A 228,250-nucleotide genomic window follows, 5' to 3' on the forward strand; every position below is an offset into this window, starting at 1 on the left:
TGTGCGTGCTGGCGACGACACCTCGACTCCGGTACATGGCGGCGTGGGCAGCCAGATCAACGGCACCCATGGCTACCTGACCCTGGATGCAGCAGGCAACGCGCTGTACCACAGCTACCCGAACTCGGTGGGCGGGGCGGGTGCGAGTGATGTGTTCACCTACACCCTGCGCGACGGTGACGGTGATGAAAGCACCACCACGATCACCATCGACGTGAACAACAGCTGCATGGTGACGGCCCACGACAGCGGTGCGAGCGTCCACGAAAAAGCCTCGGAGCCCGCAAAAGGGGCAGACTTTACCGGGACCAAACCGAACTACAGTGTCTCCGGCGACAATGCCGATATCGCCCGCAGCGCCTTCGTCGCGAATACGGCGGCCATGACCGCGGTCCTGGTGGTCAGCGGAGCGCTGGGTGCGGTCAACGGTCACAACAGCGATGACCTGATCACCGTCAATCTCAAGCAGGGGGAAACCCTCAACCTGGATCACAACCTCACTGCCGGTCAGGTCAGCCTGGAGTACTCGATCAACGATGGCGCCTACACGCCCATCGCTGATGGCCAGACCCTTACGGCGAAGGAGGATGCGACCTATCACATCCACATCACCAACATCCCCGACGGTCCGGGCCCAGGCGCAAACAGCGCTGAAAACTACGAGTTGAAGATGACCGTCGATTACTCCGCGGCCAAGGACACTGCGCCGGACCACAGCTACTCCGCCAGCGACCCCCATGGCGGCAGCGACAGCATCAGCTACCAGGCTGACCACATCCTCACCGGGACAGCGGGGGATGACGCGCTGGTCGCCGACACCGGCAACAACGAGCTGCACGGTGGAGCAGGCAACGACTTGCTCTACAGCGGACCGGGCAACGACCTGCTCGATGGCGGTACGGGCATCGACACCGCGAGCTATGCCCACGCCACCGCCGGGGTCACGGTCAATCTCGGCGAGAGCGGCGCACAGAACACCATCGGTGCCGGCACCGACACCCTGACCGCCATCGAAAACCTGACCGGCTCCAACTTCAATGACTCGCTCACCGGCGATCACAACAGCAACATCATCACCGGTGGCCTGGGTAACGACGTGCTCAACGGCGCGGGTGGCGACGACTTCCTGATCGGTGGATTGGGCAATAACACCCTCACCGGCGGAAGTGGCGCCGACACCTTCCAGTGGCTCAACGGCAACAGCGGTCACGACGTCATCACCGACTTCACACCGGGTGCCGACAAGCTCGACCTGTCGCAACTGCTGCAAGGAGAGACCAACACCGCGGCTTCACTGGATGACTACCTGCATTTCACCGTCAGCGGCAGCGGCGCGTCACTGGTGACCAGCATCGACGTCAGCGCCATGGCCGGCGCCGCGCCGAACCAGACCATCGACCTGGCCGGCGTCAACCTGGCCAGCCACTATGGGGTCATGCCGGGGGCGGGCGGGGTCGTTGGCTCAGCGGATGCGGCCACCATCATCAACGGCATGCTCAATGACCATTCATTGAAGGTGGATACCGTGTGACCTGAAAACCGCAATAAAAAAACCGCTCTTCCTGTGACAGGGGAGAGCGGTTTTTTTTGCCTGCGACCGTCCGCAGATCACATCGGCTGCGGCTCACCGATCAAGCGCCCCATCACGCCAAACACCCCCAATGCCCGGATCGCTTCCAGCTCCCCCTGGGTTTCCACTTTTTCTGCGATCAAGGGTAAGTCGATGCTGTGGGTCGTGCGGCAAACCGCCTCGATGAACAGCCGTTTATCATGCTCGGCATCGATGCCACGGATGTAGGCGCCGTCGATTTTAAGGTACGCCAGCCCCAGTTGCGTGAGGTTGCCGATCTGGCTGAAATGGCCGCCAAAATGCTGCAGCCCGATACGGTAACCGGTGGCGAGCAGGCTGTGGCTCAAGCGTTGCAACGGGTCTGGCGGAGGCAGTTGGCGCTCATCGATTTCCAGGGTCAGGAAGGGCGCCAGTTCCGGCAGGGATTCAAGCATGTCGAGGATCAGTTGCACCTGCGCCTGATCGCGCAAGGTGCTGCCGGACAGGCTCAATGCCAGGGGCATCCGGTTGATGACGAGGTATTCGAGGGTGGCTTCGAGCATCGCCAGGTCAAAGCGCGCCGACCAGCCAAACCGCTCGATCCACGGCAAGAACTGGCCGGCGGCGATCGCTTCGCCCTGTGGATCGAGCAGGCGTGCGAGGACCTTGTGATGCAGCACCTGACGAGTCTCGGCGCATAACACCACCGGTTGAAAATACAACTGCAGCTGGCCTTCGTTCAGGGCAGCGTCAAGCCAGGTGTGCCAGTGGTGTTGGGCCTGCTTTGGTGCGCTGTCGCTGTGGCCCAACACGGCCCAGGGGCGCTCGGGATGTTGCCGGGCTTCGTTCAGTGCCTGGTCAAGTTGATGCAGCACGTGGCTCGCCGGGTCGCCGGGATGGAAGGCGACGACGCCCAGATGGGCGACGGGCATGCAGTCACTGGCACCGGTGAGGCGCAGGTTTTCCAGGGTGGCGCTGAGCTCGGCAGCCAGGCGCGTTGCCTCCTCGGTATCGAGATCCGGTGCCAGCAGGCTGAATTCGCCACCGCGATTGCGCGCTGCCAGCCAGGTGCGCCGTTGCGGTACCTGAGTCAGGCGCTTGAGCAAGTCGCCGACCGCGCCAATCAACGCATCGGTGCGTTGCCCGCCAAGGCGTTGATTGAGCCCGGCCAAATCGTTGAGCTGCAGCATCAGCAGATGACCGTCGCCATTTTGCTCGGAGATCCGCAATTGATCGGCCAGTTGTTCATCGAGCAATCGCCGGTTGGCCAGCCCTGTCAGGCTGTCCCGGTAGGACTCGCCGAGCAGTTTTTCACTGCGCGCCGCCTCTTCGGCGAACAGCGTCTTGAGCTTCTCGACCATCTGGTTCATCGCCAGCACCACGCGTTTCAACTCCGGTGTGCGCGGCAGCGTCGGCAAGCTGAGAAACTCGCGTTTGCTGATGGCGTCGGCCTGGCGAACCATGATGTCCAGCGGACGTAATTGCCGACGCAGCAGCCAGCCACCGAACACTGCACTGAGCAGCCCGCAGAGCAGCAACCAGACGAGGCTTCCCAGTGTGCTGTCCCAGAGTTTGGCCAGGGCGAACTGGGGATTGCTCAACACTTCAACGCGCGCCACCTGTTGCCAGCCACGGGTGATCAATGCATCGCCGCCCTCGGGGCGCAAATTCACCAGGTTGACGAACCAGCCGGGTACGCCGTCGATTTGCTCGGGGACGCTGCGCTGCACCAGCACCTGCCGATTCTCCAGGTGGGTGACGCGGATGTCGCTGTAATAGCCGCTGTCGAAAATCGAGCTGACCATCAACTCCATCATCGCCGGGTCGTCGACCTGGGTGGTCAAGGTCAGGCCCAGGGCGGTCGCGGCGTCCTGGGCATGGGCGCGCAACTGGCCCAGCGTTTGCTCGCGAGAGCTTTCCAGGCTGGCATAAAAACTGCCGCTGAACGCCACCAGCAAGAACAGGCAGATGGCAAGAAACAACTGGTTGCGCAGTTTCATCGAGCGCTCCTTGGCGTGGCGACTAACCGTCGCCGACGGCGAATCCTTCGGTTTGCATTTTTTTCAGGACGTCTTGCCAGCGCGACAGTTTTTTCGAGTCGCCGCTGCGCGGGTGGCCAGGTTTGCCGGGCAGGTACAGGCCTTCGGCGTTGAAGGCATACACCGGCAACAGGTCCTTGCGCTGCGAGGCGGGGCGGATTTCGCCGATCAGGTTGTCGAGCACCAGCGGTTCGGCGCCAGGGCTGCTGTAATAGGTCAGCACCATGTGCGCCTGGTTCTGTTTCAGGGCCTTGACGTAGGTAATGCGCAGCTTGTCGCTGGGAATGCCCAGCTGGCGCAGGCTGAAATATTTCGCCAGGGCATAGTCTTCGCAATCGCCCGCGGCCTTGATCAGCGCCTCGACGGGCGTGGCCCAGTAATCGGCCTGGCGCCAGAGGCGGGCGTCGTCCTGGAAATCCAGCTGCTGGTTGAAGAAGCGATTGACCGCAGTTAATTGCTCCAGCTCGGGCAGGTTGCGTTCACCTTGCAGCATTTCACTCCAGGGTTGGAGACGTCCCTGGGTCGGCCCCAGGCTGGCATAGCGCTTTTGTGCGGTATGCGAAATCTGCGCGAAATCCCAGGCGGGCCAGGCGCTGGCAAGCCCGGCCAGGGGAAAACTGGCCAGCAGCAGCCATCCGCCAAACCGAAGTCGGAGTGTTGGCCATCCTGGACTACCCGGACTGCGCGGCATGACTGGCTGCTCGAGTGCAGAGACCTGAAGTCTAGGTGGTGGTCGGGTCAGCGTCGACCTGCAGGCGGGGGAATCTCAGGACTTGTGCAGGGTTTTCTGCTTGAGGATGTACAGGGTCACCAGCACCGCACTGGTCAGCATGAACGCCCGCGCCCAGGGCATCGGCACCAGGTAGCAGGAGAACAGGATGCTGGCCCACATCAGGCCAATGGCATAGACCTTGCCCTTGAGCGGAATGCCATTACCTTCGAGGTAGTCACGAATCCACGGCCCGAGCCGCGGGTGATTGACCAGCCACTGATAGAAACGCGGCGAACTGCGGGCGAAACAGGCAGCCGCCAGCAACAGGAAGGGTGTGGTGGGCAGCACCGGCAGGAAAATCCCGATCACCCCCAGCGCCACGCTCAGCCAGCCGATGGCCAGCAGCACGTAGCGCAACATCAGGGAGCGGTTGCCTATGGGGTTGTCCATAGGCGGGACCTTAGTGATGGCGTGGCTTGAGGATCGCCGGTTTTTCGTCTGGTGCGTTGCACAGCAGGTACAGCGCAGTCAGGGCTTCCGGGATCTGCACGATCATGTCGTCCATCAGGTTGGCGTCGGCGGCGATGTCGGAGAACTCCGGTTGCTCGTCGAACAGGCCCGAACCGACCATGATCGGCAGGAGCATTTCGCTGACTTCGTCTTCGGCGGTTTCGAACCAGGCTTCTTCGCGCAGGAACACGCCTTCCATGAAACCGATGCACCAGCCGCGCAGTTCGGAATCATCCGGATCGTCGCCCAGGTCGAGGTCGCACGGCAGTTCGAACTCTTCATCGGAGGCCAGCTGGCGGGCGATGTGAGCCTTGAGGCCGATCAGCGTGGCTTCGATTTCTTCGCGTTGGGCTTCGCCGCTGTAGTGCGGCTCTTCGGCGAAGAGGGCGTCGATCCATTCACGGTCGGGAACGTCTTCGGAACAGATCGACAGCGCGGTGAGGTAGCCGTGGGCGGCCACGTAGTCCAGCGCCTCGTCATGCAGTTCATCGGCGTCGAGGAAGACTTGCAGGCGGGTTAGTTGCTCAGCGAAGGACATTAAAGGGCTACCTTGGGGAATATTCGATGCGGGAATTCTAGGCCTTCTTGAGCGCTTGGGCCAGCCGCGCGGCATATTTGCCCCTCTTGGATGCAGCATTCCCTGTCGGGGGGCATCTTCATCCGCTCTTATCAGCGGTGCCCTGCGCGAGGGAGGGCTCGGGTATACTCGCGCGTTTTGTGATGCCCTGCTGGCGTCATGGCTGAAATGTGAAGCGACATGTAATGCGCACTTACGATTTGTCGGTGCAAAGTTGCGGGTTCTGCACCAGCCTTGCAGGGATGTTTCGGTGATTTTTGGAGTTTTTATGCTCGAACAGGCTCAGCGCGTCCTCAAGGACATCTTCGGCTACGACAGTTTCCGTGGCCGCCAGGGTGCAATCATTGAGCGCGTGGCTAGTGGCGGCGATGCCCTGGTCCTGATGCCTACCGGTGGGGGTAAATCCCTGTGCTTCCAGGTGCCGGCGCTGCTGCGCGACGGCCTGGCGGTCGTGGTTTCGCCGCTGATCGCGCTGATGGACGATCAGGTCGCGACCCTGGAAGAACTGGGTGTGGCCGCCGCGGCATTGAACTCCACGCTCAGTGCCGAGCAACAGCGTGACCTGGCGGCAAGGATCCGCCGCGGTGAAGTGAAAATGCTCTACCTCGCGCCCGAGCGTCTGGTGCAGCCGCGCATGCTGAGCTTCCTGCAAGGGCTGAACATCTCGCTGTTCGCCATTGACGAAGCCCACTGCGTGTCCCAATGGGGCCATGACTTCCGCCCGGAATACCTGCAACTGGGCCAGTTGGCGGAACTGTTCCCCGACGTACCGCGCATCGCCCTGACCGCCACCGCCGACAAGCGAACCCGGGAAGAGATCGTCACCCGCCTGCACCTGCAGAATGCCGAGCGCTTCCTGTCGAGTTTCGACCGGCCGAACATTTTTTATCGCATCGTGCCCAAGGAGCAGCCGCGCAAGCAGTTGCTGGCGTTCCTCACCGAGCGTCGCAGCGATGCCGGTATCGTCTATTGCCTGTCGCGCAAGAAAGTCGAGGAAGTGGCGACCTTCCTCAGCGAGCAAGGCTTCCCGGCGCTGCCGTATCACGCCGGCCTGCCCAACGACCTGCGGGCCCACAACCAGAAACGCTTCCTCAACGAGGAAGGCCTGATCATGGTCGCTACCGTGGCCTTTGGCATGGGCATCGACAAGCCCAACGTGCGCTTTGTCGCACACCTCGACTTGCCGAAGTCGCTTGAGGCCTATTACCAGGAAACCGGGCGCGGCGGACGAGACGGTTTGCCCGCCGATGCCTGGATGGCCTATGGCTTGCAGGACGTGGTGATGCTCAAGCAGATGCTGCAGAACTCCGAAGGGGACGAGCGCCACAAGCGTCTTGAGCAACACAAGCTCGATGCCATGCTCTCGCTGTGCGAGGAAACCCGCTGCCGTCGCCAGACGCTGCTGGCCTACTTTGACGAAGACATGCCAGAGCCCTGCGGCCATTGCGACAACTGTGTCGATGGCGTGCAGACCTGGGACGCCACCGAACCCGCCCGTCAGGCCCTTTCGGCGATCTACCGCACCGGCCAGCGCTACGGCGTCGGGCACCTGGTGGATGTCCTGCTGGGCAAGGACAACGAAAAGGTGCGCAGCTTCGGGCACCAGCACCTTTCGGTGTACGGGGTCGGCAAGGCGATGTCCGAAGGCGAGTGGCGTTCGCTGTTCCGCCAGTTGGTGGCTCGCGGCCTGGCCGACATCGACCTGGAAGGCTACGGCGGCCTGCGCCTGAGCGACACCTGCCGTCCGCTGCTCAAAGGCGAAGTGACCCTGGAACTGCGTCGCGACCTGAAGGCGCAAACCACTGCCAAGAGCAGCAAGAGCCAGGCGAGCCAGCTGGTGCGTGGCGAAGAGCGCGAACAGTGGGAAGCCCTGCGTGCCCTGCGGCGCAAGCTGGCCGAAGAACACGGCGTACCGCCGTACGTCATTTTCCCCGACTCGACCTTGCTGGAAATGCTGCGCAGCCAACCGACCTCGCTGGCGCAAATGGCCCGGGTCAGTGGCGTCGGCGCCCGCAAGCTGGAGCGTTATGGCGAGGCGTTCCTCGAAGTGCTCGGTGGCCAGGTCGAGGCACCGAAAGTTGTCGCAGACCTGCGCCACGAGCTGATCACCCTGGCCCGTGCCGGCATGACGCCGTTGCAGATCGCCGGTCAGTTGCAATGCTCGGAAAAGAACGTCTACACCCTGCTCGCCGAGGCGATCGGCAAGCAGCAGTTGTCGCTGGAGCAGGCGCTGGACTTGCCGGAGGACTTGATGGGCGAAGTCCAGGACGCGTTCCTCGACGGAGAGGGCGAACTGCCGCCGGTAGCGGAAATTTCCGCGCTGTTTGCAGGGAGGGTGCCCGAAGGGGTCCTGTACTGTATTCGGGCGGCTTTGCAGTCCGAATTCGAACTTTGAATGACCAGCCTCATTGATGTAACGATTCAGTACAGAACAAGCCTTGCCTCCAGCCAAGGCTCATGCTTAGCTGACTAATTATTAGTATTTCTCTTATTTCAGTCTGATCATGAGTGTTTTATGTCGTTGACCGATCAACACCGTTTTGGCATGCAGTTGGCACAAATGTCCCGTGGCTGGCGCGCCGAGCTCGACCGCCGCCTTGCCGGACTTGGCCTGTCCCAGGCCCGCTGGCTGGTGCTGCTGCACCTGGCGCGCTTCGAGCAAGCCCCGACCCAGCGTGAGCTGGCGCAAAGCGTCGGCGTCGAGGGACCAACCCTGGCGCGGCTGCTCGACAGTCTGGAAAGCCAGGGCCTGGTGCAACGCCAGGCGGTGGTGGAAGACCGTCGGGCGAAAAAAATTGTGCTTTGCGCGCCGGCGCTGCCCCTGATCGAACAAATTGAAACCATTGCCACCCAGCTGCGTCATGAACTCTTCGAAGGTGTCGATGAGGCGGACGTAAAGGTCTGCATGCGTGTTCACGGGCACATCCTGGCCAACCTCGAAAAATCCTGAGACACAACCTCCCGCCCAGGCTTTTGAGCCAGGGCATTGGGCGGACTATAAGAACTAGTCGGCAATATCGTGTTCGTACCGCAGGTGCGAACACGTGCAGATTGGTTTTTGGTTTACCTAAGGGATGTTCATGCTCCAGAGTCGGCTATTGGTTGTACGGTATGGCGCCAGGCTGTTGCTGGCCTGTGCCGCTGTTACTTATTCGGCCTGGGTGCCGGCGTTGGGCCTCGGTGAAATCACCCTGCACTCGGCACTGAATCAGCCGCTGCGCGCGGAGATCGCCCTGGTGGATGCCGCCGCAGTGGCTGAGGGCGAGCTGTCGGTCAGCCTGGCGACGGCGGACGAGTTCAGCCGCGCCGGCGTCGAGCGCGTGGCCTTCCTCAACGACCTGACATTCACGCCCATCCTGCGGGGCAATCGCAGCCTGGTCCGGGTCAGCTCCAACAAACCGGTCAAGGAACCCTACCTGGATTTTCTGGTGCAACTCGACCAGCCCAATGGCCGCGTGTTGCGCGAGTACACCGTGCTGATCGATCCTCCAGGTGCGGAAAACCTGGCACCGATCAGTGATGAACCAGCGGTGAACCGTCCCTCTTCAGCATTCCCGAGTGTCGAGCCGGCAGTCGCACCATTACCTGCACGCACGGAATCGGCGGCAAGGCCTGTCGCCGATCCCCTGGCTGAACAACTGGCCGCCAGCGTCCTGCACAACCAACAGTTGCAGGCGAGCGTCGATGAACTCAACGTGAAACTTCAGGCCCGGGACGAGCAGATCGCCGTTGAGAAAAAGCAGGTCGCCGAGTTGCAAGCCCGATTGGCCGAGGTCAAGCAGGCACCCACGGAACCTGTTGCGTCGGTTGACGTGGCGCCAGCGCCAGTGGCGGAGCCTGGGTCGAACTGGCTAGCGATCGGAGGGTTGCTGGCGCTGGTGGCGTTGGCGTTACTGCTGGTGCGGGTTCGTCGGCAAAGACAGCAGGACCAGGTATCGCTGGAACCATCGCAACCAGACCCGCAGCCCGATGGGCAGAGCCTTCAGGAAGTGCCCGTCCGCCAATCGCCATTGCAACCTCTTGCGCCGGTTGTGCTTGCAGCACCGGTACTTTTGCCCCTGGTGACGCCATCGCCGCCATTACCCTTCGATGAGTTCCAGCTGAATCTGGACGACTTGTCGATGGAAACGAACTGGGATCTGGGCCCGATGGACCCTTCTCCTACCGCCGAGCAGCCGCCGAAAGCGCCAGCGCTGCCCGAGCCTGAGATTGAATGGGTAATCGAACCCGCCGAACCGGGTAACAGGCAGTAAACACCGTTATCATGGTGGCGCCCTCTGCCTCAGGAGTTTCGCCGATCATGACCGCCAGCAAACCGGAAATCGTCATCACCTATTGCACCCAATGCCAGTGGCTGCTGCGTGCGGCCTGGCTCGCCCAGGAGCTGCTCAGCACCTTTGGCGATGACCTGGGCAAGGTGTCCCTGGTGCCCGGCACGGGTGGGGTCTTTCACATTTTCTGTGACCAGGTGCAGCTCTGGGAGCGCAAGGCTGACGGCGGTTTCCCCGAGGCCAAGGTGCTCAAGCAGCGGGTCCGCGACCAGATCGATCCGGACCGCGACCTGGGGCACAACGATCGCACTCAGTGAGACACCGCCTCGGCGGCAACGGTTTTCTTGCTCGCACCACTCGATAGCCTGCTGGACACCACGATCGCGACGATGATCAATGCGCCACCCAGCAGCATGCGCAGGGTCGGGTTTTCATCGAACAGCAGCCAGGCGATGGTGATCCCGTAGACCGGCTCCAGGGCGAAGACCACGGCGGCGGTCCGTGCCTTGATCACCGCCAGGCTGGCGACAAACAGGCTGTGGGCGACGCCGGTGCAGAACACCCCGAGCAGGCCGATCCACAGCCAGTCGATGGCGCGCACTTCACTCAGGTGCGGGGCTGCGGCTGGCAGCAGGCACAATCCGACCACCACGTTCTGGCACAACGCCGCCTGCACCGGCGGGATGCGCGCGGAGCTGGCGCGGTTGGTCAGCGACAACAAGGAAAACAGCAAGCCCGAGGCGATCGACCAGAGCAGGCCGGTGGTGGCGCCACTGCCCAGATCGAACGCAGGCGTGACCAGCACCAGCCCGACACTCACCAGCGCCACCAGCAGAATTTCATTGGCGCGGATGCGCTCACGGAAAATCAGCCCTTCAAGGATCACGGTAAAGGCCGGGAAACTGGCAAAACCCAGGGTCGCGATGGCAACGCCGGCGACCTTCACCGAGATGAAGAAACTCACCCAGTGCCCGGCCAGCAGCAAGCCGCTGAGCAGCAGTCGGCGCACATCCACCGCTTCGAGTCTTCGCCAACGGCTTTGGCTGGCAAAGCGCGCAAAGAACGCCAGCGCCAGCACCGCGAACGCCGCCCGGCCGAAGACGATGATCGCCGGCGAAGCGGCGGCGAGTTTGCCGAATACGCCGGTCAGGCCGAACATCAATGCGCCGATATGCAGGGCGCCCAGGGCGGTACGGGGAGTCATGGCAATCCTTGATAAACGTGGCCGACAACACCGCCGACCCTTGTAGGAGCTGCCGCAGGCTGCGATCTTTTGATCTTTATCCTGAAAGCAAGATCAAAAGATCGCAGCCTGCGGCAGCTCCTACATTGAACGTGTAAACGAACCCTGTGTCTGTCGCCAGACTCGCGTCATTTGTCGCCAGCCTCGCGCCGCAATCTACCCGGCGATGCGCCGAACTCGCGCAGCACCGCTGCGGCAAAGGCACTCTGGGAGCTGTAGCCGACCCGACAGGCAATCTCGCCAATGGGCAGCGCCGAATTGCGCAGCAGTCCCACGGCCTTGTGCAGGCGTCGGCTGCGGATGTAGTCCATCGGCGTCTGCCCGCATTCGGCCACGAACCGGGCATGCAAACGGGCACTGGAAAGACCGGCCACGCGCGCCAGGTCGGCGACTTGCAGCGGGTAGGCGGCGTATTGGTCGATGTGTGCATTCAGGGCGGCGTAGGGCAGGCGCCGGCCGCCGACCGAGTCGGGCCTGGCGTTGTTGAGGCTCGCCAGCAACAGCACCGCGCCCTGTTGCGCAATGACCGGATCATCGACCGGGCTGTTGGCCAGCCACTCGACCAACTGGCTCTGTCCCGCATCCAGCGACAAGCGGCCGGCGTTGTCGAGCAGGCGTCGACTGGCATCGGCATGATCGCCCAGGGACTGGCCAAGCCATTGATCGCCGGGCACGTCGAGGACCAGGCAGCGGCTGCCGTTGGGGCTGCCGCAGGCATGATGAAAGCCGCCCGGAATCACCACGAAGCTTTGCTGGACCACCTGGCTGCCATGCCCGTCGACTTCGAAATCCAGCGCACCCGACAGCCCGAACACCAGTTGCGCATGCTCATGGCTGTGGACGATCAGGTCGTGGGTGTACTGGCGCAGGGTGAGGATCGGTCTCATCTCGGCTCTCGTTGCAGGGTTGATGCGTCAGGTCGCAGTCTACACCGACACCACCTGCGCGCGCTGTCACAGGACTGACTCGGCGCTGTCATGGGCCATTAACCCGGACGCGGCAAGCTTGCCAAAACTTGTCCTGAGGGTTGCCCATGACCAGCGCCGAGCTCGCCAAACCCAGTCGTAAGCAACGTGTGCGGACCCTGTGGATTTCCGATGTGCACCTGGGCACCCGCGATTGCCAGGCCGAGCATCTGTCGCAGTTCCTCAAGGGTTATCACGCGGACAAGGTCTACCTGGTCGGCGACATCATCGACGGCTGGAAACTGCGCGGCGGCATGTATTGGCCCCAGGCGCACACCAATGTGATCCGCCGGCTGTTGACCATGAGCAAGCGCGGCACCGAGGTGATCTACGTCACCGGCAACCACGACGAATTCCTGCGCCGCTATTCGAAGCTGATCCTGGGCAACATCCAGCTGGTGGACGAAGCGGTGCACGTGACCGCCGATGGCCGGCACTTGCTGGTGATCCACGGCGATCAGTTCGATGTGATTACCCGCTACCACCGCTGGCTGGCGTTTCTCGGCGACTCGGCCTACGAATTCACCCTGACCCTCAACCGCTGGCTCAACCACTGGCGCGCCCGATACGGCTACGGCTACTGGTCGCTGTCGGCGTACCTCAAGCACAAGGTGAAAACCGCGGTGAGCTTCATCAGCGATTTTGAAGAAGCCATCGCCCACGAGTGCGTCAAGCGCGAACTCCACGGCGTGGTGTGCGGCCATATTCACCATGCCGAGATTCGCAAGGTGGGCGGGGTCGACTACCTCAATTGCGGCGACTGGGTGGAGTCGTGCACGGCGCTGATCGAGCATTGGGATGGCACGATCGAGTTGTATCGGCTGGCCGATGCGCAGGAGGCCCAATTGAAGGCAGTTAAAATGGCAGAGCCTGCGTAGACAGGTCCGGCGCCTTCGCTGTAGGAGCAAGCTTGCTCGCGATGGAATTCAACGATGACGCGGGAAACCAGACACCCCGCGGCGACCTCAGGTTTTTCGTCGGAACGCCGCCCGGAGCAAGCTCGCTCCTACATCGCCGCCTTGTAGATCGAGTTCTTCGGCTGCGCAAACAACCGTTCCATCATCGGTTCGAAGAAACTCAACGGCAGCGTGTCATACGCCGGGTCAAACGCCGCCGCATCGTATTTGGCGCAGAATTCGATGGTGGCCTGATACTGCGGGTGATCGCAGAATTGCTCGCGCAGATGCCGGTCCATGCCCAGGTGATGGAAGAAGTAGTAGCCCTGGAAAATCCCGTGTTTTTCCACCATCCACAGATTCTCGGCGCTGACAAACGGCTTGAGGATGGCCGCGGCGATGTCCGGGTGGTTGTAGGAACCCAGGGTGTCGCCGATGTCGTGGAGCAGGGCGCAGACCACGTACTCTTCATCGCGGCCATCGCGCCAGGCGCGGGTGGCGGTTTGCAGCGAGTGAGTCAGGCGGTCCACGGGGAACCCGCCGAAATCACCTTCGAGCAGCTTCAGGTGCGCCGCGATCCGAATCGGCAATTGGCGAGCGTAGGCGCTGAAGTCCGCGGCGATGATCGCCCAGTCTTCCTGCGTACCATCCTTCATGTGGGTAAAACGGGCATTGGCATTCATCGGCAATCCTCTGCTGATCTAGAACGGCACGCGTCCCAGGATCATGTCGCGATACATGACGAAATCGCCGAGAAGGCTGTAGAAAGGGTGCTGAAAGGTTGCAGGACGATTCTTCTCGAAGAAGAAATGGCCAACCCAGGCGAAGCTGTAACCCGCCAGCGGCAATACCCACAACAAGGTCCAGGCGCCACGACCGACGGTCAGCGCCAGAATGAAAATAACCAGCGTGGTGCCGATGAAGTGCAATCGTCGGCAGGTACTGTTGCTGTGTTCGCTGAGGTAATACGGATAAAACTCAGCGAAGCTATTGAAACGCTTGATGTTTTCCACGACCGCGATCTCTGTGGTTATTGTTCTGGCTGCAACTTGTTCTGCGGGTAGCTTATTTGAGTCTAGAGTGATCATTGGCGCGAGCCAGTGACAATAGGCGCCACTTTAGTATCCTTCGGAAAATTTGCCGCGACAGACGGCTCACCAAGACAGTAGACGCCATGAGCGAACGAACGACTTCTGCAAGCTGGGCGATGGGGATTGTCAAAGCACTGGAAATGGACGGCCTGGATTGCCGGGTTCTGTTCAATCAACTGGGGCTCGACTACGCGGCACTGGATGATCCGGATGCGCGCTTCCCGCAAGATTCCATGACACGACTGTGGCAACGGGCGGTTGAACTGTCCGGCAACCCGGCGATTGGCCTGAACATGGGCAAGGTGGTGCGACCGGCACAGTTCCATGTGACCGGATACGCCCTGATGTCCAGCCAGACCCTGGCCGAAGGCTTCAGGCGACTGGTGCGTTACCAGCGGATCATCGCCGAAAGCGCCGACCTGAGTTTTCGCCTGCTGGATGAGGGCTATGCGCTGATCCTGACGGTGCACGGCGACCATTTGCCGCCGACCCGGCAAAGCGCCGAAGCCTCGTTGGCCTGCGCCCTGGCACTGTGCGGCTGGTTGACCGGACGCACGCTGCACCCGCGCAAGGTGCTGGTGCAGGGTGATCAACCGGCCGATCTCGAACCCTATAAACAAGCCTTCCATGCGCCGCTGGTGTTCAACGCGCCCTACGATGCGTTGATATTTGAACGCGCGGACATGGAAGCACCGCTGCCGACGGCCAACGAGGCCATGGCGCTGTTGCATGACCGGTTTGCCGGCGAATACCTGGCGCGGTTTTCCGAGAGTCGGGTCACGCACAAGGCGCGCCAGGTGCTGTGCCGTCTGCTGCCCCAGGGCGAACCCAAGCGCGATGCCGTGGCGCAGACGCTGCATTTGTCGCAACGCACCTTGCAACGGCGTCTACAGGAGGAGGGTACGAGTTTTCAGACGTTGCTCGACGACACCCGTCGTGAACTGGCCGAGCAGTACCTGGCGCAACCGAGCATGACCCTGCTGGAAATCGCCTACCTGCTGGGGTTCGCTGATCCGAGCAATTTCTTCCGCGCTTTCCGCCGCTGGTTCGACACCACGCCCGGCGAGTACCGGGCGCGGCTGATGGAAACGCCGGCGCCGGTCAGTGACGCCAGAACGCCGGTATACACAGCACAAACACGGTAATGATCTCCAGTCGGCCCAGCAGCATACCGAACGAGAGAATCCACTTGGCCGCGTCCGGCAAGGAAGCGAAGTTGCCTGCCGGGCCGATGGTCTCGCCCAGCCCCGGGCCGACGCCGGACACGGTGCTGGCGGCGCCGGTCAGGGCGGTCATCCAGTCCACCCCGAGCAGTGACAGCAACAACGCGATCACGCAGATGGTGATGGCGAAGAAGAACGAAAAGGTCAGGATCGAACGCACGATCTCTTCATCGAGGCGGTGGCCGTTGTACTTCTGCTTGATCACCGCACGGGGGTGGATCAGCTGGTTAAGGTTGGCCTTGAGCAGGATGTAGGCGACCTGGAAGCGGAAAATCTTGATCCCGCCGGCAGTCGAACCAGAGCAACCGCCGACGAAACCCAGATAGAAGAACAGCATCAGCGAGAAATTGCCCCACAGGCTGTAGTCCCCCAGCGCGAATCCGGTGGTGGTGACCACCGACGTCACGTTCAGCGCCACATGCCGCAGCGCCTCCAGCCAATGCAGCTGGGTGGTCCACCAGTACCAGGTGCCGAGTACCAGCCAGGTCACCAGCAGCATGCCGAGCAAGCCCTGGACCTGCTGGTCCTTGATCAGCGCCCGGCGGTTACCGCGCAGGGTCGCCACGTACAGGGTGAACGGCAGGCTGCCGAGAATCATGATGACGATGGCCACCCAATGCACCGCCGGTTGCGTCCACTTGGCCAGGGACTGGTCCGAGGTCGAGAACCCCCCGGTGGAAATCGCCGACATCGCATGGTTGATCGCATCGAACGGGCTCATCCCGGCCCACCAGAAGGCCAGGCTGCCGAAAATGGTGATGCCGACGTAGGCCGCCACGATCAGGCGCGCCACCATGTGCGAACGGGGCATGACTTTTTCAGAACGGTCCGAAGACTCGGTCTGGAACAGCCGCATGCCACCGATGCGCAGCAGCGGCAGGATCGCCACCGCCATGCCGATAAACCCGATGCCGCCGATCCAGTGCAGCAGCGAGCGCCACATCAGGATGCCGGGGGACATGTCGTCCAGGTGGTTGAGCACCGTCGAACCGGTGGCGGTGATCCCGGACATGCTTTCAAAGAACGAGTCGGTGTAGCTGATGTGCTGGGTCAGCAGGAACGGCAGCGCGGCGAAGATACACACCACCAGCCAGCTGCTGACGGTCAGCAGGTACATGTCCCGTGGTCGCAGATGGACATGCTCGGGGCGCCCGGGAATGACCAGGGCGAGGCCGGCGACAAAGGTGATCATGCTGGCCCAGAGGAACGACGGCAGGTCGCCGGTGCGATCGAAGATCACCAGCGTGGCCATGGGCACGACCATGGCGATGGCCAGGGTTATCAGGAAAATGCCGATGATGAAACCAATGAGACGTAAGGTCGGCAACGCCATGAAATCCGCTCGGCTGAAGTAAGGAGGGCGCCATTCTACCTGCGGGGCGGGGCATGTAAACCGCACTGCCTCAGTAGTTACAGCTAGAATAGCCGCACATTTTTTTCTGGAGGTGGCCGATGCAGGCTCTCGACGTTTTGCTCAACCGTGTTTCCGTGCCGCGCCTGATCGAGCCGGCACCTACCCAGGCGCAACGCGAAGTGCTGTTTGCCGCAGCCATGCGCGCCCCGGATCACGGCCACTTGCAGCCTTGGCGCTTCCTGACGGTCGAAGGCGCGGCGCGTGAGCAAATGGGCGAGTTGCTGGCCGAAGCGGCAAAGCTGCAGGACGCTGAAGTCGCTGAAGCGGCCATCGACAAGGCGCGTAATGGACCGCTGCGGGCACCGCTGGTGGTCGTGGTGATTGCGCGGGTGCAGGAGCACGTCAAATATCCGAAGTCCGAACAGTTGCTGGCCGCGGGTTGTGCGGCCCACGGGATTTTGCTCGCGGCCTATGCGCAGGGTATCGGCGCGGTATGGCGCACCGGTGACCTGGCCTATTCGTCCCATGTGGCCAAGGGGTTGGGACTGGCGGAAGGGGAGGAGGTGATTGCCTTCCTGTACCTCGGCACGCCGCAAAAAGAACCGCGGGTGGCGGAGAAGGTTGATCTGGCCGAATTTGTCAGTGCCTGGCCCGGTAAAGCCTGAAGATCAAAAGATCGCAGCCTGCGGCAGCTCCTACAGTGTTACATCCGTAGGAGCTGTCGAGTGAAACGAGGCTGCGATCTTTTCAGGTCACCGCCCCCGGCACCAAAGGAAATTCCAGACTGGCAATAAATCCACCCTCAGGGTGATTGGCCAGCATCAGGCTTCCGCCATGGCGTTCCGCCGCACGGCGCGCAATCGCCAGTCCCAGGCCGTGCCCGGCTGCCGTCTGCCCGGGCGCGCGATAGAAGGGCTCGCCCAGCTGGCGCAAATGTTCAGCTTCCGCCCCCGGCCCATGGTCACGCACGGTCACCACGATCCGCTCCCCCTGGCGCAAGGCCTGCATTTCAATCGGCAGGCCGCCCGCCGGGTTGAAGCGCTGGGCGTTGCGCAGCAGGTTGTCCACGGCGCGCTCGATCATGGTCGGCCAACCCTTGAGGGTCAGCTGCGACTCGGCTTCCAGGTGCACGAGCTGATCGGGTGAACCCAGCTGTGCATCTTTTTGCAAGGTCGTGAGCAGGGCGTTGAGATCCACTTCTTCAGCACTGGCGTTATCGGCATCGACCCGCGCCAGCACGAGGATTTCGCTGATCAAGGCTTCGAGGCGGTCGCATTCGCGGGTGAGCCGCGGCCAGAGTTTTTCCCGCTCTTCAGGGCTGGCCCGTTCGGCCAATGCCAGGGCAATGCGCAGCCGGGCAAGCGGGGACCGCAGTTCGTGAGACACATCGCGCAGCAGTTGCCGTTGACTGCCGATCAGGCTTTGCAGGCGCGCGCCCATGCGGTTGAAGTCGTTGGCCAGCACGCCGAATTCGTCGCGGCGGTTGGCCAGCTTGACCAGGCTGTTCTGTTGGTAGGTGGTTTGTCCCAGGTCATGCACCGCGCTGCGTAAACGGCTGAGCGGGCGGGTGATGGAGAAGGTCACCAGCAGGCTGAACAGGGTCAGTACCACCAGGGCGATCCCCAGCGCACTCAACGGCCAGAGCAGGCTTTCGCGGTGCCAGGCGTCGAGTTCCGGGTGAGGGATGCGGTAGATGAACAGGTAGGTGTCACCACTTTTGTCGCTGGTGAACTCATCGGTCAGGCGCCGCCATGGCAGGCGGCGGTCGTCGTTGTTCTGCCGCGCCTCAAAGGCAGCCGCACGCCGTGGGAAGGTGCCGCGCACCACCGGGTCACCGCTCTCGTTGAGTACCTGGACGTCGATGTGATATTGGCGCTTGCGCTGTTGCAGAATGTCCTGGGCTGCGTCTTCGCCCTGGGTTTCGTAGGTTTGCGTCCATTGTTCGGCCAGGGTATTGAGGCCCGGATGGCGACTGAGAATCCACGCGTCCTGATTGAGCATGTGCCCGAGCAGAATGGAGAGCCCTGCAACCAGGGCGATGGCCAGCCAGAAGCTGGCCAGGACCCGCCAGAACAATGAGCGCACAGAAAATCCTCGAACAGACCTGTAGGAGCGAGCTTGTTCGCGATGGACGACTAGACAACACGGGCTACCTGATGCCGCGCGTTATCGTTGACGTCCATCGCGAGCAAGCTCGCTCCTACAGTAGATCAAAAGCAATGAGGCCCAACGGTGGTTAACCGTTGGGCCGGGGGTTAGCGCATTATTGCGCTTTTTGCGCCTGCTGCGCTTTCCAGGCCTTGAACTCTGCCCATTCCGCGCGACGTTCAGCCTGTTTTTTCTGGATCTCGTCGAATTTCTTCTGTTGATCCGGCTTCAACAAGGCACGCACATCGGCTTCGGCTTTCTTGTGGTTGGCGGCCATTTCATCTTTCATGGCTTTCTGGTCGGCTGGCGAGAGTTTTTCCAGGTACTTGTCGACCACTTGCTTACGCTCGTGCATCTGCTCGCCCATGATCTTGCGGATCTGCTCGCGCTGCTCGCGGCTCAGGTCCAGTTGGCTGTACGGGCCTTTACCGTGCATGCCGTGCATCTGACCGCCGTGGCGCGAACCGTCCATCGGGCCATCCATCGGGCCTGCGCCTTCAGGCATGGCCATGGCAACGGTCGGCAGGGCGGTGGCGAACATCAGAGCGATAAGAGTCTTGCGCATGGTGAATCTCCTTGTCTCATTCCCGGTACGTTCCGGATGAGTTCAGATTACGCAGATCAAGGTCAGCGGCGGTCAGCGGTACGTAAAGCTTGGGTAAAGATGGTTTTGCGCCGACCTGACAAAAACAACCCTTGTAGGAGCCGGCTTGCCAGCGAAGGCGTCCGAAAGAACGACGCATTATTCAAGGACGCCTTCGCCGGCAAGCCGGCTCCTGCAAGGGAGCGTAGGTTTAGAGGCTGTAGTAGTAGCCGCGGCTGCGCAGGGCCACGATGCGCGGGCGGCCATCGGGATGCGGGCCGATTTTTTTGCGCAGGTTGCTCACGTGCATGTCGAGGCTGCGGTCGTACAGGGTCAGCTTGCGGCCGAGGGCGATTTGCGCCAGTTCCTGTTTATCCAGCGGCTCGCCGGGCTGCTTGAGCAGGGCTTCGAGCAGGCGGCTTTCGGAAACTGTAAGCGTGAACTCCTGTTCATCGATGCTGACCACGCCGCGCACCGGGCTGAAACACAGGTCGCCCAGCTCCATCTGGCTGGACGCCGGCGCCGGATGGCTGCGGCGCAACACGGCGCGCAGGCGGGCTGTCAGTTCCCGTGGGTCGCAAGGTTTGGCCAGGTAGTCGTCGGCACCGAGCTCCAGGCCGAGGATACGGTCCAGGGGTTCGCCGCGGGCGGACAGCATCAGCACCGGCAAGTCCGGGTGATCGCTGCGCAGTTGCTTGAGCAGTTCCAGGCCACTGCCGTCCGGCAACATCACGTCCAGCACCACGGCCGCCGGGGAGGTTTCGGCCAGTGCGCGACGGGCGCTCTGGCCATCGTGACAGGCGCGCACCTGAAACCCTTCCTGGCTCAGCCAGCTGCTCAGGAGCTCGCACAGCTCCTGGTCATCATCAATTAGTAACAGCTCGCTCATGAATCACTCAATTTAGCCATTGTCGACGTTTTCGACTCGCTCCACTGGCGAAGATACCGCAGAGCAGGGCCAATAGCGCCACCCCGGCGCCAACGACGAACCACTGTTGCTGATCGGTCAGCAAGCGCGGGATCGTACTGCCGGCCTGGACTTCCCGAAGTTGCAGCTTGAGTCGCTGATTCTCCTGGCGCAACCGGACCAGCTGGACGCTTTCGCGTTCGCCATCGGCATTGTTCAATTGTTTGCCCAGTTCTTCTCGTTGCCGCTCGCTTTCCTTCAAGCGTTGCTGCAGTTCGTTGATCTGGCTGCCGGCGCTCAAGGACAGCGGCGTGGAGTTCGCGCCCTCGGCGGCTTCTTCACCGTGGGCGGGCGCCACGATCGACAACGTGACCAACATCAGACACAACGGACCTTTGCGCATCGCGACTCCTGATTCCAATACGGATATTGGGGAGTTTGTCGGCAGGCAAACGAGAATAATGAGCGATTGAGAACGCGATGAACCGATAAGGTTCACCGCGCCAAGAGACGTTACGGCAGGACTTGCTTGAAAGGCTTGACCAGGACGTTGGCGTAGACGCCGGCGGCGATGTACGGATCGGCGTCGGCCCAGGCCTGCGCGGCGCTCAGGGAGTCGAATTCGGCGACGATCAGGCTGCCGGTGAAACCCGCTGCCCCTGGATCATTGCTGTCGACCGCCGGATGTGGGCCGGCCAATACGATGCGACCTTCGCCTTTGAGCACCTGCAGGCGCTCAAGGTGTGCAGGCCGGGCGGCCAGGCGGGCTTCCAGGGAGTTGGCGACGTCTGTGGCAATGATTGCGTAAAGCATGTCAGTCCTCGGTTTTCGGCGTTGTGGTATCGGCGTCGTGCAGGTGGCGGGACAGGTAGATGCCCTGGCCGACCAGGAACAGCAAAGTCATGCCCAGGCTGCCGAAGACCTTGAAGTCGACCCAGTAGCTCTGGAACGTGAACGCGACGAACAGGTTGGCGGCACCGCAAAACAGGAAAAACGCGATCCAGGCGATGTTCAGGCGCGTCCAGACCGGCTCCGGCAGGCTCAGCGCGTGGCCCATGATGCGCTTGATCAGCAGTTGGTCACCGATGAAGTGGCTGCCGATGAACGCCAGGGCGAACAACCAGTTGACCACCGGAGCTTTCCATTTCAGGAAGGTCTCGCTGTGGAAGGCCAGGGTCAGGCTGCCGAAGACCAGGCAGGCGATCAGGGTCAGCCACTGGCTCTTCTCCAGCTTGCGCTGCTTGATGAACAGCGTGCCGTAGACCACCAGGGAGCTGATGATCAGCATCGCGGTGGCGCTGTAGATGCCGCCTACAGTGACCTCGTGGCCGGCTATGTCGACGACCCGTGGATCGATCTTGAAGACGATGAAAAACAGCAGGAGCGGGATGAAATCGATGAATTGTTTCACAGTGGCAGCCAGAAGCAGGATGTGGCGGCATAATAACAAACATATGGGCGCGCGATAGCGCCAGCTGATTTGAGGTTACAAAGCCCTGTGAATGTTGATTTGCACTGCCATAGCACGGCCTCCGATGGCGCCCTGGCGCCTGCGATCCTGGTTGCGCGAGCGTTCGAGAAAGGCGTGCGAGTCCTGGCCTTGACCGATCACGACACCCTCGAAGGCCTCGACGAGGCCCGCTGTGCAGCGAATGCGCTGGGGATGCAACTGGTCAATGGCGTCGAATTGTCCTGCACCTGGGGCGGCGCGACCATTCACGTGCTGGGCTACGGTTTCGATGTCAATGCCGCGCCGTTGGTCGAGGCGATTGCCAAGTTGCGCGACGGCCGCTGGCTACGTTCCGAGGAAATCAGCCGCAAACTGGCGTTGAAAGGCATGCCGGGAGCGCTCGAAGGCGCCCGTGAAGTCCAGCAGGCCCTGGGCGACAGCGGTAACGCGCCGGCCCGCCCGCACTTCGCCGACTGGATGGTGCGCGAAGGTTTCGTCAAGGATCGCGCCGAAGCGTTCCGCAAATGGCTGGGTGCCGGCAAGCTGGGTGACGTCAAGCAACACTGGCCAACCCTGGAAGAAACCGTCGAAACCCTGCGCGCGGCCAAGGCGTGGGTCAGTCTGGCCCACCCCTGGCACTACGAATTCACTCGCAGCAAGCGTCGCCGCCTGATTGCCGACTATATTCAAGCAGGGGGCCACGCGATCGAAGTGGTCAATGGCCATCAGCCTGCCGAGCAAGTAGGCAGCCTGGCTATTCTGGCCCGCGAGTTCGGTCTGCTGGTCAGCGCCGGCAGTGATTTTCATGGCCCTGGAGGCTGGTCCGAGATCGGTGAATATCGCCCGCTTCCGGAGGATCTGCCACCACTGTGGTGTCGATTCAAACATGACCCAAATATTGCCGTCGTCTGAACAGGTAGAGAATGTGAGTCAATTTTTCCAGATTCATCCGGAAAACCCGCAAGCGCGCCTGATCAAGCAGGCTGTCGAGATCATTCGCAAGGGCGGGGTGGTGATCTATCCCACGGACTCCTCCTACGCCATTGGTTGCCAGATCGGCGACAAGGTCGCCGTGGAGCGCGTACGCCGACTGCGCCAGCTCGACGAAAAGCACAACTTTGCGCTGATCTGCAGCGATCTGTCACAACTGGGGCTGTTCGCCAAGATCGACACGGGCACCTTCCGCATTCTCAAGGCTCACCTTCCAGGGCCCTACACTTTTATCCTCAACGCCACCCGTGAAGTCCCGCGCCTGCTGTTGCATCCGAAAAAACGCACCATCGGCCTGCGGGTGCCGAGCCATCCGATTGCCCTGGCGTTGCTCGAAGAGCTGGGCGAACCGTTGATGAGCGTGACGCTGATCATGCCGGGCGACGAGGATCCTTTGACCGATCCTTACGAAATGCGCCAATTGCTCGAGCATCAGGTCGACCTGATCATCGATGGCGGTTTCGGCGGGATCAAGGCTTCCACGGTGATCAACCTCGCCGATGGCGAGCCGGAAGTGATCCGCGTCGGTTGTGGCGACCCTGCGCCGTTCATGGTCGAGGCCTAGATGTCCGCAGTTGAACCCGTCGACAGTCAGGCTGGGGCCCAACAAGAGCTGCCTTTCGCCATGGTCTATGGCCAGGCGGTCATGGAAATGCCGCTGGACCTGTACATCCCGCCGGATGCGCTGGAGGTCTTTCTCGAAGCCTTCGAAGGCCCCCTCGACCTGCTCCTGTACCTGATCCGCAAACAGAACATCAACATCCTCGACATCCCGGTGGCGGAAATCACCCGTCAGTACATGGGGTATGTCGAGTTGATGCAGTCGGTGCGCCTGGAACTGGCCGCCGAATACCTGGTGATGGCCGCGATGCTGGCCGAGATCAAGTCGCGGATGCTGCTGCCGCGGGCTGAAACCGTCGAGGACGAGGAAGAAGACCCGCGAGCCGAACTGATCCGTCGCTTGCAGGAGTACGAGCGTTTCAAGGCCGCCGCCGAAGGCATCGATGGCCTGAGCCGGGTCGGTCGCGACGTGGTGGTGCCCAAGCTCGATGCCCCGGAAGCCAGGGCGCGCAAACTGTTGCCGGATGTGCGCTTGTCCGAGATTTTGCTGTCCATGGCCGAGGTGCTTCGCCGTGGCGACATGTTCGAAAGCCACCAGGTCAGCCGCGAAGCGCTGTCCACCCGCGAACGCATGAGCGATGTGCTGGAACGGCTCAAGGGCGGCGGTTTCGTACCGTTCGTCGAGCTGTTCACCGCCGAGGAAGGGCGCCTGGGGGTTGTCGTGACCTTCATGGCAATTCTCGAGCTGGTCAAGGAATCCTTGGTCGAGCTGGTGCAGAATGAGCCGTTCGCCGCGATCCACGTCCGAGCACGAGCCGAATAACGAGTCCAATCATGAACCTGAGTGAACCCCGCGAGCTGGCGCCACTGCTCGAAGCCTTTCTGTTGGCCTCTGGAAAACCGCAATCGCTGGAGCGCCTGTTCGAGCTCTTCGAAGAGGGCGAGCGCCCGGAACCCGCGGTCTTCAAGAAAGCCCTGACCATTCTGGGCAAGTCCTGTGATGGCCGCGCCTACGAGTTGAAGGAGGTTGCTTCCGGCTATCGCCTGCAAATCCGTGAAAAGTTTTCGCCGTGGGTCGGGCGCTTATGGGAAGAGCGGCCGCAGCGCTACTCGCGGGCCATGCTCGAAACCATTGCCTTGATCGCCTATCGCCAGCCGATCACCCGGGGCGAGATCGAGGATGTGCGGGGCGTGGCGGTCAACAGCCAGATCGTCAAGACGCTGATGGAGCGCGAGTGGATCCGCATCGTCGGCTACCGCGATGTGCCGGGCAAGCCGGCGATGTTCGCCACCACCAAGGCGTTTCTCGATCATTTCAACCTGAAGAACCTCGATGACCTGCCGCCGCTGGCCGAGGTGCGCGAACTGGAGCCGGACCCGGTGCTCGATTTCGACGACGCGCCAGTACCTGCAGGGCTGCAAGAACTGGCCGACGCCAGCGCCGAGCCGGAAGAGCCTAAGGAAGAGACCAGTTTCCATACGCTGTTGCTGGAGCTGGACAGCATGGAGGAGGGGATCAAGACCGACTTCGACGATTTGTTGCGTGATGGTGAGTTGCCGGGGATTGATCCGGAGCAGCCTGACATCGAACCGGAACAGGTTGAACCCGAAGCTGAGCCCGAGCAGGAAGACGACATCCTCGGCGTTGCCGAGGCTCGCGAAAAGCTCCTGGCCGCCGTCGCTGCCCTGGAGCAGCCAAAGCCCGAGCCGGAGCTATCCGACGAAGAAGCCGAAGCCTTGGCCCTCGCCGAAGCCATCGAAGCCGAACGCCGCGAGTTCGAAGACTGACACAGTTCCAATGAGGGGGAATGTGTTCAAAGTGGATCACCGGCCGGCGGAAAAGCCAATAACCTTGCATTCATCAGCTAGTCTCTGATGCGCAAACGCCCGCATGCGCGTATGATTCGCGACCCTTCGGCGATCCCTTCGCCCAAGTACCCAGTTTTCAGAACACACCGGGAGGTGCCCAGATGAGTATCAAAGACCAGAAAGACGACCAGGAAATCGGCCCAGCAGGCGAAAAGCTGCAGAAGGTCCTCGCCCGTATCGGCGTCGGCTCGCGCCGTGACGTGGAAGCCTGGATCAGCCACGGCCGGATCAAGGTCAACGGCAAAGACGCCACCCTTGGCCAGCGCGTCGACATGCACGACGCCATCACCATCGACGGCAAGGTCATCAAGCGTGAAGAGGCCGCCGAGTCGGTCCGCCGCGTGATCATGTACAACAAGCCCGATGGCGAAATCTGCACCCGTGTCGACCCGGAAGGCCGTCCGACCGTGTTCGACAAGATGCCAAAGCCGAAAGAAGGCCGCTGGATCAACATCGGTCGCCTCGACATCAACACCACCGGCCTGCTGATGTTCACCACCGACGGTGAGCTGGCCAACCGCCTGATGCACCCTTCCTACGAAATGGACCGTGAATACGCGGTGCGTGTGCGTGGCGAAGTCGATGACGAGATGATCGAGCGCCTGAAAGCTGGCGTGGTCCTCGAAGACGGCCCGGCCAAATTCACCGACATCAAGCAGGCGCCGGGCGGCGAAGGTTTCAACCACTGGTACCACTGCGTGGTGATGGAAGGTCGTAACCGCGAAGTACGTCGCCTGTGGGAATCCCAGGGCCTGGTGGTCAGCCGTCTGAAGCGCGTGCGTTTCGGTCCGGTGTTCCTCAACTCGGACCTGCCGATGGGTCGCTGGCGCGAAATGAGCCAGTACGAAGTCGACATCCTCAGTGCCGAGGTCGGCCTGACGCCGGTCGCGATGCCGCAGATGAACGCCAAGAGCAAAGACAAGCTTGACCGGATGCAGCGTAAATCGTCGCGTCCAATGGCCAAGACCGAGCGCGTACGGACCCTGCGTCCAGCCACCGCCGCACCTGCAGCGCCACGTGCCAGCCGCGAGCCGCAGATCGAAGGCGAGCGCCCGGCGCGCAAGCCGGCTGCTCGTCAGGACGGTGAACGCGGTCCACGCACGCCGCGTCCGGCCAATGGCCGCACCGAGCGTGGCGAAGGCCGTGGTACGCCGGTAGCTGATCGTCCGGCCGACACCAAGCGCCCGGCCAAGCCGGCGCCGAAGCGTCCGGGGATCAAGCTGGTCGACGGTGATGCGCCGTCGGGCAAGCGCCGTGGCGCACCGGCCGGTTCCGGTCAGCGTCCGGGGTTTGGTCGTCGCAAGCCTGAGTAATCGGAAAGCGCTTCATGAAAAACGCCAGCCTTCGGGTTGGCGTTTTTTTTGTGCCTGGTTTTAGCCCTGTAGCGTTTTTGAGGACGCTTTCGCGAGCAAGCCCGCTCCCACAGGTGACCGAGCCGGCACAGATAAATGCGATCCACTGTGGGAGCGGGCTTGCTCGCGAAAGCGCCAGTCGCTGCACCAGTGATTCCGAAGTGGAAAGTCAAAATGACAGGCTGTAAAGATTTCATGACGAAATCCCTGTATTAACCCCATGAAATCGCCTCTCACGTAATGCCGTAAAAAAATTCTTACGCTCAATTCGCTCAAGTCCTTCCCCCAGCCCTCTAGCCCGCTTGTTTCCCGCCCCCATGCAAGGTGTTATGCGCGCCATGCCTGTCGTGCAGGTGCATAACAAAAAGGAGGCGCAATGAACGCCGCAATCCATTTCCAGCTCCCATCGCGGGTCGGTTTTTCCACCGTCCCGGTCCATGACCCGCAAAGGTCTGACCTCCTTTTTGCAGTCGCCCGATCCCTTCGAGGCGGACACATGCAATCCCGGCTACCGACACGCTGATCCAGCGGGGTCTGGCAACAGGGGGTTACCGGTGTACAATGCGCCGCGTTTTACCTGTGACCTCCTGCGCAAATGCGCAAACCTCAAGGCTATCCGCCTTGTTCACTCCGCCGCGCCACAAGCGCGTCGGGTTCGATTTCGTCACAGATAAAAACAAACAGGTGACGCATGACCGTTGTAAATACGCTGAACTCCTGGTGCCTGCGCTGGGGTTTGATCGGCGCTGCTTAACGTCTGTCTTGAGCAGCAACGCCTTCTGAACATCATCAAACCTTGCGTGAGACCCTTTTCATGAGTGGACAAAACTCGCATTCAGGCGAGCTGAAGCGCGGCCTGAAAAATCGCCACATTCAATTGATTGCCCTCGGTGGCGCGATTGGTACCGGTCTGTTCCTCGGCTCGGCCGGGGTACTGAAATCCGCCGGCCCGTCGATGATCCTCGGCTACGCCATCTGCGGTTTCATCGCCTTCATGATCATGCGCCAGCTGGGTGAAATGATCGTCGAAGACCCGGTGGCCGGCTCCTTCAGCCACTTCGCGCACAAGTACTGGGGCGGCTTTGCCGGTTTCCTGTCGGGCTGGAACTGCTGGATCCTGTACATTCTGGTCGGCATGTCGGAGCTGACGGCGGTCGGCAAATACATCCACTACTGGGCGCCGGACATCCCGACCTGGGCCTCCGCAGCGGCGTTCTTCGTGCTGATCAACGCGGTCAACCTGGCCAACGTCAAAGTCTTTGGCGAGGCCGAGTTCTGGTTCGCGATCATCAAGGTCGTGGCGATCGTCGGCATGATTGCTCTGGGCAGCTACCTGCTGGTCAGCGGCAACGGCGGCCCGCAAGCGGCGGTCAGCAACCTGTGGTCCCACGGCGGCTTCTTCCCGAATGGGATCAGCGGCCTGGTGATGGCCATGGCGTTCATCATGTTTTCCTTCGGTGGCCTGGAAATGCTCGGTTTCACCGCAGCTGAAGCCGACAAGCCGAAGACCGTGATCCCGAAAGCGATCAACCAGGTGATCTACCGGATCCTGATTTTCTACATCGGTGCGCTGGTGATCCTGCTGTCGCTGACCCCGTGGGACAGCTTGCTGGCCACCCTGAACGCCTCCGGTGATTCCTACAGCGGCAGCCCGTTCGTGCAAGTGTTCTCGATGCTGGGCAGCAACACCGCTGCGCACATCCTCAACTTCGTGGTCCTGACCGCGGCTTTGTCGGTGTACAACAGCGGCACCTACTGCAACAGCCGCATGCTGCTGGGCATGGCCGAGCAGGGCGATGCGCCGAAAGCATTGGCGAAGATCGACAAGCGCGGCGTGCCAGTGCGTTCGATCCTGGCCTCGGCCGCCGTGACCCTGATCGCGGTGCTGCTGAACTACCTGATCCCGCACAGCGCGCTGGAACTGCTGATGTCGCTGGTGGTGGCCACCCTGGTGATCAACTGGGCGATGATCAGCTACTCGCACTTCAAGTTCCGCCAGCACATGAACAAGACCAAACAGACGCCGCTGTTCAAGGCCTTCTGGTACCCATACGGCAACTACATCTGCCTGGCGTTCGTGTTGTTCATTCTCGGCGTGATGCTGTTGATTCCGGGGATCCAGACATCGGTGTACGCGATTCCGGTGTGGCTGGTGTTCATGTGGGTCTGCTACGGCATCAAGAACAAGCGCAGCGCACAGCGCGCCTTGCAGCCAGCGGTGGAATAACTGCACACAGTAAAAACAAACCCGGCCAAGTGCCGGGTTTTTTATAGCGCTGCAAAAACCTGTGGGAGCGTGGCTTGCCCGCGATGAACGATAACGCGGTGCCCCTGATAAACCGTGGCGCCTGAATCGCGGGCAAGCCACGCTCCCACAAGGTCCGCATTCCTTCAATCTATTCGCGGTATCCTGAACACTCTCGAATACGGACGCTTTTCCATGCTGGTGATTTCCAACAACGTGCATCTGCCGGATGCCGAGATCGAATTGACGGCGATTCGCGCCCAGGGTGCGGGAGGGCAGAACGTCAACAAGGTCTCCAGCGCGGTGCACCTGCGCTTTGACATTCCGGCTTCGTCCTTGCCCGAGTTCTACAAGGAGCGGCTGTTGGCGCTGCGCGACAGTCGCATCACCAGCGAAGGCGTGTTGATCATCAAGGCCCAGCAATACCGGACCCAGGAGCAGAACCGCGCCGATGCGCTGGAGCGTCTGGTCGAGTTGATCCAGAGCGCCACCAAGGTCGAAAAGAAACGCCGGCCGACCAAGCCGACCCTCGGTTCCAAGACCCGTCGGCTCGAGTCCAAGAGCAAGCGCGGCAACATCAAGGCCGGGCGCGGCAAGGTCGACTTCTAGCGTGAATCCCGCGCCTGGCGTTGCTTCGGTGCCTGCCGGTACAGGTAAACGCTCAACGCCAGGCCGCTCAAGGCGGCGAGGGCGGCGAACAGGAAGATCGAGGCAAAGCCGAAGCCCGCCGCAACCGCACCAGCCAACGGCCCGGTGATCCCCAGCGACAAGTCGATGAACAGCGAATAGGCGCCGACCGCCGCCCCGCGGCTGGAGGCCGGCACCAGGTTGACCGCTTCGACACCCAGCGCCGGAAACACCAGCGAGAAACCGAAACCGCTCAAGGCCGCGCCCGCCAACGCCCAATGCGCATCGGGTGCCAGCCACAGCAGCAACAGGCCCAGGGTTTCCACCGACAGGCAGGCAATCGCCACGCGAAAACCGCCGAGGCGATTGATCAGGTTGCCGAACAGCAGGCGTGCACCGATGAAACTCGCGCCGAACAGGCTCAGGCACAGCACGGCGTTGTCCCAGTGTTGGGTGGCGTAGTACAGGGTGATGAAGGTGGCAATGGTGCCAAAGCCGATCGAGCCCAGTGCGAGGCCGCAACCGTGGGGCAGGACCCGACCGAGCACATGCATGAACGGCAGTCGTTCACCGACCACAATGGGCGCGGCGGTTTTCGGCCAGGCCAGCAGCAGGCCAAGCAGCGCCAGCAGGACAATGCTCACGCCCATGCTCCACAAGCCCAGCTGCTTGACCAGCAACACGCCCAAGGGCGCACCCACGGCCAATGCGCCGTAACTGGCGATGCCGTTCCAGGAGATGACCTTGGCGGTGTTCGCCGCGCCGACCCGGCCGATGCCCCAACCAATGGAGCCTGAGCCCACCAGGCTTTCGGCGCTGCCGAGCACCAGGCGGCCGATCAGCAGGCTGATCAGGCTGAGCATCGGCAGGCTTTGGGTCCAGGCCGAGATCAGCATGAACACGCCGCTCAGGCCACAGCCGGCCAGGCCATACATGACCGCCAGCTTGCTGCCCTTGTTGTCGATGATCTTCCCGGCGTAGGGACGGCTGAGCAGGGTGGCCAGATATTGCACGCTGATCACCAGCCCGGCGATCACCGCACCAAAACCCAGGTCGCTATGGACATAGCCCGGCAGTACCGCCAAGGGAATGCCGATATTGAGGTAGCCGATGAAGGTAAACAGGACGATGGAAACGACTTGCAGCGTGACCGCCAGGGGGCGCTGGTTTTCAGACATGGGTAAAGGTCCACGGGAAAGCAGGATAGATAGGCTGCTTATGATAGCGGCGCGAGCGGCCGCGGGTCGTGGAAAAAGTAAAACTATTTGCCGGGCGGGATCAGTCGGGCTTTGCAGGTGCGACCAGTTGCGTGGTGACCAGGGCGGCCAGTGCGTTTTCTTCGCTGCCGAAGCGGGCGAGCAAAGCGGCCTGTTTCTCGGGGGAGAGGCGATTCCAGATTTCGATCATTTTCTCGGCGGTGCCGATCAGGAGGCTGGCCTGGGTTTCGTCGAATTCGTCGGTCATGGGCGGGGTCACTGTTCAGGCGGTGTGGAAAGCGCATGTTAGCGCTTTCCACACAGTCTGTACGGCGGGTGTTTCAGTCTTCGCTGTCTGCCTGGCGGCGGTCAGTGGCTTCTTTCGGCTCGGGCTGTTGGGCACCGGCTTGTTGCGTGGTCGTCTGCTCAGGTACGTGCAGGCTTGGGAAGGGGAGATTAGGAATCTCGTGCATGGTCGCGCTCCTCGCTAAGTCTGTTGATAGATCTGGTAGATCCGCGCTTTCAAAAAAGCCTGGGCAGGATACAGGAGTAGAAATGACAAACAGACTTTTATATCCATTTGTTTCGACGAATGGGGTTGTATATACAGGGAAATAAGAGGAGCGATGCAAAACTAATGTGGGAGCGGGCTTGCTCGCGAAAGCGGTAGATCAGTCAATATGGATGTCGACTGACATTCCGCATTCGCGAGCAAGCCCGCTCCCACAGGGGATTTGCAGTGTTTGGAAGTTATTTGCAGACTTTGGCGATTGCTTCGGCCAGCAAATCCAGGCGCGTAGCATCAATGCCGGCAACGTTCGCCCGACCCGAACTGACCATGTACACGCTATGGTTATCCCGCAGCGCTTTCACTTGCTCAGGTGTCATCCCGGTGTAGGAAAACATTCCGCGCTGCACACCAATGTGCGCAAAGCGCTCACGCAAACCGTAAGCCTCCAGCGCTTCGAGCAAACCGCTGCGCAGTTGCGCAATACGCAAGCGCATGGTTTCCACTTCGTCGGCCCAGAGGTTTTTCAGTTCCGGGTCGCCGAGGATGGTCGCCACCACGGCAGCGCCGTGATCCGGCGGCGTCGACCACAGGTTACGGGCGATGTGGGCCAGTTGGCTGCGGATGTCGGTCAGCTTGTCGGCGGATTTCGCACAGACAATCAGCGCGCCGGTGCGGTCGCGGTACAGGCCGAAGTTCTTCGAGCAGGAGCTGGTGATCAAGACTTCCGGCAACTCGGCGGCGAACAGTCGGGTGGACCAGGCGTCCTGCTCCAGGCCGTCACCGAAGCCCTGGTAGGCGAAATCGATCAGCGGCAGCAACTCGCGCCGGCGCACCACGTCCAGCACCCGGCGCCAGTCGTCATGGGACAGATCGAAGCCGGTCGGGTTGTGGCAGCAGGCGTGCAGCAGCACCACGTCGCCCTTGGGGGCTTGCTCGAGCGCGGCGAGCATGGCCTCGACGTCGAGACGGTTGTCACTGCCCACGTAAGGGTAATGGCTGACCTTGACCTTGGCCGCGGCGAAAATGGTTTCGTGGATCGGCCAGGTCGGATTGCTCAGCCAGACGCCACGGCCCGGCAGGCACTGGGCGATGAAGTCAGCGCTCAAGCGCAACGCACCAGTGCCGCCCGGGGTCTGGGTGGCGCCGGCGCGTTGTTCGCTGAGCAGCGTCGAGTCGGCGCCGAGCACCAACTCACTGATGACCTTGCCGAAAGCCGCGTCGCCGTGACCGCCGATGTAGGTCTTGGTGGTCTGGCGATCCACCAGGCGCGCTTCGGCCAGCTTCACCGCCTGGGGAATGGTGGTCAGGCCCTGGGCGTCTTTGTAGACACCCACGCCGAGGTCGAATTTGCGCGGGTTGGGGTCCTGCGCATACGCCTCCATCAGACCGAGGATCGGGTCGCCGGGCACCCGGCCGATGGCGTCGAAATGCATTATTTGCGGCCCTCGGCGTCCTTGGCAACGATGTCCGTGCGCGCGGCCATGATGAAGTCGTTGCGGTGCAGGCCCTTGATCGAGTGGCTCCACCAGGTCACGGTGACTTTGCCCCACTCGGTCAGCAGGCCAGGGTGATGACCTTCGGCCTCGGAGATTTCACCGACGGCGTTGGTGAACGCCAGGGCGTGCTTGAAGTTCTTGAACAGGAAAACCTTTTCCAGCTGCATGATGCTGTCGCGAACTTCGATGTTCCAGTCCGGGATCTGCTTGATCAGGACTGGCAGTTCTTCATCGCTGACCTGTGGGGCGTCGGCGCGGCAGGCTTCGCAGTGGGCTTGGTTCAATGTGGACATGATGGATTCCTGAAATCGGGATAAAGGGAAATCGACCGTCAATAACACCACGCTAAAGCAAAGCGTCGGTTCCTGACAGACTCACTTGATCGAAAAAGCGGCGGTTCAGGCCGCTTTGGGTTTCGGTGGAAATTTCGGAGCATGCAGACCCATCTGCATCGCTTGCTGGACCATGCCCATGATGTCTTCGTGGGCCAGGTCGAACAGGCGCTTGAGGTTCGGCAGAACGAAATACAGCGGTTGCAGGATGTCGATGCGGTAAGGCGTGCGCATGCATTCCAGCGGATCGAATGCCTGATGCTCAGGCTCGTCCGACAGGCAATACACGGTTTCTTTCGGTGAAGACAGGATGCCGCCGCCGTAAATGCGCTGGCCTTGCGGGGTGTCGACCAGGCCGAACTCGATGGTCATCCAGTACAGGCGCGCCAGGTACACGCGCTCTTCCTTGGATGCCTTGAGGCCGAGTTTGCCGTAGGTGTGGGTGAATTCAGCGAACCAGGGGTTGGTCAGCAGCGGGCAGTGGCCGAAAATCTCGTGGAAAATGTCCGGCTCTTGCAGGTAATCCAGCTCTTCGCGAGTACGAATGAAGGTGGCCACCGGAAACTGCTTGCTGGCGAGCAATTCAAAAAAGGTCTGGAAGGGGATCAGCGCCGGCACGCGGGCAACTTGCCAGCCGGTGGTTTCACCGAGGACCTTGTTGATCTCGCCCAGTTGCGGAATGCGGTCGTGGGGCAGACCGAGTTTTTCGATGCCGTCCAGGTATTCCTGGCACGCACGCCCTTCGATCACTTTCAGTTGGCGAGTGATCAGCGTGTTCCACACCGCGTGTTCTTCGGCGGTGTAGTCGATAAAACCATGCGCATCGGGCTCGCGAGCCACGTATTGCGTCTGCTTCATGCTGCTCTCCTGCTAGGGGATTCGTTCTTGTTATGTGCTGCTATGGACCTAGGAATACCCCATCGATTGCAGCGCTGCAGCAGGTGAGCGGCGTCCTGCGCGGGAAAATCCCTGGATTATCGTAAAGTTTTCGTTACGTATTGGCCGTCATCGCGTAAATGTTGAGATTGGCGGGTGGGAAAAGCCCTACATCTGTCACATAATCTTGACGACTATCTGAGCGCCTGATCAGAAAAGTCGGGCGCTAACCCTGTGGGAGCCAGCCTGCTGGCGATAGCGGCGTGTCATTCGACAACAATATCGCCTGATGCGACGCCATCGCCAGCAGGCTGGCTCCCACAGGTCAATCATCGTTTATCAGGTCTTTTACATGCGTATCAAAGTCCACTGCCAGAACCGCATCGGCATCCTGCGCGACATCCTCAACCTGTTGGTCGAGTACGGTATCAACGTCGCCCGCGGTGAAGTGGGTGGCGAGCATGGCAATGCCATCTACCTGCACTGTCCGAACCTGATCAACATTCAGTTCCAGGCACTGCGTCCGAAATTCGAGGCGATTGCCGGGGTTTTTGGCGTCAAGCGTGTAGGGCTCATGCCCAGTGAGCGTCGGCACATGGAGCTCAATGCGTTGCTCGGCGCCCTGGAGTTTCCGGTGCTGTCGATCGACATGGGCGGTTCCATCGTCGCGGCCAATCGCGCGGCGGCGCAGTTGCTGGGTGTGCGGGTAGATGAGGTGCCGGGGATTCCCCTGTCGCGTTATGCCGAGGATTTCGATTTGCCGGAGCTGGTGCGCGCCAACAAATCGCGGATCAACGGACTGCGGGTCAAGGTCAAGGGCGATGTGTTCCTGGCCGACATCGCGCCCCTGCAATCGGAGCATGACGACAGCGAAGCCATGGCCGGGGCGGTGCTGACCCTGCATCGCGCCGACCGGGTGGGCGAGCGCATCTATAACGTACGCAAGCAGGAGTTGCGCGGCTTCGACAGCATCTTTCAAAGCTCGAAGGTGATGGCGGCGGTGGTGCGCGAAGCCCGGCGCATGGCCCCGCTCGATGCGCCACTATTGATAGAAGGCGAGACCGGCACCGGTAAAGAATTGTTGGCGCGGGCCTGCCATCTGGCCAGCCCGCGCGGGCAATCGCCGCTGATGGCGCTCAATTGCGCCGGTCTGCCGGAATCCATGGCCGAGACCGAGTTGTTCGGTTATGGCCCTGGCGCCTTCGAGGGCGCCCGGGCCGAGGGTAAGCTCGGGCTGTTGGAGCTGACGGCGGGCGGTACGCTGTTTCTCGATGGAGTCGGGGAAATGAGCCCGCGCCTGCAGGTGAAATTGCTGCGCTTCCTGCAGGATGGCTGCTTCCGTCGTGTAGGCAGCGATGAAGAGGTGTACCTCGACGTGCGGGTGATCTGCGCGACCCAGGTCGACCTGTCCGAACTCTGTGCCCGTGGGGAGTTTCGCCAGGACCTGTATCACCGATTGAACGTGCTGTCGTTGCACATCCCGCCGCTGCGCGAATGCCTGGACGGCTTGACGCCGCTGGTGGAGCACTTCCTCGATCAGGCCAGCCGGCAGATCGGTTGCCCGCTGCCCAAGCTCGCGCCAGCGGCCATGGACCGGCTCAGTCATTACCATTGGCCGGGCAACGTTCGGCAGTTGGAAAACGTGCTGTTCCAGGCGGTTTCCCTGTGTGAGGGCGGGACGGTCAAGGCCGAGCATATTCGTCTGCCGGACTACGGTGTGCGTCAGCCACTTGGCGATTTTTCGTTGGAAGGCGGGCTGGACGAGATTGTCGGGCGCTTTGAGAAGGCGGTGTTGGAGCGATTGTATTCCGAGCACCCGAGCAGTCGGCAGCTGGGCAAGCGGTTGGGGGTTTCGCATACCACCATTGCCAACAAGTTGCGTGATTATGAGGTGGGCAAGACTGAGTCTTAGCTGACTTTTGTTGTGATTGTGCCGGCCTCTTCGCGAGCAAGCCCGCTCCCACAGGTTTTGTGAGCGCCACAGATCACTGTGGGAGCGGGCTTGCTCGCGAAGGGGCCAGCATTGCTGGTAACCAGGTCATGCGTTGCCACTTACCGGCATATCACCGCCGGTTTTTCGTCTCTGATACAAACCCTCCAGACCTGCGAAATCTCTCAAGTCCTTTGTTTGCCGGGCCTCGCGCCGCCAAAACCAACTTGGTCTGCAAATTGCTTATGCCACCTCAGAACAGCATCGGGCGGCAAACGTCCGGCAGGCAGAGGAAAGCGTGTGGACAAGTACCTTTATGTGGCAATGACCGGCGCCAGCCAGAATGCGCTGGCGCAAAAGGCCCATGCCAACAACCTGGCGAACATCTCTACCAGCGGCTTCCAGAAAGACCTGGAGCAGGCCCGCTCGATGCCGGTGTTCGGTGACAGCTTTCCGGCGCGAGCGTTTGCCCTGTCCGAACGCCCGGCCACCGACTTTTCCCCAGGCTCGCTGGTACAGACCGGCCGCGACCTCGATGTTGCCGTGCAAGGCAACGGCTGGCTGGCGGTGCAGAACCCTGATGGCGGCGAAAGCTACGTGCGTACCGGCAGCCTGGTGGTGGATGCGCTGGGTGTGCTGCGCGCGGGCAACGGCATGCCGGTGATCGGCAATGGCGGCCCGATTGCCGTGCCGCCCGAGCAGCAGATCGAAGTGGGCGAGGACGGCACCATCAGCATTCGCGCAATGGGCGAAGGCCCGCGGGTCATGGCCGAAGTCGACCGCATCAAGCTGGTCAACCCGGACATCAAGAACATGACCAAGGGCTTGGACGGTTCGATCCACACCAAGGACGGCCAGCCTGCGCAAGCTGATGCCAACGTCAAGCTGGTCTCCGGTTTCCTCGAGTCGAGCAACGTCAATGCTGTGGACGAGATGACTCAGGTACTGGCCCTGTCGAAGCAGTTCGAGCTGCACATCAAGATGATGAACACCGCCAAAGAAGACGACCAGGCCATGGCTCGGGTCTTGCAGATCAGCTAATTACCAGAACGTCGCGCCGTAAAACAGGCGCACGAGGAGAATCGAATGCTTCCGGCTCTATGGGTTGCCAAAACCGGTCTGTCCGCCCAGGACACCAACCTGACCACCATTTCCAACAACTTGGCGAACGTCTCGACCACGGGTTTCAAGCGTGACCGCGCCGAGTTCCAGGACCTGCTGTACCAGATCAAGCGTCAGCCAGGCGCTCAGTCGACCCAGGACAGCGAACTGCCGTCGGGCCTGCAACTGGGTACCGGTGTGCGCATCGTCGGCACCCAGAAAAATTTCAACGCCGGCAGCCTGCAAACCACCGAGCAACCTTTGGACATGGCCATCGACGGTCGCGGCTTCTTCCAGATCCTGCAGCCGGACGGCACCACGTCCTACACCCGTGACGGTACTTTCCACCTGGACTCCAACGGCCAGATCGTCAACGCCAGCGGCTTTGCCCTGGAGCCGGCGATCGTCATTCCGAACGACGCCCAGACCTTCACCGTGGGCAAGGACGGCACCGTGTCCATCACCGTCGCCGGCAACCCGGCCTCCCAGGTGATCGGCAACCTGCAGACCGCCGACTTCATCAACCCGGCCGGCCTGCAGGCCGTGGGCAACAACCTGTTCCTGGAAACTGCCGCCAGTGGCGCGCCGCAAGTCGGCACCCCGGGCCTTGCCGGTTTCGGTACCACGCTGCAGAACACCCTGGAAACCTCCAACGTCAGCACCGTTGAAGAGATGGTCAACATGATCACCACTCAGCGCGCCTACGAGATGAACTCCAAGGTGATCTCCACCGCCGACCAGATGCTCTCGTTCGTAACGCAGAATCTGTAATCAAGTCTTTGGGGCGGCCAAGAGGTCGCCGGCAACACCGTGAGGTAGGGTCATGAAACGCTTTGTATCTGTTCTGGCACTGAGTGGGGTCACTGTGCTCGCGGGCTGTGTGCCCATGTCGCCCAAGCCCAATGATCCCTACTATGCACCGGTGTTGCCGCGCACGCCGTTGCCGGCTGCCGCCAACAACGGCTCGATCTATCAGGCCGGCTTCGAGCAGAACCTGTACAGCGACCGCAAGGCGTTCCGGGTCGGTGACATCATCACCATCACCCTGAACGAGAAGACCCAGGCCAGCAAAAACGCCAACTCGCAGATTGGCAAGAACAGCAAGGCCAGCATCGGCCTGAGCTCTCTGTTCGGTTCCACGCCCAGCACCAACAATCCGTTTGGCAGTGGTGACCTGAGCCTGGACGCCAGCTACGAAGGCGACCGCGCAACCAAGGGTGACAGCAAGGCCGCCCAGGGCAACACCCTGACCGGTTCGATCACCGTGACCGTCGCCGACGTATTGCCCAACGGCATCATCGCCGTGCGCGGCGAGAAGTGGATGACCCTCAACACCGGCGACGAGCTGGTACGGATTGCCGGCCTGGTCCGGGCTGACGATATCTCCACCGATAACACCGTGTCATCGACCCGCGTCGCGGATGCGCGCATCACCTACTCGGGCACCGGTTCATTTGCCGATGCGAGTCAGCCAGGCTGGTTCGACCGTTTCTTCCTCAGCCCGCTGTTCCCTTTCTAGGTGGCGACATTGAATTTCAAACACCTGATGGTGGCTGCGTTCCTGATGTCCGCAGCGTTCGGTGCTCAAGCCGAGCGCCTGAAGGACATCGCCAGCATTTCCGGCGTGCGCTCCAACCAATTGATCGGCTACGGCCTGGTGGTCGGGCTCAATGGCACCGGCGACCAGACGACGCAGACCCCGTTCACCCTGCAGACCTTCAACAACATGCTCTCGCAGTTCGGCATCAAGGTGCCGCCGGGCTCGGGCAACGTGCAGTTGAAGAACGTCGCGGCGGTGTCGATCAGTGCCGACTTGCCGGCGTTCGCCAAGCCGGGGCAGCAGGTCGACATCACCGTGTCGTCCATCGGTAACTCCAAAAGCTTGCGCGGCGGCACCTTGCTGCTGACGCCGCTCAAGGGTATCGACGGCAACGTTTATGCGGTGGCCCAGGGCAACCTGGTGGTCGGCGGTTTTGATGCCGAGGGTCGCGACGGCTCGAAGATCACGGTCAACGTGCCGTCGGCCGGCCGCATCCCGGGTGGCGCCTCGGTCGAGCGAGCGGTGCCGAGCGGATTCAACCAGGGCAACAGCCTGACCCTGAACCTCAACCGCTCCGACTTCACCACGGCCAAGCGCGTCGTCGACAAGATCAACGACATGCTCGGCCCAGGCGTGGCCCAGGCCATCGACGGCGGCTCGGTGCGCGTCACGGCGCCGCTCGATCCGAGCCAGCGTGTCGACTATCTGTCGATCCTGGAAAACCTTGAAATCGATCCAGGCCAGGCGGTGGCCAAAGTCATCATCAACTCGCGCACCGGCACCATCGTGATCGGCCAGAACGTCAAGGTTTCCCCGGCCGCCGTCACCCACGGCAGCCTGACCGTGACCATTACCGAAGACCCGATCGTCAGCCAGCCCGGCCCTCTGTCCAATGGCCAGACCGCGGTCGTGCCGCGCTCGCGGGTCAATGCCGAGCAGGAAGCCAAGCCGATGTTCAAGTTCGGCCCAGGCACCACCCTCGACGAAATCGTCCGTGCGGTGAACCAGGTCGGCGCGGCACCGGGTGACCTGATGGCGATCCTTGAAGCACTGAAACAGGCTGGCGCCTTGCAAGCCGACCTGATCGTGATCTGAGGACGGCGACCATGGACATGAACAAGAGCGGTCGGGTCAGCAGCAGCGATTCCGGCGCGTTTTCCGACCTGAACCGGCTGAACCAGCTCAAGGTCGGCGACAAGAACAGCGACGCCAACATGCGCAAGGTGGCGCAGGAATTCGAGTCGCTGTTCCTCGGCGAGATGCTCAAGTCCATGCGCTCGGCCACCGAGTCGCTGGGCAAGGACAACCCGATGAACACCGCCGAGGCCAAGCAGTACCAGGAAATGTACGACCAGCAACTGGCGGTTTCGATGTCCCGCGAAGGCGGCGGTATCGGCCTGGCGGACGTGCTGATGCGGCAGATGTCGAAGAACAAGCCGCTGGCGCCGGGTGAAGCGGCGACACTGTCGGCGGCCAAGCAGGAAGCGGCGAAAGCGGCCGCGCAGACACCAGTGGCCGCTGGCACTGTGGCGATCAACGGGCCACTGTCCCGGGTCAATGGCGAGCGCCCATTGTGGGCCTCGCGTTCGCTCAGTGCGCCGACAGGCGAGGGCGCCCATCGCAATGACATGGCGCTGATCAATCAGCGGCGCCTGGCCCTGCCGCCAAAACTGGCCGACCGCTTGCTCGCCGGCCTGGTGCCTTCCGCCACGCCGACCGCGACCGCGGGCAACAAGACGCCGTTGCCCGAGCGCGTCGCGACCACAGGTTCCGGTCCCTTGTACAACGGCGACTGGCTGGCGAACGCGCAAATGGCGTCGAGCGGGTCCCTGCAGATCCACGGGCGCGCCATCGCGCAAATCCCCCTGGCACCGGCGAAAAAAGCCTTCAGCTCCGCCGACGAATTCGTCAACACCATGCTGCCGATGGCCAAGGAAGCGGCCGATCGCATTGGTGTCGACCCACGTTACCTGGTGGCCCAGGCCGCCCTGGAAACCGGTTGGGGCAAATCGGTCATGCGGGCCCAGGACGGCAGCAGCAGCCACAACCTGTTCGGCATCAAGGCCGGCAGCAGTTGGCAGGGTGATTCGGCGCGGGCGATCACCAGCGAATTCAGGAATGGCGAGATGGTCAAGGAGACGGCCGAGTTCCGTTCCTACGACTCCTACAAGGACAGCTTCCATGACCTTGTAACGCTGCTGCAAACCAACAACCGCTATCAAGATGTCGTGAAGTCGGCCGATAACCCGGAACAGTTTGTGCGCGAGCTACAAAAGGCCGGTTACGCAACCGACCCGGCTTACGCCAGCAAGATTTCGCAGATAGCCAGGCAGATGACGAGTTATCAGAACTACGCTGCGGCGGGCGTTTCAACCACGCCTTTATAGACATAAGGGTCTGAACCATGAGTTTGCTCAACATCGGAATGTCGGGTCTATCCGCTAGCCACGCCTCATTGGTGACTACCGGTAACAACATTTCCAACGTCGATACCGTCGGGTACTCGCGCCAACAAACTGTGCAGGGCACCAAAGGCTCGATTCAGTACGGCAATGTGTTCATCGGCACCGGTACCACGCTGGCCGACGTGCGTCGGGTGTACAACAGCTACCTCGACGCGCAGTTGCAGACCTCGACGTCGCTCAACAGTGATGCGCAGGCTTACCTGGGGCAGGCCACCCAGGTCGACAAGCTGCTGTCCGACAGCGGCACCGGTGTGACCAAATCCTTGCAGGCTTTTTTCTCGTCCTTGCAAACGCTGGCGGGCAACTCCAACGACAATGCCGCGCGCCAAGCGTTGCTGACCAACGCCCAAGGCTTGAGCAGCCGCTTCAATGCCATCTCCGGGCAATTGAAGCAGCAAGGCAGCTACATCAACGATCAGCTGGGTTCGATGGCCGACCAGGTCAACAAGCTGGCGTCGACCGTTGCCGCGTACAACAAGAAAATCAGTGAAGTCAGTGGTTCGGGTGGCACGCCCAACGAATTGCTGGACCAGCGTAACGAAACCATCCGCCAGCTCAATGAGCTGGTGGGCACCCAGGTCACTGAGACCGAAGGGCGCATGGATATTTACCTGGGCAGCGGCCAGCCTTTGGTGGTGGGCGACACCGTCAACAAACTGCGCGTGGCCGCCGACCCGGCCGACCCGACCCGTTCCTCGATCATCATGGATCGCAACGGTTCGTCGATCGACATCACCAACGTGATGAGCGGCGGCGAGATGGGCGGGCTGTTGCGTTATCGCAATGAGGTATTGACCCCGGCGGTCAATGGCCTGGGGCGTATCGCCATGGTCGTCGCCGATCAGGTCAACAAGCAGTTGGGGCAGGGGCTGGACCAGAGCGGTAACTTCGGCGCAGCGTTGTTCAATGACATCAACAGTGCCGCGGCCATCAGTCAGCGCAGCATTGCCAATGCCAAGAACAATCCGGCGTCGGGTAACCTGAACGTCACCATCAAGGACACCGGCAAGCTGGCGGCCAGCGATTACCAGGTGACCTTCACCAGCGCCACCGGCTACAGCGTGCGGCGCCTGTCGGACAATACCGACATGGGCAGTTTCGACCTGGGCACGACACCGCCACCGGTCATCGATGGCTTCAGCCTGAGCCTCAACGCCGGTGCGGTAAACAGCGGCGACAGCTTCAAGATTACCCCGACCCGCAGTTCCGCCGCGGACATGGCCACCGTCATGACCGACGCCAAGCGCCTGGCCACGTCTGCACCGCTGACGTCCACCAAGGCCCAGGGCAATAACGGTACGGGGGATGCCAGCCAGCCGACCCTGAAGACCAACCTGGACATCTACGATTCGGCCCAGCGCCTGGAAGTGCAGAGCGCGGTCAAGGCGTCGATGCCGGTCCGGATGCTGATGACCAGCGCCAGTGCCTATGAGGTGTTCGATGCCAAGGGGGTCAGTATCGGCACCGGCAACATCGTGCCCGGCCAGAACAACGACCTGAACATTTCGGTGCCGTACACCGATGCCAGCGGCGCGGCCAAGACCTTCAGTGTCGGCATGACCGTCAGCGGCAGTCCCAAGGCGGGCGACAGCTTCAATATTGCGATGACCGCCGCAGACAGCACCGACAACCGCAACGCACAGGCGTTGCTGGCCCTGCAGACCAAGGCCACGGTCGGCGCGACTGCGACCAGTCCCGGTGTGAGTTTTACCGAGGCCTATGGTGGCCTGGTGTCCACCGTTGGCTCCTTGACCAAGCAGGGTCAACTCGATGCCACGGCGACCGACACCATCGTCACCGGGGCGCGCAATGCGCGTGACTCGCTGTCGGGCGTCGACCTCGATGAAGAGGCCGGCAACCTGACCAAGTACCAGCAGTACTACACGGCCTCTTCGCAGATCATCAAGACTGCGCAGGAAATTTTCAGCACCCTGATCAATGCTCTTTAAGGAACCGTAGAACATGCGAATTTCTACTGCACAGTACTACGCGACCACTGCTGCCAACTATCAGCGCAACCTCAACAACGTGATGAAGACGGCCGAGCAGGCCAGTAGTGGCGTGAAACTCGAGACCGCGGCAGATGATCCGGTCGGCGCGGCGCGCTTGCTGCAACTCGAGCAGCAGAAAGCCATGTTGGGTCAGTACACCACCAACATCAACGCGTTGAACACGGCCCAGGCGCAGGAAGAGGGCGTGCTGGACAGCATCAACAACGTGCTGCAGAAAGTCAGCGAGTTGGCGATTCGGGCGGGTGGCGGATCGTTGAACGACGATGACCGCAAATCCATTGCCGCCGAGCTCAAGCAGTCCGAAGAGCAATTGCTGAGCCTGATGAACAGCAAGGACGCCAACGGCAAGTACATCTTCTCCGGCGCCAGCAACAACACCCCGCCTTTTTTACGCAATAGTGACGGCACCTACAGCTACCAGGGCGACCAGACCCAGCTGGAACTGAAAATCGGCGACTCGATGTCCCTGGGGCTGAACGATACCGGCTGGGACGTTTTCCAGCAGGCGATCAACGCTGCGCGTAGTTCGACCACCATGACAGCACCCGCCGTCGATGACGGTCGTGTGGCCCTGTCGCCTGGTCTGGTGAGCTCCGGTCCGACCTTCGATGCGAACTTCCGCAGCGGCCAGCCTTATACCCTGTCGTTCGTCAGCAGCACCCAGTACAAGATCACCGATGCATCGGGTAATGACGTGACCGCCGAAGCCGGTGGCGGTGGCAAGTTCGATCCGAATGCCAAGGGCGGTTCCGACGTCGATTTCCGCGGCGTGACCTTCAAGCTGGACATTACGTTCCAGGCCGGCGACACCCCCGCCGACTCCGCCAGCGCCGATGCGGTCATTGCCGGTCACAGCTTCCAGCTGACGGCCAAACCGGACAGTTTCGTCGCTAACCGCGCCCCGAGCAACACGTCGACTGCGATCATTTCCCAGGCCGCAGTGACCAACGCTGCGGATTACAAGAGCTTCTTCCCGGAAGGCGGAGCGGTGCTGAAGTTCACCGGTCCCGGGACGTTCGAGATGTACACCCGTCCGTTGACGGCTGGCAGCACTCCAGTGACCACCGGGACCGTGACCGCTGGCGTAGCGACGGCAGCCGGTGTCAGCTTCACCCTCGGCGGCACGCCGGCGGTTCCAGCGGCAGGTGATCAGTTCGATATTGCGGTCAACACCCACCAGACCCAGAACGTGCTCGACACCATCAGCCAGCTGCGTTCGGCGCTTGACTCACCGACCCAGGGTAATCCGGTCGCACAACGTTTCCTCGAAGACACGCTGGCTTCGTCCATTGCCAACCTGAACAACGCCAAGAACCAGGTGGACCTGGCACGTGGCGCTATCGGTGCACGGGGCAATGTGATGGATATGCAGAATGAGCAGAACACCAGCACCAGCCTGATCAACGAATCGACCGGAAATTCGATCAAGAACACCGATCCGGCGGAGGTGCTGACGCGTCTGACCTTGCAGCAGACCATGCTGCAGGCCGCGCAACTGGCATTCGCCAAGGTCTCCCAGCTGAGCCTGTTCAACAAGCTTTGAACCGGTCCTGACTCCTCGCGGCCAGCCCTCTGCATGGGGGGCTGGCCTTTTTTTTTGATTTTTTTTTAATTCTACGTAGCGGGGTGGGGCGGGGCTGCGGACCACAAAATCAAATAAAGCGTGGATCTCTGAGTGACCCGCCGGTCAAAACGCGCATCTTCACTGTATCCTGTCTGCGGGCGGTTAGGTGGCGGGCTGTTCAAGGTAACTGCTTGAATCCCGACGTCGCTTCTTCTGGGGGCCTGGCCCCGACTGTAGACGCCCTCGATTCAGCGAGCGGCGATGTTCAGCTGTTTATTATTGGGAAGCCATAATGATTGGCATAAAAAATATAGCGAGTTACGTGCCGGTAGCCGGGATTGATAATTACGTCCAGGGTGCCAAGTTCGACAAGGACGAAACCTTTATCCTTGGCAAGATCGGCTCGGCATTTTTGCCACGCATGGCTGCCGATCAGGAAACTTCCGATCTGTGTGTCGAAGCCGCCAATGCGCTGTTTGCCGCCAGTCCCGAACTCAAGCGTGAGTCCATCGACTGTCTGATCGTCGTCACCCAGAACGGGGATGAGGAGGGGTTGCCGCACACCGCCGCGATCGTTCAGGACAAGCTGGGCCTGCCGACCCACGTCGCCGCTTTCGATATTTCCCTGGGCTGTTCCGGCTACGTGTACGGCCTGTATGCGATCAAAGGCTTCATGGAAGCCGCGGGGCTGAAAAACGGCCTGCTGATCACCGCCGATCCGTATTCGAAGATCGTCGACCCGGAAGACCGCAACACCACCATGCTGTTCGGCGATGCCGCAACCGCCACCTGGATGGGTGAAAATGCGGTCTGGCAATTGGGCAAGTCGAAGTTCGGCACCGACGGTTCCGGTGCTCCGCACCTGAAAGTCAGCGACGGTGTGTTCTTCATGAATGGCCGCCAGGTCTTCAACTTTGCCTTGCTCAAAGTCCCGGCGCATTTGCATGAGTTGCTGAGCGAGTCGAATTTGCAGGCCAGCGATATCAACGCTTTCTGCATTCACCAAGGCAGTGCGGCAATTGTCGATGCCGTGGCACGCCGCTTTGAAGAAGGCGAGCCGGAGAAGTTCGTCAAGGACATGCTCGAAACCGGTAACACGGTGTCGTCGAGCATTCCGCTGTTGTTGCAGAACCACGTGTTCGATTCCAAGTGGACTCGCGTGGCCATCAGCGGCTTTGGCGTGGGCCTCTCGTGGGGTTCGGCGATTCTCTATCGCGGTTGACTCATTCGATTGCAATGGCAATAAAAAGCGCCCGGAAATTTAGATTTCCGGGCGTTTTGCGTTTTTATGGCGCCGAATTTATGGCGTTAAAGCCTTGAAAATAAAGGGCTGGCACCCTGCCACTAAAAATTTGCAAAAAACCGCTCAAGCAAAGCCTCTTCACGACGATAACTATTACGTAGGTTCTCTAGGCCAAACCCGACGGATGTCAGGGCCGGAAGCCGAAGTATCCATCCAACGAGGATTTCGTCATGGCTTTAACCGTAAACACCAACCTTGCTTCCTTGACCGTTCAGAACAACCTGAACAAAGCTTCCGGCAACCTGCAGACTTCGATGCAGCGCCTGTCCTCCGGCCTGCGTATCAACAGCGCTAAAGACGACGCTGCTGGCCTGCAAATTTCCAACCGTCTGACCAGCCAGATCAACGGCCTGGGCACCGCCATCAAGAACGCCGGCGACGGTATCTCCATCGCGCAAACGGCTGAAGGCGCGATGCAGGAATCCACCAACATTCTGCAGAAAATGCGTACCCTGGCCCTGGCTTCCGCGAACGGCTCGCCAAGCGCTGAAGACCGTAAGTCGAACAACGCTGAATACTCGGCTCTGACTGCTGAACTGACCCGTATCGCTACCACCACTACCTTCGGTGGTCGTAACCTGCTGGACGGTTCATTCGGTACTACTGCTTTCCAGGTGGGCGCAAACGCCAACCAGACGATCAACATGACTCTGGGCGACGTTTCTGCTAACAAAGTTGGCTCTCAGCAACTGAAAAGCGTAACAAACGCACCTAGCACTGCTGGTGGTCTGACTGGCGGTCCTATCGTTGTTACAGGCGGTGGCCAGACCAGTGGCACTATCACCGTTGCTGCCGGTGATTCGGCCAAAGCTATTGCCGCTCAGTTGAACGGTGCGGTAGGTGGCTTGAGCGCAACTGCCAGCACTGAAGTTTCTTTCAAAGTAACTGCTACACCTGCGGTACCTGCTAACTTTTCCTTGACGGTAGCTGGTGCCAAGGTCAGCTTCGTTGGTGTAACCAGCACTTCCGATCTGGCTGATCAGTTGAAGTCCAACGCTGCAAAACTGGGCGTCAGCGTAAACTACGATGCCACCACTCAAGCCCTTTCCGTGAAGTCCGATACCGGCGAGAACCTTGTATTCGACGGCGGTGATGCCGGTGCAGTAGGCGTACAGGTCGCAACAAAAAACGGTTCTGGTGCTCTTAGTGGTTACACTGCCTTGGCCGCAGCTGGCGCTACAATCATCGCTACCGGCGCAATCTCGCTGAACTCCACCAACAGCTATTCGATGTCGGGTGCTGGCGTTGGCGGCTTGTTCGGTGGTGCGGCAGCTACTTCCGCAAATTCGGCCAAGACAGTTGTCAGCAATACTGACGTGACTACTGCTGCCAATGCACAAAACGCTGTTGATGTGATTACACAAGCGATCACCGCGATCGACTCCCAGCGTGCTGACCTCGGTGCTGTGCAAAACCGTTTCGATAGCACCGTGGCCAACCTGCGCAGCATCTCGGACAACTCCACTGCTGCTCGTGGCGTGATCCAGGACGTTGACTTCGCGGCCGAAACTGCTCAGCTGACCAAGCAGCAAACCCTGCAACAGGCTTCCACCGCGATCCTGTCCCAGGCTAACCAGCTGCCGTCGGCTGTGCTGAAGCTGCTGGGTTGATTCCGGCGCTTGGTAACTGACGGAAGGGCGCGTTTACGCGCCCTTTTGTTATTTTCATGATCAGGAGATCAGGCATGGACATGAGCGTCAAGTTGACCCAGTCCTATCCCGCCGTTGCCCCGCAAGGCGTAACGCCGAATGTCACTGGAAAGTTGGAACAGCCCAAGGCTGAAGCTGTGAAGGCTTCGAACTCCGAGCCCAAGCGTGACGAGCTGGAAAAAGCTGTCACCGACATTCAGGAGTTTGTCCAGGCTGCCCGGCGCAATCTGGATTTTTCCATAGATGATTCCACTGGCCGCGTCGTGGTCAAGGTCATCGCCACCGAAACGGGTCTGGTTATTCGTCAGATACCCTCGGAAGCTGCACTAAAGCTGGCTCAGAGCCTGTCGGACGCCAGTAGTTTGCTGTTTGACGACAAAGTCTGAACTGGCATGAATTTTGTTGCTGTCGCTGTTTAAGACGTTCCTGGTCAAGGAAACGGCGGCAGCTACTGGATAAGGAGAGAGAGGATGGCGGGTACATCGGTTAGCGGTATTGGTTCGAACATCGATACTCAGGCGATTGTGAAGTCTTTGGTGGATTCCGAAAGGGCGCCAAAACAGACGCAGATCAACAATCAGACGCTGAAAGCAACCACCTCGCTGTCGTCGATCGGCAAAATCCAGGCGGCGCTGGATGCCTTCCGTGGTGCGTTGGACAACATGAAAACCGCTTCCAGCTTCAGCGGCCTGAGCGGCACGTCTTCCGACGAAAAAGTCGCCACCGTGACAATAGGTAACGGTGCCGCTGCTGGCAATTTCTCGCTGCTGGTCACTCAGTTGGCAACTGCATCGAAAATTTCCACCAAGGTTTTCACAGACGGCGCGTCTTCGGTCGTCAATTCGGGTTCGGCGCCGTCTACTCTGAGCATCAAGCAAGGCAGCGATACGTTCGACGTCAGCATTCCTGCCGGCGCGACGCTGCAGCAAGTCCGCGATTCGATCAATTCCCAGTACGCGAACCAGGGCTTGAGCGCCAACATCCTTACTGACGCCAATGGTTCTCGGATGGTGCTGACTTCCAATAAAACGGGTGTCGGTTCGGACCTGAGTCTAACGGGCAATTCCGGTCTGGAAACCGGCACCTCGGTTCTCGCGACACCACAGAACGCCAAGTACAAGCTTGATGGCGTGGTGATGGAATCCAAGTCCAATACCATTGCCGACGCAGTGAGTGGCATTACCGTCAAGTTGACGGGCGTTTCTCCGATTCCGTCCGGTGGCGGTGCGGCGACACCAGCCACCATCACGGTGTCTGCCGATACCACGGCGTTGAAGTCGGCAGTCAAGGGTTTTGTTGATACCTACAACGCGCTGATTTCGGCTGCTAATACCGAGACCAAAGTCACGACCAATGCCGACGGTTCGTTGACCACTGGCGCTCTGACAGGCGACGCCTCTCTGCGTTCACTGTTGTCGTCGGTGCGTACCGAGTTGAATGTCATGGGCGGCACCGGCCAAATGAAATCTCTCGCTCAGTTCGGCGTCGAGACCGATCAAAAGACCGGCCTGCTCTCCATTGATGACAAAGTGTTTAATGCGGCGGCGCTCACTAATGCCGCTGATATCAATGGGATCTTTTCGGGCGATACCGGTTTGCTAGCGCGCATGAAGTCTGCGACGGACAGCTTCGCGATGAAAAATACCGGGGTTTTTGCTGCGCGTTCGACAAGCTTGAGCGATAGCTTAAATGACCTGAAAAAGCAGCAAGACACTCTTGATGCGCGAATGGCCAGCCTGCAAACGAGCCTGACTGCCAAGTACACCGCCATGGATTCCCTGGTAGCCCGACTGCGCGCCCAGAGCGACAGCATCATGACCACCCTCAATGCGCTGAACAATCCGAAAGACAGCTGATCCGGATTAGGCATAAAAAACCCAGGCAAGCTGTAATGACAGCGCCTGGGTTTTTTCTTGGGTGAAGTGTCTGCGCTAAAGTTCTGTGCCGATCAGTCGACATAAAGATCAGAGCCTTCCCAATTCCAAGCTGCTGTCTGTCACGAGGTAGAAATATGAACCCCATGAGAGCCCTTCGCCAATACCAGAAGGTCAATTCCCATGCCCAGATCTCTGAAGCCAATCCACATCGCCTGGTACAACTTCTGATGGAAGGCGGGCTGGACCGCATGGCCCAGGCCAAGGGTGCGTTGGAGCGTGGCGACATCGCACTCAAGGGTTTGATGATGGGCAAGGCTGTGGACATCATCATCGGTCTGCGCGATGGCCTGAATCCGGAAAAAACCGATGATCCGGCTTCGCTGCAGCAGCTCGACAATCTGTACGCCTACATGATGACGCGTCTGATGGAAGCCAATCGAGAAAACGACGCGGCCATCATCGACGAAGTAGCAGGTCTGCTTGAAACCCTGAAAAGCGGTTGGGATGCGATTGGAAGCCCACAGGCCTGAGGGCCGAGGATGACGTCATGAGTCAAGCACTGCAACGGATCGAAGAAACACGCGAAGCGCTCATCGATGCGCTGGCCGAACGTAACTGGGATGCGATCGGCGAGCTGGATTCGGCCTGCCGTGAATGCGTGGATGAGGTGCTCGCTGAAGCACCGATCGACGAGGACGCGCTGCGCGCCCACCTGGAGAGCCTGCTGGCGGTGTACAAAGATTTATTGACGGTGACGATGGGCGAGCGTCAGGCAATTGTTGATCAGATGTCGCAGATCAACCAAGCGAAGAGTGCCGCAAAGGTTTACCATCTGTTTGGTTAATTAATATCTGCTTGATCCAGTCAGATTGCGCCATAAATTTGACTGTGAACGGTTTTTTGACTTTACTAGTGGCTGTTTCCAGATTTCAGGCGTCTACAGGCATTAACAGTCTGCAAGCGTCTAGCTTGCCCACTCATTTCGGGCACCGGGTTGACTAGGGAAGTTACGATTGCATGTGGCGTGAAACCAAAATTCTGCTGATCGATGACGATAGCGTCCGCCGCCGCGACCTGGCGGTGATTTTAAATTTTCTCGGCGAAGAAAATTTACCCTGCGGTAGCCATGACTGGCAGCAGGCTGTCGTCTCTTTGTCGTCCAGTCGTGAAGTAATCTGTGTCCTCATCGGGACGGTCAATGCTCCGGGGTCGCTTCAGGGCTTGTTAAAGACACTCGCGACATGGGATGAGTTCCTTCCGATTTTGCTGATGGGCGATAATTCTTCCATCGACCTGCCGGAAGACCAGCGTCGTCGCGTGCTGTCGACCCTCGAAATGCCTCCCAGCTACAGCAAGTTGCTCGATTCGCTGCACCGTGCCCAGGTCTATCGCGAGATGTACGACCAGGCCCGTGAGCGCGGTCGGCATCGCGAACCCAATCTGTTCCGCAGCCTCGTCGGCACCAGCCGGGCGATCCAGCACGTGCGCCAGATGATGCAGCAAGTGGCCGACACCGACGCCAGCGTGCTGATCCTCGGCGAGTCCGGGACCGGCAAGGAAGTGGTCGCGCGCAACCTGCATTACCATTCCAAGCGCCGCGAAGCGCCGTTCGTGCCGGTCAATTGCGGGGCGATTCCGGCCGAGCTGCTGGAAAGCGAATTGTTCGGCCATGAGAAGGGCGCGTTCACCGGGGCGATCACCAGCCGCGCCGGGCGTTTCGAACTGGCCAATGGCGGTACGCTGTTCCTCGACGAAATCGGCGACATGCCGCTGCCGATGCAGGTCAAGCTGCTGCGCGTGTTGCAGGAGCGTACCTTCGAGCGCGTGGGCAGCAACAAGACCCAGAGCGTCGATGTGCGCATCATCGCCGCGACCCACAAGAATCTCGAAAGCATGATCGAGATCGGCACCTTCCGCGAAGATTTGTACTACCGCCTGAACGTGTTCCCGATCGAGATGGCGCCGCTGCGCGAGCGCGTCGAGGACATTCCGCTGCTGATGAACGAGTTGATCTCGCGCATGGAGCACGAGAAGCGCGGTTCGATCCGCTTCAACTCTGCGGCGATCATGTCGCTGTGCCGTCACGGCTGGCCGGGCAACGTCCGCGAGCTGGCCAACCTGGTGGAGCGCATGGCGATCATGCATCCGTACGGGGTGATCGGCGTGGTCGAACTGCCGAAGAAATTTCGCTACGTCGACGATGAAGACGAGCAACTGGTCGACACCCTGCGCAGCGATCTCGAAGAGCGGGTGGCAATCAACGGCCATACCCCGGACTTCACCACCCATGCCATGTTGCCCCCTGAAGGCCTGGACCTGAAGGACTACCTCGGTGGCCTGGAGCAGGGTCTGATTCAGCAAGCACTGGACGATGCCAACGGCATTGTCGCGCGCGCCGCCGAACGCCTGCGCATCCGCCGCACCACGCTGGTGGAAAAAATGCGCAAGTACGGCATGAGCCGTCGTGATGGAGATGAACAGGCGGATGATTGACGCCTGTTTTTCAACTCGTTCATTTTCAAGCAGTTTTTTTTAGGCACGGGTATTGCTATAGCCCTCGCAACGTTCCGTTTAACTGACGGTCAGCCAAGCGAGAGAGCACGATGCCCCAAGCCGCCCCCCTGTCTCCTGTCCCTAGTGCCCTGGGACAATCGTCGTCCGTAGAGCAGGCGAGCCGGCTTGGCCTCGAGCAGGCGTTTGCCCTGTTCAACCAGATGTCCAGCCAGTTGACCAACTCCTACAGCATGCTCGAAGCCCGGGTCACCGAGCTCAAGGGCGAGTTGGCGGTGGTCAGCGCCCAACGCATGCAGGAGCTGGCAGAGAAAGAACGTCTGGCCAATCGCCTGCAACACCTGCTCGACCTCCTGCCCGGCGGCGTCATCGTTATCGACGCCCAGGGCATCGTGCGCGAAGCCAACCCGGCGGCTTGCGAACTGCTCGGTCTGCCCCTCGAAGGCGAGCTGTGGCGGCAGGTGATTGCCCGTTGCTTTGCGCCCCGCGAAGACGACGGTCATGAAGTCTCTCTCAAGGATGGTCGGCGCCTGTCGATTGCCACGCGTTCGCTGGGTGCGGAGCCTGGGCAACTGGTGCTGCTCAACGACCTGACCGAAACCCGCCATCTGCAAGATCAATTGGCGCGCCACGAACGCTTGTCTTCCCTGGGGCGCATGGTCGCGTCGCTGGCGCATCAGATTCGCACGCCGTTATCCGCGGCCTTGCTCTACGCCAGTCACTTGACCGAGCAAACGCTGCCGGTCGACACCCAGCAACGTTTCGCCGGACGACTCAAGGAGCGCCTGCACGAGCTGGAGCATCAGGTGCGCGACATGCTGGTCTTTGCCCGTGGCGAGTTGCCCTTGACCGACCGGGTGACCCCGGCGCAGCTGATGCAATCATTGCAGGCGGCGGCGCTGACCCATGTGCAGGACCTGCCGATTCGCTGGCAATGCGACAGTCATGCCGGTGAATTGCTGTGCAACCGCGACACCCTGGTCGGTGCGATCCTCAACCTGATCGAGAACGCGATTCAGGCCAGTGCCGGTGAGGTGCGCTTGAAGGTGCATCTCTACACCCGTGGCAACAACTTGCGTTTGTGTGTCAGCGATAGCGGCAGCGGTATCGACGGCGCGGTGCTGGCGCGCCTGGGGGAACCCTTTTTTACCACCAAGACCACCGGCACCGGCCTCGGCCTGACCGTGGTCAAGGCAGTCGCCAGGGCTCATCAGGGCGAGTTGCGCTTGCGCTCGCGGATCGGTCGCGGCACCTGTGCGCAGGTGCTCCTGCCGCTTTTTATCAATGAGAAAAGTAACGCCCAGGGAGTGGAGTGAAGGCCATGGCAATCAAGGTTCTGCTGGTCGAGGATGACCGCGCTTTGCGCGAAGCGCTGGCGGACACGCTGTTGCTGGCCGGGCACGATTACAAGGCCGTGGCTTCGGCGCAGGAAGCCCTGGAAGCGGCGGGGGCCGAGGCGTTCAACCTGGTGGTCAGCGACGTCAACATGCCGGGCATGGACGGTCATCAATTGCTCGCGTTGCTGCGGGCGCGACAGCCGCAACTGCCGGTGTTGCTGATGACGGCGCACGGTGCCGTCGAGCGGGCGGTCGATGCGATGCGCCAGGGTGCCGCGGATTACCTGGTCAAACCGTTCGAGCCCAAGGCGCTGCTCGACCTGGTCGCACGCCATGCGCTGGGCAATGTCGGCAGCACCGATCACGAAGGGCCTGTGGCGTTCGAACCGGCCAGTGCGCAGTTGCTGGAACTGGCCGCGCGGGTGGCGCGCAGTGATTCCACGGTGCTGATCTCCGGGGAGTCCGGCACCGGCAAGGAGGTGCTGGCGCGCTACATTCACCAGCACTCCCGGCGCGCCAACCAGCCATTTATTGCGATCAACTGCGCGGCGATTCCCGACAACATGCTGGAGGCCACGCTCTTCGGTCACGAGAAGGGCTCGTTCACCGGCGCCATCGCGGCGCAGGCCGGCAAGTTCGAGCAGGCCGATGGCGGGACTATCCTGCTCGATGAAATTTCCGAAATGCCCCTGGGGTTGCAGGCCAAGTTGCTGCGGGTGCTGCAGGAGCGCGAAGTCGAGCGAGTCGGTGCGCGCAAGCCGATCACCCTGGATATCCGCGTGGTCGCGACCACCAACCGGGATCTGGCCGCTGAGGTGGCGGCGGGGCGGTTCCGTGAAGACCTGTACTATCGCCTGTCCGTATTCCCGCTGGCCTGGCGGCCCTTGCGCGAGCGCACGGCCGATATCCTGCCGCTGGCCGAGCGCCTGCTGGCCAAACACGTCAATAAAATGAAGCATGCGGCGGCGCGATTGTCGCCCGAGGCGCAGGCGTGCCTGATTGGTTATCCGTGGCCGGGCAATGTGCGCGAACTGGATAACGCGATTCAGCGCGCCTTGATCCTGCAGCAGGGTGGAATGATTGAGCCTGAGGATTTCTGTCTCGCCGGGCCGGTCGCTTGCGCGCCGTTACCGGCACTGGCGCCAGCGCGGGCAGTGGAAGTAGAGGCCGAATCTGCCGGGGCGCTGGGCGACGATCTGCGGCGCCGTGAATTCCAGATGATCATCGACACCCTGCGCACCGAGCGCGGCCGCCGCAAAGAGGCCGCCGAGCGCCTGGGCATCAGCCCGCGCACGTTGCGCTACAAGCTGGCGCAGATGCGCGATGCCGGCATGGACGTGGAAGCGTATTTGTTTGCCACCTGAGCGCTGGCCTGCACGGGGCCCTGTAGGAGCAAGCTTGCTCGCGATGGTCGTTAACGATAACGCGGGGTTTCAGGATAAACACGTCGCTCTTGGGTCAATCGCGAGCAATCGAGCTTCTACCGGCTGCTCCTACAGATGCGACACCGGGAAAGCTGGCACCCTTGTTGCTAACACCTCGTTACCCGCTGAGTGAGCGTCAAAAAATTGCGGGCCGCCAGAGAGAGTAGAGCATGAGCCAAGGTATTGAATTCAATCGATTGATGCTGGATATGCGCGCCATGCAAATGGACGCCATGTCTGCGCCGAAATCGACTGCCGCCGTCCCTGAACTGAATGGCAGCAGCTTTTCCGACATGCTCGGTCAGGCCGTCAACAAGGTCAACGACACCCAGCAGGCGTCCACAGCCCTGGCCAATGCCTTCGAGATCGGCAAGAGCGGTGTCGATCTCACGGACGTGATGATTTCCTCGCAGAAGGCCAGCGTGTCTTTCCAAGCTTTGACCCAAGTGCGCAACAAGCTGGTTCAGGCTTACCAAGACATCATGCAGATGCCGGTTTAAGGACGAGATTGAGTCATGGCTGATGCAATCGCTGACAATGTTCCGGCCAAGGCCAATTCCGTAGGCGGCAAGCCGCCGCTGTTCGGGTTGTCCTTCCTGGAAAACCTCTCCGAGATGACCATGCTGCGTCAGGTGGGCCTGATGGTCGGCCTGGCCGCGAGCGTGGCGATTGGCTTTGCCGTGGTGTTGTGGTCCCAGCAGCCGGACTACCGTCCGCTGTACGGCAGCCTTGCCGGCATGGACGCCAAGCAGGTCATGGATACCCTGGCGGCCGCCGATATCGCCTATAACGTCGAACCCAATTCCGGTGCCTTGCTGGTCAAGGCCGAAGACCTGTCCCGCGCGCGTCTCAAGCTCGCGGGCGCGGGTGTCACTCCCAGCGATGGCAACATCGGTTTTGAAATCCTCGACAAGGAACAGGGCCTGGGTACCAGCCAGTTCATGGAAGCGACCCGTTATCGTCGCGGCCTGGAAGGCGAACTGGCGCGCACCATTTCCAGCCTGAACAACGTCAAGGGTGCCCGGGTGCACCTGGCCATCCCGAAAAGCTCGGTGTTCGTGCGTGACGAGCGCAAGCCGAGCGCCTCGGTGCTGGTCGAGCTGTATTCCGGGCGTTCGCTGGAGCCGGGCCAGGTCGTGGCCATCGTCAATCTGGTGGCGACCAGCGTCCCCGAACTCAGCAAGTCGCAGATCACCGTCGTCGACCAGAAAGGCAACCTGCTCTCCGATCAGGCGGAAAACTCCGAGCTGACCATGGCCGGCAAGCAATTCGATTACAGCCGCCGCATGGAGAGCATGCTCACCCAGCGCGTGCACAACATTCTGCAACCGGTGCTGGGCAACGACCGCTACAAGGCCGAAGTCTCGGCCGATGTCGACTTCAGCGCCGTCGAGTCCACCTCCGAGCAGTTCAACCCGGACCAGCCGGCGTTGCGCAGCGAGCAGTCGGTCAACGAACAACGTACCGCCAGCAACGGCCCGCAAGGTGTACCGGGTGCCCTGAGCAACCAGCCACCGTCGCCAGCCTCGGCACCGCAAACCACCGGTGGCGCCACCGCGTCGGCCGGCATGGTGCAGCCCGGCCAGCCATTGCTCGATGCCAACGGCCAGCAGGTCATGGACCCGGCCACCGGCCAGCCCATGCTCGCACCGTATCCGGCGGACAAGCGCCAGCAGTCGACCAAGAACTTCGAACTGGACCGCTCCATCAGCCACACCAGGCAACAGCAGGGCCGATTGAATCGCCTGTCGGTCTCGGTGGTGGTCGATGACCAGGTCAAGATCAACCCGGCCAACGGTGAAATGACCCGTGCGCCGTGGAGTGCCGATGAGTTGGCCCGTTTCACCCGCCTGGTCCAGGATGCGGTCGGTTTCGACGCCAGCCGTGGCGACAGTGTCAGCGTGATCAACATGCCGTTCTCCGCCGAGCGCGGCGAAGTGATTGCCGATATTCCGTTCTACTCCCAGCCGTGGTTCTGGGATGTGGTCAAGCAGCTGTTGGGCGTCCTGTTCATCCTGGTGCTGGTGTTCGGTGTGTTGCGCCCGGTGCTCAACAACATCACCGGTGGTGGCAAGGACAAGCAACTGGCGGGCATCGGCAGCGACGTCGAGCTCGGTGGCATGGGCGGCCTGGACGGCGAACTGGCCAACGATCGTATCAGCCTCGGTGGCCCGACCAGCATCCTGCTGCCAAGCCCGAGCGAAGGCTATGACGCACAGTTGAACGCAATCAAGAGCCTGGTGGCAGAAGACCCGGGTCGTGTCGCCCAGGTCGTGAAAGAGTGGATTAACGCAGATGAGTGATAACCGAGCCATTGCCGCCAAACTGAGCAAGGTCGACAAAGCCGCGATCCTGCTGCTGTCACTGGGCTCGACCGATGCTGCCCAGGTATTGCGCCACATGGGGCCCAAAGAGGTCCAGCGTGTTGGCGTGGCCATGGCGCAGATGGGTAACGTGCACCGCGAGCAGGTCGAGCAGGTGATGAGCGAGTTCGTCGACATCGTCGGCGACCAGACCAGCCTGGGCGTCGGTTCCGATGACTACGTGCGCAAGATGCTCACCCAGGCCCTGGGCGAAGACAAGGCCAACGGCCTGATCGATCGCATCCTGCTGGGCGGCAACACCAGCGGCCTGGACAGCCTGAAGTGGATGGAGCCGCGGGCGGTCGCCGACGTGATCCGTTACGAGCACCCGCAGATCCAGGCGATCGTGGTGGCGTATCTCGACCCGGACCAGGCCGGTGAAGTGCTGGGCAACTTCGACCACAAGGTGCGCCTGGACATCATCCTGCGGGTGTCCTCGCTGAACACCGTGCAGCCGGCCGCCCTCAAGGAACTCAACCAGATTCTCGAGAAGCAGTTCTCCGGCAACTCCAATGCTTCGCGCACCAGCCTGGGCGGGATCAAGCGCGCGGCCGACATCATGAACTTCCTCGACAGCTCGATCGAAGGCCAGCTCATGGACTCGATCCGCGAAGTCGACGAAGACCTGTCCGGTCAGATCGAAGACCTCATGTTCGTGTTCAACAACCTGGCCGATGTCGACGACCGCGGCATCCAGGCGTTGCTGCGTGAAGTGTCCTCCGACGTGCTGGTACTGGCCCTCAAGGGCTCGGACGAAAACGTCAAGGAGAAGATCTTCAAGAACATGTCCAAGCGTGCGGCCGAACTGTTGCGCGACGATCTCGAGGCCAAGGGCCCGGTGCGCGTCAGCGATGTGGAAACCGCGCAGAAAGAAATCCTCACCATCGCCCGTCGCATGGCCGAAGCGGGCGAGATCGTGCTCGGCGGCAAAGGCGCCGAGGAAATGATCTGACCCCATGGCCAAGAACGATGAACAGCCCTCTGACCTGATCAGGGCCCGTGATGTCGGTGGTTTCGAGTCCTGGGCACTGCCCAGCTTCGATCCGCCGGCACCTGAGCCTGAGCCCGAGCCCGAACCCGAGCCGCCGGAAATGGAGGAAGTGCCGCTGGAGGAAGTCCAGCCACTGACCCTTGAGGAGCTCGAGAGCATTCGCCAGGAAGCCTACAACGAAGGTTTTGCGGTGGGCGAAAAAGAAGGGTTCCACAGCACCACGCTCAGGGTTCGCCAGGAAGCCGAAGTGGCGTTGGCGGCCAAGATCGCCAGCCTTGAAAAAATAATGGCGCACCTGTTCGAGCCCATCGCCGAACAGGACACCCAGATTGAAAAGTCCCTGGTCGAGCTGGTGCGGCACATGACCAGACAGGTGATCCAGCGCGAACTGGCCATGGACTCGACGCAGATCGAACACGTCATGCGCGAAGCCCTCAAGCTGTTGCCATTGGGCGTTGAAAACGTGCGGCTGTATATCAATCCGCAGGATTTCGTCCAGGTCAAAGCCTTGCGCGAGCGCCATGAGGAAACCTGGCGCATCGTCGAGGACGAGGCGCTGTTGCCTGGCGGTTGCCGGGTCGAAACCGAGCACAGTCGTATCGATGCTACGGTCGAAACCCGCGTTGCGCAGGTGATGGACAAGCTGTTCGACCAGATGCACGAACAAGCCTTGCACCCGGCCGCTCCAGACCTGAGTCTTGAGTTGCCCGTCGAAAGCAAACCCGTGGCTGCCCCTGATGCGCCTTGAACGCACCAGTTTCGCCAAGCGCCTGGGCAGTTACGCCGAGGCCACGACACTGGCTGGCGCACCGATCCTCGAAGGCCGCCTGCTGCGCATGGTCGGCCTGACCCTCGAAGCCGAGGGCTTGCGCGCCGCCATGGGCAGTCGCTGCATGGTCATCAACGATGACAGCTACCATCCGGTGCAGGTCGAAGCCGAAGTCATGGGTTTTTCCGGCAGCAAGGTCTTCCTGATGCCGGTCGGCAGCGTGGCCGGCATCGCCCCCGGTGCCCGGGTGGTGCCCCTGTCCGACAGCGGTCGCTTGCCGATGGGCATGAGCATGCTCGGGCGCGTGCTCGATGGTGCCGGCCGCGCCCTGGACGGCAAGGGCGGGATGAAGGCCGAGGACTGGGTGCCGATGGACGGCCCGACCATCAACCCGCTCAAGCGCGAGCCGATCAGCGAGCCGCTGGACGTGGGCATTCGTTGCATCAACGGCATGTTGACGGTTGGACGCGGTCAGCGGCTTGGCTTGTTCGCCGGTACCGGCGTCGGTAAATCCGTGCTGCTGGGCATGATGACGCGCTTTACCGAGGCCGACATTATCGTCGTCGGTCTGATCGGTGAGCGGGGTCGAGAAGTTAAAGAATTCATCGAACATATCCTCGGTGAAGAAGGGCTCAAGCGCTCGGTGGTGGTGGCGTCGCCCGCGGACGATGCGCCGCTGATGCGTCTGCGCGCCGCCATGTACTGCACGCGAATCGCCGAGTATTTCCGCGACAAGGGCAAGAATGTTCTGCTGCTGATGGATTCGCTGACGCGTTTCGCCCAGGCCCAGCGGGAAATCGCCCTGGCCATCGGCGAGCCGCCGGCGACCAAGGGTTATCCGCCCTCGGTGTTCGCCAAGTTGCCGAAACTGGTGGAGCGCGCCGGCAATGCCGAGAAGGGCGGTGGCTCGATCACGGCGTTCTATACCGTGCTGTCCGAAGGTGACGACCAGCAGGACCCGATTGCCGACTCGGCGCGGGGCGTACTCGACGGGCACATCGTGCTGTCGCGGCGACTGGCCGAGGAGGGCCATTACCCGGCCATCGATATCGAGGCCTCCATTAGCCGGGTCATGCCGGCCGTGGTGTCGCCGGAACACATGGCCCGGGCGCAGTACTTCAAGCAGTTGTGGTCGCGCTATCAACAGAGCCGCGACCTGATCAGCGTCGGCGCCTACGTCGCCGGCGGTGACCGCGAGACCGACCTGGCGATTTCCCTGCAGCCGCAGCTGGTCAAATACCTGCGCCAGGGCCTCAACGACAGCATCAGCCTGGGCGAAAGCGAAGCGTATCTCGCCTCGATCTTCGCGCCTGCGGCGGGCGGTTAACCGGCCATGGCCCAGAGTCGGGCGGGCCGCCTGGCCCCCGTGGTGGAAATGGCCGAGAAGGCCGAGAAAACCGCGGTCCAGCGTCTGGGGCACTTCCAGGGGCAGGTGCGGCTGGCCGAGAGCAAGCTGGCCGACCTCGAAGCCTTTCGGCTCGACTATCAGGAACAGTGGATCGTGCGCGGCAGTGCCGGCGTGTCCGGGCAATGGCTACTGGGCTACCAGGGCTTTCTCGCGCAATTGGGCACGGCCATCGATCAACAGCGGCAGAGCCTGGCCTGGCACCAGAACAACCTGAACAAGGCGCGGGACACCTGGCAACAGGCGTTCGCCCGGGTCGAAGGCTTGCGCAAGCTGGTTCAGCGCTACCAGGACGAAGCGCGGGCGCTGGAAGACAAGCGCGAGCAGAAGTTGCTGGATGAATTGTCCCAGCGCCTGCCGCGACAGGATGCGTATTGATAGATTGCCCGGGAATGATCGCAGCCCGCGGCAGCTCAGCGCGAACGCGAAACCCCTGTAGGAACTGGCTTGCCAGTGAAGAGGCCCGAGAGACCAGCGCAATACTCAAGACCCCCTTCGCCGGCAAGCCGGGCTCCTACAATGTTGCGTGTAGGCCATGAATCCATGGTTTTCCACGGACCTGTAGGAGCTGGCTTGCCAGCGAAGAGGCCCGAAAGACCAGCGCAAAACTCAAGGCCGCCTTCGCCGGCAAGCCGGGCTCCTACAATGTTGTGTGTTGGCCATGAATCCATGGTTTTCCACGGACCTGTAGGAGCTGGCTTGCCAGCGAAGAGGCCCGAAAAACCAGCGCAATACTCAAGACCGCCTTCGCCGGCAAGCCGGGCTCACAATGTTTTGTGTTAGACATGAGTCCGTGGTTTTCCACGGACCTGTAGGAGCTGGCTTGCCAGCGAAGAGGCCCGAAAAACCAGCGCAATACCCAAGACCGCCTTCGCCGGCAAGCCGGGCTCCTACAATGTTTTGTGTTAGACATGAATCCGTGGATGTCTTCGGACCTGTAGGAGCTGGCTTGCCAGCGAAGAAGCCCGAAAGACCAGCGCAAAACTCAAGGCCGCCTTCGCCGGCAAGCCGGGCTCCTACAATGTTTTGTGTTGGGCATGAATCCGTGGTTGTCTTCGGACCTGTAGGAGCTGGCTTGCCAGCGAAGAGGCCCAAAAGACCAGCGCAATACTCAAGACCGCCTTCGCCGGCAAGCCGGGCTCCTACAATGTTTTGTGTTAGACATGAATCCATGGTTTTCCACGGACCTGTAGGAGCTGGCTTGCCAGCGAAGAGGCCCGAAAGACCAGCGCAAAACTCAAGACCGCCTTCGCCGGCAAGCCGGGCTCCTACAATGTTTTGTGTTAGACATGAATCCGTGGTTTCCCACGGACCTGTAGGAGCTGGCTTGCCAGCGAAGAGGCCCGAAAGACCAGCGCAATACTCAAGACCGCCTTCGCCGGCAAGTCGGGCTCCTACAATGTTTTGTGTTAGACATGAATCCATGGTTTTCCACGGACCTGTAGGAGCTGGCTTGCCAGCGAAGAGGCCCGAAAAACCAGCGCAATACCCAAGACCGCCTTCGCCGGCAAGCCGGGCTCCTACAATGTTTTGTGTTGGGCATGAATCCGTGGTTGTCTTCGGACCTGTAGGAGCTGGCTTGCCAGCGAAGAGGCCCGAAAGACCAGCGCAATACTCAAGACCGCCTTCGCCGGCAAGCCGGGCTCCTACAATGTTTTGTGTTGGGCATGAATCCGTGGTTGTCTTCGGACCTGTAGGAGCTGGCTTGCCAGCGAAGAGGCCCGAAAGACCAGCGCAATACTCAAGACCGCCTTCGCCGGCAAGCCGGGCTCCTACAATGTTTTGTGTTGGGCATGAATCCGTGGTTGTCTTCGGACCTGTAGGAGCTGGCTTGCCAGCGAAGAGGCCCGAAAGACCAGCGCAAAACTCAACACCGCCTTCGCCGGCAAGCCGGGCTCCTACAATGTTGTGTGTTGGCCATGAATCCATGGTTTTCCACGGACCTGTAGGAGCTGGCTTGCCAGCGAAGAGGCCCGAGAGACCAGCGCAATACCCAAGACCGCCTTCGCCGGCAAGCCGGGCTCCTACAATGTTTTGTGTTGGGCATGAATCCGTGGTTGTCTTCGGACCTGACCTGCCGAAGGCTGCGATCTTTTGATCTTGATCCCCAACCTTGCCCCAACCTCTACCCAATGCTAAACCTTGTACAAGAAGGTTTACCAATGACAAGGAAGCCATGATATGTCAGTCGTTACAGAAATCTCCCCGGACGGGAAAAAGCTGACGATATCGATCAAGGGACGATTCGATTTCGCCAAGCATCAGGAATTTCGAAAATCCTACGAACAGCAGATCCTCTCAAAGGTCGTGGTCGATCTGAAAGAAGCCACCTACCTCGACAGCTCCGCCCTGGGCATGCTGCTGCTGTTGCGTGACCATGCCGGTGGCGACGATTCCGACATTCGCGTGGTCAACAGCAGTTCCGACGTGAGGAAAATCCTCGCCATTTCCAACTTCGACAAGCTGTTCGACATCAGTTGACCACCGTGCAGGTGGTACTCGAACCGCTGACGATCCTGATCGCCGAGGACAGCGCGGCCGACCGCATGCTGTTGTCGAGCATCGTCCGCCGCCAGGGGCATCAAGTGCTGACGGCCGCCAACGGCGCCGAAGCGGTTGACGTGTTTCGCCAGCAACGCCCGCAACTGGTGTTGATGGACGCGATGATGCCGGTGATGGATGGCTTCGAGGCGGCTGCGCACATCAAGGAACTGGCCGGGGAAACCCTGGTGCCCATCATCTTCCTCACCTCGCTGTCGGAAAGCCAGGCGTTGGCCCGCTGCCTGGAGGTGGGCGGTGACGATTTTCTGGCAAAACCCTACAACCAGGTGATCCTCGCCGCCAAGATCAAGGCGATGGACCGCTTGCGGCGTCTGCAGGCCACTGTCTTGCAGCAGCGCGACCAGATCGCCAGGCACCACGAATATCTGCTTAACGAGCAGCGGGTGGCCAAGGCGGTATTCGACAAGGTGGCCCATTCCGGCTGCCTGAATGCCGCCAATATCCGCTACCTGCAATCGCCCTATGCATTGTTCAACGGCGACCTGCTGTTGGCCGCGTTCACCCCGGCAGGGGACATGCATGTCTTGCTCGGCGATTTCACCGGCCATGGCCTGCCTGCTGCCGTTGGCGCCATGCCCCTGGCCGAAGTCTTCTACGGCATGACCACCAAGGGTTACGGCCTCGCCGAAACCCTGCGCGAGATGAAGGCCAAGCTCAAGCGCATCCTGCCGGTGGACATGTTCTGTTGCGCGACGATGCTGTGCCTGGGTTTCCAGAGCCGCTCGCTGGAGGTCTGGAACGGCGGCATGCCGGACGGCTACCTGCACAGCATTGCCAGCGGGGCGCGTACGCCACTGACGGCGCGGCATTTGCCGCTGGGTGTACTGAGCCCGCAAACCTTCGATGATCGGACCGAAGTGTTCCCGATGGCCATGGGTGACCGGGTGTTCCTGATGTCCGACGGGGTGATCGACACCTGCGATGCCGATGATCAGCTGTTTGGTGAGCAGCGTTTGCTGCAGGTATTTGCCGCCAATCGTCAGCCCGACACCTTGTTCGAGGACATCGAGCAGGCGCTTCGGGACTTTCAAGGGATAACGCGCGACGATGTCAGCATGGTCGAGGTCATCCTGGCGCCACCCGTGCATGCGAGTCCGCCGGTGCCGGTCTATTCCGACAGCGGCCAGTCCTGTCCCCTGGACTGGTCGGCCAGTTTCGAATTTCGCGCCGCGACCCTCAAACGCTTCAACCCGTTGCCCTATCTGTTGCAATTGCTCCAGGAAGTGCACGGCCTGCGGGCGCAGAGCGGGGCGCTGTACAGTGTGCTGGCGGAGCTGTACTCCAATGCCCTGGAACATGGGGTGCTGGGCCTGGACTCCAGCCTCAAGCGCGATGTGTCGGGTTTTACCCGCTATTATCAACAACGCAATGCACGCCTGGACGAGCTGCAGGATGGTTATGTGCGGGTGCATTTGCAAGTTACGCCAAAGGGCGAGGGTGGTTGCCTGGCGATTCGCGTCGAGGACAGCGGCAAGGGCTTCGATGTCGGGCGGGTGCTGGAGCGCCCGGTCGATCCTGTCCGTCTGTCCGGGCGCGGCATCAGCCTGATCCGTCAGTTGGGTCAAAATGCATGCTGGTCCGACGACGGTCGCAGTGCCCGCGTGGAGTTTTACTGGAAGGCTCTGGCATAATCCGAAGATTCTTGATCAAGGAGCGAACAAGTGACTGACGAACATCTGGACCTGGACGCGCTGAGCGCGTTGCGCGAGGTCATGGAGGACGAGTATCCGAAATTGCTGGATACCTTTCTCACCGATTCCGAAGAGCGCCTTGGATTGTTGCGCAAGGCGCAGCAGGGCGCGCAACTGATAGAAGAGGCTCACAGCTTCAAAGGCAGCAGCCTCAATATGGGGGCCGTCAGGCTCGCCGAGCTGTGTGGCCAGCTTGAAAAGAGCGCCAACAGCCTGTCTTCCCTGGATATCAGTGAACTGATCGCCAAAATCGATGGTGAGTTCGCCTTTGTGCGACCTCTTTACCAGGCTGAGCGGCAGCGGTCCCTGGCGGAAAACTGAGGCCCAGGACGCTTTTCGTCGGCATCGAGCGAAACTGGCTCGCCCCTTGCAATCAATTCTTCAACTGTACCTACGATCCCAGTGCAGCGGAGACCGTTAAATGCCCCTTACGCCCCAATCACTGCTGCTGGCCGCTACTCAGGCCAAGAGCAAGACCGTCTCCGCCCCTGCCGCCACAGTGGCCGCCGAGCCCATGGACAAGGCCTCCAGCTTCTCTCAGGTGTATGCCAGGCAGGCTCGGAACACGTCCGTAGCCGCTGAAGCACCTGCGAAACCAGCGCGTGACAAGGTCGAAGATAGCGTCGGTCAAAAGGATGATAACGCTGCCGCCGAGAAGCCCGCCGTTGCCGATAGCGGCAAAGGCTTGCCCGCCGATAAACCGACGCAAGACGACAAGCAGGCCGACGCCGATTCGACGGATGCCGGTCAGGCAGCGATCGCCGATGCGGTGCCTGTCGACCCTGCCTCGGTGCCTGTGGTCGCGGCGCCTGTTGTGGCTGAGCAGCCACCCGTTGAAGCGATTGTTGCAGCGGTCGTCCCGCCAGCAGTCCCCGCCACCGACACCGGTTTCGATCCCGAAGCCGACCCGCTCGACGCCTTGCCAGCCCTGCGCATGGCCATGGAGCAGAGCGGGCATGTCTCGGCCTCGAGCCAGGCAGCCAAGTCGGCACCGACCCAGGCCGACGGCGAGCCGACTTCGGCGCAGACCTTTGCCGCCGGCATGGCGAACATGCTCGATGTGCAGGCCGACCAGGACAGCACCAGCCAGGGTGGCGAAAAAGCCTTCAGTGGCCTGATCGATGCGGGCCTCAAGGATCTCACATCGGCCAGCAGCGATACCCGGGTCGACGATTTCGCCAACCGACTGGCGGCACTGACCCAGGCGGCCACGCCGAAAACCGCCAACGCCGTGCCGGTCAACCAGCCCATCGCGATGCATCAGAGCGGCTGGACCGAAGAAGTGGTGAACCGGGTCATGTACCTGTCCAGCGCCAACCTCAAGGCGGCCGACATCCAGTTGCAGCCGGCCGAACTCGGCCGCCTCGACATTCGGGTGAACATGGTGCCCGACCAGCAGACCCAGGTGACCTTCATGAGCGCCCATCCGGGTGTGCGGGAAGCGCTGGACGGCCAGATGCATCGCCTGCGCGACATGTTCGCCCAGCAGGGCATGGGCCAGGTGGACGTCAATGTGTCCGACCAGTCCCGCGGTTCGCAGGATCAGGGTCAGCAACAGCAGGCGCAGAGCGGGCGTGCCAGTGCTGGCGGTGGACGTCTGGATGCCATGGATGACGAGATCGCGCCGAGCGTGACCGAAGTGGCCGCAACGGCTACCCGGGTGATCGGCTCCAGTGCCGTCGACTACTACGCCTGATTCGCGATGCTCCTAAAAGATCGCAGCCTGCGGCAGCTCCTACAGGGGAATGTGTACACCCTGTAGGAGCTGCCGCAGGCTGCGATCTTTTTTGTTTCTGGCATAACACTTGCTCTTGCCTTGCCGTGCGACTGTGAAAACCCGAATAGTGACGGATTATTGGCATGGCGAAGAGCGACGCAGCAGTAAAAGACCCCGCAACCAAAGGCAAACTCAAGCTGATCATCTTGATCGTGGTGGCGCTGCTGCTGGCGATCGGCTTGTCCGTTGGCGCGACCTGGTACTTCATGCACAGCGCCCAGAACAAGCCTGCCGTCGAAGCTGAAACCGCCGCTTTGGGCAAGCAGCCAGCGGTGTTCGAGCCGATGGCCCCGGCGTTCGTCGCCAACTACACCCAGAACGGTCGCCAACGCTACATGCAAGTGAGCATCACCATGCTCGCGCGCAACCAGGCGGATCTGGACGCGCTCAAGGTGCACATGCCCGTGATCCGCAACAACCTGGTGATGCTGTTCTCCGGTCAGGATTTCGCGACCCTCGCCTCGCCGGTCGGCCAGGAAATGTTGCGCCAGAAGGCCACGGCCAGCGTCCAGGAAGTGGCGCAGAAAGAGCTCGGCAAAGTGGTGATCGAACAGTTGCTTTTCACTAATTTCGTACTGCAGTAGGAACACGACATGGCCGTGCAGGACCTGCTGTCCCAGGATGAGATCGACGCGCTGCTGCATGGCGTCGACGATGGTCTGGTACAGACCGATATCGCTGCCGAACCCGGCACCGTCAAGAGCTACGACCTGACCAGCCAGGATCGCATCGTCCGTGGACGCATGCCGACCCTGGAAATGATCAACGAGCGTTTTGCCCGCTACACGCGCATCAGCATGTTCAACATGCTGCGCCGCTCGGCAGACGTGGCGGTCGGTGGCGTGCAGGTGATGAAGTTCGGCGAATACGTGCACTCGCTGTACGTGCCGACCAGCCTCAACCTGGTCAAGATCAAGCCATTGCGCGGCACTGCGCTGTTCATCCTCGATGCCAAGCTGGTGTTCAAGCTGGTGGACAACTTCTTCGGCGGCGATGGCCGCCACGCCAAGATCGAAGGGCGTGAATTCACCCCGACCGAGCTGCGCGTGGTGCGCATGGTCCTGGAGCAGGCCTTCGTCGACTTGAAAGAAGCCTGGCAGGCGATCATGGAAGTGAACTTCGAGTACATCAACTCGGAAGTGAACCCGGCCATGGCCAACATCGTCGGCCCGAGCGAGGCCATCGTGGTGTCGACCTTCCACATCGAACTCGATGGCGGTGGCGGTGACCTGCACGTGACCATGCCTTACTCGATGATCGAGCCGGTGCGCGAAATGCTCGATGCCGGCTTCCAGTCCGATCTCGACGACCAGGACGAGCGTTGGGTCAACGCCTTGCGCCAGGACGTGATGGACGTCGACGTACCGATCAACGCCACGGTTGCCCGTCGCCAGTTGAAGCTGCGCGACATCCTGCACATGCAGCCGGGGGATGTGATCCCGGTGGACATGCAGGAAGAACTGGTCATGCGCGCCAACGGCGTGCCGGCCTTCAAGGTCAAGATGGGCTCGCACAAGGGCAACCTTGCGCTGCAGGTTATCGAGCCGATCGAGCGTCGTTGAGGCGGCGCCACTCCCCCTATTTAATTGACTCTTCTGACTGAAGAGTTGTTCGCCGAGGACAAATGATGGCTGACCACATGAATACCCAGGACGACCAGGCGCTGGCCGATGAGTGGGCTGCGGCCCTGGAAGAAGCCGGTGACGCCGGCCAGGCCGATATCGACGCCTTGCTGGCCGCCGATGCGGGTCGTTCCTCGTCCAATCGCCTGCCTATGGAAGAATTCGGCAGCGTGCCGAGGAGCAACGAGCCGGTGAGCCTGGAAGGCCCGAACCTGGACGTGATCCTCGACATTCCGGTGTCGATCTCCATGGAAGTCGGCAGCACCGACATCAACATCCGTAACCTGTTGCAGCTCAACCAGGGCTCGGTCATCGAGCTCGATCGCCTGGCCGGTGAACCGCTGGACGTGCTGGTCAACGGCACCCTCATCGCCCATGGCGAAGTGGTGGTGGTCAACGAGAAGTTCGGCATCCGCCTGACCGACGTGATCAGCCCAAGCGAACGCATCAAGAAGCTGCGCTGAGTGAAAAGGCTTTTGGGATTGTTCTTGGGGCTGGCGCTGGTCTTGCCCTGCAGTGTGCTGGCCGCCGAGCCTGTCGCCAATGCCGCCGCCGCGCCTGTGGCCAGCAGCGGCGTGGCCGGGCAGTTGACACAACTGGTGTTTGGTTTGTTGCTGGTGCTGGGGCTGATTTTCTTCCTCGCCTGGCTCTTGCGCCGGGTGCAACAGGCCGGGCCGGCGGGCAAGGGGCAGGTGATCGAGCTGATCGGTTCCCGCGCACTGGGGCCCCGTGATCGCCTGATGCTGGTGCAGGTCGGCAACGAGCAGATCCTGCTTGGCCTGAGCCCGGGCACCATCACGGCGCTGCATGTGCTCAAGGAGCCGGTGCAGGTGCCGAGCGCGACCGAGAAAGCCACCCCGGAGTTCGCCCAGCGCCTGATGGAGCTGATGGGCAAGGATCAGAAGGATAAGAAGTAATGGCTGCGCTGCGCATCATCCTGACGCTGGCCCTGATGCTGGCCGCGCCGCTGGCGATCGCCGCCGATCCATTGTCGATCCCGGCCATCACGCTCGGCACCAATGCCGAGGGCGCCCAGGAATATTCGGTCAGCCTGCAGATCCTGCTGATCATGACCGCGCTGAGTTTCATCCCGGCGTTCGTCATGCTGATGACCAGTTTCACTCGCATCATCATTGTCTTCTCGATCCTGCGCCAGGCCCTGGGCTTGCAGCAGACGCCGTCGAACCAGATCCTCACCGGCATGGCGCTGTTCCTCACCCTGTTCATCATGGCGCCGGTGTTCGACCGGGTGAACCAGGATGCCTTGCAACCTTACCTCGCGGAAAAAATGACCGCCCAGGATGCCGTGGCCAAGGCCCAGGTGCCGATCAAGGACTTCATGCTGGCCCAGACGCGCACCAGTGACCTGGAGCTGTTCATGCGCCTGTCCAAGCGCACCGACATCGCCACGCCGGATCAGGCGCCGCTGACCATCCTGGTGCCGGCGTTCGTCACCTCGGAACTCAAGACCGCGTTCCAGATCGGCTTCATGATCTTCATCCCGTTCCTGATCATCGACCTGGTCGTGGCCAGCGTGCTGATGGCGATGGGCATGATGATGCTCTCGCCGCTGATCATTTCCCTGCCGTTCAAGATCATGCTGTTCGTGCTGGTCGATGGCTGGGCCCTGATCATCGGCACCCTCGCCAGCAGCTTCGGCGGTGTGTCGCCATGACGCCTGAAGTCGCCGTCGACATCTTTCGCGAAGCATTGTGGCTGACCACCCTGATGGTCGCGGTGCTGGTGATTCCGAGCCTGCTCGTGGGGCTGCTGGTGGCGATGTTCCAGGCCGCCACCCAGATCAACGAACAGACCTTGAGTTTCCTGCCGCGCCTGCTGGTGATGCTGGTGACGCTGATCGTCGCCGGCCCCTGGCTGGTGCAGACCTTCATGGAATACATCCTGCAGTTGTACGGCAGCATTCCGCAGGTCATCGGCTAGACCATGTCGTCGCTGCTGCAGCTGACCGATACCCAGATCAGCACCTGGGTGGCGACCTTCATGTTGCCGCTGTTTCGCGTCGGCGCCTTGCTGATGGTCATGCCGGTGTTTGGCACCGCCCTGGTGCCCAAGCGCATCCGCCTGTACTTCGCCCTGGCCATCACCGTGGTCATCGCCCCGGGCCTGCCACCGATGCCGCCGGTGAATGCGCTGGACTTGAGCGGGCTGCTGCTGATTGCCGAGCAGATCCTCGTCGGCGCGATCCTGGGGTTCTCCCTGCAACTGTTCTTCCAGGCCTTCGTGGTGGCGGGGCAGATAGTCGCGATCCAGATGGGCATGGGCTTCGCCTCGATGGTCGACCCCACCAACGGCGTGTCGGTGGCAGTGATCGGACAGTTCTTCACCATGCTGGTGACGCTGCTGTTCCTTTCCATGAACGGCCACCTGGTGGTGTTCGAGGTGCTGACCGAGAGCTTCACCACGTTGCCGGTCGGTAGCGGCCTGATGGTCAACCACTACTGGGAGCTGGCCGGCAAGCTCGGCTGGGTGCTCGGCGCGGCGCTGCTGCTGGTGCTGCCGGCGATCACCGCGCTGTTGGTGGTCAACATCGCATTTGGCGTGATGACCCGGGCGGCGCCGCAACTGAACATTTTCTCCATTGGCTTCCCGCTGACCCTGGTGCTCGGCATGTTCATCCTCTGGGTCGGGCTGGCGGACATTCTCAATCAGTATCAACCGCTGGCTTCCGAGGCCCTGCAGTTTTTACGCGAACTGGCACAGGCGCGCTAAGGCATGGCTGAGAGCGAAAGCGGTCAGGACAAGACAGAAGACCCCACGGAGAAAAAGAAAAAGGACGCCCGTGAGAAAGGCGAGATCGCCCGTTCCAAGGAGCTCAATACCCTGGCGATCATGCTCGCCGGCGCCGGTGCGCTGCTGATCTTCGGGGGTGCCCTGGCCCAGGACATGATGGACCTGATGCGCCTGAATTTTTCCCTGTCCCGCGAGGTGGTGCTGGACCAGCGGGCGATGGGCACTTACCTGCTGCACTCGGGGCAGATCGCCTTGCTGGCGGTTCAACCGGTGATGATCACCTTGCTGCTGGCGGCGATCATCGGCCCGATTTCCCTTGGTGGCTGGCTGTTCTCCGCCGGCACCATGGCGCCCAAGTTCAGTCGCATGAACCCCGGTGCAGGGCTCAAGCGCATGTTCTCGGCCAAGGCCCTGACCGAACTGCTCAAGGCCTTGGCCAAGTTCTTCATCGTCCTGTTCGTGGCCCTGGCGGTGTTGACGGCGGACATCGACGACCTGCTGCGCATCGCCCACGAACCCCTGGACCGCGCCATCACCCACAGTCTGCAAGTGGTCGGCTGGAGCACCCTGTGGATGGCCTGCGGGCTGATCATCATCGCCGCCGTCGACGTGCCGATCCAGATCTGGGAAAGCATCAAGAAGCTGAAGATGACCAAGCAGGAAATCCGCGACGAGCACAAGGACCAGGAAGGGCGGCCGGAGGTCAAGCAACGGATCCGCCAGCTGCAGCGCGAAATGTCCCAGCGCCGGATGATGGCGGCGGTGCCCGATGCCGACGTGGTCATCACCAACCCGACCCACTACGCCGTGGCCCTCAAGTACGACCCGGACAAGAGCGGGGCGCCCATGCTGATCGCCAAGGGCAGCGACTTCCTGGCCCTGAAAATCCGAGAGATCGCGGCGGCCAACGAGATCCTGCTACTGGAATCACCGGCGCTGGCGCGGTCGATCTATTACTCCACCGAACTTGAGCAGGAAATCCCTGGCGGCCTGTACCTCGCCGTCGCCCAGGTACTGGCCTACGTCTACCAGATCCGCCAGTACCGCGCGGGCAAGGGCAAGCGCCCGGATCCGCTAAAAGATGACCTGCCGATCCCGCCGGATTTGCGTCGCGATTCCTGATAACCCCATTCAGCCAACACACAAAACCCTGTGGGAGCGGGCTTGCCCGCGAATGCGGAGTGTCAGGCACCATCAATGCCTCTGACACACCCTCTTCGCGAGCAAGCCCGCTCCCACAGGTCTTGCGCCATGACTGAATCCGTCACTGCCCCAGCGGATCGGTATTATCCAGCGCACGACTCACTGCCAGTTCCGCCAGCATGATGATCTGCTGAAACCCCAGCATCGTATTGCGTTGCGACGTATGTTTAAAGTCGAAAAGATCGCGAAACCTCTGTCTCAATTCTCCACCAAACATCTGTCCCTTTCGTTTACCTTTGTCCCCTTCTTACCCAATCGGGTAAAGAAAACTCTCCGCGTTCTTGCGCTTGCCTTACTGAGGCCATCACATTTGCATGTTGTGTTCTTGTTATTCTTGAGAACTCTTCTTCTGTCTGTAGTCGATTCGGTCTAGCTGGATGTGTTGTTGTCTCCAAAGAATTCTGACGATTATGTATATCGTCAAAAGACCAATTGGACGTTCGTCTATTGGAGGTTTGTGTGTTGAGAGGGGTTGAAGTTCTTGCTTCGGTAACAATTTGTGCATCGCCAACAAATGGTGCGTTGGTTGGATGTTGTATTGGGACGATTTTTGCTTCTGGTATAATTTTTTTTGTGGAAGTGTTTTCAGTTAGCGAAAGAAGTCCGTTCGTTTTTGAGTGTGGTATTGGTAAGTTAGCAGTGAGAGGGGGCATGAGTGCGTTGGTTTTTCTGGTTGCCTTTAACCAGCGTAAAGCCAATGACCTGACCCGTAACACTATCGCAAAGTGACCTGTAGGATCTGACTCGTTAATCGGCTCTCCTGCACAATACGCATACGAATTCAATCCACCCTTGTCAAACGGACTCAAACTGTCCGGACGATTAAACCGCATCAAAAACGGATTAAACGCTCGATACCCATTCCCTAACAAATACCAACCGGTCACTCGATCCGGCCGCTCTCCGTTGAATCCAAGGAGGGTAAATAACCCGTTCCCGGCAGGGCGGTGGCCATAGGGTGAATAGGCGATGGGTCGTTGGGGTTGATTGGACTTGAGCGTCTGCAACACCGAGCGCTGCTGATCAGTGGTCAGGAGCGTGGTATCGAGTGAACCGCCGTCCTTCTGCTGTTGCGCCAGCAGTTGGTCGCCGTGCTGAAATACCGAATACCGGTTCGCACCCTGAATCTCGGTGGCCAGTCGGCTTTTGCAATAAAAGCGCTGGTGCTCGGGCTCGTTTGGCAGTTCGTTGCTCGTCAACCGGTCAAGCGCATCGTAGCTATATCGACAGAGCAGGGTTTCGCGTGGGGTTGCCATGTATGGACGCCTCGAAAGGTCGAAGGACTTGCGCCGAGTATCAGCGATTATGCAACGGGCGGGTACTAGCAGAACTGATAGGTTCGCCGTTGTAAGGTCGTGCGATACACGGACGGAAGATCGAAAGATCGCAGCCTTCGGCAGCTCCTACAGGGGTACTCCGAGCCTCTGTAGGAGCTGCCGCAGGCTGCGATCTTTTTGCTTGCGCAAACCTCTATTTCAAACCTGCGCAAAAGTTGGAAAGCTTCTTGCAGTGCCCACCCCGCGCCCGCTTCTGGCGTCAAAAGTTTTGCTTCAAAGGAACGGGGAATACCGGTGGATCGCTCTCAGTTAATCAACAGTGCCCGCACGAACATGGCAGACCTCAGTCGAGGCAATCTGGGCGTGCCGCTGTTGCTGCTGGTCATGTTGGCGATGATGATGTTGCCGATGCCGCCGTTCCTGCTCGACGTGTTCTTCACCTTCAACATTGCCCTGTCGATCGTCGTGCTGCTGGTCTGCGTCTACGCCTTGCGGCCGCTGGATTTTGCGGTGTTCCCGACCATCCTGCTGGTGGCGACGTTGTTGCGCCTGGCTTTGAACGTTGCGTCAACCCGGGTGGTGATGCTCCACGGCCAGGACGGCCATGCTGCCGCGGGCAAGGTGATCCAGGCCTTTGGCGAGGTGGTGATCGGCGGTAACTACGTGGTCGGTATCGTGGTGTTCGCAATTTTGATGATCATCAACTTCGTCGTGGTGACCAAGGGTGCCGGGCGGATTTCCGAGGTGAGCGCGCGGTTCACCCTCGATGCGATGCCCGGCAAGCAGATGGCCATCGACGCCGACCTCAACGCCGGCCTGATCGACCAGAACCAGGCCAAGGCGCGGCGTTCGGAAGTGGCTCAGGAGGCCGAGTTCTACGGCTCCATGGACGGTGCCAGCAAGTTCGTGCGCGGTGACGCCATCGCCGGCCTGCTGATTCTGTTCATCAACCTGATCGGCGGCATGGCGGTCGGTATCTTCCAGCACAACATGTCCTTCGCCGATGCCGGCAAGGTGTACGCGCTGCTGACCATCGGTGACGGTTTGGTGGCGCAATTGCCATCACTGTTGTTATCCACAGCGGCGGCGATCATGGTGACCCGTGCTTCGGGCTCCGAAGACATGGGCAAGCAGATCAACCGGCAGATGTTCGCATCGCCCAAGGCGCTGGCGGTGTCGGCCGGCCTGATGGCGGTGATGGGGCTGGTGCCGGGCATGCCGCACTTCTCCTTCCTTTCCATGGCCGCCCTGGCCGCCGGTGGCGCATACCTGTTCTGGAAAAAACAGAACACCGCCAAGGTGCAGGCCCTGCAAGAGGTCAAGCGTCAGCAGGAACTTCTGCCATCGCCGGCCCGCGCCCAGGAAACCAAGGAGCTGGGCTGGGATGACGTGACGCCGATCGACATGATCGGCCTGGAAGTGGGCTACCGCCTGATTCCGCTGGTGGACCGCAACCAGGGCGGGCAACTGCTGGCGCGGATCAAGGGTGTGCGCAAGAAGTTGTCCCAGGACCTGGGTTTCCTGATGCCCACGGTGCACATCCGCGACAACCTCGACCTGGCGCCGAGTGCCTATCGCCTGACCCTGATGGGGGTGATCCTCGCCGAGGCGGAGATTTACCCGGATCGCGAGCTGGCGATCAACCCGGGGCAGGTCTACGGCACGCTCAACGGCATAACCGCCAAAGATCCGGCTTTCGGCCTGGAGGCGGTGTGGATCGAAATCAGCCAGCGCGCCCAGGCGCAATCGCTTGGTTATACCGTGGTCGATGCCAGTACCGTGGTGGCCACGCACTTGAACCAGATCCTGTACAAGCACTCCAGCGAGCTGATCGGCCACGAAGAAGTCCAGCAACTCATGCAATTGCTGGCGAAAAACTCGCCGAAACTGGCCGAAGAGCTGGTGCCGGGCGTGCTGTCGCTGTCGCAATTGCTCAAGGTCCTGCAAGCGCTGTTGGCCGAACAGGTGCCGGTACGCGACATTCGCAGCATTGCCGAAGCCATCGCAAACAACGCCAACAAGAGTCAAGATACCGCCGCGCTGGTGGCTGCGGTGCGCGTCGGCGTATCCCGCGCCATCGTGCAAAGCATTGTAGGCACTGACTCCGAGCTACCAGTGGTCACGCTGGAGCCAAGGTTGGAACAGATATTGCTCAATAGTCTGCAGAAGGCAGGGCAAGGCTCGGAAGAGGGCGTCCTGCTGGAGCCAAGCATGGCTGAGAAGCTGCAACGCTCGTTGATCGATGCGGCGCAGCGGCAGGAGATGCAAGGTCAACCGGTGATTCTGCTGGTGGCCGGTCCGGTTCGCGCGATGCTCTCGCGATTTGGCCGGCTCGCAGTCCCGGGTTTGCACGTGTTGGCGTATCAGGAAATCCCTGACAACAAGCAAGTGACCATCGTTGCGACAGTAGGGCCCAACGGCTGAGGTAGTGGTTTATGCAAGTTAAGCGTTTTTTCGCCGCCGATATGCGTCAGGCCATGAAGCTGGTTCGTGATGAGCTGGGCGCCGATGCCGCCATCATTGGCAACCGGCGCATCGCCGGTGGTGTCGAGCTGATGGCTGCCCTGGATTACAAGCTGTCGGCGCTGGCACCGCGTGTGCCGAACGTGGAGCTCGAGGACGAGCTGCGCAAGACCCAGTCGCGGATCGTCACCGCCCAGGCCGAATTGAGCCTGCGGGGCGAGGGCGAGAGCGACAAGGGCACCAATCGCCAGTTGTTTGCCGGCCTGCCGTTGACCGCTGCCGAACCGCTGATCGAACCGACCCTGGCCGAGCCACCGCGACCTGCCCCGGCCCCTGCGCCGGCGGCCGGTCTCGATACGCGGGCCTTCGATTCGATGCGATCGGAACTCAACAGCCTGCGTGAACTGATGGAAGTGCAGCTCGGTTCCCTCGCCTGGAACCAGCTGCAGGGCAGCCGCCCGGCCCAGGCGAACCTGTGGCGTCGCCTGCAGCGCATCGGCCTGTCCGGTCCGTTGTCGCGGGACCTGCTGGCACTGGTCAGCGAAATTGAAGAACCCCGTCAGGCCTGGCGCATGTTGCTGGCGCACCTGGCGCGGATGATCGCCACCCCGGAAGTGGAACCGCTGGAAGAGGGCGGCGTGATTGCCATGGTCGGCCCGGCCGGCATGGGCAAGACCACCACCCTGGCCAAGCTGGCTGCGCGTTACGTGCTCAAGTACGGCGCTCAGAACATTGCCCTGGTAAGCATGGACAGCTTCCGCATCGGAGCCCAGGAACAGCTCAAGACCCTCGGGCGGATCCTCAATGTGCCGGTGACCCACGTCGATCCGGGCCAGTCGCTGGTCCAGGCGCTGGACCCGTTGCTGCGCAAGCGCGTGGTGCTGATCGATACCGCCGGCCTGCAAGCCAGCGACCCGGCCCTGCGCATGCAGCTCGAAAGCCTGGCCAGTCGCGGCATCCGCTCAAAAAATTATCTGGTCCTGGCAACCACCAGCCAGAAACAGGTTCTAACCGCCGCTTATCACAGTTACAAGCGTTGTGGGCTCGCTGGCTGCATCCTGACTAAACTGGATGAAACGGCAAGTCTGGGCGAGGTGTTGAGCCTGGCCATCAGCCATGAATTGCCGGTGGCCTACCTGACCGACGGTCCGCGGATTCCAGATGATCTGCATCTGCCGCGCCGTCATCAACTGGTCAGTCGGGCCGTCAGCGTGCAAATGCAGGAAGAACCCAGCGAAGAAGCCATGGCTGACATGTTCGCTGATATCTATCACAGCCCGACCAAGCAGGTTGGCTGAGGTAACAATGAATAGTTTTTGTACCTACATCGATGGCCTGCCATGCATTGTTCCGGTTGTGAACGCGCAGCCAGTTATGTGGCCCCGTCTATGCAGAACAAGGTAAAGAAATAACATGGGCAGCATGCATCCTGTACAGGTGATCGCGGTGACCGGCGGCAAAGGTGGCGTCGGCAAAACTAACGTGTCAGTGAACTTGTCCCTGGCTTTGGCTGAGCTCGGCCGGCGCGTCATGCTGCTGGACGCTGACCTGGGCCTGGCGAACGTCGACGTTCTGTTGGGGCTGACACCCAAACGTACCCTGGCCGACGTGATCGAAGGCCGCTGTGAGCTGCGCGACGTGCTGTTGCAGGGCCCCGGCGGCATCCGCATCGTGCCGGCCGCGTCCGGCACCCAGAGCATGGTTCATTTGAGCCCGGCCCAGCACGCCGGCCTGATCCAGGCCTTCAGTGACATTGGCGACAACCTCGACGTGCTGGTGATCGACACCGCCGCGGGCATTGGCGAGTCGGTGGTCAGTTTCGTGCGCGCGGCCCAGGAGGTGTTGCTGGTGGTCTGCGACGAGCCGACCTCGATCACTGACGCCTACGCCTTGATCAAGTTGCTCAACCGCGATTACGGCATGAACCGCTTCCGCGTGCTGGCGAACATGGCGCAGAGCCCGCAGGAAGGGCGCAACCTGTTCGCCAAGTTGACCAAGGTCACCGACCGCTTCCTCGATGTCGCCCTGCAATATGTCGGCGCCGTGCCTTACGACGAAAGCGTGCGCAAGGCTGTGCAGAAGCAGCGCGCCGTCTACGAAGCCTTCCCGCGCTCCAAGTGCTCGCTGGCGTTCAAGGCGATCGCGCAGAAGGTCGACACCTGGCCGCTGCCCGCCAACCCGCGTGGGCACCTGGAATTTTTCGTCGAGCGCCTCGTGCAACAAACGGCAGGACCCGTGCTATGACCGCAAGCGGTTACAACCTCTACAAGGCATCGGCGCGTAACGCGCAGTACGAGCTGATCGAGCGTTACGCGCCGCTGGTTAAACGCATTGCCTATCACTTGCTGGCGCGTCTGCCGGCCAGTGTCCAGGTGGAAGACCTGATCCAGGCCGGGATGATTGGCCTGTTGGAAGTATCGACCAAATACGACGCCAGCAAAGGCGCGAGTTTCGAGACCTACGCGGGCATCCGTATCCGCGGCGCCATGCTCGATGAAGTGCGCAAGGGCGATTGGGCGCCGCGTTCGGTGCATCGCAATACGCGGATGGTCAGCGACGCGATCCGCACAATTGAAGCTAAAACCGGGCGTGACGCTAAAGATCACGAGGTTGCGGCCGAACTCCAATTGAGCCTTGACGATTATTACGGGATTTTGAACGACACCCTGGGCAGCCGCCTGTTCAGTTTCGACGACCTGTTGCAGGACGGCGAACACGAAGGGCTGCACGAGGACGGCGCGAGTGCGCATCTGGAACCGTCGCGCGATCTGGAAGATGAACGCTTCCAGGCGGCGCTGGCCGATGCGATCGCCAATTTGCCGGAGCGCGAGCGCCTGGTGTTGGCGCTGTACTACGACGAAGAGTTGAATCTCAAGGAAATCGGCGAGGTCCTGGGGGTCAGCGAATCCCGGGTCAGCCAGTTACACAGCCAGTGCGCGGCCCGCTTGCGGGGGCGTCTGGGAGAGTGGCGAGCGCGCTGAAGGCAGTGTGGGGGCACTGCGACTTGGCTGGTGGGGTGATGAACCGCGCCGGTCTCGATCCGTTGTACTCCAGACAGTCATCGAGTGTTTCGCCAGTTTGATTGAAATGGCGCGTCCAGGTGCTGGGCGCGTTTTAGTCTGCTTGGAGGTCGAATTGGACAAGAACATGAAAATCCTCATCGTTGATGACTTCTCAACGATGCGGCGGATCATAAAAAACCTGTTGCGTGACCTTGGGTTCACCAACACGGTCGAGGCCGACGATGGCACTAGCGCCATTCCGGTACTCAACAGCGGGAGCATCGACTTTCTGGTGACGGACTGGAACATGCCTGGCATGACCGGTATCGATCTGCTGCGCCACGTGCGCGCCGATGAAAGGCTCAAGCACCTGCCAGTGCTGATGGTGACCGCCGAAGCCAAGCGCGAGCAGATCATCGAAGCAGCCCAGGCCGGTGTAAACGGCTATGTGGTCAAACCCTTCACGGCCCAGGCGTTGAAAGAAAAAATCGAAAAGATTTTCGAACGCATCGGTTGAACTGCGCCACGGGGGAGCTATGGGGCATAACGAATCATCCCAGGGCGATTTTGAATCGACCCTGAAAAAACACGCCGTCGAATTGGTCGAGAGCCTTGAAAAGGGCAGGTTCGGCGATGCTGTGCAATTGATCCATGAGCTCAACCAGACCCGTGACCGTGGCCTGTATCAGGAAGTGGGCAAGCTCACCCGCGAGCTGCACAGCGCGATCGTCAATTTCCAGATTGACCCGCACATGCCTCAAGCCGAGGAAGTCTCACAGATCACCGACGCCACCGAGCGCCTGGGGTATGTGGTCAAGCTGACCGAAGCCGCCGCCAACCGCACCATGGACCTGGTGGAAAACGCCACGCCGCTGGTCAACAGCCTGGCTGAAGAAGCCCAGGGCCTGAGCACCGACTGGGGACGGTTCATGCGGCGCGAAGTCGGCGCTGAAGAGTTTCGTGAACTGGCCCGGCGCGTCGACGGCTTCCTGACGCGCAGCAGCACGGACAACCGCGCGGTGTCGAGCAACCTCAACGACATTCTGCTCGCCCAGGATTACCAGGACCTTACCGGCCAGGTGATCAAGCGCGTGACCCAGCTGGTCACCGAAGTGGAAAGCAACCTGCTCAAGCTCGTGCTGATGGCCAGTCAGGTGGACCGCTTTGCGGGCATCGAACATGACCGTGCGGCAATGCTTGCAGAAAAAGATCCACAAAAACATCTCTCGAAGGGTGAAGGTCCGCAGATTCATGCCGATAAAAGAGAAGACGTTATGTCCGGTCAGGACGATGTGGACGATTTGTTATCCAGTCTTGGATTTTAGGTTTTTAGGTTTTTAGACCTTAGGAGCACCCCCTTAATGAGCTTCGGCGCCGATGAAGAGATCCTTCAGGATTTCCTGGTTGAGGCCGGCGAGATTCTAGAGCAACTGTCCGAGCAACTGGTCGAGCTGGAAAGCCGTCCGGATGATGCGGACTTGCTCAATGCAATTTTTCGCGGTTTTCACACTGTAAAAGGGGGCGCCGGCTTCCTCCAGCTCAACGAGCTGGTGGAGTGCTGCCACATCGCCGAGAACGTGTTCGACATCCTGCGCAAGGGCGAACGCCGCGTCGACTCGGAATTGATGGACGTGGTCCTCGAAGCGCTGGACGCCGTGAACAGCATGTTCGGCGAAGTGCGCGAGCGGTGTCCGGTCACGGCTGCAACACCTGAACTGCTGGCGGCCCTGGCGCGCCTGGCCGAGCCGCAATCGGCTGACGAGGTGGCTGCTGTACCTGCAGCGGCAGTGGTCGAAGCACCTGAAGCCGATTCCGGCGATATCACCGATAACGAATTCGAGCAGTTGCTGGACTCGCTGAACGCCGTCAAGGCCCAGGCCGAGGCGCCAGCGGTTGCGCCAGCACCGGCCAGCGAAGTGCCTGCCAGCGACGAAATCACCGACGCCGAGTTCGAGTCGTTGCTCGATCAACTGCACGGCAAGGGCAAGTTCGCCGTCGATGCAGTGGCCCCGGCGCCCGTCGCGCCGCCAGAGCCGAAAGCCGCTGGCGATAGCTCGGACATCACCGACGAAGAATTCGAAGCCTTGCTCGACCAACTGCACGGCAAGGGCAACTTTGCGGTAGAGGCCCTGGAGTCGGCCATCGCATCGGTGCCTGCACCGGCAGCGCCCACCGCAGCGGCGGCCGGCAGCGACCTGATCAGCGATCATGAATTCGAAGCCCTGCTCGATGAACTGCACGGCAAAGGCAAGTTCAGCGAAGTGGGCACCGCGACAGCGGCGAACAGCTCGAGCGCCTCGGTAGCTGCTCCGGCCGCCAAGGTGGTTGCACCCAAGCCCGTGGCCAAGGCGCCCGAAGCGAAAGCCGAAGCGCCGGCACCCGTTGCCGTCGCTGCACCGGCTGCGGCCCGCGCCCCCGCCGCGCCGCCCGCGGAAAAACCGGCCAGCGAAGCCGAGACCACCGTACGGGTCGATACCGCGCGGCTGGACGAGATCATGAACATGGTCGGCGAGCTGGTGCTGGTGCGTAACCGCCTGGTGCGCCTGGGTGCCAACAGCGCCGACGAAGCCATGTCCAAGGCCGTGTCGAACCTCGACGTGGTCACGGCCGACCTGCAGACCGCGGTCATGAAGACGCGGATGCAACCGATCAAGAAAGTCTTCGGGCGCTTCCCGCGCCTGGTTCGCGACCTGGCGCGCCAGCTCAAGAAAGAGATCAACCTGGAGCTGGTCGGCGAAGACACCGACCTCGACAAGAACCTGGTCGAAGCCCTGGCCGACCCGCTGGTCCACCTGGTGCGCAACGCGGTCGATCACGGCATCGAATCGCCGGAAGAACGCGAAGCCTCGGGCAAGGCCCGTGGCGGCAAGGTGATCCTGGCGGCCGAGCAGGAAGGCGATCACATCCTGTTGTCGATCTCCGACGACGGCAAGGGCATGGACCCGAACGTCCTGCGTGCCATCGCCGTTAAACGCGGTGTGATGGACAAGGACGCGGCCGACCGCCTGAGCGATACCGAGTGCTACAACCTGATTTTCGCCCCGGGCTTCTCGACCAAGACCGAGATCTCCGACGTGTCGGGTCGCGGGGTGGGCATGGACGTGGTGAAAACCAAGATCTCCCAGCTCAACGGCTCGATCAACATCTACTCGGCCAAGGGCCAGGGCTCGAAGATCGTCATCAAGGTGCCGCTGACCCTGGCGATCATGCCGACCCTGATGGTCATGCTCGGCAACCAGGCGTTCGCCTTCCCGCTGGTGAACGTCAACGAGATCTTCCACCTCGACCTGTCGCGCACCAACGTGGTGGACGGCCAGGAAGTGGTGATCGTGCGCGACAAGGCACTGCCGTTGTTCTACCTCAAGCGCTGGCTGGTCAGCTCCGCCGCTCACGAAGAGCAGCGCGAAGGCCACGTGGTGATCCTTTCGGTGGGCACCCAGCGGATCGGCTTTGTCGTCGACCAGCTGGTGGGCCAGGAAGAAGTGGTCATCAAGCCATTGGGCAAAATGCTCCAGGGAACCCCGGGGATGTCGGGCGCCACCATTACCGGTGACGGCCGCATCGCGCTGATTCTCGATGTTCCGAGCATGCTCAAGCGTTACGCCACACGGCATATTTGATTCTGGCGCGGCGGTGCGACTGATGCCCCGCTGCGTCTAATGGAGTGTTTATGGCAGTCAAGGTCCTGGTGGTGGACGATTCGGGGTTTTTCCGCCGCCGCGTCTCGGAAATTCTTTCAGCGGATGTGAATATCCAGGTCGTCGGCACGGCGACCAACGGCAAAGAGGCGATCGATCAGGCGCTGGCCCTCAAGCCGGACGTGATCACCATGGACTACGAGATGCCGATGATGGATGGCATCACCGCGGTACGGCACATCATGCAGCGCTGCCCGACCCCGGTGCTGATGTTTTCCTCGCTGACCCATGAAGGCGCCCGGGTCACCCTGGACGCGCTGGATGCCGGCGCGGTGGACTTCCTGCCGAAGAACTTCGAAGACATCTCGCGCAACCCCGAGAAGGTCAAGCAACTGCTGTGCGAGAAGATTCTCAGCATCTCGCGCAGCAATCGTCGAGTCAGCAGTTACAGTGCGCCGGCACCGGTGGCCGCGCCGGCGCAGGCGCCAACGCCTGCGAGCACCATTGGTTATGGCAGCAGCGCGCCTGTGCGTCAGGCACCTGCTCCGATCCCGACTCGTGCACCTGCGCACCCCCCATCATCGCCGGCGCCCAAGCGCAAAGCCTACAAACTGGTCGCCATCGGTACGTCCACCGGCGGCCCGGTTGCCCTGCAGCGGGTATTGACCCAATTGCCAGCCAACTTTCCGGCCCCCATCGTCTTGGTCCAGCACATGCCGGCGGCCTTCACCAAGGCGTTCGCCGAACGCCTGGACAAGCTCTGCCGGATCCACGTCAAGGAAGCCGAGGATGGCGACATCCTGCGCCCGGGCCTGGCCTTGTTGGCGCCCGGTGGCAAGCAGATGATGGTCGACGGCCGGGGCGCGGTGAAAATCCTCCCGGGCGACGAGCGCTTGAACTACAAGCCGTGCGTGGACATCACCTTCGGTTCGGCGGCCAAGTCCTACGGCGACAAAGTTCTGGCGGTGGTACTGACCGGCATGGGCGCCGACGGCCGCGAAGGCGCGCGCCTGCTCAAGCAGAGCGGCAGTTCGATCTGGGCCCAGGATGAAGCCAGCTGCGTGATCTACGGCATGCCCATGGCCATCGTCAAGGCCGAACTGGCCGACGCGGTGTATGCACTGGATGACATCGGCCGGCACATCGTCGAGGCCTGTGTCTGATGGACGTTCTGAGTCTCATCGGCATCATCATGGCGTTCGTCGCCATCATTGGTGGCAACTACCTTGAAGGCGGCCATATCGGCGCGCTGGCCAACGGTCCGGCCGCGTTGATCGTGCTGGGCGGGACCATTGGCGCGGCGTTGCTGCAGTCGCCCATGAGCGCCTTCAAGCGGGCCATGCAGATCCTCGCGTGGATCCTGTTTCCGCCACGGGTCGACCTGGCCGGCGGCATCGATCGCGTCGTCAACTGGAGCCTGACCGCCCGCAAGGAAGGCCTGCTCGGGCTGGAAGGGGTGGCCGACGCCGAACCCGACAGTTACTCGCGCAAAGGCTTGCAATTGCTGGTCGATGGCGCCGAGCCGGAAGCGATCCGCAGCATTCTCGAGGTGGATTTCTACACCCAGGAAAGCCGCGACATCGAAGCCGCCAAGGTTTTCGAAAGCATGGGCGGTTATGCGCCGACCATCGGCATCATCGGTGCGGTGATGGGCCTGATTCATGTGATGGGCAACCTGGGGGATCCGTCCCAGTTGGGCAATGGCATCGCCGTGGCATTCGTCGCCACCATCTATGGCGTGGCCAGTGCCAACCTGGTGTTGCTGCCGATTGCCGCCAAGCTCAAGTCCATCGCGTTGCGCCAGTCGCGTTATCGCGAAATGTTGCTGGAAGGAATCCTGTCGATCGCCGAAGGTGAAAACCCACGCTCGATCGAGTTGAAGCTCCAGGGCTTCATGGATTGATGGGGGTAATGGACTATGGCTCGTCGTCGTCAACATGATGAACATGTAAACCATGAGCGTTGGCTCGTGTCCTACGCTGACTTCATCACCTTGCTGTTCGCCTTCTTCGTGGTGATGTACTCGATCTCCTCGATCAACGAAGGCAAGTACAAAGTCATTTCCGAGGCATTAATCGGCGTCTTCACCGACACCGATCGCGCGCTCAAGCCAATCCCCATTGGCGACGAGCGGCCAAAAACCGTGACCCCGGCCAAGCCGTTGGTCAAGGACAGTGACCAGGTCGATGCCGGTGTCTCCGGTGCCAGCGATCCGCTCAAAAGCATCGCCGACGACATCAGCGCGGCCTTCGGCGACCTGATCAGTTCCAAGCAGATGACCGTGCGCGGCAACGAGTTGTGGGTGGAGATCGAACTCAATTCCAGCCTGTTGTTCGGCAGCGGCGATGCCATGCCCAGCGACATTGCCTTCAACATCATCGACAAGGTCGCGGCGATCCTGAAACCGTTCGACAACCCGATCCACGTCGAGGGTTTCACCGACGACCAACCGATCCGCACCTCGCAGTACCCCACCAACTGGGAGCTGTCTTCGGCCCGCTCGGCCAGCATCGTTCGGATGCTGGCGATGCAGGGGGTCAATCCCGGTCGCCTGGCGTCGGTGGGGTATGGCGAGTTTCAGCCGGTGGCCAACAACGCCACGGCCGAGGGCCGGGCGCGCAACCGTCGCGTGGTGCTGGTGGTGTCGCGCAACCTGGACGTGCGCCGCAGCCTCACCGCGACCGGCGCGGCCAATGCACAACCGGATGCCGCCTTGAAGCGTGCTGGCACACAAACTGCACCGACCAAGGTCAAGTCGCCGGTAGGGGAGAACGCCGTCAATTCTCCGTCACCCGCATTAACACGTTGAGCTAATTCTCGGCCGAGCCGTTGGGCCGGGAGGAACAATCGAATGAGAGTCTGGGCAGTCGCCAATCAAAAGGGTGGTGTCGGTAAAACCACTTCCTCCATCGCTTTAGCCGGGTTGCTGGCCGAGGCGGGCAAGCGCGTGGTCGTGGTCGATCTCGACCCCCATGGCTCCATGACCAGCTATTTCGGTTACGACCCCGACAGCCTGGAACACAGCAACTACGACCTGTTCCTGCATAAAGGCAGCGTGCCCCAGGGCCTGCCGGGCCAGTTGTTGCTGCCCACCAGTCACGAATCCATTTCCCTGTTGCCCTCGAGCACCGCGTTGGCCACCCTCGAACGCCAGTCGCCGGGCCAGAGTGGCCTGGGCCTGGTGATCGCCAAGAGCCTGGCGCAGTTGTGGCAGGACTTCGATTACGCCGTGATCGACAGCCCGCCGTTGCTCGGGGTGCTGATGGTCAATGCGTTGGCAGCGAGCCAGCAACTGGTGATCCCGGTGCAGACCGAACACCTGGCGGTCAAAGGCCTGGAGCGCATGGTCAACACCCTGGCGATGATCAATCGTTCGCGCAAGCAGGCCTTGCCGTTCACCATCGTGCCCACCCTGTTCGACCGCCGCACCCAGGCGTCCCTCAGTACACTGCGGGTGGTGCGCGACAAGTTTCCGCAAGAGATCTGGCAAGGCTACATCCCGGTCGACACGCGCCTGCGCGATGCCAGCCGGGCGGGTCTGACGCCTTCCCAATTCGACGGCAAAAGCCGTGGCGTCGTCGCCTACCGCGCATTGCTCAAGCACCTGCTGGCGGCGCAACTCGTTGCGCAGGTGGCATAAGAATGAGCCCGATCCCTGTAGGAGCAAGCTTGCTCGCGACGGTCGTCAACGATAACGCTGGAAACCGGTCACACCGCGTCGCTCTCGCTCCTGTAGGAGCAAGCTTGCTCGCGATGGTCGTCAACGATAACGCTGGAAACCTGGCACCCCGCGTCGCTCTCGCTCCTGTAGGAGCAAGCTTGCTCGCGATGGTCGTCAACGATAACGCTGGAAACCTGGCACCCCGCGTCGCTCTCGCCCCTGTAGGAGCAAGCTTGCTCGCGACGGTCGTCAACGATAACGCTGGAAACCGGTCACCCCGCGTCGCTCTCGCTCCTGTAGGAGCAAGCTTGCTCGCGACGGTCGTCAACGATAACGCTGAAAACCGGTCACCCCGCGTCGCTCTCGCTCCTGTAGGAGCAAGCTTGCTCGCGATGGTCGTCAACGATAACGCTGGAAACCTGGCACCCCGCGTCGCTCTCGCCCCTGTAGGAGCAAGCTTGCTCGCGACGGTCGTCAACGATAACGCTGAAAACCGGTCACCCCGCGTCGCTCTTGCTCCTGTAGGAGCAAGCTTGCTCGCGACGGTCGTCAACGATAACGCTGAAAACCGGTCACCCCGCGTCGCTCTCGCTCCTGTAGGAGCAAGCTTGCTCGCGACGGTCGTCAACGATAACGCTCGAAACCTGGCACCCCGCGTCGCTCTTGCTCCTGTAGGAGCAAGCTTGCTCGCGATGGTCGTCAACGATAACGCTCGAAACCGGTCACCCCGCGGCATTCTCGCTCCTGTAGGAGCAAGCTTGCTCGCGATGGTCGTCAACGATAACGCTCGAAACCTGGCACCCCGCATCGCTCTCGCTCCTGTAGGAGCAAGCTTGCCCGCGATGGTCGTCAACGATAACGCTCGAAACCTGGCACCCCGCGTCGCTCTCGCTCCTGTAGGAACAAGCTTGCTCGCGATGGTCGTCAACGATAACGCTCGAAACCTGGCACCCCGCGTCGCTCTCGGGTTCTTCGCGAGCAAGCTCGCTCCTACAATGAGGGTGTGTCAGTGAATCGGCCGGTAAAGATCACCTCACGTCCACAACTGGCACTGCAGTCGTATCTGGACAGCCTGCTGCAAGACATCACCGAGGAACTCTCGGCGGACACCGACGCACCGTCCGAAGTGATCGAAGCCGAGTCTGCGCTCGACGAATTCCAGGCCGCAGTGCTCGAAGAGCAGGCCCGGGATGCACAGAAGGGCGCCGCCCCGGACGTTGCACCTGTGGTAGCTGTGGCGAAGCCCGCTGTGGCCGTGATCGAAGCGTCGCCACCGGTCCTGACGCCGGTATCGACCATCGCGCCCTTGCTGCAAGCCCTGGTACCGCCGACCGTTGAAGTGCAGCAAATCCTGGTGCCCCCGGTCGTCGAAGTGCATCTGCCACCTGCCAGCACGCCGCCACCGGTAGAAACTGACGGTCGTCCGGCCTGGGCGGCCGAACCCTTCGAATGCCTGTTGTTCGATGTCGCCGGGCTGACCCTGGCGGTGCCGCTGGTGTGCCTGGGTTCGATCTATCCACTGGCCGGTCATGAGCTGACGTCGTTGTTCGGACAGCCGGACTGGTTCCTCGGCATCCTGCCGAGCCAGGCAGGCAACCTCAAGGTCCTGGACACGGCCCGTTGGGTCATGCCCGATCGCTACCGCGAGGACTTCAAGCAGGGCTTGCAATACGTGATCTCCGTCCAGGGCTACGAGTGGGGGCTGGCGGTGCATCAGGTCAGTCGCTCGTTGCGCCTGGACCCGAATGAAATCAAATGGCGCAGCCACCGTGGCCAACGGCCATGGCTGGCGGGCACGGTGATAGAGCACATGTGTGCCTTGCTTGATGTATCCGAACTGGCCGAGTTGATCGCCAGCGGTGGGGCCAGGCACATGGGCGGCAGCAAGCCGACCCACAAAACTACATAACAGAACAACACCGCCAGGGCGGTTTCTTGAGGGGATCAGGGTATGAATGACAAGGCAACGGCGGCAAAGGGTTCCGAAGATCCGATCCTGCAATGGGTTACCTTCAAGCTGGATAATGAAACCTACGGCATCAACGTGATGCGCGTCCAGGAAGTCCTGCGCTACACCGAAATAGCCCCCGTACCGGGCGCCCCGAGCTACGTGCTGGGCATCATCAACCTGCGCGGCAACGTGGTCACCGTGATCGACACCCGCCAGCGCTTCGGCCTGATGAACGCCGAAATCAGCGACAACACCCGCATCGTCATCATCGAAGCCGACAAGCAAGTGGTCGGGATCATGGTCGACAGCGTGGCCGAAGTGGTTTACCTGCGTCAGTCGGAAATCGAGACGGCACCGAACGTCGGTAACGAAGAGTCCGCCAAGTTCATTCAAGGCGTGTGCAACAAGAACAACGAACTGCTGATCCTGGTCGAACTGGACAAGATGATGAGCGAAGAAGAATGGTCGGATCTGGAGAATATCTGATTGATCCTCGAGGTAGCGGTCATTGTCCTGTTCCTGTTATGGGCAGGCACGCTGGCAATGTTTCTGTCTTACGTGCGCGGTCAGAAGCTGATCGCGGCACAACAGGCCCAGGGCGATGCGCAGCGTGACCAGCGCATCAAGGACCTGGGCCGGCGCGTCGATAATTACCAGAACGGCAACGTGAGCATGGGCGAAGACCTGCATGAACTTCGCGCGCTCGTCGCGCCCTTGCCGGACAGACTGGCCCGCCTGGAACAGCGCGATCCGGCGAGCCTGTCGTTTGAACAGGCGGCGAAACTGGTCGGGATGGGCGCCAGCGTCGACGAACTGACCCAGTCCTGCGGCCTGACCAAGGCCGAGGCGGAGTTGATGAGCAAGTTGCACAAGAGCAGCTAGCAGCTTCTAGCGGCAAGCCTCAAGCAAAAGATCGCAGCCTTCGGCAGCTCCTACAGGGGCTTACATTCACCTGTAGGAGCTGCCGAAGGCGGCGATCTTTTCGTTTTTATCGGGAGTTTAGGTAAACGCATCCCCCTGTAGGAGCTGGCTTGCCAGCGAAGACAATCTAAAGATCACCGTAATATATGATTTTTTGAAAGGCCAAAATACTTCAATAGCTATGTCAGCTTGTTAGTTCGGGCTTAAAACAGCGCTCTTGAAACGTGAATCCTGGTACTTTTAACAGTTGTGTCGTTGTGTCGAAAACTCTAATTTGAATTCGATCCTGCTTGGCAGGCGTGATCACTAATGTGTGAAATTTCGATTTCAAGGAGTTGTCGCATGGAACAGCAGCAAAATCGTCATATCGGAATCATTGCGTCTTTTGAATTGGAGCATCCAGGTTGGCCAGTCATAACGCCAACGGCGAAAGGAACGGTCCGATCCGCACTTGATAATAATCTATACGACCTTCGCGGAAGTGACTTCAAGGGCATGGAACATCTGTTACCCCTTGTAGGTATGCGTATTTCTTTTGTTCTAGTCAGGTGGAATGACGGTAAAGTAACCGCGGGTGATATTCGACTGGAAGACCGTGGGAACGATGCCTGATTCAGGTATTACCATAAATCGTTGTGCCGGCTGCTCTCCAAGTGAGGGCAGTCAGCATTTCAATAATCATCTCCCCGCTCAGATATATCGCATTCCACTCTCACTGCATCCAGATCCTGCCCCTCCGGAAACTTCCCCTTCAAATTCCACGCAAACGCAATAATCTCGGCAATCGTCAGATAAAGCTCCTGCGGAATACTGTCCCCCAACTCCATCCGCGCCAGCAGGCTCACCAGTTCGGAGTTCTCATAGATCGGCACTTCGCAGTCGCGGGCGATGCGCAGGATTTCTTCGGCCAGTTCTTCGTCGCCCTTGGCGGTGAGGGTAGGGGCGTGGGTGCCGTCGTATTTGAGGGCGATGGCCTGGCGTGGGGCGTTGGGGTTTTTCATGCGTTTTCGTCGACCCAGCGTTGTTCGAGGCGGGTTTGTGGACCTTGGGGCGGTTTGCCGAGGTGGCAGTCGAGATCGCCGACGTTCAGGCCTGCCGCCAGCATGCGTTGGCGCAGGGCCGCCAGGTTGCTTTCGATCAGGCTGGCGGTGTAGGCGCGTTCGGCCCACAGCTGGCTGCTGAGGCTGCCCTGGATCAGCTGTGCCTGTACCTGCAACGGGCCGAGCGGCTCCATGTCGAACGCCAGTTCGATGCGCCAGAGTTGTTGTTTGGGCGCGCGTTCTTCGGGGCGTTCCTTGGGTTGTTCTCTTTCGTGGGCCTCCTCGCGTTGGAACTTGACCTGCAACGGCACGATGTCCTGCAGGTTGCGCATCGGGATCTCCAGCTGCCAGGTACTCATCAGCCGTCCGTCCGGGGTGACGCCGGTCTGCTCCAGGCTGGACAGCTGGTGACTTTGCAGGCGGGAAACCGCTGCGGCGGCCAGGCGCAGCAGGTGTTCCAGATCGTCTTCGCCTTCGGCGCCTTGCAATAGCCGTTCAGGCAGCGGAAACCCGCTCGGCGACGGCTTTGCGTTGACTTGGCCGAGCATGCCCAAGGCATTGCGTACAAAACTCGGCATGGCCTGGGCCAGGGTGTTGCCGGCGATGATCGCGCTGAGGTGGGTGCCGGCTGGAAGCGCGGAGGACAATTGGCCGATCAGTTTGAGCAGGTCGCCCTTCATGTCCGGCGCCAGGTTCTGCCCGCCCAGCAGTTTTGCTTCGAGGAATGCGCCGCTGCTGGCCAGCGCCTGGGCCAGGCCTTTGGCGCTGCTCAATTGCTGGAGGTCCGGCAGGCCCGCAAGCAATCGGTCCACGGCCGCGCGCAGGTCGCCGGAGGTCTGGTCCGAAGCCGGCAGGTTTTGCAGCAGTTTGAGCAAGCCGTCCAGCGAGCCCTGGCGGCTTTGCTGGCTGAGCAGTTGCTGGGTCACGGCCAATTGTTCCTGGCGGCTGCTCAAGGGCACGAACTTCAATGTCTGGGCGTCTTGCACCTGGGCGCTGAGCAAGGTACCGATGCGCAACGGCTGCGCGCTGTCGATGCTCAGCGTGCTGCCGCTCAGCGCGGTGTTGAGCAGACTGACCATCGAGCGAAACACCGCGGGTTGCCCCGGCACTTGTGGCAGCACCTGAGAAGTCAGCACCTTACCCTGCACCAAGGTGCCGACCGGCATTTGCGCCGTGTCGAGGCGGGTGAGGGTGGCGACGCTGGCGGCGAGAGCTTGCTGTACGGTGACCGCCAGGTTGCCCGCCGAAGGTTGGGTGACTGCGACGCTGGTGCCTTGGGCCAAGGGTTGGTTGCTGAGGGCCTGGAGCGTGGTCTGCCGGCCGCTTTCGAGGGTGAGCTTGAGCAGCAATTGAAACGCCTGGTCCGCCTGCTTGAGCGACAGCACTTCGGCCTTGGCGGTCTGGCCGGCGCTGATCAGGCCCTCCATCGGCGTCAACAGCTTGAGCAGTTCGCCGTTGACCGCCTGCGGGCGTGCGGTCGCCGGGGCGGCCTGCGGTAGCGGGAGGATGTTCATTTCGCCTGTCATACGCGGTCACAACCTTGGGAAATTGCACGCTTGAGAGTAGGAAATGGCATGTATAATGCCGCTCCGTTGTATACAGATTGCGCTAAATTTCGCAGTTAATTGACGCAGCTCTCTCGTTCGGGGCGCCAATACCTTTATTCTGCATCTCTTTAACGGCTGCGCCAGCGCCGACTTGAACCGTATAAGGCCCGTGAACCCTTGACCAGTCCAGTCCTGCAAACCGTTGCCCTTGCCTGTGAGCGAGACCTTCGGCTGCTCTTCGAAAATCTCGATTTGAGAATGGCCAGTGGCGAAATGGTACAGATCAGTGGCCCCAATGGCAGTGGCAAGACCAGCCTGTTGCGCCTGTTGTCCGGCCTGATGCACCCGACTGCCGGTCAAGTGCTGCTCAACGGTCAACCGCTGAGCGAGCAACGCACCGAGCTTGCGCGCAATCTGTTGTGGATCGGTCATGCCGCCGGCATCAAGGACTTGCTGACCCCGCACGAGAACCTGAGCTGGCTTTGCGCCCTGCATCAACCGGCGCCCCATGAGGCGATCTGGCAGGCCTTGGCGGCTGTCGGACTGCGGGGTTTCGAGGACGTGCCTTGCCACACCCTGTCCGCCGGTCAACAGCGCCGAGTGGCCCTGGCGCGGCTCTATCTGGACAGCCCGCCGCTGTGGATCCTCGATGAGCCGTTCACCGCCCTCGACAAGCAAGGCGTGGCGCAACTCGAAGAACACCTGGCTGCGCACTGCGAGCGCGGCGGCATGGTGGTGCTGACCACTCACCACACGCTGAGCCGGATGCCGGCGAGCTATCGCGATATTGATCTGGGGAACTGGGCCGTATGAGTGTTTTCGGCCTGTTGGTCGCCCGGGAGGCCCGTCTGCTGTTCCGCCGTCCCGCCGAACTGGCCAATCCGCTGGTGTTCTTTGCCATCGTCGTTTCGCTGTTCCCGCTGGCGGTCGGACCCGAGTCTCAATTGTTGCAAACCTTGTCGCCGGGACTCGTCTGGGTGGCGGCCCTTTTATCGGTCCTGCTCTCGCTGGACGGGCTCTTCCGCAGTGATTTCGAAGACGGATCGCTTGAACAGTGGGTCCTTTCGCCGCACCCCCTGGCTCTTCTGGTTTTGGCCAAGGTACTGGCACACTGGGCGTTTTCCGGCCTGGCACTGGTTTTGCTCGCGCCCTTGCTGGCGTTGATGCTCGGTTTGCCTGCCGCCTGTCTGCCGGTGTTGCTGCTTTCCTTATTGCTGGGTACACCGGTGCTGAGCCTGCTCGGTGCGGTGGGCGCGGCCTTGACGGTCGGTTTGAAGCGCGGTGGCCTGTTGTTGGCGTTGCTGATCCTGCCGTTGTACATCCCGGTGTTGATCCTTGGCAGTGGCGCCTTGCAGGCGGCCTTGCAGGGCATGCCGGCGACCGGTTATCTCTTGTGGCTTGGTAGCCTGACCGCCCTGGCGATAACCCTGACACCTTTTGCAATAGCTGCTGGCCTGAAGATCAGCGTCGGCGAATAATAATGAGGCCTGATCATTTTTTGATCACTTCTTTTGAAGAAAGGCAGGCCCTGGCTCTTCACAGTAAAGAGCAACCGTGACGGAAACAAAGTATGAACTGGACGTGGTTTCACAAGCTCGGCTCGCCCAAATGGTTTTACGGCATCAGCGGCAAAATGCTGCCATGGCTGAGCGTCGCGGCGTTGCTGCTGATCGGCATTGGCGTGGTCTGGGGCCTGGCCTTCGCGCCGCCGGACTACCAGCAGGGCAACAGCTTTCGCATCATCTATATCCACGTCCCGGCCGCCATGTTGGCCCAGTCCATCTACGTGATGCTGGCGGTGTGCGGCATCGTCGGGCTGGTGTGGAAAATGAAACTGGCCGACGTCGCCCTGCAAAGCGCAGCGCCCATCGGAGCCTGGATGACCGCCGTGGCGCTGGTCACCGGGGCGATCTGGGGCAAGCCGACCTGGGGCTCGTGGTGGGTCTGGGATGCACGCCTTACGTCCATGCTGATCCTGCTTTTCCTGTACTTCGGTCTTATTGCGCTGGGCAACGCCATCAGCAATCGTGACAGCGCGGCCAAGGCTTGCGCGGTGCTGGCGATTGTCGGCGTGATCAATATCCCGATCATCAAGTACTCGGTGGAGTGGTGGAACACCCTGCACCAGGGCGCAACCTTTACCCTCACGGAAAAACCGGCGATGCCCGCCGAGATGTGGCTGCCCTTGCTGCTGACGGCGCTGGGTTTCTACTGTTTCTTCGGTGCGGTGTTACTGCTGCGCATGCGCCTTGAAGTGCTCAAGCGCGAAGCCCGGGCCAGCTGGGTCAAGGCCGAAGTGGAAAACAGCCTGGAGGTCGCTCGATGAGTTTTGCTTCATTCGGCGATTTCCTCGCCATGGGCCATCACGGCCTGTATGTATGGTCGGCCTACGGCATCTGCCTGGCGGTGCTGGCCCTCAACGTGGCGGCGCCGATCCTGGCCCGCAAGCGGTATCTGCAACAAGAGGCGCGTCGTCTGCGCCGGGAGAACGGCAAGTGAATCCGCTGCGTAAAAAGCGTCTCATCATTATTCTGGCGATCCTGGTCGGGGTCGGCGCCGCGGTGGGCCTGGCCCTGAGCGCCCTGCAGCAGAACATCAACCTGTTTTATACACCGACCCAGATCGCCAATGGCGAAGCCCCGAAGGACACGCGCATCCGTGCGGGCGGCATGGTCGAAGCGGGTTCCCTGCAGCGCTCCGGGGACTCGCTGGACGTGAAGTTCGTCGTCACCGACTTCAACAAATCCGTGACCATCGCTTATCGCGGTATCCTCCCTGACCTGTTCCGCGAAGGGCAGGGCATCGTCGCCCTGGGCAAGCTCAATGCCGACGGCGTGGTGGTGGCCGATGAAGTGCTGGCCAAGCACGATGAAAAGTACATGCCGCCGGAAGTGACCAAGGCGTTGAAAGACAGTGGTCAATCCGCTCCAACGCCCGCTAAGGAGGGTTGATCCATGACTTCCGGCATCTTTATTCCTGAGTTGGGCCACCTGGCCATGATTCTGGCGCTGTGTTTCGCCCTGGTCCAGGCCGTGGTGCCATTGGTCGGTGCCTGGCGCGGTGATCGCCTGTGGATGAGCCTGGCCCAACCAGCCGCATGGGGCCAGTTCGCGTTCCTGCTGTTCGCCTTCGGTTGCCTGACCTACGCGTTCATGGCCGACGATTTCTCCGTCGCCTATGTCGCCAGCAACTCCAACAGCGCCTTGCCCTGGTACTACAAGTTCAGCGCCGTGTGGGGCGCGCACGAAGGTTCGTTACTGCTCTGGGCGTTGATCCTCGGCGCCTGGACGTTTGCCGTGTCGGTGTTCTCCCGGCAGCTGCCGCAGGTGATGCTGGCGCGGGTGCTGGCGGTGATGGGCATGATCAGCACGGGTTTCCTGTTGTTCCTGATCCTCACTTCGAACCCGTTCAAGCGCATCCTGCCGCAAATCCCCAGCGATGGCGCCGACCTCAATCCGTTGCTGCAGGATATCGGCCTGATCGTCCACCCACCGATGCTGTACATGGGTTACGTCGGTTTCTCGGTGGCGTTCGCCTTCGCCATCGCCGCGTTGATGGGCGGTCGTCTGGATGCCGCGTGGGCGCGTTGGTCGCGTCCATGGACCATCGTCGCCTGGGCCTTCCTCGGCATCGGCATCACCCTGGGCTCGTGGTGGGCCTACTACGAACTCGGCTGGGGCGGCTGGTGGTTCTGGGACCCGGTGGAAAACGCCTCGTTCATGCCATGGCTGGTGGGCACCGCGCTGATTCACTCGTTGGCGGTCACGGAAAAACGTGGCGTGTTCAAGAGCTGGACCGTGTTGCTGGCCATTGCCGCCTTTTCGTTGAGCCTGCTGGGCACCTTCCTCGTGCGTTCCGGCGTGCTGACCTCGGTGCATGCCTTTGCCTCGGACCCCGAGCGCGGCGTGTTCATCCTGATCTTCCTGCTGTTCGTGGTCGGCGGTTCGCTGACGCTGTTCGCCTTGCGTGCACCGGTGGTCAAGAGCCAGGTCGGCTTCAACCTCTGGTCCCGGGAAACCCTGTTGCTGGGCAACAACCTGGTGCTGGTGGTGGCGGCTTCGATGATACTGCTGGGCACCTTGTATCCGTTGATCCTGGATGCCATGACCGGTGCCAAGCTGTCGGTCGGCCCGCCGTACTTCAACGCGCTGTTCATTCCGTTGATGGCCTTGTTGATGCTGGTGATGGCGGTCGGCGTGATCGTGCGCTGGAAAGACACCCCGGTGAAATGGCTGCTGGGCATGCTCACCCCGGTACTGCTCGGCAGCGCCGCGCTGGCGGTGGTGGCGGGCGTCGCCTACGGCGATTTCAACTGGGCGGTGCTGGCGACCTTCATGCTCGCGGCCTGGGTGTTGCTGGCCGGAGCGCGTGACATTGTCGACAAGACTCGCCACAAAGGCCTGATCAAAGGCCTGCCGACCCTGACCCGCAGCTACTGGGGCATGCAGGTTGCCCACCTGGGCATCGCCGTCTGCGCCCTCGGCGTGGTGCTATCGAGCCAGAACAGTGCCGAGCGCGACCTGCGCCTGGCACCGGGGGAATCCATGGCCCTGGGCGGTTACCAGTTCGTGTTCGAAGGCGCCAAACATTTCGAAGGCCCGAACTTCACCTCCGACAAGGGCACCGTACGGGTGATCAGGGACGGCAAGGAAGTCAGCGTGCTTCACCCGGAAAAACGCCTCTACACGGTACAGAACTCGGTGATGACTGAAGCCGGGATCGACGCCGGTTTCACCCGTGACCTCTACGTCGCCCTGGGCGAGCCCCTGGGGGATGGCGCCTGGGCGGTGCGCGTACACGTCAAGCCGTTCGTGCGCTGGATCTGGTTCGGTGGCTTGCTCACCGGGCTGGGCGGGTTGCTGGCAGCGATGGACCGGCGTTATCGGGTCAAGGTGAAAGCCCGTGTGCGTGAAGCGCTGGGCATGACGGGAGCTACTGCATGAGACGTTGGTTGATGCTGTTACCACTGGCGATTTTTCTGGTGGTGGCGGTTTTCCTGTATCGCGGTCTGTACCTCGACCCGGCCGAGTTGCCCTCGGCGATGATCGGCAAACCGTTCCCGGAGTTTTCCCTGCCAGCGGTGCAGGGCGACAAGACCCTGACCCGCGCCGACATCCTCGGCAAGCCGGCACTGGTCAACGTCTGGGGCACCTGGTGCATTTCCTGCCGGGTCGAGCACCCGGTGTTGAACAAACTGGCCGAGAAGGGCGTGGTGATCTACGGCATCAACTACAAGGACGTCAACGCCGATGCCTTGAAGTGGCTGACGGAGTTCCACAACCCGTATCAACTGGACATCCGCGACGATGCCGGCACCCTGGGCCTGAACCTCGGCGTGTACGGCGCCCCGGAAACCTTCTTCATCGACGCCAAGGGCATCATCCGCGACAAGTTCGTCGGCGTGATCGACGAGCAGGTCTGGCGCGAAAAACTGGCGGCCAAGTATCAGGCGCTGGTTGATGAGGCCAAGCCATGAAACGCTTTTTAGCCGCCGTGGTATTGGGTTTGAGCCTGGCCGGCGTAGCCCACGCCGCCATCGACACCTACGAGTTCGCCAAGGAAGGTGATCGCGAGCGTTTTCGCGAATTGACCAAGGAGCTGCGTTGCCCCAAGTGCCAGAACCAGGACATCGCCGACTCCAATGCGCCGATCGCCGCCGACCTGCGCAAGGAGATTTTCCGCATGTTGGGCGAGGGCAAGGACAACCAGCAGATCATCGACTTCATGGTCGATCGCTACGGTGATTTCGTCCGCTACAAACCGGCCCTGAACGCCAAGACCGCGCTGCTCTGGTTCGGTCCCGCCGGCCTGTTGCTGGGTGGTTTCGTGGTCATCGCGGTGATCGTCCGCCGTCGTCGCGCGCAACGCGCCGAGACGCCGGGCTCGCTTTCTGCCGAGGAGCGCGAGCGCCTCGACCAACTGTTGGATAAAAACCAAGAATGATTGATTTCTGGCTCGCTGCAGGTCTGCTCCTTCTGGTGGCCCTGAGTTTTCTGCTGATCCCCGTTCTGCGTAGTCGTCGCGCCCAGCTCGAAGAGGATCGTACTGCCCTGAACGTGGCGCTGTATCAGGAGCGCGTGGCTGAGCTGCAGGTTCAGCAGGCGGAGGGCGTTCTCGATGCCGCGCAAATGGACGCAGGCCGCGCCGAAGCCGCCCGTGAATTGCTCGCCGACACCGAGGGCGTTGCCGCGCCGCGGGTATCGCGCCTGGGCAAACCGGCGCCGTTGCTGGCAGCGATTCTGGTCCCGGTGCTGGGCCTGGGCCTGTACCTGCATTTCGGTGCCAGCGACAAGGTCGAGCTGACCCGGGAATTCTCCCAGGCGCCGCAGTCGATGGAAGAGATGACCCAACGTCTGGAGCGCGCAGTCGCGGCGCAGCCGGATTCCGCCGAAGCCCTGTACTTCCTCGGTCGCACCTACATGACCCAGGATCGTCCGGGTGACGCGGCGAAGGTCTTCGAGCGCACCGTCAATCTCGCCGGGCGTCAGCCTGAACTGCTTGGGCAATGGGCGCAGGCCCAGTACTTCGCCGATGGCAAAAAGTGGTCGGACAAGGTCCAGGCCCTGACCGACGAAGCGCTGAAAGCCGATCCGAAGGAAGTCACCAGCCTTGGCCTGCTGGGCATCGCCGCCTTCGAAGGCCAGCGTTACCAGGAAGCGATCGATTACTGGAATCGCCTGCTGGAGCAACTGCCGCCGGAGGATCAATCCCGTGTCGCGCTGCAGGGTGGTATTGCCCGCGCCAGCGAGAAACTGGTGGCCAGCGGTGGCAAAGTGGCCGAGGCGCCAACGGCCAAGCCGGCAGCGCTGCTCAAGGTCCGGGTGGACCTGGCGCCCGACTTGAAAACCAAGGTGCAGCCGGGCGACAGCGTGTTCATCTTCGCCCGCGCCACCTCGGGCCCACCGGCGCCGTTGGCGGCCAAGCGCCTGACCGTGGCTGACCTGCCGGCCACCGTGGAACTGGGCGATGGCGATGCAATGATGCCGCAGTTGAAACTGTCGAACTTCCCTGAAGTCCAACTGGTTGCGCGCATCTCCCGTGCCGGCCAACCGACGGCAGGCGAGTGGATCGGTCGCAGCCAGCCCCTGGCCAGCAGCACCACCGCGCCGCAACAACTGACCATCGACAGCCCGGATAAATAAGCCCGGATAAATAACAGGAAACGCCACCATGACCGCCATTGCTCGTATCACCCTGCTCAGCGTTGTTTTGGGGCTGAGCGCTTGTGCGGTCCAACGGCCACCCGAGCAGACGACCCCGCCACCGATCCCGCCGTCGCAGCCGAGTACCAAGCCGGCGCCGACGACGGTGCCGAGCAAGCCGACCACGCCGGCCAAACCGGCCAAGCCGTTGCCGCGCACCTCCGCGAGCTTTGCGCCGCCACCGGGGGGTAACAGTCATTGGGATCCGAAAATGGGTGTGTACGTGCTCGACGGTCAACCGAACACGTTCTACCGCCAGCGCACCTATTACCGTTGGGATAACGGCTGGAGCCGCTCGATCAGCCCCAACGGGCCGTGGGAAGAGACGGACATCCAGGGCGTGCCGGGTGGTTTGGGACGGCAGTTCGGGCAGTAACGCAAAAGGCGACCTTCGGGGTCGCCTTATTTGTGGGGCTGAGTCTGTTCTTGCAAGCAAAGTCAAAAGATCGCAGCCTGCGGCAGCTCAAGGATTAAGCCCGGCCACACTATTGGCGGCACACCCGTTCAATGGTGATGGACCACTCGCCGGGCCAGCGCCAGATCGTGCAGGGATCCAGGTACCGTGAGTGCTTCATGGCCACCGGGCTCTCTGATCGCGACAAGAAAACTAACCGGTGGTCCAGCAAGTAGGGCGACTAGCGAAGAGGGTGATTGGATGTCAGGTAGATTGATCTATCTCATCGGGCCTTCGGGCTCGGGCAAGGACAGCCTGCTCGATGCCGCGCGAACACGTTTGGCCGAGCGAGGCTGCCGTATCGTGCGGCGGGTCATTACGCGATCGGCGGAAGCCGTTGGCGAAGCGGCGTTGGGGGTCAGTCCTGAGCAGTTCATAGAGATGGAGGCCCAGGGCGCGTTTGCCCTGAGCTGGCACGCCAATGGCCTGACCTATGGCATTCCACGTGAAATCGACGACTGGCTGGCTGCCGGGCAGGACGTGCTGGTGAACGGCTCGCGGGGGCACCTGCACGATACTCGCGAGCATTATCCGAACGTGGTGGCGGTGTTGCTGACTGTGGACGAGGCTGTGTTGCGCCAGCGCTTGCTGGCGCGGGGTCGTGAGTCCGTGGCCGAGATCGACCAGCGCCTGGCGCGCAATGCCCGTTTCAGTGAGCGCCTGCTGGCCGATGATCCATCAGTGCACGTGCTCGACAACTCCGGGTCACTGGAGCGCACCGTCGAGCGACTATTGGCCTGCCTCGACGAGCCCGGCGCATGCGCCTGACCGGGATGCGTGACAACCACGCTCCGGTCAAAGCAGGCGCTGGCAAAACCTGCGATCCGTGAAGTTGCCCGGCTATGTGATCCAGCGCATTGACCGTTATGTGCGCGAGCACAATGTCAAAAGCCGTTCGTCGTTCCTCGCGGATGCGGCGATGGAGAAGCTGGTTCGTAATTGACAGTTACATCGCCTTGGCGGGCAAACCGACTTGCCCGCCTGGCGCATGAGTCGTTATGCCGTCGCCAGCGAAGCCTTCTGTGAAACACTGAGGAACCGCAACAACGCCACCAGGGGAAACGCACTGCCCACGATCACGATCCACAACCAGCCACCGTGCTCATACACCGCACTGGCCACGGATGAGCCAAACGCGCCGCCGATGAAGATGCTGGTCATGTACAAGGCATTCAGGCGGCTGCGGCTCTTGGCGTCCAGGGCATAGACCGCGCGTTGACCGAGGACCATGTTCATTTGCACGCAGAAGTCCAGGACCACGCCGGTCACTGCCAGGCCGATCACGCTGTAGGCCGGGTGGATGAAGGCGGGCAGAAAGCTCAGGCTGGCAAACAGCAGGGCCAGCAATGACGCACTGCGGGTATGCCCGGCGTCGGCCAGGCGTCCGGCGATAGGCGCGGCAATGGCGCCGATAGCGCCGACCAGGGCGAAAATCGCGATCTGGCTTTGCGACAGGCCATGATTGCGCGCCAGTTCCAGCGGCACGGCGGTCCAGAACAGGCTGAAGGTGGCGAACATGCAGCCTTGGTAAAACGCCCGTTGGCGCAACACCGGTTGTTGGCGCAGCAGCGTCCAGAGCGAACCCAGCAACTGGCCGTAGGACGCGCTGTGGTCAGGCTGGCGCTTGGGGATGGTCAGCGCCAGCACGATGCTGATCGCCGCCATCAACAGTGCGGCAATGACAAACATTGCCCGCCAACCGAAATGATCGGCCACCACGCTGGACACCGGTCGCGCCAGCAAAATCCCCAGCAACAAGCCACCCATGATCCCGCCGACCACGCGGCCGCGAGATTCTTCCGGCGCGAGGTGCGCGGCCAGTGGAATCAGGATCTGCACCGACACCGAGCTGAAACCCACCAGCAGCGAAATCAGCAAAAACACGTTCGGCTGATCGGTGAACGCCGCGCCCAGCAGGCTGGCAATCGCCACCAGGGTGGTGATGATCATCAGCCGGCGGTTTTCCAGCAGGTCACCCAGGGGTACGAGGAAGAACAGGCCCAGGGCATAGCCGATCTGGGTCAGCGACACGATCAGGCTGGCCATGGTGCTGGTCAGGCCGATGTCCGGTGCGATCAGCCCAATGATTGGCTGCGCATAGTAGATGTTGGCGACGATCGCACCGCAGCAGAAGGCGAACAGCAGCACCATGCCTCGGGTCATTGTCGCGGTGCCGTGGGGCACCTGAGTCGCTGGGGTCATAACGTGTCTCGTTGAACAGAAGGGAATGCGCGCAGGCTAAAGGCTTGACCGCAACGGTGGAAGAGAGTTTGGACTGATAGTAATCATGCCATGGCGTAATGATTGCCAGCGGTTGACCGACCATCCGAAGAAACACCCGCTTTGCCCTGACAGCTAGAATCTACAGGGGGATCACTTCAACGTGTCCTTACAAAGCGGGAGTATCACGATGAAAATCGTATCTTCGCTAGCGTTGGTGGTAGCGGTTGGGTCGATCTTCGGGTGCTCGACAGTACCTGACAGCCAGGTCACCAACGTTCCCCTGAACGCTACTTCCATCAATGCCGGGAACATCGCCCGGCCCATCATGATGTCCGACGGTAAAGCAACGGTGTTCTGGTTCGCGGTCAGTGGCGAAAGCATGGGAAGTGCTTTGCCGGGCCGTCTGGAGGCCTATATCTATTCGGGAAGCTGCGCGAGCCTGGGTGCGAAACCGGCCTATGCCATGAACGACGGTCCGAATGCGCGGTTCTATTCGCAGGCGTCGCACCAGTATTTCTGGAAGAGTGCACCGGTCGCCGTGGAAACGCTGCGAGCGGGCGGTTATGCCCTGGTCGTGCGTGAAAGCCCGGCCGATGGTCACCAGGCTATTTTCTGCGGCAACCTGAGCTAGCGCCACACCCCTGTAGGAGCTGCCGCAGGCTGCGATCTTTTGACTTTTATTTTTCAAGATCAAAAGATCGCAGCCTGCGGCAGCTCCTACAGGGGATTGTGGTTACTGGGCGTAAATCTGGTCGAAAACCCCACCATCATTGAAGTGGGTTTTCTGCACGGTGCGCCAGTCACCGAAGGTTTTCTCCACCGACAGGAAGTCCACTTTCGGGAAGCGGTCGGTGTACTTGGCCAGCACGGCCGGGTCACGTGGACGCAGGTAGTTGGCGGCAGCGATCTCCTGGCCTTCTGGCGACCACAGGTACTTCAGGTATTCCTCGGCGGCGGCGCGGGTGCCTTTCTTGTCGACGGTCTTGTCGACCACCGACACCGGTGGCTCGGCTTCGGCGGAGACGCTTGGGTAAATCACTTCGAACTGATCGCGGCCAAACTCACGGGCGATCATTTCCGCTTCGTTTTCGAAGGTCACCAGCACGTCGCCGATCTGGTTGGTCATGAAGGTCGTCGTGGCGGCGCGGCCACCGGTATCGAGCACCGGCGCTTGCTTGAACAGCTTGCCGACGAAGTCCTTGGCCTTGTTCTCGTCGCCGCCGTTTTTCAGTACATAGCCCCAGGCCGACAGGTAGGTGTAGCGGCCGTTACCCGAGGTTTTCGGGTTTGGCACGATGACCTGCACGCCGTCCTTGAGCAGGTCGGGCCAGTCCTTCAGGGCTTTCGGGTTGCCTTTGCGGACGATGAATACGGTGGCCGAGGTGAACGGCGCGCTGTTGTTCGGCAGGCGGGTTACCCAGTTGTCCGGGATCAGTTTGCCGTTATCGGCCAGGGCGTTGATGTCGGTGGCCATATTCATGGTGATCACGTCAGCGGGCAGGCCATCGATGACCGAACGCGCCTGTTTGCTGGAGCCACCGAAGGACATCTGCAGGGTGATGTTTTCGTTGTGTTCGGCTTGCCAGTGTTTCTGGAACGCAGTGTTGTAGTCCTTGTAGAAATCGCGCATCACGTCGTAGGAAACATTGAGCAGGGTCGGTGCGGCATGAGCCACGCTGGACAGTGCCAGGCCAGCGGCCAGTAGTGAGGCGCCAAAGAGTTTTTTCACTGCGAATTCCTTGTTCGAGAAGATGTTTTTATTAAAAAACAGGCAATTTGCCAGCGACTATAGCCGGGCTCGCATAGTCGTTTAAAGATTAAAAAGCTCTTTGCTTATTCTATTTTCTTGAACAAGGCGTTGCCGCAGCGAGAGCAGAACGCGGCGCCGTGTTCATGGCTGTTTTTCTTGCACACCGGGCAGTCAGTTTGCAACTGTTCGCCACGCATGGCATTGGCCAGTTCGGCGGTGAAAATACCGGTCGGCACGGCGATGATCGAGTAACCGGTGATCATCACCAGCGAGGAAATCACCTGGCCCAAAGGCGTCTTCGGCACGATGTCGCCAAAGCCCACGGTGGTCAGCGTCACGATCGCCCAATAGATGCCCTTGGGAATGCTGGTGAAGCCGTGTTCCGGGCCTTCGATCACGTACATCAAGGTGCCGAACACCGTCACCAGGGTGCAGACACTCACCAGGAACACGACGATTTTCTGCTTGCTGCCGCGTAGGGCGGACATCAGGTAGTTGGCTTGCTTCAGGTAAGGGCTCAACTTGAGCACGCGGAAAATCCGCAGCATCCGGATGATCCGGATAATCAACAGGTACTGCGCATCGGCGTAATACAGCGCGAGGATGCCGGGTACGATCGCCAGCAGATCCACCAGGCCGTAAAAGCTGAAGGCGTAGCGCAGGGGCTTGGGCGAACAGTACAGGCGCAGGCCATATTCGATGGCGAAAATGACGGTGAAACCCCACTCGATATACGCCAGCACGTCGGCGTAGTTGCGGTGAACGGTGTCGATGCTGTCGAGCATCACGATCACCAGGCTGGCGAGGATGATCAACAGCAGAATGCCGTCGAAGCGCCGACCCGCCTTGGTGTCGCTCTGGAAAATCATGACGTAGAGGTCTTCACGCCAGTTTTTGCTGCTGTCCATGGATAACGCCTGACTCAATGATCAGCGCAGCCTAGGTTGATTCTCCCCAGGAGCGCAAGACGCACTGGCGCCCCGCGCTTTGCCGAGCACTTGAGCCGCCGTACGGATCAGCCAGCCGGCGAGGATGAACGGCGCAGTCAGGGTGGGCAGGCCGATAGCGGCAAACATCGGCGTCAGCAGCAGCGCTGCGGCGATACCGAGCAGTGGCAGCCACGGCTGCTGGCGCTGCGTGCTGAAGGCGAGGGCGGCGAGCACGGCGTTATAGCCACCCAGGCCCAGCAGTGCGGTGTAGAAGTCGTGGTGCAGCAGACTCCAGCCCATGCCCGCGACAGACGCCAGCAACGCCCAGCAGAAGGCGCGACGATCGGCGATCAGCAAACCGGCGGCAATCATTGCCCCGGCCAGCGGATGACCGAGGAACATCACCTGACCGAGGCCCTTGAGCGGGGCGGCGAGCATGTTCAGTGTGCTGACCTCGATCAAATGCGCCTCGGTCGAGGGCGTGGCGAAGCACAACAGTACCCAGCTCAACACGACGAATGGCGTGGTGTACGCGGGGAGGTATTGGCTGAACCGCACGCGTTTTAGCCATTGTTGAGTGATCATCGCACTCAGGCCGCCGGCGGCCAGAATCAGCGGTGGCATCATCGCCGACCAGGGGAAGTACAGGCTCAGCAGCAGGCCGAGCAACACGCCGTTGTAGCTGAACAGCCCGGCCTGACGATCAGCCTTGGCATAGTTGCGACGTTGCGCGGTGAGCAACCCGGCGACACCGCCGAGCAACGCTCCGCCGAGCAGGGCCGGGGCGGTGAACAGGATGGCCGACAGGATCAGCAAACCGCACAGCGGATTGCGCTGGAGGAATATCTGGCTGAAGCCGTTGAGCAAGGCTTCGGCCCAGTCGGGGCAGTGGGTGTTGAAGTGGTTGGCAGGCATTTTAATTCTGTGAGTCAAAGGGACCGAGTCGCCTACATCGCCAGCAGGCTGGCTCCCACACCCAATGTGGGAGCCAGCCTGCTGGCGATGAGGCCGGTATGGGCGCTCTAGATCAACGTCTCGATACGCAAGGAGTTAGTCGACCCCGGCTGCCCAAACGGCACACCCGCCGTGATCAATAACGTATCGCCACGCTGCGCCATGCCCTGGGCCTGGGCAATTTCCAGGGCCGTCGAGCACACTTCGTCCACCTGGCGCAGGCGATCGTTGACCACCGAGTGCACGCCCCAGGCCACGGTCAGGCGACGAGCGGTTTGCAGGTTCGGCGTCAGGTTGAGGATTGGCACCGTCGGCCGTTCACGGGCAGCGCGCAGGCTCGAGGTGCCTGATTCGCTGTAGTTGACCAGCACCGCCACCGGCAACACATTGCTGATACGGCGAATCGCGCAGCTGATCGCATCGTTGACCGTCGCTTCGGCTTTCGGTCGGCTGACGTCCAGTTGGTTTTGATAGTCCGGGCCGTTTTCCACCTGGCGGATGATCTTGCTCATCATCTGCACGGCTTCCAGCGGGTACTCGCCGGACGCGGTTTCCGCCGACAGCATCACCGCGTCGGCCCCTTCGGCCACCGCATTGGCGACATCGGTGACTTCCGCGCGGGTTGGCGCCGGGGAGAAGCGCATCGATTCGAGCATCTGCGTCGCCACCACCACCGGCTTGCCCAGCTCGCGGCAGGTGCTGATGATGTTCTTCTGGATCTGCGGCACGCTTTCGGCCGGCACTTCCACGCCCAGGTCACCGCGGGCGACCATGATCGCGTCGCTCAATTCGGCGATTTCACGCAGTTGCGTCACTGCCGACGGCTTCTCGATCTTGGCCATCAGGAACGCCTTGTCGCCGATCAGCGCGCGGGCTTCGATGATGTCCTCCGGACGCTGGACGAACGACAGCGCCACCCAGTCCACCCCCAGTTCCAGGCCGAAGCTCAGGTCGCGGCGATCCTTGGCGGTCAGCGGGCTCAGGTCGAGCACCGCTTGCGGCACGTTCACGCCCTTGCGGTCCGACAGTTCGCCGCCGTTGAGCACGGTGGTGTCGATGGCGTCGGCGTACTTGGTGACCACCCGCAGGCGCAGCTTGCCGTCGTCCAGCAGCAGGTCCATGCCTGGCTCCAGCGCCGCGATGATTTCCGGGTGCGGCAGGTTGACCCGGCGTTCATCGCCCGGCGTGGTATCGAGGTCCAGGCGCAAGGCCTGGCCGCGAAACAGTTGTACCTTGCCCTCGGCAAATTTGCCGACCCGCAGTTTCGGGCCTTGCAGGTCCATCAGGATGCCCAACGGATAATTCAGCTGGCGCTCCACTTCACGGATCCACTGATAGCGCTTGGCGTGGTCGGAGTGATCGCCGTGGCTGAAGTTCAGGCGAAAGATATTCACCCCGGCCTGCACCAGTTCACGAATGTCATCGATCCCGTCGGTGGCGGGGCCGAGGGTGGCGAGGATCTTGACCTTTTTATCAGGCGTCATGTTTTGGGCTCTCAAGGATCAGAATGGCGCGGAAGTCGTTGACGTTGGTGCGCGTCGGCTCGGTGACGATCAGCGCGTCCAGCGCCGCGAAATAGCCGTAGCCATTGTTGTTGTCCAATTCGTCGCTGGCGCTCAAGCCGAGGGCGGCGGCGCGGGCATGACTGTCTGGGGTCATGATGGCGCCGGCGTTGTCTTCGGAACCGTCGATGCCATCGGTGTCGCCGGCCAGGGCGTAGACACCGGGCAAGCCCTTGAGGCTGTCGGTCAGGCTCAGCAGGAACTCGGCGTTGCGTCCGCCACGGCCGTTGCCGCGAACGGTGACCGTGGTTTCGCCACCCGAGAGAATCACGCAGGGCGCGGCCAGTGGCTGACCGTGCTGGACAATCTGCCGGGCGATACCGGCGTGGACTTTCGCCACTTCCCGGGACTCACCCTCCAGGTCACCCAGGATCAACGGGCTGTAACCGGCTTGACGGCATTTGACCGCCGCGGCTTCCAGGGATTGCTGGGGACGGGCGATCAGCTGGAAGTGGCTGCGGGCCAGGCACGGATCGCCGGGTTTGACCGTTTCCGATTCAGCGCTTTGCAGCCAGTTGCGCACGGAGGCCGGCACGTCGATGTTGTAACGCTTGAGGATCGCCAGCGCTTCGGCCGAGGTGCTCGGGTCGGCCACCGTAGGGCCGGAGGCGATGACCGTGGCGAGGTCGCCCGGCACATCGGAAATTGCATAGGTATAGACAGTGGCTGGCCAGCAGGCCTTGCCGAGGCGGCCGCCCTTGATCGCCGAGAGGTGCTTGCGCACGCAGTTCATCTCGCCAATGGTGGCGCCGGATTTGAGCAGGGCTTTGTTGATCGCTTGCTTGTCGGCCAGGGTGATGCCGGCAGCGGGCAGGGCGAGCAACGCCGAACCACCGCCCGACAGCAGGAAGATGACGCGGTCGGTTTCAGTCAGGTTGCTGACCAGTTCGAAGACACGCTTGGCCACCGCTTGGCCGGCTGCGTCCGGAACCGGGTGAGCGGCTTCGACCACTTCGATTTTTTCGCACGGAGCGCCGTGACCGTAACGTGTCACCACCAGACCGGACACTTCACCCTGCCAGCAGCGCTCGACCACCTGGGCCATGGCGGCCGCGGCTTTGCCGGCGCCAATGACGATCACCCGACCGCTACGGTCGGCAGGCAGATGGGCTTCGAGGACTTGCTGCGGATGGGCCGCGTCGATAGCTGTGGCGAACAGCTCGCGCAGGAATTGTTGCGGATCGACCGACATGGCGGGCTCCCGGAATTCTTGTTATTGGGATTGGAGCGGATCCTTGTGGGAGCCAGCCTGCTGGCGATTCAGGCGCCGGGGTCTATCAGACACACCGTGTTGATTTCATCGCCAGCAGGCTGGCTCCCACAAGTTCATGCAGGGCTTAGTTCTTGTCGCGAATCGAGAAATTCGCCATGTGTTCCAGGCCCTTGATCAGCGCCGAGTGGTCCCAGTTGCTGCCACCGATCGCCGCGCAGGTGCTGAACACTTGCTGGGCGTTGGCGGTATTCGGCAGGTTGATGTTCAGTTCCTTGGCGCCTTGCAGGGCCAGGTTCAGGTCCTTCTGGTGCAGGCTGATGCGGAAGCCCGGATCGAAGGTGCCCTTGATCATGCGCTCGCCGTGCACTTCGAGGATCTTCGACGAAGCGAAACCGCCCATCAGCGCTTCACGCACCTTGGCTGGATCGGCACCGTTCTTGGCCGCGAACAGCAGGGCTTCGGCCACCGCCTGGATGTTCAGCGCAACGATGATCTGGTTCGCCACTTTGGCGGTCTGACCGTCGCCGTTGCCACCGACCAGGGTGATGTTCTTGCCCATGGCCTGGAACAGCGGCAGTGCGCGTTCGAAGGCATCGGCATCGCCACCGACCATGATGCTCAGGGTCGCGGCCTTGGCGCCGACTTCACCGCCGGACACTGGCGCGTCGAGGTACTGGGCGCCTTTTTCATTGATCTTGGCGGCGAAGGCCTTGGTGGCGGTCGGCGAGATCGAGCTCATGTCGATTACCACCTTGCCTTTGCCGATCCCTGCAGCCACGCCGTCGGCACGGAACAGCACGTCATCGACCTGCGGGGTATCCGGGACCATGACGATGATGAATTCGGCTTCCTGGGCGACTTCTTTCGGGTTCGCCAGGGCGACGGCGCCGGCGGCGACCAGGTCGGCGGGGGCGGCGTCGTGATGCGCGGACAGGAACAGGCTGTGACCGGCTTTTTGCAGGTTCGCCGCCATTGGGTGGCCCATGATGCCGGTGCCGATAAATCCGATTTTAGCCATGAGAAAATCCTCTTGTTTTTGTCTTGCTCAAGCGAATAGGGGAGCTGCTTTTGTGGGAGCGGGCTTGCTCGCGAATGCGGTGTGCCATCCGGCATACATGTCGACTGACCCACCGCCTTCGCTGGCAAGCCAGCTCCTACAAGGGATCTGTGTCAGATTGCGTTGTGGGTTTTCAACCAGCCCAGGCCCGCTTCCGTGGTGGTCAGCGGCTTGTATTCGCAACCGACCCAACCCTGGTACCCGATGCGGTCCAGGTGTTCGAACAGGAAGCGGTAGTTGATTTCACCCGTGCCCGGTTCGTTACGCCCCGGGTTGTCCGCCAGCTGCACATGGTTGATAGCGCCCAAGTGCGATTGCAGGGTGCGGGCAAGGTCGCCTTCCATGATTTGCATGTGGTAGATGTCGTATTGCAGGAACAGGTTGGCGCTGCCGACCTGCTCGCGAATCGACAGGGCTTGCGCCGTGTTGTTCAGGTAGAAACCCGGGATGTCGCGGGTGTTGATCGCTTCCATCACCAGTTTGATGCCTGCCGCTTGCAGCTTGTCGGCGGCGTACTTGAGGTTGGCGACAAAGGTTTTTTCCACGGTGGCATCGTCGACGCCTTGTGGGCGGATACCGGCCAGGCAGTTGATCTGGGTGTTGCCCAGCACTTGTGCGTAGGCAATCGCCAGGTCGACACCGGCGCGGAACTCTTCAACGCGGTCCGGCAGGCAGGCGATACCGCGCTCACCCTTGGCCCAGTCGCCGGCCGGCAGGTTGAACAGCACTTGGGTCAGACCGTTGGCGTCGAGCTTGGCCTTGATTTCGGCGGAGCTGAAGTCGTAGGGGAACAGGTACTCGACACCACTGAAGCCGGCCTTGGCGGCCGCTTCGAAACGGGCGAGAAAGTCCTGTTCGGTGAACAGCATGGACAGGTTGGCTGCGAAACGCGGCATGGTGGTCTCCCGTAAATGTGTGCAGAACCCCTGTGGGAGCCAGCCTGCTGGCGATGGAGGGACAGTCAACATCAATGTTGAATGTGCCGGCCTCATCGCGAGCAGGCTCGCTCCCACAGGGAGAGCGGTCAGCTATTAATCGAGCAACGAAATCGCCGTCGGCGCATCGTTGCCGACCAGCGCCAGGTCTTCGAATTCGTTGACGGCGTTGATCTCGGTGCCCATGGAAATGTTGGTCACGCGCTCCAGGATAATCTCGACGATCACCGGCACCTTGAACTCTTCGATCAGCTCCTGGGCCTTGCGCAGGGCAGGCTGGATCTGAGCCGGTTCGAACACACGCAGCGCCTTGCAACCCAGGCCTTCGGCAACCGCGACGTGGTCGACACCGTAACCGTTGAGCTCCGGCGCGTTCAGGTTGTCGAACGACAGCTGTACGCAGTAATCCATGTCGAAACCGCGCTGCGCCTGACGGATCAGGCCCAGGTACGAGTTGTTCACCACCACATGGATGTACGGCAGCTTGAACTGCGCGCCCACCGCCAATTCCTCGATCATGAACTGGAAGTCATAGTCCCCCGACAGGGCCACGACTTTACGGTTCGGATCAGCCTTGACCACGCCCAGCGCCGCCGGAATGGTCCAGCCCAGAGGGCCTGCCTGGCCGCAGTTGATCCAGTGACGCGGCTTGTAGACGTGCAGGAACTGCGCGCCGGCAATCTGCGACAGACCGATGGTGCTGACGTAGCAGGTGTCCTTGCCGAACACCTGGTTCATTTCTTCGTAGACGCGCTGCGGCTTGACCGGCACGTTGTCGAAGTGGGTCTTGCGCTGCAGGCTGGCTTTGCGCTGTTGGCAGTCTTGCAGCCAGGCGCTGCGGTTTTTCAGCTTGCCGGCGGCTTGCCATTCGCGAGCGACTTCGATGAAAACGGTCAGCGCGGCGGCGGCGTCGGAGACGATGCCCAGGTCCGGGGTGAACACGCGGCCGATCTGAGTGCCTTCGATGTCGACGTGAATGAACTTGCGGCCTTCTGTGTACACATCCACCGAACCGGTGTGACGGTTGGCCCAACGGTTACCGATGCCCAGCACCACGTCGGATTTCAACATGGTGGCGTTGCCGTAGCGGTGCGACGTCTGCAAGCCGACCATGCCGACCATCAGCGGGTGATCGTCCGGGATGGTGCCCCAGCCCATCAGGGTCGGGATGACCGGGATACCTGTCAGCTCGGCGAATTCAACCAGCAGATCGCTGGCGTCGGCATTGATGATGCCGCCACCGGCTACCAGCAGTGGACGCTCAGCCTGATCGAGCAGGGCCAGAGCCTTCTCGACTTGAACGCGGGTAGCGGTCGGCTTGGCCAAAGGCAGCGGCTGGTAAGCATCGATGTCGAACTCGATTTCGGCCATCTGCACGTCGAACGGCAGGTCGATCAGCACCGGGCCTGGGCGGCCGGAGCGCATCTCGAAGAAAGCTTTCTGGAACGCGTAAGGCACCTGGCCCGGTTCGAGAACAGTGGTCGCCCACTTGGTCACTGGCTTGACGATGCTGGTGATATCGACAGCCTGGAAGTCTTCCTTGTGCATACGGGCGCGGGGTGCCTGGCCGGTAATGCAGAGGATTGGAATCGAGTCGGCCGAGGCGCTGTAGAGCCCGGTGACCATGTCGGTACCGGCAGGGCCGGAAGTCCCGATGCACACGCCGATGTTGCCGGCCTTGGTGCGGGTGTAGCCCTCGGCCATGTGCGAGGCGCCTTCAACGTGGCGAGCGAGTACGTGATCGATGCCGCCGACCTTTTGCAGGGCGGAGTACAGCGGGTTGATGGCGGCACCGGGGATGCCAAAAGCGGTATCAACCCCTTCACGGCGCATCACCAGAACGGCGGCTTCGATTGCTCTCATTTTGCTCATGGTTTTGTGCCTCTTTACGTTTTGTAATTGTATACAAGTGGCTTTGCGCAGAGTGTATTCACGGCGGACGGCGCAGGTCAATCCATTTTCTCAAGCGGTTGTTTCATTCGTCGGAAGCCCGATCTACTGTGGCTTTTCGTCGCATGTGGCGCTTTTCGATAATTATTGTATACAAAAAAATAATTCATTGTGTTCTATTTGTTGCATCGGACTACGGCACATCGAAGCAGTCCACCGCCTTTCCAAAAACAAAATGAGGACGGCACCATGAGCGCTTTAACCTTGAAAGTCGCAGTCAACCTGGTCAACGAAGCCATCAGCGCAGGGCGGGCCATCTCCGCGGCGCCACTGACCATCGCGGTACTGGATGCCGGCGGGCACCTGATCACCCTGCAACGCGAGGACGGCGCCAGCCTGCTGCGCCCCCACGTCGCCATCGGCAAAGCCTGGGGCGCCATCGCGCTGGGCAAAGGTTCACGCCTGCTGGCACTGGACGCCCAGCAACGCCCGGCGTTCATCGCGGCATTGAATAGCCTGGGACAGGGCAGCGTCGTGCCCGCACCGGGTGGTGTGCTGGTGCGGGATCAGGACGGGAACGTGCTGGGGGCGGTGGGGATCAGCGGGGATCTGTCGGATGTTGATGAGCAGTGTGCAATCAATGCGATCGAGGCGCTGGGGTTGAGGGCGGATGCTGGGGTGGTGGCTTGATCTTTTGCATTTGAGATGACGCCATCGCCAGCAGGCTGGCTCCCACAGGGGATTATCTGAGTGTCAGAGATCAAACTGTGGGAGCCAGCCTGCTGGCGATGACTGACTTACAGACACATCCAGCTAACTGTCTGCCCCGCGCATTGGGAATATCAGGACTAGCCTTGCTCATGAATTCATCATGCAAGGGGCAAAGGAATGCCTGATCTACCCGCTTCAAATCGCTTGCGTATCGGCCGATATGCCGAATCCAGCCGCATTTACCTGTTGACTATCAACACTCGCGACCGAGAACCGATATTCAAAGACTTCTTCTTGGGGAGAGGGGTGGTTAATCAATTTCGCTGCGCTCAGGATCAAGGCTTTGCCAATTCACTGGCCTGGGTTGTCATGCCCGATCACTTTCATTGGTTGATCGAATTGCGGCAGGGGTCGTTGGGTGGACTGGTGCAAAGGACTAAATCCTTGACCACCAAGGCAGTGAAGCAGTCTACCGGTCGAACCACCGGTCTCTGGCAGAGAGGGTTTCATGATCGGGCGCTGCGGCGGGAGGAGGATTTAGTGAAAATGGCTCGATATGTAGTAGCTAACCCGCTGCGGGCTGGACTGGTAGAGAAGCTTGGCGACTATCCGTTGTGGGATGCTATCTGGGTTTGATCCAAAACGGAGTTGTCCCCATCGCCAGCAGGCTGGCTCCCACAGGGGTTTACCTGAGTGTCAGAGATCAATTATGGGAGCCAGCAGGGGTTTAGCTGAGTGTCAGAGATCAATTATGGGAGCCAGCAGGGGTTTAGCTGAGTGTCAGAGATCAACTGTGGGAGCCAGCCTGCTGGCGATGGCCGCGCTGCGGTCTATCAGTCCGGCTCACACCCCTTCAACACCAACCGAATGATCGTCTGCGCCGCCGCTTCGTAATCTTCTTCATCCAGCCTGGCCTTGCCGGTGATGGCGGTGATTTGCCAGTCGAAGTCGGCGTAGGTCTGGGTGGCGGCCCAGATGCTGAACATCAGGTGATTGGGGTCGATGGGCGCGATCTGGCCGCGGTCGATCCAGGTCTGGATGCAGTCGATGTTGTGCTTGGCCTGGCCGTTGAGCTGTTCGACCAGGTCGGGGCTCAGGTGCGGGGCGCCGTGCATGATTTCGCTGGCGAATACCTTGGAGGCGAAGGGCAGGTCGCGGGAGATGCGGATTTTCGAGCGAATGTAGCCGCTCAGCACTTCACTGGGCACACCGTCCGGGTTGAATGGCGTCGAGGCCTGCAGAATTGGCTCGATGATGCTTTCCAGGACCTCGCGATAGAGGTTTTCCTTGGATTTGAAGTAGTAGTAGACGTTGGGCTTGGGCAATCCCGCCTTGGCTGCGATGTCACTGGTTTTGGTCGCAGCGAAGCCCTTGTCGGCAAATTCTTCACTGGCGGCACGCAGGATCAATTGTTTGTTGCGCTCGCGGATGGTGCTCATAAACCAGGGGGTTCCTTGCCTGTACTGGCGGTGGCGCATGGTAGCACCGGCCTTCGGCGACGCTCAAGAATGCTCCGTGCGGCGCTCGGCCGCGCTATGCTGCACGGCATTCATTCAAGAAGGAAAGCCGATTCATGGCAGGAAGCAGTTTGCTCGTGCTGATCGACGACATCGCCGCCGTACTGGACGATGTGGCGTTGATGACAAAAATGGCCGCCAAGAAAACCGCCGGCGTGCTCGGCGACGATCTGGCGCTCAACGCCCAGCAGGTCAGCGGTGTGCGCGCTGAGCGGGAAATCCCGGTGGTCTGGGCGGTCGCCAAGGGCTCGTTCGTCAACAAACTGATCCTGGTGCCGTCGGCATTGGCCATCAGTGCGTTCATCCCGTGGCTGGTCACGCCGTTGTTGATGGTCGGTGGCGCCTACCTGTGTTTCGAAGGGTTTGAAAAGCTCGCCCATAAATTCCTCCACAGCAAGGCCGAAGACCAGGCCGAACATGCCGAACTGGTCGAGGCGGTGGCGGATCCGGCGGTCGATCTGGTGGCGTTCGAAAAGGACAAGATCAAGGGCGCGATCCGCACCGACTTCATTCTTTCGGCGGAAATCATCGCCATCACCCTTGGCGTCGTGGCCGATTCGGCGCTGACCCAGCAAGTCGTCGTGCTCTCGGGTATCGCCATCGTCATGACTGTCGGCGTGTACGGCCTGGTAGCGGGCATCGTCAAGCTCGATGACCTGGGGCTGTGGCTGACCCAGAAGCCGGGGCAGATGGCCAAGAGTATCGGCGGTGGCATCCTGCGCGCGGCACCGTACATGATGAAAAGCCTGTCGGTGATCGGTACGGCGGCGATGTTCCTGGTCGGTGGCGGCATCCTCACCCACGGCGTTCCGGTGGTGCATCACTGGATCGAAAGTGTCAGCGCAGCCGCCGGCGGTGCCGGATTTATCGTGCCGACGTTACTCAATGCGGTGGCGGGGATTGTGGCGGGTGCGGTGGTGTTGGCGGGGGTGATGGCGGTGAGCAAGCTCTGGAAAGCCCTGAAAGGCTAAGGCCAACACATGACAAATGTGGGAGCGAGCCTGCTCGCGATTGCGGTGTAACAGTCAACATAGGTGTTGAATGTTATGGCCTCATCGCGAGCAGGCTCGCTCCCACAGTTTCTTGTGCCCGCCGGTACTACTCGGCGATCTGCAACTTGCGCGACTCGGTGTACACGTAGCGCACCTTCTCGTACTCGAACGGCGAGTTCAGCTGGCCATAGCGGAAGCTGTTCTGATGGCGCTTGTCGATGGCGCGCAGGATCCAGACTTCGGGATGGTTGGAGCTGACCTCGGCAACGTTGAGGAAGTTGATGGCGTTCTCGGCGCTGAAATCGACCACCAAGCCGCCAGTATCACGCAGGTTCGACGGGCCGAGGATCGGCAGTACGAAGTAGGCGCCGCCCGGCACACCATAGAATCCCAGGGTCTGACCGAAGTCTTCATTCTGGCGCGGCAGGCCCATGGCGGTGGCCGGGTCCCACAGGCCGGCGATGCCGATGGTGGTATTGAGCAGTAGCCGTCCGGTGATTTCCATCGAGCGCTGGCCCTTGAACTGCAACAAGCTGTTCATCAGGTTCGGCACGTCGCCAAGGTTGTTGAAGAAGTTGCTGACGCCGGTGCGCAGGAAGCTCGGCGTGATGTAGCGATAGCCGTCGACCACCGGCAGGAACACCCATTGGTCGAACCGGTAGTTGAAGTGGTAAACCCGGCGGTTCCACTCTTCCAGCGGGTCATAGACGTTCAATGCGCTGAGCGTTGAACGTTCGAATTCGCGCTGGTCCAGGCCCGGGTTGAACTTGAGTTTGCTCAGTGGCTCCTTGAAGCCGTCACTGTCGACGACCACCGGTGCGTTGGCCTTGCTGTTGTCGGCATTGGCAGCGCTTGCACAGAGTAACGCGGCGATAAGCAGGAGGTATTTAGCCACGGAAGAACTCCAGCATGGCGTCGCTGTTGACGCGGTAGTTAATGTTGCCGCAGTGGCCGCCCAGCGGGTAAACGGTCAGGCGATCGCCAAACGTCTTGCGCAGGAAACCCAGGTCTCCAGGGCCGAGGATCACATCGTCGGCGTTGTGCATCACGGCGATTTTCGGGCTGTCGTGCAGGTAGTCCTTCAGTGCATACAGGCTCACCTGGTCGATCAGTTGCAGCAGGCTGCCGCCGTCGGTGCGGGCACGCCACATCGGGATCACCTGTTCGGTGATGTAGCAGTCGAAGTCGCACTGCAGCGCACGCTTGAGGTACGGCGTGAGGCTGGTGCCTTCGGTAATGGGGGTTTTCGGCGGAGTGATCAGGCCGCGACGGTTGATCAGGTCCGAGGTGAAGGCGATGTCGGCCGCGGAAAAACGGAAGGAGGTGCCGATCAGCATGGCCATCTGTTCATTGCTCAGGTGCTGCTTGGACTGCTGGAAGTCATAAAGCAGTGCGTCGTTGATATCGACGTAGCCCTTCTGCTGGAAGTAACGGGTCAGTTTGTTCAGCACCAGTTCATAGAAGGTGGTGGTGTTGTTGATGCCCTTGACCTCGGTCTGGACCAGTTTGTCCAGGTTGGTGATCGAGGTGTAGAGATTGACCGGAGGGTTGACCAGCAGCACTTTCTTGAAGTTGAAGCTGCGGCGGGTTTCGTCCAGGTGCGCGACGAATGCCGCATCCAGTGCACCCAGGCTGTAGCCGGTGAGGTAGTACTCGGTGACCGGCAGTTTCGGGTTTTGCGCCCGCACGGCCTGCATCACCCGGTACATGTCTTCGGCGTCGTCCTTGGTGATGCCGGGCGTGGCAAAACGTGAGGCGGCGCTCATGAAGTCGAAGCTGGTGGGCGACGACAGTTGCACCACGTGGTAGCCGGCCTTGTAGTAGAGCTTTTTCAGGTATTCGTTGAGGCTGCTGTCGTAGCGCGCGCCCGTGCCGGCGATCAGGAAGATCAACGGCGCGGCTTTGTCCTGGGTGGCAATGCGATAGGTAAGTTTTTTCACTGGCCAGAAGTTGTCCGGCAGTTCGAATGCGCGTTCCGGGCGCAGGGTGACGCTGCGATCGGACTGATCGATGTCCTCATCCAACGGCAGCTCGGGGCGCAGGTCCGGTGGCGTCGTGGCAATGGTCGCCTCGAACGGGTTGGTCAAGGGATAGCCATAACTGGCGGCGTCGATATCGACCGCCAGTGCGGACGCACTCAAGATAAGGCCGCCAAACAGGGCGGCGAAGCGCAAGGAACGGAGCATGACTAGATCCCTTAGAAAAAGGTGCCGAATGAAGTTCGCAGGCTATGACCACTGGATCTGCGCCAAAGTGCCACGCATCGGCACCAAACTGGCCTGAATTCCGAGTAATAGTAGCGTGACGATACACTTTGCAGTGATTGAATGACCAGTTAACAGTTGTTATCCCTTGCTTAAGGCTGTCGGGCGATTAAGCTGGCCGCCGTTTTCGCGTATTGGAGTGCTCCATGTCCCGCCGTTTGCCCGTGATTCTGCTGCTTGTTTTGTTGCCGTTATGGCTGGCCGCCAGCTATGGCGCGCGTTATGGCTTCATGGAAGATGCGCAGTGGGTCGGCATCTGCGTGGACGAGGCCAGCCGCTGGGAATGCCAGGTGCGTTCCAATCTTGGCCTGATGATTCACTTCCAGGTGTTGGGCTGGACAGCACTGGCCGCCGCCGTGGTCGGCTTTGTGCTGCCGGGACGGGCAGGGTGGTGGTTGGCAGTGGCGGCGCTGGTGTTCGGGTTTCCGGCGCTGGCGTTGTACAACACGACAATGGCGGTGTTTGCGGTGGTGATTGCGGGGTTGCGGTTGGTCAGGGCGTCCCGTAGCGCCTGATAGATAGCCTTCGCGAGCAAGCCCGCTCCCACATTCGATTTGTGAACGACGCAGATCAAATGTGGGAGCGGGCTTGCTCGCGAAGAGGCCGGAGGCGGCGCTGAAGATCAGTCCTTGCGAACCCGCAAACAACGCCACAACGCCGCCACCATCAACCCGCTCACCAGCGCCCAACCCCAGGCCTGCTGGTTCTGCAAGCCTTCCCGGAACAGCTGCGGCGCAATGCCGGCGCCGATGATGAAGGTCAGCAATGCAATCTCCCGGCGCGGCACGCTCACCGGGCGGCACAGGTAAACCAGCGCTGGCAGGATGAAGGCGACGCTCGGGAAACTGCGATAACGCGGGTCGAACACCAGTTCCAGCATCATCACTGCAGCGGCAAATCCTGCCACTGCCAGTATCCAGCCTGCCCGACGCTCAAGCGTATTGAACGCGCAGCCACGCCAACCGGTGCGGGGGCTCAGTGTCAGCGCGGCATGGGCCAGCACCAACACATTCAAGGCAGTCAGCACGGCGACCCACAACCACTCGCTGGCAAAACGCGTGGTGACCCGTGCCAGATCGCCCCAGGCACCCATCGAGCAAGCGGCCAAGGCGCCCAGCAGTGGCAGCACCAGCGCGGCGCGAGTGCTGCGAACGCGTCCACCGAGAATCAGTGTGCCAAGGAAGATAAACCCGCCAACCACCAGCCACTGCGACCAGTACGGCACGTTCGACACCGGCCCGGCCAGCACACCCTTGTCCTGGCGATCTGCATCGAACAGCCCCCAGTAACCACCAACCGCACCTTCACTGGCACGTTTCCACGGCTGGTCGAAGGCTTCGATCAGGTTGTAGTGCCAACCTTGCTGCTCGGCCATGGCGACAAAACCACGAATGAACTTGGCTTCGTTGACCCGACTCGGCAGGGCGGTTTCACGCTGGCGGCCTTCGCTCGGCCAGCCGGTTTCGCCGATCATCACGTCCTTGGGTGCGAATTTGTTGCCGAATACCTGGCGTACCTCAGCCACATGTTGCAGCGCGGCGTCGATGTTCGACGGATCATCTTCCCAGTACGGCAGCAAGTGGATGGTCAGGAAATCCACGGCCGGCGCGATCTCCGGGTGCTTGAGCCAGAACTCCCAGACATCGGCGTAGGTAACGGGTTGCTTGACCTGGCTTTTTACCTTGTTGATCAGCTTGACCAACTGGGTGCCGGTGACTTCCTTGCGCAGCAGGGTTTCGTTGCCGACGATCACCGCGCTGACCACGTCCGCGTTGGCGTTGGCCGAGGCGATCAGCAGGTCGACTTCTTTTTCGGTGTCCACCGGGTTGCTGTTGATCCAGGCGCCGATCATCAGCTTCAACCCATGCTTGCGCGCCAGGTCGGGGAGGGCATCGAGGCCGGTCATGGAGTAGGTGCGGATGCACTGGAAATTTTTGGCCAGCAGCGCGAGATCCGCGTCCATGCGCTCGGGACGAAGGTTGAACGGTACGTCGAACGGCGACTGGTCCTTGTCGAACGGGGTATAGGAGGCGCATTGCAACTTGTGCGTCGCGCTGACCACGTCCGGCAGGAGCACCGGTTTACCGAGGCCGTACCAGAAGCCGCCCAAGGCAAACAGCCCCAGCAGGCAAGCGAACAGATAAGCAAAAAAAGGAAAACGGGATGTCGCGGGCATGGTCAGGCCGTCTGGGAGCAAAGCGGCGCATGTTACCTGTATTTGTCCCGCGCTTGGTGCCCTGCATGATTTTGACATGCAAAGTTCGGGCGGATAGTGCGGAACCTGTGCGCTGTCCTAGACTCATGGCGTTCTGATGTCGTTTCTCGATGCCTTGAGGTCGCTGGCAGAGCAGGTCGCCAACAGCGTCAGGTTGATGATCGCATCATCAGTACTCCGCTGATGATCGAACGAGTTTGCGGGTGGGGCGTGATGGGGGCGCTGTGCACCATAACTATACGTTGACGCGACTCGGCATCCGTCGAGCGCAGCACTTTCGGGGAAGTAACGATGAAGATGCGACGACTTTTAGGCGCAGGTGCCGCTCTGGTGCTTGCGATTGGCTCCACATTCGCCAATGCCGAGAACAAGACCCTGACCATCGGTTACGTTGACGGCTGGTCCGACAGCGTCGCGACCACTCACGTGGCCGCTGAAGTGATCAAGCAGAAGCTCAATTATGACGTGAAGCTGCAAGCCGTCGCCACGGGGATCATGTGGCAGGGCGTGGCCACCGGCAAACTCGACGCCATGCTGTCGGCCTGGCTGCCGGTGACCCACGGCGATTACTGGGCCAAGAACAAGGACCAGGTCGTCGACTACGGTCCGAACTTCAAGGACGCCAGGATCGGCTTGATCGTGCCCGAGTACGTCAAGGCCAAGTCGCTTGAAGACCTGAAAACCGATGACAGCTTCAAGAAACGCATCGTCGGCATCGACGCCGGTTCAGGCGTGATGCTCAAGACCGAGCAGGCGATCAAGGACTACGACCTGACCGGCTTTCAACTCAAGGCCAGTTCCGGCGCCGGCATGATTGCCGAGTTGACACGTGCAGAGAAAAAGAACGAATCCATTGCCGTGACCGGTTGGGTGCCGCACTGGATGTTCGCCAAGTGGAAACTGCGTTTCCTGGAAGACCCGAAAGGCGTTTACGGCGCGGCTGAAACCGTGAACAGCATCGGCAGCAAAGAGCTGGCGACCAAGGCACCGGAAGTGGCCAAGTTCCTGAAGAACTTCCAGTGGGCGTCGAAAGACGAAATCGGCGAAGTCATGCTGGCAATCCAGGAAGGCGCCAAGCCTGAAGCGGCGGCAAAGGATTGGGTAGCCAAGCATCCGGAGCGTGTGGCTGACTGGACCAAGTAACAGATACCCCGCGGTACCCTGTGGGAGCTAGCCTGCTGGCGATTGCGATCTGTCAGTTAACTGAAGTGTTGACTGACAGATCGCAATCGCCAGCAGGCTAGCTCCCACTTTTATTCAGTAGTGCTTGAGATTGGCGAATACGTCACGTGGTTCTAAGACTAAGGTCGTCTGGAACCTGCCCCGCAGCCGCATAGAGTGGATACCGTTCCAACTAAATCTGTGCTGCGAGGATAAAAACAATGAACGACAGCATTTACCTCTCGATTCAAAACAGCCCGCGCTTCAAGGAGCTGGTTAGCAAGAGGGAACGATTCGCCTGGATTCTATCGGCGATCATGCTAGGGCTTTACTCCGGATTCATCCTTTTGATTGCTTACGGGCCGCATGTACTGGGGGCGAAAATCAGCCCTGAGTCATCGATTACCTGGGGCATACCGATCGGTGTCGGGCTGATTGTCTCGGCCTTCATCCTGACCGGTATCTATGTGCGACGCGCCAACGGCGAATTCGACGACCTGAACAATGCGATTCTCAAGGAGGCTCAGCAATGATCCGGCGTCTAATGGCTCTTTTGAGCATCGCAGCATTCGCACCTGGCGCCTGGGCCGCTGACGCCCTGACCGGCGCCGTGCAGAAGCAACCGCTCAACGTTTCCGCGATCCTGATGTTCGTCGCGTTCGTTGGTGCAACCCTGTGCATCACCTACTGGGCGTCGAAGAAAAACAAGTCGGCCTCCGACTACTACGCGGCGGGCGGCAAGATCACCGGTTTCCAGAACGGCCTGGCGATTGCCGGTGACTACATGTCCGCGGCGTCCTTCCTGGGTATTTCCGCGCTGGTGTTCACCTCCGGCTACGACGGCCTGATCTACTCGATCGGCTTCCTGGTGGGCTGGCCGATCATCCTGTTCCTGATCGCCGAGCGCCTGCGTAACCTGGGTAAATACACCTTTGCCGACGTGGCGTCCTATCGCCTTGGGCAAACCCAGATCCGCTCGCTGTCCGCTTGCGGTTCGCTGGTGGTGGTGGCGTTCTACCTGATCGCGCAAATGGTCGGTGCCGGCAAGCTGATCCAGCTGCTGTTCGGTCTCGACTATCACGTTGCCGTGATCCTGGTCGGTATCCTGATGTGCATGTACGTGCTGTTTGGCGGCATGCTGGCGACCACCTGGGTGCAGATCATCAAGGCGGTGTTGCTGCTGTCCGGCGCTTCCTTCATGGCGCTGATGGTGATGAAGCACGTCAACTTCGACTTCAACGCTCTGTTCTCCGAGGCGATCAAGGTTCACCCTAAAGGTGAAGCGATCATGAGCCCGGGCGGCCTGGTGAAAGATCCGATCTCGGCGTTCTCCCTTGGGCTGGCACTGATGTTCGGTACCGCTGGCCTGCCACACATCCTGATGCGCTTCTTCACCGTGAGTGATGCGAAAGAAGCGCGCAAGAGCGTGCTGTACGCAACCGGTTTCATTGGCTACTTCTACATCCTGACCTTCATCATCGGCTTCGGCGCGATCCTGCTGGTCAGCACCAACCCTGCGTTCAAGGATGCGGCTGGCGCGCTGTTGGGCGGTAACAACATGGCGGCGGTGCACCTGGCCAATGCGGTCGGTGGCAGCATCTTCCTGGGCTTCATCTCGGCGGTAGCGTTCGCGACCATCCTGGCAGTGGTTGCCGGCCTGACCCTGGCCGGTGCCTCGGCGGTGTCCCACGACCTGTACGCCAGCGTGATCAAGAAGGGCAAGGCCAACGAGAAGGATGAGATCCGCGTCTCGAAAATCACCACCATCGCCCTGGCGGTGCTGGCGATAGGCCTGGGCATCCTGTTCGAAAGCCAGAACATCGCGTTCATGGTCGGCCTGGCGTTCTCCATCGCGGCGAGCTGCAACTTCCCGGTCCTGCTGCTTTCCATGTACTGGAAGAAGCTGACCACTCGCGGTGCGATGATCGGTGGCTGGCTGGGCCTGGTGAGCGCTGTGGGCTTGATGATCCTTGGCCCGACCATCTGGGTGCAGATCCTGCATCACGAGAAGGCGATCTTCCCGTACGAGTACCCGGCGTTGTTCTCGATGATCATTGCTTTTGTCGGGATCTGGTTCTTCTCGATTACCGACAAGTCGACCGCGGCTGATAACGAGCGGGCGCTGTTCTTCCCGCAGTTTGTTCGTTCGCAGACTGGGTTGGGGGCGAGTGGGGCGGTTTCGCACTAAGAGCAGTTAGAAGCTGCAAGTTGTAAGCTGCAAGCAAATGCCCCGATCGAGAGATCGGGGCATTTTTGCTTCTGTCTGAAGGATGTGTGTCGCCGGATTTGGCCTTATCGCCAGCAGGCTGGCTCCCACATTGGAATGCATGCTCCCTGTGGGAACCAGCCTGCTGGCTCCACATTGGAACAAGTGCTCGTTGTGGGAGCCAGCCTGCTGGCGATAGCGGTGCTTCAGTCACTGCGTGAACCCCAGGTAAACAAAAACGGCCTCTATGCAAATAGAGGCCGTTCCCGGTACAACTCAACACGCTACAGCAAGAACGATCTTACTTGCGGTCTTCGAGCTTGGTGATGTCACGCGACTCGTAGCCGGTGTACAGCTGGCGCGGACGGCCAATCTTGTACGGGCTGGAGAGCATTTCCTTCCAGTGGGAGATCCAGCCGACGGTCCGCGCCAGGGCGAAGATCACGGTGAACATGCTGGTTGGAATGCCGATCGCCTTGAGGATGATCCCCGAGTAGAAGTCGACGTTCGGGTACAGCGAGCGTTCGATGAAGTACGGGTCGGTCAGGGCGATCTCTTCCAGGCGCATGGCCAGTTCGAGTTGCGGATCGTTCTGGATGCCCAGTTCCTTCAACACTTCGTCGCAGGTCTGCTTCATCACGGTGGCGCGTGGGTCGCGGTTTTTGTAAACGCGGTGACCGAAGCCCATCAGCTTGAACGGATCGTTCTTGTCCTTGGCCTTGGCGATGAACTTGTCGATGTTCGAGACATCGCCGATTTCATCGAGCATGGTCAGGACGGCTTCGTTGGCGCCGCCGTGGGCAGGGCCCCACAGTGCAGCGATACCGGCGGCGATACAGGCGAACGGGTTGGCACCCGACGAGCCGGCCAGACGTACGGTAGAGGTCGATGCGTTCTGCTCGTGGTCGGCGTGGAGGATGAAGATCCGGTCCATGGCCTTGGCGAGTACCGGGCTGATCGGTTTGATCTCGCACGGGGTGTTGAACATCATGTGCAGGAAGTTTTCCGCGTACGACAGGTCGTTGCGCGGGTACATCATGGGTTGGCCCATGGAGTACTTGTAAACCATCGCGGCCAGGGTCGGCATCTTGGCAACCAGGCGGATCGCGGAGATTTCGCGATGCTGCGGGTTATTGATGTCGAGGGAGTCGTGGTAGAAGGCCGAGAGGGCGCCGACAACGCCGCACATGACGGCCATCGGGTGAGCGTCGCGACGGAAGCCGTTGAAGAAGGTCTTCAACTGCTCGTGAACCATGGTGTGGTTCTTCACGGTGCTGACGAACTGGGCCTTCTGCTCTGCGGTCGGCAGTTCGCCGTTGAGCAGCAGGTAGCAGGTTTCCAGGTAGTCCGATTTTTCAGCCAGTTGCTCGATCGGGTAGCCGCGATGCAACAAAATGCCGTTGTCACCGTCAATATAGGTGATCTTCGACTCGCAGGAAGCGGTCGACATGAAACCAGGGTCAAAGGTGAAGCGGCCCGTGGCCGTCAGACCCCGAACATCGATAACATCGGGACCAACGGTGCCGGTTAAAATGGGCAGCTCGACGGGGGCTGCGCCCTCGATGATCAACTGCGCTTTTTTGTCAGCCATGTGGCCTCCTATTTATGCTTGAAATCATCAGACAGACCCCCCACGCAGGGCCCGCACCACTATAGTGAGATAAATTCGAATGTCAATTTGCCTAAAGTCTTGCTCCAGAAGGCTTTAACCCTACTTTTTTCTCGAAATTGCCTGCCATTTACGCCTTTTATGTCCGTTGTGCAATCAGCTGTTTGGGTGAGGTCTTTGCGTTGTCATTAGTAGCCTAACTGTCTATACTCGGCAGCCGACCGCCAAGGGCTTTTGGGCTTGCGTTATTGGGGGTCGCCTCCCTGGGTGGTGGTTACCTGACCAGTGCACTCCCCAACAACTTTGCCCTGATTGTTAGGGGCTCTTCAGTGTGAAAAAAAAGCCGTGAAAAGCCAACGACCTGTAAACCTAGACCTAAGGACCATCAAACTCCCAGTCACTGCTTACACGTCCATTCTTCACCGTATCTCCGGTGTCATCCTCTTCGTGTGCCTTGCCATCATGCTTTATGCATTGGACAAGTCGCTGAGCTCCGAGGAAGGCTTCGGTCAGGTGAAAGCGTGTCTGACCAGTCCGCTAGCCAAGCTAGTGATTTGGGGCATCCTGTCCGCCTTGCTGTATCACCTGGTTGCCGGTGTGCGCCATTTGATCATGGACATGGGCATCGGTGAGACGCTGGAAGGCGGCAAACTGGGCTCGAAAATCATTATCGCCGTTTCCGTGGTGGTAATCGTTCTGGCAGGAGTTTGGATATGGTAACTAACGTCACGAACCTCTCGCGTTCGGGCCTCTATGACTGGATGGCGCAACGTGTGTCTGCGGTCGTTCTCGCGGCTTACTTCATTTTCCTGATCGGATACCTCGTGGCGAACCCGGGCCTTGGCTATGACCAATGGCACGCGCTCTTCGCCAACAACTGGATGCGTATTTTCAGCCTGCTGGCCCTTGTTGCTCTGGGCGCTCACGCCTGGGTCGGCATGTGGACCATCGCGACCGACTACCTGACGCCGATGGCGTTCGGCAAGTCCGCGACGGCTATACGTTTCCTCTTCCAGGCAGTATGCGGCGTCGCGATGTTCGCTTACTTCGTCTGGGGTGTGCAGATTCTCTGGGGTATCTGATTCATGGCTAACATTCCAACGATTTCTTTCGACGCCATCATCATTGGTGGTGGCGGTGCCGGCATGCGCGCAGCGCTGCAACTGGCGCAAGGCGGTCACAAGACTGCGGTAATCACCAAGGTTTTCCCGACCCGTTCGCACACTGTATCCGCCCAGGGCGGCATCACCTGTGCCATCGCGTCCGCTGACCCGAACGATGACTGGCGCTGGCACATGTACGATACCGTCAAGGGTTCCGACTACATCGGTGACCAGGACGCTATCGAATACATGTGTCAGGAAGGCCCGGCCGCCGTTTTCGAGCTGGACCACATGGGTCTGCCGTTCTCGCGTACCGAAACCGGCCGTATCTACCAGCGTCCGTTCGGTGGCCAGTCCAAGGACTACGGTAAAGGCGGCCAGGCTGCGCGTACTTGCGCTGCGTCCGACCGTACCGGTCACGCCCTGCTGCACACCCTTTATCAGGGCAACCTGAAAGCCGGTACCACGTTCCTGAACGAGTACTACGCCGTTGACCTGGTGAAGAACGGTCAAGGCGACTTCGTCGGCGTGATCGCCATCTGCATCGAAACCGGCGAAACCACCTACATCCGCGCCAAGGCTACCGTTCTGGCCACCGGCGGTGCAGGTCGTATCTACGCTTCGACCACCAACGCCCTGATCAACACCGGTGACGGCGTTGGCATGGCCCTGCGTGCTGGCGTACCGGTACAAGACATCGAAATGTGGCAGTTCCACCCGACCGGCATCGCCGGCGCCGGTGTACTGGTAACCGAAGGTTGCCGTGGTGAAGGTGGATACCTGATCAACAAGCACGGCGAGCGTTTCATGGAGCGTTATGCTCCGAACGCCAAAGACCTTGCTGGTCGTGACGTTGTTGCCCGTTCGATGGTTAAAGAGATCATCGCCGGTAACGGCTGTGGCCCGAACGGTGACCACGTAATGCTGAAACTCGACCACTTGGGCGAGGAAGTGTTGCACAGCCGTCTGCCAGGCATCTGCGAACTGTCCAAGACTTTCGCTCACGTTGACCCGGTGGTTGCTCCAGTTCCGGTTGTTCCGACCTGCCACTATATGATGGGCGGCGTTGCCACCAACATTCACGGTCAGGCGATCACCCAGGACGCCGACGGCGTAGACACCATCATCCCGGGCCTGTTCGCTGTAGGCGAAGTGGCTTGCGTATCGGTTCACGGTGCCAACCGCCTGGGCGGCAACTCGCTGCTCGACCTGGTGGTCTTCGGCCGTGCTGCCGGCCTGCACCTGGAAAAGGCGCTGACCGACGGTATCGAATACGACGACGCTACCGACGCCGACATCAATGCGGCCCTGGCTCGTCTGTCCGCCCTGAACGAGCGTACCGATGGCGAAGACGTGGCAACCCTGCGTCGCGAGCTGCAGAACTGCATGCAGAACTACTTCGGTGTATTCCGTACCGGCGAATACATGCAGAAGGGTATTGCCCAGCTGGCTGATCTGCGCAAGCGCATCGCCAACGTCAAGATCAACGACAAGTCGCAGGCGTTCAACACTGCGCGTATCGAAGCTCTGGAACTGCAGAACCTGCTGGAAGTGGCCGAAGCTACTGCGATCGCTGCCGAAGTGCGTAAAGAGTCCCGCGGCGCTCACGCCCGTGAAGACTTCGAAGACCGTGACGACGAAAACTGGCTGTGCCACACCCTGTACTTCCCGGGTGAGAAGCGCGTTGCCAAGCGTGCCGTTAACTTCTCGCCGAAGACGGTTCCGACTTTTGAACCTAAGATTCGGACTTATTAAGGGTGGCCGCCATGTTGCAAGTCAGTGTTTATCGTTACAACCCTGATCAGGACGCTGCGCCGTTCATGCAGGAATTCCAGGTTGATACCGGTGGTAAAGACCTGATGGTGCTGGACGTGCTGGCCCTGATCAAAGAGCAGGACGAAGGTTTCTCCTATCGTCGCTCTTGCCGTGAAGGCGTTTGCGGTTCCGACGGCATGAACATCAACGGCAAGAACGGCCTGGCGTGCGTTACGCCGCTGTCTGCTGTTGTAAAAGGTAACAAGTTGATCGTTCGTCCTCTGCCAGGTTTGCCGGTAATCCGTGACCTGGTCGTCGATATGAGCATCTTCTACAAGCAATACGAGAAGGTTAAGCCTTACCTGCAGAACGACACGCCGGCTCCGGCCATCGAGCGTCTGCAGTCCCCTGAAGAGCGTGAAAAGCTCGACGGTCTGTACGAGTGCATCCTGTGCGCCTGCTGCTCGACCTCGTGCCCGTCCTTCTGGTGGAACCCGGACAAGTTCCTGGGTCCAGCTGCCCTGCTGCAAGCGTACCGCTTCCTGGCAGACAGCCGTGACACCAAGACGTCCGAGCGTCTGGCTTCGCTGGATGACCCGTTCAGCGTATTCCGCTGCCGCGGGATCATGAACTGCGTCAACGTATGTCCGAAAGGCCTGAACCCGACTAAGGCCATCGGTCACATCCGTAACATGTTGCTCTCGAGCGGCGTGTGATTCAGCTGTAGTACCCGCTAGACCGTTGTACCCGTGGATGCTGCGGCGCAGGCTTCAACCGGCGCCGTAGTTTTAACCTGAGCAGCAGCCTATAAGGCTGCGGCTCTTATTTTGAAGAAATGAGACAAGCAGGGGCATCCGGGCTGGTACCCGGACTATCAGTGTGATCCTAGTGGCTTGTTTTGGTCGCTGCATTCGGACTTCTGCAAGTTTGCTCGGTGTCGACACCGGTGGTGTTCCCCTAACCGAGGGTGACCAAGCATGCAAGAAAGCGTGATGCAGCGCATGTGGAACAGCGCCTACCTATCCGGTAGTAACGCTGCCTATGTGGAAGAGCTCTACGAGCTCTACCTGCACGACCCTAACGCTGTGCCAGAAGAGTGGCGCACCTACTTCCAGAAGTTGCCTGCTGACGGCAACTCTGCCACCGATGTTTCGCACTCCACAATTCGCGATCATTTCGTCTTGCTGGCAAAGAACCAGCGCCGCGCCCAACCGGTTTCCGCCGGCAGCGTGAGCAGTGAGCACGAGAAGAAGCAAGTTGAAGTGCTGCGATTGATCCAGGCCTACCGTATGCGTGGCCACCAGGCAGCCCAGCTTGACCCGCTGGGGCTGTGGCAGCGTCCTGCACCTGCAGACCTGTCGATCAATCATTACGGCTTGACCAATGCCGATCTTGATACGACCTTCCGTGCCGGCGACCTGTTCATCGGCAAAGAGGAAGCGAGCCTACGCGAAATTCACGAAGCGTTGCAGCAGACATATTGCCGCACCATCGGCGCTGAGTTCACGCACATCACCGATTCCGAGCAGCGCCAGTGGTTCCAGCAGCGTCTGGAAAGCGTGCGTGGCCGTCCGACGTACTCCGCCGACATCAAGAGCCACCTGCTCGAGCGCGTGACCGCCGGTGAAGGCCTGGAAAAATACCTGGGCACCAAATACCCGGGTACCAAGCGTTTCGGCCTGGAAGGCGGCGAGAGCCTGATTCCGATGCTCGACGAGCTGATCCAGCGTTCCGGTTCCTACGGCACCAAGGAAATCGTCATCGGCATGGCCCACCGTGGCCGTCTGAACGTGCTGGTCAACACCTTCGGCAAGAACCCGCGCGAGCTGTTCGACGAGTTCGAAGGCAAGAAGAAGGTCGAGCTGGGTTCCGGTGACGTTAAATACCACCAGGGCTTCTCGTCCAACGTAATGACCACCGGCGGTGAAGTTCACCTGGCCATGGCGTTCAACCCGTCCCACCTGGAAATCGTTTCCCCGGTGGTCGAGGGTTCGGTTCGCGCCCGTCAGGATCGTCGTAACGACGTGACCGGTGAGAAGGTCCTGCCGATCTCCATCCACGGTGACGCGGCATTCGCCGGTCAAGGCGTGGTGATGGAAACCTTCCAGATGTCGCAGACCCGCGGTTTCAAGACCGGCGGTACCGTGCACATCGTGATCAACAACCAGGTTGGTTTCACCATCAGCAACCCGCTGGACTCGCGTTCCACCGAGTACGCCACCGACGTTGCGAAAATGATCCAGGCGCCGATCCTCCATGTGAATGGCGATGATCCGGAAGCCGTGTTGTTCGTGACCCAGCTGGCCATCGACTACCGCATGCAGTTCAAGCGTGACGTGGTGATCGACCTGGTCTGCTACCGTCGTCGCGGCCACAACGAGGCCGACGAGCCAAGCGGCACCCAGCCGATCATGTACCAGCAGATCACCAAGCAGCGCACCACCCGTGAGCTGTATGCCGATCGCCTGACCCAGGCCGGTGTACTCGACGCGGAGCGTGTTCAGGCCAAGGTCGACGAATACCGCAACGCGCTGGACAACGGTCTGCACGTAGTGAAAAGCCTGGTCAAGGAGCCGAACAAAGAGTTGTTCGTGGACTGGCGTCCGTATCTGGGCCACGCCTGGACCGCGCGTCACGACACTCGCTTCGACCTCAAGACCTTGCAGGAACTGTCCGCCAAGCTGCTGGAAATTCCGGAAGGCTTCGTGGTTCAGCGCCAGGTTGCGAAGATCTACGAAGACCGTCAGAAGATGCAAGCCGGCGGCCTGCCGATCAACTGGGGTTACGCCGAAACCATGGCGTACGCGACCCTGGCGTTCGAAGGTCACCCGATTCGCATGACTGGCCAGGACATCGGCCGCGGTACGTTCTCGCACCGTCATGCCGTGTTGCACAACCAGAAGGACGCGGGCACCTACGTCCCGCTGCAGAACCTGTACGACGGTCAGCCACGTTTCGACCTGTACGACTCGTTCCTGTCCGAAGAAGCGGTGCTGGCGTTCGAGTACGGTTACTCGACCACCACGCCAAATGCCCTGGTCATCTGGGAAGCCCAGTTCGGCGACTTCGCCAACGGCGCCCAGGTCGTTATCGACCAGTTCATCACCAGTGGCGAGCACAAGTGGGGCCGTCTGTGCGGTCTGACCATGCTGCTGCCGCACGGTTATGAAGGTCAGGGGCCGGAGCACTCCTCGGCTCGTCTGGAGCGTTACCTGCAGCTGTGCGCCGAGCACAACATCCAGGTGTGCATGCCGACGACGCCGGCACAGATCTACCACTTGCTGCGCCGTCAGGTGATTCGCCCGCTGCGCAAGCCATTGGTAGTCCTGACTCCGAAGTCGCTGTTGCGCCACAAGCTGGCCATCTCGACTTTGGAAGATCTGGCCGAAGGTTCCTTCCAGACCGTTATCCCGGAAATCGATGCCCAGGACCCGAAAAAGGTCGAGCGCGTTGTCCTGTGTAGCGGCAAGGTCTACTACGACCTGCTGGAAAAACGTCGTGCCGAAGGCCGTGACGATATCGCCATCGTGCGTATCGAGCAGCTGTACCCATTCCCTGAGGACGACTTGAAAGAAGTCCTGGCTCCTTACACCAACGTCAAAGCTGCCGTCTGGTGCCAGGAAGAGCCGATGAACCAGGGGGCGTGGTACTGCAGCCAACACCACATGCGTCGCAGCATCAGCAACCTCAACAAGTCTCTCGTACTCGAGTACGCGGGCCGTGAGGCTTCTGCTGCACCGGCATGCGGTTACGCATCGATGCACGCTGAGCAGCAGGAAAAACTGCTGCAAGACGCCTTTACTGTTTAACGCCTTCGCGCACCTGAAACCGAATTTAAGGACCCACAGATAATGGCTATCGAAATCAAAGCCCCCACTTTCCCGGAATCGGTTGCCGATGGCACCGTTGCCACCTGGCACAAACAACCGGGCGACGCGGTCAAGCGCGACGAACTGATCGTCGACATCGAAACCGATAAAGTCGTACTGGAAGTGTTGGCGACTGCTGACGGCGTGCTGGGCGCTATCGTCAAGAACGAAGGCGACACCGTTCTGTCCGACGAAGTCCTGGGCTCCATCGAAGCGGGCGGCGCTGCTGCCGCTCCAGCCGCTGCTGCTCCGGCTGCCGCTGCTCAGGCCGCTGCTCCGGCTGCCGAAGGCGAAGACGATCCTGTTGCTGCACCGGCTGCGCGCAAGCTGGCTGAAGAAAACGGCATCAACATCGCTTCCGTTGCCGGCACCGGCAAAGGCGGTCGCGTGACCAAGGAAGACGTGGTTGCAGCCGTTGCTGCCAAGAAAGCCGCTCCGGCTGCCGCGCCTGCCAAGGCTGCCGCACCTGCCGCCGCTGCTCCTGTGTTCGCTGCAGGCGATCGCATCGAGAAGCGCGTTCCGATGACCCGCGTTCGCGCTACCGTGGCCAAGCGCCTGGTAGAAGCTCAATCGAACATGGCGATGCTGACCACTTTCAACGAAGTCGACATGACCGAAGTCATGGCCCTGCGTTCGAAGTACAAGGATCTGTTCGAGAAGTCCCACAACGGCGTACGCCTGGGCTTCATGTCGTTCTTCGTGAAAGCAGCTACCGAAGCACTGAAGCGCTTCCCGGCTGTCAACGCGTCGATCGACGGCGGCGACATCGTTTACCACGGCTACGCTGACGTCGGCGTTGCAGTTTCCAGCGATCGCGGCCTGGTTGTACCTGTTCTGCGTAACGCCGAACTGATGAGCCTGGCTGAAATCGAAGGCGGCATCGCCACTTTCGGCAAGAAAGCCCGCGACGGCAAACTGTCGATGGACGAAATGACCGGTGGTACCTTCACCATCACCAACGGCGGTACCTTCGGTTCGATGATGTCGACCCCGATCGTCAACCCGCCACAAGCCGCCATCCTGGGCATGCACAACATCATCCAGCGTCCTATGGCCATCAACGGCCAGGTCGTGATTCGTCCGATGATGTACCTGGCACTGTCCTACGATCACCGTCTGATCGATGGCAAAGAAGCTGTGACTTTCCTGGTGACCATCAAGAACCTGCTGGAAGATCCGGCTCGTCTTCTACTGGATATCTAAAAAGCAGCGGCAATCTGCAAGCTGCAAGCCTCAAGCTCAAAGCGAGCGAGCGGCTTCAAGCTTGCCGCTTGCCGCTTGTAGCTTGTTGCTAAAAGGGAACCTTTTATGACTCAGAAATTTGACGTAGTAGTGATCGGCGCGGGCCCTGGCGGCTACGTGGCTGCCATCAAGGCCGCCCAACTGGGTCTTTCGACCGCCTGCATCGAGAAGTACACCGACAAGGAAGGCAAACTGGCTCTGGGCGGTACTTGCCTGAACGTCGGCTGCATTCCCTCCAAGGCGCTGCTGGACAGCTCCTGGAAATACAAGGAAGCCAAAGAAGGCTTCGCGATCCACGGTATCAATCACGCTGGCGTGACCATGGACGTGGGTGCAATGGTTGGCCGTAAAGCCACCATCGTCAAAGGCCTGACCTCTGGCGTTGCGACCCTGTTCAAAGCCAACGGTGTGACCTCCATCGAGGGTCACGGCAAGCTGCTGGCCGGCAAGAAAGTCGAAGTCACCAAGCCGGACGGCTCGGTAGAAATCATCGAAGCCGAAAACGTGATCCTGGCTCCAGGTTCGCGTCCGATCGACATTCCACCGGCTCCGGTCGACCAGAATGTGATCGTCGATTCGACGGGCGCCCTGGAATTCCAATCCGTACCTAAGCGTCTGGGCGTGATCGGCGCTGGCGTGATCGGTCTGGAACTGGGTTCGGTGTGGTCGCGTCTGGGTGCAGAAGTGACTGTCCTGGAAGCCCTGGACACCTTCCTGATGGCCGCTGACGCCGCTGTTTCCAAGGAAGCGCTGAAAACCCTGACCAAGCAGGGCCTGGACATCAAGCTGGGCGCTCGCGTGACCGGCTCCAAAGTGAATGGCGACGAAGTCGTTGTGAACTACACCGATGCCAAGGGCGAACAGACCATCACGTTCGACAAGCTGATCGTAGCCGTTGGTCGCCGTCCAGTGACCACTGATCTGTTGGCTGCCGACTGCGGCGTGACCCTGGACGAGCGCGGTTTCGTGCACGTCGACGATCACTGCGCTACCACTGTACCGGGCGTCTACGCCATTGGTGACGTGGTTCGCGGCATGATGCTGGCGCACAAGGCGTCCGAAGAAGGCATCATGGTTGTCGAGCGCATCAAGGGCCACAAGGCCCAGATGAACTATGATTTGATCCCTTCGGTTATTTATACTCACCCGGAAATCGCGTGGGTAGGTAAAACCGAGCAGGCCTTGAAAGCTGAAGGCGTTGAAGTTAACGTCGGCACCTTCCCGTTTGCAGCCTCCGGCCGTGCCATGGCTGCCAACGACACCGGTGGTTTCGTCAAGGTCATCGCAGATGCCAAGACAGACCGCGTACTGGGCGTCCACGTGATTGGCCCAAGCGCTGCAGAACTGGTTCAGCAGGGCGCGATCGGTATGGAATTCGGCACCAGCGCTGAAGACCTGGGCATGATGGTTTTCTCCCATCCGACCCTGTCTGAAGCCTTGCACGAAGCTGCTCTGGCAGTGAATGGCGGCGCCATCCACATCGCCAACCGCAAGAAGCGTTAAGACAATAAGAAACCACGGCGGTATGGCCCGTCGTGAGCCTTGCATGCAAGACTCACCGCGGAATATCCGCTGGACGCAGTCTTGCGTAGTTGCACCGGTTGTCCGGAAAGGCTACGCAAGCAGCAGTCACAGGTGGTGCGGCACTTGAACAAGTGCAGCACCGAATGCGCAGTACCTAACGAAGACGGTAATAAGCATGAATCTTCACGAGTATCAGGGTAAGCAGCTGTTCGCTGAGTACGGCCTGCCAGTTTCCACTGGTTACGCAGTAGACACCCCAGAAGCAGCAGCAGAAGCTTGCGACAAAATCGGCGGCAGCGAGTGGGTTGTCAAAGCCCAGGTCCACGCCGGTGGTCGCGGTAAAGCGGGCGGCGTCAAGCTGGTTCGCAGCAAAGAAGACGCCAAAGCCTTCGCACAGCAGTGGCTGGGCAAGCGTCTGGTGACTTACCAGACTGACGCCAATGGCCAGCCAGTCACCAAGATCCTGGTTGAATCGTGCACTGATATCGCTAAAGAGCTGTACCTGGGCGCTGTCGTTGACCGTTCGAGCCGTCGTATCGTGTTCATGGCTTCCACCGAAGGTGGCGTGGACATCGAGAAAATCGCTCACGACACTCCAGAAAAAATTCTGAAAGCCACTATCGATCCACTGGTTGGCGCTCAGCCATTCCAGGGTCGCGAGCTGGCATTCCAGCTGGGTCTGGAAGGCAAGCAGGTTGCTCAGTTCGCCAAGATCTTCGTAGGTCTGGCCAAGCTGTTCAAGGATCACGACCTGGCGCTGCTGGAAGTGAACCCGCTGGTGATCAAGGCTGACGGCGATCTGCACTGCCTGGACGCCAAGATCAACATCGACGCCAACGCCATGTACCGTCAGCCTAAGCTGAAGACTTTCCACGATCCGTCGCAAGACGATCCGCGCGAAGCGCACGCTGCCAAGTTCGAACTGAACTACGTAGCGCTGGAAGGCAACATCGGTTGCATGGTCAACGGTGCTGGCCTGGCCATGGGTACCATGGACATCGTCAACCTGCATGGCGGCAAGCCAGCCAACTTCCTCGACGTGGGCGGCGGCGCTACCAAAGAACGCGTTACCGAAGCTTTCAAAATCATTCTGTCCGACACCAACGTCGCTGCAGTACTGGTTAACATCTTCGGCGGCATCGTTCGTTGCGACATGATTGCCGAAGGCATCATCGGTGCAGTGAAAGAAGTCGGCGTGAAAATCCCGGTTGTTGTTCGCCTTGAAGGCAACAACGCTGAGCTGGGCGCTAAAGTACTGGCAGAAAGCGGTTTGAACATCATCGCTGCTACCAGCCTGACCGACGCTGCTCAACAAGTTGTCAAAGCTGCGGAGGGCAAATAATGAGCGTCCTGATCAATAAAGACACCAAAGTTATCTGCCAGGGTATTACCGGTTCGCAAGGTAGTTTCCACACCCAGCAAGCCATCGAATACGGCACCAAAATGGTTGGTGGCGTTACTCCTGGCAAAGGCGGCACCGAGCACCTGGGTCTGCCAGTGTTCAACACCGTTAAAGACGCAGTAGAAGCCACTGGCGCTACCGCTTCCGTGATCTACGTTCCGGCTCCTTTCTGCAAAGATTCGATCCTGGAAGCTGCCTTCGGCGGCATCAAGCTGATCGTTTGCATCACCGAAGGCATTCCTACCCTGGACATGCTGGACGCTAAAGTTAAGTGCGACGAGCTGGGCGTAGTCCTGATCGGCCCTAACTGCCCAGGCGTTATCACTCCGGGCGAGTGCAAGATCGGCATCATGCCAGGTCACATTCACTTGCCAGGCAAGGTCGGTATCGTTTCGCGTTCCGGCACCCTGACCTACGAAGCTGTGAAGCAGACTACTGACGCCGGTTTCGGTCAGTCGACTTGCGTCGGCATCGGTGGTGACCCGATCCCGGGTTCGAACTTCATCGACATCCTGAAGCTGTTCCAGGAAGACCCGAAGACCGAAGCGATCGTGATGATCGGTGAGATCGGCGGTTCGGCTGAAGAAGAAGCGGCTGCCTACATCAAGGCACACGTGACCAAGCCGGTTGTTTCCTACATCGCTGGTGTGACTGCTCCTCCGGGCAAGCGCATGGGCCATGCTGGCGCAATCATCTCTGGCGGCAAAGGCACTGCAGACGAGAAATTCGCTGCTCTGCAAGACGCAGGCGTTAAAACCGTGCGTTCGCTGGCAGACATCGGCAAGGCCCTGGCCGAGCTGACTGGTTGGGCTGTCAAGTAAGCCTCGCGCTTAGCTGACGCTTCACCAAACAAAGGCCGCCTTCGGGTGGCCTTTGTCATTTCCGGGATTTGCGTTGCTGTGCCGACCCCTTCGCGGGCAAGCCCGCTCCCACAGTTGACCGCGTTCCAATGTGGGAGCGGGCTTGCTCGCGAAGACGGACTTACAGGCGACAACCATTTACATGCATAAATGCGACACGGAAATGTCGTGTATCGGATAGTCCGCCCTCTAACAGTGCGTTTACCGCCCAAATTCGTTAGGATACGCGCCATTTTTGTGTCCGCGGCCCACAAGGCTGCAACGCGCTAAAAGGGTTGGTCCCATACGGACCGACAGCATTTCCCTCACCCATAGGGAAATCCCTCTCTAAATTCCGATTCAGTAGTGTGGTATTTCCTTAATGAAAGTGTTGAAAGGCCAGGACATCCTGGCACTTGGTTTTATGACGTTTGCCCTGTTCGTCGGGGCTGGCAACATCATCTTCCCGCCTATCGTCGGTTTGCAGTCCGGGCCTCACGTCTGGATGGCGGCGCTGGGCTTCCTGATCACCGCGGTCGGCCTGCCCGTGGTCACCGTCGTCGCCCTGGCCAAGGTCGGTGGCGCCATGGATGCCCTGAGCAGCCCGATCGGCAAGATCGCCGGTGGCCTGCTCGCGGCGGCCTGCTACCTGGCTGTCGGCCCGCTGTTCGCCACGCCGCGTACCGCGACCGTGTCGTTCGAAGTCGGCCTGGCGCCCCTGACCGGCGAAAGCCCGCTGGCGCTATTCCTCTACAGTTCCGTGTACTTCCTGGTGGTGTTCTTCATCTCGCTGTACCCGGGTCGTCTGCTCGATACCGTAGGGCGCTTCCTCGCGCCGCTGAAGATCATCGCCCTGGCCGCGCTCGGCATTGCCGCGTTCGCCTTGCCGGCGGGTGACATTGGCCATGCAACGCCGGAATACGTGGCGGCGCCGTTCTCCCAGGGCTTCATCAATGGTTACCTGACCATGGATACCCTCGGTGCACTGGTGTTCGGCATCGTCATCGTCAATGCCATCCGCTCGCGCGGCGTCGAGTCGCCGGCGTTGATCACGCGTTACGCGATCATTGCCGGCCTGATTGCCGGCGTAGGCCTGGCGTTGGTCTACATCAGCCTGTTCCGCCTGGGTTCGGGTAGCCATGAAGTCGCTGCTGGTGCCACCAATGGCGCGGCCGTGTTGCACGCCTACGTGCAGCACACCTTCGGCTCCTTGGGCAGCGGTTTCCTCGCCGTCCTGATCTCGCTGGCGTGCCTGGTCACGGCGGTCGGCCTGACCTGTGCCTGCGCCGAGTACTTCAGCCGGGTGCTGCCACTGTCCTACAAGACGCTGGTGATCATCCTCGCGGCGTTCTCCCTGCTGGTGTCCAACCTGGGCCTGACCAAGCTGATCGCGTTCTCGATCCCGGTACTGACCGCGATCTACCCGCCGTGCATCGCCCTGGTGGCCCTGAGCTTCTGCAAGGACTTCTGGCATGAACAAGGCCGCATCGTCGGTCCGGTGATGCTGGTGTCGTTCATCTTCGGCCTGATCGATGCCCTCAAGGGCGCCGGCCTGGCGGACTGGATGCCGACCCAACTGTCGCACCTGCCGCTCAGCGAGCAAGGCCTGGCGTGGCTGGTGCCGTCGGTGATGACCCTGGTGGTAGCGGTGGTTTGCGACCGTCTGCTGGGCAAGCGCGAAGAAGCGCTGGCTTAAGCGTTGCCGGCCCGCCACGAGCGGGCTTGCAGGCAAAAACAGAAATGCCCCGTATCAATCGATACGGGGCATTTTTTTATGGGGAGATGCGGTGCCTTTTCTTCTGCGCTAACGTCGAAAGACTGCGCAATCCAATTGTAGGAGCGAGCTTGCTCGCGAAGGACGCGAATCATGGCGTGTGTTTTCTGGATAAACGCGTTGCTCTCAGGTTCTTCGCGAGCAAGCTCGCTCCTACAAGGGGTATCGGTGTACCAGCCACTCCATCAAAAGGACCTGCATGTCGTTCATCCAAGCCAACCTGATCCACATCCTCGCGGCCATCTGGTTCGTCATCTGCTGGGGCGGTTACACCCGCTATGCGACCTGGAAGGGCCGTGACACGGCCTGCCTGGCCAGCGTGCTGCACCTGTATCGCGAAGACTGGATGCGCCGCATGCTGTTGCGTGACAACCGCATCGCCGATGCCAGCGTGATCGGCAACCTGGAGCGCAATGCGTCGTTCTTTGCCTCCAGCACCCTGATTATCCTGGCCGGTATTCTCACGGTCCTTGGGGCGTCGGAAAGGGCGGTGTCGTTGCTGGCGGATATCCCGATGGTGCAGCAGGCGTCCCAGGGGATGTCGGAGATCAAGTTGCTGTGTTTGGCGCTGGTGTTCGTTTATGCATTTTTTACCTTCAGCTGGTGCATGCGCCAGTACAACTTCGCCGCCATCCTGGTGGGCTCGGCGCCCATGGTCGGCGAGCGTCATGTATCGGAGCAGGAGCGCAAAGCCTTTGCCAATCGGGCAGCCCGGGTTATTTCCATGGCCGCCAACCAGTTCAACTTCGGCCTGCGCTCTTACTATTTCGGCATGACCATGCTGGCCTGGTTCGTCAGCCCCTGGTTGTTCATGTTGATGAGTGCCGGCGTGGTGTTCGTGCTGTATCGCCGTGAGTTTCACTCCGACGTTCTCGATGTGATGGTCTATACCCCTACAGAGGCGCCATTGCCCGAGGTGAACAAAGAGGCCGCTTGATGAGTATTCCATTTTGGTGCGTGTTTATCAGTGCCGTACTGATTTACGTGGCGCGCATGCCCGTGACCACGGCCATGAAAGAGCAGGGCGGTTACAACAATCACCTGCCGCGCCAACAGCAAGCGCAGCTCACAGGGCTGGGCGCGCGCGCGTTGGCGGCGCATCAGAACAGTTTCGAGGCCTTCATATTGTTTGCGGTGGGGGTGTTGATGGCTCACACCACACAAACGGCGGGTTGGCTGATCGACTCGCTGGCGATCATCTTTGTGGTTACACGAGTCCTTTACCTGCTGTGTTATTGGAAAGACCTGGCCTGGCAACGCAGCCTGGTCTGGCTGGTGGGTTTGATCTGTTCCTTGTTGCTGATGATTAGTCCGACTTTTCGAACGATTTTGCTCTAGCGAATAAATCGCAGGCAAAAGAAAACCCGCACTTGGCGGGTTTTTTTTACCACGCTAAAAACCGGATCAGTTTTTAGGCGCGGCTTCTTTTGCTGCGGCTTCGTTCGATTCAGCCTGAGCTTTGGCGGCTTCGGCATTTTCTTTTGCAGCGTCGTTCACTTTATCCTGAGCTTTGTTCATGTCTTGCTGTGCTTGCTCAGCATGTTCGGCGGCATCTTGAGCTTTGTCCTCGGATTTTTTATCGCAAGCAGCGAGACCGAGGGAAGCGGTCAACATCAAGGCAATAGCAAAAGTCTTACGCATGGGGTGTTTCTCCTTGTGGAAAAGATCTATCTGGCCTTAAGAGCCTTGGCGTCATGGTTAAGTTCCACAAATTATTTCAGATATATAAGTTTGTTCTAGCGCGGAACCTTTACCTGGCTCTCTACTTCACTGCCAACTAAACAAGAGTCTTTATCAACATGGCCGAAAACCCCGTTTTTGAGCGTGCGACACGGTTCCTGTCGGCGCTGCGACATTGTTCGGTGCTCGGGTTGCGGGTTCACAGCGCCGGCGCCGAAGGGCTGACCGTAGTGCTGCCATACAGCCCGCAGATCGTCGGCAACCCCCAGACCGGGGTAATTCACGGCGGCGCCCTGACCACCTTGATGGACACCGCCTGTGGCATGTCTACCCTCTGCGTACTGCCTGAGTTCGAAGTCTGCCCGACCCTCGACCTGCGCATCGACTACATGCACGCTGCCGAACCGCATAAGGATGTCTATGGCTTCGCCCAGTGCTATCGGGTGACCACCGACGTGATATTCGCCCGCGGATTTGCCTATCAGGATGACCCGGAGCAGCCGATTGCCCATGTCGTCGGCACTTTCATGCGCATGGGCAAGGGCATCAAGGGGACCAAGGGTTTTGGCGGCGTGATTGCCGGAGGTGCGAAGTGAGCGAGTCATTCAAGGAGCAACTGCAACAGGCCCATGAGCAGGGCGAATATGCGCCGCTGTTGAACCTGATTCCCTACGCCGGATTGATCGGTGTCGAATGCTCGCGGGTGGGGGATGAGTTGCTGTTTCGCCTGCCGGCCAACAAGGACAACATCGGCAACCCGTTGTTGCCGGCCATCCATGGCGGCGTGATCGCCGGTTTCATGGAGCTTTCCGCCGCGCTGCACCTGCTGGTGGCGATCGGTTCGCCGGGCGTGCCGAAGATCATCGACTTCTCCCTCGATTACCTGCGCGCCGGGCAGTTTCGCGATACCTGGGCCCGTTGCCAGGTGTGTCGCCAGGGGCGCCGGGTCGCCAACGTGGCGATTACCGCCTGGCAAAGCACCGAGGCGGAACCCATCGCCACGGCCCGGGCGCATTTCAAACTTGATGAGCCCTTGAAATCCTGAATGCTGCCCCCAACTCTGATGACAACCCGCCGCCGACCCTGAAGGTCGCGGCTTATGCCATCTGATTGGAGTTTGATGACCATGAGTGTGGAAACTCAAAAGGAAACCCTGGGCTTCCAGACCGAGGTGAAGCAACTGCTGCACCTCATGATCCATTCGCTGTATTCCAACAAGGAAATTTTCCTTCGCGAACTGATCTCGAACGCCTCTGACGCTGTAGACAAATTACGTTTCGAAGCCTTGGCCAAGCCAGAGCTGCTGGAAGGCGGCGCCGAACTGAAAATCCGCGTGAGCTTCGACAAGGACGCCAAGACCGTCACCCTCGAAGACAACGGTATCGGCATGAGCCGCGAAGACGCGATCACCCACCTGGGCACCATCGCCAAGTCGGGCACCGCCGATTTCATGAAACACCTGACCGGCGACCAGAAGAAAGATTCGCACCTGATCGGCCAGTTCGGTGTCGGTTTCTACTCCGCATTCATCGTCGCTGACAAAGTCGACGTGTACAGCCGTCGTGCCGGCAGCGCTGCCAGCGAAGGCGTGCACTGGTCGTCCAAAGGTGAGGGCGATTTCGAAGTCGCCACCATCGACAAGGCTGACCGTGGCACTCGCATCGTCCTGCACCTGAAGTCCGGTGAAGACGAGTTCGCCGATGGCTGGCGTCTGCGCAACATCATCAAGAAGTACTCCGACCACATCGCCTTGCCGATCGAGTTGCCGAAAGAAGTGGCAGCCGTGGAAGGCGAGGAGAAGCCTGCCGTTGAATGGGAAACCGTCAACCGCGCCAGCGCCCTGTGGACTCGCCCTCGCACTGAAGTGAAGGACGAGGAATACCAGGAGTTCTACAAGCACATCGCCCACGATTTCGAAAACCCGCTGAGCTGGAGCCACAACAAGGTTGAAGGCAAGCTGGAATACAGCTCGCTGCTGTACGTGCCGGCCCGTGCGCCATTCGACCTGTACCAGCGTGAAGCACCGAAAGGTCTGAAGCTGTACGTGCAGCGCGTGTTCGTCATGGATCAGGCCGAGTCTTTCCTGCCGCTGTACCTGCGCTTCATCAAAGGCGTGGTCGACTCCAATGACCTGTCGCTGAACGTGTCGCGGGAAATCCTGCAGAAAGACCCGATCATCGACTCCATGAAGTCGGCGCTGACCAAGCGCGTGCTGGACATGCTGGAAAAACTGGCGAAGAACGACCCAGAGCAATACAAAGGCTTCTGGAAAAACTTCGGCCAGGTCATGAAAGAAGGCCCGGCAGAAGACTTCGCCAACAAAGAGAAAATCGCCGGCCTGTTGCGTTTTGCATCGACCATCGGTGATGACGGCGAACAGGTAGTCGGCCTGGCCGAGTACCTGGCACGCGCCAAGGAAGGTCAGGACAAGATCTACTACCTGACCGGCGAAACCTACGCACAGGTCAAGAACAGCCCGCACCTGGAAGTCTTCCGCAAGAAAGGCATCGAAGTGCTTCTGCTGACTGACCGTATCGACGAGTGGCTGATGAGCTACCTGAGCGATTTCGACGGCAAGAGCTTTGTCGACGTGGCGCGCGGTGACCTGGACCTGGGCAACCTGGACTCGGAAGAGGACAAGAAAGCCGCGGAAGAAGTCGCCAAGTCCAAGGAAGGTCTGGTCGAGCGTCTGAAGACCGCGCTGGGCGAATCCGTGGCTGAAGTACGGGTATCCCATCGCCTGACCGACTCCCCGGCGATCCTGGCCATCGGCGAGCAGGACCTGGGCCTGCAGATGCGTCAGATCCTCGAAGCCAGCGGGCAGAAGGTACCGGATTCGAAGCCGATCTTCGAATTCAACCCGGCTCACCCACTGATCGAGAAGCTCGACAACGAGCAGAGCGACGAGCGCTTTGGCGATCTGTCGCACATCCTCTTCGATCAGGCGGCCCTGGCGGCCGGCGATAGCTTGAAAGACCCGGCGGCCTATGTGCGTCGTCTGAACAAGCTATTGGTTGAGCTGTCGGCTTAACAGCGTTGTAGAAAAACCCGCTTCGGCGGGTTTTTTCATTCTGGTGTAAAAAAATCAGGAGTCAGAAATGAGCCAAATCACTGTACGTTCTGTTGCCTATCAGATTGATGGCCAATCCTACGAAAGCCGGCTGGCGTTCGACGCTGACCACAAAGGGCCGCGTCCAGGCCTGTTGATGGCGCCGAACTGGATGGGCGTCGGTGCCGGTGCCGAGGAGATCGCCAAGTCGGTCGCGGCCAAGGGCTACGTGGTGCTGATCGCGGATCTCTATGGTCAATCGGTTCGTCCGCAGAACAACGATGAGGCAGGCGCGGCAATGATGCCGCTGAAGAACGATCGGCCGTTGCTGCGCAAGCGCATGCAAGTGGCGTTCGAGCAGTTGCAAAGCCAGGGTGAGGCCGCTGTCGATACGTCGAAACTGGCCACGTTCGGTTTCTGTTTCGGTGGTTGCTGCGCGCTGGAGTTTGCGCGTACGGGTGCGCCCGTGAAGGCGGCGGTGTCGTTCCACGGTACGCTGGATACCCCGGACGTCAATGATGCGAAAAACATCAAGGGCTCGGTATTGGTGCTGCACGGTGCTTCCGATCCGTTGGTGCCCAAAGAGCAACTTCCGGCGTTCGAAGATGAAATGAATGCTGCTGGTGTGGATTGGCAGCTGCTGAGCTACGGCGGCGCGTTTCACTCGTTCACCGATCCCCATGCGAACGTACCGGGCATGATGATGTACGACGCCAAGGTCGCCGCTCGGGCCTTCACTTCGATGCACAATCTGCTGGATGAAGTGTTCAAGGGCTGATTGCGATAGTGCCGGCCTCTTCGCGAGCAAGCCCGCTCCCACATTGGAATGCGGTCAACTGTGGGAGCGGGCTTGCTCGCGAAGGCGATGTGAAATTCACAAAAAGTCTTAAGGAAGTTCGATCCGCTCAACTTCCCCCGGCACCGTCGGCCAATCCCCGGCGGCCCAACGCCGGCGCGCTTCATCGATGGCTGCCGGGTCGCTCGCCACGAAATTCCAGTTGATCCGCCGCGGCCCATCCAGCGGCGCACCCCCGAACACCACCGCATGACTGTCGCTCTCGGCGAACAACGTCATCTCTTCCCCGGCCGGCAACACCACCAGCGAATGCGGCGCTATCGGCTCGCCATCGAGCTGCACGTCACCGCTCAATACATACAGCGCGCGCTCTTCATGCTCGGTGGGAATCAACAGGGTCGTCGCCGTTTGCAGATTCACCTCGGCATACAGCGTCGGAGAAAGCACCGGCACAGGCGATTCGAGGCAAAAGCCCGAGCCCGCGATCATGCGGATCTTCACCCCGAGGTTTTCGCTGACCGGCAGCGTGGCAGCGGGGTGGTGGCTGTAGTGTCCCGGTCCCTGTTCCTTGTCTTTGGGAGAAGCCAGCCAGATCTGCAAACCGTGCATCGTAAAGCCGCTGTCTTTTAGCGCGTCGGGCGTGCGCTCGACATGAGCGATGGCGCTGCCAGCGGTCATCCAGCTGACATCCCCGGCGTTGACCACCTGGTCCGAACCGAGGCTGTCCTTGTGCTGCAACTGGCCTTCAAACAGGTAGGTGAGCGTGGACAGCCCAATGTGTGGATGCTGGCGGATGTTCATGCCCGTGCCCGCGGCATAACGGGTTTCGAGCATGTGGTCGAAAAACACGAAGGGCCCGACATTGCGGCATTTGGCAGACGGCAACGGGCGAAGAATCGGCTGGCCTTCGACATCTTCGGCGCGGGGGCGGATCACGAGCGGAGTGTTCATGGTGCGTTCCAAGCTGAGCGGGTAATGCGTCGAGCATAACCCGCTTGCGCAGCCCTTGCCGCTATTGGCTGAACGCGCCTTCGGCCAGATGGGTTTCGATGCTGACTTCACTGCTGGTCATCAGCTTGTGCACCGGGCAACGATCGGCCACCCGGTGCAGCTCTTCGCGCTGGGCGTCGGTGAGCACGCCCTTGAGGGTCAGTTTCACATGCAGGGCATATTTGCCTTTCTGCTCTTCGCTGTTGTCGCGTTTGACCTCCACACCAACACCGGTCAGCGGAATGTCCTTTTTCTTCGCGTACATCTTCAAGGTCAAGGCTTTGCAGGCGCCCAGCGCTGCGTCGAAATAATCATGAGGCTCTGGCGCGCTGCCTTCGCCACCGGCGGAGACGGGAGCGTCGGCAAACAACTCGTGGTCATCGATCTGGACGGTATGGCGAAGACCTTCGGCGGAAACGGTGTTGACGGTAACAGTCATGGGAAACCTCGCAGGCAGCAGGGAAAGTCATTCGATCAAAAAAGACCTTGAAGGTATAGAGCATTGCGCCAGTTGTGCGTTCCTTTAAAAGATCGCAGCCTTCGGCAGCTCCTACAAGAGACCGAATTCCCGTGTAGGAGCTGCCGAAGGCTGCGATCTTTTGATCTTAAAAAAAGCCCCGCAAGTGCGGGGCTCCTTCAAACATATGAGTATCAGCTGCCTTTAACCGGCTTGCCGTTCACGGTGCCGTCCAGGAGCATGATGTTGTACTCCTTGCCGTCGGTCTCGACCTGTTGCAGGCGAACCAGCAGGTAATCCCAATCCTTGGCGAACCACAGCACGGTGATGCGCTTGCTTTGTGTCGGATCGCGGACGCGCTCGACCTTGATCGCATCGATCTGGCCAGCCTTGGTTTCGACTTTTTCCGAACCCAGCACGCGGAAGTCATAGGTATCGACTTCGCCATCATCGACAACCTGATAGCTCATGCTTTTCTTGCCGGCGGCCACGTCATGCTGCAGCGCCAGCTGGTAGGTGGATTTGTCGAGCATGCCGCGGTTGAGGGCAATATTGACCGCGTCGCCACGATCGGTGCCGGTGACCTTCTTGGCGGTCCAGTCGAAGTCCAGGTCAGCCTTCTTGGCTTTGCCCAGGCCACCCCGTTCGAAGTGGTAGGACTGTGGCAGCAGGGTGTCCTTGTCGACAGTCAGGGTGCTTTCTTCGGACAGGCTGGCGATCATCATCGACGCCTTGAAGTTGAGCTTCCAGACGCCGTTGGCTTCCTTGGTCAGGCTGCGTTCAGCCGTGCCGCTCATGGGCAACTGCTTCCAGTCGGCGGTGTAGCTGGCGGAGAAAGGTTGAAGGTCTGCAGCCTGTGCGAAGGGCAAGGCGAGCAGAGCGCAAGCGAAGAGCAGGGCGCGACGCATAAAATCTCCTAGGTTCGAATCAAGTGGCCGCTGGGCGCAAGCAACTGTCCATCCAGTAAAGCACCTTGTTCGCCGAGGGATAACCGGCCTTCGGCAAACCAGCGTACGGCCATGGGGTAGATCAGGTGTTCCTGTACATGGACCCGCTGCGCCAGACTCTGCGGCGAGTCATGCAACTCTACCGGTATTACTGCTTGTACGACCAGTGGTCCGCCATCGAGTTCCTCGGTGACGAAGTGCACGGAGCAGCCGTGTTCAGCGTCGGCGGCCTCCAGCGCGCGCTGATGAGTGTGTAACCCTTTGTATTTGGGTAGCAGCGAGGGATGGATATTGAGCAGGCGGCCCGCGTAGTGGCGCACGAAGTCAGCGCTTAGAATGCGCATGAACCCGGCCAGGACCACGAGTTTGGGCTTGAAGGTGTCGATCAGTTCGATCAGCGCGGCGTCGAAGGCCTCGCGGCCCTCGAAAGCCTTGTGATCCAGGGTGCGGGTGTCGATACCCGCGTCCCTGGCGCGTTGCAGGCCATAGGCATCGGCGCGGTTGGAAATCACCGCAGCGACGCGGACCGGGCTGTCGCCGGTCCGCGTGCTGTCGATCAAGGCCTGCAAGTTACTGCCGGTGCCGGATAGCAGCACCACAACATCACAGGTGGCTGACATTAATGAGCCTTGAGGTTCTTCAGTTCAACCTGGGCAGCGCCTTCGGCAGCGGTGGCGATCTGACCGATGACCCAAGGCTGCTCGCCAGCTTCACGCAGCACGTTCAGTGCGGTTTCCACGTGCTCTTGAGCCACGCAGATAACCATGCCCACGCCGCAGTTCAGTACGCGGTGCATTTCGTTTTCATCGACGTTGCCTTTTTCCTGCAGCCAGTCGAACACCGCCGGGCGGGTCCAGCTTGCTACGTCAACCACCGCTTGTGCGCCTTTTGGCAGAACGCGCGGGATGTTGTCCAGCAGGCCGCCACCGGTGATGTGGGCCATGGCTTTGACGGCGCCGGTTTCCTTGATCAGCTTGAGCAGCGGCTTCACGTAGATACGGGTCGGGGCCATCAGCAGGTCGGTCAGCGGCTTGCCGTCGAGCTGGATATTCTCGATGTCGGCAGCGGACACTTCGATGATCTTGCGGATCAGCGAGTAGCCGTTGGAGTGCGGGCCGGAAGACGGCAGGGCGAGCAGGGCATCGCCGGCAGCGACTTTGGAACCGTCGATGATTTCGGATTTTTCCACGACGCCGACGCAGAAGCCGGCCAGGTCGTAGTCTTCGCCTTCGTACATGCCTGGCATTTCAGCGGTTTCGCCGCCCACCAGGGAGCAGCCGGACAGCTCGCAGCCAGCACCGATGCCGGTCACGACCTGGGTCGCGGTTTCTACGTTGAGTTTGCCGGTGGCGTAGTAGTCCAGGAAGAACAGCGGCTCGGCGCCGCACACCACCAGGTCGTTGACGCACATGGCAACCAGGTCGATGCCGATGCTGTCGTGCTTGTTCAGGTTCAATGCCAGGCGCAGCTTGGTGCCGACGCCGTCGGTACCGGAAACCAGCACGGGCTGCTTGTAGCCGGCCGGGATTTCGCAGAGGGCGCCAAAACCGCCCAGGCCGCCCATGACTTCCGGGCGCGCAGTGCGCTTGGCGACGCTCTTGATGCGTTCGACCAATGCTTCACCGGCGTCGATGTCTACACCGGCGTCCTTGTAGCTCAGGGAGGGTTGCTTGCTCATGATCCAGGCCTTTAGGGGGGATTTCTGGGTAACGACCGAGTCCAGCGGGACCGCCGACATCGACGAAGGTGATTGCCTCACGCGATATTCGAGGGTGCCCGGCTGTTGCCGGTCTGCGAAGGCGCGCGATTTTATCAGGCTTGACGGTCAGCGGCCATCCTCAGGCCGACGGCAGGGGGCATATCGGCCGAAAAAAAACCGCCATCGCCCCCTGTGGCTGACATCCTGCTCGCCTGCACAAGTTGTCGTCATTAACCGTCTATCGTTATCACAGTGCGAAAACTTACCCAGGGCGTGTGAATGTTTTGCGTCGGGCGAGGGTCACAGCCTTGTTCGTTCGTCTTCATGCGGTCTGTTCCAGCCGCTTTTGTCCTCAGGAATCTTCCATGGGTTTTTGTAAATTCTTGTTTGTGGGCTGCTTGTCAGCGGTCAGCCTTGTCAGCCAGGCTGAAACCGTCAAAGGCCTTTATCAGGTGCGCGAACCGGTCAACGGCCAGTCGGCGCAAGAACGTGACGAAGCGACGCAACGGGCGCTCGATACGCTGGTCCTGCGCCTCACTGGCGACTCCAAGGCGCCCCAGAATCCCGGGCTGGCGGCGGTTCGCAAAGACCCGCAGCAAATCATCAGCCAGTACGGCTTCGAGGCCGGCCCGCCGGAAGTGTTGAAAGTCGATTTCGACCCGGGTACCACCGAGCAGGCCTTGCGCCGGGCCGGGCTGGCGATGTGGGGCGCCAATCGGCCGTCGATCCTGGGCTGGTGGTTGAACGACTACACCGAGGGCGCGAGCCTGGTGGGTGATGGCCAGGCCGGTGCGACGCCACTGCGCCGCGCTGCGCAGCACCGTGGTCTGCCCCTGCGTCTACCGCTGGCGGACCTCAACGAACAGATCGTCGCCACCGCGCCGAATCTGGAAAGTACTGATCCGTCGGCCCTGCGCAACGCATCGCAGCGTTACAATGCCGACGCCTTGCTGGCAGTGCATGCCCGGGAAGAGGGCGGCCAATGGCAAGCCAAGTGGCAATTGTGGCTGGGCGATCAGAAAGAGGCGGGCAGTGCCCAGGGCGCCGATCAGGCCGCTTTGGCCGACGCGGTGATGCTGGCGGTGAACCAGCGACTGGCGCCGCGATTTGTCGCCAAGCCGGGGTCTTCTGCCGCGCAGTTGCTCGAAGTCCAGGGCATGAACCTGGAGCGTTATGCGAGCCTTGGGCGTTTGCTCGAGCCTTTCGGCGGTCGTCCGCAAAGTGTCGACGGCGACCGGATTCTTTACCGGGTCAATGGTAGTACCGATCAATTGCGTGCGCAGTTGTCGCTGGCAAAATTGCAGGAGGTCACGGCAGATCAGGCGCCACCACCGGTGCCAGCGGTTCCGGTCCAGCCTGTAGCCGGTGGTTCGGCCCCTGCGGTCGCGCCTGCGCCGGCACCGACGCCGCAATTGCGTTTCCGCTGGTAGGATTTTCTTTCTTTATATAGCAGCAATGGAGTGGTACATGGCCGATACGCGGCGTTGGTTCTGGTTGGGTGGAGTGCTCTTGCTCTGCGCGTTTATCTGGCTGTTGCACCCGATCCTCACGCCGTTCCTGGTGGCGTTGTTGTTGGCCTATCTGTTTGACCCCCTGGTGGATCGGCTGGAAAAGGCCGGCCTGTCACGCACCTGGGGCGTGATCGCGGTATTTGCCCTGTTCACCCTGATCTTCACCACGCTGTTGCTGGTGTTGGTGCCGATGCTCGCCAAGCAGCTGTTTCGCTTGTATGAGCTGGCGCCGCAAATGCTCGATTGGCTGCAACACACGGCATTGCCATGGACGCAGTCGAAGTTTGGCTTGTCGGAAGGCTTCTGGAGGTTCGACAAGCTCAAGGCGGCGATCAGCGAGCACATGGGGCAGACCACCGACATCGTTGGCGTGGTCCTGACCCAGGCGACGGCGTCGGGCCTGGCGTTGATAGCCTTGCTGGCGAACCTGGTGCTGATTCCGGTGGTGAGTTTCTACCTGCTGCGGGACTGGGACTTGATGGTGGCGAAGATCCGCAGCCTGCTGCCGCGGGACCGCGAAGAGCAGGCGGTGTCACTGGCCGAAGAGTGCCATGAGGTACTCGGCGCCTTCATACGCGGGCAATTGCTGGTGATGGTCGCCTTGGGCGTGATCTACGCCGCAGGCCTGATGTTGGTGGGCCTGGAGTTGGGCCTGTTGATCGGGATGATTGCCGGGCTGGCGGCCATCGTGCCGTACATGGGCTTCATCATTGGTATTGGCGCGGCGCTGATTGCCGGCCTGTTCCAGTTTGGTGGTGATTTGTATCCCATGATGGGCATTGTCGCAGTGTTCATGGTCGGTCAGGCGTTGGAGGGCATGGTGCTGACGCCATTGCTGGTGGGGGACCGCATCGGTCTGCATCCGGTGGCGGTGATCTTCGCGATTCTGGCCGGGGGCGAGCTGTTCGGGTTTACCGGCGTTTTGCTGGCACTGCCGGTGGCGGCGGTGATCATGGTGCTGCTGCGCCATGTGCATGATTTGTATAAGGATTCTGGTATGTACAGTGGTGTTGACGAACCCGAGCTATAGACGGGGTCATGGGCAGCCCGGATAGACCCCGGCGGGCTGCCCACAGCGCCAAAGAATCTGTCATAAAACCGGTGCGCTAACGCAAACCTTTGATTTTGCTTGTGGTCTGTCGCATTGTGCGGTCGGCCTCACGGGTATAAACTTCGCAAACTTTACACAGAGGCCACTAACGGTTCCTTTGGAACTGTTCAGTCAGCATGAAACCGATTCAGCTGCCCCTAGGTGTGCGTCTGCGTGACGACGCCACCTTCATCAACTACTACCCAGGCGCCAATGCCGCTGCACTCGGCTATGTCGAGCGTCTGTGCGAAGCCGACGCCGGCTGGACCGAAAGCCTGATTTACCTTTGGGGCAAGCACGGGGTAGGGCGCACGCATCTGTTGCAGGCCGCGTGCCTGCGTTTCGAACAGATGGGCGAACCGGCGGTTTACCTGCCGCTGGCCGAGTTGATGGATCGCGGCATCGAAATCCTCGACAACCTCGAGCAATACGAGCTGGTCTGCCTGGACGACCTGCAGGCGGTGGCCGGCAAGGCTGACTGGGAAGAGGCGTTGTTTCACCTGTTCAATCGACTGCGCGACAGTGGTCGGCGCCTGCTGATTGCCGCATCGACTTCGCCCCGCGAACTGCCGGTAAAGCTGGCTGACCTCAAGTCGCGCCTGACCCTGGCGCTGATCTTCCAGATGCGCCCACTCTCCGACGAAGACAAGCTGCGCGCCCTGCAATTGCGCGCGTCACGTCGCGGCCTGCACCTGACCGACGAAGTCGGGCACTTTATCCTGACTCGCGGTACCCGCAGCATGAGCGCGCTGTTCGAACTGCTCGAGCAACTCGACCAGGCCTCTCTTCAAGCCCAGCGCAAGCTGACCATTCCTTTCCTTAAAGAGACCTTGGGCTGGTAGCCAAGGCCCTGTAAATTCAAGGCCCACAGCGATATATCGAATATTTCGGACGGCAGAAAATCCGCTTTCCGGCGGGGGCGCTGACTGCGTAAGTGTCTAGAATGGGCTTTAGCGCTTAGATGTCAGCGAGAAACGAAGAAGTCACAAAAAGTTCGATTGAATTTGCAAATGAGGATGATAGCGGGCATAGTCTCGGCTTCTTGACATCAATCAGCCACGGTCGTGCCCATGCTAAATCGCTTTGCACCCCTCGTGCCTCTCGCACTCGTTACCCTGTTGTTCGGTTGCGCTGCCCACACGCCAGTGGCCCAGCAAGCACAACAACAGCAGGTTCAAAATTCCGTTACCGCCCAGTCTTCCGCGCTTTATCAGCAAGCGCTTGAACAGGAAGAAGCGGCCACCGAAAAAGAACTCGCCAGCTTCGGCAATGGCAAGTCTTACCAGCTTCCGGTTCTGGCCGACAGCATCCTCGAACGCGGCATGTCCCTGATCGGTACCCGTTACCGTTTCGGCGGTACCTCTGAAGCCGGCTTCGATTGCAGCGGGTTCATCGGTTATCTGTTCCGTGAAGAAGCGGGCATGAACCTGCCACGCTCCACTCGCGAAATGATCAACGTGGATGCACCATTGGTCTCGCGCAGCAAGCTCGAGCCGGGCGACCTGCTGTTCTTCGCCACTAACGGTCGTCGCGGTCGTGTGAGTCACGCCGGGATCTACCTGGGCGACAACCAGTTCATCCACTCCAGCAGCCGCCGTAGCGGTGGTGTGCGCATCGATAGCCTGGGCGACAGCTACTGGAGCAAGACCTTCATCGAAGCCAAGCGGGCTCTCGCGATGGCACCCGCGGCGACTCCAATCGTCACCGCTCGCAAGTAAACATACTTTTCGTAGGGCGAACTTAAAGTCTTACTTGAAGTTTGCCATATAAGCGCTAAAATTCTGATCCATGAATGATGGCAAACCGCCTGCGTGATCCGCAGGCGGTTTTCTTTTCTGCACTCGCGCAGAAAAAAGCCGCAGCCTGATCAGGATGCTCTGCTATGACGAAGTCGGCCCGCCTCGCAATCATGCTGTTCGCAGCGCTGCTCAGCGCTTGCGCCAGCCGTACACCGCCCCCTGCGCCGGTGGTTCGTGCACCCATCGTATTCGGTCCCTCCCAGGCCTTTTCTCCGGAAGCGGAAGACGTGCTGTTTCGCGCGTTGGGGCTGGTCGGCACGCCTTATCGCTGGGGCGGTAACACACCGGACTCCGGGTTCGATTGCAGTGGGCTGATTGGCTACGTCTACCGTGATGTTGCCGGTATTTCCCTGCCACGCACCACCCGCGAAATGATTTCCATGCAAGCGGCCAGTGTCGGCAAGGAAGGCCTGCAAACCGGTGACCTGATCTTCTTCGCCACCAATGGCGGTTCCCAGGTCAGCCATGCTGGCATCTATGTCGGTGAAGGGCGCTTCGTCCATGCGCCGGCCACCGGTGGCACGGTCAAGCTCGACAGCCTGTCCAAGGCGTATTGGCAGAGAGCCTACCTGAGTGCCAAGCGCGTTCTGCAACCGGAGCATTTGGCGCGCAATCCGTAACCGCCAGAGAGTGTTGTAATGACTGCCCGCACGCTCAATCTCGACGATTCGCTCTATCAATACCTGCTCGACGTTTCCCTGCGCGAAACGCCGCTGCTCAAGCGCCTGCGCGACGAAACCCAGGCGCTGCCCATGGCGCGCTGGCAGGTGGCGCCGGAACAGGGGCAGTTTCTCGCCTTGCTGGTCAAACTCATCGGTGCACGGCGTGTGCTGGAAGTGGGCACCTTCACCGGTTACAGCGCCCTGTGCATGGCGGCGGCGTTGCCGGATGACGGTTTGCTGATCTGCTGTGACCTGCCCGGCGACTACAACGCCACCGCGCGCCGCTATTGGCAGGAGGCCGGCGTGGCCGGGCGGATAGATCTGCATTTGGCGCCGGCCCTCGAAACCCTCGGCAGGCTGGACGAGCCAGGCCAGTTCGACCTGGTGTTCATCGATGCCGACAAGGCCAATTACCCGGCCTATCTGGAACAAGCACTACGCCTGTTGCGTACCGGCGGCCTGGCAGTATTCGATAACACCCTGTGGAGTGGCCGGGTGCTTGAGGAGAATCCCGAAAGTGAAGATACCCGCGCCATCCAGGCGCTCAATCGTGCCTTGAGGGATGATGCGCGAGTGGATCTATCGCTGTTGCCGTTGGGGGATGGGCTGACGCTCTGCCGTAAACGCTGATCTCCAGGCACACAGCAATGGCGGCCTCAAAGCCGACCCATCTCCCACGGCCGTACCCGATCTACTGTAGGAGCTGGCTTGCCAGCGATGTAGGCCTGACAGCCGACCTGGATTTTGTTGACCGAGTACATATCCATTCCTTCGGTAACGGCCGCTTATGGTTTCGCCCTTACGGCGAGTCACTTGGAAAAGCCTGTAGGAGCAAGCTTGCTCGCGATGGAGGTCAACGATAACGCGGGAAGTCTGACACCCCGCGGCTAACCCGGCATCCATGCCGGTTTACCCACTGCGCAGAACCTCCACTCGGCCTCACGATGGGGCAAGAAGATCAAGATCAAGATCAAGATCAAAATCAAAAGCCAGAACCAAAGCCAAATCCGAAGCAAGGCGGCCGACCGACAGGCCTGTTTCATGTGCAGGTTATTGCACTGCCGACACCCGCCACACCTTGTTCCCCACATCATCGGCCACGAGCAAACCCCCTTGCTGATCAACCACCACACCCACCGGCCGGCCCATGGCTTTTTCCTCGTCATTGAGAAAACCGCTGAGCACATCCACCGGTTGACCGCTCGGTTTGCCGCCGCTAAAGGGCACGAATATCACCTTGTAGCCACTATGCGGCTTGCGGTTCCATGAGCCGTGCTGGCCGATGAAAGCGCCTTCCTTGAACTGCGCCGGCAGCTTGTTGCCCTCGGCAAACGTCAGGCCCAGTGAGGCGGTGTGCGGGCCGACCGCGTAGTCCGGGGCAATCGCCTTGGCCACCAGGTCGGGATTTTGCGGGTCGACGCGGACGTCGACGTGCTGGCCGTAATAGCTGAATGGCCAGCCATAGAAGGCGCCATCTTTCACCGAAGTGATGTAGTCCGGCACCAGGTCGCTACCGATTTCGTCACGCTCGTTGACGGCGGTCCACAGCGCGCCGCTTTGTGGCTCCCAGGCCATGCCGTTGGGGTTGCGCAGGCCTGAAGCGAAGATCCGGTGGTTGCCGGTGGCACGATCCACTTCCCAGATCGCCGCGCGCCCTTGCTCCTGGTCCATGCCGTTTTCGCCGACGTTGCTGTTGGAGCCCACCGTGACGTAGAGCTTGCTGCCGTCCTTGCTGGCGATGACGTTCTTGGTCCAGTGGTGATTAAGGGTGCCCCCCGGCAGGTCGACGACTTTGATCGGTTGCGACTTGATGGCCGTTTCGCCATCGACATAGCGAAAGCGCAGCAGCCGGTCGGTGTCGGCAACGTACAGGTCATTGCCGACCAGGGTCATGCCAAAGGGCGAGTTGAGGTTTTCCAGGAACACCGTGCGGGTTTCGGCGATGCCATCGTGGTTGCTGTCGCGCAGCAGCGTGATGCGGTTTGGGCTCGGAACGGCGGCACCGGCACGTCCCATGACTTTCTTGGTGATCCAGCCCTTGATGCCTTTGTTGTCATCGGGTTTGGGCGGGGCGTTGGTTTCGGCGACCAGCACGTCGCCATTGGGCAGCACGTAGAGCCAGCGCGGATGATCGAGGCCCTCGGCAAAGGCGCCGACCTGGGTGCCGCTGGCCGCGACGGGTTTGGCGCCGTCCGCCCAGCCGATGGCCGGGGCGATGTTCATCGTCGGGAACAGGGTCTTGTTGGGTTCCGGGAGCTTGGGGGACGGCCCGGTGCCGTCGGTGACTTGCAAGCGGGCGGTTTCGCCACAGGCGGCGAGCCCTCCCGCTAATGCGATAACGAAAACCAGCTGAGACGTGCGCATTGCTGACCTTCCCTATGAATGAAGTGACTTAAACCATAGAGAAGCGCGGCAGCCCGATGGTTCAACGTCAGCCGCGAGCTTCCTTGAGCAGCACGGCGATGCCGGGGTGATAGTGGCCGGCTTCGTTGCGCAATTTGCGATAGGCATAGGGGAAATACCAGGCCACGGCGCAGCTGTGCTCCTTTTGCAGGTCATCGACCATGTCCTGCAGTTCTTCGGGGGTGGCGCCTTGCTGGTTCTTGTGCGGCGCGACGAACAGGCAGCCGATTTTCAGGTCGCTGGCGTAGCTGATTTTTTTCGCGTCGCTGGTGATGTCCAGCAGGGCCTGGGTCAGGTTCAGGCTGTTGACCCGTGGCCAGCGTTGCGTGGTCTGCAGCCAGGCGCGTGCTTCGGGCGTGGCGATAAACAGATCGGCGCGGCCGTTGCGTTCGCCTTCTTCGGTCTGTTTGCGGGTGGGTGATTGTTGCAGGGTGATCATTTCGGCCATCCAGGCCGCAGCGGACAGCAGGCCGAGGTTGGCTTTTTCGTCGAGCCAGTAGGGCGTCTCGGTGTCGCCGCGCACGGCGTTATAGCGGTCGATACAGTCGAACCAGCGTTCGAGGACCGGACGCAGGAATTCCAGCTTCGGATTGCTGATGATGATGCCTTGCATGGGGTTCACCCTTGTTATTGTGTTGAGGCTTGTGGCTATTTGATATCACTGCTGTGAGTGTGGCACAAGATTGACGTCACTTGATTGATCGGCGGCAGTTATTCACGGCGCCACCGCGTCTTCAATTGACGCTCCACCCCCAACCCTCTAACCTTCGCCGCTTGTTTCAGGTGCTCTGTGGCTTTGGGTCGACAGAGTGAAACAGGGAAGCCGGTGAGTTGAGCGCTTCATTCGATGAAGCCCCGCGATCCCGGCGCTGCCCCCGCAACGGTAAATGAGTGAAAACTGCGTCAGAAGCCACTGCGTCGATCCTTGATGCGGGAAGGCGCGCAGTCCGGCATTACGCCGCTCATGAGCCCGGAGACCGGCCTGATCCATCCAAGCGGCATCACGGTGGGCGATGCCAGGCTTCTTGCCGTCTATTCTTGTGCCTGCCCGCCGTTAATCCTGCTTCAACGGAGAGCTCCCCCATGTCTGATACCCCTGATCGTGACGAACGTCATCTGGCGCGCATGCTGCGCAAAAAGGCCGTGATCGACGAACGCATCGCCAATTCCCCGAACGAATGCGGCCTGCTGCTGGTGCTGACCGGCAACGGCAAAGGCAAGAGCAGCTCGGCCTTCGGCATGCTTGCGCGTGCCATGGGGCATGGCATGCAGTGCGGTGTGGTGCAGTTCATCAAGGGGCGCAACAGCACCGGCGAAGAACTGTTCTTCCGGCGCTTCCCCGAGCAGGTGCGTTTTCATGTGATGGGCGAGGGTTTTACCTGGGAGACCCAGGATCGCCAGCGCGACATCGCGGCGGCCGAAGCGGCCTGGGCGGTGTCGCAGCAACTGCTGCGCGACCCATCGATTGGCCTGGTGGTGCTGGACGAGCTGAACATCGCCCTCAAGCACGGCTACCTCGATCTCGATCAGGTGCTTAGCGACCTGCAAGCGCGCCCGCCAATGCAGCACGTGGTGGTCACCGGTCGCGGCGCCAAGCCGGAGATGGTCGAACTGGCCGACACGGTCACTGAAATGGGCATGATCAAGCACGCCTTCCAGGCCGGTATCAAAGCGCAAAAAGGCGTCGAGCTGTGAATCAACCTCGTCATTGCCCGGCGGTACTGATTGCCGCGCCGGCCTCCGGCCAGGGCAAGACCACCGTGACCGCCGCGCTGGCCCGGTTGCATCGCAACCAGGGACGCAAGGTGCGGGTATTCAAGTGTGGCCCGGATTTTCTCGACCCGATGATCCTCGAACGCGCCAGCGGTGCGCCGGTGTATCAACTGGACATGTGGATGGTCGGCGAGCAGGAAAGCCGTCGCCTGTTGTGGGAGGCCGCCGCGGAGGCTGACCTGATCCTGATCGAAGGCGTCATGGGGCTGTTCGACGGTACGCCGTCGAGTGCCGATCTGGCGCGGCATTTCGGCGTGCCGGTGCTCGCTGTGATCGACGGTACCGCCATGGCCCAGACCTTTGGCGCACTGGCCCTGGGCCTGGCGCGCTATCAGCCGGACTTGCCGTTTGCCGGCGTGCTGGCCAACCGCGTGGGCACCCTGCGTCACGCGCAACTGCTCGAAGGCAGTCTGACCGAAGGCCTGCGCTGGTACGGCGCCTTGTCTCGGGAGACCGGCATTGAATTGCCGAGCCGCCACCTGGGCCTGGTGCAAGCCAGCGAGTTGAACGACCTGGACGTGCGCCTGGATGCAGCGGCAGACGCCCTGGCCAGCAGTTGCGAAGTCGCGCTGCCACCGGCGGTGACCTTCGCCGCGCCGGATGTAATCGCGGCCGAACCGCTTCTGGCTGGCGTGCGCATCGCCGTGGCCCGTGATGAGGCGTTTGCCTTCACCTATGGCGCCAGCCTGGATCTGTTGCGGGCGATGGGTGCCGAGTTGCGGTTTTTCTCGCCGATCCGTGACGCTGTTTTGCCCGAGGCGGACAGCTTGTATCTGCCGGGCGGTTATCCGGAATTGCACCATGTGGCGCTGTCGCAGAACACCTCGATGTTGGCGGCGATCCGCGCGCATCACGCGGCGGGCAAACCCTTGTTGGCGGAATGTGGCGGGATGCTTTATCTGCTCGACTCGTTGACCGATGTTGAGGGTACTCGGGCAGAGCTGGTCGGCTTGTTGAAGGGCGATGCGGTGATGCAGAAGCGCCTGGCTGCGTTGGCCTTGCAGGCGGTGGAGCTACCGGAAGGTTCACTGCGTGGGCACACTTATCATCATTCCTTGACCACCACCGAACTGACACCGATTGCCCGGGGCTTGAGCCCTAACGGCGGACGCGGGGCAGAGGCGGTTTATCGTGAGGGGCGGATGACGGCCTCTTATGTGCATTTTTATTTTCCGTCCAATCCGAAGGCGGTTGCCGCGTTGTTTGCACCCGACCTTGAGGCCGCCTTCGCTGGCAAGCCAGCTCCTACAGCGAAGAGGCCATGACCGACAACGCCTTCTCCGAAGCCGAACGCGATGCGGTCTACCGCGCCATTGGCGAACGCCGCGACATGCGCCACTTCGCCGGCGGCACGGTCGAGCCCGATTTACTGCGGCGCCTGCTCGAAGCCGCGCATCAGGCCCCGAGTGTTGGCCTGATGCAGCCCTGGCGCTTCATCCGCATCAGTGACCGCGCGCTACGCAGCCAGATCCAGGTCCTGGTGGAGCAGGAGCGCGTGCGCACCGCCGAGGCCCTGGGTGAGCGCACCGACGAGTTCATGCAGCTCAAGGTCGAGGGCATCAACGATTGCGCCGAGGTGCTGGTCGCCGCGCTGATGGACGATCGCGAACGGCATATCTTCGGTCGTCGTACCCTGCCGGAAATGGACCTGGCCTCGTTGTCCTGCGCGATCCAGAACCTCTGGCTGGCATCCCGCGCCGAAGGGCTGGGCATGGGCTGGGTCTCGCTGTTCGAGCCGCAAGCCCTGGCGGACCTGCTGGGCCTGCCGCCGGGTGCCAAGCCCTTGGCGATTCTTTGCCTGGGACCGGTCAAGGCCTTTTATCCGGCACCGATGCTGGTACTCGAAGGCTGGGCGCAGGCGCGTCCGCTGAGTGAGCTGTTGTATGAAAACTATTGGGGAGAGAGTCAATGAGTGTGGCGTTGTTGAGTGTCGCCGCGGTGGCGCTGGATGCGCTGCTGGGTGAACCCAAACGCTGGCATCCGCTGGTGGCGTTCGGCCGATTTGCCGAGCGCATCGAGCAACGTTTCAATGGCGGCGGTCGCGGCTGGCGCAGCCATGGGGTCACCGCGTGGGTGATCGCCGTGTTGCCGCTGACCCTGTTGGCCACGGCATTTTCCTGGGCGCCCTACGTCGGCTGGATCGTCGAGATTCTTGCGCTCTATTGCGCCCTGGGCATGCGCAGCCTCGGCGAGCATGTCACGCCTGTGGCGAAGGCTTTGCGCAGCGATAATCTTGAAGAAGCACGCCAACGCGTGAGTTATCTGGTCAGCCGTAAAACCAGCGATCTGGATGAAACCGCCGTCGCCCGTGCCGCCACCGAATCGGTGCTGGAAAACGGCAGTGACGCGGTGTTTGCCGCATTGTTCTGGTTTGCCGTGGCTGGCGCGCCGGGCGTGGTGCTCTACCGTTTGAGCAACACTCTGGACGCGATGTGGGGCTATCGCAACGAGCGCTTCGAGCGGTTCGGCTGGGCGGCGGCGAAGATCGACGATGTGCTCAACTACATTCCCGCGCGTCTGGTGGCGTTGACCTACGCGCTGCTGGGCAAGACCCGCCTGGCGTTGAAATGCTGGCGCACCCAGGGGCCGACCTGGGATAGCCCGAATGCCGGCCCGGTGATGGCGGCGGGTGCTGGTGCGTTGGGCGTCGAGTTGGGCGGGCCGGCGATTTATCACGGTGAACTGCATCAGCGCCCGAAGCTGGGCGAGGGCGTGCCGGCGGATGCCGACGCCATCGACCGCGGCTGGCAACTGGTCCAGCGAGGGGTATGGTTGTGGCTGCTGATTTTGTGCGTGGGGGCTGAATTTTATGCTTGAGCACGGTGGACGACTGCGCAAGGCGGCGCACGATTACGGCATTGACGAAGCCGATTGGCTCGACCTGTCCAGCGGCCTGGCGCCCTGGCCGTTTCCCGTGCCCGACATCCCGCTGCGCGCCTGGGCGCGGTTGCCGGAAACCGATGACGGCCTGGAGCAGGCGGCCTGCGACTATTACGGCACCCTGCAGGCATTGCCGGTCGCCGGCTCACAGATGGCCATCCAGTTACTGCCGCGCTTGCGCCGGGCGGGTAAGGTCGGCGTGCTGTCGCCTTGTTACGCCGAGCATGCCGAGGCGTGGCGGCGCAATGGCTACATCGTGCGCGAGGTGCTGGAGCAGGAAGTCGACTTCTTCGTCGACAGCCTCGACGTGCTGGTGGTGGTCAACCCGAACAACCCGACCGGGCTGAACCTGACGCCCGCGCGTCTGCTCGACTGGCATTCGCGCCTGGCCCCGCGCGGTGGCTGGCTGGTGGTGGACGAGGCCTTCATGGACAACACGCCGCACCTGAGCGTGGCGCCGTTTGCCCATCAGGTCGGTTTGATCGTGCTGCGCTCCTTTGGCAAGTTTTTCGGCCTGGCCGGGGTACGCCTGGGTTTTGTCCTCGCGGAGCGCCGGTTGCTCAAGCTGCTCGCCGAGCAGGTCGGGCCGTGGGCGGTCAGCGGGCCGACCCGGGTGCTCGGCCAGGCATGCCTGCGCGACACCGAAGGGCACACGCGCCAGCGCTTGCGTACCGATGAGGCCAGCGCGCGGCTGGCCACCTTGTTGACGCAATACGGCCTCGAGCCCCAGGGCGGTTGCGCCCTGTTCCAGTGGCTGAGCACCGAGCGCGCCGAACTGCTTCACGACTTCATGGCCCGGCGCGGCATTCTGCTGCGCCTGTTCACTCACAACAGCAGCTTGCGTTTCGGCCTGCCTGGCGATGAAGCCGACTGGGCACGTCTCGCTTCGGCGCTGGACGCCTACGCCAAGGAACACCCATGAGCACGCTGATGGTGCAGGGCACCACCTCCGACGCCGGTAAAAGCACCCTGGTAACGGCGCTGTGCCGCTGGGTGACACGCCAGGGTGTCCGCGTGGTGCCGTTCAAGCCGCAGAACATGGCGCTCAACAGCGCGGTGACCGCCGACGGTGGCGAGATCGGCCGCGCCCAAGCGGTGCAGGCCCAGGCCGCCCATCTTGAACCCCACACCGACATGAACCCGGTGCTGCTCAAACCCAACAGCGATACCGGCGCCCAGGTGATCATTCATGGTCGTGCGGTCACGACCATGAACGCCGTGGCCTATCACGACTACAAGGCTATCGCCATGCAAGCGGTGCTGGCCTCCCATGAACGCTTGAGCGCGGCCTATCCCGTGGTGATGGTCGAAGGCGCGGGCTCACCGGCCGAGATCAACCTGCGTGCGGGCGACATCGCCAACATGGGCTTTGCCGAAGCGGTGGATTGCCCGGTGGTGCTGATCGCCGACATCAATCGCGGTGGGGTTTTCGCCCATTTAATGGGCACCCTGGAACTGCTGTCGCCTAGCGAACAGGCGCGGGTCAAAGGCTTCATCATCAATCGTTTTCGTGGCGACATCGCGCTGCTGCAACCCGGCCTCGACTGGCTCGAGGCGCGCACCGGTAAACCGGTGATCGGCGTGCTGCCCTACGTGATGGACTTGCACCTGGAAGCCGAGGACGGCATCGATCAGCGCCAGGCCGACAAGGCCGGGCAACTGTTGAAAGTGGTGGTGCCGGTGTTGCCGCGCATCAGCAACCACACCGATTTCGATCCCCTGCGCCTGCACCCGCAAGTGGACCTGCAATTCATCGGCCCCGGCCAGGCGATTCCACCGGCCGACCTGATCATTCTTCCTGGCTCGAAAAGCGTGCGCAGCGATCTTGCGTACCTGCGTGCCAATGGTTGGGACACCGCGATTTCCCGGCATTTGCGCTATGGCGGAAAGGTCCTGGGTATTTGCGGTGGTCTGCAGATGCTGGGGGAGCAGGTGCATGATCCGCTGGGGCTGGAAGGGGCGTCGGGCTCGAGTGCGGGGTTGGGGCTGTTGGCGTTTGAAACGCAGTTGGAAGAAGAGAAGCAGCTGCGCAACGTGCGTGGGCGCCTGGCGCTGGAGAATGCTGAGGTCAGCGGTTATGAAATCCATGCTGGCGTCACTACCGGACCGGCATTGGAAAACGCTGCCGTGCAGCTCGATGACGGCCGCTGCGACGGTGCGCAAAGTCGCGACGGGCAGATTTTCGGCACTTACCTGCATGGCCTGTTCGAGTCACCAGCGGCGTGCAGTGCGCTGTTGCGCTGGGCGGGATTGCAGGATGTGCAGGACGTGGATTACCACGGGTTGCGCGAGCGGGATATCGAGCGGTTGGCGGATCTGGTGGAGAAGCATCTGGATACCGGACTGCTGCGTGAGCTCTGTGGGATTTGAGTTGGCTTTACCGGACCCTTCGCGGGCAAGCCCGCTCCTACAGTTTGACCGCGTTTCCCTGTAGGAGCGGGCTTGCCCGCGAAGGGGCCCGTCATGACACCGCACAATTTATGGAATAAACCATGCTCCAACTGATCCTCGGCGGCGCCCGCTCCGGCAAGAGTCGCCTGGCTGAAAAACTGGCAACCGACAGCCAACTCCAAGTGACCTACATCGCCACCAGCCAACCCCTGGACGGCGAAATGAACGAGCGCGTCGCCCATCACCGCGCCCGCCGTCCCGCCGAATGGGCGTTGATCGAAGAGCCGCTGGAACTGGCCCGCGTCCTGCGCGAGAACGCCAGCGCCGAGCGCTGCCTGCTGGTGGATTGCCTGACGCTGTGGCTGACCAACCTGCTGATGCTGGACGATGCCGAACGCCTGAACGCCGAGCGCGAAGCCTTGCTCGAATGCCTGGCCTCATTGCCGGGTGAAATCATTTTTGTCAGCAACGAGACCGGAATGGGTGTCGTGCCGCTGGGCGAATTGACTCGTCGTTATGTCGATGAAGCCGGTTGGCTGCATCAAGCCCTGGCCGAGCGTTGTCAGCGTGTCATCCTGGCCGTCGCCGGCCTGCCCCTGACTTTGAAAGGAACTGCGTTATGAGCCCATCGTGGTGGCTGACCCCGTGCCAACCGATCGACGCCCAGGCGGTCGAGCAGGCGCAAGCCCGTCAACAGCAACTGACCAAACCGGCCGGGTCGCTCGGTCAGCTTGAGTCGGTGGCGGTACAACTGGCCGGGCTCCAGGGGCAGGTCAAGCCGAGTCTGGAGCGGTTGTGGATCGCGATTTTTGCCGGTGACCATGGTGTGGTGGCCGAGGGGGTGTCGGCCTATCCCCAGGAAGTCACCGGGCAGATGCTGCACAACTTCGTCAGCGGCGGTGCGGCGATCAGCGTGTTGGCGCGGCAGTTGGGCGCCTCCCTGGAAGTGGTCGACCTCGGCACCATCACCCCGTCGTTGAACCTGACGGGTGTGCGTCACCTGAACATTGGTCCGGGCACGGCGAATTTCGCCCGGGGTCCGGCGATGACCCAGGCTCAGGGCGAACGCGCCTTGCTGGCCGGTCGCGACAGTGTGCAGCGTGCCATCGCGATGGGCGCGCAACTGTTCATCGGTGGCGAAATGGGCATCGGCAACACCACAGCGGCCAGCGCCCTGGCCTGTGCCTTGCTGGATTGTCCTGTGGTGCATATGACCGGGCCCGGTACCGGGCTGGATGCGACGGGTGTCAGTCACAAAGCTCAAGTGATCGAGCGCGCGCTGGCCTTGCACGACGCCCATCGGGGCGATGCGCTGCAGACCCTGTTCAACCTCGGTGGTTTTGAAATCGCGGCACTGGTCGGCGCCTACCTGGCTAGCGCCCAGCACGGCATCGCGGTATTGGTGGACGGGTTCATCTGCAGCGTCGCGGCGTTGGTGGCGGTGCGTTTGAATCCGTCGTGCCGGCCATGGTTGTTGTTCGGTCATCGCGGAGCCGAGCCGGGCCATCGCCATGTGCTCGAAACCCTGCATGCCCAACCCTTGCTGGACCTCGGGCTTCGCCTGGGCGAAGGCAGTGGCGCCGCGTTGGCCGTGCCATTGCTGCGCCTGGCCTGCGACCTGCACGGGCAGATGGCGACGTTCGCCGAAGCGGCGGTAGCGGATCGTCCGGCATGATTTTGCATCTGGATCTGTTGCGTCACGGTGAAACCGAACTCGGCGGCGGCTTGCGCGGCAGCCTCGACGACGCGCTGACGGACAAGGGCTGGGCGCAGATGCGCGAAGCGGTGGCGCAGCAGGGGCCCTGGGATCGCCTGGTCAGTTCGCCGTTGCAGCGTTGTGCACGATTCGCCGAAGAACTGGCGGTGCAATCAGGGCTGCCGATCGAGCTGGACAGCAACCTGCAAGAACTGCACTTCGGTGCCTGGGAGGGGCAGAGTGCCGCGGCGTTGATGGAAACCGACGCCCAGGCCCTGGGTTTGTTCTGGGCGGATCCTTATGCCTTTACCCCGCCTGAGGGCGAACCGGTCACGGACTTTTCCGCGCGGGTGCTGGCGGCGGTGGCGCGTTTGCATGAGCGGTACGCCGGGGAACGTGTGCTGCTGATCAGTCATGGCGGGGTCATGCGATTATTGCTGGCCCATGCCCGGGGCCTGCCACGCGAGCAACTGCTGAATGTCGAAGTGGCGCATGGGGCGCTGTTCTCGCTGGCGGTCGAGCCCGGTGGTGTATTGAAGGAAGTGCGCTGAATATGTTGCCGTTCTGGATCGCCCTGCAATTTCTCAGCAGCCTGCCGATTCGCCTGCCGGGCATGCCGACGCCTGAGGAACTGGGGCGCTCGCTGCTGTTTTATCCGCTGGTGGGTTTGCTGTTCGGCGCGATTCTATGGGCGCTGAACTGGCTGTTGCTGGGCACGCCATTGTTGCTTCATGCGGCATTGTTGCTGGCGGTGTGGGTGCTGCTCAGCGGCGCGCTGCACCTGGACGGCCTGGCCGACAGCGCCGATGCCTGGCTGGGCGGATTCGGCGATCGTGAGCGTACATTGACGATCATGAAGGATCCACGCAGCGGGCCGATCGCAGTGGTCACACTGGTGTTGGTGTTGCTGTTGAAATTTGCCGCACTGGTGGCGCTGATCGAACAGCAGCATGCACTGGCCCTGATCATCGTTCCCTTGATCAGTCGCAGCGCGCTGCTGGGATTATTCCTCACCACGTCCTATGTGCGTCCCGGTGGCTTGGGTCAGGCGCTGGCCGATCATCTTCCGCGCTTGGCGGGCAAGCAGGTGTTGGCGGCCAGTAGCCTGTTGTGCGTGCTGATCGCCGGTCTCAGCGCCGTATGGGCGCTGTTGCTGGCAGCGTTGATTTTCGTCTGGCTGAGGCAGGTGATGCTGCGTCGATTGGGTGGCACGACGGGAGACACGGCGGGGGCGTTGCTGGAATTGCTGGAAGTTGCGATCCTCGCAGGACTTGCACTTATTTAACCACGGGTATATACACGCATCATGCTCGACTCCCAATGTTTATGTATCAACCTGCGTCGCGCCGCCCGTGGCGTCAGCAGGCATTACGACGGCGCTCTCGATGGCTTCGGGATCAACGTTGCCCAGTATTCTTTGCTGTGCAATCTGCAGCGCCTGGATCAACCGAGTATTTCTACGCTCGCCGAGGCCATGGGGCTGGACCGCAGCACCCTGGGGCGCAATCTGCGGGTGCTGGAAGGTGAAGGCCTGGTAACGCTGGTGGAGGGCGAGGACATGCGCAACCGCATCGTCCGGCTGACCGAAGCGGGCGCCCAGCGCCTGGAAGCAGCCTTGCCGGCGTGGGAGGCGGCGCAACAGCGATTGGTAGATCGCCTGGGCGCCGAAAAGCGCGAAACGTTACTCAAGTTGCTGGACGAACTGGCATGAAGCCGGTTTGTACGATTATAAGCGGGTATATACCCGCGACAGGAGAACAAGAATGACCTCGATGTGGCGTACGTGCGGTTGGGTGTTGGTGGGCAGTGCGCTGATCCTGGCGTTATCCCTGGGGGTGCGACACGGTTTCGGGCTGTTCCTGGCGCCGATGAGCGCCGAATTCGGCTGGGGGCGTGAAGTCTTCGCCTTCGCCATCGCCCTGCAGAACCTGATCTGGGGCCTGGCGCAACCGTTCACCGGCGCCCTGGCCGACCGTTTTGGCGCAGCGAAAGTGGTGCTGGTCGGCGGTGTCCTGTACGCGGCGGGGCTGGTGTGCATGGGGCTCTCTGACTCGGCGGTGACCTTGTCCCTGAGCGCCGGCCTGCTGATCGGGATCGGTCTGTCGGGCACCTCCTTCTCGGTGATCCTCGGCGTGGTCGGGCGCGCGGTGCCGCCGGAAAAACGCAGCATGGGCATGGGCATCGCCAGCGCCGCCGGTTCGTTCGGCCAGTTCGCCATGCTGCCCGGCACGCTCGGGTTGATCGGCTGGCTCGGCTGGTCCGCGGCATTGCTGGCGCTGGGGCTGCTGGTGGCGCTGATCGTGCCGCTGGTGGGCATGCTCAAGGACAAACCGCTACCGGTACTCGGCCACGAGCAAACCCTCTCTGAAGCGCTGCACGAGGCCTGTTCCCATTCGGGATTCTGGCTGCTGGCATTCGGCTTTTTTGTCTGTGGATTCCAGGTGGTGTTCATTGGCGTGCACCTGCCGGCGTACCTGGTGGATCAACATCTGCCGGCGACCGTGGGCACCACGGTGCTGGCGCTGATCGGCCTGTTCAACATCTTCGGCACCTATACCGCCGGCTGGCTCGGCGGGCGCATGTCCAAGCCGCGCTTGCTCACCGCCCTGTACCTGTTGCGAGCGGTGGTGATCGCGCTGTTCCTGTGGGCGCCGGTGACGACCACCAGCGCGTACCTGTTCGGGATGGGCATGGGATTGCTGTGGTTGTCGACCGTGCCCTTGACCAACGGCACCGTGGCCACCTTGTTCGGCGTACGAAACCTGTCCATGCTCGGTGGGATTGTTTTCCTGTTTCACCAGCTCGGGTCATTTCTCGGTGGCTGGCTGGGCGGGGTGGTGTATGACCGGACCGGGAGCTACGACTTGATCTGGCAGGTGGCGATTCTCTTGAGCCTGATGGCCGCGGCCCTGAACTGGCCTGTGCGTGAGCGGCCGGTGGCGCGCCTGCAAAGCCAGATGAGTGCGACATGAACAGTCTCTGGCCGCGGATCGTGCTCGTCGCTGTCTGCGCCTTGCTGCTGGCGCTGGCGTGGTGGGGCTGGCACCAGGGAGGCCTGGCGCTGATGCAGTTGGGCGGGGCATGCTAGAAGGCGGCTTGCTAGAGACTTGCTAGAAGGAAGTGAGGGCGAGTAACGTCGACTTCACAAGAATCCTCAAGGAAGTACCGATATGCTGATGCGCTGGCTGGCGGTTCCCGCGTTACTGGTAGCATTTACCGGGTTGGCTCAGGCGGACGAGTGCCCGGCGCTGCTGCAAGGCTCGTTGCCCAAGTTGCGCGCCAACGAATCCATCGATTTGTGCCAGCGCTTCGCCGGCAAGCCGCTGGTGGTGGTCAATACCGCCAGCTTCTGTGGTTTTGCCCCGCAGTTCAAAAGCCTTGAGGCGCTCAATCAGCGTTACAAGGCGCAGGGGCTGGAGGTGATTGGTGTGCCGTCCAATGACTTCAAGCAGGAGTCCAAGGACGGCGCCGAGACGGCCAAGGTCTGCTACGTGAACTACGGCGTGACCTTCACCATGACCGAACCGCAGAAAGTCCGTGGCGACGATGCAACCAACCTGTTCAAGGTGCTCGCCAGACAGAGCAGTGCGCCGAAGTGGAATTTCTACAAGTACGTGGTCGATCGCCAGGGCAAGGTGATCGCCAGCTTCTCCAGCCTGACCAAGCCCGATGATCCTGAATTCATTGAGGCTGTGGAGAAGGCACTGGCTTCGCCGCCTCTGGCTGCCACGCCCTGATCGACACCCATTACCGAACCTGACGCAACCCTGTAGGAGCTGCCACAGGCTGCAATCTTTTGACTTTGATTTTTACAAACAAGATCAAAAGATCGCAGCCTGCGGCAGCTCCTACAGGTATTGCGTTATCGGGTGAAATGAAAAAGCCCCGCCTCTGTGCCAGAGAGCGGGGCTTTTTTGCTTCGGGCGAGGGGTTCAGGCTCGCCGCACGTCATCAGAAGCGGTAAGTCGCACCGACACCGAAACCGTTCGCCCAGTTTTCATACTTGGCGCTGTAGTTCTGACGGCCATTGTTGTCGTTGACCTTCACCGACTCTTCACGCAAGTACGAGTACGCCAAGTCGATGGTCAGGTCGTCGGTCGGGCTCCAGCCAGCGCCCAGGCTGAAAATCGTGCGATCGCCAGTCGGGATGCGTGGGGAGCGGTTTTCGTTGTTGGTTGGCGACTGGTCAACCGACAGGCCGGTACGCAGTACCCACTGCTTGTTCAGCTGGTACGAAGCACCGATTGCGTGAGCCCAGGTGTCATGCCAGTTCTGCTCTTCAGTGATGGTGCCGAACGCTGGGTTCAAAGGAGCAGGCACGCCACTGTTCTCGACGGAGATTTCTTTCAGGCGGCTCCAGCGAGTCCAGGTGCTGCCTGCGTACAGGGTCCACTGGTCGTCCAGCTGATGAGTGACCGAAAAGTCCACGGACTCAGGGGTGGTAATGTCCAGCGAAGCATCAAACTTCTGTTGACCCAGTGGGCCGAGCGGGCTGTAGCTGAGCTTGGTGTCACCGTCGAGCTTGTATTTCACTTTCGAGTGATAGGTCAAGCCGACGCGAGTGGAGTCGGTGGCTTGAACCAGGATACCGATGTTGTAGCCCAGCGCAGTGTCGTCACCCTTGATTTTGACTTCACCGTCCGGTGCGGCCGGATTCGGGCTCAGCGACAGGTTCGATTCCAGCTTGCCGTCGATACGGTTGATGGTCGGGCCGAAACCGATCGACACCTTGTCGTTGAAGGCATAGCTGACGGTTGGCTGGAGGGTGATGATTTGCACTTCGCTCTTGCTGCCGAAGTAACGGCCGGCAAAGCCGTTCTCGTAGTCGGTCACCAGGCCGAATGGAGCGTAGACGCCGAAACCGACCGCCCACTGGTCATCGATTGGCTTGACGTAATAGCCCATCGGCACGCCCATGAAAGGGACCATGTCACCTTTGTTGGTGCCGCCATTGCGGGCGCTGGCATCACTGATGTCAGTGTGCGCGTCGATGAATGCAACGCCGCCGGTCACTTGCTCGCGCTTGAGGCGAGACATGCCGGCAGGGTTGCCAACAACTGTGGATGCGTCGTCGGCAGAAGAAGATCGCCCGGCAAAACCTGTCCCCATCCCGCTGATGCTTTGTTCGTTGAGGGCAAAGCCACTTGCGAAGATCTGGGTGGATGCCAAGGCAACGGCGAGGCTAATGGTGGTTTTGAGCATTACTTTTTTCATTATTAGAACTCCTGGTGATCACCGGGGCGAAAATTACCAACATTTTCGTCCCAGCGCCATAGGCTGTAATGCTTGATTTAGAGCGGTTTTGTAGGACAATCCGACCAAATTCGCTACCAGTTGAGCGATTTTGGATCCAGAGGTTTCAGCAGGCGACCTGATTCAGCGGTGATACACAGGTTTGCCAGGCACAGGTGAAGTCTCTCAGGCGTCCCTGGGGCTGGAAGGTCTGGCGCCAGATTCGCGCCATGCCCAGCAGGTCGTCGGCTTCGGGGAGGGGGGTGTTCTGTTCTTCGACCAGCAGCCAGGCGATGGCAGTGGCGTAACGCAGGTTGACGGTCAATTCCAGGTGCGGGCCGCTGAGGAAGGCATGCTGGCTGGCCAGGCCACGAACCAGGCTCGCGCGTTCCGGATCGAGTGCCAGGTAGTGGTCCCAAAGTGCCTGGTGGCGGGGTTCGGCGATTCGGTACAGGCCGTGTCCACGGCGGTCATGCAGGGCGGAACCAAGGGCTGACTGGCTGGCGGCGATGCCTAGCAGCAGGGATTCGGCGGTTGCGCTATGGCGTCCAAGGTAGATCAAGGTCGGACGGATCACATAACGGCACAGTTCGCTGGCAGCGATACCCATAAAACCCTCGATACATCAATATGGCGACGAACCTGAAAGGCTTTGGCAGCGGTGAATCGACTCAGGCTCGTCGGAAGCGGAACAGGCCGCTTGAGTTGAAGTCTAGTGTCATATTCACCGCGTAAAGGACTGTTTTTAAAATATTTCCGCTGGCGAGTTATAAACCTTATATCTATCCGTGCTTAGTCGCCATGAAACGTCGGGCAACAAAAAGCCCCGCTTTTCGGGGCGGGGCTTCTGGTGTTTCAGTCGTGCTGGCGTTTCAGGCCACCAGGGCCTGGCGCGTACGCTCGATCACCGCCTGCAGCGGCTCGGCGCTGGAGTACTGGTCGGGGTAAAGGCGTTCGCTGTGACGGGCGATGCCGTGTTCGTTGACCAGGGTGAAGCTGAAACAGCCTTTGCGAGCGGCCATGATCAGGCAGTTCATTGGTGCAAAAGCGTTGGTGAGGGTGCGGATGGCATCCTGAGTGTGGATTTGAGTAGACATAGTCATTGGGTGTTCCTACAAGCGACACGGATAAGAGCCGTGCAAAATTAAAACGTTCCAGTGACGACGACCACCGTTGGTCGAACGAAGAACCCGACTGGAACAAAGCAGCCAGTTTGAAGCGCTAAAAATTGGCGCGCTTGGGCTGGCAGGTAGGTACTTAGGAGGGCAGGCAGCACATCGAGGGCAAAGGTTCTGGGCCCGGGGTGAAGATCCTGATCAATTTGCAGGCTGGTTCGGTCAGAGTAAGTGAGCCTGGCAACACCCTTTGCATTCGATTCAAAGGCTGTGTTGGCGCAAGATTTACCTGGAAACCATCGAGGTGGTCGATCCCGCTTGTTCGGTGGCAGCTTCCTGTTGGAAGGCTGTTCCGGGGGGATTTGTTCGACCAGAATTGACTTTCAGCTTGGTACTAACGCCGCAGATACTAACGGATCGAACAGGCAAAGGGAAGGGTGTTGGCAAAAAAACTCTGATGCCGGCTCATCTTCATGGTCCGCCGACGGCTTGGCGATACCGGGAAGCTGCCCTGTCATCGCCCGGAAAACGACCGGCGGTCATCCTCATTCGACCCGTCGCAAGCAGCCTGGGACGCGGGTTTACCGGGGGTTATCCCCAACATTCGATGAAAAACGCGCCGAAAATGCACAGCGATATAACCGTCGCGAAGGTAGTTGTGCACATTAGTTGCGCGGACTGTCACGGCGCTGTCATCCAGCCTTCAAGCGCCGTGGGTGCCTGTAACCAAAATTTAAGTCAATGAAAAACATCGCTTTTTTTAACTGGTGAAAAAATCGTCAGTTTGACTGCAGGCCCCGTTCCATAAGCCTTTGCGCGAGTTCAATGGCGGTTGTCCACTGAGTTATCCACAGCTTCTGTGGATTGTCCCGAGCGCTTGCTCTAGGACGGGCGTGCCGGGTTTTTTTTCGGCTTTACCTGTAAGAAAAAGAGAGTAGAGTGGCGCGCCTTCCGATCTGCCCACAGTGCTTTATGAAGTTTCGTACACCACCTACTTCCTCCTCCGACAAATCGTCCACGGTTGCCTCACCCAAGCGCTTTTCGATGCGGGTGGCCGAGTGGCTGCTGGACAGCCCGCGCCTGGGCGAAAGCCCGAACGTCAAACACATCGCCGGCCGCTTGCTCAAGCAACCGGCCCGTGAAGGCGTCGTCGCCGCACAGAGCCGTTTGGGGCAGCTGATGTGCCGTGAGTGCGGCAATGCCCGGGATCGCCGGATTGGCCAGGATCTCTTGCGCCAGGCGGCGCGGGCAGGGGACTTGCGCGCACAACAGGAACTGGGCCTGATCGAAGACTGAGCTGTCCAAGACCTGACGCCTTGGTTAACCTTCAGGCTTTATTTCAATGGCAGGAGTGGCTATGGCTATGGACTTGACCAGCGCATTGCTGGGGCTGGCGGGTGCGGCGCTGCCGTTGCTGGTGTTGGCCTGGCAACTGCAGCGCCGGGCGAGTACCGCCCAGGCCCAGGCGGCGCTGCTGGAAGAGCGCCTGGCCATGGCGAATCTGGCGCAGGATGGCCTGAATGCGCAGCTCGAGGCCAGTCGCGATGAAGTCGCCGATCTCGGCCAGGCCAACGCTGCCAAACAGGCGGACCTCGCCGCCGTGCGGCGTGAGGTCGAGCTGCTGCAGATCGAGCGTGACGATGCCCGCGATGCGGCCCATGCCTGGAACATCGAACGCGCAGGCAAAGACGTCGAATTGCGCCGCCTCGACGCCCAGGCGGCGTCCCTCAAGGCCGAGCTGCGTGAGCAGCAGGAAAGCCATCAGCAGCGCCTCAACGACCTGCAGGGCTCGCGAGACGAGCTGCGTGCGCAGTTCGCCGAGCTGGCGGGGAAAATCTTCGATGAGCGCGAGCAGCGGTTTGCCGAAACCAGTCAGCAGCGCCTGGGACAATTGCTCGATCCGTTGAAGGAGCGCATCCAGTCTTTTGAAAAGCGCGTCGAGGAAAGTTATCAGGCCGAAGCCCGGGAGCGTTTCTCCCTGGCCAAGGAGCTGGAGCGCCTGCAACAACTCAATCTGCGCCTGAGCGACGAAGCCACCAACTTGACCCGGGCCCTGAAAGGGCAGAAAACCCAAGGCAACTGGGGCGAGTTGATCCTCGAGCGCGTGCTCGAGCATGCCGGGCTCGAGAAGGGCCGCGAGTACCAGACCCAGGTCAATCTCAAGGGCCCTGACGGCGAGCGTTTCCAGCCCGACGTGATCATCTACCTGCCGGGCGACAAACAGGTGGTGGTCGACTCCAAGGTCAGCCTGACGGCCTATCAGCAATACGTAGCGGCCGAAGACGACGCCATCGGCCAGATCGCCATCAAGCAGCACGTGCTGTCCTTGCGTAATCACGTCAAAGGCCTGGCCGGCAAGGACTACAAGCGTCTCGACGGCTTGCACAGCCTGGATTTCGTCTTGCTGTTCGTGCCGATCGAAGCGGCGTTTTCCGCCGCGTTGCAGGCCGAGCCGACGCTGTTCCAGGAAGCCTTCGACCGCAACATCGTGATCGTCAGCCCGACCACGCTGCTGGCGACCCTGCGGGTCATCGACAGCCTGTGGAAGCAGGAGCGGCAAAGCCAGAACGCCCGGGAAATCGCCGAGCGGGCCGGGTGGCTGTACGACAAGTTCGTGCTGTTCATCCAGGACCTGGACGAAGTCGGCAATCGCCTGCAGCAACTGGACAAGGCCTACAGCTCGGCGCGCAACAAGCTGACAGAAGGCCGCGGCAATCTGGTCAGCCGCAGCGAACAGCTCAAGTTGCTGGGTGCGCGGGCGAGCAAGAGCCTGCCGGCGGATTTGCTGGAGCGGGCAATGACCGATGTGGATGGCTTGGTCGAGTTGCCGGAATAAAACATCAAAAGATCGCAGCCTTCGGCAGCTCCTACAGGGCAGAGATCTCTGTTGTTACAACGGCAAATGCCGACTCAACAACGCCCGCAACGCCGCCGGTTTCACCGGTTTGGCCAGGTAGTCGAGCCCCGCCGCGTGTACCTGGGCCATGGTCTCGGGTCGGCCGTCGGCGCTGATCACCACGCCGGGCACCGGCTCGCCCAGGCGGGTGCGCAGCCAGGCCATCAACTCGGTGCCGGTTTCGCCATCGTCCAGGTGGTAATCCACCAGCGCCAGTTGCGGGCGCAACCCATCGCCGAGCAGCGCCATGCACTCCTGGCGGTTACGCGCGGTCCACACCTGGCACCCCCAGCGGGTGAGCAGGCTGTTCATGCCGATCAGGATGCTGTCTTCATTGTCGACGCACAGCACGTGGGCGCCGCTGGGCAACTTGCCATTGAGTTCGGCCGCCTTGGCCGGCAGCGCAGCTTGCGCGCGGGCCAGGGGCACGCTGACGCTGAACACGCTGCCGCGCCCCGGCCACGAGCGCACGCGCAACTTGTGCCCCAATACGCGACAGAGTCCGTCGGCGATCGCCAGCCCCAGCCCAAGACCTTTCTCGGCGCGGGTCTGGTGGCTGTCCAGGCGTTTGAATTCTTCGAAGATCACCTGTTGCTTGTCTTCCGGAATGCCGGGCCCACGGTCCCAGACTTCCAGGCACAACTCACCCTGGCGACGGCGCACGCCCAGCAGTATCGGCCCTTTGGCATAGCGGAAAGCGTTGGTCAGGAAGTTCTGCAGGATGCGCCGCAACAGCTTGATGTCGCTGTCGATGCGCAACGTACTGCTCCTGACGCGAAACTCCAGCCCCTGGTCCCGCGCCAGCGCCTTGAATTCGGCTCCGAGAGTGTCGAACAGCTCATTGAGCGCGAACGGCTTGGCATCCGGATTGATCTTGCCGTTTTCCAGGCGGGAAATATCCAGCAGATCGCTGATCAGGTCTTCGGCCGAACGCAGCGAACTGTCCAGGTGCTGGACCAGTTTTTGCGCCTCGGTGGACAGGCCGTCGTCCTGGTGGGAAAGGGCGGCGGAGAACAGGCGCGCGGCGTTCAACGGTTGCATGAGGTCATGGCTCACGGCCGCGAGGAACCGGGTTTTCGACTGGTTCGCGGCCTCGGCGGTGCCCTTGGCCTCGGTCAGTGCCACGTTGAGTTGCGACAGCTCGTGGGTACGCTCGGTGACGCGCTGTTCCAGGCCCTCGTTGGCTTCGGTCAGCGCCTGCTCGGCTTCGCGGAACGCGGTAATGTCGGTGAAACTCATGACGAAGCCGCCACCGGGCATCGGGTTGCCGATCAGCTCGATCACCCGGCCGTTGGGGAACAGCCGTTCGGAGGTGTGGGCGCGGCCCTGGCGCATCCAGTGCAGGCGGCGGGCGACGTGCACTTCCGCTTCACCGGGGCCACATAAACCGCGCTCGGCGTTGTGGCGGATGATGTCGGCAATCGGCCGGCCGACGCTGATCAGGCCATCCGGGTAGTTGAACAGCTCCAGGTAGCGACGGTTCCAGGCCACCAGTTTCAGCGACTGGTCGACCACGCTGATGCCCTGGGTGATGTTCTCGATCGCCCCTTGCAGCAGCGCGCGGTTGAACTGCAGCACTTCCGAGGCTTCGTCGGCGATGCGCACCACGTCCTCAAGCTGCATTTCCCGGCCTTCAATGGCGGCTTTTACCACCGCGCGAGTCGATGAGGCCCCCAGCACACCGGCGAGCAGGCGTTCAGTGTGGGCGATCCATTCACCGTCGGCGTTCTGGTTCGGATTGAAGCCTTTGCCCTGGCGGTAGGCAAAACGGATGAAGCTCTGCCGGGCGCGTTCTTCGCCGACGAAGCGTGCGGCCAGTTGCAGCAGATCGTTGATCTGTACCGCGAGCATCGAGCGGGCGCTGGGCCGGGCGCTGATTTCCTGGCCGATGAAGCGGCCGGCCTGCCAGTGCTCCGACACGCGGGTGCGAGACAGCACCGAGACCCAGGCGAACAGCGTGAAGTTGCCGGCCAGCGATAGCACCACGCCCTGGGTCAGCGGGGTGATCGGCAGGTTCAGCGGGTTGCTGTGCAGCCAGGCCAGGCCCGGGAAGCTGTTCAGGGACAAGCCGAGGCTGTGGGCGGCAATCGGCAGGATCAGCGTGTAGAACCACAGGAATGTACCGGCGGCGAGGCCGGCGAATACGCCGCGGCGGTTGGCCTGTTTCCAGTACAGAGCGCCGAGCATCGCCGGCGCCAGTTGCGTCACGGCGGCGAAGGCGATCTGGCCGATGGTCGCCAGGCTGGCGGTCGATCCCAGCAGGCGATAACTGACGTAGGCCAGGAGCAGGATGACCACGATGCTGACCCGGCGCACCGACAGCATCCACTGGCGGAACACCTCGAACGGGCGCTCGGCATTGTTGCGGCGCAGTAGCCAGGGCAGCAGCATGTCGTTGGAGACCATGGTCGACAGCGCCACGCTGGCCACGATCACCATGCCGGTGGCCGCCGATGCGCCGCCGATGAAGGCCAGTAGCGCCAGGGCAGGATGCGCCTGGGCCAAGGGCAGGCTGATCACGAAGGAGTCGGGCAACACCGAACTGGGCAGCAACATCTGCCCCGCCAGCGCGATCGGCACCACGAACAAAGCCGCCAGGGCCAGGTAGGCCGGGAACACCCATTTGGCCAGGCGCAGATCCTGCGGGTCGATGTTCTCGACCACGGTGACGTGGAACTGCCGCGGCAGGCAGATGATCGCCATCATCGCCACGCCGGTCTGCACCACCATGGATGGCCAGTTGATGGTTTCCTTCCAGTATTCTTCGAGGCGCGGGGCGAGCATGGCCTGGTCGAACAGATCGTTGAAGCCGTCGTACAGGCCGAAGGTCACGTAGGCGCCCACCGCCAGGAACGCGAACAGCTTGACCAGCGACTCGAACGCAATCGCCAGCACCATGCCGCGGTGGTGTTCCGTGGCGTCGAGGTTGCGTGTGCCGAAGACAATGGTGAACAGCGCCAGTACCAGAGACACCACCAGCGCGGTGTCTTGCGCACGAACCCCCATGGCGTCGGCACCGGCACCGATCAACAGGTTTACCCCGAGCACGATGCCCTTGAGCTGCAACGCGATGTAGGGCAGCACGCCGACCAGGCAGATCAGGGCCACTACCACCGCCAGGGACTGCGATTTGCCATAGCGGGCGGCAATGAAGTCGGCAATCGAGGTGATGTTCTCCTGCTTGCTGATCATCACCATTTTCTGCAGGACCCACGGCGCGCCGATCAACAACAGGATCGGCCCGAGGTAGATCGGCAGGAAGGACCAGAGCTGCTCGGCCGCCTGGCCCACCGCGCCAAAGAAGGTCCAGCTGGTGCAGTAGACCGCCAGCGACAGGCTGTACACCCAGGCTCGCACCCGCGGCGGCAGGGGCGCGCTGCGACGGTCGCCGTAGAAGGCGATGGCGAACATGATGGCCATATAGGCCAGGGCGACGACGGCAATCAGCCCGCTGGACAGCGACATGGGAACTCCAGGCAACCAAAGACACCCGAGCCTCCCGCCCGGACAGACAGTCTCGCACGATGGCAGGGGTTAGTCAGTGTCGACCAAGGTCGTGGCCCAAGGTCGCGGCGTTGCGGGGTGTCGCAGGGGGGATGGCCCATGGATCTCGGGTGTCTGACCGGGCCTCTTCGCGAGCAAGCCCGCTCCTACAGGGGGCCGCGATCCCTTGTAGGAGCGAGCTTGCTCGCGAAGGCGGCTTTATTGACCCAACGCTATCTCGATCAACCGATGCAACTCCTCACTCTCCAGCGCCGCCTCGGAAAACAGGATGCGAAACACAATGGGGGCCGCCACCATGTTGATCAACCGATCGACACCGGGCTTCGGCTGATCCGGATAGCGATCCAGAATCACCTGCAATTGCCCACCAATGATGGTCGCGCAATAGCTCGGCTTCAGGCTCGCTTGCACATCGCGCAGCATGTTGCGACCAGGCGCGGAACTCATCTCGTCCAGGTACTGATCCGCCCAGGCTCGCACATCGCCCGCCAGGCTGCCGGTGTTGGCCGACTCGGTTTCCGGCTGCATACGGGCCAGGGCGACGTCCGCCAGCAGCGCCGACAAATCGCCCCAGCGCCGATAGATGGTCGAAGGCGTGACGCCCGCGCGCGCGGCAATTTGCGGCACGGTGACGCTGGCGCGATCCTGCTCTTCGAGCAGTTCGCGCACGGCGGTATGGATCGACTCCTGAACCCGGGCGCTGCGGCCGCCGGGGCGTAAAGTGGGTGCTGTCATCGCATGTTTCCTGTTTCGCGGGCCCTGTAGGGCCATGCAGCGGACCTTAACACAAAGAATTTGCTTTAAGCGGCACTCGGTAGCACACTCCGCAAAAGCAAAAAATTAGCTTTTGCGGAGTGTGCCCATGTCCAGTTCTCATTCAAACCGTGCAAGCCTGTGGTTCCTGGCAATCACCCTGCTCGGTTTCCTGGCTGCCTCCACGGCGCCAACGCCCTTGTATCACTTGTATCAGGAGCAGCTGCAGTTTTCCGCCGCCATGCTTACCCTGATTTTCGGCGTGTATGCCCTCAGCCTGCTGGCCGCGCTGCTGACGGTGGGTTCGCTCTCGGATTACGTGGGGCGCAAGCCGGTGATTTTCACGGCTGTCGTGCTCAACAGCGTGGCGATGCTGTTGTTCATTTACGCCGATAGCGTGGCCTGGCTGATCGGTGCCCGGGTGCTGCAAGGTTTCGCCACCGGCATGGCGACCGCCGTGCTCAGTGCCACCTTGCTCGACGTCGATCGCCAGCAGGGTCCGCTGATCAACAGTGTTGCGCCGTTGCTCGGCATGGCCATGGGCGGCATGGGTTGCGGCCTGCTGGCGGAGTTTGCGCCCGCGCCCCTGCAGTTGACCTACTGGCTGTTGCTGGCCCTGTTTGCGTTGCAGGCCGTGTATGTCTGGCGTTTGCCAGAGAGCGTATCGCCCCAGGCCGGGGCATGGGCATCGTTGCGCCCGACACTGCATGTCCCCGTGCAAGCGCGCGGGACCCTGTGGCGGGTCTTGCCGCTCAATGTAGCGACCTGGGCGCTCGGCGGTTTTTACGCATCGCTGGCGCCGTCGCTGGTGCGTACGGCCACGGGTTCGACCTCGAACCTGATTGGCGGGGCAACGGTGGCAGCCTTGACCTTGACCGGTGCTGCGATGATTTTCACCCTGCGCAATCAACCCGCCAGCAAGGCGCTGCAACTGGGCACAGGCTTGCTGCCGATCGGGATCGTGCTGATCCTGCTGGGCGTGCACAATGCCAGTTTGCCCCTGTTTTTCCTTGGCACACTCGTCGCCGGCTGCGGCTTCGGTGCGGGATTTCTAGGTGCCGTGCGCAGCCTGGTGCCGCTGGCCTTGCCCCATGAACGGGCCGGATTGATGTCGGCGTTTTATGTGCTCAGTTACCTGGCGTTCTGCCTGCCGTCGTTCCTGGCCGGGAACCTGACGCATACGTTCGGCCTGGTGGCGACTGCCGATGGTTATGGTGCGGGGCTGATCGTCTTGTCCGTCGGCGCGATGTTGATGGCGTGGCGTCAGCGTACGGGGAATGATTGTTTATCTGCAAAATAGATAACAGTTAGAGATATTACCCGTTATATCGATATTCTATCCGGATCTATGATGGGCTCCACCTCACCCGAGGAGAGGAGTTCGCCATGACATGCCCCAACACCATCAAGCCCGGTATCAAACCGTTCAGTCATTTGCAGCACCCGCGCGAGGTCATTCGCCAGTTCACCCCTAACTGGTTCGCCGCCACCATGGGCACCGGCGTGCTGGCCTTGGCGCTGGCGCAATTGCCCGTTGCCAATCCCGTTCTGCACGTCATTGCCGAAGGGCTTTGGCTGTTCAATATCTTTTTGTTCCTGTTGTTTACCCTGCTGTACGCGGCGCGCTGGGCGCTGTTTTTCGATGAGGCGCGGCGGATTTTCGGCCACTCCACGGTTTCGATGTTTTTCGGCACCATCCCCATGGGCCTGGCGACCATCATCAACGGCTTCCTGGTGTTCGGCTTGCCGCGCTGGGGCGACGGCGTGATTGCCCTGGCCGAGACGTTGTGGTGGCTGGATGTGGCGATGTCGCTGGCGTGCGGCGTACTGATTCCCTACCTGATGTTCACCCGCCAGGAGCACAGCATTGACCAGATGACAGCCGTTTGGCTGTTGCCGGTGGTCGCGGCGGAAGTGGCGGCGGCCAGCGGTGGCCTGTTGGCGCCGCATCTGGTCGATGCCCATTCGCAACTGGTGATGCTGGTGACCAGCTACGTGCTCTGGGCATTTTCCCTGCCGGTGGCGTTCAGCATCCTGACGATTCTGCTGCTGCGCATGGCGCTGCATAAACTGCCCCACGAAAACATGGCCGCTTCGAGCTGGCTGGCGCTCGGGCCGATTGGCACCGGTGCCTTGGGCATGTTGCTGTTGGGCGCCGATGCGCCGGCAATCTTCGCCGCCAACGGTCTGTCGGGCGTCGGTGAAATTGCGGCGGGGCTGGGCCTGGTCGCCGGGATCACGCTGTGGGGCTTTGGCCTGTGGTGGATGCTGATGGCCGTGCTGATCACCCTGCGATATCTGCGCGCCGGTATCCCTTTCAATCTTGGCTGGTGGGGTTTCACCTTTCCGTTGGGCGTCTATTCTCTGGCAACGTTGAAACTGGCCAGCGCGCTGCACCTGACGTTTTTCAGTGTTTTCGGGTGTGTGCTGGTGAGCATGCTGATCGTGATGTGGCTGATCGTCGCCAAGCGTACGGTGCAAGGTGCCTGGCGCGGCGAGCTGTTTGTCTCGCCGTGCATTGCCGGATTGAAGAAATAACCGGCAAAGTTTAGGTAATGTGTGGCCTGGATCGACGTGCGACATTCCAATCACTGTATCCACGCCACTCGTTACCCACTCTTAAGCTTCAGGGACACATGGAAGATGAGTCACCCTTCACAGTTCACCTTGCTGCGCACCCGGCGTTTCCTGCCGTTCTTCGTGACCCAGTCCCTCGGGGCGTTCAACGACAACATCTTCAAGCAGTCCTTGATCCTCGCCATCCTGTACAAGCTGTCGATCGAAGGTGACCGTTCGATCTGGGTCAACCTGTGTGCGCTGCTGTTCATCCTGCCGTTTTTCCTGTTCTCGGCGCTGGCCGGGCAATTCGGCGAGAAGTTCGCCAAGGACGCGCTGATCCGCCTGATCAAGCTTGGAGAAATCGTCATCATGGCGGTGGGCGCGGTGGGCTTCCTGTTCGACCACCTGTCGTTGATGCTGGTGGCGCTGTTCGCCATGGGCACGCACTCGGCGCTGTTCGGGCCGGTGAAGTATTCGATCCTGCCCCAGGCCCTGCATGAAGACGAACTGGTTGGGGGCAACGGCCTGGTGGAAATGGGCACCTTCCTGGCGATCCTGGCCGGGACCATCGGCGCCGGCATCATGATGTCGTCCAGTCACTACGCGCCAATCGTGTCCACCGCGATCATCGCCATCGCTGTCCTCGGCTACCTGGCCAGCCGCGGTATTCCCCGGGCGGCAGCGGCCACCCCGCACATGCGCCTGAACTGGAACATCTTCAGCCAGTCCTGGGCCACGCTGAAACTGGGCCTGGGGCAGACCCCGGCGGTGTCGCGTTCGATTGTCGGCAACTCATGGTTCTGGTTTGTCGGGGCGATCTACCTGACGCAGATCCCGGCCTATGCCAAGGAGTGGATGCACGGCGACGAAACCGTGGTGACCTTGATCCTCACGGTGTTCTCGGTCGGTATCGCCGTGGGGTCGATGCTTTGTGAAAAGCTTTCCGGGCGCAAAGTCGAAATCGGCCTGGTGCCGTTCGGCTCATTTGGGCTGACCGTGTTTGGCCTGTTGCTGTGGTGGCATTCCGGCGGGATTCCCGACAGTGCCCTGGGCCATGGCTGGATCGAGATTCTCGGTTTCGGCCACACCTGGCTGGTGTTGCTCGACATCCTCGGCCTCGGGGTTTTCGGCGGTTTCTACATCGTGCCGCTGTATGCCCTGATCCAGTCGCGTACTGCCGAGCACGAACGGGCTCGGGTGATCGCCGCCAACAACATTCTCAACGCGCTGTTCATGGTGGTGTCGGCGATTGTCTCGATCATCCTGCTGAGCATGGTCAAGCTGACGATCCCGCAGTTGTTCCTGGTGGTGTCGTTGCTCAATATCGGGGTCAACGCCTACATCTTCAGGATCGTGCCCGAGTTCACCATGCGTTTCATGATCTGGCTGCTCAGCCATTCCATGTACCGCGTGGAGCATCGCAACCTGGACCTGATTCCCGATGAGGGGGCGGCGTTGCTGGTGTGCAATCACGTGTCGTTCGTCGATGCCTTGCTGATTGGCGGTGCGGTACGCCGGCCGATCCGCTTCGTGATGTACTACAAGATCTATAACCTGCCGGTGCTGAATTTCATCTTCCGCACTGCGGGGACCATCCCGATCGCGGGCCGTCAGGAAGACATCCAGATCTACGAAAAGGCCTTCACGCGCATTGCGCAATATCTGAAGAACGGCGAGTTGGTGTGCATCTTTCCCGAGGGCAAATTGACCGCCGATGGCGAGATCGACGAGTTCAAGGGCGGGCTCACGCGCATTCTCGAAGAAACCCCGGTGCCGGTCATTCCCCTGGCATTGCAGGGCTTGTGGGGGAGCTTCTTCAGTCGCGATCCGGGCAAGGGCCTGTTCCGCCGGTTGTGGTCGCGGGTGACGTTGGTGGCAGGGCCGGAGGTGGCCGTTGAGGCGGCGCAGCCGGCGAGGCTGCAGGCCATGGTGGGTGAGTTGCGTGGCGCGGTGCGGTAGGTCCGAAGAGGTAGGAGGTCGTCGCGATGGCGACCTCATAGGCGACCCATCGCTCACGGCTATACCCGATCTACTGTGGGAGCTGGCCTGCCGGCGATGGCGCCCGCAAGACCAACACAAGGTCGCCTCGAGTCACCCCGCCATCGTCAAGCGATTCCGCCCCTCGCGCTTGGCGACGTACAGCGCACTGTCGGCCCTGCGTAACAGGCTCTCGGCGGATTCTCCCGGCAGCAGGGTCGAGCAGCCGAGGCTGACCGTCAGCTCGACCGTGCAGCCATCGGCCGGATAATCCTCGGTCTGCGCTGCGCATCGCAGGCGTTCGCCGACCAGGGCCGCCGCTTCCCGGCTGGTGTTGGACAGCAAAATCAGGAACTCTTCGCCGCCGTAGCGAAACACCATGTCGACGTTGCGCAACTGATTCTTGATCGAGGCGGCCACGGCCTTGAGCACGTCATCGCCAGCGCCGTGCCCATGGGTGTCGTTGATCTGCTTGAAGTGATCGATGTCCAGCATCAACAAGGACAAGGGTTGCATATGCCGTCGTGCCAGCTCGATTTCCCGCTGCAGCGTCTGGTCCATGGCGATGCGATTGCCGGTGTCCGTCAGCGGGTCACGCAACGCACTTTGGGTGGCGGCGCGGTACAGCAGGGCGTTGCGCATCGGGAACAGCAGGGCGGCCAGCAGGGATTCCAGATGGCCCTGTTCCTGCTCGCTGAAACGCTGGTTGCGGCGAAAGACCAGTTCGCCCAGGTGCTCGCCTTCGTGGCTCAGGCTGTAGCTGATCGAGTGGTGGCCCCGCAGGCCGAATTCCAGGCGCAAGTCACTGCTCTTGTGCTGATAGCTCAAGGCATCAAGGGGTACCAGTCGTTGGATTTCGCGGTAGAACAGCCCGAGTATGCGTTGCGGCTCAAGGCTGGTTTGCAGCTGCAGGTTCAATTGCTGGCGCAACTGCGCAAGGCTGACGGGCCTCTCCAGAATCGGCGGCTGCTGACCAAAACCCAGGCGTTGCAATTTGGCGCTGTCGAAGTCAATTGCGTTGGTCTGGGAAGGTGGTTTCATATGGCGTGCGCCCTTGAGCAGTAAGGCTGTCTTACAAGCTGGGGGCGAGCAGTCTCAGGCTGCGCGTCATACTGGTCCGTCAGTCCCGTAGGACATTTCGTACAAGCTTAATCTGCTTTATCGCAGATTAGTAATCTGCGATTTGGCATCGCCCCCTCTGCTTTTCCGCAGCTAGTCGGGACAAATTCAGAGCGAAAGTCGTGCCATTTACCGATTTTGATAAAAAACCGATATGAATCAACAACTTGAATGTTGGTTAAGTTGGCGAAGGACAATGTGCGACGGTTGTTTGACTGAAGTGGCGCTTTCGCTGGAGTGCCGCGTCGGGAAGCCGACGCGGCACAAATGCGACGTACGGTATTACTGGGCGTTGAATGCCTGGCCGTTGATACCGGTGCTGTCCGGGCCCATCAGGTAGAGGTAGACCGGCATGATCTCCTCGGGGGTTGGGTTGTTCAGCGGATTTTCACCCGGATACGCCTGGGCGCGCATGCTGGTGCGGGTGGCCCCCGGGTTGATGCTGTTGGAGCGCACCGGAGCGACGGTGTCGACTTCGTCGGCCAGGGTTTGCATCAGGCCTTCGGTGGCGAATTTCGAGACCCCGTACGCACCCCAATACGCGCGACCCTTGCGGCCGACGCTGCTGGAAGTGAACACCACCGAGGCATCCTGGGACAGCTTGAGCAGGGGCAGCAGGGTGCTGGTCAGCATGAACATGGCGTTGACGTTGACCTGCATGACGCGCATGAAGTTTTCGCCGGACAGCTGTTCGATCGGGGTGCGGGGCCCGATGATCGACGCGTTGTGCAGCACGCCATCGAGGTGGCCGAATTCGCCCTCGATCATCGCGGCCAGCTCATCGTACTGATGGGGCAGGGCGGTTTCCAGGTTGAACGGGATCACCGCCGGTTGCGGATGGCCGGCGGCTTCGATCTCGTCGTAGACCTGGGTCAGGTTGGCTTCGGTCTTGCCCAGCAACAGGACGGTGGCGCCATGGGCGGCATAGGTTTTGGCGGCGGCGGCACCAATGCCACGACCGGCGCCGGTGACCAGGATGACCCGGTCCTTGAGCAGATCGGGGCGGGCGGAATAATCAAACATAAAAACCTCAACCAATCAGAATACGAGCGTCCGTTACGCGGTCCCTTGTAGGAGCTGGCTTGCCAGCGAAGGCGGCCAAAAGATCGATGCAAATTTCAGGGGCCTCTTCGCTGGCAAGCCAGCTCCTACAAAAAAACTTCAGCAGCCACAGAGGGCGCTATCGAGCACCTTGCGCAACTCCAGCGGATGATCGACCACCACATCCGCACCCCAATGCCGCGGATTGTCGTCCGGGTGGATATAACCGAACGTCACGGCGGCCGTCTTCGTGCCGGCATCGCGCCCCGATTCGATATCGCGCAGGTCATCGCCCACGAACAGCACGCTGGCCGGATCGAGGTCGAGCATCTTGCAGGCGAGGATCAGCGGCTCAGGGTCAGGCTTGCTGTTCTTCACGTGATCCGGGCAGATCAGCAGCGCCGAGCGGTCGGCCAGCCCCAGCTGCTGCATGATCGGCTCGGCGAAACGCAGCGGCTTGTTGGTGACCACGCCCCAGATCAGGTTGGCTTTCTCGATGTCGGCCAGCAGTTCGCCCATGCCGTCGAACAGCTTGCTGTGCACCGCGCAACCCACCAGGTAGCGCTCGAGGAACTCCAGGCGCAATGCCTCGAAGCCCGGCGACTCCGGGTCCATGGCGAAGGTCACAGCGACCATTGCCTTGGCACCGCCGGAGATTTCGTCGCGGATGTGCTTGTCGTTGATCGGTGGCAAACCCCGGTCGGCACGCATCGCCTGGCAAATCGCAATGAAGTCCGGCGCGGTGTCGAGCAGGGTGCCGTCCATGTCGAAAAGAACTGCTCTGATACGCATCGGCTTACTCCTCGCGCAGGGTCTGGATCATGTAGTTGACGTCTACGTCGGACGCCAGTTTGTAATGCTTGGTCAGCGGGTTATAGGTCAGGCCGATGATGTCCTTGACGGTCAGGCCGGCCATGCGGCTCCAGGCACCGAGCTCGGAAGGGCGGATGAATTTCTTGAAGTCGTGGGTGCCGCGCGGCAACAGCTTCATGATGTATTCGGCGCCGACGATGGCGAACAGGTACGCCTTGGGGTTGCGGTTGATGGTGGAAAAGAACACCTGGCCGCCCGGCTTGACCATACGGAAACAGGCGCGGATCACCGAGGACGGGTCCGGTACGTGCTCGAGCATTTCCAGGCAGGTGACCACGTCGAACTGCTCCGGCATCTCCTCGGCCAGGGCTTCGGCGGTGATCTGCCGGTATTCGACGTTCACGCCCGATTCCAGCTGATGCAGTTGAGCGACCGCCAGTGGCGCTTCGCCCATGTCGATGCCGGTCACGGTCGCGCCGCGCTGGGCCATGGCTTCACTGAGGATGCCGCCGCCGCAACCGACGTCGAGGACTTTCTTGCCGGCCAGGCTGACGCGTTCGTCAATCCAGTTGACCCGCAGCGGGTTGATGTCGTGCAGCGGTTTGAATTCGCTCTCGCGGTCCCACCAGCGATGGGCCAGGGCTTCGAATTTGGCGATTTCGGCGTAGTCGACGTTGCTCATGGTTTAAGTCCTCTAAAACTTGAAAAATCCTGTAGCCCCGGGGTTGAGTCCGGGGGACTTACGATTCTTTGCGGCCGCTGATGCGCTGGCCCCAAGCCTTGGCGGTGGCGACGAGTTGCTGTTCGTCCATCCGTGTCAGGCGGCGGTCGTCGAGCAGTTGCTTGCCCGCGACCCAAAGGTGTTTCACGCAATCGCGGCCGGATGCATATATAAGCTGCGAAACCGGGTCGTAGACTGGCTGCTGGGCCAGGCTCGAGAGGTCGAAGGCGACGATGTCGGCGGCCTTGCCGACTTCCAGCGAGCCGACCTCGGCTTCGATCCCCAGTGCGCGGGCACCGTTGAGGGTGGCCATGCGCAGGGCGCTGTGGGCGCTGAGAGCCGTGGCCGAGCCCGCGACGGCCTTGGCCAGCAGGGCGGCGGTGCGGGTTTCGCCCAGCAGGTCCAGGTCATTGTTGCTGGCGGCGCCGTCGGTGCCGATGGCGACGTTGACTCCGGCCTGCCACAAGCGCTCCACCGGGCAGAAACCGCTGGCCAGCTTCAGGTTCGACTCGGGGCAGTGAATGACATGGGTGTTGCTTTCTACCAGCAACGCCAGGTCTTCCTCGCTGATCTGGGTCATGTGAACCGCCTGGAAGCGCGGCCCCAGCAAGCCCAGGCGCGCCAGGCGGGCCAGTGGGCGTTCACCGCGCTGTTCGAGCGCTTGCTGCACTTCGAAGGCGGTTTCATGCACGTGCATGTGGATCGACGCGTCCAGTTCTTCGGCGATCACCCGGACTTTTTCCAGGTTTTCATCGCCCACGGTGTAGGGTGCATGGGGGCCGAAGGTGATTTTGATGCGTTCGTGATGCTTGAGGTCGCCAAACAGCTCGACGCCCTGGCGGATCGCCTCGTCCGCGGTGCTGGCGCCCGGGATCGGGAAGTCGAGGATCGGAATGGCGATTTGTCCGCGGATGCCGCTGTTATGTACGCGCTCGCTGGCAACCTTCGGGAAGAAATACATGTCAGAGAAACAGGTGATGCCACCCTTGAGTTGCTCGGCGATGGCCAGGTCCGTGCCGTCGCGGACGAAATCCTCGTCGACCCACTTGGCTTCGGCCGGCCAGATATGGTTTTCCAGCCAGGTCATCAGCGGCAGATCGTCGGCCAGGCCACGGAACAGGGTCATTGCCGCATGCCCGTGGGCGTTGATCAGGCCGGGGCTGAGCAGGATGTCCGGCAATTCGCGCACTTCGGTTGCGTTAAGCTGCAGGGCAGCGCTGCGTGGGCCGATGAAGGCGATGCGCCCGTCGCGGATGCCCAGGGCATGATCCTTGAGCACGACGCCAGCGGGTTCGACGGGTACCAGCCAGGTCGGCAGCAACAACAGATCGAGCGCAGGGGCAGTGTTCGGCATCGAGGATCGGTTCCAGTGCTTTTGTAAAGGATGGCGAAGTATACCCGAGCGTCTTCGTCGGGGGATCGCTATAATCGGCGGCTTTTGTTTCTGACTGCGGGGTGTTTGATGCGCGATCGACTGTTGGCTGCTGAGAAGGTGAAGGCCATCGATTGGCGTGATGGCACCCTGTACCTGCTGGATCAGCGAGTTTTGCCGTTCGAGGAAACCTGGATCGCCTGCACCAGCGCGGCGGCAGTGGCCGAAGCCATTCGCTCGATGGTAGTGCGCGGCGCGCCGGCCATTGGCATCAGTTCCGCCTATGGCGTTGTGCTGGCAGCGCGCGCCCGGTTTGCCGAGGGCGGCCACTGGCAGGCGGCGCTGGAGGAAGATTTTGCGCTGCTCGCCGATTCCCGTCCGACCGCGGTCAACCTGTTCTGGGCCCTTGGGCGCATGCGCGAACGTCTGGATCGCCTGAAAAAACACGCAGATCCGCTGTCCGTGCTGGAAGCCGAGGCCCTGGCCATTCATGAAAGCGACCGCGAAGCCAACCTGACCATGGCGCAACTGGGCGTCGACCTGATCCGCAAGCACCAGGGCAACGCCCAGGCGATCATGACCCATTGCAACACCGGCGCACTGGCCACCGGTGGGTTCGGCACGGCGCTGGGGGTCATTCGCGGTGCCTTTATCGAGGGCATGGTCGAGCGCGTGTATGCCAGCGAAACCCGTCCATGGTTGCAAGGCTCCCGACTGACGGCCTGGGAGCTGGCCAACGAAGGCATTCCGGTGACCCTGCATGCCGACTCCGCCGCGGCGCATATCATGAAGATAAAGGGCGTCACCTGGGTCGTCGTCGGCGCAGATCGAATCACCGCCAATGGCGACGTGGCCAACAAGATCGGCACCTATCAGATGGCGGTCAATGCCATGCACCACGGGGTGCGTTTCATGGTGGTGGCGCCGAGTTCGACCATCGACATGAACCTGGCCAGTGGCGACGACATCGTGCTCGAGGAGCGCGATGGGCGCGAGCTGCTGGAGGTAGGTGGCCAGCGGCTCGGCGCCGATGTCGATGCGTTCAACCCGGTGTTCGACGTAACCCCGGCGGACCTGATCGATGCGATCGTCACCGAAAAAGGCATCGTCGAGCGGCCGGATACGGCGAAAATGACCCAGTTGATGTGCCGCAAGCGCCTCCATTGATTGCCGTGGCGTTTGAAAGGACGCCATCGCCAGCAGGCTGGCTCCCACAGGGTTTGTGATCGACACAGATCCCTGTAGGAGCGGGCTTGCCCGCGAAGAGGCCCTGAAAGACAGTAAATGAGCCTGAATCAACCCCCCAATTCAGCATTCAACTCGGCTCTAAGCCTCTCTGATCCCCTTCAAGCCTGTCATCGGTCAACTAACTATGCTCCATGCGCATCAGGGGGATAGGTGCGTGGCGGCTCTTGTGATAACATCCGGCGGTTTCCAAGGTTGTCCTGCGGGGCGACCTTTACTGCGCAGATCCATGGCATAACTCGTTGATTTGTCGTAAGTCGGTGCACGGCACTCAGCCTGCAGCGGCGAGCTTCGTTCGTCCCATATGGATGTGACGAAGTTTCACCAGAAAAAGGAATCAGGCTTCTCATGGGCGAACTGGCCAAAGAAATCCTCCCGGTCAATATCGAAGACGAGCTGAAGCAGTCCTATCTCGACTACGCGATGAGCGTAATTGTCGGGCGGGCACTGCCGGATGCGCGCGATGGCTTGAAGCCCGTGCACCGGCGCGTGCTGTTCGCGATGAGCGAGCTGGGCAACGACTTCAACAAGCCGTACAAGAAATCTGCCCGTGTTGTCGGTGACGTGATCGGTAAGTATCACCCGCACGGTGATACCGCGGTGTACGACACCATCGTTCGGATGGCGCAGCCATTCTCCCTGCGCTACCTGCTGGTAGACGGCCAGGGCAACTTCGGTTCGGTGGACGGCGACAACGCCGCGGCCATGCGATACACCGAAGTGCGCATGACCAAGCTGGCGCACGAGCTGCTGGCCGACCTGCATAAGGAAACCGTGGACTGGGTGCCGAACTACGACGGCACCGAAATGATCCCGGCGGTCATGCCGACCCGTATTCCCAACCTGCTGGTCAACGGCTCCAGCGGTATCGCCGTGGGCATGGCGACCAACATTCCGCCGCACAACCTCGGTGAAGTCATCGACGGTTGCCTGGCGCTCATCGACAACCCCGAGTTGACCGTCGACGAGCTGATGCAATACATCCCGGGTCCGGACTTCCCGACCGCCGCGATCATCAACGGTCGCGCCGGCATCATCGAAGCCTACCGCACCGGTCGCGGCCGCATCTACATGCGCGCCCGCTCGATGATCGAAGACATCGACAAGGTTGGTGGCCGCCAGCAGATCGTCATCACCGAACTGCCTTACCAGCTGAACAAGGCTCGCCTGATCGAGAAGATCGCCGAGCTGGTAAAAGAGAAGAAGCTCGAAGGCATCACCGAGCTGCGCGACGAGTCCGACAAGGACGGCATGCGCGTCGTGATCGAACTGCGTCGTGGCGAAGTGCCTGAGGTGATCCTCAACAACCTCTACGCCCAGACCCAGCTGCAAGCGGTATTCGGCATCAACATCGTTGCGCTGATCGACGGCCGTCCACGCATCCTGAACCTCAAGGACCTGCTGGAAGCCTTCGTTCGTCACCGTCGCGAAGTCGTTACCCGCCGTACCGTGTTCGAACTGCGCAAGGCGCGCGAACGTGGTCACATCCTGGAAGGTCAAGCGGTTGCCCTGTCGAACATCGACCCGGTCATCGCCCTGATCAAGGCCTCGCCAACCCCGTCGGAAGCCAAGGAAGCGCTGGTCAGCACCCCTTGGGAGTCCTCCGCCGTTGTGGCGATGGTGGAACGTGCCGGCGCCGATTCGTGCCGTCCGGAAAACCTCGATCCGCAATACGGCCTGCGCGACGGCAAGTACTTCCTGTCGCCAGAGCAGGCGCAAGCCATCCTGGAACTGCGTCTGCACCGCCTGACCGGCCTGGAACACGAAAAACTGCTGGCCGAGTATCAAGAGATCCTCAACCAGATCGGCGAGCTGATCCGCATCCTCAACAGCGCCACGCGCCTGATGGAAGTGATCCGCGAAGAGCTGGAAGTGATCCGCGCCGAATACGGCGACGTGCGTCGCACCGAGATCCTCGATGCCCGTCTCGACCTGACCCTGGGCGACATGATCCCGGAAGAAGATCGCGTCGTGACCATTTCCCACGGTGGCTACGCCAAGACCCAGCCATTGGCTGCGTACCAGGCCCAGCGTCGTGGCGGTAAAGGCAAGTCGGCCACCGGCGTCAAGGATGAGGACTACATCGCTCACCTGTTGGTGGCCAACAGCCACACCACGCTGCTGCTGTTCTCCAGCAAGGGCAAGGTGTACTGGCTGAAAACCTACGAAATCCCGGAAGCTTCCCGCGCCGCCCGTGGTCGTCCGCTGGTCAACCTGCTGCCGCTGGATGACGGTGAATACATCACCACCATGCTGCCGGTCGAGGAATACACCGAAGGTCACTTCATCTTCATGGCCACCGCCAACGGCACCGTGAAGAAGACCCCGCTGGAATCCTTTAGCCGTCAGCGTAGCGTCGGCCTGATCGCGCTGGAGCTGGACGAAGGCGACGTGCTGATCTCCGCGGCCATCACCGATGGCGAACGCGAAGTCATGCTGTTCTCCGACGGCGGCAAGGTGACGCGCTTCAAGGAATCCGACGTTCGCGCCATGGGCCGTACCGCCCGCGGTGTACGCGGCATGCGCCTGCCGGAAGGGCAGAAGCTGATTTCCATGCTGATCCCGGAAGAAGGCAGCCAGATCCTCACCGCTTCGGCGCGTGGTTACGGCAAGCGCACTGCGATCACCGAGTTCCCTGAGTACAAGCGTGGCGGCCAGGGCGTGATCGCCATGGTCAGCAACGATCGTAACGGCCGTCTGGTCGGTGCGGTCCAGGTGCTCGATGGCGAGGAGATCATGCTGATTTCCGACCAGGGCACCCTGGTACGTACCCGTGTCGACGAAGTGTCCAGCCTGGGTCGTAACACCCAAGGCGTGACCCTGATCAAGCTGGCCAGCGATGAAACGCTGGTCGGTCTGGAGCGGGTCCAGGAGCCGTCGGAAGTCGAGGGTGAAGAGCTGGAAGGTGAAGAAGGTGCCGGGTTCGAGGGCAATGTCGTGATCGACGACATCGTCGAGGACCAGCAACTCGACGCCGCCGCTGACGAAGAACCACAGGAATAAGCGGGTAAGCAGGGGGCGGATGAAAATTCGCCCCCTTGTTGTTTGTCCTGTATGAAAAAAATCGACACCCACGACGATCAAATGTGGGAGCGGGCTTGCTCGCGAAGACGGACTGACATCCAATAAAGATGTCGCCAGTCCAATCGCTTTCGCGAGCAAGCCCGCTCCCACATTAGATTGGTGTCGGCTGATGATTTATTGCGTGATACCACCAAATCAGAGCGAGATTGGATGTGAGCAAGAGAGCCTATAACTTCTGTGCCGGTCCTGCGGCGCTTCCCGAAGCTGTCCTGCAGCGCGCCCAGGGTGAACTCCTCGACTGGCACGGCAAGGGTCTGTCGGTCATGGAAATGAGCCATCGCAGCGATGAGTTCGTGTCCATCGCCACCAAGGCCGAGCAGGATCTGCGTGATCTGCTGAATATCCCCTCGAACTATAAAGTGCTGTTCCTGCAAGGTGGCGCCAGCCAGCAATTTGCCCAGATTCCCCTGAACCTGCTGCCGGAAAATGGCTCCGCGGACTATATCGACACCGGTATCTGGTCGCAGAAAGCCATCGAAGAAGCGTCGCGCTTCGGCCACGTCAATGTTGCCGCCACCGCCAAGCCGTACGATTACTTCGCCATTCCTGGCCAGAACGAATGGAAGCTGTCGAAAGACGCGGCCTACGTGCACTACGCACCGAACGAAACCATCGGCGGCCTGGAATTCCAGTGGATTCCCGAGACCGGTGACGTTCCGTTGGTCGCTGACATGTCCTCGGACATCCTTTCGCGTCCGGTGGATGTCTCGCGCTTCGGCATGATCTACGCCGGCGCCCAGAAGAACATCGGCCCGAGCGGCATCGTGGTCAACATCGTGCGTGAAGACCTGCTGGGTCGCGCCCGTTCCCAGTGCCCGACCATGCTCGACTACAAGGTCGCGGCCGACAACGGTTCGATGTACAACACCCCGCCGACCCTGGCCTGGTACCTCTCCGGCCTGGTGTTCGAGTGGCTCAAGGAGCAGGGCGGTGTCGAAGCCATCGGCAAGCTCAATGACGTCAAGCAGCGCACGCTGTACGACTTCATCGATGCCAGCGGCCTCTACAGCAACCCGATCAACAAGTCGGACCGCTCGTGGATGAACGTGCCGTTCCGCCTGGCCGATGACCGTCTGGACAAGCCGTTCCTGGCCGGTGCCGACGAGCGTGGCCTGCTGAACCTCAAGGGTCACCGTTCCGTGGGTGGCATGCGCGCCTCCATCTATAACGCCGTCGACATCAACGCGGTCAACGCGCTGGTGGCGTACATGGCAGAGTTCGAGAAGGAACACGGCTAATGTCTGAGCAAGAACTCAAGGCACTGCGCGTTCGCATTGATGCTCTGGACACTAAAGTCCTGGAGCTGATCAGTGAGCGTGCGCGTTGCGCCCAGGAAGTCGCGCGAGTAAAGATGGCCTCGCTGGCCGAAGGCGAAGTGCCGGTGTTCTATCGTCCCGAGCGCGAAGCTCAAGTGCTCAAGCGTGTCATGGAGCGCAACCAGGGGCCGCTGGGCAACGAAGAGATGGCGCGGCTGTTCCGCGAAATCATGTCCTCGTGCCTGGCCCTCGAGCAGCCGCTGAAAGTGGCGTACCTCGGTCCTGAAGGCACCTTCACCCAGGCTGCGGCCATGAAGCACTTCGGCCACGCCGTGATCAGCAAGCCGATGGCGGCCATCGACGAAGTGTTCCGCGAAGTGGCGGCCGGTGCGGTGAACTTTGGCGTGGTCCCGGTGGAAAACTCCACCGAAGGCGCGGTCAACCACACCCTCGACAGCTTCCTCGAGCACGACATGGTGATCTGTGGCGAAGTCGAGCTGCGGATCCACCATCACCTGTTGGTCGGTGAAAACACCAAGACCGACAGCATCAGCCGCATCTACTCCCACGCCCAGTCCCTGGCCCAGTGCCGCAAGTGGCTGGACGCCCATTACCCGAATGTCGAGCGCGTGGCGGTGTCCAGCAACGCCGAAGCGGCCAAGCGGGTCAAGGGTGAGTGGAACTCTGCAGCGATTGCCGGCGACATGGCGGCCGGCCTCTACGGGCTGACCCGCCTGGCCGAGAAAATCGAGGACCGCCCGGACAACTCCACGCGCTTCCTCATGATCGGTAACCAGGAAGTGCCGCCGACCGGCGACGACAAGACCTCGATCATCGTATCGATGAGCAACAAGCCGGGCGCGCTGCACGAATTGCTGGTGCCGTTCCACGACAACGGCATCGACCTGACGCGAATCGAGACCCGTCCGTCGCGCAGCGGTAAATGGACCTACGTGTTCTTCATCGATTTCGTCGGCCACCACCGCGATCCGCTGGTAAAAGGTGTGCTGGAAAAGATCAGCCAGGAAGCAGTAGCACTCAAAGTGCTGGGTTCCTACCCGAAAGCAGTTCTCTAAGGGGCGGTAGCAAATGAGTGGCAATTTCCTCGCTCTGGCACAGCCGGGCGTGCAACAACTTTCGCCATACGTTCCGGGCAAACCCGTGGACGAACTGGCGCGTGAGCTGGATCTCGATCCGGCCAGCATCGTCAAGCTGGCCAGCAACGAAAACCCGCTGGGCGCGAGTCCCAAGGCCCTGGCGGCCATCCGTGAAGAGTTGGCTGAGCTGACTCGTTATCCGGACGGTAACGGCTTCGCGCTCAAGACCCTGCTGGCCGAGCAGTGCCGTGTCGAACTGAACCAGGTGACGCTGGGCAATGGCTCCAACGACATCCTTGAGTTGGTCGCTCGCGCCTACCTGGCGCCAGGCCTCAACGCGGTGTTCAGCGAACATGCGTTTGCGGTCTACCCGATCGTGACCCAGGCCGTCGGCGCCCAGGCCAAAGTGATTCCGGCCAAGGATTGGGGTCATGACCTGCCGGCGATGCTGGCGGCCATCGACGCCAATACCCGCGTAGTGTTCATCGCCAACCCGAACAACCCGACCGGGACCTGGTTCGATACCGAGGCGCTGGACGAATTCCTCCAGGACGTGCCGGAGCACGTACTGGTGGTGCTGGACGAGGCCTACATCGAATACGCCGAAGGCAGCGACCTGCCGGACGGCCTGGACTTCCTCGCGGCTTACCCGAACCTGCTGGTGTCGCGCACATTCTCCAAGGCCTACGGCCTGGCGGCGTTGCGCGTAGGTTATGGCTTGTCTACCGCCGTGGTCGCCGATGTGCTGAACCGCGTGCGCCAGCCGTTCAACGTCAACAGCCTGGCCTTGGCCGCTGCCTGCGCTGCGCTGCAGGACGGCGAATACCTGGCTGAAAGCCGTCGTTTGAATGAGTCCGGCATGCAGCAACTGGAAACGGGATTCCGCGAGCTGGGGCTGGGCTGGATTCCATCCAAAGGCAACTTCATCTGCGTTGACCTCGGTCAGGTGGCGGCCCCGGTGTTCCAGGGGCTGCTGCGCGAAGGCGTGATCGTGCGTCCGGTAGCCAACTACGGCATGCCGAACCACTTGCGCATCACCATTGGCCTGCCGGCGGAAAACAGCCGTTTCCTCGAGGCGCTGGCCAAGGTTCTGGCCCGTGGTTGATGTCACTGCACTGCAATGTGCAGAGCCCATGATCGGACGCCTGGTGGTGGTTGGTCTGGGGTTGATCGGCGGTTCGTTTGCCAAGGGTTTGCGCGAAAGTGGCCTGTGCCGCGAAGTGGTCGGGGTCGATCTCGACCCGCAGTCGCGCAAACTCGCGGTTGAGCTGGGTGTGGTGGATCGCTGCGAAGATGACCTGGCGGTTGCTTGCCAGGGCGCCGACGTGATCCAGTTGGCCGTGCCGATCCTTGCCATGGAAAAAATGCTCGGCCGTCTGGCGGGCATGGATCTGGGGCAAGCGATCCTGACTGACGTCGGCAGCGCCAAGGGCAATGTCGTGCGCGCGGCGAGCGAGGCCTTCGGCGGCATGCCGGCGCGTTTCGTGCCGGGCCACCCGATCGCCGGTTCCGAGCAGAGCGGGGTGGAAGCCTCGAATGCCGAACTGTTCCGTCGCCATAAAGTGATCCTGACACCGCTGGAGCAGACCGATCCGCAGGCCCTGGCCGTGGTCGATCGTCTGTGGCGCGAGTTGGGCGCCGATGTCGAGCACATGCAGGTCGAACGCCACGACGAAGTGTTGGCGGCCACCAGTCATCTGCCGCACTTGCTGGCATTCGGCCTGGTCGACTCGCTGGCCAAGCGCAATGAAAACCTTGAGATCTTCCGTTACGCTGCGGGCGGTTTCCGCGATTTCACAAGAATCGCCGGAAGCGACCCGGTCATGTGGCATGACATCTTCCTCGCCAACCGCGAAGCTGTCCTGCGCACACTCGATACATTTCGCAGCGACCTCGACGCCTTGCGCGACGCGGTCGATGCAGGGGATGGGCACCAATTATTGGGCGTTTTCACTCGCGCCCGGGTTGCCCGCGAGCATTTCAGTAAAATCCTGGCCCGTCGGGCCTATGTGGACGCTATGAATTCCAACGATCTGATTTTCCTGGCTCAACCTGGTGGCCGCCTGTCCGGTCGGATTCGCGTACCAGGTGACAAGTCGATTTCCCACCGTTCGATCATGCTGGGCTCCCTGGCCGAAGGCGTGACTGAAGTCGAAGGCTTCCTCGAGGGCGAAGACGCCCTGGCGACCCTGCAGGCGTTCCGCGACATGGGCGTGGTCATCGAAGGCCCGCACCATGGTCGTGTGACCATTCACGGTGTCGGCCTGCATGGCCTCAAGCCAGCACCGGGACCGATCTACCTGGGCAACTCCGGTACCTCGATGCGCCTGTTGTCCGGCCTGCTGGCGGCACAGGACTTCGACAGCACCCTGACCGGCGACGCTTCGCTGTCCAAGCGCCCGATGAATCGCGTGGCCAACCCGCTGCGTGAAATGGGCGCCGTAATCGAGACCGCCGCTGAAGGCCGTCCGCCGATGACCATTCGTGGTGGGAACAAGCTCAAGGGCCTGACCTACACCATGCCAATGGCCAGTGCCCAGGTTAAATCCTGCCTGCTGCTGGCGGGTCTGTACGCCGAAGGCAAGACCACCGTCACCGAGCCTGCACCGACTCGCGACCACACCGAGCGCATGCTGCGCGGCTTCGGCTACCCGGTCAGCGTCAACGGTGCCACCGCTTCGGTCGAGTCCGGCCACAAGCTGACCGCGACCCACATTGAAGTGCCGGGCGACATCTCGTCGTCGGCGTTCTTCCTGGTGGCCGCGTCGATCGCCGAGGGTTCGGAGCTGGTACTGGAGCACGTCGGCATCAACCCTACCCGCACCGGCGTGATCGACATCCTGCGCCTGATGGGCGCCGACATTACCCTGGAAAACCAGCGTGAAGTCGGCGGCGAGCCAGTGGCGGACCTGCGCGTGCGAGCAGCTAAACTCAAGGGTATCGAGATTCCCGAGGCGCTGGTTCCATTGGCGATCGACGAATTCCCGGTGCTGTTCGTCGCTGCCGCCTGCGCCAAAGGGCGCACCGTGCTGCGCGGCGCCGAAGAGCTGCGGGTCAAGGAGTCGGACCGGATCCAGGTCATGGCCGATGGCTTGCTGGCGCTGGGCGTCAAGTGTGAACCGACCCCGGATGGCATCATCATCGATGGCGGTTCGATCGGTGGTGGTGAAGTCCATGGTCACGGCGACCACCGGATTGCCATGGCCTTCAGCGTTGCCTCGCTGCGCGCCACGGCGCCGATCCGCATCCACGACTGCGCCAACGTGGCGACCTCGTTCCCCAACTTCCTGGCGCTGTGCGCGCAGGTCGGTATCCGCGTTGCGCAAGAGGCCCAGTCGTGAAGAGCATTGCACCGGTCATCACCATCGATGGGCCAAGCGGCTCGGGCAAAGGCACCATAGCCGGGATCCTGGCCAGGCGCCTGGGCTGGAACCTGCTGGATTCCGGTGCGCTGTACCGCCTGCTGGCATTCGCTGCGCATAACCACGGCGTCGACCTGACCAATGAAGAGTTGCTGAAAAAACTCGCCGCTCATCTGGATGTGCAATTCATCGCGGCGACCGAAGGTCAGCTGCAGCGCATCATCCTGGAAGGCGACGAAGTCAGTGATGTGATCCGTACCGAAAGCGTCGGCTCGGGGGCCTCCCAGGTGGCTGCATTGCCCGCGGTGCGCGAGGCGCTGCTGCAGCGCCAGCGCGCTTTCCAGGAAGCGCCGGGCCTGGTGGCCGATGGTCGCGACATGGGTACCGTGGTATTTCCAGATGCGCCGCTGAAGATTTTCCTGACCGCCAGCGCCGAGGAAAGGGCGCGCCGTCGATATTTGCAGTTGAAGGGCAAAGTCGAGGGTGTTAGTCTGTCGAGTCTGCTAGATGAGATACGTGCACGCGATGAGCGTGACACCCAGCGAGCGGTAGCCCCGCTCAAGCCGGCGGCTGACGCCATACAGCTGGATTCCACGGAATTGTCCATCGACCAGGTGCTGGAACGCATCATGAGCGAGATCGCCATTCGCGATATCGCCGGGTGACCAAGAAGGCCGCAGGGGACCAGTCATAGTCCTGGGGCGCTTCTTCTAAATGAAACTAACCCACACCGTCTGGGGTGTGGAGATGGGCGTATTCTTCGCCCTCATCAACAGGAATTAAAATGAGCGAAAGCTTTGCGGAACTCTTTGAAGAAAGCCTAAAAACCCTGAACCTTCAGGCAGGCTCCATCATCACCGGTGTTATCGTTGATATCGATTACCAAGCTCGCTGGGTAACCGTTCACGCTGGCCTGAAGTCTGAAGCACTCATCCCGCTTGAGCAGTTCTACAACGACGCTGGCGACCTGACTATCAACGTCGGTGACGAAGTTCACGTTGCGCTGGACTCGGTAGAAGACGGCTTTGGCGAAACCAAGCTGTCCCGTGAAAAAGCCAAGCGCGCTGAATGCTGGATTGTTCTGGAAGCTGCCTTCGCAGCCGAAGAAGTGGTCAAGGGCGTTATCAACGGTAAGGTTAAAGGCGGCTTCACTGTCGACGTTAACGGCATCCGTGCGTTCCTGCCAGGTTCTCTGGTTGACGTCCGTCCAGTGCGCGACACCACGCACCTGGAAGGCAAAGAGCTGGAATTCAAGGTCATCAAGCTGGACCAGAAGCGCAACAACGTTGTCGTTTCCCGTCGTAGCGTCCTGGAAGCCGAGAACTCCGCCGAGCGCGAAGCTCTGCTGGAATCCCTGCAGGAAGGCCAACAAGTCAAAGGTATCGTCAAGAACCTCACCGATTACGGCGCATTCGTCGATCTGGGTGGCGTCGATGGCCTGCTGCACATTACCGACATGGCTTGGAAGCGTATCAAGCATCCTTCCGAAATCGTCAACGTTGGCGACGAGATCGATGTCAAGGTTCTGAAGTACGATCGCGAGCGCAATCGTGTTTCCCTGGGCCTGAAGCAACTGGGCGAAGATCCATGGGTTGCTATCAAAGCCCGTTACCCAGAAAGCACTCGCGTTACCGCTCGTGTAACCAACCTGACCGACTACGGCTGCTTCGCTGAGCTGGAAGAAGGCGTTGAAGGTCTGGTACACGTTTCCGAAATGGACTGGACCAACAAGAACATCCACCCTTCGAAAGTCGTACAAGTCGGCGACGAAGTGGAAGTTATGGTTCTGGACATCGACGAAGAGCGTCGTCGTATCTCCCTGGGCATCAAGCAGTGCAAATCTAACCCATGGGAAGATTTCTCTGGCCAGTTCAACAAGGGCGATAAAATCTCCGGCACCATCAAGTCGATCACCGATTTCGGTATCTTCATTGGTCTGGACGGCGGCATCGACGGCCTGGTTCACCTGTCCGACATCTCCTGGAACGAAGTTGGCGAAGAAGCTGTTCGTCGTTTCAAGAAGGGCGACGAGCTGGACACCGTTATCCTGTCGGTTGACCCAGAGCGCGAGCGCATCTCCCTGGGCATCAAGCAACTGGAAAGCGATCCGTTCTCCGAGTACGTTCAAGAGAACGACAAAGGCGCAATCGTTAAGGGTATCGTGAAAGAAGTTGACGCTAAAGGCGCCATCATCACCCTGGCCGACGATATCGAAGCGACTCTGAAAGCCTCCGAAATCAGCCGTGACCGCGTTGAAGACGCGCGCAACGTTCTGAAAGAAGGCGAAGAAGTAGAAGCCAAGATCATCAGCGTTGACCGCAAGAGCCGCGTAATCCAGCTCTCGATCAAGTCGAAAGACGTTGAAGAAGAGAAAGAAGCGATCCAGAGCCTGCGCGACAAGCCGCAAGCTGGTTCGGATGCTCCAGTAGCCACCACTCTGGGTGACCTGCTGCGTGCACAAATGGAAAAACAGAACTAAGTTCTGACTTTCTGTAAAAAAGGGCGACTTCGGTCGCCCTTTTTTGTGCCTGCAATTTGGCTCACGCCCTGTAGGAGCTGCCGCAGGCTGCGATCTTTTCGGGTAAACCCGAAACATTACCTCACCAAAACTGTCTGTTTCTTTAGCAGGATCAATCGCTTATTTGCAGCTAGTCTTAGCTTGGGGTAAACGACGGTCAGGCGCTGTGCCTGGCATAAGGATGTGAATGAAAACGCTCGTAGTCGTCATAGCGGTGCTGGCATTGGCAGGGTGTGCCACCAGTGCGAAAACGCATGCCGTGCGTGGGGTCAGTGGTATCGAGATCGATTGCTCGGGGCTGGGATCGAACTGGGAAAGGTGTCAGAAGCGCGCAGCCAAGGAATGCAAAGGTGCAGGCTATACAGTCGTGGCTAGGTCCGATGATGCAAAGGAAGAAGAGGAAGAATTTCTCTTCGGCTTCAATCCCGCGGGTTTTGTTACGCGGACGATGCTGGTTATCTGCAAATGAGTGGAAGGGCAGGGCGTTGCACCGCCCGAGGCAGAAACACAGGGTGCAGGATGGGGGCTGTTCAAATTTGTCAGGGCATGCTAAAACCTTTGAAGCGCTGATCTAGCTGCTTGAAAAAGAAGGGAAAATTATGACGAAGTCGGAGTTGATCGAACGAATTGTCACCCATCAAGGGCTGCTCTCATCCAAGGATGTGGAGCTGGCCATCAAGACCATGCTTGAGCAAATGTCCCAATGCCTGGCCACCGGCGATCGTATCGAGATCCGTGGTTTTGGCAGCTTCTCCCTGCACTATCGTGCGCCTCGTGTAGGGCGCAATCCGAAGACCGGTCAGTCTGTAAGTCTTGATGGGAAGTTCGTCCCGCATTTCAAGCCGGGTAAAGAGCTGAGGGATCGGGTGAATGAGGACGAAGAAAATGAGTTTTGATTGCTGACGAGAGGCTTAGATGAATAGCGTCAAGCGAGCAACAATGTTTGCGGTGTTAATTTTGTTCACTGCGCTGGTGGTTGTTTTTATTCTAGAAAATAACCAACCAGCATCGTTGGTTTTCTTCGGCTGGTCTGCGCCACAATTACCGATCGCAGCCTACGTTATTATAGCGTTGCTATTAGGTTGGTGCGCAGGGCCGCTTTTAATTTTGGGAATACGTTCAAAGGTGAGCAGGCGAAGGTCGCATCCAGAATAACGGTCTCTGGCCTAGTGCTGATAGCTATGCTGGCCCCGAATGTACACCGACGACTCTGTCACCAATCTGCCGTTCTATGAACTGTGTGGTGAAATGAGGTGTTGGCTAAATTAGTAAAGTGTGATTCAAGGATTATATGAATAAGGGCGGGGGGCGGCATATGCAAAGAGCTAATACAGCCAACAGTGGTATTTATGAAGTTGATCTGGTGCAGTTATTCAAAGTGGTTTGGTTGCAAAAGTGGCTGGTCGCTATTGTTACTCTTGTGTTTACGCTCGCTGCCGCAGCTTATGCGTTTTCACTTACGGCAGTATATGAAGCAAAGTCTTACATCGCACCGCCTACCAATGATGATATCTCTGAATTGAATAGTGGGCGAACTGAAGATCTTTCCCTAAAGAAATTTACTGTCGACGAAGTTTTTAAGATTTTTCTAGCGGAGCTTCAGTCTCAGGAAATGCGCCAGTCTTTTTTTCAGAATGTATATCTCCCGAGCTTGGCTGAGGGTGCAGATCGAAAAGCGGATCGTACGTACAGTGGGTTCTCCCAAAGCGTGATTGTTGCCCCTGCTGATAAAGAAGGGGTGGGGCGTTGGTCAGTCTCAATTCAGGGTGGGGATCCTTCGAGCATTACCAATTTGACGAGTCTTTATGTTGAAGAGGCGGCGCGCCGCGCAGATCGAGAGGTGATGAGCCGTGTCCATAAAGAGCTGGGCGTTTTGTCTCTTGATCTGCAAACAAAAATAGGATTACTTCGAGAATTGGGAGAAAGGGAGCGGCAAGATACTATAACTCGTTTGAAAGAATCCATATTTATAGCTAAAGCAATTGGATTGGAGAATCCATTAGTGTTTACCGGTACAGGTGCGGCAAGACTGCTGAATCAAGTGGCCGATATTCGTTCTTACATGCGTGGTAGAAAGGTGCTTGAGTCAGAGCTCAAAGTAGCAGAGGAACGAAAGTCAAACGACCCATTTATACCTGGTCTAAGGAATCTCCAAGCTAAACTTGAATCATATCAAACTTTAATGAGTGCTAAGCCGGAGGTGTGGGTGTTTGATAAAGATTCTCTAATCCAGCAACAAGCAGTGCCTGTCAAGTCTAGGAGAATGTTTATTATCCTCGTTGGTATTATCCTGGGTGGGATGACAGGTCTTGTGATCGTCTTGATTAGAAGTCTTAAGCTGAGTTCCAGGCCTGTTGCCGACTAAGGCGGTATAAGCCTTCTTCGCTATTGCTTGGTCGGACTGTTGAATGAGATATTTGCTGCGTACTGCTGTGTTACTGCCCGGAACTGATTCAATGATAATTCATGGTGCCTGCAATAATTTCTCGTAAAAGTCAACCTTATCCGCAGGTGTCGGCGAATTTTGTATTGGTCAGAGCTATAGGATTGCACGGAATATTTAGTGTTGGGGGATAACGACGGTCCACTGGTCGTATGACTCTCCGTCCAAGGCCTATACAGCGTCTGTTCATAATAAAATCTGACTGGGCGAGACCAAGATTCTCCTGCCATTAAAGGGAGGCTCCGCACAGGTGGTTGCTTTGAGCAATGCAAAGATCCTTTCTCCTAGCTAGAATGTGATGCTTGGACGCCTCTGAGACGCCAAGATGAGCAGATTAAGCCGTGCATAGGTAGAGTCAGCATTTGGAAACGTATATGAGAATTCACAATGGGGAAGGGGAGCTGAGGTCACATCTGCATCTCGGATGCCACGTTGTGGCGCCTCGTTTTTCAAATGAGCGGCAGGTTAGCGCGAAAAATATTCAAGCACGAAGTCGAGCACGTTTTCCTTTCAGTGATTTCCCCCTGAACGGTAGGCGCTTGGTATGGGGCTTAAACCAGCAGATTAATTTTCTTAACCAATCAGCGGCGACCCATTTAAGCTATTCATTAGTAGCGGTAGGATCCCAGCTGAGCCGCGTGCCCGTGGTGTACTGTTTGCAATCCGTTGTTACAACAAACCTATTGAATAAGGTCTTCATAGCCGGCGTTGGACACTCCTTTTCACGCTTAGCCTGCGCCAGGGATTTGAGCAAAGCCTAAACAAAATTAACCAATAATTGCTCACTAGGTGAGCCGGAGCCAGATTGATGTCGCAACAAATGAAGGACAGCATTGCAAAATTTAAGAATAAGGACGCCCTAATAGGCATTGTCGGTCTCGGTTACGTCGGCTTGCCGTTAATGCTCCGTTACAATGCTATCGGGTTTCGTGTTTTAGGTATCGATATCGACGAAAGTAAGGTTTTAAAGCTTAACGCAGGCCAAAGTTATATCGAGCATATCCCGGGTGAGAAGATTAAACACGCACGTAGCTCCGGATTTGAAGCCACCACAGAGTTTGCTCGTGCATCAGAGTGTGACGCATTAATTCTGTGCGTGCCTACTCCCCTGAATAAATACCGCGAACCGGATATGAGTTTTGTGATCAATACCACAGACGCTCTGAAGCCTTATCTGCGAGTTGGACAAGTCGTATCGTTGGAAAGCACTACCTATCCGGGCACGACACAGGAAGAGCTGCTACCTCGGGTCCAAGAAGGTGGTCTGATCGTTGGGGAAAATATTTTCTTGGTTTATTCGCCGGAGCGTGAAGACCCTGGTAATCCGGACTTTGAAACTCGGACAATTCCAAAAATTATTGGAGGGGACACCTCTGCTTGTCTCGAAGTTGGCACTGCACTTTATGAACAAGCCATCGATGAAGTTGTTCCGGTCAGTTCCACGAAAGCGGCCGAAATGACTAAATTGCTTGAAAATATACATCGTGCGGTCAACATCGGTTTGGTTAACGAGATGAAAATCGTGGCTGATCGCATGGGCATAGACATTTTCGAAGTTGTGGATGCGGCTGCGACTAAGCCTTTTGGCTTTACTGCCTATTATCCGGGGCCTGGACTGGGTGGTCACTGCATACCAATCGATCCGTTTTACCTGACCTGGAAGGCTCGCGAGTATGGTCTCCATACCAGATTTATCGAACTATCAGGTGAAGTGAACCAAGCAATGCCTGAATATGTATTGGGCAAATTGATGGACGGACTCAATGATACCGGTAAAGCTGTAAAAGGAAGCAACATACTAGTTTTGGGTATTGCGTATAAGAAGAACGTGGATGATATGCGCGAATCTCCATCGGTGGAAATAATGGAATTGATTGAAGCCAAGGGCGGTTTAATCGCTTATAGCGATCCTCATGTACCTGTGTTCCCGAAAATGAGAGAGCATAAGTTCGATCTATGCAGCGTGGAATTGACAGCCGAAAGCATATCGGGATTTGATGCTGTAGTTGTTGCCACTGATCACGACAAATTTGACTACGAACTTATCAAAAAACATGCTCATTTAATCGTTGATAGTCGTGGCAAATACCGTTTGCCGGCGGCACATATTATCAAGGCATAATTTTTTTTGATTGATTTTTTGAATCAGGCTAGAGGCTCAGTAGCCTCATGAGAGGTACAATGAAAAACTTTGCTTTGATCGGTGCGGCTGGATATATCGCTCCACGACACATGCGTGCAATAAAAGATACCGGTAATTTGCTGGTTTCTGCTTATGATATAAATGATTCCGTTGGTATCATCGATAGTATTTCTCCACAAAGTGTGTTTTTTACTCAGTTTGAGCGATTCATAGAGTATGCTCACCAACTGAAACGTGATCCATCAACCGCGCTGGATTACATCGCTGTATGTTCACCGAACTATCTGCATCACTCTCATATCGCCGCAGGGCTAAGGCTTGGTTGCGATGTGATTTGTGAAAAGCCACTTGTTCCAACATCCGCAATTCTTAATGAGCTAGCACTTGTAGAAAAAGAGACCGGTAAGCGAGTCTACAATATTTTGCAATTGCGTCATCATCACGCCATATTAAATCTTAGGGACAAAGTCTCGAAGGAAAATCGGGCCAATAAATATGATGTCGAGCTTACATATATCACCTCCCGCGGGAATTGGTATATGGAAAGCTGGAAAGGTGATCCGCGTAAGTCTTTTGGACTGGCGACGAATATAGGTGTGCACTTTTACGACATGCTGCATTTTATTTTCGGTAAATTGCAAAGAAATGTTGTTCACTTCGCTTCCGAACACAAAGCATCTGGCTTTTTAGAATATGAAAACGCACGTGTTCGATGGTTCCTGTCGATCGATGCATCTGACTTGCCTGAGTCTGTGAAGGGGAAGAAACCCACCTACAGATCGATTACAGTGGATGGCGAGGAAATGGAGTTCTCTGAAGGGTTCACTGATTTACATACTACCAGTTATGAAGAGATATTAGCTGGAAGAGGCTACGGTATAGAAGATGCCAGGCACTGTGTAGAGACAGTTGAGGTGATTCGTTCATCGCAAGTCGTGACGGCAGTTGATGGAGAGGGGCACCCGAACCTAGCTCGTTTGCTAAAGTAATGCTTAAATGGATGGCCGTCTAGGCCATCCTTTATATCGGAGTAGAGAGTTGAGTTTTCCGTGAATATCAGCGAATCAGAAAATAGTATTTGCAGTCTTCGTCAGAAGGCTGCTCTTATGCGTACCGATGGCTTTCGCTTGGACGTTCAGGGCTTGAGAGCTATTGCGGTATTGACTGTGATTGCTTTTCATGCAAGCAATAATTTTCTTTCGCGGCGTTGGTCCATCATTATAAGAACGTAGAGTTCTTTGATCTTTTTCATAGCGATTTTATAATACGCACCTTTTCGCGATGGAGAGTTGATTTACCAAGATAGTCATCACCTAAATGAGATCGGATCACGCAGTTTTGGACTGTTTGTGTCTGCTACACTCAAAGTACTTTTGTCAAATTCCACGCTCAACTAATCGGGTGTCTAACATGTCCTATTATCAGCATCCATCTTCGATAATTGATCCAGGAGCTCAGATTGGAGAATCATCTAGGATCTGGCATTTTGTCCATGTCTGCAGCGGTGCTCGCATCGGGAGGGGCGTCTCCCTGGGGCAGAACGTTTTTGTTGGGAATAAAGTTGTAATAGGCGATAATTGTAAGATTCAGAATAATGTCTCTGTCTACGATAACGTTATCTTGGAGGAGGGCGTTTTTTGTGGGCCTAGCATGGTCTTTACTAATGTCTATAACCCGCGTTCTCTGGTTGAGCGTAAAAGTGAGTATCAAGACACGTTGGTAAAAAAGGGCGCGACGCTCGGTGCCAATTGCACTATCGTTTGCGGAGTGACGATTGGAGAGTTTGCGTTTGTTGGTGCTGGCGCAGTCATCAACAAAAATGTTCCGAGTTACGCTTTGATGGTTGGCGTGCCTGCTCGCCAAATAGGTTGGATGAGCGAATATGGTGAGCAACTTGGGCTTCCTTTGACAGGAGCTGGAGAAGCGATTTGCATCCATACCGGAGCGCGCTATGTACTAACAAATGGACTAATTACCAAGCTGGAAAAAACGTCATGATAGAATTTATTGATTTAAAAAAACAGCAAGAGGTTATCAAAGGGCAAATAGATGCCGCGATTGCCAAAGTACTTGCTCATGGCCAATATATTCTTGGGCCGGAGGTTGCCGAGCTTGAGGAAAAGCTGGCAACGTTCGTTGGGGCTAAATACTGCGTGACATGTGCAAATGGTACAGACGCACTGCAAATCGTGCAAATGGCATTAGGAATTGGTCCTGGTGACGAGGTGATTACACCTGGTTTCACTTACATCGCAACCGCAGAAACCGTTGCTCTGCTAGGTGCAAAACCGGTGTACGTCGATGTCGATCCGCATACATATAACCTAGACCCCGAAAAACTGGAAGCGGCTATAACGTCTAAAACAAAGGCAATTATACCAGTCTCGCTATATGGGCAATGTGCTGACTTCGATAAGATTAATGAAATTGCAGCACGACACCGGATACCCGTTATAGAGGACGCCGCCCAAAGTTTTGGTGCGACTTATAAGGGGAAACGCTCCTGCAACTTGACAGATGTATCATGTACCAGCTTCTTCCCTAGTAAGCCATTGGGTTGCTATGGAGATGGTGGTGCAATTTTTACTAATAACGAAGAGTTGGCAAACATAATTCGCCAAGTCTCGCGCCATGGCCAGAGTAAGCGGTACCATCACATTAGACTTGGTGTAAACAGCCGACTAGATACGTTGCAGGCGGCAATACTTCTAGCCAAATTTGAGATTTTTAATCGTGAAATAGAGTTGCGTAAAAGGATTGCGCGGAATTATGATGGTTTGCTTGCTGGTAGAGAATTTATAGTTACACCATTCATTAATGAACACTGTGAAAGCGTTTATGCGCAATATACTGTTCTGGTTCAAAATCGTAGCGACCTGCAATCTAAGCTCTCGGCTTTGGGAGTTCCGACAGTGGTACATTATCCAATTCCGTTAAATAAGCAGCCCGCTGTTTCTGACGGCGTTGTAAAGCTTCCTATAGGCGATCATATCGCTGAATGTGTGCTTAGTCTTCCCATGCATCCGTATTTGGATGACAAAACACAACAAGAAATTGTCGATAAGCTGGTGTCGTGTGTCGGTGACCGTTGAGATGTCCACTGCAAAAAAATTTGCAAAAAATCTAGCGGTATTGATGACTGGGACAACTATTGCTCAAGCAATTCCAGTTCTAATTAGTCCACTACTTACCAGAATCTATACTCCTGAAGATTTTGGGGTGTTTGCTCTTTACTTGGCAGTGGCCTCAATTATTGCAGTGGTGGTCACCGGTCGCTACGAAATGGCGATTATAATTCCAAAAAAACATAGCACCGCTTTGCATATAGCAGTTCTTTCTATCTCCCTGGCTGGAATTGCTTGTCTGTGTATGTTTTTACTGATCGTTCTATTTAAAACATATTTTGATAGGTTGTTAGGCTGGGGTGACGGCGCGCAGTGGCTGTATTGGCTCCCTGTAAGCGTTTTCTTCATGGCAACTTATCAAAGTCTCAATTATTTGTGCAATCGTGAGGGCCATTATAAACGGATGGCCATCAGCAGAATTTTTCAGAGTTCTGCGATGAGTGCCGTTCATATCGTGGGAGGGTATATCAAAGCGGGGGCGACAGGTTTAATTTCAGGGCAAATATTAGGCCAGTTTTTCGCCACCTGCGTTTTAGCCTATATGATGTTTGTCCGGAAACCAACGAAAACACTGCTCATCAGTAAGCAAAAAATCTTTGCATTAGCTCGGAGGTACTCCGATTTTCCGAAATACATGATACTCGCTCATGGATTTAATACTGCCTCTGCACAATCACCGATTATCTTCTTGAGCGCATATTTCGGAAGTGGGTCGGCAGGGTTCTATATACTGATCCAACGTGTCATCGGAGCGCCGATGGCCATTATAGCCAGCGCGATAGCAGACGTCTTTAGGCAAGAGGCTAGTCACGAGTACGCTAGAAGCGGAAGCTGTCGTTTGATCTTTACGAAAGCTTTTGTCAGGCTTCTATTCATCTCGATAGTTCCATTTATTATTTTTTTCTTTCTGGCTCCAACAATCTTTGTAGTGTTCTTCGGTGAAAGCTGGCGGGAGGCCGGTAACTACGCGCAGTTGTTGACCCCGATGTTTTTTCTGCAGTTCATAGCTAGTCCTTTAAGTGCAATGTATATGATTGCACAAAAGCAGAAATTTTACCTAATTTGGCAGTTTGTGCTTTTTGGTTTGATCGTCGTGGCGTTCACTGTAGGTGCTTATGCCGACGATATTGAGGTTTTCCTGCTTCTAGTCAGTGCCTTTCACAGCTTTATGTATGCGGCTAGTGGCGTTGTGTCATATAAGTTGGCTTGCGGTGAATGGAAGTGATTTTAGCGCTTGTGTATTTTAATCAAAAATCAAATCAGTGTGTCGCTGGTTTTTTTCATATTTTATTTTTTCATCTAAAATAGCTAAGATTGAAATCTGTTCCTTGTCTTCATCCTAGCTATAATACCTACTGTGACATCTCCCAGATAAAAAATGAGACAAAGCGCCTGCGTAAGGTGTGGGAGGAGGAGGGTGTGGGAGGAGGAGGTGTGGTCCAAGCAGAATGGGGAGGGCGAATGCATTATTTGCTTTGGGAGCAACCAACAACTCTATTGATTTGGGATGCTGCCAGTTTCCGCCACGATTCGACTCTTGGATATGCGGATGCTCCAGGATTTCGGTGCGGAGGATTCCCTGAGTACCCGGGGTTTGATTCAGTTGCGCACGTAAAACTGGCGGTTAGAGTGCGCCCGTTGACTGCGATGGACTTTTCGATTATAGACAGACACTACCTAGGTTTGAGGGTTAGCAAGGTAGCTTTCCTACAATTTAATGAATTTAAGGATTTTTGTCGCGCTGAAATGATGATATTACGATTTTTTGGCATGATTCGCATTTTTTCGGCAGTAAGGGGCGTGAGCTTTACCAAGGGATTCTTAATTGTTAATTTCGATCAAACATTGGAGGCTTGAATGATTACATTAACTAGCGATTACAGACTCTTGATCGATCCTACTAAAACAGCCGCTTTCTATGCAGTGTTTTTAATTTTTCCTGTTTATATGATTTATCAAGTATTGGTTCAGTTTCGATTTATTCCGCCAGTCTTTGGTAGCTATTTTTCTGTGGCAGCAGTTTTGATCTTACCTCTTTCACTCTGGGTAGTGTTGAAAGGCTCAGGGTATTCGAGGTGTTTTGGCATGTTTTATGTCAAATTACTTATGTTACTTGTTTTCATGATGTGCGTATTAGGGTTGGTTGGTCATTTCTCCGGTGTAAACGCTGAAATCAATAGCTATCATTTTAAAAGTGCGCTGAGATTTTGCTCTCTTTTTTTTGTGATGTTTTCTTTTGTTTTACTGAGCTTGAGTTCGAGAAGGCTGTTTTTTTGGTTTATGGTTTCGTATTCAGTGTTTATATGTATATTTTCCGTGGGGGGGTCATTTGTTTATCCTGCGATGATGATTAATGGCTATATGTTCGAGTTGGATTATCAACAGATCGCACTTGTTTATCTAATTGTATTGATCATGCTCTTGCCAGAGTGCGGTGCGATGCAGCGTTTTTTGTTGTATGTTGTTACAATTCCCGCAATGTTTTTAATAGGCGCTAGATCAGAGTTTTTTGCTTTTTTTATACTCGTTTTCATCGTGGAGTTTGTACGGTACGGTGCTCGTTTTATTATCTTCTCCTATTTTGCATTGTTGGCGACAATCTTGTCGTTATTTGTATTTATGAGTGGAAGAGATTTCACCGAGTATCGTATTTTTGCGATTTTTTCATCTGATGGCGATTCATCCCTTAATTCCAGAAAAGTTTTGCAGGAGCGCGCGATCAATACAATACTAGAGCATCCCTTGATGGGGGCTTACTACAGTCACGAGCCAGGGGCTTATGCGCACAGTGCGCTGGCAGCTTGGGTCGATTACGGAGTGCTAGGCTTCATTATTCTGCTTGTTTTGGTTCTGGGGCCTTTTTTCTCCCTAATGGCCAACTTTCGTCGCCATTATCATTCCCCTATTTGGATTCAAGCGTTTTCTTCAATTTCAATAACGATATTTATGCTGATTTTCGCTAAGTCTTATACCTACAGTTTGGTACCCGTATCGATAGCGTTATATTGTATTTTTAGAATAAAAGCAGATCAAGATTCAGTAAAATATTTACCCATAAGAGGAATTGTATGACGATCCGGGTGCTTTACATCGATGGAGACGGGCCGCTGGGTGGAGCATCGCGCAGTCTGTTCGAAGCTGTCGGTAATCTTCCTAAAGGAGAGGTGGATGCGTACTTCTTTGCCACACAAGGCACGGCGCTAAAATTCTATAGTCAAGTCGCCGTGGATATAATAACAGTGCGAGGTATGCCGAAATTTGATAACACTCGATATGGTTTCTATCGTGGCTTTCGCTGGCTGATATTGCTGCGTGAGTTCTTTTATTTGCCGTTCATGTTAATTGGACTTTTAAAAGCTAAACATAAGTGGAAGACATTCGATATTGTGCATGTAAACGAATTCGTTTATATAATTCCCGCGCTGCTGGCGAAGTGGATTTTCGGTGCGCGACTCGTCGTTCATGTTCGTGCTTTATCACAAAAGGACGATGCGTCGCTGCGTACGAGGATGATCAATGGCATTTTCAAGCGTTGGGTTGATCGTGTAATTGCCATTGATGGGAATGTTCGGGCGACTCTTTCCCCAGAGTTGTCTGTAGATATAATTAATAATTCATTTACTCCAGTTTCCAATCAAGTTCCTGACACAAAGATAGTTAATTTTTTTGAGTCATTACCTGATTGCTCGTTAAAGGTTGGGTTCGTCGGTAATGTTCATTATTCTAAAGGTATAGTAGAAATTTTTGAGGCTGCTAAAATTCTTTCAGGAACAAACAAAAATGTTAATTTTATAATTGTCGGTGGCGGTACTACCAGTGATCAAGGCGTTAAAGCCTGGATATTGGCAAGATTGGGATTTGCCCAAAATGCCGGAACTGATATTGGGGAGCTCGTAAAGAAAGACGCGCTAACTTCGTGCTTTCACATGCTGGGTCCAACATTGAACATAAAGTATGTTTACGACCGCATTGATGTTCTGTTGTTTCCCTCTCATTTCGATGCGCCTGGCAGACCTGTTTTCGAGGCCGGTTTTTCTTCGGTCCCAAGTATCGTAGCGGTTACTAATCCAACTCCAGATACATTTGTTCATAGGGAGACAGGACTCGCGATTCCTGCGAAAGATCCTCAAGCGCTTGCCGAGGCCATTGAGTTTTTTCTGGATAATCCCTCCGAGAGGATGCGAATGGGCGATAGCGCTCGCGAACTCGCTTTGAGGAATTTTAGCCCAGCGATCAACTCAAAAAAGCTCTTTGACGTATACTCTAAAATGATTTCAGTAAAATAATCGACTGAAGTCTGAATATAGGTACAGTATGAAAACATTAAATAATTCTAAGCGGTATCAAATTTGCACAACATGTATAATGGACACTACTGACCCTAGTATTTCATTCGATACTCAAGGTGTATGTGATTATTGCCGAAACTTCAAGGCTGAGATTGTTCCTAATTGGAATACTGATCAGAAAGGCGAATCTGAGCTAATGGCGCTCGCTGACAAGATCAAAGCACACGGTCGTGGCAAGGATTTTGACTGCATCATTGGCCTTAGCGGTGGCTTGGATAGTTCGTATGCCGCTTACATAGCAAAAGAAAAAATGGGATTACGCCCATTATTATTTCACGTTGATGCAGGTTGGAACACGGATCAGGCAGTTGGTAACATCGAAAAATTGGTAGATGGTCTTGGCCTTGATCTTTACACTGATGTCATAAACTGGGAAGAGATGAAAGATCTTCAAACGTCTTTTTTTCGTTCTCAGATTGCCGACCAGGATTTGCCGCAAGACGCGGCGTTCTTCTCCGGGCTTTACAAGTTTGCACGCGAACATCGGATAAAATATGTGTTAACTGGCGGCAACTACTCTACTGAGTGTTGCAGAGAGCCTGAAGAATGGGGTGGGTATCCGGGCATTGACAAAACGCTTTTTCTGGATATCCATAAACGTTTCGGTAAGCGAAAACTACAATCCTTTCCGCTGACGGATATTCTTGTATATAAGATCTTCTATCAGCGCCTTCTAGGTATGGAAGTGGTCAAGCCTCTCAATCTGGTCCCATACATCAAAAAGGATGCGGAGGCAACTCTTGAGAGCTTGTTCGGCTGGAAAAAATTCCAGCATAAGCACCACGAGTCCCGCTTCACGCGCTTCTATGAAGACTATTGGATGCCACGTAAATTTGGCTATGAGAAGCGTCGTGCACATTTCTCGAGCTTGATTATGACCGGCCAGATGACAAGGGATGCCGCGCTTGAGCGTATCTCCAAGCCTGAGCTCGATGAACAGTTCCTCAAAGGCGAATTCGAATACGTGGCCAACAAACTGGATCTCACTGTGGAGCAACTTCAGGAGATTTTCGAGGGTGAGAACAAGACCTACCATGACTATCGCAATAAGCGCTTCCTCATTGGCGTAGGTTCGCGTGTAATGAGCACCTTAGGGTTGGAGAGAAGGCTTTTCAGATGATCACTATCATCGATTACGGATTGGGTAACATTCAGGCGTTTGTCAACGTTTACAAGCGATTGAACATCCCGGTGACGGTAGCTAAGCAGCCGGGGGATCTTGAGTCGGCGACACGTCTAATCCTTCCAGGAGTCGGTGCGTTCGATCATGCGATGGAGCGTCTGGATGCATCAGGTATGCGTCCGCTTCTGGAAAAGCTTGTGCGGGAGCAAAAGGTTCCGGTCCTAGGGATCTGCGTAGGTATGCAGATCCTGGCTTCTGCCAGTGATGAAGGTCGACTCCCTGGGCTTGGATGGGTCAGAGGGCGAGTGCGGGCATTCGCAGACGTTCCAGAGCTCAAGGGGATTCCTTTACCGCATATGGGTTGGAATGACATTCGGCCCCGGCCTGACGTGCCCTTGTTCAAGGGGCTGGAAGAGGATGCGAGGTTCTATTTTTTGCACTCATTCTTTTTCGACTGCGAAGACGGGACTGGAGGCATTGCGTCCGCGTCCTACGGACAAGATTTTGTCTGTGCCGTCGCTGAAGATAATGTCTACGGCGTGCAGTTTCATCCCGAAAAGAGCCACCATTTTGGGGCGGATCTTCTGAAAAACTTCGCGGAATTTTAATATGCTAAGGCCTAGAATCATTCCATGTCTGTTGATTCAGGATAGCGGTCTGGTGAAAACCGTCCGTTTTAAAGACCCAAAGTATGTTGGGGATCCTATCAACGCGGTTAAGATCTTCAATGAGAAAGAGGCGGATGAGCTGATCGTATTGGATATCGACGCTTCGGTTAAAGGTGTTGAACCCAATTACAAACAGATTGCCAATCTAGCCGCAGAATGCCGGATGCCGTTGTGTTACGGCGGTGGTATACGAACGGCTGAACAGGCAAAAAGAATAATCAGTCTGGGGGTCGAGAAGGTTGCCATCAGCTCTGCTGCCTTGGCAGATCCTATGTTGATCACCAGGATCGCTGAAGAAATTGGGCGGCAGAGTGTCGTTGTGGTTTTGGACCATAAACATCGGATGCTGAGCAAAAGCCAGGATGTCTGGACCCACAACGGTACCCGCAATACCAAACGCAGCGTATTGGAAGTGGCGATGGAAATGCAGGAACTGGGTGCCGGTGAGATTGTGATCAACGCCATCGATAATGATGGGCGGATGAAGGGTTATGATATAGACCTCGCACTTAAGTTACGTCAATCCCTGCACATCCCCATCACGATCTTAGGTGGCGGTGGGTCGCTTGAAGATATGCGTAGCGTAGTCTCCGCATGTGGTGTTGTGGGGGTCGCTGCGGGTAGTTTTTTTGTGTTCAAGGGGAGCTATCGTGCGGTGCTAATCAGCTACCCAAGTGCACAACAAAAAGACGAGCTAATTTATTCAGCTATACGAACTAAGTAACATAGCCTGGTTCGCGGCAAGGGTAGGTCATTATGTTTAGTGGAAAAAAACTTCTTATCTCCGGTGGCACGGGTTCCTTCGGTAACGCGGTACTAAAACGTTTCCTGGATACCGATATTGCTGAAATTCGAATTTTCAGTCGGGACGAAAAGAAACAGGATGACATGCGCAAGCGCTACAGCAACCCAAAGCTTAAGTTCTACATTGGTGACGTGCGTGATTATCAGAGCGTTCTAAACGCTACCCGTGGAATTGACTATATTTTTCATGCCGCTGCGCTCAAGCAGGTCCCATCTTGTGAGTTTCACCCGATGGAGGCGGTAAAAACCAACGTTATCGGTACTGATAATGTCTTGGAGGCCGCGATCCAGAATGAAGTTAAACGCGTGGTCTGCTTGAGCACCGACAAGGCAGTTTACCCAATTAACGCAATGGGTATATCAAAAGCCATGATGGAAAAGGTCATGGTTGCCAAGTCTCGTAATGTGGATGATACCAAGACTGTTATCTGCGGTACTCGTTACGGGAATGTCATGGCATCCCGCGGATCGGTTATCCCGCTGTTCATCGACCAGATACGTGCTGGAAAATCTTTGTCGATTACAGATCCAAACATGACTCGGTTCATGATGACGTTAGCGGATGCTGTTGATTTGGTTCTGTATGCCTTTGAACATGGCAACAATGGAGATCTCTTCGTTCAAAAGGCACCCGCAGCGACAGTGGAAACACTTGCGCGTGCGCTGACATCAATGTTGGGACAACCCGAGCATCCCATTCAGATCATCGGTACGCGTCACGGGGAGAAACTCTACGAGGCACTGCTGAGCCGGGAAGAAATGGCATGCGCCGAGGATATGGGCGACTATTTCCGTGTTCCCCCTGACCTGCGGGATTTGAACTACAGCAAATTTGTAGAGCAGGGCGAAGAAAAAATTTCCACGATGGAGGACTATAACTCTCATAACACAGAGCGACTGGACGTCGAGGGCATGCAGAACCTGCTGCTTAAACTGGACTTTATGCGTGCAATTCAGCGCGGCGAACATGCGACACCCGAGGAATAAGGCATGAAAGTATTGATCACCGGTGCCAACGGATTCGTCGGTAAGAATCTCGTTGCTCATTTGAAAGTGCGAAAAGACGTCGAGGTGCTGCGATTCTGTCGGGAGGACAGTATTGCAAGCCTGCATTCACTCGTATCAAAAGTGGATTTCATTTTCCATTTGGCCGGTGTCAATCGTCCTCAAAATGTTGAAGAGTTTAAGGTGGGTAATGCGGATTTGACTCAAGCGCTGTGTGTTGCTGTTGAAGCTACCGGTCGCAACATTCCTCTACTGTATACTTCTTCAATTCAAGCTGAATTAGCCAACGCCTATGGTTCCAGTAAACGAGATGCTGAGGAGGCGCTGCTGAGCCTTTCTGCTAAACATGGCAATCATGTTCATTTGTTTCGATTGCCTAATGTCTTTGGTAAGTGGGCACGACCTAATTATAATTCCGCGGTCGCGACTTTTTGCCACAATATCGCCCATGGATTGCCGATCTGTATCAATGACGCGAATGCCAAGGTTTCGCTTGTTTACATTGATGACGTTATAGCCAGTTTTGTATCTGTTATGGATGGCAAGCAATCGGGTAACCCATTTGTTACTGTTGAACCTCATTATACGACGACGGTAGGTGAGCTTTCGGCACAAATTTATGCATTTAAAGAAAGCCGTCAGTCGATGATCACGGAGCGTGTGGGGGCTGGGCTAGTGCGCGCTTTGTACTCTACGTATCTAAGTTATCTACCGCCTGAAGATTTCACTTACGAAGTTCCCAAGTATGGAGACGCCCGCGGTGTCTTTGTTGAGATGCTCAAGACCAAGGATTCTGGTCAGTTTTCTTATTTTACCGCACATCCCGGTATCACCCGGGGTGGTCACTATCACCATACCAAAACCGAAAAATTCCTGGTCATCAAAGGCAGGGCGTGTTTTCGTTTTCGCCACATATCATCAGATGCGTTTTACGAACTGTTCACTGATGGGGAAACCCCGGAAATCGTCGAGACGGTACCAGGTTGGAGTCACGACATCACTAACGTCGGTGACGACGAAATGATCGTGATGTTGTGGGCGAACGAAATTTTTGATCGTGAGATGCCGGACACTTACACCATGCCTGTAGGCACCCAGGTCTGACTGAATAGGAATGAGCGTTGCGATGAAAAAGTTGAAAATCGTCACAGTTGTAGGCACCCGTCCTGAAATTATCCGTTTGTCGCGAGTTATCGCCGCACTCGACAAACACTGCGATCACGTATTGGTTCACACCGGCCAAAACTATGACTATGAGCTGAATGAGATATTTTTCCAGGACCTCGGGATTCGCAAACCGGATCATTTTCTCAATGCGGCAGGTAGTAGTGGCGCAGAAACGATCGGAAACGTGATTATTGCGGTGGATCGAGTGCTTGCGTCAGTTCAACCTGAAGCACTGCTGGTGTTGGGTGATACCAATAGTTGCATGGCGGTTATTCCTGCAAAACGACGTAAAATTCCAACTTTTCATATGGAAGCAGGTAATCGTTGTTTCGATATGCGGGTTCCTGAAGAGATCAATCGTCGGATCGTCGATCATACTGCTGACATCAACCTTACTTACAGCACTATTGCGCGAGATTACCTACTTAAAGAAGGGTTGTCTCCCGATATGGTCATCAAGACCGGTAGTCCGATGTTCGAGGTCTTGAATCATTATCGCGATGGAATTGACGCGTCAGATGTATTGCAACGCTTGGGCCTGGAGTCAGGTAAGTTTTTTGTAGTCAGCGCACATCGCGAAGAGAATATCGATTCTGATAAGAATTTTCTAAAATTGGTTGATGTCCTCAATACTGTTGCAGTGACTTTTGGTTATCCGGTCATTGTTTCAACTCATCCACGTACTCAAAAACGTGTGGATGCACTGGGTATTGTATTTCATGAGAATGTAAATCTTCTCAAGCCCCTAGGGTTCAAAGACTACAATAAATTACAACTCGAGTCCAAGGCGGTATTGTCCGATAGCGGTACCATCAACGAAGAGTCTTCGATTCTAAACTTTCCGGCGTTGAACATACGTGAGGCTCACGAGCGTCCTGAAGGTATGGAGGAAGCCGCTGTAATGATGGTAGGGCTTGAGGTTGAGCGGGTCTTGCAAGGGCTGATGATTCTGGAGTCGCAAGCTTCCGGAGCTGAACGTACTTTGCGCCTGGTCGCAGACTACAGTATGCCCAACGTTTCCGAAAAAGTCGCGAGAGTCGTACACAGTTATACTGACTATGTTAACCGAGTGGTCTGGAAGCGTTACTAATTTGAGTTGTGATCATGCCTGAGAGTAAATTGAGAATTCTGGTGGTTTCGCAGTATTTTTGGCCAGAAAATATGCGAATCAACGATTTGGTTAGCGATTTTACCGAGAAGGGACACTCGGTCACTGTGTTGACGGGTTTGCCTAATTATCCAGAAGGCAAAATATTCGAAGAGTATGAGGCGACGCCTGCACAATTTAACAACTATTGCGATGCCAAAGTAGTCAGAGTTCCTATGCTGGCACGAGGTAAGCGAAGTATAAGTTTGATATTGAATTATTTCAGTTTCTTCACTTCTGCCTCGGTCGTGGGTGCTTATAAATTGCGCGGCGAAAAATTCGACGCAGTATTTGTTTATGCAGTGTCCCCGATTATGGCGGCTATACCGGCATTGGTTATGGGGCGACTAAAGCGCGCACCGGTGTTTGTATGGGTGCTTGATCTTTGGCCTGAGACACTGAGGGCAGTGGGTGTTCTCAAAAAACCTGCTTTGCTATCACTTGTCGGAAAAATGGTGTCGTGGATTTATAATCGAACTGATTATTTGCTTTTGCAGTCTCATGGTTTCTTTGAGAATGTTAAAAATTATTGTACGAAAGACATAGATCCTCAACGGTTGGTTTATTTTCCAAGTTGGGCCGAAGATGATTTTTCATCAGCAGTGCCCCAAAGTTCCAGTTTATTGGATCGTGACGATACGGTATTTACTGTCGTATTCGCGGGCAACCTCGGTGAAGCTCAGGATCTTCCTGCGGTTCTGGATGCTGCATCCGCGCTACGTGATAAGGTGGCTATTCGCTGGGTAATTGTTGGTGACGGTCGAATGAGTGAATGGCTGGGTCAGCAAGTACACTCAAGGGGGCTCGATAATGTGTTGTTATTGGGCAGGCATCCGTTGGAAAAGATGCCAGGTTTGTTTGCGAACGCGGATGCCTTGCTTGTTTCGCTCAAGACCAATGATGTTTTTGAAAAGACCATTCCCGGAAAGGTCCAAGCCTATCTAGCATCAGGCAGGCCGCTCCTGGGGATGATCAACGGCGAGGCAGCAAGGGTGATTGGTGACTCTGGCGCTGGCCTCACCTGCGCATCTGGTGACGCCAGCGGACTCGCAAGCATTACCTTGGCGCTCGCGAAAACAGACTCAATGAAGCTGAAGGCGATGGGGGAGTCAGGTCGTCAATATTACCTGAGCAACTACTCGAAGCCTCTTCTTCTGACCCGACTCGAAGATTTATTTCGCAACGCCACTCTACGAAAGGTCAACCGCTGATGCAGCAGACTATTTTACTGACCGGCGCGACTGGTTTCGTTGGGGGAGCCATTTTAAAGCGCTTACATGATGAGAAAAAACACTCTGTCATGGTCGCAGTTCGACACGAGTCGCGCTCTCTTGCTAGAAGTGTTCCACAGATTCGCATTGGGTCCCTCGACGGTAGTACTAATTGGGAAGGGCATTTCGTAGATTCTGGCGTAGTAATTCATTCTGCGGCTCGAGTGCATGTGATGAATGACGTCGAAGCCGACCCACTGGCGGCGTTTCGTAAAGTAAATGTCGAGGGTACTTTGAATCTTGCCAGGCAAGCGGCTGACGCTGGCATACGACGATTCATTTTCATCAGTTCAATAAAGGTCAACGGGGAAGGGACCGAGCACGGTGTTTCTTATACCGCCGAAGACTCACCGGCCCCCATGGATCCGTATGGGATTTCGAAGATGGAAGCTGAGCAGGGACTTCGCAAGCTCGCGGCAGAAACGGCGATGGAGATAGTTATAATTCGACCGGTGCTGGTCTATGGGCCAGGTGTCAAAGCGAATTTTTTGAATATGATGCGCTGGTTGGATAGGGGAATCCCTCTTCCTTTCGGAGCGATTCATAACAGTCGAAGTCTAGTTGCTCTTGACAATCTGGTGGATCTGATAGTGACATGTATCGATCACCCTGCGGCGGCGAATCAGACGTTTCTTGTGAGCGATGGTGAGGACTTGTCTACTACTGCGTTGTTGAGCAAAATGGCTAAAGCGCTCAATAAACCGGCCAGACTAATCCCCATACCCAGTTGGATGCTTCAGGGAGTTGCCGGCCTGTTGGGTAAGAAAGGGCTTTCGCAGAGACTGTGCGGGTCATTGCGAGTCGATATCTCCAAAACTCGAAGTCTTTTAGGCTGGATACCGCCACGAAGCGTTGATGAAGCGTTGGCGAATACTGCAAAGCATTTCCGGGAAAATAAATAAGAATGATTTATTTGTGGTTGGTACCTGCAGTTGCCGTTTTTTCTTTTTTATTAACTGGCGCACTGAGACGATACGCGCTGGCTAGAAGCATCATTGATGTTCCCAATGCGCGAAGCTCCCATACGATTCCAACACCGCGCGGTGGTGGAGTCGCGATTGTCTTGACCTTTCTGGCATCCCTTCCATTTTTTGGTGTGCTCGAACTGGTACCTTGGCAGCAGTTGGTCGCAATAGGCGGTGCAGGAGCATTGGTAGCCGTTATTGGATTCATGGACGATCACGGCCACATTGCTGCTCGTTGGCGTCTGTTGGGACATTTTGGTGCTGCTATCTGGCTTCTTGCCTGGTTAGGGGGGCTCCCCCCCGTTACATTGTTCGGCATGAGTCTGAACCTTTATTGGTTTGGAAACCTACTCGCTGCGTTTTATCTGGTTTGGCTGCTGAATCTATACAATTTCATGGACGGAATTGACGGCATTGCCAGCATCGAAGCATTGTGTGCTTGTCTTGGTGCTTGTTTGCTTTACTGGATGAGTGGCGCTCCGCAGCTCGTCTGGGGGCCATTGATGCTGGCTGTAGCTGTAATCGGTTTCCTATACTGGAATTTTCCACCAGCACGGATATTTATGGGCGATGCCGGAAGTGGCTTTTTGGGCATCGTTCTGGGCGGTCTTTCGCTGCAGGCAGCCTGGGCCTCCCAGGAGTTTCTGTGGGCTTGGTTGATCCTTTTAGGCGTGTTCATTGTCGATGCGACATACACCTTGATTCGCCGATTGCTTCGCGGTGATAAAGTTTATGAGGCCCATCGGAGCCATGCATATCAGTATGCATCTCGCCGGTTCGGCAAGCATTTGCCGGTAACGCTAGCCGTAGGTGCCATTAATCTTTTCTGGTTGTTGCCAATCGCATTCGCGGTAACACAATTCAGGCTGGATGGGGCTTGGGGCGTAATTATCGCCTATAGTCCGCTGGTCATTCTTGCTGTGAAATTTCGTGCTGGTCAGCTCGAAACGGCCTGAAGCTATCTAGACGTCTGTGGCATCGGATTTAGACGGTGCTGGCCACGAGCGAATCGGTACAATGAACAAGTGAACTCAGCTCAGGAGCAGCACAAGGTGTTTGAAGGGTTTATGGATCGACTACGTGCGTTGTTGTTGGGTCTTACTCGCCACCAGAAACGATTGATTCAGGTACTGGCTGACATTGCTTTGGTATGGGCGGCGCTTTGGTTGGCCTTCGTCGTACGCCTGGGCATTGATGAAATGATCAACCCCCTCACCACGCATATCTGGCTCTTCCTAAGCGCCCCTGCTGTGGCGATTCCGCTATTCATTCGGTTTGGCATGTATCGCGCGGTGATGCGCTATTTCGGTAACGATGCCCTCATTGCAATCATCAAGGCAGTCAGCCTGTCGTCGTTGATTTTAGGAGTTATCGTCTATTGGTATAGCAACCATCAAAATGTTGTTCCTCGATCGATCATATTCAACTATTGGTGGTTGAGTTTGGTGATGATTGGTGGGCTACGTTTGGCTATGCGTCAGTATTTCCTTGGTGACTGGTTCTCAGCTGCTCAGCATGTCCCTTTCACTAACCGTGATGATGGTCTGCCAAAGGTTGCAGTTTATGGTGCGGGTGCGGCTGGTAATCAGTTGGTGGCTGCTCTCCGCATGGGACGCGTGATGCGTCCGGTCGCGTTTATTGATGATGATGACAGTATTTCGAATCGGGTAATCTCGGGGCTGCAAGTCTATAAGCCGCAGCATATCGAGCAGATGATCCACGCTACCGGTGTCCAGGAAATTTTGCTCGCTATTCCGTCCTCCTCCCGTGGTCGTCGTCGCGAGATTTTGGGATTCCTTGAAGGGTACCCATTGCATGTGCGCAGTGTGCCAGGTTTCATGGACTTGGCGAGCGGCAGGGTTAAAGTGGATGATATTCAAGAAGTCGATATTGCCGACCTGTTAGGGCGCGATGCTGTTCCTGCGCAAGAAGACTTGCTGGAGCACTGTATTCGGAAAAAAGCTGTAATGGTTACCGGTGCCGGTGGTTCGATCGGTTCTGAGTTATGCAGGCAGATCCTGGCGCAGTTACCAACCACACTTATTTTGTTCGATCATAGTGAGTTTAATCTCTATTGCATTTTATCCGAGCTTGAGCAGCGTATAAGCCGTGAATCGTTGTCCGTAAGGCTTTTACCAATTCTTGGTTCAGTAAGTAACCCAGCAAAATTGCTCGACGTTTTGAAGACATGGCGCATTGAAACGGTCTATCACGCTGCGGCCTATAAACATGTACCAATGGTCGAACACAATATTGCAGAGGGGGTTCTTAACAATGTCATGGGTACGCTCAACACAGCGCAAGCGGCGCTGCAGGCGGGCGTTGCCAATTTTGTGCTGATTTCAACCGATAAAGCCGTTCGTCCTACAAATGTCATGGGTAGTACCAAACGACTTGCCGAATTGACCTTGCAGGCTTTGAGTCGTGAGATCGCACCGGTTTTGTTCGGCGATAACTCTAACGTTTCCCGGGTGAATAAAACCCGCTTCACGATGGTTAGATTCGGTAACGTCTTAGGGTCTTCGGGATCAGTTATTCCGCTTTTCCACAAGCAGATTAAATCCGGCGGTCCTATTACGGTAACTCACCCAAAAATTACTCGCTATTTCATGACCATTCCTGAAGCTGCTCAATTGGTAATCCAGGCTGGATCGATGGGGCAGGGGGGGGACGTTTTCGTACTCGACATGGGTGAGCCGGTTAAAATTGTCGAATTGGCAGAAAAGATGATCCATCTTTCTGGACTGAGTGTTCGTTCCGAAAAGAACCCTAATAATGATATCGCTATAGAATTTACGGGGCTACGTCCAGGTGAGAAGCTTTATGAAGAGCTTTTGATTGGAGATAACGTAGAGTCAACCAAGCACCCGATGATCATGAGTGCGAACGAAGATTACTTGCCTTGGGATGTACTGAAGGTAAAACTGTCTGAGTTGCTCTCGGCGGTTGACCAGGATGACTACGTAAAAGTGCGACAATTACTGCGTGACACCGTCAGTGGTTATGCACCTGATGGGGATATAGTCGATTGGATATATCAGCAGCGTAGGCTTGAACCTTAGACACTTTGAGGATATGAGTCGTCATGACATAAAATACCCGCAATTGATGCGGGTATTTTTTTGTCGATCCCTTGGTAAAGGAAGATGCATGGTTAGCCCGAATGGTGTCACCCACGCTCATGCTCTGTTAGTTAATGCTCACGACTAGGTCAGTGGTGTACTAGTATGTGTGCGACAGCGTCGGTTCTGTATTCTGGTTCGTGCTCTTCAAGCTATAGGCTCTTTCAATGAAGTCCCTGATGGATGGTGCGGCGACGCCACCATATCGAGTTGAACCGACTTCGTTCAAGTGATGTGTGTCTTGATAGATTAACGTATTGTTTTCTATCGGAACGTTAGCGAAGAAGTCATTGCTCGAAAGATCTAGAAAGTGTGCATTTTTGTGCTTAGATACCAATTTCTTCACTTCGGCATTGGCTGACGTCCACTGATCATTCAACGAGGCTGTAAAGTGAAAGCCTAAGCTGTTTGCACGATAAATCCGTTGTGGATTCGTTGAAAGCATAGGTACCTGAGCAAGTACGAGCACTTCTTGATTTCTAGAAGATGCTTCCTCCAAGAAATCATCCAGCTTCTGCATGAACTGTTTGCTTGGCACATGATATTGCCACATCCCTGCAATAATGATTGCATCAGCATCAGGCGTGTATTTTTTTCCCTCTTCGATTTGATCAGTACATGCCTGACGCGCTCCTTCGATGATCCGCTCGGTGTCAAAGCCGGGGATCGTCACGCAACTACTTGCGGTAATGACTTTTATTTTTGCATGTGTTGTATTTCCCACAACATCTGCGAAGTGGTTTAATTGTGCGCCATGACTATCGCCAAGCATTAATAGTGTATGCTTCGACGTCTTATCACCTCTTATGCAATCGCCCACAATTTTTCCGTGGCAAATCTCGGCATCTATTGCATATCTCGTCAAATCCACTGGAAGGGGGTCAACAATTATTGGATTTATTTTGTTTGCTACGACGATTGCGGTGGTTGAGGCAGCAAGAAATCCAACTGCGCGCACTAACTTTGATCTTTTATAAGAGCGCTCTCTGAATGGCAGTTCAATGTAGTGGTAAGAGAGATACGCGCACCCCAGTGTTAAGGTCGCGAATGCTACCCCAGACAGTAGGTCGAGCTCATAGGAGCCATGTATGTAGCGCATGGTCGCCAATATTGGCCAGTGCCAGAGGTATAACGAGTAGGAAAGCGCGCCCAGCAATACGAGAGGTGGGCATGAAAGTAGTCGATTAACAATGCTCTTCTGGCGAGTTAGTAATAATGCGACGCCGATGCAGGATGGTAAAGCCAATATTCCAGGGAAACTCATGCTTTCTGTTATTAAGAAGAAGCTAAGAAGAACAGCAGTTGTACCAGCTAGGGCCGTAATATTTGACGTGCGCCTGGAGATTTCCCGATGAGGCGATATTAATACTGCCAAGCTTCCTATCAGGAATTCAGGGATTCTTGAAGACAGTGAAAAGTATGTTGTTTGTCGAAGATTCTGTTGCAGCTGAAATTCTGCGTATGCGAACAGTATAATTGTAATGGTTGCTAGTAATGGCGTTAAAATGCGTTTTGGGGTAAGCATTAAAATGATTGGAAGCAGTAAATAAAACTGCATTTCAATTGCCAATGACCACGTATGCAGGAGGGGCTGTTCGTACGCGGTAGGCGCGAAATAATCATGCTGCGCGGCAAAGAAAGAGTTGCTGTTGAAGTACAGTGCCGACTTCAAGCTGTCGTTAAAAGTGTCAAAGTCCCTGGGTATTAATAATATGGCCATCAAAAGTGATGTTACGGCAAGTAGAGCCAAATATGCTGGGACTATTCGTCGGGCTCGGTTAATGTAAAAGTTGTAGAATGAGAAGTTTTTATTGTGTTTTTTTTGAAGGATGATATTGGTAATCAGGTAGCCCGAAATAACAAAAAATATATCTACCCCAATAAATCCACCGCCTAACCAGTTTTTATTTAAATGGAAAAAAATCACACCAAGAACCGCAATCGCTCGCAGACCTTGAATGTCGTTTCTTACTAGGGTGCCGCTGGTCATTATTGTTCTCGGTCTTTGTGTTGGTTATTGAGCTTTTGTTTGGGCCCTATGTGTAATTTCCTACAAATATGAGTCGAAAATCTGACGGCATAGGGGTTACTTGGACGATCGCTTAGCTTGTTCTGCTTTGACGGGTTCATCATAAAACGCCATTTCCGGAACGCAAAGCTGCACATTGGCGCTCCTGCCTGGTATGTCATCTCTGCTTTATCGGCTCTAAAAGGTACCTGAACGTTGAAATGTATCCTTTGATCCAGCTTGGCGGGAGTCGAAACGGCGAAATCATATTGTAGTGGTTTTTGGACTCATTTTTTGGTCGTGTTATCTCTTCATTGTCATTGTCTCATATTTAGTAACGACCTAATTTTTGACAGTGTCCATCCATCGCCTAACTTGAGGAAGCAGCTGCGGAAAAGCTGCTTCCTCAATCGATGTCATGGAGCGTCATTTATGCGTACAGGCTATTTCTATTCCCTGGTTTTTGCCCTGCTCACCAGTCTATCTATCCCTGCTAACGCTGCGCCTGCGGCCAAGTCGGAGGCGTCCAAGGCTCCGGTGGCAATGGAGGCTTCGGCGGGTGCGCAATCCGCAAAGGTTGACCTCAACAAGGCCGATGCGCCGACCTTGCAGCGTGAGTTGTCCGGTGTGGGGGAGGCCAAGGCTTTGGCGATTGTTGCGTATCGTGAAAGTAATGGTCCGTTTGCATCCGTCGACGAGTTGCTCGAAGTCAAGGGTATCGGCAAGGCCCTTCTGGATAAAAATCGCGAGAAGCTTCAGGTGAACTAAGCTTGTCACTCAGCCTTGGAGGCCGGTCATTGACCGGCCTTTTTGCTTTCTGGCGATTGCTGCAAGGTTTTGCCTTTCGTCAGCGTTTAAAAAATTACGGCTATCATACTGCAAATAAATTATGCATATAATAAATAGGCTTTCCGCCCAGGCGCCCTGAGATCTGGCGCCTGTCCATTCCTCTGGCATCTCAGGAGCAACCTCATGTCTTCCCTTCAGTCCCAAGGCACCGCCCTCGTCACCGGCGCCTCTTCCGGTATCGGCGCTATCTACGCGCAGCGCCTGGCGGCGCGTGGTTTTGATTTGTTGTTGGTCGCCCGTGATCAAGAGCGGCTTGAAGCGGCGGCGAATGCGTTGCGTGATGCCCATGGTGTTCAGGTGGAGGTGTTAAAGGCGGATTTGACGCAGAAGGATGACGTGCTGAAGCTTGAGCAGCGTCTGCGCAGTGATTCGAGTATCAGCCTGTTGCTGAACAATGCGGGGGTGGCGGCGGATGGGTTGTTGGCTAATGCTGATCTGGACCAGCTGGAGCGCATGATTCAGTTGAATATCACGGCGGTCACGCGTTTGGCGTCGGCTGCGGCGGCGGGTTTTGCCAAGGCGGGGCGGGGCACGATCATCAACATTGCATCGGTGGTGGCGTTGTTTCCTGAGCGTTTCAATGCGACATACAGCGCGAGCAAGGCTTATGTGTTGAGTCTGACCCAGTCGTTGAACGCAGAACTCGACGGCACCGGCGTCAAGGTCCAGGCTGTATTGCCAGGGGTGACGCGTACCGAGATCTGGGAGCGTTCGGGTATCGATGCTTCGCAGATTCCGGCGGAGATGGTCATGGAGGCGGGCGAGATGGTCGATGCAGCCCTGGCGGGTCTGGATCAGGGTGAGTTGGTCACCATTCCGTCCTTGCCGAATGCTGGCGACTGGGATGCATTTGTGGCGGCGCGTCTCGTCATGGCGCCTAATCTTTCCAAAAGCAAGGCTGCCGCGCGTTACAAATGACGCGGGCGAACCGGTATGAGGTGGTTGTGGTATGAGTGATCGTCGAGTGGTAGTGACAGGCATGGGGCTGGTGTCTCCGCTGGGTAGCGGTGTCGAAGCGGTCTGGGCACGGTTGTTGGCCGGGCGTTCGGGGTTGCGCACTTTGCCTGGCGAGGTGGTGGCCGATCTGCCGACCAGTGTCGGTGGGGCCGTGCCGACCCTGGCGGAGGATCCGGAGGCGGGTTTTGACCCGGATCGGGCAACACCGCCCAAGGAACAGAAGAAGATGGACCGGTTCATTCTGTTTGCCATGGAGGCGGCGCGCCAGGCCATCGAACAGGCGGGTTGGCAGGCGCAAACAGGCGAGGCCCAGGAACGCACGGCAACCATTATCGGTTCCGGTGTTGGTGGTTTCGGGGCGATTGCCGATGCGGTGCGCACCACGGACAGCCGTGGGCCGCGACGTTTGTCGCCGTTTACCATTCCTTCGTTCCTGGTGAATCTGGCGGCGGGTCATGTGTCGATCCAGCATGGGTTCAAGGGCCCGCTCGGCGCGCCTGTCACGGCTTGTGCGGCCGGAGTCCAGGCGATTGGCGATGCGGTGCGGCTGATTCGTTGTGGTGAAGCGGATGTGGCGGTGTGTGGCGGCGCGGAGGCGGCGATCGATCGGGTCAGCCTGGCCGGCTTTGCGGCGGCGCGTGCTTTGTCCAGCGCGTTCAACGACACCCCGGAGCGCGCCTCGCGACCGTTCGATCGGGATCGCGATGGCTTTGTCATGGGCGAGGGGTCTGGCCTTCTGGTAGTCGAATCCCTGGAACATGCCTTGGCCCGGGGGGCTCAACCCCTGGCAGAAGTGGTCGGTTATGGCACCAGTGCTGACGCCTATCACCTGACCGCGGGGCCTGAGGATGGCAGTGGCGCACGCCGGGCGATGTCACTGGCATTGGCGCAGGCGGGGATCTTGCCGGAGCAGGTTCAGCACCTGAATGCGCACGCCACCTCGACGCCGGTAGGCGACTTGGGAGAGTTGGCAGCCATCAAGTCATTGTTCGGTTCGAACAACGGCATTGCAGTGACATCGACGAAATCGGCCACCGGGCATTTACTCGGTGCCGCCGGCGGCATCGAAGCCATTTTCACGCTGCTGGCGATCCGCGATCAGATCGTGCCGGCGACCCTCAATCTCGATAACCCGGACCCGGCCTCCGAAGGCGTGGACATTGTCCATGGCCAGGCTCGGCCGATGGCGATCGAGTACGCGCTGTCCAACGGTTTCGGCTTTGGCGGGGTCAACGCCAGCGTGCTGTTCAAACGCTGGGCTGGCTAGTGCCGGATCGATTGAGATAGCTACGAGTCACCTCGAGGATCTCGGCGGCCAGCTCGGGATTCTCGACGCTGCGCGAAAGCAGCAGCGCACCGATCAACGTGGACATGATGACGATGCTGCGGTGCTCGATGTTTTCGCCTTGCAGCGTACTTTCAATCTGGCGTAGTCGTGCATGGAGTACCACGTCTGAAGTGGGGCTCGGCTGGCCGCGCATGCCGAGTTCCGAAGACATGGTCGGCAGCGGGCAGCCTTCGTGGGGCGAGGTTTGGTGCCATTCAGAGAGGTAGGCGTTGATGAACGCCTCCAAGGGCCGGTCCTGGGCGAACAGCTCGGCGCACCGGACGTCCACTTCATCCCCGGCAGCCTGCAAGGCTTTTTCCACCAGCTCGTCCTTGGATTTGAAGTGTGAATAAAAGCCACCGTGGGTTAAGCCCAGCGCTTTCATCAGGGGCTGCAGGCCGGTGGCGCCGATGCCGTCGCGGCGAAAGCGTACGGAAGCTTCCTTGATGATGCGTTTGTGGGTCTGGGCTTTATGGTCCTGCGAGTAACGCATCTGATATCTCCACATCAATGCGCCATATTAACCAATGAAAATTGGATGGTGACTGTACTTCTATTTCTAAAAAGCATGCAGATGCGTCGAACTTGATTGAAATGCCAATGGAATATGGCACGAATAGTGATTATTTCTTCCTCGTCGATTGTTGAACAATCCGAGGTAACGAGTATGAGCAACGGACTGTCTCTGGCCGATCACATCACGCTGGAGTTGCGCGCCGACATCATTGGTGGACGCTTGCTGCCCGGCATGGCCTTGGTGGAAAACGATCTGGTGGAAGCCTACAACGCTTCGCGCAATACCATTCGCGAGGCCCTGCATCGCCTGGGGCAGGAGGGGCTGACCCGCTATGTGCGCAACAAGGGTGTGATGGTGCGCCGGTTGGGGATCGAGGATGTGCGGGACCTGTTCCAGGTTCGTCGTACGCTCGAATTGCAGGCAATCGGTTCAAGCCGGCCCCTGTGCGAGTCTCAGTCCGATCGCATGCTCCAAGCCCTGGAGGCTACCGAGCTGGCCCGG

The 228,250-nt window shown here is 59.3% G+C and carries 216 protein-coding genes, 2 pseudogenes and 1 riboswitch (1 of these 219 cut by a window edge); of the genes and pseudogenes, 159 read left to right on the forward strand and 59 right to left on the reverse strand.

All coding sequences use genetic code 11. The features are described from left to right. Window positions 1-1,531, forward strand: a 1,531-nt coding sequence (locus NPS56_RS12015) for a type I secretion C-terminal target domain-containing protein (protein ID WP_274074804.1), incomplete at its 5' end; no start/stop codon positions are given. 77 nt (window positions 1,532-1,608) lie between these two features. Here the strand turns inward: NPS56_RS12015 and lapD are convergent. The 4 genes from lapD to NPS56_RS12035 all read right to left on the reverse strand — a co-directional run bounded on the left by lapD (window position 1,609) and on the right by NPS56_RS12035 (window position 5,348). Beyond that, window positions 1,609-3,549: a cyclic di-GMP receptor LapD gene (gene lapD, locus NPS56_RS12020; protein ID WP_274074805.1), complete on the reverse strand. Its 1,941-nt coding sequence runs from the start codon at window positions 3,547-3,549 to the stop codon at window positions 1,609-1,611. Window positions 3,550-3,571: 22 nt separating this feature from the next. Continuing rightward, a complete protein-coding gene (lapG, locus tag NPS56_RS12025) occupies window positions 3,572-4,279 on the reverse strand; it encodes a cysteine protease LapG (RefSeq protein WP_274074806.1) in 708 nt (235 codons plus the stop codon). A 75-nt stretch (window positions 4,280-4,354) separates the two neighbouring features. Continuing rightward, window positions 4,355-4,750, reverse strand: coding sequence for a YbaN family protein (locus tag NPS56_RS12030; RefSeq protein WP_274074807.1), 396 nt, complete (start codon window positions 4,748-4,750; stop codon window positions 4,355-4,357). 10 nt (window positions 4,751-4,760) lie between these two features. Beyond that, the gene (locus NPS56_RS12035; RefSeq protein ID WP_274074808.1) at window positions 4,761-5,348 is read right to left on the reverse strand and encodes a YecA family protein; all 588 of its coding nucleotides are present in this window, start codon (window positions 5,346-5,348) and stop codon (window positions 4,761-4,763) included. A 307-nt stretch (window positions 5,349-5,655) separates the two neighbouring features. Here NPS56_RS12035 and recQ point away from each other — a divergent pair, with 307 nt between their 5' ends. The 4 genes from recQ (at window position 5,656) to NPS56_RS12055 (ending at window position 9,975) form a co-directional block, all read left to right on the forward strand. Then, window positions 5,656-7,782, forward strand: a complete 2,127-nt coding sequence (recQ, locus tag NPS56_RS12040; protein ID WP_274074809.1) for a DNA helicase RecQ — start codon at window positions 5,656-5,658, stop codon at window positions 7,780-7,782. A gap of 120 nt (window positions 7,783-7,902) precedes the next feature. After that, window positions 7,903-8,337 (forward strand): MarR family transcriptional regulator, encoded by a 435-nt coding sequence (locus tag NPS56_RS12045; RefSeq protein ID WP_274074810.1) that lies wholly within the window; start codon window positions 7,903-7,905, stop codon window positions 8,335-8,337. A gap of 130 nt (window positions 8,338-8,467) precedes the next feature. Next, window positions 8,468-9,640: a type IV pilus assembly protein FimV gene (locus NPS56_RS12050; RefSeq protein ID WP_274074811.1), complete on the forward strand. Its 1,173-nt coding sequence runs from the start codon at window positions 8,468-8,470 to the stop codon at window positions 9,638-9,640. A 47-nt stretch (window positions 9,641-9,687) separates the two neighbouring features. Then, complete coding sequence (locus NPS56_RS12055) at window positions 9,688-9,975, forward strand: SelT/SelW/SelH family protein (protein WP_046816858.1); 288 nt, start codon at window positions 9,688-9,690, stop codon at window positions 9,973-9,975. On the opposite strand, the gene NPS56_RS12060 is transcribed toward NPS56_RS12055, so the two are convergent. After that, window positions 9,969-10,862 carry a DMT family transporter gene (locus NPS56_RS12060; protein ID WP_274074812.1) on the reverse strand — a complete coding sequence of 298 codons (894 nt, stop codon included), beginning with the start codon at window positions 10,860-10,862 and terminating at the stop codon, window positions 9,969-9,971. The two genes, NPS56_RS12055 and NPS56_RS12060, sit on opposite strands and share 7 nt — an antisense overlap. 167 nt (window positions 10,863-11,029) lie before the next feature. After that, the gene (locus NPS56_RS12065) at window positions 11,030-11,788 is read right to left on the reverse strand and encodes a helix-turn-helix transcriptional regulator (RefSeq protein ID WP_274074813.1); all 759 of its coding nucleotides are present in this window, start codon (window positions 11,786-11,788) and stop codon (window positions 11,030-11,032) included. Between the two features lie 146 nt (window positions 11,789-11,934). Here NPS56_RS12065 and NPS56_RS12070 point away from each other — a divergent pair, with 146 nt between their 5' ends. Beyond that, window positions 11,935-12,744, forward strand: a complete 810-nt coding sequence (locus NPS56_RS12070) for a UDP-2,3-diacylglucosamine diphosphatase (protein WP_274074814.1) — start codon at window positions 11,935-11,937, stop codon at window positions 12,742-12,744. A 128-nt stretch (window positions 12,745-12,872) separates the two neighbouring features. Here NPS56_RS12070 and NPS56_RS12075 read toward each other — a convergent pair whose 3' ends face one another. Beyond that, the gene (locus NPS56_RS12075; protein WP_274074815.1) at window positions 12,873-13,445 is read right to left on the reverse strand and encodes an HD domain-containing protein; all 573 of its coding nucleotides are present in this window, start codon (window positions 13,443-13,445) and stop codon (window positions 12,873-12,875) included. Between the two features lie 18 nt (window positions 13,446-13,463). Beyond that, complete coding sequence (locus NPS56_RS12080) at window positions 13,464-13,775, reverse strand: DUF962 domain-containing protein (RefSeq protein ID WP_274074816.1); 312 nt, start codon at window positions 13,773-13,775, stop codon at window positions 13,464-13,466. Between the two features lie 161 nt (window positions 13,776-13,936). Here NPS56_RS12080 and NPS56_RS12085 point away from each other — a divergent pair, with 161 nt between their 5' ends. Beyond that, window positions 13,937-14,998 carry an AraC family transcriptional regulator gene (locus NPS56_RS12085; protein WP_274074817.1) on the forward strand — a complete coding sequence of 354 codons (1,062 nt, stop codon included), beginning with the start codon at window positions 13,937-13,939 and terminating at the stop codon, window positions 14,996-14,998. Here NPS56_RS12085 and NPS56_RS12090 read toward each other — a convergent pair. Next, a complete protein-coding gene (locus NPS56_RS12090) occupies window positions 14,955-16,409 on the reverse strand; it encodes a TrkH family potassium uptake protein (protein ID WP_274074818.1) in 1,455 nt (484 codons plus the stop codon). The genes NPS56_RS12085 and NPS56_RS12090 overlap by 44 nt on opposite strands. 119 nt (window positions 16,410-16,528) lie before the next feature. Here NPS56_RS12090 and NPS56_RS12095 point away from each other — a divergent pair, with 119 nt between their 5' ends. Continuing rightward, window positions 16,529-17,095, forward strand: coding sequence for an NAD(P)H nitroreductase (locus NPS56_RS12095; protein ID WP_274074819.1), 567 nt, complete (start codon window positions 16,529-16,531; stop codon window positions 17,093-17,095). 82 nt (window positions 17,096-17,177) lie between these two features. Here the strand turns inward: NPS56_RS12095 and NPS56_RS12100 are convergent, their stop codons facing one another. The 6 genes from NPS56_RS12100 to NPS56_RS12125 all read right to left on the reverse strand — a co-directional run bounded on the left by NPS56_RS12100 (window position 17,178) and on the right by NPS56_RS12125 (window position 21,479). Further along, window positions 17,178-18,515 carry a sensor histidine kinase gene (locus tag NPS56_RS12100; RefSeq protein ID WP_274074820.1) on the reverse strand — a complete coding sequence of 446 codons (1,338 nt, stop codon included), beginning with the start codon at window positions 18,513-18,515 and terminating at the stop codon, window positions 17,178-17,180. Window positions 18,516-18,693: 178 nt separating this feature from the next. Continuing rightward, window positions 18,694-19,143: an LTXXQ domain protein gene (locus tag NPS56_RS12105; protein ID WP_274074821.1), complete on the reverse strand. Its 450-nt coding sequence runs from the start codon at window positions 19,141-19,143 to the stop codon at window positions 18,694-18,696. A 229-nt stretch (window positions 19,144-19,372) separates the two neighbouring features. Then, the gene (locus NPS56_RS12110; RefSeq protein ID WP_274074822.1) at window positions 19,373-20,050 is read right to left on the reverse strand and encodes a response regulator transcription factor; all 678 of its coding nucleotides are present in this window, start codon (window positions 20,048-20,050) and stop codon (window positions 19,373-19,375) included. Window positions 20,051-20,057: 7 nt separating this feature from the next. Continuing rightward, window positions 20,058-20,471, reverse strand: a complete 414-nt coding sequence (locus tag NPS56_RS12115; protein WP_274074823.1) for a translation initiation factor 2 — start codon at window positions 20,469-20,471, stop codon at window positions 20,058-20,060. A gap of 110 nt (window positions 20,472-20,581) precedes the next feature. Beyond that, on the reverse strand, window positions 20,582-20,881 hold the full coding sequence (locus NPS56_RS12120) for a YciI family protein (protein ID WP_007984134.1): 300 nt from the start codon (window positions 20,879-20,881) through the stop codon (window positions 20,582-20,584). Between the two features lies 1 nt (window position 20,882). After that, window positions 20,883-21,479 carry a septation protein A gene (locus tag NPS56_RS12125; protein WP_008055521.1) on the reverse strand — a complete coding sequence of 199 codons (597 nt, stop codon included), beginning with the start codon at window positions 21,477-21,479 and terminating at the stop codon, window positions 20,883-20,885. Window positions 21,480-21,566: 87 nt separating this feature from the next. Here NPS56_RS12125 and NPS56_RS12130 point away from each other — a divergent pair, with 87 nt between their 5' ends. The 7 genes from NPS56_RS12130 to arfB all read left to right on the forward strand — a co-directional run bounded on the left by NPS56_RS12130 (window position 21,567) and on the right by arfB (window position 29,144). Next, on the forward strand, window positions 21,567-22,430 hold the full coding sequence (locus tag NPS56_RS12130) for a PHP domain-containing protein (protein ID WP_274074824.1): 864 nt from the start codon (window positions 21,567-21,569) through the stop codon (window positions 22,428-22,430). Between the two features lie 13 nt (window positions 22,431-22,443). After that, the gene (locus NPS56_RS12135) at window positions 22,444-23,073 is read left to right on the forward strand and encodes an L-threonylcarbamoyladenylate synthase (protein WP_046816873.1); all 630 of its coding nucleotides are present in this window, start codon (window positions 22,444-22,446) and stop codon (window positions 23,071-23,073) included. Window positions 23,074-23,193: 120 nt separating this feature from the next. Beyond that, window positions 23,194-23,892 carry a segregation and condensation protein A gene (locus tag NPS56_RS12140; RefSeq protein WP_178134427.1) on the forward strand — a complete coding sequence of 233 codons (699 nt, stop codon included), beginning with the start codon at window positions 23,194-23,196 and terminating at the stop codon, window positions 23,890-23,892. 11 nt (window positions 23,893-23,903) lie between these two features. Beyond that, window positions 23,904-24,857 carry an SMC-Scp complex subunit ScpB gene (gene scpB, locus NPS56_RS12145; protein WP_274074825.1) on the forward strand — a complete coding sequence of 318 codons (954 nt, stop codon included), beginning with the start codon at window positions 23,904-23,906 and terminating at the stop codon, window positions 24,855-24,857. Between the two features lie 182 nt (window positions 24,858-25,039). Beyond that, entirely contained in the window at window positions 25,040-26,251 is a 1,212-nt protein-coding gene (rluB, locus tag NPS56_RS12150) for a 23S rRNA pseudouridine(2605) synthase RluB (RefSeq protein ID WP_274074826.1), read from the forward strand. A gap of 853 nt (window positions 26,252-27,104) precedes the next feature. Then, window positions 27,105-28,517 (forward strand): amino acid permease, encoded by a 1,413-nt coding sequence (locus tag NPS56_RS12155; protein ID WP_274074827.1) that lies wholly within the window; start codon window positions 27,105-27,107, stop codon window positions 28,515-28,517. Window positions 28,518-28,730: 213 nt separating this feature from the next. Continuing rightward, complete coding sequence (gene arfB / locus NPS56_RS12160) at window positions 28,731-29,144, forward strand: alternative ribosome rescue aminoacyl-tRNA hydrolase ArfB (RefSeq protein WP_008055510.1); 414 nt, start codon at window positions 28,731-28,733, stop codon at window positions 29,142-29,144. Here the strand turns inward: arfB and NPS56_RS12165 are convergent. The 6 genes from NPS56_RS12165 to phhA all read right to left on the reverse strand — a co-directional run bounded on the left by NPS56_RS12165 (window position 29,141) and on the right by phhA (window position 33,555). After that, window positions 29,141-30,340 carry an MFS transporter gene (locus NPS56_RS12165; RefSeq protein ID WP_274074828.1) on the reverse strand — a complete coding sequence of 400 codons (1,200 nt, stop codon included), beginning with the start codon at window positions 30,338-30,340 and terminating at the stop codon, window positions 29,141-29,143. The two genes, arfB and NPS56_RS12165, sit on opposite strands and share 4 nt — an antisense overlap. Before the next feature lie 100 nt (window positions 30,341-30,440). Beyond that, a complete protein-coding gene (locus NPS56_RS12170; RefSeq protein ID WP_274074829.1) occupies window positions 30,441-30,626 on the reverse strand; it encodes a hypothetical protein in 186 nt (61 codons plus the stop codon). Window positions 30,627-30,699: 73 nt separating this feature from the next. Beyond that, complete coding sequence (locus NPS56_RS12175) at window positions 30,700-30,831, reverse strand: hypothetical protein (protein ID WP_015096286.1); 132 nt, start codon at window positions 30,829-30,831, stop codon at window positions 30,700-30,702. Window positions 30,832-31,108: 277 nt separating this feature from the next. Then, window positions 31,109-32,302, reverse strand: a complete 1,194-nt coding sequence (locus NPS56_RS12180) for an amino acid aminotransferase (RefSeq protein WP_425313626.1) — start codon at window positions 32,300-32,302, stop codon at window positions 31,109-31,111. Continuing rightward, window positions 32,302-32,658: a 4a-hydroxytetrahydrobiopterin dehydratase gene (locus tag NPS56_RS12185; protein WP_274074830.1), complete on the reverse strand. Its 357-nt coding sequence runs from the start codon at window positions 32,656-32,658 to the stop codon at window positions 32,302-32,304. Before NPS56_RS12185 ends, NPS56_RS12180 begins: the two co-directional genes overlap by 1 nt. Before the next feature lie 105 nt (window positions 32,659-32,763). After that, entirely contained in the window at window positions 32,764-33,555 is a 792-nt protein-coding gene (phhA, locus tag NPS56_RS12190) for a phenylalanine 4-monooxygenase (RefSeq protein WP_274074831.1), read from the reverse strand. Between the two features lie 370 nt (window positions 33,556-33,925). Between phhA and NPS56_RS12195 the strand changes: the two genes are divergently transcribed. From NPS56_RS12195 to flhB, 35 genes are all read left to right on the forward strand, one after another. Then, window positions 33,926-35,485: a sigma-54-dependent transcriptional regulator gene (locus tag NPS56_RS12195; protein ID WP_274074832.1), complete on the forward strand. Its 1,560-nt coding sequence runs from the start codon at window positions 33,926-33,928 to the stop codon at window positions 35,483-35,485. A 318-nt stretch (window positions 35,486-35,803) separates the two neighbouring features. Then, window positions 35,804-36,544, forward strand: coding sequence for a flagellar basal body rod protein FlgF (locus NPS56_RS12200; protein ID WP_274074833.1), 741 nt, complete (start codon window positions 35,804-35,806; stop codon window positions 36,542-36,544). A gap of 45 nt (window positions 36,545-36,589) precedes the next feature. Beyond that, window positions 36,590-37,375, forward strand: coding sequence for a flagellar basal-body rod protein FlgG (gene flgG / locus NPS56_RS12205; protein WP_008055493.1), 786 nt, complete (start codon window positions 36,590-36,592; stop codon window positions 37,373-37,375). A gap of 52 nt (window positions 37,376-37,427) precedes the next feature. Continuing rightward, a complete protein-coding gene (gene flgH / locus NPS56_RS12210; RefSeq protein WP_274074834.1) occupies window positions 37,428-38,123 on the forward strand; it encodes a flagellar basal body L-ring protein FlgH in 696 nt (231 codons plus the stop codon). Between the two features lie 27 nt (window positions 38,124-38,150). Next, a complete protein-coding gene (locus tag NPS56_RS12215; protein WP_274074987.1) occupies window positions 38,151-39,239 on the forward strand; it encodes a flagellar basal body P-ring protein FlgI in 1,089 nt (362 codons plus the stop codon). 11 nt (window positions 39,240-39,250) lie between these two features. Continuing rightward, complete coding sequence (gene flgJ, locus NPS56_RS12220; protein ID WP_274074835.1) at window positions 39,251-40,531, forward strand: flagellar assembly peptidoglycan hydrolase FlgJ; 1,281 nt, start codon at window positions 39,251-39,253, stop codon at window positions 40,529-40,531. A gap of 17 nt (window positions 40,532-40,548) precedes the next feature. After that, the gene (gene flgK, locus NPS56_RS12225; protein ID WP_274074836.1) at window positions 40,549-42,558 is read left to right on the forward strand and encodes a flagellar hook-associated protein FlgK; all 2,010 of its coding nucleotides are present in this window, start codon (window positions 40,549-40,551) and stop codon (window positions 42,556-42,558) included. A 13-nt stretch (window positions 42,559-42,571) separates the two neighbouring features. Next, window positions 42,572-44,164 (forward strand): flagellar hook-associated protein 3, encoded by a 1,593-nt coding sequence (locus NPS56_RS12230; protein ID WP_274074837.1) that lies wholly within the window; start codon window positions 42,572-42,574, stop codon window positions 44,162-44,164. A gap of 313 nt (window positions 44,165-44,477) precedes the next feature. After that, complete coding sequence (locus tag NPS56_RS12235) at window positions 44,478-45,407, forward strand: ketoacyl-ACP synthase III (protein ID WP_274074838.1); 930 nt, start codon at window positions 44,478-44,480, stop codon at window positions 45,405-45,407. 251 nt (window positions 45,408-45,658) lie between these two features. After that, window positions 45,659-47,098, forward strand: coding sequence for a flagellin (locus NPS56_RS12240; protein WP_274074839.1), 1,440 nt, complete (start codon window positions 45,659-45,661; stop codon window positions 47,096-47,098). 74 nt (window positions 47,099-47,172) lie between these two features. Next, entirely contained in the window at window positions 47,173-47,523 is a 351-nt protein-coding gene (locus NPS56_RS12245) for a flagellar protein FlaG (RefSeq protein WP_274074840.1), read from the forward strand. 84 nt (window positions 47,524-47,607) lie between these two features. Then, complete coding sequence (gene fliD, locus NPS56_RS12250) at window positions 47,608-48,993, forward strand: flagellar filament capping protein FliD (RefSeq protein ID WP_274074841.1); 1,386 nt, start codon at window positions 47,608-47,610, stop codon at window positions 48,991-48,993. Between the two features lie 155 nt (window positions 48,994-49,148). After that, entirely contained in the window at window positions 49,149-49,544 is a 396-nt protein-coding gene (fliS, locus tag NPS56_RS12255; protein WP_274074842.1) for a flagellar export chaperone FliS, read from the forward strand. A gap of 17 nt (window positions 49,545-49,561) precedes the next feature. After that, the gene (gene fliT, locus NPS56_RS12260) at window positions 49,562-49,858 is read left to right on the forward strand and encodes a flagellar protein FliT (RefSeq protein WP_274074843.1); all 297 of its coding nucleotides are present in this window, start codon (window positions 49,562-49,564) and stop codon (window positions 49,856-49,858) included. Window positions 49,859-50,031: 173 nt separating this feature from the next. After that, the gene (locus NPS56_RS12265) at window positions 50,032-51,507 is read left to right on the forward strand and encodes a sigma-54 dependent transcriptional regulator (RefSeq protein ID WP_077184077.1); all 1,476 of its coding nucleotides are present in this window, start codon (window positions 50,032-50,034) and stop codon (window positions 51,505-51,507) included. A gap of 110 nt (window positions 51,508-51,617) precedes the next feature. Then, window positions 51,618-52,841: a sensor histidine kinase gene (locus tag NPS56_RS12270; protein ID WP_274074844.1), complete on the forward strand. Its 1,224-nt coding sequence runs from the start codon at window positions 51,618-51,620 to the stop codon at window positions 52,839-52,841. A gap of 5 nt (window positions 52,842-52,846) precedes the next feature. Beyond that, window positions 52,847-54,226, forward strand: coding sequence for a sigma-54-dependent transcriptional regulator (locus NPS56_RS12275; protein WP_274074845.1), 1,380 nt, complete (start codon window positions 52,847-52,849; stop codon window positions 54,224-54,226). Between the two features lie 230 nt (window positions 54,227-54,456). Continuing rightward, a complete protein-coding gene (gene fliE / locus NPS56_RS12280) occupies window positions 54,457-54,786 on the forward strand; it encodes a flagellar hook-basal body complex protein FliE (RefSeq protein WP_077184074.1) in 330 nt (109 codons plus the stop codon). A 15-nt stretch (window positions 54,787-54,801) separates the two neighbouring features. Then, on the forward strand, window positions 54,802-56,589 hold the full coding sequence (gene fliF, locus NPS56_RS12285; protein WP_274074846.1) for a flagellar basal-body MS-ring/collar protein FliF: 1,788 nt from the start codon (window positions 54,802-54,804) through the stop codon (window positions 56,587-56,589). Beyond that, on the forward strand, window positions 56,582-57,601 hold the full coding sequence (gene fliG / locus NPS56_RS12290; RefSeq protein WP_274074847.1) for a flagellar motor switch protein FliG: 1,020 nt from the start codon (window positions 56,582-56,584) through the stop codon (window positions 57,599-57,601). Before fliF ends, fliG begins: the two co-directional genes overlap by 8 nt. A 4-nt stretch (window positions 57,602-57,605) precedes the next feature. Continuing rightward, entirely contained in the window at window positions 57,606-58,388 is a 783-nt protein-coding gene (gene fliH, locus NPS56_RS12295; protein ID WP_274074848.1) for a flagellar assembly protein FliH, read from the forward strand. Further along, window positions 58,378-59,736 (forward strand): flagellar protein export ATPase FliI, encoded by a 1,359-nt coding sequence (fliI, locus tag NPS56_RS12300; RefSeq protein ID WP_046816899.1) that lies wholly within the window; start codon window positions 58,378-58,380, stop codon window positions 59,734-59,736. The genes fliH and fliI overlap by 11 nt, the downstream gene beginning before the upstream one ends. Before the next feature lie 6 nt (window positions 59,737-59,742). After that, complete coding sequence (gene fliJ / locus NPS56_RS12305; RefSeq protein WP_274074849.1) at window positions 59,743-60,192, forward strand: flagellar export protein FliJ; 450 nt, start codon at window positions 59,743-59,745, stop codon at window positions 60,190-60,192. 1,803 nt (window positions 60,193-61,995) lie between these two features. Next, on the forward strand, window positions 61,996-62,295 hold the full coding sequence (locus NPS56_RS12310) for an STAS domain-containing protein (RefSeq protein ID WP_274074850.1): 300 nt from the start codon (window positions 61,996-61,998) through the stop codon (window positions 62,293-62,295). 5 nt (window positions 62,296-62,300) lie between these two features. Continuing rightward, a complete protein-coding gene (locus tag NPS56_RS12315; protein ID WP_274074988.1) occupies window positions 62,301-64,007 on the forward strand; it encodes an ATP-binding SpoIIE family protein phosphatase in 1,707 nt (568 codons plus the stop codon). Window positions 64,008-64,037: 30 nt separating this feature from the next. Beyond that, the gene (locus tag NPS56_RS12320) at window positions 64,038-64,388 is read left to right on the forward strand and encodes an Hpt domain-containing protein (protein WP_274074851.1); all 351 of its coding nucleotides are present in this window, start codon (window positions 64,038-64,040) and stop codon (window positions 64,386-64,388) included. Between the two features lie 100 nt (window positions 64,389-64,488). Then, window positions 64,489-65,763 carry a flagellar hook-length control protein FliK gene (locus NPS56_RS12325; protein ID WP_274074852.1) on the forward strand — a complete coding sequence of 425 codons (1,275 nt, stop codon included), beginning with the start codon at window positions 64,489-64,491 and terminating at the stop codon, window positions 65,761-65,763. A 164-nt stretch (window positions 65,764-65,927) separates the two neighbouring features. Next, window positions 65,928-66,428 carry a flagellar basal body-associated protein FliL gene (gene fliL / locus NPS56_RS12330; RefSeq protein WP_274074853.1) on the forward strand — a complete coding sequence of 167 codons (501 nt, stop codon included), beginning with the start codon at window positions 65,928-65,930 and terminating at the stop codon, window positions 66,426-66,428. 9 nt (window positions 66,429-66,437) lie between these two features. After that, window positions 66,438-67,406 carry a flagellar motor switch protein FliM gene (gene fliM, locus NPS56_RS12335; RefSeq protein ID WP_020796965.1) on the forward strand — a complete coding sequence of 323 codons (969 nt, stop codon included), beginning with the start codon at window positions 66,438-66,440 and terminating at the stop codon, window positions 67,404-67,406. 65 nt (window positions 67,407-67,471) lie between these two features. Beyond that, complete coding sequence (gene fliN, locus NPS56_RS12340; RefSeq protein ID WP_274074854.1) at window positions 67,472-67,930, forward strand: flagellar motor switch protein FliN; 459 nt, start codon at window positions 67,472-67,474, stop codon at window positions 67,928-67,930. Beyond that, window positions 67,931-68,383: a flagellar biosynthetic protein FliO gene (gene fliO, locus NPS56_RS12345; RefSeq protein ID WP_274074855.1), complete on the forward strand. Its 453-nt coding sequence runs from the start codon at window positions 67,931-67,933 to the stop codon at window positions 68,381-68,383. It begins immediately after the preceding gene. Then, window positions 68,383-69,141 carry a flagellar type III secretion system pore protein FliP gene (gene fliP, locus NPS56_RS12350; RefSeq protein ID WP_274074856.1) on the forward strand — a complete coding sequence of 253 codons (759 nt, stop codon included), beginning with the start codon at window positions 68,383-68,385 and terminating at the stop codon, window positions 69,139-69,141. The genes fliO and fliP overlap by 1 nt, the downstream gene beginning before the upstream one ends. Further along, on the forward strand, window positions 69,138-69,407 hold the full coding sequence (gene fliQ, locus NPS56_RS12355) for a flagellar biosynthesis protein FliQ (protein WP_046816911.1): 270 nt from the start codon (window positions 69,138-69,140) through the stop codon (window positions 69,405-69,407). The genes fliP and fliQ overlap by 4 nt, the downstream gene beginning before the upstream one ends. 3 nt (window positions 69,408-69,410) lie before the next feature. Then, a complete protein-coding gene (gene fliR / locus NPS56_RS12360; protein ID WP_046816912.1) occupies window positions 69,411-70,196 on the forward strand; it encodes a flagellar biosynthetic protein FliR in 786 nt (261 codons plus the stop codon). Window positions 70,197-70,199: 3 nt separating this feature from the next. Continuing rightward, the gene (flhB, locus tag NPS56_RS12365) at window positions 70,200-71,339 is read left to right on the forward strand and encodes a flagellar biosynthesis protein FlhB (RefSeq protein WP_274074857.1); all 1,140 of its coding nucleotides are present in this window, start codon (window positions 70,200-70,202) and stop codon (window positions 71,337-71,339) included. 142 nt (window positions 71,340-71,481) lie between these two features. Here the strand turns inward: flhB and NPS56_RS31325 are convergent. Beyond that, window positions 71,482-71,577: pseudogene (locus NPS56_RS31325) on the reverse strand (DUF6124 family protein); the annotation flags it as partial. Between the two features lie 73 nt (window positions 71,578-71,650). Continuing rightward, entirely contained in the window at window positions 71,651-72,676 is a 1,026-nt protein-coding gene (locus NPS56_RS12375) for an RHS repeat-associated core domain-containing protein (RefSeq protein WP_274074858.1), read from the reverse strand. A gap of 315 nt (window positions 72,677-72,991) precedes the next feature. On the opposite strand from NPS56_RS12375, the gene flhA reads away from it, so the two are divergent. The 15 genes from flhA to NPS56_RS12450 all read left to right on the forward strand — a co-directional run bounded on the left by flhA (window position 72,992) and on the right by NPS56_RS12450 (window position 88,945). After that, window positions 72,992-75,121, forward strand: coding sequence for a flagellar biosynthesis protein FlhA (gene flhA / locus NPS56_RS12380; protein WP_274074859.1), 2,130 nt, complete (start codon window positions 72,992-72,994; stop codon window positions 75,119-75,121). An 11-nt stretch (window positions 75,122-75,132) separates the two neighbouring features. Beyond that, the gene (gene flhF, locus NPS56_RS12385; protein ID WP_274074860.1) at window positions 75,133-76,458 is read left to right on the forward strand and encodes a flagellar biosynthesis protein FlhF; all 1,326 of its coding nucleotides are present in this window, start codon (window positions 75,133-75,135) and stop codon (window positions 76,456-76,458) included. Window positions 76,459-76,573: 115 nt separating this feature from the next. Continuing rightward, window positions 76,574-77,404, forward strand: coding sequence for a flagellar synthesis regulator FleN (fleN, locus tag NPS56_RS12390; RefSeq protein ID WP_007975361.1), 831 nt, complete (start codon window positions 76,574-76,576; stop codon window positions 77,402-77,404). Then, complete coding sequence (gene fliA, locus NPS56_RS12395) at window positions 77,401-78,141, forward strand: RNA polymerase sigma factor FliA (RefSeq protein ID WP_008055347.1); 741 nt, start codon at window positions 77,401-77,403, stop codon at window positions 78,139-78,141. Before fleN ends, fliA begins: the two co-directional genes overlap by 4 nt. Window positions 78,142-78,307: 166 nt before the next feature. Then, window positions 78,308-78,679, forward strand: coding sequence for a chemotaxis response regulator CheY (locus tag NPS56_RS12400; protein WP_162488921.1), 372 nt, complete (start codon window positions 78,308-78,310; stop codon window positions 78,677-78,679). 19 nt (window positions 78,680-78,698) lie between these two features. Continuing rightward, window positions 78,699-79,487: a protein phosphatase CheZ gene (locus tag NPS56_RS12405; RefSeq protein ID WP_274074861.1), complete on the forward strand. Its 789-nt coding sequence runs from the start codon at window positions 78,699-78,701 to the stop codon at window positions 79,485-79,487. A 36-nt stretch (window positions 79,488-79,523) separates the two neighbouring features. Beyond that, window positions 79,524-81,782: a chemotaxis protein CheA gene (locus tag NPS56_RS12410; RefSeq protein ID WP_274074862.1), complete on the forward strand. Its 2,259-nt coding sequence runs from the start codon at window positions 79,524-79,526 to the stop codon at window positions 81,780-81,782. Window positions 81,783-81,832: 50 nt separating this feature from the next. Then, entirely contained in the window at window positions 81,833-82,963 is a 1,131-nt protein-coding gene (locus NPS56_RS12415; protein WP_274074863.1) for a protein-glutamate methylesterase/protein-glutamine glutaminase, read from the forward strand. Further along, complete coding sequence (locus tag NPS56_RS12420; protein ID WP_248677034.1) at window positions 82,963-83,703, forward strand: flagellar motor protein; 741 nt, start codon at window positions 82,963-82,965, stop codon at window positions 83,701-83,703. The genes NPS56_RS12415 and NPS56_RS12420 overlap by 1 nt, the downstream gene beginning before the upstream one ends. Before the next feature lie 15 nt (window positions 83,704-83,718). Next, a complete protein-coding gene (gene motD / locus NPS56_RS12425) occupies window positions 83,719-84,609 on the forward strand; it encodes a flagellar motor protein MotD (protein WP_274074864.1) in 891 nt (296 codons plus the stop codon). 42 nt (window positions 84,610-84,651) lie between these two features. Continuing rightward, window positions 84,652-85,440: a ParA family protein gene (locus NPS56_RS12430; protein ID WP_274074865.1), complete on the forward strand. Its 789-nt coding sequence runs from the start codon at window positions 84,652-84,654 to the stop codon at window positions 85,438-85,440. A 1,030-nt stretch (window positions 85,441-86,470) separates the two neighbouring features. Further along, window positions 86,471-87,370 (forward strand): CheW domain-containing protein, encoded by a 900-nt coding sequence (locus NPS56_RS12435; RefSeq protein WP_274074866.1) that lies wholly within the window; start codon window positions 86,471-86,473, stop codon window positions 87,368-87,370. A gap of 42 nt (window positions 87,371-87,412) precedes the next feature. Next, window positions 87,413-87,898 (forward strand): chemotaxis protein CheW, encoded by a 486-nt coding sequence (locus NPS56_RS12440; protein WP_007946765.1) that lies wholly within the window; start codon window positions 87,413-87,415, stop codon window positions 87,896-87,898. Continuing rightward, the gene (locus NPS56_RS12445) at window positions 87,899-88,294 is read left to right on the forward strand and encodes a DUF2802 domain-containing protein (protein ID WP_274074867.1); all 396 of its coding nucleotides are present in this window, start codon (window positions 87,899-87,901) and stop codon (window positions 88,292-88,294) included. It begins immediately after the preceding gene. A gap of 381 nt (window positions 88,295-88,675) precedes the next feature. Continuing rightward, window positions 88,676-88,945 (forward strand): hypothetical protein, encoded by a 270-nt coding sequence (locus NPS56_RS12450; RefSeq protein WP_274074868.1) that lies wholly within the window; start codon window positions 88,676-88,678, stop codon window positions 88,943-88,945. Window positions 88,946-89,004: 59 nt separating this feature from the next. Here NPS56_RS12450 and NPS56_RS12455 read toward each other — a convergent pair whose 3' ends face one another. Both NPS56_RS12455 and NPS56_RS12460 read right to left on the reverse strand, forming a co-directional pair. Further along, the gene (locus tag NPS56_RS12455) at window positions 89,005-89,334 is read right to left on the reverse strand and encodes an EscU/YscU/HrcU family type III secretion system export apparatus switch protein (protein WP_274074869.1); all 330 of its coding nucleotides are present in this window, start codon (window positions 89,332-89,334) and stop codon (window positions 89,005-89,007) included. Continuing rightward, the gene (locus tag NPS56_RS12460) at window positions 89,331-90,899 is read right to left on the reverse strand and encodes a flagellar hook-length control protein FliK (RefSeq protein WP_274074870.1); all 1,569 of its coding nucleotides are present in this window, start codon (window positions 90,897-90,899) and stop codon (window positions 89,331-89,333) included. The genes NPS56_RS12455 and NPS56_RS12460 overlap by 4 nt, the downstream gene beginning before the upstream one ends. A gap of 198 nt (window positions 90,900-91,097) precedes the next feature. Between NPS56_RS12460 and ccmA the strand changes: the two genes are divergently transcribed. The 12 genes and pseudogenes from ccmA to NPS56_RS12520 form a co-directional block, all read left to right on the forward strand. Further along, window positions 91,098-91,733, forward strand: a complete 636-nt coding sequence (gene ccmA / locus NPS56_RS12465; RefSeq protein WP_274074871.1) for a cytochrome c biogenesis heme-transporting ATPase CcmA — start codon at window positions 91,098-91,100, stop codon at window positions 91,731-91,733. Next, entirely contained in the window at window positions 91,730-92,398 is a 669-nt protein-coding gene (ccmB, locus tag NPS56_RS12470) for a heme exporter protein CcmB (RefSeq protein WP_007980754.1), read from the forward strand. Before ccmA ends, ccmB begins: the two co-directional genes overlap by 4 nt. Window positions 92,399-92,490: 92 nt before the next feature. Then, window positions 92,491-93,246, forward strand: coding sequence for a heme ABC transporter permease (locus tag NPS56_RS12475; protein ID WP_274074872.1), 756 nt, complete (start codon window positions 92,491-92,493; stop codon window positions 93,244-93,246). Further along, a complete protein-coding gene (gene ccmD / locus NPS56_RS12480) occupies window positions 93,243-93,419 on the forward strand; it encodes a heme exporter protein CcmD (RefSeq protein WP_008055370.1) in 177 nt (58 codons plus the stop codon). Before NPS56_RS12475 ends, ccmD begins: the two co-directional genes overlap by 4 nt. Further along, entirely contained in the window at window positions 93,416-93,871 is a 456-nt protein-coding gene (gene ccmE, locus NPS56_RS12485) for a cytochrome c maturation protein CcmE (protein WP_274074873.1), read from the forward strand. Before ccmD ends, ccmE begins: the two co-directional genes overlap by 4 nt. A 3-nt stretch (window positions 93,872-93,874) precedes the next feature. Next, complete coding sequence (locus NPS56_RS12490; protein ID WP_274074874.1) at window positions 93,875-95,863, forward strand: heme lyase CcmF/NrfE family subunit; 1,989 nt, start codon at window positions 93,875-93,877, stop codon at window positions 95,861-95,863. Beyond that, entirely contained in the window at window positions 95,860-96,396 is a 537-nt protein-coding gene (locus NPS56_RS12495; protein WP_274074875.1) for a DsbE family thiol:disulfide interchange protein, read from the forward strand. The genes NPS56_RS12490 and NPS56_RS12495 overlap by 4 nt, the downstream gene beginning before the upstream one ends. Further along, window positions 96,393-96,863, forward strand: coding sequence for a cytochrome c-type biogenesis protein (locus NPS56_RS12500; protein ID WP_274074876.1), 471 nt, complete (start codon window positions 96,393-96,395; stop codon window positions 96,861-96,863). Before NPS56_RS12495 ends, NPS56_RS12500 begins: the two co-directional genes overlap by 4 nt. Next, window positions 96,860-98,062, forward strand: coding sequence for a c-type cytochrome biogenesis protein CcmI (gene ccmI, locus NPS56_RS12505; protein ID WP_274074877.1), 1,203 nt, complete (start codon window positions 96,860-96,862; stop codon window positions 98,060-98,062). Before NPS56_RS12500 ends, ccmI begins: the two co-directional genes overlap by 4 nt. A gap of 28 nt (window positions 98,063-98,090) precedes the next feature. Further along, window positions 98,091-98,498: a hypothetical protein gene (locus NPS56_RS12510; RefSeq protein ID WP_274074878.1), complete on the forward strand. Its 408-nt coding sequence runs from the start codon at window positions 98,091-98,093 to the stop codon at window positions 98,496-98,498. Between the two features lie 279 nt (window positions 98,499-98,777). Continuing rightward, the gene (gene phnN / locus NPS56_RS12515; protein WP_274074879.1) at window positions 98,778-99,344 is read left to right on the forward strand and encodes a phosphonate metabolism protein/1,5-bisphosphokinase (PRPP-forming) PhnN; all 567 of its coding nucleotides are present in this window, start codon (window positions 98,778-98,780) and stop codon (window positions 99,342-99,344) included. Between the two features lie 55 nt (window positions 99,345-99,399). Continuing rightward, a pseudogene (locus tag NPS56_RS12520) lies at window positions 99,400-99,519 on the forward strand (type II toxin-antitoxin system HicB family antitoxin); the annotation flags it as partial. 53 nt (window positions 99,520-99,572) lie between these two features. Here the strand turns inward: NPS56_RS12520 and NPS56_RS12525 are convergent. Continuing rightward, window positions 99,573-100,778, reverse strand: a complete 1,206-nt coding sequence (locus tag NPS56_RS12525; RefSeq protein WP_274074880.1) for an MFS transporter — start codon at window positions 100,776-100,778, stop codon at window positions 99,573-99,575. 208 nt (window positions 100,779-100,986) lie between these two features. Here NPS56_RS12525 and NPS56_RS12530 point away from each other — a divergent pair, with 208 nt between their 5' ends. Continuing rightward, on the forward strand, window positions 100,987-101,430 hold the full coding sequence (locus tag NPS56_RS12530; RefSeq protein WP_274074881.1) for a hypothetical protein: 444 nt from the start codon (window positions 100,987-100,989) through the stop codon (window positions 101,428-101,430). Window positions 101,431-101,532: 102 nt separating this feature from the next. On the opposite strand, the gene NPS56_RS12535 is transcribed toward NPS56_RS12530, so the two are convergent. From NPS56_RS12535 to gcl, 8 genes are all read right to left on the reverse strand, one after another. Beyond that, window positions 101,533-102,528 (reverse strand): sulfate ABC transporter substrate-binding protein, encoded by a 996-nt coding sequence (locus NPS56_RS12535; RefSeq protein ID WP_274074882.1) that lies wholly within the window; start codon window positions 102,526-102,528, stop codon window positions 101,533-101,535. Between the two features lie 104 nt (window positions 102,529-102,632). Further along, entirely contained in the window at window positions 102,633-103,457 is an 825-nt protein-coding gene (locus tag NPS56_RS12540) for an ion transporter (RefSeq protein WP_274074883.1), read from the reverse strand. A gap of 21 nt (window positions 103,458-103,478) precedes the next feature. Further along, complete coding sequence (locus NPS56_RS12545) at window positions 103,479-104,393, reverse strand: urea transporter (protein ID WP_274074884.1); 915 nt, start codon at window positions 104,391-104,393, stop codon at window positions 103,479-103,481. A gap of 107 nt (window positions 104,394-104,500) precedes the next feature. Next, window positions 104,501-105,916: a pyruvate kinase gene (gene pyk, locus NPS56_RS12550; protein ID WP_274074885.1), complete on the reverse strand. Its 1,416-nt coding sequence runs from the start codon at window positions 105,914-105,916 to the stop codon at window positions 104,501-104,503. Continuing rightward, window positions 105,906-107,186, reverse strand: a complete 1,281-nt coding sequence (locus NPS56_RS12555) for a glycerate kinase type-2 family protein (protein ID WP_274074886.1) — start codon at window positions 107,184-107,186, stop codon at window positions 105,906-105,908. The genes pyk and NPS56_RS12555 overlap by 11 nt, the downstream gene beginning before the upstream one ends. A 145-nt stretch (window positions 107,187-107,331) precedes the next feature. Beyond that, window positions 107,332-108,225 (reverse strand): 2-hydroxy-3-oxopropionate reductase, encoded by an 894-nt coding sequence (locus NPS56_RS12560; RefSeq protein ID WP_274074887.1) that lies wholly within the window; start codon window positions 108,223-108,225, stop codon window positions 107,332-107,334. Between the two features lie 152 nt (window positions 108,226-108,377). Further along, on the reverse strand, window positions 108,378-109,160 hold the full coding sequence (gene hyi / locus NPS56_RS12565) for a hydroxypyruvate isomerase (RefSeq protein WP_274074888.1): 783 nt from the start codon (window positions 109,158-109,160) through the stop codon (window positions 108,378-108,380). Between the two features lie 135 nt (window positions 109,161-109,295). Continuing rightward, window positions 109,296-111,071: a glyoxylate carboligase gene (gcl, locus tag NPS56_RS12570; RefSeq protein ID WP_046819365.1), complete on the reverse strand. Its 1,776-nt coding sequence runs from the start codon at window positions 111,069-111,071 to the stop codon at window positions 109,296-109,298. A 267-nt stretch (window positions 111,072-111,338) separates the two neighbouring features. Here gcl and NPS56_RS12575 point away from each other — a divergent pair, with 267 nt between their 5' ends. After that, the gene (locus tag NPS56_RS12575; RefSeq protein WP_077184045.1) at window positions 111,339-111,779 is read left to right on the forward strand and encodes a GlcG/HbpS family heme-binding protein; all 441 of its coding nucleotides are present in this window, start codon (window positions 111,339-111,341) and stop codon (window positions 111,777-111,779) included. A gap of 198 nt (window positions 111,780-111,977) precedes the next feature. After that, complete coding sequence (locus NPS56_RS12580; RefSeq protein ID WP_274074889.1) at window positions 111,978-112,436, forward strand: REP-associated tyrosine transposase; 459 nt, start codon at window positions 111,978-111,980, stop codon at window positions 112,434-112,436. 197 nt (window positions 112,437-112,633) lie between these two features. On the opposite strand, the gene NPS56_RS12585 is transcribed toward NPS56_RS12580, so the two are convergent. Then, window positions 112,634-113,239, reverse strand: a complete 606-nt coding sequence (locus tag NPS56_RS12585; RefSeq protein ID WP_274074890.1) for a TetR/AcrR family transcriptional regulator — start codon at window positions 113,237-113,239, stop codon at window positions 112,634-112,636. A gap of 134 nt (window positions 113,240-113,373) precedes the next feature. Between NPS56_RS12585 and NPS56_RS12590 the strand changes: the two genes are divergently transcribed. Continuing rightward, window positions 113,374-114,288: a DUF808 domain-containing protein gene (locus tag NPS56_RS12590; protein ID WP_274074891.1), complete on the forward strand. Its 915-nt coding sequence runs from the start codon at window positions 113,374-113,376 to the stop codon at window positions 114,286-114,288. 127 nt (window positions 114,289-114,415) lie between these two features. On the opposite strand, the gene NPS56_RS12595 is transcribed toward NPS56_RS12590, so the two are convergent. Further along, window positions 114,416-115,204, reverse strand: coding sequence for an MlaA family lipoprotein (locus NPS56_RS12595; protein ID WP_274074892.1), 789 nt, complete (start codon window positions 115,202-115,204; stop codon window positions 114,416-114,418). Next, window positions 115,197-116,495 carry a serine/threonine protein kinase gene (locus NPS56_RS12600; RefSeq protein ID WP_274074893.1) on the reverse strand — a complete coding sequence of 433 codons (1,299 nt, stop codon included), beginning with the start codon at window positions 116,493-116,495 and terminating at the stop codon, window positions 115,197-115,199. Before NPS56_RS12600 ends, NPS56_RS12595 begins: the two co-directional genes overlap by 8 nt. 224 nt (window positions 116,496-116,719) lie before the next feature. On the opposite strand from NPS56_RS12600, the gene NPS56_RS12605 reads away from it, so the two are divergent. Continuing rightward, window positions 116,720-117,088, forward strand: a complete 369-nt coding sequence (locus tag NPS56_RS12605) for a hypothetical protein (protein ID WP_274074894.1) — start codon at window positions 116,720-116,722, stop codon at window positions 117,086-117,088. Window positions 117,089-117,195: 107 nt separating this feature from the next. Here the strand turns inward: NPS56_RS12605 and NPS56_RS12610 are convergent, their stop codons facing one another. After that, the gene (locus tag NPS56_RS12610; protein ID WP_274074989.1) at window positions 117,196-118,791 is read right to left on the reverse strand and encodes a beta (1-6) glucans synthase; all 1,596 of its coding nucleotides are present in this window, start codon (window positions 118,789-118,791) and stop codon (window positions 117,196-117,198) included. A 288-nt stretch (window positions 118,792-119,079) separates the two neighbouring features. Between NPS56_RS12610 and NPS56_RS12615 the strand changes: the two genes are divergently transcribed. The 3 genes from NPS56_RS12615 (at window position 119,080) to NPS56_RS12625 (ending at window position 122,137) form a co-directional block, all read left to right on the forward strand. After that, window positions 119,080-119,931 carry a glycine betaine ABC transporter substrate-binding protein gene (locus tag NPS56_RS12615; RefSeq protein ID WP_274074895.1) on the forward strand — a complete coding sequence of 284 codons (852 nt, stop codon included), beginning with the start codon at window positions 119,080-119,082 and terminating at the stop codon, window positions 119,929-119,931. 239 nt (window positions 119,932-120,170) lie between these two features. Further along, window positions 120,171-120,482 (forward strand): DUF485 domain-containing protein, encoded by a 312-nt coding sequence (locus tag NPS56_RS12620; RefSeq protein ID WP_008061165.1) that lies wholly within the window; start codon window positions 120,171-120,173, stop codon window positions 120,480-120,482. Further along, the gene (locus NPS56_RS12625) at window positions 120,479-122,137 is read left to right on the forward strand and encodes a cation acetate symporter (RefSeq protein WP_274074896.1); all 1,659 of its coding nucleotides are present in this window, start codon (window positions 120,479-120,481) and stop codon (window positions 122,135-122,137) included. Before NPS56_RS12620 ends, NPS56_RS12625 begins: the two co-directional genes overlap by 4 nt. A gap of 319 nt (window positions 122,138-122,456) precedes the next feature. Here the strand turns inward: NPS56_RS12625 and gltA are convergent, their stop codons facing one another. Further along, a complete protein-coding gene (gene gltA, locus NPS56_RS12630; RefSeq protein ID WP_007977501.1) occupies window positions 122,457-123,746 on the reverse strand; it encodes a citrate synthase in 1,290 nt (429 codons plus the stop codon). A gap of 363 nt (window positions 123,747-124,109) precedes the next feature. Here gltA and sdhC point away from each other — a divergent pair, with 363 nt between their 5' ends. From sdhC to NPS56_RS12690, 12 genes are all read left to right on the forward strand, one after another. Beyond that, a complete protein-coding gene (sdhC, locus tag NPS56_RS12635; protein ID WP_274074897.1) occupies window positions 124,110-124,484 on the forward strand; it encodes a succinate dehydrogenase, cytochrome b556 subunit in 375 nt (124 codons plus the stop codon). Further along, entirely contained in the window at window positions 124,478-124,846 is a 369-nt protein-coding gene (gene sdhD, locus NPS56_RS12640) for a succinate dehydrogenase, hydrophobic membrane anchor protein (protein ID WP_008063295.1), read from the forward strand. The genes sdhC and sdhD overlap by 7 nt, the downstream gene beginning before the upstream one ends. 3 nt (window positions 124,847-124,849) lie before the next feature. After that, a complete protein-coding gene (gene sdhA, locus NPS56_RS12645; protein ID WP_274074898.1) occupies window positions 124,850-126,622 on the forward strand; it encodes a succinate dehydrogenase flavoprotein subunit in 1,773 nt (590 codons plus the stop codon). Window positions 126,623-126,633: 11 nt separating this feature from the next. After that, window positions 126,634-127,338, forward strand: coding sequence for a succinate dehydrogenase iron-sulfur subunit (locus NPS56_RS12650; RefSeq protein WP_008063297.1), 705 nt, complete (start codon window positions 126,634-126,636; stop codon window positions 127,336-127,338). Between the two features lie 261 nt (window positions 127,339-127,599). Continuing rightward, window positions 127,600-130,431 carry a 2-oxoglutarate dehydrogenase E1 component gene (locus tag NPS56_RS12655; RefSeq protein ID WP_274074899.1) on the forward strand — a complete coding sequence of 944 codons (2,832 nt, stop codon included), beginning with the start codon at window positions 127,600-127,602 and terminating at the stop codon, window positions 130,429-130,431. 42 nt (window positions 130,432-130,473) lie between these two features. Continuing rightward, window positions 130,474-131,694 (forward strand): 2-oxoglutarate dehydrogenase complex dihydrolipoyllysine-residue succinyltransferase, encoded by a 1,221-nt coding sequence (gene odhB, locus NPS56_RS12660; RefSeq protein WP_046819378.1) that lies wholly within the window; start codon window positions 130,474-130,476, stop codon window positions 131,692-131,694. Window positions 131,695-131,799: 105 nt separating this feature from the next. Beyond that, window positions 131,800-133,236, forward strand: coding sequence for a dihydrolipoyl dehydrogenase (gene lpdA / locus NPS56_RS12665; protein WP_274074900.1), 1,437 nt, complete (start codon window positions 131,800-131,802; stop codon window positions 133,234-133,236). Between the two features lie 196 nt (window positions 133,237-133,432). Continuing rightward, window positions 133,433-134,599, forward strand: coding sequence for an ADP-forming succinate--CoA ligase subunit beta (gene sucC, locus NPS56_RS12670; protein WP_007919879.1), 1,167 nt, complete (start codon window positions 133,433-133,435; stop codon window positions 134,597-134,599). After that, window positions 134,599-135,480 (forward strand): succinate--CoA ligase subunit alpha, encoded by an 882-nt coding sequence (gene sucD / locus NPS56_RS12675; protein ID WP_008082972.1) that lies wholly within the window; start codon window positions 134,599-134,601, stop codon window positions 135,478-135,480. The genes sucC and sucD overlap by 1 nt, the downstream gene beginning before the upstream one ends. 400 nt (window positions 135,481-135,880) lie before the next feature. Further along, window positions 135,881-137,194, forward strand: a complete 1,314-nt coding sequence (gene brnQ, locus NPS56_RS12680; protein ID WP_046819380.1) for a branched-chain amino acid transport system II carrier protein — start codon at window positions 135,881-135,883, stop codon at window positions 137,192-137,194. Window positions 137,195-137,471: 277 nt separating this feature from the next. Then, window positions 137,472-138,209, forward strand: coding sequence for a DUF599 domain-containing protein (locus NPS56_RS12685; protein WP_180202787.1), 738 nt, complete (start codon window positions 137,472-137,474; stop codon window positions 138,207-138,209). Further along, the gene (locus NPS56_RS12690; protein ID WP_274074901.1) at window positions 138,209-138,610 is read left to right on the forward strand and encodes an MAPEG family protein; all 402 of its coding nucleotides are present in this window, start codon (window positions 138,209-138,211) and stop codon (window positions 138,608-138,610) included. The genes NPS56_RS12685 and NPS56_RS12690 overlap by 1 nt, the downstream gene beginning before the upstream one ends. Window positions 138,611-138,676: 66 nt before the next feature. Here NPS56_RS12690 and NPS56_RS12695 read toward each other — a convergent pair whose 3' ends face one another. Continuing rightward, entirely contained in the window at window positions 138,677-138,913 is a 237-nt protein-coding gene (locus tag NPS56_RS12695) for a hypothetical protein (RefSeq protein ID WP_046819383.1), read from the reverse strand. Window positions 138,914-139,071: 158 nt separating this feature from the next. Between NPS56_RS12695 and NPS56_RS12700 the strand changes: the two genes are divergently transcribed. From NPS56_RS12700 to NPS56_RS12715, 4 genes are all read left to right on the forward strand, one after another. Next, the gene (locus tag NPS56_RS12700) at window positions 139,072-139,548 is read left to right on the forward strand and encodes a PaaI family thioesterase (protein WP_274074902.1); all 477 of its coding nucleotides are present in this window, start codon (window positions 139,072-139,074) and stop codon (window positions 139,546-139,548) included. After that, entirely contained in the window at window positions 139,545-139,997 is a 453-nt protein-coding gene (locus NPS56_RS12705; protein ID WP_274074903.1) for a PaaI family thioesterase, read from the forward strand. Before NPS56_RS12700 ends, NPS56_RS12705 begins: the two co-directional genes overlap by 4 nt. 81 nt (window positions 139,998-140,078) lie before the next feature. Continuing rightward, window positions 140,079-141,983, forward strand: a complete 1,905-nt coding sequence (gene htpG, locus NPS56_RS12710) for a molecular chaperone HtpG (protein ID WP_274074904.1) — start codon at window positions 140,079-140,081, stop codon at window positions 141,981-141,983. A gap of 67 nt (window positions 141,984-142,050) precedes the next feature. Then, complete coding sequence (locus NPS56_RS12715; protein ID WP_274074905.1) at window positions 142,051-142,779, forward strand: dienelactone hydrolase family protein; 729 nt, start codon at window positions 142,051-142,053, stop codon at window positions 142,777-142,779. A gap of 108 nt (window positions 142,780-142,887) precedes the next feature. On the opposite strand, the gene NPS56_RS12720 is transcribed toward NPS56_RS12715, so the two are convergent. The 5 genes from NPS56_RS12720 to purM all read right to left on the reverse strand — a co-directional run bounded on the left by NPS56_RS12720 (window position 142,888) and on the right by purM (window position 146,869). Continuing rightward, a complete protein-coding gene (locus NPS56_RS12720) occupies window positions 142,888-143,748 on the reverse strand; it encodes a pirin family protein (RefSeq protein WP_274074906.1) in 861 nt (286 codons plus the stop codon). Window positions 143,749-143,809: 61 nt separating this feature from the next. Continuing rightward, window positions 143,810-144,226, reverse strand: a complete 417-nt coding sequence (locus NPS56_RS12725; protein WP_274074907.1) for an OsmC family protein — start codon at window positions 144,224-144,226, stop codon at window positions 143,810-143,812. Between the two features lie 212 nt (window positions 144,227-144,438). Next, entirely contained in the window at window positions 144,439-145,152 is a 714-nt protein-coding gene (locus tag NPS56_RS12730; RefSeq protein ID WP_274074908.1) for a DUF3108 domain-containing protein, read from the reverse strand. An 8-nt stretch (window positions 145,153-145,160) separates the two neighbouring features. Continuing rightward, entirely contained in the window at window positions 145,161-145,811 is a 651-nt protein-coding gene (gene purN, locus NPS56_RS12735; RefSeq protein ID WP_274074909.1) for a phosphoribosylglycinamide formyltransferase, read from the reverse strand. Beyond that, a complete protein-coding gene (gene purM, locus NPS56_RS12740; RefSeq protein ID WP_274074910.1) occupies window positions 145,811-146,869 on the reverse strand; it encodes a phosphoribosylformylglycinamidine cyclo-ligase in 1,059 nt (352 codons plus the stop codon). The genes purN and purM overlap by 1 nt, the downstream gene beginning before the upstream one ends. 386 nt (window positions 146,870-147,255) lie before the next feature. Between purM and NPS56_RS12745 the strand changes: the two genes are divergently transcribed. The 6 genes from NPS56_RS12745 (at window position 147,256) to NPS56_RS12770 (ending at window position 152,582) form a co-directional block, all read left to right on the forward strand. After that, window positions 147,256-148,320 carry a DUF2066 domain-containing protein gene (locus NPS56_RS12745; protein WP_274074911.1) on the forward strand — a complete coding sequence of 355 codons (1,065 nt, stop codon included), beginning with the start codon at window positions 147,256-147,258 and terminating at the stop codon, window positions 148,318-148,320. 37 nt (window positions 148,321-148,357) lie between these two features. Next, window positions 148,358-149,431 carry an AI-2E family transporter gene (locus NPS56_RS12750; protein ID WP_274074912.1) on the forward strand — a complete coding sequence of 358 codons (1,074 nt, stop codon included), beginning with the start codon at window positions 148,358-148,360 and terminating at the stop codon, window positions 149,429-149,431. 197 nt (window positions 149,432-149,628) lie between these two features. Further along, window positions 149,629-150,333, forward strand: a complete 705-nt coding sequence (gene hda, locus NPS56_RS12755) for a DnaA regulatory inactivator Hda (protein ID WP_008063324.1) — start codon at window positions 149,629-149,631, stop codon at window positions 150,331-150,333. A 228-nt stretch (window positions 150,334-150,561) separates the two neighbouring features. Further along, window positions 150,562-151,209, forward strand: a complete 648-nt coding sequence (locus NPS56_RS12760; RefSeq protein ID WP_274074913.1) for a C40 family peptidase — start codon at window positions 150,562-150,564, stop codon at window positions 151,207-151,209. 164 nt (window positions 151,210-151,373) lie between these two features. Further along, a complete protein-coding gene (locus tag NPS56_RS12765) occupies window positions 151,374-151,910 on the forward strand; it encodes a C40 family peptidase (protein WP_274074914.1) in 537 nt (178 codons plus the stop codon). 18 nt (window positions 151,911-151,928) lie between these two features. Continuing rightward, on the forward strand, window positions 151,929-152,582 hold the full coding sequence (locus NPS56_RS12770; RefSeq protein ID WP_274074915.1) for an O-methyltransferase: 654 nt from the start codon (window positions 151,929-151,931) through the stop codon (window positions 152,580-152,582). 420 nt (window positions 152,583-153,002) lie between these two features. Here NPS56_RS12770 and NPS56_RS12775 read toward each other — a convergent pair whose 3' ends face one another. Further along, the gene (locus NPS56_RS12775; RefSeq protein WP_274074916.1) at window positions 153,003-154,316 is read right to left on the reverse strand and encodes a PQQ-dependent sugar dehydrogenase; all 1,314 of its coding nucleotides are present in this window, start codon (window positions 154,314-154,316) and stop codon (window positions 153,003-153,005) included. A gap of 67 nt (window positions 154,317-154,383) precedes the next feature. Then, complete coding sequence (locus tag NPS56_RS12780) at window positions 154,384-154,968, reverse strand: hypothetical protein (RefSeq protein ID WP_274074917.1); 585 nt, start codon at window positions 154,966-154,968, stop codon at window positions 154,384-154,386. Window positions 154,969-155,119: 151 nt separating this feature from the next. Beyond that, window positions 155,120-155,355: riboswitch (cobalamin riboswitch) on the forward strand. 83 nt (window positions 155,356-155,438) lie between these two features. Between NPS56_RS12780 and cobO the strand changes: the two genes are divergently transcribed. The 13 genes from cobO (at window position 155,439) to NPS56_RS12845 (ending at window position 166,832) form a co-directional block, all read left to right on the forward strand. Next, complete coding sequence (gene cobO / locus NPS56_RS12785; protein WP_008065287.1) at window positions 155,439-156,050, forward strand: cob(I)yrinic acid a,c-diamide adenosyltransferase; 612 nt, start codon at window positions 155,439-155,441, stop codon at window positions 156,048-156,050. Continuing rightward, on the forward strand, window positions 156,047-157,393 hold the full coding sequence (locus tag NPS56_RS12790; protein WP_274074918.1) for a cobyrinate a,c-diamide synthase: 1,347 nt from the start codon (window positions 156,047-156,049) through the stop codon (window positions 157,391-157,393). The genes cobO and NPS56_RS12790 overlap by 4 nt, the downstream gene beginning before the upstream one ends. Next, window positions 157,390-158,040: a 5,6-dimethylbenzimidazole synthase gene (bluB, locus tag NPS56_RS12795; RefSeq protein ID WP_274074919.1), complete on the forward strand. Its 651-nt coding sequence runs from the start codon at window positions 157,390-157,392 to the stop codon at window positions 158,038-158,040. Before NPS56_RS12790 ends, bluB begins: the two co-directional genes overlap by 4 nt. After that, the gene (gene cbiB, locus NPS56_RS12800; RefSeq protein ID WP_274074920.1) at window positions 158,037-158,945 is read left to right on the forward strand and encodes an adenosylcobinamide-phosphate synthase CbiB; all 909 of its coding nucleotides are present in this window, start codon (window positions 158,037-158,039) and stop codon (window positions 158,943-158,945) included. Before bluB ends, cbiB begins: the two co-directional genes overlap by 4 nt. Then, window positions 158,938-159,930, forward strand: coding sequence for a threonine-phosphate decarboxylase CobD (gene cobD, locus NPS56_RS12805; protein ID WP_274074921.1), 993 nt, complete (start codon window positions 158,938-158,940; stop codon window positions 159,928-159,930). Before cbiB ends, cobD begins: the two co-directional genes overlap by 8 nt. Then, a complete protein-coding gene (locus tag NPS56_RS12810) occupies window positions 159,927-161,378 on the forward strand; it encodes a cobyric acid synthase (RefSeq protein WP_274074922.1) in 1,452 nt (483 codons plus the stop codon). The genes cobD and NPS56_RS12810 overlap by 4 nt, the downstream gene beginning before the upstream one ends. Before the next feature lie 122 nt (window positions 161,379-161,500). Beyond that, window positions 161,501-162,022 (forward strand): bifunctional adenosylcobinamide kinase/adenosylcobinamide-phosphate guanylyltransferase, encoded by a 522-nt coding sequence (cobU, locus tag NPS56_RS12815; protein ID WP_274074923.1) that lies wholly within the window; start codon window positions 161,501-161,503, stop codon window positions 162,020-162,022. Further along, complete coding sequence (gene cobT, locus NPS56_RS12820) at window positions 162,019-163,074, forward strand: nicotinate-nucleotide--dimethylbenzimidazole phosphoribosyltransferase (protein ID WP_274074924.1); 1,056 nt, start codon at window positions 162,019-162,021, stop codon at window positions 163,072-163,074. Before cobU ends, cobT begins: the two co-directional genes overlap by 4 nt. Continuing rightward, complete coding sequence (gene cobC, locus NPS56_RS12825) at window positions 163,071-163,646, forward strand: alpha-ribazole phosphatase family protein (protein ID WP_274074925.1); 576 nt, start codon at window positions 163,071-163,073, stop codon at window positions 163,644-163,646. The genes cobT and cobC overlap by 4 nt, the downstream gene beginning before the upstream one ends. A gap of 2 nt (window positions 163,647-163,648) precedes the next feature. Then, on the forward strand, window positions 163,649-164,380 hold the full coding sequence (locus NPS56_RS12830) for an adenosylcobinamide-GDP ribazoletransferase (protein ID WP_274074926.1): 732 nt from the start codon (window positions 163,649-163,651) through the stop codon (window positions 164,378-164,380). Between the two features lie 21 nt (window positions 164,381-164,401). Next, window positions 164,402-164,806 (forward strand): MarR family winged helix-turn-helix transcriptional regulator, encoded by a 405-nt coding sequence (locus tag NPS56_RS12835; RefSeq protein ID WP_274074927.1) that lies wholly within the window; start codon window positions 164,402-164,404, stop codon window positions 164,804-164,806. A 52-nt stretch (window positions 164,807-164,858) separates the two neighbouring features. Then, window positions 164,859-166,067, forward strand: a complete 1,209-nt coding sequence (locus tag NPS56_RS12840; protein ID WP_274074928.1) for an MFS transporter — start codon at window positions 164,859-164,861, stop codon at window positions 166,065-166,067. Between the two features lie 198 nt (window positions 166,068-166,265). After that, entirely contained in the window at window positions 166,266-166,832 is a 567-nt protein-coding gene (locus NPS56_RS12845; RefSeq protein ID WP_274074929.1) for a glutathione peroxidase, read from the forward strand. A gap of 214 nt (window positions 166,833-167,046) precedes the next feature. Here NPS56_RS12845 and NPS56_RS12850 read toward each other — a convergent pair whose 3' ends face one another. From NPS56_RS12850 to NPS56_RS12860, 3 genes are all read right to left on the reverse strand, one after another. Further along, a complete protein-coding gene (locus NPS56_RS12850) occupies window positions 167,047-168,309 on the reverse strand; it encodes an OmpP1/FadL family transporter (protein WP_274074930.1) in 1,263 nt (420 codons plus the stop codon). 145 nt (window positions 168,310-168,454) lie between these two features. Next, entirely contained in the window at window positions 168,455-168,937 is a 483-nt protein-coding gene (locus NPS56_RS12855; protein WP_046819412.1) for a hypothetical protein, read from the reverse strand. Between the two features lie 262 nt (window positions 168,938-169,199). Beyond that, window positions 169,200-169,424, reverse strand: coding sequence for a hypothetical protein (locus NPS56_RS12860; RefSeq protein ID WP_007898912.1), 225 nt, complete (start codon window positions 169,422-169,424; stop codon window positions 169,200-169,202). A gap of 990 nt (window positions 169,425-170,414) precedes the next feature. On the opposite strand from NPS56_RS12860, the gene NPS56_RS12865 reads away from it, so the two are divergent. Both NPS56_RS12865 and rmuC read left to right on the forward strand, forming a co-directional pair. Then, window positions 170,415-170,738 carry a sel1 repeat family protein gene (locus NPS56_RS12865; protein ID WP_323609143.1) on the forward strand — a complete coding sequence of 108 codons (324 nt, stop codon included), beginning with the start codon at window positions 170,415-170,417 and terminating at the stop codon, window positions 170,736-170,738. Window positions 170,739-170,913: 175 nt separating this feature from the next. After that, complete coding sequence (rmuC, locus tag NPS56_RS12870) at window positions 170,914-172,278, forward strand: DNA recombination protein RmuC (protein ID WP_274074991.1); 1,365 nt, start codon at window positions 170,914-170,916, stop codon at window positions 172,276-172,278. Between the two features lie 54 nt (window positions 172,279-172,332). Here rmuC and NPS56_RS12875 read toward each other — a convergent pair whose 3' ends face one another. Then, window positions 172,333-175,803: a hybrid sensor histidine kinase/response regulator gene (locus NPS56_RS12875; RefSeq protein ID WP_274074931.1), complete on the reverse strand. Its 3,471-nt coding sequence runs from the start codon at window positions 175,801-175,803 to the stop codon at window positions 172,333-172,335. 237 nt (window positions 175,804-176,040) lie between these two features. Beyond that, window positions 176,041-176,577 carry a TetR/AcrR family transcriptional regulator gene (locus NPS56_RS12880; RefSeq protein WP_274074932.1) on the reverse strand — a complete coding sequence of 179 codons (537 nt, stop codon included), beginning with the start codon at window positions 176,575-176,577 and terminating at the stop codon, window positions 176,041-176,043. Between the two features lie 127 nt (window positions 176,578-176,704). On the opposite strand from NPS56_RS12880, the gene NPS56_RS12885 reads away from it, so the two are divergent. The 3 genes from NPS56_RS12885 to NPS56_RS12895 all read left to right on the forward strand — a co-directional run bounded on the left by NPS56_RS12885 (window position 176,705) and on the right by NPS56_RS12895 (window position 181,113). Further along, window positions 176,705-177,895 carry an MFS transporter gene (locus NPS56_RS12885; RefSeq protein ID WP_274074933.1) on the forward strand — a complete coding sequence of 397 codons (1,191 nt, stop codon included), beginning with the start codon at window positions 176,705-176,707 and terminating at the stop codon, window positions 177,893-177,895. A gap of 86 nt (window positions 177,896-177,981) precedes the next feature. After that, window positions 177,982-179,133, forward strand: coding sequence for a TDT family transporter (locus NPS56_RS12890; protein ID WP_274074934.1), 1,152 nt, complete (start codon window positions 177,982-177,984; stop codon window positions 179,131-179,133). Window positions 179,134-179,238: 105 nt separating this feature from the next. After that, entirely contained in the window at window positions 179,239-181,113 is a 1,875-nt protein-coding gene (locus NPS56_RS12895) for an MFS transporter (protein ID WP_274074935.1), read from the forward strand. 132 nt (window positions 181,114-181,245) lie between these two features. Here NPS56_RS12895 and NPS56_RS12900 read toward each other — a convergent pair whose 3' ends face one another. The 5 genes from NPS56_RS12900 to NPS56_RS12920 form a co-directional block, all read right to left on the reverse strand. Continuing rightward, the gene (locus NPS56_RS12900) at window positions 181,246-182,172 is read right to left on the reverse strand and encodes a GGDEF domain-containing protein (RefSeq protein ID WP_274074936.1); all 927 of its coding nucleotides are present in this window, start codon (window positions 182,170-182,172) and stop codon (window positions 181,246-181,248) included. A gap of 360 nt (window positions 182,173-182,532) precedes the next feature. Next, a complete protein-coding gene (locus NPS56_RS12905; protein ID WP_274074937.1) occupies window positions 182,533-183,273 on the reverse strand; it encodes a YciK family oxidoreductase in 741 nt (246 codons plus the stop codon). A 138-nt stretch (window positions 183,274-183,411) separates the two neighbouring features. Then, window positions 183,412-184,083 (reverse strand): N-acetylmuramic acid 6-phosphate phosphatase MupP, encoded by a 672-nt coding sequence (mupP, locus tag NPS56_RS12910; protein WP_274074938.1) that lies wholly within the window; start codon window positions 184,081-184,083, stop codon window positions 183,412-183,414. Window positions 184,084-184,087: 4 nt separating this feature from the next. Next, entirely contained in the window at window positions 184,088-184,786 is a 699-nt protein-coding gene (gene ubiG / locus NPS56_RS12915) for a bifunctional 2-polyprenyl-6-hydroxyphenol methylase/3-demethylubiquinol 3-O-methyltransferase UbiG (protein ID WP_274074939.1), read from the reverse strand. Between the two features lie 58 nt (window positions 184,787-184,844). After that, window positions 184,845-186,179 carry a TRZ/ATZ family hydrolase gene (locus NPS56_RS12920; protein WP_274074940.1) on the reverse strand — a complete coding sequence of 445 codons (1,335 nt, stop codon included), beginning with the start codon at window positions 186,177-186,179 and terminating at the stop codon, window positions 184,845-184,847. Between the two features lie 108 nt (window positions 186,180-186,287). Here NPS56_RS12920 and mtnA point away from each other — a divergent pair, with 108 nt between their 5' ends. The 30 genes from mtnA to NPS56_RS13070 all read left to right on the forward strand — a co-directional run bounded on the left by mtnA (window position 186,288) and on the right by NPS56_RS13070 (window position 222,031). Further along, window positions 186,288-187,364 carry an S-methyl-5-thioribose-1-phosphate isomerase gene (gene mtnA, locus NPS56_RS12925; RefSeq protein ID WP_274074941.1) on the forward strand — a complete coding sequence of 359 codons (1,077 nt, stop codon included), beginning with the start codon at window positions 186,288-186,290 and terminating at the stop codon, window positions 187,362-187,364. 426 nt (window positions 187,365-187,790) lie between these two features. Continuing rightward, window positions 187,791-190,445, forward strand: coding sequence for a DNA gyrase subunit A (gyrA, locus tag NPS56_RS12930; RefSeq protein ID WP_274074942.1), 2,655 nt, complete (start codon window positions 187,791-187,793; stop codon window positions 190,443-190,445). Window positions 190,446-190,678: 233 nt separating this feature from the next. Then, entirely contained in the window at window positions 190,679-191,764 is a 1,086-nt protein-coding gene (serC, locus tag NPS56_RS12935) for a 3-phosphoserine/phosphohydroxythreonine transaminase (RefSeq protein WP_274074943.1), read from the forward strand. Further along, complete coding sequence (gene pheA / locus NPS56_RS12940) at window positions 191,764-192,858, forward strand: prephenate dehydratase (protein WP_027620100.1); 1,095 nt, start codon at window positions 191,764-191,766, stop codon at window positions 192,856-192,858. Before serC ends, pheA begins: the two co-directional genes overlap by 1 nt. A gap of 13 nt (window positions 192,859-192,871) precedes the next feature. Next, window positions 192,872-193,984: a histidinol-phosphate transaminase gene (gene hisC / locus NPS56_RS12945; RefSeq protein WP_274074944.1), complete on the forward strand. Its 1,113-nt coding sequence runs from the start codon at window positions 192,872-192,874 to the stop codon at window positions 193,982-193,984. Window positions 193,985-194,012: 28 nt separating this feature from the next. Further along, entirely contained in the window at window positions 194,013-196,220 is a 2,208-nt protein-coding gene (locus NPS56_RS12950; RefSeq protein ID WP_274074945.1) for a bifunctional prephenate dehydrogenase/3-phosphoshikimate 1-carboxyvinyltransferase, read from the forward strand. Next, a complete protein-coding gene (gene cmk / locus NPS56_RS12955; protein ID WP_046819430.1) occupies window positions 196,217-196,906 on the forward strand; it encodes a (d)CMP kinase in 690 nt (229 codons plus the stop codon). Before NPS56_RS12950 ends, cmk begins: the two co-directional genes overlap by 4 nt. Window positions 196,907-197,025: 119 nt before the next feature. Next, on the forward strand, window positions 197,026-198,720 hold the full coding sequence (rpsA, locus tag NPS56_RS12960) for a 30S ribosomal protein S1 (protein ID WP_274074946.1): 1,695 nt from the start codon (window positions 197,026-197,028) through the stop codon (window positions 198,718-198,720). 226 nt (window positions 198,721-198,946) lie between these two features. Next, window positions 198,947-199,228: a hypothetical protein gene (locus tag NPS56_RS12965; protein WP_274074947.1), complete on the forward strand. Its 282-nt coding sequence runs from the start codon at window positions 198,947-198,949 to the stop codon at window positions 199,226-199,228. 130 nt (window positions 199,229-199,358) lie between these two features. Then, on the forward strand, window positions 199,359-199,655 hold the full coding sequence (gene ihfB, locus NPS56_RS12970) for an integration host factor subunit beta (RefSeq protein WP_274074948.1): 297 nt from the start codon (window positions 199,359-199,361) through the stop codon (window positions 199,653-199,655). A 19-nt stretch (window positions 199,656-199,674) separates the two neighbouring features. Beyond that, the gene (locus NPS56_RS12975; RefSeq protein ID WP_274074949.1) at window positions 199,675-199,914 is read left to right on the forward strand and encodes a DUF1049 domain-containing protein; all 240 of its coding nucleotides are present in this window, start codon (window positions 199,675-199,677) and stop codon (window positions 199,912-199,914) included. A gap of 160 nt (window positions 199,915-200,074) precedes the next feature. Further along, window positions 200,075-201,124, forward strand: coding sequence for an LPS O-antigen chain length determinant protein WzzB (locus tag NPS56_RS12980; RefSeq protein ID WP_274074950.1), 1,050 nt, complete (start codon window positions 200,075-200,077; stop codon window positions 201,122-201,124). A gap of 898 nt (window positions 201,125-202,022) precedes the next feature. Further along, window positions 202,023-203,324: a UDP-N-acetyl-D-glucosamine 6-dehydrogenase gene (gene wbpA / locus NPS56_RS12985; protein WP_274074992.1), complete on the forward strand. Its 1,302-nt coding sequence runs from the start codon at window positions 202,023-202,025 to the stop codon at window positions 203,322-203,324. Between the two features lie 59 nt (window positions 203,325-203,383). After that, complete coding sequence (gene wbpB, locus NPS56_RS12990) at window positions 203,384-204,334, forward strand: UDP-N-acetyl-2-amino-2-deoxy-D-glucuronate oxidase (protein ID WP_274074951.1); 951 nt, start codon at window positions 203,384-203,386, stop codon at window positions 204,332-204,334. Between the two features lie 421 nt (window positions 204,335-204,755). Beyond that, window positions 204,756-205,343, forward strand: coding sequence for a UDP-2-acetamido-3-amino-2,3-dideoxy-D-glucuronate N-acetyltransferase (gene wbpD, locus NPS56_RS12995; RefSeq protein ID WP_274074952.1), 588 nt, complete (start codon window positions 204,756-204,758; stop codon window positions 205,341-205,343). Further along, window positions 205,340-206,437 carry a DegT/DnrJ/EryC1/StrS family aminotransferase gene (locus NPS56_RS13000; RefSeq protein ID WP_274074953.1) on the forward strand — a complete coding sequence of 366 codons (1,098 nt, stop codon included), beginning with the start codon at window positions 205,340-205,342 and terminating at the stop codon, window positions 206,435-206,437. The genes wbpD and NPS56_RS13000 overlap by 4 nt, the downstream gene beginning before the upstream one ends. 1 nt (window position 206,438) lies before the next feature. Continuing rightward, window positions 206,439-207,695 (forward strand): lipopolysaccharide biosynthesis protein, encoded by a 1,257-nt coding sequence (locus NPS56_RS13005; protein WP_274074954.1) that lies wholly within the window; start codon window positions 206,439-206,441, stop codon window positions 207,693-207,695. A 236-nt stretch (window positions 207,696-207,931) separates the two neighbouring features. Beyond that, on the forward strand, window positions 207,932-208,327 hold the full coding sequence (locus NPS56_RS13010; protein ID WP_274074955.1) for a hypothetical protein: 396 nt from the start codon (window positions 207,932-207,934) through the stop codon (window positions 208,325-208,327). Beyond that, entirely contained in the window at window positions 208,328-209,542 is a 1,215-nt protein-coding gene (locus NPS56_RS13015; protein ID WP_274074956.1) for an O-antigen ligase family protein, read from the forward strand. It abuts the gene before it with no gap. Further along, window positions 209,539-210,756 carry a glycosyltransferase family 4 protein gene (locus NPS56_RS13020; protein ID WP_274074957.1) on the forward strand — a complete coding sequence of 406 codons (1,218 nt, stop codon included), beginning with the start codon at window positions 209,539-209,541 and terminating at the stop codon, window positions 210,754-210,756. The genes NPS56_RS13015 and NPS56_RS13020 overlap by 4 nt, the downstream gene beginning before the upstream one ends. Window positions 210,757-210,784: 28 nt before the next feature. After that, window positions 210,785-211,939 carry an N-acetyl sugar amidotransferase gene (locus NPS56_RS13025; RefSeq protein WP_274074958.1) on the forward strand — a complete coding sequence of 385 codons (1,155 nt, stop codon included), beginning with the start codon at window positions 210,785-210,787 and terminating at the stop codon, window positions 211,937-211,939. Continuing rightward, window positions 211,936-212,550 (forward strand): imidazole glycerol phosphate synthase subunit HisH, encoded by a 615-nt coding sequence (hisH, locus tag NPS56_RS13030; RefSeq protein ID WP_274074959.1) that lies wholly within the window; start codon window positions 211,936-211,938, stop codon window positions 212,548-212,550. The genes NPS56_RS13025 and hisH overlap by 4 nt, the downstream gene beginning before the upstream one ends. Before the next feature lies 1 nt (window position 212,551). Continuing rightward, on the forward strand, window positions 212,552-213,334 hold the full coding sequence (locus NPS56_RS13035; protein ID WP_274074960.1) for an AglZ/HisF2 family acetamidino modification protein: 783 nt from the start codon (window positions 212,552-212,554) through the stop codon (window positions 213,332-213,334). A gap of 32 nt (window positions 213,335-213,366) precedes the next feature. Next, window positions 213,367-214,401: a polysaccharide biosynthesis protein gene (locus NPS56_RS13040; RefSeq protein WP_274074961.1), complete on the forward strand. Its 1,035-nt coding sequence runs from the start codon at window positions 213,367-213,369 to the stop codon at window positions 214,399-214,401. 3 nt (window positions 214,402-214,404) lie between these two features. Further along, on the forward strand, window positions 214,405-215,523 hold the full coding sequence (wbjC, locus tag NPS56_RS13045; RefSeq protein WP_274074962.1) for a UDP-2-acetamido-2,6-beta-L-arabino-hexul-4-ose reductase: 1,119 nt from the start codon (window positions 214,405-214,407) through the stop codon (window positions 215,521-215,523). A 22-nt stretch (window positions 215,524-215,545) separates the two neighbouring features. Beyond that, on the forward strand, window positions 215,546-216,676 hold the full coding sequence (wecB, locus tag NPS56_RS13050) for a non-hydrolyzing UDP-N-acetylglucosamine 2-epimerase (RefSeq protein WP_274074963.1): 1,131 nt from the start codon (window positions 215,546-215,548) through the stop codon (window positions 216,674-216,676). Window positions 216,677-216,690: 14 nt separating this feature from the next. Continuing rightward, window positions 216,691-217,944 (forward strand): glycosyltransferase family 4 protein, encoded by a 1,254-nt coding sequence (locus NPS56_RS13055; RefSeq protein ID WP_274074964.1) that lies wholly within the window; start codon window positions 216,691-216,693, stop codon window positions 217,942-217,944. After that, window positions 217,944-218,906, forward strand: a complete 963-nt coding sequence (locus NPS56_RS13060; RefSeq protein ID WP_274074965.1) for a UDP-glucose 4-epimerase family protein — start codon at window positions 217,944-217,946, stop codon at window positions 218,904-218,906. Before NPS56_RS13055 ends, NPS56_RS13060 begins: the two co-directional genes overlap by 1 nt. A gap of 2 nt (window positions 218,907-218,908) precedes the next feature. Then, window positions 218,909-219,925, forward strand: a complete 1,017-nt coding sequence (locus NPS56_RS13065; protein ID WP_274074966.1) for an MraY family glycosyltransferase — start codon at window positions 218,909-218,911, stop codon at window positions 219,923-219,925. A 111-nt stretch (window positions 219,926-220,036) separates the two neighbouring features. After that, window positions 220,037-222,031 carry a polysaccharide biosynthesis protein gene (locus tag NPS56_RS13070; protein WP_274074993.1) on the forward strand — a complete coding sequence of 665 codons (1,995 nt, stop codon included), beginning with the start codon at window positions 220,037-220,039 and terminating at the stop codon, window positions 222,029-222,031. Window positions 222,032-222,191: 160 nt separating this feature from the next. On the opposite strand, the gene NPS56_RS13075 is transcribed toward NPS56_RS13070, so the two are convergent. Further along, entirely contained in the window at window positions 222,192-224,081 is a 1,890-nt protein-coding gene (locus NPS56_RS13075) for an acyltransferase family protein (protein WP_274074967.1), read from the reverse strand. A gap of 450 nt (window positions 224,082-224,531) precedes the next feature. Between NPS56_RS13075 and NPS56_RS13080 the strand changes: the two genes are divergently transcribed. From NPS56_RS13080 to fabF, 3 genes are all read left to right on the forward strand, one after another. Beyond that, window positions 224,532-224,867, forward strand: a complete 336-nt coding sequence (locus tag NPS56_RS13080) for a ComEA family DNA-binding protein (RefSeq protein WP_274074968.1) — start codon at window positions 224,532-224,534, stop codon at window positions 224,865-224,867. 204 nt (window positions 224,868-225,071) lie between these two features. Then, the gene (locus NPS56_RS13085; protein WP_274074969.1) at window positions 225,072-225,866 is read left to right on the forward strand and encodes an SDR family NAD(P)-dependent oxidoreductase; all 795 of its coding nucleotides are present in this window, start codon (window positions 225,072-225,074) and stop codon (window positions 225,864-225,866) included. Window positions 225,867-225,897: 31 nt separating this feature from the next. Next, window positions 225,898-227,172: a beta-ketoacyl-ACP synthase II gene (gene fabF / locus NPS56_RS13090; RefSeq protein ID WP_274074970.1), complete on the forward strand. Its 1,275-nt coding sequence runs from the start codon at window positions 225,898-225,900 to the stop codon at window positions 227,170-227,172. Here fabF and NPS56_RS13095 read toward each other — a convergent pair. Beyond that, entirely contained in the window at window positions 227,153-227,725 is a 573-nt protein-coding gene (locus tag NPS56_RS13095; RefSeq protein WP_274074971.1) for a TetR/AcrR family transcriptional regulator, read from the reverse strand. The two genes, fabF and NPS56_RS13095, sit on opposite strands and share 20 nt — an antisense overlap. 174 nt (window positions 227,726-227,899) lie before the next feature. Between NPS56_RS13095 and NPS56_RS13100 the strand changes: the two genes are divergently transcribed. Continuing rightward, a protein-coding gene (locus tag NPS56_RS13100) for a GntR family transcriptional regulator (RefSeq protein ID WP_274074972.1) crosses the window boundary here: on the forward strand, window positions 227,900-228,250 show its 5' portion. It continues 303 nt past the right edge of the window; only the first 351 of its 654 coding nucleotides appear in the window; its start codon is at window positions 227,900-227,902; the stop codon falls past the right edge of the window.

The sequence above is a fragment of the Pseudomonas putida genome (genome assembly GCF_028682635.1).
Taxonomy (GTDB): Bacteria; Pseudomonadota; Gammaproteobacteria; order Pseudomonadales; family Pseudomonadaceae; genus Aquipseudomonas; species Aquipseudomonas putida_AE.

Excerpts from the sequence above, each read along its gene's own strand:
- NPS56_RS12050 (WP_274074811.1), top strand. The coding sequence starts at position 8,468 with ATGCTCCAGAGTCGGCTATTGGTTGTACGGTATGGCGCCAGGCTGTTG.
- flhF (WP_274074860.1), top strand. The coding sequence starts at position 75,133 with ATGCAAGTTAAGCGTTTTTTCGCCGCCGATATGCGTCAGGCCATGAAG.
- NPS56_RS12775 (WP_274074916.1), bottom strand. The coding sequence starts at position 154,316 with ATGCGCACGTCTCAGCTGGTTTTCGTTATCGCATTAGCGGGAGGGCTC.
- NPS56_RS12780 (WP_274074917.1), bottom strand. The coding sequence starts at position 154,968 with ATGCAAGGCATCATCATCAGCAATCCGAAGCTGGAATTCCTGCGTCCG.
- wbjC (WP_274074962.1), top strand. The coding sequence starts at position 214,405 with ATGAAAGTATTGATCACCGGTGCCAACGGATTCGTCGGTAAGAATCTC.
- NPS56_RS12590 (WP_274074891.1), top strand. The coding sequence starts at position 113,374 with ATGGCAGGAAGCAGTTTGCTCGTGCTGATCGACGACATCGCCGCCGTA.
- fliA (WP_008055347.1), top strand. The coding sequence starts at position 77,401 with ATGACCGCAAGCGGTTACAACCTCTACAAGGCATCGGCGCGTAACGCG.
- NPS56_RS12495 (WP_274074875.1), top strand. The coding sequence starts at position 95,860 with ATGAGACGTTGGTTGATGCTGTTACCACTGGCGATTTTTCTGGTGGTG.
- cobD (WP_274074921.1), top strand. The coding sequence starts at position 158,938 with ATGCTTGAGCACGGTGGACGACTGCGCAAGGCGGCGCACGATTACGGC.
- NPS56_RS12450 (WP_274074868.1), top strand. The coding sequence starts at position 88,676 with ATGGAACAGCAGCAAAATCGTCATATCGGAATCATTGCGTCTTTTGAA.
- fliT (WP_274074843.1), top strand. The coding sequence starts at position 49,562 with ATGAGTCAAGCACTGCAACGGATCGAAGAAACACGCGAAGCGCTCATC.
- NPS56_RS12880 (WP_274074932.1), bottom strand. The coding sequence starts at position 176,577 with ATGACAGCACCCACTTTACGCCCCGGCGGCCGCAGCGCCCGGGTTCAG.
- scpB (WP_274074825.1), top strand. The coding sequence starts at position 23,904 with ATGAACCTGAGTGAACCCCGCGAGCTGGCGCCACTGCTCGAAGCCTTT.
- sdhD (WP_008063295.1), top strand. The coding sequence starts at position 124,478 with ATGGTAACTAACGTCACGAACCTCTCGCGTTCGGGCCTCTATGACTGG.
- NPS56_RS12900 (WP_274074936.1), bottom strand. The coding sequence starts at position 182,172 with ATGAAACCACCTTCCCAGACCAACGCAATTGACTTCGACAGCGCCAAA.
- NPS56_RS12030 (WP_274074807.1), bottom strand. The coding sequence starts at position 4,750 with ATGGACAACCCCATAGGCAACCGCTCCCTGATGTTGCGCTACGTGCTG.
- NPS56_RS12885 (WP_274074933.1), top strand. The coding sequence starts at position 176,705 with ATGTCCAGTTCTCATTCAAACCGTGCAAGCCTGTGGTTCCTGGCAATC.
- NPS56_RS12270 (WP_274074844.1), top strand. The coding sequence starts at position 51,618 with ATGCCCCAAGCCGCCCCCCTGTCTCCTGTCCCTAGTGCCCTGGGACAA.
- NPS56_RS12120 (WP_007984134.1), bottom strand. The coding sequence starts at position 20,881 with ATGCTTTACGCAATCATTGCCACAGACGTCGCCAACTCCCTGGAAGCC.
- NPS56_RS13095 (WP_274074971.1), bottom strand. The coding sequence starts at position 227,725 with ATGCGTTACTCGCAGGACCATAAAGCCCAGACCCACAAACGCATCATC.
- NPS56_RS12460 (WP_274074870.1), bottom strand. The coding sequence starts at position 90,899 with ATGACAGGCGAAATGAACATCCTCCCGCTACCGCAGGCCGCCCCGGCG.
- cobT (WP_274074924.1), top strand. The coding sequence starts at position 162,019 with ATGAGCCCATCGTGGTGGCTGACCCCGTGCCAACCGATCGACGCCCAG.
- NPS56_RS12175 (WP_015096286.1), bottom strand. The coding sequence starts at position 30,831 with ATGCACGAGATTCCTAATCTCCCCTTCCCAAGCCTGCACGTACCTGAG.
- NPS56_RS12770 (WP_274074915.1), top strand. The coding sequence starts at position 151,929 with ATGACTGCCCGCACGCTCAATCTCGACGATTCGCTCTATCAATACCTG.
- hyi (WP_274074888.1), bottom strand. The coding sequence starts at position 109,160 with ATGCCGCGTTTCGCAGCCAACCTGTCCATGCTGTTCACCGAACAGGAC.
- NPS56_RS12530 (WP_274074881.1), top strand. The coding sequence starts at position 100,987 with ATGAAAATCGTATCTTCGCTAGCGTTGGTGGTAGCGGTTGGGTCGATC.
- NPS56_RS12765 (WP_274074914.1), top strand. The coding sequence starts at position 151,374 with ATGACGAAGTCGGCCCGCCTCGCAATCATGCTGTTCGCAGCGCTGCTC.
- NPS56_RS12415 (WP_274074863.1), top strand. The coding sequence starts at position 81,833 with ATGGCAGTCAAGGTCCTGGTGGTGGACGATTCGGGGTTTTTCCGCCGC.
- NPS56_RS12440 (WP_007946765.1), top strand. The coding sequence starts at position 87,413 with ATGAATGACAAGGCAACGGCGGCAAAGGGTTCCGAAGATCCGATCCTG.
- fliS (WP_274074842.1), top strand. The coding sequence starts at position 49,149 with ATGAACCCCATGAGAGCCCTTCGCCAATACCAGAAGGTCAATTCCCAT.
- NPS56_RS12490 (WP_274074874.1), top strand. The coding sequence starts at position 93,875 with ATGACTTCCGGCATCTTTATTCCTGAGTTGGGCCACCTGGCCATGATT.
- NPS56_RS12920 (WP_274074940.1), bottom strand. The coding sequence starts at position 186,179 with ATGCCGAACACTGCCCCTGCGCTCGATCTGTTGTTGCTGCCGACCTGG.
- lpdA (WP_274074900.1), top strand. The coding sequence starts at position 131,800 with ATGACTCAGAAATTTGACGTAGTAGTGATCGGCGCGGGCCCTGGCGGC.
- NPS56_RS13010 (WP_274074955.1), top strand. The coding sequence starts at position 207,932 with ATGCATTATTTGCTTTGGGAGCAACCAACAACTCTATTGATTTGGGAT.
- NPS56_RS12110 (WP_274074822.1), bottom strand. The coding sequence starts at position 20,050 with ATGAGCGAGCTGTTACTAATTGATGATGACCAGGAGCTGTGCGAGCTC.
- NPS56_RS12700 (WP_274074902.1), top strand. The coding sequence starts at position 139,072 with ATGGCCGAAAACCCCGTTTTTGAGCGTGCGACACGGTTCCTGTCGGCG.
- ubiG (WP_274074939.1), bottom strand. The coding sequence starts at position 184,786 with ATGAGCAACGTCGACTACGCCGAAATCGCCAAATTCGAAGCCCTGGCC.
- NPS56_RS12165 (WP_274074828.1), bottom strand. The coding sequence starts at position 30,340 with ATGTCTGAAAACCAGCGCCCCCTGGCGGTCACGCTGCAAGTCGTTTCC.
- fliP (WP_274074856.1), top strand. The coding sequence starts at position 68,383 with ATGGCTGCGCTGCGCATCATCCTGACGCTGGCCCTGATGCTGGCCGCG.
- fliG (WP_274074847.1), top strand. The coding sequence starts at position 56,582 with ATGAGTGATAACCGAGCCATTGCCGCCAAACTGAGCAAGGTCGACAAA.
- NPS56_RS12890 (WP_274074934.1), top strand. The coding sequence starts at position 177,982 with ATGACATGCCCCAACACCATCAAGCCCGGTATCAAACCGTTCAGTCAT.
- mupP (WP_274074938.1), bottom strand. The coding sequence starts at position 184,083 with ATGCGTATCAGAGCAGTTCTTTTCGACATGGACGGCACCCTGCTCGAC.
- NPS56_RS12865 (WP_323609143.1), top strand. The coding sequence starts at position 170,415 with ATGAAGTTTCGTACACCACCTACTTCCTCCTCCGACAAATCGTCCACG.
- NPS56_RS12580 (WP_274074889.1), top strand. The coding sequence starts at position 111,978 with ATGCCTGATCTACCCGCTTCAAATCGCTTGCGTATCGGCCGATATGCC.
- NPS56_RS12695 (WP_046819383.1), bottom strand. The coding sequence starts at position 138,913 with ATGCGTAAGACTTTTGCTATTGCCTTGATGTTGACCGCTTCCCTCGGT.
- fliQ (WP_046816911.1), top strand. The coding sequence starts at position 69,138 with ATGACGCCTGAAGTCGCCGTCGACATCTTTCGCGAAGCATTGTGGCTG.
- NPS56_RS12230 (WP_274074837.1), top strand. The coding sequence starts at position 42,572 with ATGCGAATTTCTACTGCACAGTACTACGCGACCACTGCTGCCAACTAT.
- NPS56_RS12185 (WP_274074830.1), bottom strand. The coding sequence starts at position 32,658 with ATGTCCACATTGAACCAAGCCCACTGCGAAGCCTGCCGCGCCGACGCC.
- NPS56_RS12275 (WP_274074845.1), top strand. The coding sequence starts at position 52,847 with ATGGCAATCAAGGTTCTGCTGGTCGAGGATGACCGCGCTTTGCGCGAA.
- hisC (WP_274074944.1), top strand. The coding sequence starts at position 192,872 with ATGAGTGGCAATTTCCTCGCTCTGGCACAGCCGGGCGTGCAACAACTT.
- NPS56_RS12690 (WP_274074901.1), top strand. The coding sequence starts at position 138,209 with ATGAGTATTCCATTTTGGTGCGTGTTTATCAGTGCCGTACTGATTTAC.
- NPS56_RS12070 (WP_274074814.1), top strand. The coding sequence starts at position 11,935 with ATGACCAGCGCCGAGCTCGCCAAACCCAGTCGTAAGCAACGTGTGCGG.
- sucD (WP_008082972.1), top strand. The coding sequence starts at position 134,599 with ATGAGCGTCCTGATCAATAAAGACACCAAAGTTATCTGCCAGGGTATT.
- NPS56_RS12715 (WP_274074905.1), top strand. The coding sequence starts at position 142,051 with ATGAGCCAAATCACTGTACGTTCTGTTGCCTATCAGATTGATGGCCAA.
- NPS56_RS12965 (WP_274074947.1), top strand. The coding sequence starts at position 198,947 with ATGAAAACGCTCGTAGTCGTCATAGCGGTGCTGGCATTGGCAGGGTGT.
- NPS56_RS13035 (WP_274074960.1), top strand. The coding sequence starts at position 212,552 with ATGCTAAGGCCTAGAATCATTCCATGTCTGTTGATTCAGGATAGCGGT.
- NPS56_RS12850 (WP_274074930.1), bottom strand. The coding sequence starts at position 168,309 with ATGAAAAAAGTAATGCTCAAAACCACCATTAGCCTCGCCGTTGCCTTG.
- NPS56_RS12455 (WP_274074869.1), bottom strand. The coding sequence starts at position 89,334 with ATGAAAAACCCCAACGCCCCACGCCAGGCCATCGCCCTCAAATACGAC.
- NPS56_RS13070 (WP_274074993.1), top strand. The coding sequence starts at position 220,037 with ATGGATCGACTACGTGCGTTGTTGTTGGGTCTTACTCGCCACCAGAAA.
- NPS56_RS12400 (WP_162488921.1), top strand. The coding sequence starts at position 78,308 with ATGAAAATCCTCATCGTTGATGACTTCTCAACGATGCGGCGGATCATA.
- NPS56_RS12905 (WP_274074937.1), bottom strand. The coding sequence starts at position 183,273 with ATGTTTGATTATTCCGCCCGCCCCGATCTGCTCAAGGACCGGGTCATC.
- htpG (WP_274074904.1), top strand. The coding sequence starts at position 140,079 with ATGAGTGTGGAAACTCAAAAGGAAACCCTGGGCTTCCAGACCGAGGTG.
- NPS56_RS12195 (WP_274074832.1), top strand. The coding sequence starts at position 33,926 with ATGCGTATCAAAGTCCACTGCCAGAACCGCATCGGCATCCTGCGCGAC.
- NPS56_RS12035 (WP_274074808.1), bottom strand. The coding sequence starts at position 5,348 with ATGTCCTTCGCTGAGCAACTAACCCGCCTGCAAGTCTTCCTCGACGCC.
- mtnA (WP_274074941.1), top strand. The coding sequence starts at position 186,288 with ATGCGCGATCGACTGTTGGCTGCTGAGAAGGTGAAGGCCATCGATTGG.
- NPS56_RS12060 (WP_274074812.1), bottom strand. The coding sequence starts at position 10,862 with ATGACTCCCCGTACCGCCCTGGGCGCCCTGCATATCGGCGCATTGATG.
- bluB (WP_274074919.1), top strand. The coding sequence starts at position 157,390 with ATGACCGACAACGCCTTCTCCGAAGCCGAACGCGATGCGGTCTACCGC.
- cobO (WP_008065287.1), top strand. The coding sequence starts at position 155,439 with ATGTCTGATACCCCTGATCGTGACGAACGTCATCTGGCGCGCATGCTG.
- flhB (WP_274074857.1), top strand. The coding sequence starts at position 70,200 with ATGGCTGAGAGCGAAAGCGGTCAGGACAAGACAGAAGACCCCACGGAG.
- NPS56_RS12540 (WP_274074883.1), bottom strand. The coding sequence starts at position 103,457 with ATGGACAGCAGCAAAAACTGGCGTGAAGACCTCTACGTCATGATTTTC.
- NPS56_RS12090 (WP_274074818.1), bottom strand. The coding sequence starts at position 16,409 with ATGGCGTTGCCGACCTTACGTCTCATTGGTTTCATCATCGGCATTTTC.
- NPS56_RS13000 (WP_274074953.1), top strand. The coding sequence starts at position 205,340 with ATGATAGAATTTATTGATTTAAAAAAACAGCAAGAGGTTATCAAAGGG.
- ccmD (WP_008055370.1), top strand. The coding sequence starts at position 93,243 with ATGAGTTTTGCTTCATTCGGCGATTTCCTCGCCATGGGCCATCACGGC.
- NPS56_RS12950 (WP_274074945.1), top strand. The coding sequence starts at position 194,013 with ATGATCGGACGCCTGGTGGTGGTTGGTCTGGGGTTGATCGGCGGTTCG.
- NPS56_RS13065 (WP_274074966.1), top strand. The coding sequence starts at position 218,909 with ATGATTTATTTGTGGTTGGTACCTGCAGTTGCCGTTTTTTCTTTTTTA.
- NPS56_RS13075 (WP_274074967.1), bottom strand. The coding sequence starts at position 224,081 with ATGACCAGCGGCACCCTAGTAAGAAACGACATTCAAGGTCTGCGAGCG.
- NPS56_RS12720 (WP_274074906.1), bottom strand. The coding sequence starts at position 143,748 with ATGAACACTCCGCTCGTGATCCGCCCCCGCGCCGAAGATGTCGAAGGC.
- rluB (WP_274074826.1), top strand. The coding sequence starts at position 25,040 with ATGAGTATCAAAGACCAGAAAGACGACCAGGAAATCGGCCCAGCAGGC.
- NPS56_RS12750 (WP_274074912.1), top strand. The coding sequence starts at position 148,358 with ATGGCCGATACGCGGCGTTGGTTCTGGTTGGGTGGAGTGCTCTTGCTC.
- NPS56_RS12625 (WP_274074896.1), top strand. The coding sequence starts at position 120,479 with ATGATCCGGCGTCTAATGGCTCTTTTGAGCATCGCAGCATTCGCACCT.
- pyk (WP_274074885.1), bottom strand. The coding sequence starts at position 105,916 with ATGACGCCTGATAAAAAGGTCAAGATCCTCGCCACCCTCGGCCCCGCC.
- purN (WP_274074909.1), bottom strand. The coding sequence starts at position 145,811 with ATGTCAGCCACCTGTGATGTTGTGGTGCTGCTATCCGGCACCGGCAGT.
- NPS56_RS12600 (WP_274074893.1), bottom strand. The coding sequence starts at position 116,495 with ATGCTCCGTTCCTTGCGCTTCGCCGCCCTGTTTGGCGGCCTTATCTTG.
- fliJ (WP_274074849.1), top strand. The coding sequence starts at position 59,743 with ATGGCCCAGAGTCGGGCGGGCCGCCTGGCCCCCGTGGTGGAAATGGCC.
- flgK (WP_274074836.1), top strand. The coding sequence starts at position 40,549 with ATGAGTTTGCTCAACATCGGAATGTCGGGTCTATCCGCTAGCCACGCC.
- NPS56_RS12055 (WP_046816858.1), top strand. The coding sequence starts at position 9,688 with ATGACCGCCAGCAAACCGGAAATCGTCATCACCTATTGCACCCAATGC.
- NPS56_RS12585 (WP_274074890.1), bottom strand. The coding sequence starts at position 113,239 with ATGAGCACCATCCGCGAGCGCAACAAACAATTGATCCTGCGTGCCGCC.
- NPS56_RS12215 (WP_274074987.1), top strand. The coding sequence starts at position 38,151 with ATGGTGGCTGCGTTCCTGATGTCCGCAGCGTTCGGTGCTCAAGCCGAG.
- NPS56_RS12500 (WP_274074876.1), top strand. The coding sequence starts at position 96,393 with ATGAAACGCTTTTTAGCCGCCGTGGTATTGGGTTTGAGCCTGGCCGGC.
- NPS56_RS13080 (WP_274074968.1), top strand. The coding sequence starts at position 224,532 with ATGCGTACAGGCTATTTCTATTCCCTGGTTTTTGCCCTGCTCACCAGT.
- NPS56_RS12615 (WP_274074895.1), top strand. The coding sequence starts at position 119,080 with ATGAAGATGCGACGACTTTTAGGCGCAGGTGCCGCTCTGGTGCTTGCG.
- gltA (WP_007977501.1), bottom strand. The coding sequence starts at position 123,746 with ATGGCTGACAAAAAAGCGCAGTTGATCATCGAGGGCGCAGCCCCCGTC.
- flgJ (WP_274074835.1), top strand. The coding sequence starts at position 39,251 with ATGGACATGAACAAGAGCGGTCGGGTCAGCAGCAGCGATTCCGGCGCG.
- NPS56_RS12045 (WP_274074810.1), top strand. The coding sequence starts at position 7,903 with ATGTCGTTGACCGATCAACACCGTTTTGGCATGCAGTTGGCACAAATG.
- NPS56_RS12420 (WP_248677034.1), top strand. The coding sequence starts at position 82,963 with ATGGACGTTCTGAGTCTCATCGGCATCATCATGGCGTTCGTCGCCATC.
- wbpD (WP_274074952.1), top strand. The coding sequence starts at position 204,756 with ATGTCCTATTATCAGCATCCATCTTCGATAATTGATCCAGGAGCTCAG.
- NPS56_RS12555 (WP_274074886.1), bottom strand. The coding sequence starts at position 107,186 with ATGTCGGTCGATCCGCAACAATTCCTGCGCGAGCTGTTCGCCACAGCT.
- NPS56_RS12245 (WP_274074840.1), top strand. The coding sequence starts at position 47,173 with ATGGACATGAGCGTCAAGTTGACCCAGTCCTATCCCGCCGTTGCCCCG.
- NPS56_RS12730 (WP_274074908.1), bottom strand. The coding sequence starts at position 145,152 with ATGCGTCGCGCCCTGCTCTTCGCTTGCGCTCTGCTCGCCTTGCCCTTC.
- flgG (WP_008055493.1), top strand. The coding sequence starts at position 36,590 with ATGCTTCCGGCTCTATGGGTTGCCAAAACCGGTCTGTCCGCCCAGGAC.
- cbiB (WP_274074920.1), top strand. The coding sequence starts at position 158,037 with ATGAGTGTGGCGTTGTTGAGTGTCGCCGCGGTGGCGCTGGATGCGCTG.
- NPS56_RS12575 (WP_077184045.1), top strand. The coding sequence starts at position 111,339 with ATGAGCGCTTTAACCTTGAAAGTCGCAGTCAACCTGGTCAACGAAGCC.
- NPS56_RS12475 (WP_274074872.1), top strand. The coding sequence starts at position 92,491 with ATGAACTGGACGTGGTTTCACAAGCTCGGCTCGCCCAAATGGTTTTAC.
- NPS56_RS13020 (WP_274074957.1), top strand. The coding sequence starts at position 209,539 with ATGACGATCCGGGTGCTTTACATCGATGGAGACGGGCCGCTGGGTGGA.
- NPS56_RS12860 (WP_007898912.1), bottom strand. The coding sequence starts at position 169,424 with ATGTCTACTCAAATCCACACTCAGGATGCCATCCGCACCCTCACCAAC.
- gyrA (WP_274074942.1), top strand. The coding sequence starts at position 187,791 with ATGGGCGAACTGGCCAAAGAAATCCTCCCGGTCAATATCGAAGACGAG.
- NPS56_RS12170 (WP_274074829.1), bottom strand. The coding sequence starts at position 30,626 with ATGACCGACGAATTCGACGAAACCCAGGCCAGCCTCCTGATCGGCACC.
- hisH (WP_274074959.1), top strand. The coding sequence starts at position 211,936 with ATGATCACTATCATCGATTACGGATTGGGTAACATTCAGGCGTTTGTC.
- NPS56_RS12560 (WP_274074887.1), bottom strand. The coding sequence starts at position 108,225 with ATGGCTAAAATCGGATTTATCGGCACCGGCATCATGGGCCACCCAATG.
- fliH (WP_274074848.1), top strand. The coding sequence starts at position 57,606 with ATGGCCAAGAACGATGAACAGCCCTCTGACCTGATCAGGGCCCGTGAT.
- NPS56_RS12265 (WP_077184077.1), top strand. The coding sequence starts at position 50,032 with ATGTGGCGTGAAACCAAAATTCTGCTGATCGATGACGATAGCGTCCGC.
- NPS56_RS12180 (WP_425313626.1), bottom strand. The coding sequence starts at position 32,302 with ATGCATTTCGACGCCATCGGCCGGGTGCCCGGCGACCCGATCCTCGGT.
- brnQ (WP_046819380.1), top strand. The coding sequence starts at position 135,881 with ATGAAAGTGTTGAAAGGCCAGGACATCCTGGCACTTGGTTTTATGACG.
- phnN (WP_274074879.1), top strand. The coding sequence starts at position 98,778 with ATGTCAGGTAGATTGATCTATCTCATCGGGCCTTCGGGCTCGGGCAAG.
- NPS56_RS12845 (WP_274074929.1), top strand. The coding sequence starts at position 166,266 with ATGCTGATGCGCTGGCTGGCGGTTCCCGCGTTACTGGTAGCATTTACC.
- NPS56_RS12810 (WP_274074922.1), top strand. The coding sequence starts at position 159,927 with ATGAGCACGCTGATGGTGCAGGGCACCACCTCCGACGCCGGTAAAAGC.
- NPS56_RS12650 (WP_008063297.1), top strand. The coding sequence starts at position 126,634 with ATGTTGCAAGTCAGTGTTTATCGTTACAACCCTGATCAGGACGCTGCG.
- gcl (WP_046819365.1), bottom strand. The coding sequence starts at position 111,071 with ATGAGCAAAATGAGAGCAATCGAAGCCGCCGTTCTGGTGATGCGCCGT.
- NPS56_RS12980 (WP_274074950.1), top strand. The coding sequence starts at position 200,075 with ATGCAAAGAGCTAATACAGCCAACAGTGGTATTTATGAAGTTGATCTG.
- fliL (WP_274074853.1), top strand. The coding sequence starts at position 65,928 with ATGGCGAAGAGCGACGCAGCAGTAAAAGACCCCGCAACCAAAGGCAAA.
- recQ (WP_274074809.1), top strand. The coding sequence starts at position 5,656 with ATGCTCGAACAGGCTCAGCGCGTCCTCAAGGACATCTTCGGCTACGAC.
- NPS56_RS12655 (WP_274074899.1), top strand. The coding sequence starts at position 127,600 with ATGCAAGAAAGCGTGATGCAGCGCATGTGGAACAGCGCCTACCTATCC.
- fliD (WP_274074841.1), top strand. The coding sequence starts at position 47,608 with ATGGCGGGTACATCGGTTAGCGGTATTGGTTCGAACATCGATACTCAG.
- sdhA (WP_274074898.1), top strand. The coding sequence starts at position 124,850 with ATGGCTAACATTCCAACGATTTCTTTCGACGCCATCATCATTGGTGGT.
- pheA (WP_027620100.1), top strand. The coding sequence starts at position 191,764 with ATGTCTGAGCAAGAACTCAAGGCACTGCGCGTTCGCATTGATGCTCTG.
- NPS56_RS12840 (WP_274074928.1), top strand. The coding sequence starts at position 164,859 with ATGACCTCGATGTGGCGTACGTGCGGTTGGGTGTTGGTGGGCAGTGCG.
- ccmB (WP_007980754.1), top strand. The coding sequence starts at position 91,730 with ATGAGTGTTTTCGGCCTGTTGGTCGCCCGGGAGGCCCGTCTGCTGTTC.
- NPS56_RS12075 (WP_274074815.1), bottom strand. The coding sequence starts at position 13,445 with ATGAATGCCAATGCCCGTTTTACCCACATGAAGGATGGTACGCAGGAA.
- fabF (WP_274074970.1), top strand. The coding sequence starts at position 225,898 with ATGAGTGATCGTCGAGTGGTAGTGACAGGCATGGGGCTGGTGTCTCCG.
- wecB (WP_274074963.1), top strand. The coding sequence starts at position 215,546 with ATGAAAAAGTTGAAAATCGTCACAGTTGTAGGCACCCGTCCTGAAATT.
- NPS56_RS13060 (WP_274074965.1), top strand. The coding sequence starts at position 217,944 with ATGCAGCAGACTATTTTACTGACCGGCGCGACTGGTTTCGTTGGGGGA.
- NPS56_RS12155 (WP_274074827.1), top strand. The coding sequence starts at position 27,105 with ATGAGTGGACAAAACTCGCATTCAGGCGAGCTGAAGCGCGGCCTGAAA.
- NPS56_RS12115 (WP_274074823.1), bottom strand. The coding sequence starts at position 20,471 with ATGCGCAAAGGTCCGTTGTGTCTGATGTTGGTCACGTTGTCGATCGTG.
- NPS56_RS12975 (WP_274074949.1), top strand. The coding sequence starts at position 199,675 with ATGAATAGCGTCAAGCGAGCAACAATGTTTGCGGTGTTAATTTTGTTC.
- NPS56_RS12105 (WP_274074821.1), bottom strand. The coding sequence starts at position 19,143 with ATGCGCAAGACTCTTATCGCTCTGATGTTCGCCACCGCCCTGCCGACC.
- NPS56_RS12095 (WP_274074819.1), top strand. The coding sequence starts at position 16,529 with ATGCAGGCTCTCGACGTTTTGCTCAACCGTGTTTCCGTGCCGCGCCTG.
- fleN (WP_007975361.1), top strand. The coding sequence starts at position 76,574 with ATGGGCAGCATGCATCCTGTACAGGTGATCGCGGTGACCGGCGGCAAA.
- NPS56_RS12085 (WP_274074817.1), top strand. The coding sequence starts at position 13,937 with ATGAGCGAACGAACGACTTCTGCAAGCTGGGCGATGGGGATTGTCAAA.
- fliR (WP_046816912.1), top strand. The coding sequence starts at position 69,411 with ATGTCGTCGCTGCTGCAGCTGACCGATACCCAGATCAGCACCTGGGTG.
- sucC (WP_007919879.1), top strand. The coding sequence starts at position 133,433 with ATGAATCTTCACGAGTATCAGGGTAAGCAGCTGTTCGCTGAGTACGGC.
- wbpA (WP_274074992.1), top strand. The coding sequence starts at position 202,023 with ATGAAGGACAGCATTGCAAAATTTAAGAATAAGGACGCCCTAATAGGC.
- NPS56_RS12510 (WP_274074878.1), top strand. The coding sequence starts at position 98,091 with ATGACCGCCATTGCTCGTATCACCCTGCTCAGCGTTGTTTTGGGGCTG.
- NPS56_RS12310 (WP_274074850.1), top strand. The coding sequence starts at position 61,996 with ATGTCAGTCGTTACAGAAATCTCCCCGGACGGGAAAAAGCTGACGATA.
- NPS56_RS13005 (WP_274074954.1), top strand. The coding sequence starts at position 206,439 with ATGTCCACTGCAAAAAAATTTGCAAAAAATCTAGCGGTATTGATGACT.
- cobC (WP_274074925.1), top strand. The coding sequence starts at position 163,071 with ATGATTTTGCATCTGGATCTGTTGCGTCACGGTGAAACCGAACTCGGC.
- NPS56_RS12375 (WP_274074858.1), bottom strand. The coding sequence starts at position 72,676 with ATGGCAACCCCACGCGAAACCCTGCTCTGTCGATATAGCTACGATGCG.
- purM (WP_274074910.1), bottom strand. The coding sequence starts at position 146,869 with ATGAGCAAGCAACCCTCCCTGAGCTACAAGGACGCCGGTGTAGACATC.
- ihfB (WP_274074948.1), top strand. The coding sequence starts at position 199,359 with ATGACGAAGTCGGAGTTGATCGAACGAATTGTCACCCATCAAGGGCTG.
- fliI (WP_046816899.1), top strand. The coding sequence starts at position 58,378 with ATGCGCCTTGAACGCACCAGTTTCGCCAAGCGCCTGGGCAGTTACGCC.
- odhB (WP_046819378.1), top strand. The coding sequence starts at position 130,474 with ATGGCTATCGAAATCAAAGCCCCCACTTTCCCGGAATCGGTTGCCGAT.
- NPS56_RS12545 (WP_274074884.1), bottom strand. The coding sequence starts at position 104,393 with ATGCCTGCCAACCACTTCAACACCCACTGCCCCGACTGGGCCGAAGCC.
- lapD (WP_274074805.1), bottom strand. The coding sequence starts at position 3,549 with ATGAAACTGCGCAACCAGTTGTTTCTTGCCATCTGCCTGTTCTTGCTG.
- rpsA (WP_274074946.1), top strand. The coding sequence starts at position 197,026 with ATGAGCGAAAGCTTTGCGGAACTCTTTGAAGAAAGCCTAAAAACCCTG.
- NPS56_RS12875 (WP_274074931.1), bottom strand. The coding sequence starts at position 175,803 with ATGTCGCTGTCCAGCGGGCTGATTGCCGTCGTCGCCCTGGCCTATATG.
- NPS56_RS12235 (WP_274074838.1), top strand. The coding sequence starts at position 44,478 with ATGATTGGCATAAAAAATATAGCGAGTTACGTGCCGGTAGCCGGGATT.
- NPS56_RS12830 (WP_274074926.1), top strand. The coding sequence starts at position 163,649 with ATGTTGCCGTTCTGGATCGCCCTGCAATTTCTCAGCAGCCTGCCGATT.
- NPS56_RS12745 (WP_274074911.1), top strand. The coding sequence starts at position 147,256 with ATGGGTTTTTGTAAATTCTTGTTTGTGGGCTGCTTGTCAGCGGTCAGC.
- cobU (WP_274074923.1), top strand. The coding sequence starts at position 161,501 with ATGCTCCAACTGATCCTCGGCGGCGCCCGCTCCGGCAAGAGTCGCCTG.
- NPS56_RS12405 (WP_274074861.1), top strand. The coding sequence starts at position 78,699 with ATGGGGCATAACGAATCATCCCAGGGCGATTTTGAATCGACCCTGAAA.
- NPS56_RS12430 (WP_274074865.1), top strand. The coding sequence starts at position 84,652 with ATGAGAGTCTGGGCAGTCGCCAATCAAAAGGGTGGTGTCGGTAAAACC.
- NPS56_RS13025 (WP_274074958.1), top strand. The coding sequence starts at position 210,785 with ATGAAAACATTAAATAATTCTAAGCGGTATCAAATTTGCACAACATGT.
- fliF (WP_274074846.1), top strand. The coding sequence starts at position 54,802 with ATGGCTGATGCAATCGCTGACAATGTTCCGGCCAAGGCCAATTCCGTA.
- NPS56_RS12240 (WP_274074839.1), top strand. The coding sequence starts at position 45,659 with ATGGCTTTAACCGTAAACACCAACCTTGCTTCCTTGACCGTTCAGAAC.
- arfB (WP_008055510.1), top strand. The coding sequence starts at position 28,731 with ATGCTGGTGATTTCCAACAACGTGCATCTGCCGGATGCCGAGATCGAA.
- NPS56_RS12855 (WP_046819412.1), bottom strand. The coding sequence starts at position 168,937 with ATGGGTATCGCTGCCAGCGAACTGTGCCGTTATGTGATCCGTCCGACC.
- NPS56_RS13085 (WP_274074969.1), top strand. The coding sequence starts at position 225,072 with ATGTCTTCCCTTCAGTCCCAAGGCACCGCCCTCGTCACCGGCGCCTCT.
- flgH (WP_274074834.1), top strand. The coding sequence starts at position 37,428 with ATGAAACGCTTTGTATCTGTTCTGGCACTGAGTGGGGTCACTGTGCTC.
- NPS56_RS12525 (WP_274074880.1), bottom strand. The coding sequence starts at position 100,778 with ATGACCCCAGCGACTCAGGTGCCCCACGGCACCGCGACAATGACCCGA.
- phhA (WP_274074831.1), bottom strand. The coding sequence starts at position 33,555 with ATGAAGCAGACGCAATACGTGGCTCGCGAGCCCGATGCGCATGGTTTT.
- fliN (WP_274074854.1), top strand. The coding sequence starts at position 67,472 with ATGGCTGACCACATGAATACCCAGGACGACCAGGCGCTGGCCGATGAG.
- NPS56_RS12835 (WP_274074927.1), top strand. The coding sequence starts at position 164,402 with ATGCTCGACTCCCAATGTTTATGTATCAACCTGCGTCGCGCCGCCCGT.
- NPS56_RS12620 (WP_008061165.1), top strand. The coding sequence starts at position 120,171 with ATGAACGACAGCATTTACCTCTCGATTCAAAACAGCCCGCGCTTCAAG.
- NPS56_RS12065 (WP_274074813.1), bottom strand. The coding sequence starts at position 11,788 with ATGAGACCGATCCTCACCCTGCGCCAGTACACCCACGACCTGATCGTC.
- NPS56_RS12605 (WP_274074894.1), top strand. The coding sequence starts at position 116,720 with ATGTCCCGCCGTTTGCCCGTGATTCTGCTGCTTGTTTTGTTGCCGTTA.
- wbpB (WP_274074951.1), top strand. The coding sequence starts at position 203,384 with ATGAAAAACTTTGCTTTGATCGGTGCGGCTGGATATATCGCTCCACGA.
- NPS56_RS13055 (WP_274074964.1), top strand. The coding sequence starts at position 216,691 with ATGCCTGAGAGTAAATTGAGAATTCTGGTGGTTTCGCAGTATTTTTGG.
- NPS56_RS12725 (WP_274074907.1), bottom strand. The coding sequence starts at position 144,226 with ATGACTGTTACCGTCAACACCGTTTCCGCCGAAGGTCTTCGCCATACC.
- fliE (WP_077184074.1), top strand. The coding sequence starts at position 54,457 with ATGAGCCAAGGTATTGAATTCAATCGATTGATGCTGGATATGCGCGCC.
- NPS56_RS12760 (WP_274074913.1), top strand. The coding sequence starts at position 150,562 with ATGCTAAATCGCTTTGCACCCCTCGTGCCTCTCGCACTCGTTACCCTG.
- NPS56_RS12325 (WP_274074852.1), top strand. The coding sequence starts at position 64,489 with ATGCCCCTTACGCCCCAATCACTGCTGCTGGCCGCTACTCAGGCCAAG.
- NPS56_RS12895 (WP_274074935.1), top strand. The coding sequence starts at position 179,239 with ATGAGTCACCCTTCACAGTTCACCTTGCTGCGCACCCGGCGTTTCCTG.
- fliM (WP_020796965.1), top strand. The coding sequence starts at position 66,438 with ATGGCCGTGCAGGACCTGCTGTCCCAGGATGAGATCGACGCGCTGCTG.
- ccmI (WP_274074877.1), top strand. The coding sequence starts at position 96,860 with ATGATTGATTTCTGGCTCGCTGCAGGTCTGCTCCTTCTGGTGGCCCTG.
- lapG (WP_274074806.1), bottom strand. The coding sequence starts at position 4,279 with ATGCCGCGCAGTCCGGGTAGTCCAGGATGGCCAACACTCCGACTTCGG.
- hda (WP_008063324.1), top strand. The coding sequence starts at position 149,629 with ATGAAACCGATTCAGCTGCCCCTAGGTGTGCGTCTGCGTGACGACGCC.
- NPS56_RS13015 (WP_274074956.1), top strand. The coding sequence starts at position 208,328 with ATGATTACATTAACTAGCGATTACAGACTCTTGATCGATCCTACTAAA.
- NPS56_RS12410 (WP_274074862.1), top strand. The coding sequence starts at position 79,524 with ATGAGCTTCGGCGCCGATGAAGAGATCCTTCAGGATTTCCTGGTTGAG.
- NPS56_RS13040 (WP_274074961.1), top strand. The coding sequence starts at position 213,367 with ATGTTTAGTGGAAAAAAACTTCTTATCTCCGGTGGCACGGGTTCCTTC.
- NPS56_RS12685 (WP_180202787.1), top strand. The coding sequence starts at position 137,472 with ATGTCGTTCATCCAAGCCAACCTGATCCACATCCTCGCGGCCATCTGG.
- motD (WP_274074864.1), top strand. The coding sequence starts at position 83,719 with ATGGCTCGTCGTCGTCAACATGATGAACATGTAAACCATGAGCGTTGG.